This is a genomic window from Mycobacterium sp. NGS34 (genome assembly GCF_059812845.1).
Window position 1 is genome coordinate 1 of sequence record NZ_JCALDM010000001.1, and the last position, 223,033, is coordinate 223,033.

214 protein-coding genes, 5 tRNA genes, 1 other RNA gene and 7 pseudogenes (1 of these 227 cut by a window edge) are annotated in these 223,033 nt (G+C 68.8%); 121 read left to right on the forward strand and 106 right to left on the reverse strand.

Going from position 1 to position 223,033, the window contains the following annotated elements; genetic code table 11:
- A pseudogene (locus AC5Y7V_RS00005) lies at positions 1–433 on the forward strand (PE-PGRS family protein); the annotation flags it as partial.
- A gap of 234 nt (positions 434–667) precedes the next feature.
- Here AC5Y7V_RS00005 and AC5Y7V_RS00010 read toward each other — a convergent pair.
- The 5 genes from AC5Y7V_RS00010 to AC5Y7V_RS00030 form a co-directional block, all read right to left on the reverse strand.
- Positions 668–1,795, reverse strand: coding sequence for a DUF4185 domain-containing protein (locus tag AC5Y7V_RS00010; protein ID WP_499878020.1), 1,128 nt, complete (start codon positions 1,793–1,795; stop codon positions 668–670).
- A 7-nt stretch (positions 1,796–1,802) separates the two neighbouring features.
- Entirely contained in the window at positions 1,803–2,840 is a 1,038-nt protein-coding gene (locus AC5Y7V_RS00015) for an aspartate-semialdehyde dehydrogenase (protein WP_499878021.1), read from the reverse strand.
- Entirely contained in the window at positions 2,841–4,106 is a 1,266-nt protein-coding gene (locus tag AC5Y7V_RS00020; RefSeq protein WP_499878022.1) for an aspartate kinase, read from the reverse strand.
- An 86-nt stretch (positions 4,107–4,192) separates the two neighbouring features.
- Positions 4,193–5,206 (reverse strand): hypothetical protein, encoded by a 1,014-nt coding sequence (locus AC5Y7V_RS00025; protein WP_499878023.1) that lies wholly within the window; start codon positions 5,204–5,206, stop codon positions 4,193–4,195.
- Between the two features lie 29 nt (positions 5,207–5,235).
- Positions 5,236–6,078 carry a C1 family peptidase gene (locus AC5Y7V_RS00030; RefSeq protein ID WP_499878024.1) on the reverse strand — a complete coding sequence of 281 codons (843 nt, stop codon included), beginning with the start codon at positions 6,076–6,078 and terminating at the stop codon, positions 5,236–5,238.
- Between the two features lie 211 nt (positions 6,079–6,289).
- Between AC5Y7V_RS00030 and AC5Y7V_RS00035 the strand changes: the two genes are divergently transcribed.
- The gene (locus AC5Y7V_RS00035; RefSeq protein ID WP_499878025.1) at positions 6,290–7,546 is read left to right on the forward strand and encodes a DUF4185 domain-containing protein; all 1,257 of its coding nucleotides are present in this window, start codon (positions 6,290–6,292) and stop codon (positions 7,544–7,546) included.
- Positions 7,547–7,622: 76 nt separating this feature from the next.
- Positions 7,623–9,437, forward strand: a complete 1,815-nt coding sequence (leuA, locus tag AC5Y7V_RS00040; protein WP_499878026.1) for a 2-isopropylmalate synthase — start codon at positions 7,623–7,625, stop codon at positions 9,435–9,437.
- On the opposite strand, the gene AC5Y7V_RS00045 is transcribed toward leuA, so the two are convergent.
- From AC5Y7V_RS00045 to AC5Y7V_RS00055, 3 genes are read right to left on the reverse strand one after another with little or no spacing between them, the layout of a single operon-like run.
- The gene (locus AC5Y7V_RS00045) at positions 9,434–9,997 is read right to left on the reverse strand and encodes a TetR/AcrR family transcriptional regulator (protein ID WP_499878027.1); all 564 of its coding nucleotides are present in this window, start codon (positions 9,995–9,997) and stop codon (positions 9,434–9,436) included. The two genes, leuA and AC5Y7V_RS00045, sit on opposite strands and share 4 nt — an antisense overlap.
- The gene (locus AC5Y7V_RS00050) at positions 9,997–10,446 is read right to left on the reverse strand and encodes a hypothetical protein (RefSeq protein WP_499878028.1); all 450 of its coding nucleotides are present in this window, start codon (positions 10,444–10,446) and stop codon (positions 9,997–9,999) included. Before AC5Y7V_RS00050 ends, AC5Y7V_RS00045 begins: the two co-directional genes overlap by 1 nt.
- A 44-nt stretch (positions 10,447–10,490) precedes the next feature.
- Positions 10,491–11,483 carry a DEDDh family exonuclease gene (locus AC5Y7V_RS00055; protein WP_499878029.1) on the reverse strand — a complete coding sequence of 331 codons (993 nt, stop codon included), beginning with the start codon at positions 11,481–11,483 and terminating at the stop codon, positions 10,491–10,493.
- A 78-nt stretch (positions 11,484–11,561) separates the two neighbouring features.
- Between AC5Y7V_RS00055 and AC5Y7V_RS00060 the strand changes: the two genes are divergently transcribed.
- The 3 genes from AC5Y7V_RS00060 to AC5Y7V_RS00070 all read left to right on the forward strand — a co-directional run bounded on the left by AC5Y7V_RS00060 (position 11,562) and on the right by AC5Y7V_RS00070 (position 14,295).
- Entirely contained in the window at positions 11,562–12,851 is a 1,290-nt protein-coding gene (locus AC5Y7V_RS00060) for a MurT ligase domain-containing protein (protein WP_499878030.1), read from the forward strand.
- A 4-nt stretch (positions 12,852–12,855) separates the two neighbouring features.
- A complete protein-coding gene (locus AC5Y7V_RS00065) occupies positions 12,856–13,551 on the forward strand; it encodes a type 1 glutamine amidotransferase (RefSeq protein WP_499878877.1) in 696 nt (231 codons plus the stop codon).
- A 90-nt stretch (positions 13,552–13,641) separates the two neighbouring features.
- Entirely contained in the window at positions 13,642–14,295 is a 654-nt protein-coding gene (locus AC5Y7V_RS00070) for a C39 family peptidase (protein WP_499878031.1), read from the forward strand.
- A gap of 94 nt (positions 14,296–14,389) precedes the next feature.
- Here AC5Y7V_RS00070 and recR read toward each other — a convergent pair whose 3' ends face one another.
- Together recR and AC5Y7V_RS00080 are read right to left on the reverse strand one after the other, a co-directional pair.
- Entirely contained in the window at positions 14,390–15,001 is a 612-nt protein-coding gene (gene recR / locus AC5Y7V_RS00075; RefSeq protein WP_499878032.1) for a recombination mediator RecR, read from the reverse strand.
- 12 nt (positions 15,002–15,013) lie between these two features.
- On the reverse strand, positions 15,014–15,364 hold the full coding sequence (locus AC5Y7V_RS00080) for a YbaB/EbfC family nucleoid-associated protein (RefSeq protein WP_499878033.1): 351 nt from the start codon (positions 15,362–15,364) through the stop codon (positions 15,014–15,016).
- Positions 15,365–15,462: 98 nt separating this feature from the next.
- Here AC5Y7V_RS00080 and AC5Y7V_RS00085 point away from each other — a divergent pair, with 98 nt between their 5' ends.
- Complete coding sequence (locus AC5Y7V_RS00085; protein ID WP_499878034.1) at positions 15,463–16,224, forward strand: Rv3717 family N-acetylmuramoyl-L-alanine amidase; 762 nt, start codon at positions 15,463–15,465, stop codon at positions 16,222–16,224.
- Here AC5Y7V_RS00085 and AC5Y7V_RS00090 read toward each other — a convergent pair.
- Complete coding sequence (locus tag AC5Y7V_RS00090) at positions 16,221–16,658, reverse strand: SRPBCC family protein (RefSeq protein ID WP_499878035.1); 438 nt, start codon at positions 16,656–16,658, stop codon at positions 16,221–16,223. The two genes, AC5Y7V_RS00085 and AC5Y7V_RS00090, sit on opposite strands and share 4 nt — an antisense overlap.
- A 127-nt stretch (positions 16,659–16,785) precedes the next feature.
- Here AC5Y7V_RS00090 and AC5Y7V_RS00095 point away from each other — a divergent pair, with 127 nt between their 5' ends.
- From AC5Y7V_RS00095 to AC5Y7V_RS00105, 3 genes and pseudogenes are all read left to right on the forward strand, one after another.
- Positions 16,786–18,141, forward strand: coding sequence for an FAD-binding oxidoreductase (locus AC5Y7V_RS00095; protein WP_499878036.1), 1,356 nt, complete (start codon positions 16,786–16,788; stop codon positions 18,139–18,141).
- The gene (locus AC5Y7V_RS00100; protein ID WP_499878037.1) at positions 18,138–19,448 is read left to right on the forward strand and encodes a class I SAM-dependent methyltransferase; all 1,311 of its coding nucleotides are present in this window, start codon (positions 18,138–18,140) and stop codon (positions 19,446–19,448) included. The genes AC5Y7V_RS00095 and AC5Y7V_RS00100 overlap by 4 nt, the downstream gene beginning before the upstream one ends.
- Before the next feature lie 28 nt (positions 19,449–19,476).
- Positions 19,477–19,633 (forward strand): annotated as a pseudogene (locus AC5Y7V_RS00105) (gamma-glutamyl-gamma-aminobutyrate hydrolase family protein); the annotation flags it as partial.
- On the opposite strand, the gene AC5Y7V_RS00110 reads toward AC5Y7V_RS00105, so the two are convergent.
- From AC5Y7V_RS00110 to ffs, 3 genes are all read right to left on the reverse strand, one after another.
- Complete coding sequence (locus AC5Y7V_RS00110; RefSeq protein ID WP_499878038.1) at positions 19,565–21,376, reverse strand: DNA polymerase III subunits gamma/tau; 1,812 nt, start codon at positions 21,374–21,376, stop codon at positions 19,565–19,567. The pseudogene AC5Y7V_RS00105 and the gene AC5Y7V_RS00110 overlap by 69 nt on opposite strands.
- A 61-nt stretch (positions 21,377–21,437) precedes the next feature.
- Positions 21,438–22,733: an aspartate aminotransferase type Ic gene (locus tag AC5Y7V_RS00115; protein ID WP_499878039.1), complete on the reverse strand. Its 1,296-nt coding sequence runs from the start codon at positions 22,731–22,733 to the stop codon at positions 21,438–21,440.
- 94 nt (positions 22,734–22,827) lie between these two features.
- Positions 22,828–22,924, reverse strand: an RNA gene (gene ffs, locus AC5Y7V_RS00120) — signal recognition particle sRNA small type.
- A 67-nt stretch (positions 22,925–22,991) separates the two neighbouring features.
- Here ffs and AC5Y7V_RS00125 point away from each other — a divergent pair.
- Together AC5Y7V_RS00125 and lucA are read left to right on the forward strand one after the other, a co-directional pair.
- A tRNA-Ser gene (locus AC5Y7V_RS00125) sits at positions 22,992–23,080 on the forward strand.
- 102 nt (positions 23,081–23,182) lie between these two features.
- Positions 23,183–23,962: a lipid uptake coordinator LucA gene (gene lucA / locus AC5Y7V_RS00130; RefSeq protein ID WP_499878040.1), complete on the forward strand. Its 780-nt coding sequence runs from the start codon at positions 23,183–23,185 to the stop codon at positions 23,960–23,962.
- A gap of 19 nt (positions 23,963–23,981) precedes the next feature.
- Here the strand turns inward: lucA and AC5Y7V_RS00135 are convergent, their stop codons facing one another.
- Together AC5Y7V_RS00135 and AC5Y7V_RS00140 are read right to left on the reverse strand one after the other, a co-directional pair.
- Positions 23,982–24,722, reverse strand: a complete 741-nt coding sequence (locus tag AC5Y7V_RS00135; RefSeq protein ID WP_499878041.1) for an enoyl-CoA hydratase/isomerase family protein — start codon at positions 24,720–24,722, stop codon at positions 23,982–23,984.
- On the reverse strand, positions 24,719–25,093 hold the full coding sequence (locus tag AC5Y7V_RS00140; protein ID WP_499878042.1) for a hypothetical protein: 375 nt from the start codon (positions 25,091–25,093) through the stop codon (positions 24,719–24,721). The genes AC5Y7V_RS00135 and AC5Y7V_RS00140 overlap by 4 nt, the downstream gene beginning before the upstream one ends.
- A 119-nt stretch (positions 25,094–25,212) precedes the next feature.
- On the opposite strand from AC5Y7V_RS00140, the gene AC5Y7V_RS00145 reads away from it, so the two are divergent.
- From AC5Y7V_RS00145 to AC5Y7V_RS00155, 3 genes are all read left to right on the forward strand, one after another.
- Positions 25,213–25,719 (forward strand): lipoprotein LpqH, encoded by a 507-nt coding sequence (locus AC5Y7V_RS00145; protein ID WP_499878878.1) that lies wholly within the window; start codon positions 25,213–25,215, stop codon positions 25,717–25,719.
- A gap of 95 nt (positions 25,720–25,814) precedes the next feature.
- Complete coding sequence (locus AC5Y7V_RS00150; protein WP_499878043.1) at positions 25,815–27,551, forward strand: hypothetical protein; 1,737 nt, start codon at positions 25,815–25,817, stop codon at positions 27,549–27,551.
- Positions 27,548–28,894 (forward strand): CHAT domain-containing protein, encoded by a 1,347-nt coding sequence (locus tag AC5Y7V_RS00155; RefSeq protein WP_499878044.1) that lies wholly within the window; start codon positions 27,548–27,550, stop codon positions 28,892–28,894. The genes AC5Y7V_RS00150 and AC5Y7V_RS00155 overlap by 4 nt, the downstream gene beginning before the upstream one ends.
- A 3-nt stretch (positions 28,895–28,897) precedes the next feature.
- On the opposite strand, the gene AC5Y7V_RS00160 is transcribed toward AC5Y7V_RS00155, so the two are convergent.
- Positions 28,898–29,251 carry a hypothetical protein gene (locus tag AC5Y7V_RS00160; RefSeq protein WP_499878045.1) on the reverse strand — a complete coding sequence of 118 codons (354 nt, stop codon included), beginning with the start codon at positions 29,249–29,251 and terminating at the stop codon, positions 28,898–28,900.
- A 44-nt stretch (positions 29,252–29,295) separates the two neighbouring features.
- Between AC5Y7V_RS00160 and AC5Y7V_RS00165 the strand changes: the two genes are divergently transcribed.
- From AC5Y7V_RS00165 to AC5Y7V_RS00180, 4 genes are all read left to right on the forward strand, one after another.
- Positions 29,296–30,618: a hypothetical protein gene (locus AC5Y7V_RS00165; RefSeq protein WP_499878046.1), complete on the forward strand. Its 1,323-nt coding sequence runs from the start codon at positions 29,296–29,298 to the stop codon at positions 30,616–30,618.
- A complete protein-coding gene (locus AC5Y7V_RS00170) occupies positions 30,615–31,760 on the forward strand; it encodes a hypothetical protein (RefSeq protein WP_499878047.1) in 1,146 nt (381 codons plus the stop codon). The genes AC5Y7V_RS00165 and AC5Y7V_RS00170 overlap by 4 nt, the downstream gene beginning before the upstream one ends.
- A 37-nt stretch (positions 31,761–31,797) precedes the next feature.
- Entirely contained in the window at positions 31,798–32,853 is a 1,056-nt protein-coding gene (locus AC5Y7V_RS00175) for an NAD(P)H-dependent amine dehydrogenase family protein (RefSeq protein WP_499878048.1), read from the forward strand.
- Positions 32,854–33,022: 169 nt separating this feature from the next.
- Positions 33,023–35,128 (forward strand): PPE family protein, encoded by a 2,106-nt coding sequence (locus AC5Y7V_RS00180; RefSeq protein ID WP_499878049.1) that lies wholly within the window; start codon positions 33,023–33,025, stop codon positions 35,126–35,128.
- Positions 35,129–35,133: 5 nt separating this feature from the next.
- On the opposite strand, the gene lipL is transcribed toward AC5Y7V_RS00180, so the two are convergent.
- Entirely contained in the window at positions 35,134–36,423 is a 1,290-nt protein-coding gene (lipL, locus tag AC5Y7V_RS00185; protein ID WP_499878050.1) for an esterase/beta-lactamase LipL, read from the reverse strand.
- 42 nt (positions 36,424–36,465) lie between these two features.
- Entirely contained in the window at positions 36,466–36,618 is a 153-nt protein-coding gene (locus AC5Y7V_RS00190) for a hypothetical protein (RefSeq protein ID WP_499878930.1), read from the reverse strand.
- 88 nt (positions 36,619–36,706) lie between these two features.
- On the opposite strand from AC5Y7V_RS00190, the gene AC5Y7V_RS00195 reads away from it, so the two are divergent.
- The 6 genes from AC5Y7V_RS00195 (at position 36,707) to AC5Y7V_RS00220 (ending at position 44,053) form a co-directional block, all read left to right on the forward strand.
- Positions 36,707–36,880 carry a CsbD family protein gene (locus AC5Y7V_RS00195; RefSeq protein ID WP_499878051.1) on the forward strand — a complete coding sequence of 58 codons (174 nt, stop codon included), beginning with the start codon at positions 36,707–36,709 and terminating at the stop codon, positions 36,878–36,880.
- 87 nt (positions 36,881–36,967) lie between these two features.
- On the forward strand, positions 36,968–37,651 hold the full coding sequence (locus tag AC5Y7V_RS00200) for a cutinase family protein (RefSeq protein WP_499878052.1): 684 nt from the start codon (positions 36,968–36,970) through the stop codon (positions 37,649–37,651).
- 19 nt (positions 37,652–37,670) lie between these two features.
- Positions 37,671–38,657, forward strand: coding sequence for an SDR family NAD(P)-dependent oxidoreductase (locus AC5Y7V_RS00205; protein ID WP_499878053.1), 987 nt, complete (start codon positions 37,671–37,673; stop codon positions 38,655–38,657).
- 42 nt (positions 38,658–38,699) lie between these two features.
- Positions 38,700–41,369: an ATP-binding protein gene (locus AC5Y7V_RS00210; RefSeq protein ID WP_499878054.1), complete on the forward strand. Its 2,670-nt coding sequence runs from the start codon at positions 38,700–38,702 to the stop codon at positions 41,367–41,369.
- 89 nt (positions 41,370–41,458) lie between these two features.
- Positions 41,459–42,847: a wax ester/triacylglycerol synthase family O-acyltransferase gene (locus AC5Y7V_RS00215; protein ID WP_499878055.1), complete on the forward strand. Its 1,389-nt coding sequence runs from the start codon at positions 41,459–41,461 to the stop codon at positions 42,845–42,847.
- 12 nt (positions 42,848–42,859) lie between these two features.
- Complete coding sequence (locus tag AC5Y7V_RS00220; protein WP_499878056.1) at positions 42,860–44,053, forward strand: zinc-binding dehydrogenase; 1,194 nt, start codon at positions 42,860–42,862, stop codon at positions 44,051–44,053.
- Positions 44,054–44,114: 61 nt separating this feature from the next.
- Here the strand turns inward: AC5Y7V_RS00220 and AC5Y7V_RS00225 are convergent, their stop codons facing one another.
- Positions 44,115–44,501: a PPOX class F420-dependent oxidoreductase gene (locus tag AC5Y7V_RS00225; RefSeq protein WP_499878057.1), complete on the reverse strand. Its 387-nt coding sequence runs from the start codon at positions 44,499–44,501 to the stop codon at positions 44,115–44,117.
- Positions 44,502–44,513: 12 nt separating this feature from the next.
- A complete protein-coding gene (locus tag AC5Y7V_RS00230) occupies positions 44,514–45,218 on the reverse strand; it encodes an SDR family NAD(P)-dependent oxidoreductase (RefSeq protein WP_499878058.1) in 705 nt (234 codons plus the stop codon).
- Positions 45,219–45,383: 165 nt separating this feature from the next.
- Here AC5Y7V_RS00230 and AC5Y7V_RS00235 point away from each other — a divergent pair, with 165 nt between their 5' ends.
- Positions 45,384–45,944 carry a TetR/AcrR family transcriptional regulator gene (locus AC5Y7V_RS00235; RefSeq protein ID WP_499878879.1) on the forward strand — a complete coding sequence of 187 codons (561 nt, stop codon included), beginning with the start codon at positions 45,384–45,386 and terminating at the stop codon, positions 45,942–45,944.
- Here the strand turns inward: AC5Y7V_RS00235 and AC5Y7V_RS00240 are convergent.
- The 3 genes from AC5Y7V_RS00240 to AC5Y7V_RS00250 form a co-directional block, all read right to left on the reverse strand.
- Complete coding sequence (locus tag AC5Y7V_RS00240) at positions 45,941–47,143, reverse strand: cytochrome P450 (RefSeq protein WP_499878059.1); 1,203 nt, start codon at positions 47,141–47,143, stop codon at positions 45,941–45,943. The two genes, AC5Y7V_RS00235 and AC5Y7V_RS00240, sit on opposite strands and share 4 nt — an antisense overlap.
- Positions 47,144–47,153: 10 nt before the next feature.
- Positions 47,154–47,987 (reverse strand): mycofactocin-coupled SDR family oxidoreductase, encoded by an 834-nt coding sequence (locus tag AC5Y7V_RS00245; RefSeq protein WP_499878060.1) that lies wholly within the window; start codon positions 47,985–47,987, stop codon positions 47,154–47,156.
- 78 nt (positions 47,988–48,065) lie between these two features.
- The gene (locus AC5Y7V_RS00250; protein WP_499878061.1) at positions 48,066–48,653 is read right to left on the reverse strand and encodes a TetR/AcrR family transcriptional regulator; all 588 of its coding nucleotides are present in this window, start codon (positions 48,651–48,653) and stop codon (positions 48,066–48,068) included.
- Positions 48,654–48,747: 94 nt separating this feature from the next.
- Between AC5Y7V_RS00250 and AC5Y7V_RS00255 the strand changes: the two genes are divergently transcribed.
- From AC5Y7V_RS00255 to AC5Y7V_RS00270, 4 genes are all read left to right on the forward strand, one after another.
- Positions 48,748–49,299, forward strand: a complete 552-nt coding sequence (locus AC5Y7V_RS00255; RefSeq protein ID WP_499878062.1) for a PaaI family thioesterase — start codon at positions 48,748–48,750, stop codon at positions 49,297–49,299.
- A 15-nt stretch (positions 49,300–49,314) separates the two neighbouring features.
- Positions 49,315–50,079 (forward strand): SDR family NAD(P)-dependent oxidoreductase, encoded by a 765-nt coding sequence (locus AC5Y7V_RS00260; RefSeq protein ID WP_499878063.1) that lies wholly within the window; start codon positions 49,315–49,317, stop codon positions 50,077–50,079.
- Between the two features lie 111 nt (positions 50,080–50,190).
- Positions 50,191–51,543 (forward strand): diaminopimelate decarboxylase, encoded by a 1,353-nt coding sequence (lysA, locus tag AC5Y7V_RS00265; protein ID WP_499878064.1) that lies wholly within the window; start codon positions 50,191–50,193, stop codon positions 51,541–51,543.
- Positions 51,531–52,346, forward strand: a complete 816-nt coding sequence (locus AC5Y7V_RS00270) for a rhomboid-like protein (RefSeq protein WP_499878065.1) — start codon at positions 51,531–51,533, stop codon at positions 52,344–52,346. Before lysA ends, AC5Y7V_RS00270 begins: the two co-directional genes overlap by 13 nt.
- A gap of 15 nt (positions 52,347–52,361) precedes the next feature.
- On the opposite strand, the gene AC5Y7V_RS00275 is transcribed toward AC5Y7V_RS00270, so the two are convergent.
- Positions 52,362–53,738 (reverse strand): PE family protein, encoded by a 1,377-nt coding sequence (locus AC5Y7V_RS00275; protein ID WP_499878066.1) that lies wholly within the window; start codon positions 53,736–53,738, stop codon positions 52,362–52,364.
- 125 nt (positions 53,739–53,863) lie between these two features.
- Complete coding sequence (ligD, locus tag AC5Y7V_RS00280) at positions 53,864–54,901, reverse strand: non-homologous end-joining DNA ligase (RefSeq protein WP_499878067.1); 1,038 nt, start codon at positions 54,899–54,901, stop codon at positions 53,864–53,866.
- 11 nt (positions 54,902–54,912) lie between these two features.
- On the opposite strand from ligD, the gene AC5Y7V_RS00285 reads away from it, so the two are divergent.
- Entirely contained in the window at positions 54,913–55,983 is a 1,071-nt protein-coding gene (locus AC5Y7V_RS00285; protein WP_499878068.1) for an ATP-dependent DNA ligase, read from the forward strand.
- On the opposite strand, the gene AC5Y7V_RS00290 is transcribed toward AC5Y7V_RS00285, so the two are convergent.
- Together AC5Y7V_RS00290 and AC5Y7V_RS00295 are read right to left on the reverse strand one after the other, a co-directional pair.
- Complete coding sequence (locus tag AC5Y7V_RS00290) at positions 55,974–56,369, reverse strand: hypothetical protein (RefSeq protein WP_499878069.1); 396 nt, start codon at positions 56,367–56,369, stop codon at positions 55,974–55,976. The two genes, AC5Y7V_RS00285 and AC5Y7V_RS00290, sit on opposite strands and share 10 nt — an antisense overlap.
- Positions 56,370–56,477: 108 nt before the next feature.
- A complete protein-coding gene (locus AC5Y7V_RS00295) occupies positions 56,478–56,807 on the reverse strand; it encodes a hypothetical protein (protein WP_499878070.1) in 330 nt (109 codons plus the stop codon).
- 84 nt (positions 56,808–56,891) lie between these two features.
- On the opposite strand from AC5Y7V_RS00295, the gene AC5Y7V_RS00300 reads away from it, so the two are divergent.
- The 3 genes from AC5Y7V_RS00300 to AC5Y7V_RS00310 all read left to right on the forward strand — a co-directional run bounded on the left by AC5Y7V_RS00300 (position 56,892) and on the right by AC5Y7V_RS00310 (position 58,026).
- Positions 56,892–57,341: a hypothetical protein gene (locus tag AC5Y7V_RS00300; protein WP_499878071.1), complete on the forward strand. Its 450-nt coding sequence runs from the start codon at positions 56,892–56,894 to the stop codon at positions 57,339–57,341.
- Between the two features lie 40 nt (positions 57,342–57,381).
- The gene (locus AC5Y7V_RS00305; protein WP_499878072.1) at positions 57,382–57,750 is read left to right on the forward strand and encodes a hypothetical protein; all 369 of its coding nucleotides are present in this window, start codon (positions 57,382–57,384) and stop codon (positions 57,748–57,750) included.
- A gap of 117 nt (positions 57,751–57,867) precedes the next feature.
- Positions 57,868–58,026 carry a hypothetical protein gene (locus AC5Y7V_RS00310; protein ID WP_499878073.1) on the forward strand — a complete coding sequence of 53 codons (159 nt, stop codon included), beginning with the start codon at positions 57,868–57,870 and terminating at the stop codon, positions 58,024–58,026.
- An 18-nt stretch (positions 58,027–58,044) separates the two neighbouring features.
- Here AC5Y7V_RS00310 and AC5Y7V_RS00315 read toward each other — a convergent pair whose 3' ends face one another.
- The 5 genes from AC5Y7V_RS00315 to AC5Y7V_RS00335 are packed head-to-tail and all read right to left on the reverse strand — an operon-like array spanning position 58,045 to position 63,178.
- On the reverse strand, positions 58,045–59,271 hold the full coding sequence (locus AC5Y7V_RS00315) for a cytochrome P450 (protein WP_499878074.1): 1,227 nt from the start codon (positions 59,269–59,271) through the stop codon (positions 58,045–58,047).
- 31 nt (positions 59,272–59,302) lie between these two features.
- Entirely contained in the window at positions 59,303–60,208 is a 906-nt protein-coding gene (locus AC5Y7V_RS00320; protein ID WP_499878075.1) for a haloalkane dehalogenase, read from the reverse strand.
- A gap of 1 nt (position 60,209) precedes the next feature.
- A complete protein-coding gene (locus tag AC5Y7V_RS00325) occupies positions 60,210–60,695 on the reverse strand; it encodes an NUDIX hydrolase (protein WP_499878076.1) in 486 nt (161 codons plus the stop codon).
- 6 nt (positions 60,696–60,701) lie between these two features.
- Positions 60,702–62,060, reverse strand: a complete 1,359-nt coding sequence (locus AC5Y7V_RS00330) for a WS/DGAT/MGAT family O-acyltransferase (protein WP_499878077.1) — start codon at positions 62,058–62,060, stop codon at positions 60,702–60,704.
- Between the two features lie 41 nt (positions 62,061–62,101).
- Positions 62,102–63,178, reverse strand: coding sequence for an SDR family oxidoreductase (locus AC5Y7V_RS00335; RefSeq protein WP_499878078.1), 1,077 nt, complete (start codon positions 63,176–63,178; stop codon positions 62,102–62,104).
- Between the two features lie 155 nt (positions 63,179–63,333).
- On the opposite strand from AC5Y7V_RS00335, the gene AC5Y7V_RS00340 reads away from it, so the two are divergent.
- A complete protein-coding gene (locus AC5Y7V_RS00340; protein WP_499878079.1) occupies positions 63,334–64,125 on the forward strand; it encodes a lysophospholipid acyltransferase family protein in 792 nt (263 codons plus the stop codon).
- Here the strand turns inward: AC5Y7V_RS00340 and AC5Y7V_RS00345 are convergent.
- From AC5Y7V_RS00345 to AC5Y7V_RS00355, 3 genes are read right to left on the reverse strand one after another with little or no spacing between them, the layout of a single operon-like run.
- Positions 64,122–64,502 carry a DUF1330 domain-containing protein gene (locus tag AC5Y7V_RS00345; protein WP_499878080.1) on the reverse strand — a complete coding sequence of 127 codons (381 nt, stop codon included), beginning with the start codon at positions 64,500–64,502 and terminating at the stop codon, positions 64,122–64,124. The genes AC5Y7V_RS00340 and AC5Y7V_RS00345 overlap by 4 nt on opposite strands.
- 15 nt (positions 64,503–64,517) lie before the next feature.
- Positions 64,518–65,372 carry an alpha/beta fold hydrolase gene (locus tag AC5Y7V_RS00350; RefSeq protein ID WP_499878081.1) on the reverse strand — a complete coding sequence of 285 codons (855 nt, stop codon included), beginning with the start codon at positions 65,370–65,372 and terminating at the stop codon, positions 64,518–64,520.
- Positions 65,369–66,202 (reverse strand): SDR family oxidoreductase, encoded by an 834-nt coding sequence (locus tag AC5Y7V_RS00355; RefSeq protein ID WP_499878082.1) that lies wholly within the window; start codon positions 66,200–66,202, stop codon positions 65,369–65,371. The genes AC5Y7V_RS00350 and AC5Y7V_RS00355 overlap by 4 nt, the downstream gene beginning before the upstream one ends.
- Before the next feature lie 164 nt (positions 66,203–66,366).
- On the opposite strand from AC5Y7V_RS00355, the gene AC5Y7V_RS00360 reads away from it, so the two are divergent.
- Positions 66,367–67,383, forward strand: coding sequence for an AraC family transcriptional regulator (locus AC5Y7V_RS00360; protein WP_499878083.1), 1,017 nt, complete (start codon positions 66,367–66,369; stop codon positions 67,381–67,383).
- Positions 67,384–67,392: 9 nt separating this feature from the next.
- Here AC5Y7V_RS00360 and AC5Y7V_RS00365 read toward each other — a convergent pair whose 3' ends face one another.
- The 4 genes from AC5Y7V_RS00365 to AC5Y7V_RS00380 form a co-directional block, all read right to left on the reverse strand.
- Positions 67,393–68,742, reverse strand: coding sequence for a WS/DGAT/MGAT family O-acyltransferase (locus AC5Y7V_RS00365; protein WP_499878084.1), 1,350 nt, complete (start codon positions 68,740–68,742; stop codon positions 67,393–67,395).
- A 38-nt stretch (positions 68,743–68,780) separates the two neighbouring features.
- Positions 68,781–70,274 (reverse strand): flavin-containing monooxygenase, encoded by a 1,494-nt coding sequence (locus AC5Y7V_RS00370; RefSeq protein ID WP_499878085.1) that lies wholly within the window; start codon positions 70,272–70,274, stop codon positions 68,781–68,783.
- Positions 70,275–70,400: 126 nt separating this feature from the next.
- Positions 70,401–70,829, reverse strand: a complete 429-nt coding sequence (locus AC5Y7V_RS00375) for a hypothetical protein (protein WP_499878086.1) — start codon at positions 70,827–70,829, stop codon at positions 70,401–70,403.
- 76 nt (positions 70,830–70,905) lie between these two features.
- Positions 70,906–71,763 (reverse strand): SDR family NAD(P)-dependent oxidoreductase, encoded by an 858-nt coding sequence (locus tag AC5Y7V_RS00380; RefSeq protein ID WP_499878087.1) that lies wholly within the window; start codon positions 71,761–71,763, stop codon positions 70,906–70,908.
- Between the two features lie 94 nt (positions 71,764–71,857).
- Here AC5Y7V_RS00380 and AC5Y7V_RS00385 point away from each other — a divergent pair, with 94 nt between their 5' ends.
- The 5 genes from AC5Y7V_RS00385 to AC5Y7V_RS00405 are packed head-to-tail and all read left to right on the forward strand — an operon-like array spanning position 71,858 to position 75,897.
- Positions 71,858–72,928, forward strand: a complete 1,071-nt coding sequence (locus AC5Y7V_RS00385) for an NAD(P)H-dependent amine dehydrogenase family protein (protein WP_499878088.1) — start codon at positions 71,858–71,860, stop codon at positions 72,926–72,928.
- A complete protein-coding gene (locus AC5Y7V_RS00390; RefSeq protein ID WP_499878089.1) occupies positions 72,925–73,419 on the forward strand; it encodes a VOC family protein in 495 nt (164 codons plus the stop codon). The genes AC5Y7V_RS00385 and AC5Y7V_RS00390 overlap by 4 nt, the downstream gene beginning before the upstream one ends.
- Complete coding sequence (locus tag AC5Y7V_RS00395) at positions 73,416–74,189, forward strand: SDR family NAD(P)-dependent oxidoreductase (RefSeq protein ID WP_499878090.1); 774 nt, start codon at positions 73,416–73,418, stop codon at positions 74,187–74,189. Before AC5Y7V_RS00390 ends, AC5Y7V_RS00395 begins: the two co-directional genes overlap by 4 nt.
- Positions 74,186–74,791, forward strand: a complete 606-nt coding sequence (locus AC5Y7V_RS00400; RefSeq protein ID WP_499878091.1) for a TetR/AcrR family transcriptional regulator — start codon at positions 74,186–74,188, stop codon at positions 74,789–74,791. Before AC5Y7V_RS00395 ends, AC5Y7V_RS00400 begins: the two co-directional genes overlap by 4 nt.
- A complete protein-coding gene (locus tag AC5Y7V_RS00405) occupies positions 74,788–75,897 on the forward strand; it encodes an NAD(P)H-dependent amine dehydrogenase family protein (protein WP_499878092.1) in 1,110 nt (369 codons plus the stop codon). Before AC5Y7V_RS00400 ends, AC5Y7V_RS00405 begins: the two co-directional genes overlap by 4 nt.
- Positions 75,898–75,899: 2 nt before the next feature.
- On the opposite strand, the gene AC5Y7V_RS00410 is transcribed toward AC5Y7V_RS00405, so the two are convergent.
- Both AC5Y7V_RS00410 and AC5Y7V_RS00415 read right to left on the reverse strand, forming a co-directional pair.
- Positions 75,900–77,369 (reverse strand): hypothetical protein, encoded by a 1,470-nt coding sequence (locus AC5Y7V_RS00410; protein WP_499878093.1) that lies wholly within the window; start codon positions 77,367–77,369, stop codon positions 75,900–75,902.
- 377 nt (positions 77,370–77,746) lie between these two features.
- Positions 77,747–78,025: pseudogene (locus tag AC5Y7V_RS00415) on the reverse strand (ATPase, T2SS/T4P/T4SS family); the annotation flags it as partial.
- A 163-nt stretch (positions 78,026–78,188) separates the two neighbouring features.
- On the opposite strand from AC5Y7V_RS00415, the gene AC5Y7V_RS00420 reads away from it, so the two are divergent.
- The 3 genes from AC5Y7V_RS00420 (at position 78,189) to AC5Y7V_RS00430 (ending at position 80,377) form a co-directional block, all read left to right on the forward strand.
- Entirely contained in the window at positions 78,189–78,995 is an 807-nt protein-coding gene (locus tag AC5Y7V_RS00420) for a DUF5343 domain-containing protein (protein WP_499878094.1), read from the forward strand.
- A gap of 206 nt (positions 78,996–79,201) precedes the next feature.
- On the forward strand, positions 79,202–80,095 hold the full coding sequence (locus AC5Y7V_RS00425) for a hypothetical protein (RefSeq protein WP_499878095.1): 894 nt from the start codon (positions 79,202–79,204) through the stop codon (positions 80,093–80,095).
- Positions 80,096–80,191: 96 nt separating this feature from the next.
- A complete protein-coding gene (locus AC5Y7V_RS00430) occupies positions 80,192–80,377 on the forward strand; it encodes a hypothetical protein (RefSeq protein ID WP_499878096.1) in 186 nt (61 codons plus the stop codon).
- A gap of 96 nt (positions 80,378–80,473) precedes the next feature.
- Here AC5Y7V_RS00430 and AC5Y7V_RS00435 read toward each other — a convergent pair whose 3' ends face one another.
- From AC5Y7V_RS00435 to AC5Y7V_RS00460, 6 genes are all read right to left on the reverse strand, one after another.
- Positions 80,474–81,445 carry an LLM class flavin-dependent oxidoreductase gene (locus AC5Y7V_RS00435; RefSeq protein WP_499878097.1) on the reverse strand — a complete coding sequence of 324 codons (972 nt, stop codon included), beginning with the start codon at positions 81,443–81,445 and terminating at the stop codon, positions 80,474–80,476.
- 1 nt (position 81,446) lies between these two features.
- Positions 81,447–81,926, reverse strand: a complete 480-nt coding sequence (locus tag AC5Y7V_RS00440) for a VOC family protein (RefSeq protein ID WP_499878098.1) — start codon at positions 81,924–81,926, stop codon at positions 81,447–81,449.
- 16 nt (positions 81,927–81,942) lie between these two features.
- Complete coding sequence (locus AC5Y7V_RS00445; protein ID WP_499878099.1) at positions 81,943–82,692, reverse strand: SDR family NAD(P)-dependent oxidoreductase; 750 nt, start codon at positions 82,690–82,692, stop codon at positions 81,943–81,945.
- Complete coding sequence (locus AC5Y7V_RS00450; protein WP_499878100.1) at positions 82,689–83,924, reverse strand: MBL fold metallo-hydrolase; 1,236 nt, start codon at positions 83,922–83,924, stop codon at positions 82,689–82,691. Before AC5Y7V_RS00450 ends, AC5Y7V_RS00445 begins: the two co-directional genes overlap by 4 nt.
- Before the next feature lie 14 nt (positions 83,925–83,938).
- On the reverse strand, positions 83,939–85,216 hold the full coding sequence (locus AC5Y7V_RS00455; protein ID WP_499878101.1) for a sulfotransferase family protein: 1,278 nt from the start codon (positions 85,214–85,216) through the stop codon (positions 83,939–83,941).
- 66 nt (positions 85,217–85,282) lie between these two features.
- Positions 85,283–85,669: a DUF2237 family protein gene (locus tag AC5Y7V_RS00460; protein ID WP_499878102.1), complete on the reverse strand. Its 387-nt coding sequence runs from the start codon at positions 85,667–85,669 to the stop codon at positions 85,283–85,285.
- Between the two features lie 181 nt (positions 85,670–85,850).
- On the opposite strand from AC5Y7V_RS00460, the gene AC5Y7V_RS00465 reads away from it, so the two are divergent.
- Both AC5Y7V_RS00465 and AC5Y7V_RS00470 read left to right on the forward strand, forming a co-directional pair.
- Positions 85,851–86,237 carry a hypothetical protein gene (locus AC5Y7V_RS00465; protein ID WP_499878103.1) on the forward strand — a complete coding sequence of 129 codons (387 nt, stop codon included), beginning with the start codon at positions 85,851–85,853 and terminating at the stop codon, positions 86,235–86,237.
- A 206-nt stretch (positions 86,238–86,443) separates the two neighbouring features.
- On the forward strand, positions 86,444–87,604 hold the full coding sequence (locus AC5Y7V_RS00470; RefSeq protein WP_499878104.1) for a cellulase family glycosylhydrolase: 1,161 nt from the start codon (positions 86,444–86,446) through the stop codon (positions 87,602–87,604).
- A 27-nt stretch (positions 87,605–87,631) separates the two neighbouring features.
- On the opposite strand, the pseudogene AC5Y7V_RS00475 reads toward AC5Y7V_RS00470, so the two are convergent.
- The 4 genes and pseudogenes from AC5Y7V_RS00475 to AC5Y7V_RS00490 form a co-directional block, all read right to left on the reverse strand.
- Positions 87,632–88,039, reverse strand: a pseudogene (locus AC5Y7V_RS00475) (arsenate reductase ArsC); the annotation flags it as partial.
- 186 nt (positions 88,040–88,225) lie between these two features.
- Positions 88,226–88,315 (reverse strand) — tRNA-Ser (locus tag AC5Y7V_RS00480).
- A 29-nt stretch (positions 88,316–88,344) separates the two neighbouring features.
- The gene (locus AC5Y7V_RS00485; RefSeq protein WP_499878880.1) at positions 88,345–88,803 is read right to left on the reverse strand and encodes a nucleoside deaminase; all 459 of its coding nucleotides are present in this window, start codon (positions 88,801–88,803) and stop codon (positions 88,345–88,347) included.
- Positions 88,803–89,324 (reverse strand): tRNA adenosine deaminase-associated protein, encoded by a 522-nt coding sequence (locus AC5Y7V_RS00490; protein WP_499878105.1) that lies wholly within the window; start codon positions 89,322–89,324, stop codon positions 88,803–88,805. Before AC5Y7V_RS00490 ends, AC5Y7V_RS00485 begins: the two co-directional genes overlap by 1 nt.
- Before the next feature lie 114 nt (positions 89,325–89,438).
- Between AC5Y7V_RS00490 and AC5Y7V_RS00495 the strand changes: the two genes are divergently transcribed.
- A complete protein-coding gene (locus AC5Y7V_RS00495) occupies positions 89,439–90,377 on the forward strand; it encodes a prephenate dehydrogenase (RefSeq protein ID WP_499878881.1) in 939 nt (312 codons plus the stop codon).
- Here AC5Y7V_RS00495 and AC5Y7V_RS00500 read toward each other — a convergent pair.
- Genes AC5Y7V_RS00500 through AC5Y7V_RS00520 form a run of 5 tightly spaced genes read right to left on the reverse strand, consistent with a single transcriptional unit; the run spans position 90,340 to position 94,387 of the window.
- Positions 90,340–90,936 carry a putative glycolipid-binding domain-containing protein gene (locus AC5Y7V_RS00500; protein WP_499878106.1) on the reverse strand — a complete coding sequence of 199 codons (597 nt, stop codon included), beginning with the start codon at positions 90,934–90,936 and terminating at the stop codon, positions 90,340–90,342. The genes AC5Y7V_RS00495 and AC5Y7V_RS00500 overlap by 38 nt on opposite strands.
- A gap of 4 nt (positions 90,937–90,940) precedes the next feature.
- Positions 90,941–91,687 carry an ABC transporter permease gene (locus AC5Y7V_RS00505; protein ID WP_499878107.1) on the reverse strand — a complete coding sequence of 249 codons (747 nt, stop codon included), beginning with the start codon at positions 91,685–91,687 and terminating at the stop codon, positions 90,941–90,943.
- Positions 91,684–92,370, reverse strand: a complete 687-nt coding sequence (locus AC5Y7V_RS00510) for an ABC transporter permease (protein WP_499878108.1) — start codon at positions 92,368–92,370, stop codon at positions 91,684–91,686. Before AC5Y7V_RS00510 ends, AC5Y7V_RS00505 begins: the two co-directional genes overlap by 4 nt.
- A 2-nt stretch (positions 92,371–92,372) precedes the next feature.
- Positions 92,373–93,464 carry an ABC transporter ATP-binding protein gene (locus tag AC5Y7V_RS00515; RefSeq protein ID WP_499878109.1) on the reverse strand — a complete coding sequence of 364 codons (1,092 nt, stop codon included), beginning with the start codon at positions 93,462–93,464 and terminating at the stop codon, positions 92,373–92,375.
- Positions 93,461–94,387, reverse strand: a complete 927-nt coding sequence (locus tag AC5Y7V_RS00520; RefSeq protein ID WP_499878110.1) for an ABC transporter substrate-binding protein — start codon at positions 94,385–94,387, stop codon at positions 93,461–93,463. The genes AC5Y7V_RS00515 and AC5Y7V_RS00520 overlap by 4 nt, the downstream gene beginning before the upstream one ends.
- A 103-nt stretch (positions 94,388–94,490) precedes the next feature.
- Here AC5Y7V_RS00520 and AC5Y7V_RS00525 point away from each other — a divergent pair, with 103 nt between their 5' ends.
- Positions 94,491–94,844 (forward strand): LapA family protein, encoded by a 354-nt coding sequence (locus AC5Y7V_RS00525; RefSeq protein ID WP_499878111.1) that lies wholly within the window; start codon positions 94,491–94,493, stop codon positions 94,842–94,844.
- Between the two features lie 105 nt (positions 94,845–94,949).
- Here the strand turns inward: AC5Y7V_RS00525 and AC5Y7V_RS00530 are convergent, their stop codons facing one another.
- Complete coding sequence (locus tag AC5Y7V_RS00530) at positions 94,950–95,996, reverse strand: phosphotransferase family protein (protein ID WP_499878112.1); 1,047 nt, start codon at positions 95,994–95,996, stop codon at positions 94,950–94,952.
- Positions 95,997–96,031: 35 nt separating this feature from the next.
- Positions 96,032–96,640 (reverse strand): histidine phosphatase family protein, encoded by a 609-nt coding sequence (locus AC5Y7V_RS00535; protein WP_499878113.1) that lies wholly within the window; start codon positions 96,638–96,640, stop codon positions 96,032–96,034.
- Positions 96,641–96,717: 77 nt separating this feature from the next.
- Here AC5Y7V_RS00535 and AC5Y7V_RS00540 point away from each other — a divergent pair, with 77 nt between their 5' ends.
- The 6 genes from AC5Y7V_RS00540 to AC5Y7V_RS00565 all read left to right on the forward strand — a co-directional run bounded on the left by AC5Y7V_RS00540 (position 96,718) and on the right by AC5Y7V_RS00565 (position 102,138).
- Positions 96,718–97,386, forward strand: a complete 669-nt coding sequence (locus AC5Y7V_RS00540) for a class I SAM-dependent methyltransferase (protein ID WP_499878114.1) — start codon at positions 96,718–96,720, stop codon at positions 97,384–97,386.
- Between the two features lie 72 nt (positions 97,387–97,458).
- Positions 97,459–98,490, forward strand: a complete 1,032-nt coding sequence (locus AC5Y7V_RS00545) for a phosphotransferase family protein (RefSeq protein WP_499878115.1) — start codon at positions 97,459–97,461, stop codon at positions 98,488–98,490.
- 1 nt (position 98,491) lies between these two features.
- Entirely contained in the window at positions 98,492–99,256 is a 765-nt protein-coding gene (locus AC5Y7V_RS00550) for an SDR family NAD(P)-dependent oxidoreductase (protein ID WP_499878116.1), read from the forward strand.
- 20 nt (positions 99,257–99,276) lie between these two features.
- The gene (locus AC5Y7V_RS00555; protein WP_499878117.1) at positions 99,277–100,560 is read left to right on the forward strand and encodes an acyl-CoA dehydrogenase family protein; all 1,284 of its coding nucleotides are present in this window, start codon (positions 99,277–99,279) and stop codon (positions 100,558–100,560) included.
- Positions 100,541–101,161: a TetR/AcrR family transcriptional regulator gene (locus tag AC5Y7V_RS00560; protein WP_499878118.1), complete on the forward strand. Its 621-nt coding sequence runs from the start codon at positions 100,541–100,543 to the stop codon at positions 101,159–101,161. The genes AC5Y7V_RS00555 and AC5Y7V_RS00560 overlap by 20 nt, the downstream gene beginning before the upstream one ends.
- On the forward strand, positions 101,161–102,138 hold the full coding sequence (locus tag AC5Y7V_RS00565; RefSeq protein ID WP_499878119.1) for an NADPH:quinone oxidoreductase family protein: 978 nt from the start codon (positions 101,161–101,163) through the stop codon (positions 102,136–102,138). Before AC5Y7V_RS00560 ends, AC5Y7V_RS00565 begins: the two co-directional genes overlap by 1 nt.
- Positions 102,139–102,207: 69 nt before the next feature.
- On the opposite strand, the gene AC5Y7V_RS00570 is transcribed toward AC5Y7V_RS00565, so the two are convergent.
- Complete coding sequence (locus tag AC5Y7V_RS00570; RefSeq protein ID WP_499878120.1) at positions 102,208–104,082, reverse strand: alkyl/aryl-sulfatase; 1,875 nt, start codon at positions 104,080–104,082, stop codon at positions 102,208–102,210.
- Between the two features lie 172 nt (positions 104,083–104,254).
- Here AC5Y7V_RS00570 and AC5Y7V_RS00575 point away from each other — a divergent pair, with 172 nt between their 5' ends.
- Positions 104,255–104,728 (forward strand): lipoprotein LpqH, encoded by a 474-nt coding sequence (locus AC5Y7V_RS00575; RefSeq protein WP_067154823.1) that lies wholly within the window; start codon positions 104,255–104,257, stop codon positions 104,726–104,728.
- Here AC5Y7V_RS00575 and AC5Y7V_RS00580 read toward each other — a convergent pair.
- The 5 genes from AC5Y7V_RS00580 to AC5Y7V_RS00600 form a co-directional block, all read right to left on the reverse strand.
- Positions 104,725–106,239: a sensor histidine kinase gene (locus AC5Y7V_RS00580; protein WP_499878121.1), complete on the reverse strand. Its 1,515-nt coding sequence runs from the start codon at positions 106,237–106,239 to the stop codon at positions 104,725–104,727. The two genes, AC5Y7V_RS00575 and AC5Y7V_RS00580, sit on opposite strands and share 4 nt — an antisense overlap.
- The gene (gene tcrX, locus AC5Y7V_RS00585; protein WP_499878882.1) at positions 106,217–106,921 is read right to left on the reverse strand and encodes a two-component system response regulator TcrX; all 705 of its coding nucleotides are present in this window, start codon (positions 106,919–106,921) and stop codon (positions 106,217–106,219) included. The genes AC5Y7V_RS00580 and tcrX overlap by 23 nt, the downstream gene beginning before the upstream one ends.
- Before the next feature lie 149 nt (positions 106,922–107,070).
- Positions 107,071–107,226, reverse strand: coding sequence for a hypothetical protein (locus AC5Y7V_RS00590; protein WP_499878122.1), 156 nt, complete (start codon positions 107,224–107,226; stop codon positions 107,071–107,073).
- 45 nt (positions 107,227–107,271) lie between these two features.
- Positions 107,272–107,517, reverse strand: coding sequence for a hypothetical protein (locus AC5Y7V_RS00595; protein WP_499878123.1), 246 nt, complete (start codon positions 107,515–107,517; stop codon positions 107,272–107,274).
- 50 nt (positions 107,518–107,567) lie between these two features.
- Positions 107,568–107,978, reverse strand: a complete 411-nt coding sequence (locus tag AC5Y7V_RS00600; RefSeq protein ID WP_499878124.1) for an MmcQ/YjbR family DNA-binding protein — start codon at positions 107,976–107,978, stop codon at positions 107,568–107,570.
- 99 nt (positions 107,979–108,077) lie between these two features.
- Here AC5Y7V_RS00600 and AC5Y7V_RS00605 point away from each other — a divergent pair, with 99 nt between their 5' ends.
- Positions 108,078–108,920: a hypothetical protein gene (locus AC5Y7V_RS00605; RefSeq protein ID WP_499878125.1), complete on the forward strand. Its 843-nt coding sequence runs from the start codon at positions 108,078–108,080 to the stop codon at positions 108,918–108,920.
- A gap of 12 nt (positions 108,921–108,932) precedes the next feature.
- Here the strand turns inward: AC5Y7V_RS00605 and AC5Y7V_RS00610 are convergent, their stop codons facing one another.
- Positions 108,933–109,877 carry a class I SAM-dependent methyltransferase gene (locus AC5Y7V_RS00610; protein WP_499878126.1) on the reverse strand — a complete coding sequence of 315 codons (945 nt, stop codon included), beginning with the start codon at positions 109,875–109,877 and terminating at the stop codon, positions 108,933–108,935.
- Between the two features lie 103 nt (positions 109,878–109,980).
- On the opposite strand from AC5Y7V_RS00610, the gene AC5Y7V_RS00615 reads away from it, so the two are divergent.
- The 5 genes from AC5Y7V_RS00615 to AC5Y7V_RS00635 are packed head-to-tail and all read left to right on the forward strand — an operon-like array spanning position 109,981 to position 113,142.
- Entirely contained in the window at positions 109,981–110,328 is a 348-nt protein-coding gene (locus tag AC5Y7V_RS00615) for a nuclear transport factor 2 family protein (protein ID WP_499878127.1), read from the forward strand.
- 39 nt (positions 110,329–110,367) lie between these two features.
- Positions 110,368–111,366, forward strand: coding sequence for a phosphotransferase family protein (locus AC5Y7V_RS00620; RefSeq protein WP_499878883.1), 999 nt, complete (start codon positions 110,368–110,370; stop codon positions 111,364–111,366).
- A gap of 19 nt (positions 111,367–111,385) precedes the next feature.
- Entirely contained in the window at positions 111,386–111,907 is a 522-nt protein-coding gene (locus AC5Y7V_RS00625; protein WP_499878128.1) for a hypothetical protein, read from the forward strand.
- 37 nt (positions 111,908–111,944) lie between these two features.
- Positions 111,945–112,565 carry an Rv1289 family protein gene (locus AC5Y7V_RS00630; protein ID WP_499878129.1) on the forward strand — a complete coding sequence of 207 codons (621 nt, stop codon included), beginning with the start codon at positions 111,945–111,947 and terminating at the stop codon, positions 112,563–112,565.
- Between the two features lie 43 nt (positions 112,566–112,608).
- On the forward strand, positions 112,609–113,142 hold the full coding sequence (locus AC5Y7V_RS00635) for a GNAT family N-acetyltransferase (protein WP_499878130.1): 534 nt from the start codon (positions 112,609–112,611) through the stop codon (positions 113,140–113,142).
- 21 nt (positions 113,143–113,163) lie between these two features.
- Here the strand turns inward: AC5Y7V_RS00635 and AC5Y7V_RS00640 are convergent, their stop codons facing one another.
- From AC5Y7V_RS00640 to AC5Y7V_RS00650, 3 genes are all read right to left on the reverse strand, one after another.
- Positions 113,164–113,328, reverse strand: a complete 165-nt coding sequence (locus tag AC5Y7V_RS00640; RefSeq protein ID WP_499878131.1) for a hypothetical protein — start codon at positions 113,326–113,328, stop codon at positions 113,164–113,166.
- 97 nt (positions 113,329–113,425) lie between these two features.
- A tRNA-Arg gene (locus AC5Y7V_RS00645) sits at positions 113,426–113,498 on the reverse strand.
- A gap of 20 nt (positions 113,499–113,518) precedes the next feature.
- A tRNA-Ser gene (locus AC5Y7V_RS00650) sits at positions 113,519–113,610 on the reverse strand.
- 89 nt (positions 113,611–113,699) lie between these two features.
- Between AC5Y7V_RS00650 and AC5Y7V_RS00655 the strand changes: the two genes are divergently transcribed.
- Positions 113,700–114,776, forward strand: coding sequence for an aromatic amino acid aminotransferase (locus AC5Y7V_RS00655; protein ID WP_499878132.1), 1,077 nt, complete (start codon positions 113,700–113,702; stop codon positions 114,774–114,776).
- The gene (locus AC5Y7V_RS00660; protein ID WP_499878133.1) at positions 114,773–115,234 is read left to right on the forward strand and encodes a DUF4334 domain-containing protein; all 462 of its coding nucleotides are present in this window, start codon (positions 114,773–114,775) and stop codon (positions 115,232–115,234) included. Before AC5Y7V_RS00655 ends, AC5Y7V_RS00660 begins: the two co-directional genes overlap by 4 nt.
- Before the next feature lie 80 nt (positions 115,235–115,314).
- Here the strand turns inward: AC5Y7V_RS00660 and AC5Y7V_RS00665 are convergent, their stop codons facing one another.
- Positions 115,315–115,899 carry a TIGR03086 family metal-binding protein gene (locus tag AC5Y7V_RS00665; protein ID WP_499878134.1) on the reverse strand — a complete coding sequence of 195 codons (585 nt, stop codon included), beginning with the start codon at positions 115,897–115,899 and terminating at the stop codon, positions 115,315–115,317.
- A gap of 23 nt (positions 115,900–115,922) precedes the next feature.
- On the opposite strand from AC5Y7V_RS00665, the gene AC5Y7V_RS00670 reads away from it, so the two are divergent.
- The 3 genes and pseudogenes from AC5Y7V_RS00670 to AC5Y7V_RS00680 form a co-directional block, all read left to right on the forward strand.
- Positions 115,923–116,747 (forward strand): crotonase/enoyl-CoA hydratase family protein, encoded by an 825-nt coding sequence (locus tag AC5Y7V_RS00670; RefSeq protein WP_499878135.1) that lies wholly within the window; start codon positions 115,923–115,925, stop codon positions 116,745–116,747.
- A 25-nt stretch (positions 116,748–116,772) separates the two neighbouring features.
- Positions 116,773–118,008, forward strand: a complete 1,236-nt coding sequence (gene lipE, locus AC5Y7V_RS00675; RefSeq protein WP_499878136.1) for a lipase LipE — start codon at positions 116,773–116,775, stop codon at positions 118,006–118,008.
- Positions 118,009–118,037: 29 nt separating this feature from the next.
- Positions 118,038–118,163: pseudogene (locus AC5Y7V_RS00680) on the forward strand (Rv2629 family ribosome hibernation factor); the annotation flags it as partial.
- 9 nt (positions 118,164–118,172) lie between these two features.
- On the opposite strand, the gene AC5Y7V_RS00685 reads toward AC5Y7V_RS00680, so the two are convergent.
- A tRNA-Ser gene (locus AC5Y7V_RS00685) sits at positions 118,173–118,259 on the reverse strand.
- A 37-nt stretch (positions 118,260–118,296) separates the two neighbouring features.
- On the opposite strand from AC5Y7V_RS00685, the gene AC5Y7V_RS00690 reads away from it, so the two are divergent.
- Positions 118,297–119,265 (forward strand): NAD(P)H-quinone oxidoreductase, encoded by a 969-nt coding sequence (locus tag AC5Y7V_RS00690; protein ID WP_499878137.1) that lies wholly within the window; start codon positions 118,297–118,299, stop codon positions 119,263–119,265.
- Between the two features lie 77 nt (positions 119,266–119,342).
- On the opposite strand, the gene AC5Y7V_RS00695 is transcribed toward AC5Y7V_RS00690, so the two are convergent.
- The gene (locus AC5Y7V_RS00695) at positions 119,343–120,539 is read right to left on the reverse strand and encodes a cysteine desulfurase-like protein (protein WP_499878138.1); all 1,197 of its coding nucleotides are present in this window, start codon (positions 120,537–120,539) and stop codon (positions 119,343–119,345) included.
- A 122-nt stretch (positions 120,540–120,661) separates the two neighbouring features.
- On the opposite strand from AC5Y7V_RS00695, the gene AC5Y7V_RS00700 reads away from it, so the two are divergent.
- From AC5Y7V_RS00700 to AC5Y7V_RS00725, 6 genes are all read left to right on the forward strand, one after another.
- Positions 120,662–122,632 carry a DUF6541 family protein gene (locus AC5Y7V_RS00700; protein WP_499878139.1) on the forward strand — a complete coding sequence of 657 codons (1,971 nt, stop codon included), beginning with the start codon at positions 120,662–120,664 and terminating at the stop codon, positions 122,630–122,632.
- A gap of 94 nt (positions 122,633–122,726) precedes the next feature.
- A complete protein-coding gene (locus AC5Y7V_RS00705) occupies positions 122,727–123,185 on the forward strand; it encodes a bacterial proteasome activator family protein (RefSeq protein WP_499878884.1) in 459 nt (152 codons plus the stop codon).
- A gap of 4 nt (positions 123,186–123,189) precedes the next feature.
- Positions 123,190–123,999, forward strand: a complete 810-nt coding sequence (gene wzt / locus AC5Y7V_RS00710; RefSeq protein ID WP_499878140.1) for a galactan export ABC transporter ATP-binding subunit Wzt/RfbE — start codon at positions 123,190–123,192, stop codon at positions 123,997–123,999.
- On the forward strand, positions 123,996–124,904 hold the full coding sequence (gene glfT1, locus AC5Y7V_RS00715; RefSeq protein WP_499878141.1) for a galactofuranosyltransferase GlfT1: 909 nt from the start codon (positions 123,996–123,998) through the stop codon (positions 124,902–124,904). The genes wzt and glfT1 overlap by 4 nt, the downstream gene beginning before the upstream one ends.
- Positions 124,905–124,977: 73 nt before the next feature.
- Positions 124,978–125,808, forward strand: a complete 831-nt coding sequence (gene wzm, locus AC5Y7V_RS00720; RefSeq protein WP_499878142.1) for a galactan export ABC transporter permease subunit Wzm/RfbD — start codon at positions 124,978–124,980, stop codon at positions 125,806–125,808.
- A gap of 155 nt (positions 125,809–125,963) precedes the next feature.
- Positions 125,964–126,293 (forward strand): hypothetical protein, encoded by a 330-nt coding sequence (locus AC5Y7V_RS00725; protein ID WP_499878143.1) that lies wholly within the window; start codon positions 125,964–125,966, stop codon positions 126,291–126,293.
- Between the two features lie 22 nt (positions 126,294–126,315).
- On the opposite strand, the gene AC5Y7V_RS00730 is transcribed toward AC5Y7V_RS00725, so the two are convergent.
- Positions 126,316–127,041 carry an SHOCT domain-containing protein gene (locus AC5Y7V_RS00730; protein ID WP_499878144.1) on the reverse strand — a complete coding sequence of 242 codons (726 nt, stop codon included), beginning with the start codon at positions 127,039–127,041 and terminating at the stop codon, positions 126,316–126,318.
- 163 nt (positions 127,042–127,204) lie between these two features.
- Between AC5Y7V_RS00730 and AC5Y7V_RS00735 the strand changes: the two genes are divergently transcribed.
- From AC5Y7V_RS00735 to AC5Y7V_RS00780, 10 genes are all read left to right on the forward strand, one after another.
- Positions 127,205–127,744: a 6-carboxytetrahydropterin synthase gene (locus AC5Y7V_RS00735; protein ID WP_499878145.1), complete on the forward strand. Its 540-nt coding sequence runs from the start codon at positions 127,205–127,207 to the stop codon at positions 127,742–127,744.
- Positions 127,745–127,913: 169 nt separating this feature from the next.
- Positions 127,914–128,393 (forward strand): GreA/GreB family elongation factor, encoded by a 480-nt coding sequence (locus tag AC5Y7V_RS00740; RefSeq protein WP_068102513.1) that lies wholly within the window; start codon positions 127,914–127,916, stop codon positions 128,391–128,393.
- A 104-nt stretch (positions 128,394–128,497) separates the two neighbouring features.
- A complete protein-coding gene (locus AC5Y7V_RS00745) occupies positions 128,498–128,863 on the forward strand; it encodes a GtrA family protein (protein ID WP_499878885.1) in 366 nt (121 codons plus the stop codon).
- A 31-nt stretch (positions 128,864–128,894) separates the two neighbouring features.
- Positions 128,895–130,250: a decaprenylphosphoryl-beta-D-ribose oxidase gene (dprE1, locus tag AC5Y7V_RS00750; protein WP_499878146.1), complete on the forward strand. Its 1,356-nt coding sequence runs from the start codon at positions 128,895–128,897 to the stop codon at positions 130,248–130,250.
- Positions 130,251–131,027 (forward strand): decaprenylphospho-beta-D-erythro-pentofuranosid-2-ulose 2-reductase, encoded by a 777-nt coding sequence (gene dprE2 / locus AC5Y7V_RS00755; RefSeq protein WP_499878147.1) that lies wholly within the window; start codon positions 130,251–130,253, stop codon positions 131,025–131,027. It abuts the gene before it with no gap.
- Positions 131,028–131,029: 2 nt separating this feature from the next.
- The gene (locus AC5Y7V_RS00760) at positions 131,030–132,958 is read left to right on the forward strand and encodes a galactan 5-O-arabinofuranosyltransferase (RefSeq protein WP_499878148.1); all 1,929 of its coding nucleotides are present in this window, start codon (positions 131,030–131,032) and stop codon (positions 132,956–132,958) included.
- Complete coding sequence (locus tag AC5Y7V_RS00765; protein WP_499878149.1) at positions 132,958–136,224, forward strand: arabinosyltransferase domain-containing protein; 3,267 nt, start codon at positions 132,958–132,960, stop codon at positions 136,222–136,224. Before AC5Y7V_RS00760 ends, AC5Y7V_RS00765 begins: the two co-directional genes overlap by 1 nt.
- 51 nt (positions 136,225–136,275) lie before the next feature.
- A complete protein-coding gene (locus AC5Y7V_RS00770; protein ID WP_499878150.1) occupies positions 136,276–136,608 on the forward strand; it encodes an ArsR/SmtB family transcription factor in 333 nt (110 codons plus the stop codon).
- Positions 136,605–137,087 (forward strand): SRPBCC family protein, encoded by a 483-nt coding sequence (locus AC5Y7V_RS00775; protein WP_499878151.1) that lies wholly within the window; start codon positions 136,605–136,607, stop codon positions 137,085–137,087. The genes AC5Y7V_RS00770 and AC5Y7V_RS00775 overlap by 4 nt, the downstream gene beginning before the upstream one ends.
- Positions 137,084–137,707, forward strand: a complete 624-nt coding sequence (locus AC5Y7V_RS00780; RefSeq protein WP_499878152.1) for a maleylpyruvate isomerase family mycothiol-dependent enzyme — start codon at positions 137,084–137,086, stop codon at positions 137,705–137,707. The genes AC5Y7V_RS00775 and AC5Y7V_RS00780 overlap by 4 nt, the downstream gene beginning before the upstream one ends.
- Before the next feature lie 2 nt (positions 137,708–137,709).
- On the opposite strand, the gene AC5Y7V_RS00785 is transcribed toward AC5Y7V_RS00780, so the two are convergent.
- The gene (locus AC5Y7V_RS00785) at positions 137,710–138,849 is read right to left on the reverse strand and encodes a BTAD domain-containing putative transcriptional regulator (RefSeq protein ID WP_499878153.1); all 1,140 of its coding nucleotides are present in this window, start codon (positions 138,847–138,849) and stop codon (positions 137,710–137,712) included.
- Positions 138,850–138,990: 141 nt separating this feature from the next.
- Here AC5Y7V_RS00785 and AC5Y7V_RS00790 point away from each other — a divergent pair, with 141 nt between their 5' ends.
- From AC5Y7V_RS00790 to AC5Y7V_RS00800, 3 genes are all read left to right on the forward strand, one after another.
- A complete protein-coding gene (locus tag AC5Y7V_RS00790; protein ID WP_499878154.1) occupies positions 138,991–142,317 on the forward strand; it encodes an arabinosyltransferase domain-containing protein in 3,327 nt (1,108 codons plus the stop codon).
- Positions 142,314–145,562: an arabinosyltransferase domain-containing protein gene (locus tag AC5Y7V_RS00795; protein ID WP_499878155.1), complete on the forward strand. Its 3,249-nt coding sequence runs from the start codon at positions 142,314–142,316 to the stop codon at positions 145,560–145,562. The genes AC5Y7V_RS00790 and AC5Y7V_RS00795 overlap by 4 nt, the downstream gene beginning before the upstream one ends.
- A gap of 180 nt (positions 145,563–145,742) precedes the next feature.
- Positions 145,743–146,249, forward strand: a complete 507-nt coding sequence (locus tag AC5Y7V_RS00800) for a hypothetical protein (protein WP_499878156.1) — start codon at positions 145,743–145,745, stop codon at positions 146,247–146,249.
- On the opposite strand, the gene AC5Y7V_RS00805 is transcribed toward AC5Y7V_RS00800, so the two are convergent.
- The gene (locus AC5Y7V_RS00805) at positions 146,246–146,455 is read right to left on the reverse strand and encodes a DUF1918 domain-containing protein (RefSeq protein ID WP_499878157.1); all 210 of its coding nucleotides are present in this window, start codon (positions 146,453–146,455) and stop codon (positions 146,246–146,248) included. The genes AC5Y7V_RS00800 and AC5Y7V_RS00805 overlap by 4 nt on opposite strands.
- Positions 146,456–146,667: 212 nt before the next feature.
- Here AC5Y7V_RS00805 and AC5Y7V_RS00810 point away from each other — a divergent pair, with 212 nt between their 5' ends.
- The 3 genes from AC5Y7V_RS00810 to AC5Y7V_RS00820 are packed head-to-tail and all read left to right on the forward strand — an operon-like array spanning position 146,668 to position 149,351.
- Positions 146,668–147,135, forward strand: a complete 468-nt coding sequence (locus AC5Y7V_RS00810; protein ID WP_499878158.1) for a hypothetical protein — start codon at positions 146,668–146,670, stop codon at positions 147,133–147,135.
- A complete protein-coding gene (locus tag AC5Y7V_RS00815; protein WP_499878159.1) occupies positions 147,132–147,554 on the forward strand; it encodes an FHA domain-containing protein in 423 nt (140 codons plus the stop codon). The genes AC5Y7V_RS00810 and AC5Y7V_RS00815 overlap by 4 nt, the downstream gene beginning before the upstream one ends.
- 12 nt (positions 147,555–147,566) lie before the next feature.
- Positions 147,567–149,351, forward strand: coding sequence for an acyl-CoA dehydrogenase family protein (locus AC5Y7V_RS00820; RefSeq protein WP_499878160.1), 1,785 nt, complete (start codon positions 147,567–147,569; stop codon positions 149,349–149,351).
- A 74-nt stretch (positions 149,352–149,425) separates the two neighbouring features.
- Here the strand turns inward: AC5Y7V_RS00820 and AC5Y7V_RS00825 are convergent, their stop codons facing one another.
- From AC5Y7V_RS00825 to glf, 11 genes are all read right to left on the reverse strand, one after another.
- Positions 149,426–151,054 carry an acyl-CoA carboxylase subunit beta gene (locus AC5Y7V_RS00825; protein WP_499878161.1) on the reverse strand — a complete coding sequence of 543 codons (1,629 nt, stop codon included), beginning with the start codon at positions 151,052–151,054 and terminating at the stop codon, positions 149,426–149,428.
- Positions 151,014–156,320, reverse strand: a complete 5,307-nt coding sequence (gene pks13 / locus AC5Y7V_RS00830) for a polyketide synthase Pks13 (protein WP_499878162.1) — start codon at positions 156,318–156,320, stop codon at positions 151,014–151,016. Before pks13 ends, AC5Y7V_RS00825 begins: the two co-directional genes overlap by 41 nt.
- Before the next feature lie 11 nt (positions 156,321–156,331).
- Entirely contained in the window at positions 156,332–158,224 is a 1,893-nt protein-coding gene (fadD32, locus tag AC5Y7V_RS00835) for a long-chain-fatty-acid--AMP ligase FadD32 (protein ID WP_499878886.1), read from the reverse strand.
- A 255-nt stretch (positions 158,225–158,479) separates the two neighbouring features.
- Positions 158,480–159,490: a carboxylesterase Culp6 gene (culp6, locus tag AC5Y7V_RS00840; RefSeq protein WP_499878163.1), complete on the reverse strand. Its 1,011-nt coding sequence runs from the start codon at positions 159,488–159,490 to the stop codon at positions 158,480–158,482.
- A gap of 130 nt (positions 159,491–159,620) precedes the next feature.
- On the reverse strand, positions 159,621–160,499 hold the full coding sequence (locus AC5Y7V_RS00845; protein WP_499878887.1) for an alpha/beta hydrolase-fold protein: 879 nt from the start codon (positions 160,497–160,499) through the stop codon (positions 159,621–159,623).
- A gap of 160 nt (positions 160,500–160,659) precedes the next feature.
- Positions 160,660–161,700, reverse strand: a complete 1,041-nt coding sequence (ag85A, locus tag AC5Y7V_RS00850) for a diacylglycerol acyltransferase/mycolyltransferase Ag85A (protein ID WP_499878164.1) — start codon at positions 161,698–161,700, stop codon at positions 160,660–160,662.
- Between the two features lie 342 nt (positions 161,701–162,042).
- Positions 162,043–164,022 carry a terminal beta-(1->2)-arabinofuranosyltransferase gene (aftB, locus tag AC5Y7V_RS00855; RefSeq protein WP_499878165.1) on the reverse strand — a complete coding sequence of 660 codons (1,980 nt, stop codon included), beginning with the start codon at positions 164,020–164,022 and terminating at the stop codon, positions 162,043–162,045.
- A complete protein-coding gene (locus AC5Y7V_RS00860) occupies positions 164,009–164,917 on the reverse strand; it encodes a decaprenyl-phosphate phosphoribosyltransferase (RefSeq protein ID WP_499878166.1) in 909 nt (302 codons plus the stop codon). Before AC5Y7V_RS00860 ends, aftB begins: the two co-directional genes overlap by 14 nt.
- Positions 164,914–165,438 carry a phosphatase PAP2 family protein gene (locus AC5Y7V_RS00865; RefSeq protein ID WP_499878167.1) on the reverse strand — a complete coding sequence of 175 codons (525 nt, stop codon included), beginning with the start codon at positions 165,436–165,438 and terminating at the stop codon, positions 164,914–164,916. The genes AC5Y7V_RS00860 and AC5Y7V_RS00865 overlap by 4 nt, the downstream gene beginning before the upstream one ends.
- A complete protein-coding gene (locus AC5Y7V_RS00870; RefSeq protein ID WP_499878168.1) occupies positions 165,431–167,323 on the reverse strand; it encodes a glycosyltransferase in 1,893 nt (630 codons plus the stop codon). Before AC5Y7V_RS00870 ends, AC5Y7V_RS00865 begins: the two co-directional genes overlap by 8 nt.
- Entirely contained in the window at positions 167,320–168,519 is a 1,200-nt protein-coding gene (glf, locus tag AC5Y7V_RS00875; RefSeq protein WP_499878169.1) for a UDP-galactopyranose mutase, read from the reverse strand. The genes AC5Y7V_RS00870 and glf overlap by 4 nt, the downstream gene beginning before the upstream one ends.
- Positions 168,520–168,786: 267 nt before the next feature.
- Between glf and AC5Y7V_RS00880 the strand changes: the two are divergent.
- From AC5Y7V_RS00880 to AC5Y7V_RS00890, 3 genes and pseudogenes are all read left to right on the forward strand, one after another.
- Positions 168,787–169,746 (forward strand): annotated as a pseudogene (locus AC5Y7V_RS00880) (PirG); the annotation flags it as partial.
- 354 nt (positions 169,747–170,100) lie between these two features.
- Positions 170,101–171,738: an N-acetylmuramoyl-L-alanine amidase gene (locus AC5Y7V_RS00885; RefSeq protein ID WP_499878170.1), complete on the forward strand. Its 1,638-nt coding sequence runs from the start codon at positions 170,101–170,103 to the stop codon at positions 171,736–171,738.
- A 103-nt stretch (positions 171,739–171,841) separates the two neighbouring features.
- Positions 171,842–173,392, forward strand: coding sequence for a PE family protein (locus tag AC5Y7V_RS00890; protein WP_499878171.1), 1,551 nt, complete (start codon positions 171,842–171,844; stop codon positions 173,390–173,392).
- 4 nt (positions 173,393–173,396) lie between these two features.
- Here the strand turns inward: AC5Y7V_RS00890 and AC5Y7V_RS00895 are convergent, their stop codons facing one another.
- The 4 genes from AC5Y7V_RS00895 to AC5Y7V_RS00910 are packed head-to-tail and all read right to left on the reverse strand — an operon-like array spanning position 173,397 to position 176,575.
- Positions 173,397–174,212, reverse strand: coding sequence for an HAD family hydrolase (locus tag AC5Y7V_RS00895; protein WP_499878172.1), 816 nt, complete (start codon positions 174,210–174,212; stop codon positions 173,397–173,399).
- Positions 174,213–174,231: 19 nt separating this feature from the next.
- A complete protein-coding gene (locus AC5Y7V_RS00900) occupies positions 174,232–175,017 on the reverse strand; it encodes a lysophospholipid acyltransferase family protein (RefSeq protein ID WP_499878173.1) in 786 nt (261 codons plus the stop codon).
- A 16-nt stretch (positions 175,018–175,033) separates the two neighbouring features.
- A complete protein-coding gene (locus AC5Y7V_RS00905; protein ID WP_499878174.1) occupies positions 175,034–175,801 on the reverse strand; it encodes a lysophospholipid acyltransferase family protein in 768 nt (255 codons plus the stop codon).
- A gap of 3 nt (positions 175,802–175,804) precedes the next feature.
- The gene (locus tag AC5Y7V_RS00910) at positions 175,805–176,575 is read right to left on the reverse strand and encodes a lysophospholipid acyltransferase family protein (RefSeq protein WP_499878175.1); all 771 of its coding nucleotides are present in this window, start codon (positions 176,573–176,575) and stop codon (positions 175,805–175,807) included.
- A gap of 130 nt (positions 176,576–176,705) precedes the next feature.
- On the opposite strand from AC5Y7V_RS00910, the gene AC5Y7V_RS00915 reads away from it, so the two are divergent.
- Together AC5Y7V_RS00915 and AC5Y7V_RS00920 are read left to right on the forward strand one after the other, a co-directional pair.
- Positions 176,706–178,256 (forward strand): Rieske 2Fe-2S domain-containing protein, encoded by a 1,551-nt coding sequence (locus AC5Y7V_RS00915; RefSeq protein ID WP_499878176.1) that lies wholly within the window; start codon positions 176,706–176,708, stop codon positions 178,254–178,256.
- Positions 178,253–178,585: a hypothetical protein gene (locus AC5Y7V_RS00920; RefSeq protein ID WP_499878177.1), complete on the forward strand. Its 333-nt coding sequence runs from the start codon at positions 178,253–178,255 to the stop codon at positions 178,583–178,585. The genes AC5Y7V_RS00915 and AC5Y7V_RS00920 overlap by 4 nt, the downstream gene beginning before the upstream one ends.
- 6 nt (positions 178,586–178,591) lie before the next feature.
- On the opposite strand, the gene AC5Y7V_RS00925 is transcribed toward AC5Y7V_RS00920, so the two are convergent.
- Both AC5Y7V_RS00925 and AC5Y7V_RS00930 read right to left on the reverse strand, forming a co-directional pair.
- Complete coding sequence (locus AC5Y7V_RS00925; RefSeq protein ID WP_499878178.1) at positions 178,592–180,154, reverse strand: phytoene desaturase family protein; 1,563 nt, start codon at positions 180,152–180,154, stop codon at positions 178,592–178,594.
- 67 nt (positions 180,155–180,221) lie between these two features.
- Positions 180,222–180,839, reverse strand: a complete 618-nt coding sequence (locus AC5Y7V_RS00930) for a TetR/AcrR family transcriptional regulator (protein WP_499878179.1) — start codon at positions 180,837–180,839, stop codon at positions 180,222–180,224.
- 70 nt (positions 180,840–180,909) lie between these two features.
- On the opposite strand from AC5Y7V_RS00930, the gene AC5Y7V_RS00935 reads away from it, so the two are divergent.
- Positions 180,910–181,389 carry a DUF2834 domain-containing protein gene (locus tag AC5Y7V_RS00935; protein WP_499878180.1) on the forward strand — a complete coding sequence of 160 codons (480 nt, stop codon included), beginning with the start codon at positions 180,910–180,912 and terminating at the stop codon, positions 181,387–181,389.
- Position 181,390: 1 nt separating this feature from the next.
- Here AC5Y7V_RS00935 and AC5Y7V_RS00940 read toward each other — a convergent pair whose 3' ends face one another.
- A complete protein-coding gene (locus AC5Y7V_RS00940) occupies positions 181,391–181,756 on the reverse strand; it encodes a winged helix-turn-helix transcriptional regulator (RefSeq protein WP_499878181.1) in 366 nt (121 codons plus the stop codon).
- Between AC5Y7V_RS00940 and AC5Y7V_RS00945 the strand changes: the two genes are divergently transcribed.
- Positions 181,755–182,336, forward strand: a complete 582-nt coding sequence (locus AC5Y7V_RS00945; RefSeq protein ID WP_499878182.1) for a carboxymuconolactone decarboxylase family protein — start codon at positions 181,755–181,757, stop codon at positions 182,334–182,336. The genes AC5Y7V_RS00940 and AC5Y7V_RS00945 overlap by 2 nt on opposite strands.
- On the opposite strand, the gene serS is transcribed toward AC5Y7V_RS00945, so the two are convergent.
- Positions 182,333–183,586 (reverse strand): serine--tRNA ligase, encoded by a 1,254-nt coding sequence (gene serS, locus AC5Y7V_RS00950; RefSeq protein ID WP_499878183.1) that lies wholly within the window; start codon positions 183,584–183,586, stop codon positions 182,333–182,335. The genes AC5Y7V_RS00945 and serS overlap by 4 nt on opposite strands.
- Positions 183,587–183,698: 112 nt before the next feature.
- Between serS and AC5Y7V_RS00955 the strand changes: the two genes are divergently transcribed.
- The 3 genes and pseudogenes from AC5Y7V_RS00955 (at position 183,699) to AC5Y7V_RS00965 (ending at position 185,680) form a co-directional block, all read left to right on the forward strand.
- Positions 183,699–185,069: a septum formation family protein gene (locus AC5Y7V_RS00955; RefSeq protein WP_499878184.1), complete on the forward strand. Its 1,371-nt coding sequence runs from the start codon at positions 183,699–183,701 to the stop codon at positions 185,067–185,069.
- Positions 185,070–185,085: 16 nt separating this feature from the next.
- Positions 185,086–185,480: pseudogene (locus AC5Y7V_RS00960) on the forward strand (metallopeptidase family protein).
- Positions 185,480–185,680: a hypothetical protein gene (locus AC5Y7V_RS00965; protein WP_499878185.1), complete on the forward strand. Its 201-nt coding sequence runs from the start codon at positions 185,480–185,482 to the stop codon at positions 185,678–185,680. Before AC5Y7V_RS00960 ends, AC5Y7V_RS00965 begins: the two are co-directional and overlap by 1 nt.
- On the opposite strand, the gene AC5Y7V_RS00970 is transcribed toward AC5Y7V_RS00965, so the two are convergent.
- Positions 185,657–186,343, reverse strand: coding sequence for a histidine phosphatase family protein (locus AC5Y7V_RS00970; RefSeq protein WP_499878186.1), 687 nt, complete (start codon positions 186,341–186,343; stop codon positions 185,657–185,659). The two genes, AC5Y7V_RS00965 and AC5Y7V_RS00970, sit on opposite strands and share 24 nt — an antisense overlap.
- The gene (pheA, locus tag AC5Y7V_RS00975; RefSeq protein WP_499878187.1) at positions 186,340–187,290 is read right to left on the reverse strand and encodes a prephenate dehydratase; all 951 of its coding nucleotides are present in this window, start codon (positions 187,288–187,290) and stop codon (positions 186,340–186,342) included. The genes AC5Y7V_RS00970 and pheA overlap by 4 nt, the downstream gene beginning before the upstream one ends.
- 96 nt (positions 187,291–187,386) lie before the next feature.
- On the opposite strand from pheA, the gene AC5Y7V_RS00980 reads away from it, so the two are divergent.
- Positions 187,387–188,193, forward strand: coding sequence for a DUF2470 domain-containing protein (locus tag AC5Y7V_RS00980; RefSeq protein WP_499878188.1), 807 nt, complete (start codon positions 187,387–187,389; stop codon positions 188,191–188,193).
- A gap of 22 nt (positions 188,194–188,215) precedes the next feature.
- Positions 188,216–189,382 (forward strand): LCP family protein, encoded by a 1,167-nt coding sequence (locus AC5Y7V_RS00985; RefSeq protein WP_499878189.1) that lies wholly within the window; start codon positions 188,216–188,218, stop codon positions 189,380–189,382.
- Here AC5Y7V_RS00985 and AC5Y7V_RS00990 read toward each other — a convergent pair whose 3' ends face one another.
- Both AC5Y7V_RS00990 and AC5Y7V_RS00995 read right to left on the reverse strand, forming a co-directional pair.
- A complete protein-coding gene (locus AC5Y7V_RS00990) occupies positions 189,383–190,204 on the reverse strand; it encodes a glycerophosphodiester phosphodiesterase (RefSeq protein WP_499878190.1) in 822 nt (273 codons plus the stop codon). It abuts the gene before it with no gap.
- A 4-nt stretch (positions 190,205–190,208) separates the two neighbouring features.
- Positions 190,209–191,240, reverse strand: a complete 1,032-nt coding sequence (locus AC5Y7V_RS00995) for a DUF4328 domain-containing protein (RefSeq protein ID WP_499878191.1) — start codon at positions 191,238–191,240, stop codon at positions 190,209–190,211.
- Between the two features lie 460 nt (positions 191,241–191,700).
- Between AC5Y7V_RS00995 and AC5Y7V_RS01000 the strand changes: the two genes are divergently transcribed.
- The 10 genes from AC5Y7V_RS01000 (at position 191,701) to rraA (ending at position 198,091) form a co-directional block, all read left to right on the forward strand.
- Positions 191,701–191,856, forward strand: coding sequence for a hypothetical protein (locus tag AC5Y7V_RS01000; RefSeq protein ID WP_499878192.1), 156 nt, complete (start codon positions 191,701–191,703; stop codon positions 191,854–191,856).
- Between the two features lie 138 nt (positions 191,857–191,994).
- Positions 191,995–192,618, forward strand: a complete 624-nt coding sequence (locus AC5Y7V_RS01005) for a superoxide dismutase (protein WP_499878193.1) — start codon at positions 191,995–191,997, stop codon at positions 192,616–192,618.
- Positions 192,619–192,813: 195 nt separating this feature from the next.
- Entirely contained in the window at positions 192,814–193,347 is a 534-nt protein-coding gene (locus tag AC5Y7V_RS01010) for a peptidase (RefSeq protein WP_067150612.1), read from the forward strand.
- Between the two features lie 246 nt (positions 193,348–193,593).
- Positions 193,594–194,289: a TMEM165/GDT1 family protein gene (locus AC5Y7V_RS01015; protein WP_499878194.1), complete on the forward strand. Its 696-nt coding sequence runs from the start codon at positions 193,594–193,596 to the stop codon at positions 194,287–194,289.
- Positions 194,290–194,743: 454 nt separating this feature from the next.
- A complete protein-coding gene (locus AC5Y7V_RS01020; RefSeq protein ID WP_499878195.1) occupies positions 194,744–195,142 on the forward strand; it encodes a transcriptional regulator in 399 nt (132 codons plus the stop codon).
- Between the two features lie 131 nt (positions 195,143–195,273).
- On the forward strand, positions 195,274–195,930 hold the full coding sequence (locus AC5Y7V_RS01025) for a DUF6474 family protein (protein ID WP_499878196.1): 657 nt from the start codon (positions 195,274–195,276) through the stop codon (positions 195,928–195,930).
- Positions 195,927–196,559, forward strand: coding sequence for a YcnI family copper-binding membrane protein (locus tag AC5Y7V_RS01030; protein ID WP_499878197.1), 633 nt, complete (start codon positions 195,927–195,929; stop codon positions 196,557–196,559). Before AC5Y7V_RS01025 ends, AC5Y7V_RS01030 begins: the two co-directional genes overlap by 4 nt.
- Entirely contained in the window at positions 196,556–197,068 is a 513-nt protein-coding gene (locus AC5Y7V_RS01035) for a copper resistance CopC family protein (RefSeq protein ID WP_499878198.1), read from the forward strand. The genes AC5Y7V_RS01030 and AC5Y7V_RS01035 overlap by 4 nt, the downstream gene beginning before the upstream one ends.
- Positions 197,069–197,181: 113 nt before the next feature.
- Complete coding sequence (locus tag AC5Y7V_RS01040) at positions 197,182–197,604, forward strand: Rv3852 family protein (RefSeq protein WP_499878199.1); 423 nt, start codon at positions 197,182–197,184, stop codon at positions 197,602–197,604.
- 1 nt (position 197,605) lies between these two features.
- Positions 197,606–198,091: a ribonuclease E activity regulator RraA gene (gene rraA / locus AC5Y7V_RS01045; RefSeq protein WP_499878200.1), complete on the forward strand. Its 486-nt coding sequence runs from the start codon at positions 197,606–197,608 to the stop codon at positions 198,089–198,091.
- Here the strand turns inward: rraA and AC5Y7V_RS01050 are convergent.
- Positions 198,088–199,557 (reverse strand): flavin-containing monooxygenase, encoded by a 1,470-nt coding sequence (locus tag AC5Y7V_RS01050; protein WP_499878201.1) that lies wholly within the window; start codon positions 199,555–199,557, stop codon positions 198,088–198,090. The two genes, rraA and AC5Y7V_RS01050, sit on opposite strands and share 4 nt — an antisense overlap.
- Before the next feature lie 76 nt (positions 199,558–199,633).
- Between AC5Y7V_RS01050 and AC5Y7V_RS01055 the strand changes: the two genes are divergently transcribed.
- The 4 genes from AC5Y7V_RS01055 to AC5Y7V_RS01070 all read left to right on the forward strand — a co-directional run bounded on the left by AC5Y7V_RS01055 (position 199,634) and on the right by AC5Y7V_RS01070 (position 205,682).
- Positions 199,634–200,275, forward strand: a complete 642-nt coding sequence (locus AC5Y7V_RS01055; protein WP_499878202.1) for a TetR/AcrR family transcriptional regulator — start codon at positions 199,634–199,636, stop codon at positions 200,273–200,275.
- A 23-nt stretch (positions 200,276–200,298) separates the two neighbouring features.
- Positions 200,299–201,504: a DNA polymerase IV gene (gene dinB / locus AC5Y7V_RS01060; RefSeq protein ID WP_499878203.1), complete on the forward strand. Its 1,206-nt coding sequence runs from the start codon at positions 200,299–200,301 to the stop codon at positions 201,502–201,504.
- A gap of 71 nt (positions 201,505–201,575) precedes the next feature.
- Positions 201,576–203,498 (forward strand): PE family protein, encoded by a 1,923-nt coding sequence (locus tag AC5Y7V_RS01065; protein ID WP_499878204.1) that lies wholly within the window; start codon positions 201,576–201,578, stop codon positions 203,496–203,498.
- Positions 203,499–203,771: 273 nt separating this feature from the next.
- The gene (locus tag AC5Y7V_RS01070) at positions 203,772–205,682 is read left to right on the forward strand and encodes a PE family protein (RefSeq protein ID WP_499878205.1); all 1,911 of its coding nucleotides are present in this window, start codon (positions 203,772–203,774) and stop codon (positions 205,680–205,682) included.
- 10 nt (positions 205,683–205,692) lie between these two features.
- Here the strand turns inward: AC5Y7V_RS01070 and AC5Y7V_RS01075 are convergent, their stop codons facing one another.
- Together AC5Y7V_RS01075 and AC5Y7V_RS01080 are read right to left on the reverse strand one after the other, a co-directional pair.
- Positions 205,693–206,703, reverse strand: a complete 1,011-nt coding sequence (locus AC5Y7V_RS01075; protein ID WP_499878206.1) for a PHP domain-containing protein — start codon at positions 206,701–206,703, stop codon at positions 205,693–205,695.
- A 22-nt stretch (positions 206,704–206,725) separates the two neighbouring features.
- On the reverse strand, positions 206,726–207,157 hold the full coding sequence (locus AC5Y7V_RS01080; protein ID WP_499878207.1) for a hypothetical protein: 432 nt from the start codon (positions 207,155–207,157) through the stop codon (positions 206,726–206,728).
- Positions 207,158–207,208: 51 nt separating this feature from the next.
- Here AC5Y7V_RS01080 and AC5Y7V_RS01085 point away from each other — a divergent pair, with 51 nt between their 5' ends.
- Positions 207,209–208,060, forward strand: a complete 852-nt coding sequence (locus AC5Y7V_RS01085) for an LLM class F420-dependent oxidoreductase (RefSeq protein ID WP_499878208.1) — start codon at positions 207,209–207,211, stop codon at positions 208,058–208,060.
- Positions 208,061–208,404: 344 nt separating this feature from the next.
- Here AC5Y7V_RS01085 and AC5Y7V_RS01090 read toward each other — a convergent pair whose 3' ends face one another.
- Both AC5Y7V_RS01090 and gltB read right to left on the reverse strand, forming a co-directional pair.
- Positions 208,405–209,880: a glutamate synthase subunit beta gene (locus tag AC5Y7V_RS01090; protein WP_499878209.1), complete on the reverse strand. Its 1,476-nt coding sequence runs from the start codon at positions 209,878–209,880 to the stop codon at positions 208,405–208,407.
- Positions 209,873–214,450: a glutamate synthase large subunit gene (gene gltB / locus AC5Y7V_RS01095; protein WP_499878210.1), complete on the reverse strand. Its 4,578-nt coding sequence runs from the start codon at positions 214,448–214,450 to the stop codon at positions 209,873–209,875. Before gltB ends, AC5Y7V_RS01090 begins: the two co-directional genes overlap by 8 nt.
- A 579-nt stretch (positions 214,451–215,029) precedes the next feature.
- On the opposite strand from gltB, the gene AC5Y7V_RS01100 reads away from it, so the two are divergent.
- Positions 215,030–216,259 carry a MinD/ParA family ATP-binding protein gene (locus AC5Y7V_RS01100; protein WP_499878888.1) on the forward strand — a complete coding sequence of 410 codons (1,230 nt, stop codon included), beginning with the start codon at positions 215,030–215,032 and terminating at the stop codon, positions 216,257–216,259.
- Here the strand turns inward: AC5Y7V_RS01100 and sigI are convergent.
- A complete protein-coding gene (gene sigI, locus AC5Y7V_RS01105) occupies positions 216,256–217,131 on the reverse strand; it encodes an RNA polymerase sigma factor SigI (protein WP_499878211.1) in 876 nt (291 codons plus the stop codon). The genes AC5Y7V_RS01100 and sigI overlap by 4 nt on opposite strands.
- Positions 217,132–217,241: 110 nt before the next feature.
- Here sigI and AC5Y7V_RS01110 point away from each other — a divergent pair, with 110 nt between their 5' ends.
- The 4 genes from AC5Y7V_RS01110 to AC5Y7V_RS01125 all read left to right on the forward strand — a co-directional run bounded on the left by AC5Y7V_RS01110 (position 217,242) and on the right by AC5Y7V_RS01125 (position 219,954).
- Complete coding sequence (locus tag AC5Y7V_RS01110; protein ID WP_499878212.1) at positions 217,242–218,090, forward strand: NAD(P)H-binding protein; 849 nt, start codon at positions 217,242–217,244, stop codon at positions 218,088–218,090.
- Between the two features lies 1 nt (position 218,091).
- A complete protein-coding gene (locus AC5Y7V_RS01115) occupies positions 218,092–218,556 on the forward strand; it encodes a nitroreductase family deazaflavin-dependent oxidoreductase (protein ID WP_499878213.1) in 465 nt (154 codons plus the stop codon).
- Positions 218,557–218,614: 58 nt separating this feature from the next.
- The gene (phoU, locus tag AC5Y7V_RS01120) at positions 218,615–219,277 is read left to right on the forward strand and encodes a phosphate signaling complex protein PhoU (RefSeq protein WP_499878214.1); all 663 of its coding nucleotides are present in this window, start codon (positions 218,615–218,617) and stop codon (positions 219,275–219,277) included.
- Between the two features lie 326 nt (positions 219,278–219,603).
- Positions 219,604–219,954, forward strand: a complete 351-nt coding sequence (locus AC5Y7V_RS01125) for a WhiB family transcriptional regulator (protein ID WP_499878215.1) — start codon at positions 219,604–219,606, stop codon at positions 219,952–219,954.
- Between the two features lie 7 nt (positions 219,955–219,961).
- On the opposite strand, the gene eccA is transcribed toward AC5Y7V_RS01125, so the two are convergent.
- Positions 219,962–221,800, reverse strand: a complete 1,839-nt coding sequence (gene eccA / locus AC5Y7V_RS01130; RefSeq protein ID WP_499878216.1) for a type VII secretion AAA-ATPase EccA — start codon at positions 221,798–221,800, stop codon at positions 219,962–219,964.
- Between the two features lie 14 nt (positions 221,801–221,814).
- Positions 221,815–223,033: the 3' portion of a type VII secretion protein EccE gene (gene eccE, locus AC5Y7V_RS01135; RefSeq protein WP_499878217.1), read on the reverse strand. The gene runs 362 nt beyond the window's last position; the window shows 1,219 of its 1,581 coding nt (coding positions 363–1,581); the start codon falls outside the window, past its right edge; its stop codon occupies positions 221,815–221,817.

The window sequence follows — 223,033 nt, forward strand, 5'->3', positions numbered from 1 at the left end:
CTTCGGCACGTCGAACAACGGCGGGGCCGGCGGGGCCGGCGGCAACGCCGGCGTCCTGTTCGGCGCCGGCGGCGCAGGCGGGATCGGCGGGTTCGGCGAGCTCATCGGCGGGGCCGGCGGGGCGGGCGGTAACGCCGCCTTCTTGTTCGGCGGCGGCGGCGCCGGCGGCGCCGGCGGGCTCAGCGACACCGGCACCGGGGGTCACGGCGGAGCCGGCGGCAACGGCGGCAAGCTGATCGGCGGCGGCGGGACCGGCGGCGCGGGCGGCGACGCCCTCGGCAGCATCGGCGGGGACGGCGGCAACGGCGGCAGCGCCGGGCTGATCGGCAACGGCGGCAACGGCGGGGACCCGGGGACAGGCGGAACCAAGGGCAACGGCGGCATCGGCGGCGCCGGCGGGCTGTTCGGGTTGCCCGGCGTGAATGGAACGTAGCCCGACCGACCGGGTCGACCGTTTCGAAACTCGTCGTTGAACGCCCCTACCGAGTCTGGCAACATCGGCTGCTACCAACGCCGCGCATACCCGCCGGAGGAACCGTGACCGCGGGCAACATCATGATGGTCGCGCTTCTGGCGTGGGCCATCGTGGCTCCGCCGGCCTTCCTGTGGCTGGGCGTCCTGCTCGAACAACGTAGGCGGCGATGACGGGCCGGAAAGCCGGCTCCGGCTACGGCTTGAACGGGTTGACCGCGAACTGGATCACCCGGTACGGCGCGCGGGCCCGGGCGCGGGTGTCCCATTGGCTGACAAAGATGCGCAGCTCGTCGACGGTGGACCCAGGCGAGATGTATCCGCCGTACGGCTGCGCGAGCCGGTTGTCGTAGGCGGGCGGCAGGCTCTCGGCCGGATCGGGCCACTCGTCGTGCTGCACCACCGTCGTCACGGGCGCGGCGCCCAGCGATGTCGGGTCGTCGGCCACCCGGACCTCCATGTTGCCGGTGCTGGCGTTGAAATAGGACAGCACCGCCTTGCCGTCGATCTGCCGGATGGACATCTCGCCCACCTGATCGGGCCACAGGGGTGTCGGCGGCCTGCCCCAGCCGCCGTCGGGCCCGGACGCCCAGCCCTGCCACCGGGACCGGTCGACGAACGTCTGCGGTGTGGCCCGGTAGAGCAGCACGGGATCTCGCCGGGTGAAGCTGTTGGCCACGATGTACACCCAGCCGCCCGGCGAGTCCGGCGTGGGGATCGGGTCGTAGTAGCCGCTGATCTGCGACTGCCGACCACCCTGATAGGAACCGTCGCGGCGGGTTCCGGCGACGGTCTGCCAGCCGCCGTGCGCGGGTTCGGCCATTACCAGCCGGGAGCTTTGCGGCTCAAGGTTTTTCGTTGTTGTGACCATCAGGTAGTTGCGCCGGTTGACCTGCACCACGCCGGCCGGCAGCTGAGAATCCCCGGGCGGCGTGGGGTCGGCCAGTAGCGGCTTCCCGATTCCGGTGACCCCGGTGTAGCGCACCCCGGCGGGGTCGTCGACCGACGCGGTGTCGACGTGCAGCGCGATCGGCGAGTACCAGCCGCCGAACCCGACGCCCTGGCCCGCGAAGCTGTCGCCGCAGACCTGCAGCAGCTCGGTTGGGAACTCGACGAACTCACACAGGTCCGTCGCGCCGACGCCGTAGTCGCCGGTCGGGGTTCCGGTGCCGGCCGTCGGCCCGATCCGCACCACCTGCCCCGGCGCCAGCGGCTGCAGGACGGGCTCCGGCGCCGGCGCCGGCGGATCGGCGCGCGCCTGCCAAACAGGCTGGGGCGCAACCAAACACAAAACGCTTAGCAGGGCGACCCGGGCCGAGCTCACCCGCGAACTATAGTTCGGCGGCCAGCAGCTCGGCGATCTGGATGGTGTTCAGCGCGGCCCCCTTGCGCAGGTTGTCCCCCGACACGAACAGCGCCAGGCCACGCCCGTCGGGGACGCCCTGGTCATTACGGATCCGGCCGACCAACGACTCGTCGACACCGGCCGCGGCCAGCGGCGTCGGCACGTCGACGACCTTGACGCCCGGGGCGCCGTCGAGCAGCTCGCGGGCGCGCTCGGGCGAGAGCGGCCGGGCGAATTCGGCGTTGATCGACAGCGAGTGACCGGTGAACACCGGAACCCGCACGCAGGTGCCGCTGACCGACAGGTCGGGGATGCCGAGAATCTTGCGGCTCTCGAAGCGCAGCTTCGCGTCCTCGTCGGTCTCCCCGGAACCGTCGTCCAACAGCGATCCGGCGAGCGGCAGCACGTTGAACGCGATCGGCGCGACATACGTCTTGGGCGCCGGGAATTCCAGCGCGCCGCCGTCGTGCACCAGCCGCTCGATGTCGTCGGCGACCACCGCGCGGGCTTGCGTGGCGAGCTCGTCCACGCCGGCCAGGCCGCTGCCCGAGACCGCCTGATAGGTCGAGGCCACCATGCGCACCAGTTGTGCCTCGTCGTGCAGCACCTTGAGCACCGGCATGGCGGCCATCGTGGTGCAGTTCGGGTTGGCGATGATGCCCTTGGGGCGGCGCCCGGCGTCACGGGTGAAGTTGACCTCGGACACCACCAACGGCACGTCGGGGTCCTTGCGCCAGGCCGAGGAGTTGTCGATAACCGTGACCCCGGCCGCGGCGAACCGCGGCGCCTGCACCAACGACATCGTCTTGCCGGCCGAGAAAAGCGCGATGTCCAGCCCGGACGGGTCCGCCGTCGCGGCGTCTTCGACCTCGATCTCCTGGCCGCGGAACTCCAGCTTGCGGCCCTGCGAGCGGGCGGACGCGAAGAACCGCACCGTGGTCGCCGGAAAGTCGCGCTCGTCGAGCAACCGACGCATCACCTGGCCCACCTGACCGGTGGCCCCCACTACGCCTATGGCAACCATCTACCTACCCGTCCCCGCATATACCGTCGCCGACTCGTCGCCGCCGAGACCGAACGCCTCGTGCAACGCCACGACGGCCTTGTCTAGTTCGGTGTCGCGGCACAGCACCGAGATCCGGATCTCGGAGGTGGAGATCAGCTCGATGTTGACGCCGACGGCGGCCAGCGCCTCACAGAAGGTCGCGGTGACGCCCGGGTGGCTGCGCATGCCCGCCCCGATCAGCGACACCTTGCCGATGTGGTCGTCGTAGAGCAGCTGGGTGAAGCCGATCTCGTCTTGCAGCGCGGCCAGCTTCTCCACCGCGGTCGGACCGCTGTCGCGCGAGCACGTGAAGGTGATGTCGGTCTTGCCGTCTTCGACCTTGGACACGTTCTGCAGCACCATGTCGATGTTCACGTCGGCGTCGGCGACGGCGCGGAAAACCCGCGCGGCATAGCCGGGTATGTCGGGCAGCCCGACGATGGTCACCTTGGCCTCGCTGCGGTCGTGCGCGACGCCGGTCAGGATGGGGTCTTCCATGGGTTTGTCCTTGATCGATCCGGTAACGATGGTGCCCGGCTTGTCCGAGTACGACGAGCGGACGTGCACCGGAATGTCGTAGCGGCGAGCGTATTCCACGCAACGCAGCATCAGCACCTTGGCGCCGCAGGCCGCCATTTCGAGCATCTCCTCGAACGTCACCGTGTCGAGCCGACGGGCGTTGTGCACGATCCGCGGGTCGGCGCTGAAGATGCCGTCCACGTCGGTGTAGATCTCGCAGACGTCGGCCTTGAGCGCCGCGGCCAGCGCGATGGCGGTGGTGTCCGAACCCCCGCGGCCGAGCGTGGTGACATCGCGGGTGTCCTGGCTGACCCCCTGGAAGCCGGCGACCAAGACGATGCGGCCTTCGTCGAGCGCGGTCCGCAGCCGCCCCGGGGTCACCTCGATGATCTTCGCGTTGCCGTGGGTGCCGGTGGTGATCACGCCGGCCTGCGAACCGGTGAACGAGCGGGCCTGCGCGCCGAGCGATTCGATCGCCATGGCCACCAACGCGTTGGAGATGCGTTCACCCGCGGTCAGCAGCATGTCGAGCTCCCGCGGCGGCGGGGCCGGGCACACCTGCTGGGCCAGGTCCAGCAGGTCGTCGGTGGTGTCGCCCATCGCGGAAACCACCACCACGACGTCGTTGCCCTGCTTCTTGGTCGCGACGATGCGCTCCGCGACGCGGCGGATCCGGTCGGCGTCCGCCACCGACGATCCGCCGTATTTCTGCACGACGAGCGCCACTGTTGTTCTTTCGGTCCTCGGGGTATAGGTCCACAACAGAATACGTGTGACGCCGAATCGTTTTTTGCGGCCGCCGACCCGCCCGGTCAGTTCATGTTGGCGATGACGGCCCACGTCGCGATGGCCGACCCGACCGAGGTCCAGTAGCCGTAGCGCTGGTAGATCTGGTTGGCCCAGCGCGCCTGGGCCCGCAGGTCGCCGACGGCCGTGGAGACCTGCGGGTCGCTGGCGTTGCGGATCGAGCACCACGCCGGCGGGTGCGCCAGGCCGGAAAGGGCCAGCGGCAACGTCGCGTCGTCCATCTCTTCCGTGCGCGCGTTCGGGTAGTTGCGGACGATGCCGTACGAGTCGTCGGTGTTGGCGAAGCCGAAGTAGTCGACGGTTTCCACACCGCCCAGCGCCGCGCCGAAGGTCAGCGCGGGCGGGCGGGTGGCCTGCGGCTGCAGCCGCCCGGCGTTGGGCGCCACCAGCGCGTCGAAGGCGGCCGCATGCCCGCCGCCCTGCACCGGCGAACCCGTGAACAATTGCTGGGCCCACGGCTTGCCCTTGAAGTCCTTGGTGCAGTTGAACTTCGCGTTGGTGACGACGAAGACGTCGCCGAGCTGGGTGGCCGCCCCGATGCCGCCGGCGGTGCCGGTGGTGATGACCAGCTTGGGCTTGGCCTCGCTCACCATTTGCTGCCACAGCGCCACCAGCGGCGCCGAGACGCTGTCGGTGGCCAGGTGCAGCTCGGACTTCACCGCCAGCACCGCGACATCCCCGATCCTGACCCGGGCCACATAGGCCAGGCAGCCGGCGTCGCGAGCCGGTGAGCGCCAGGTGAGCTGGGGCTCGTAGCTCGCCCATCCGTGGGCGTAGGGCTTCCAGCTGCGGCTGGGCATGCCCGGGGTGAGCACGTCGGCGAGGGCCTGTGCCTCCGCCACCGTCCAGGTCACCACCAGCACGTCGCAGGACGGCAGCGGCTGGCTCGCGGCCCGGTCATACGGCGTCGCGATGGGCGCCAGCCCGTCGGGCCACGGGATCGGGGCGGGCGCCTGGTGGGGCGCCTCGTATGTGATGCGCTCGAGCAGGAGATCGTTGTTGAGCTGCGCGATCGACATGGCAGTTCCCTTCCAGGTGCCGTGGGCCGCTACGGCGAGACCATCTGGATCGCCCAGAAATCGCTCGCCAGCTTCACGTGGCTGATCGGCGAAGCGTCCGAGCTGACCTTCGAGCCGGTCAGGTACTCGTACGGCATGTAGAAGTAGCCGTGGTCTCCCCACGAGGGTCCCCACGAGTTGCGAACAATCAAGTGGCTCTTGGGATCCGAGTAGCCAACGGCGAGAACGGCGTGGCCGCCGACGACGGGGTCACCCTGTTTGGGCATCGGCATCACGCCCGTCTCGGCGACGGCCTGCGATTCGAAACTCTGGTGCACGGTGAACCCGAACACGACCGCCAGATTCGATGCGATCGCATCCTTGAGGTCCCCCAGCGTGTGGATCGCCTCGTACTGCACGGCCTTGTCTTTCTGCGCGGCGACGTAGCAGCGCCGCGGCGGCTTGACCGTGAACACCCCGATGTCGTACGGCCACAATGTCTCCGGGCAGACGCCCTCGCGGTTGACCACCTTGATCCCGTCCCTGATCACCGCGCCCGCGTCGCTGGCCACCGTGCCCTCTAGGGCGCGTTCGTTGTAGTAGATGAACAGCCGCGAAGGGATGAAATCGGGTAAGCCCTGCCGGTCCCGCTCGTACTCCATCGCGGCGGCGATGGCGTTTCCGGTGCACGACCCGAGCTGGCCCTGGTCGTAGACCTGAGGCATCGACGGACGCAGGTCGTACTCGGGCGGCGGCGCGGCCTTGAGCCGGGCCGTGTAGAGCAGGTCGCGGGCGTCCGGGAGCTGTGGGCGCCACCCGAATCCGCGAACATGACTCCAGTCCTGTTCTCGCCCATTGCTTTTGACATGCCGGGGCTCTTGCAGAGTGGTCATTGAATCCTCCTGAGGTGGGGCCGTAGCTGAGACCGTAGGCGCGGGGATCCGGGGATGGGATGCGTAGTGCGCTACCCCATTCCTCGCCGGGTACCACTCATGCCCGCGGACGGACCGCCGGCGAAAACATAGGTAGCGCGTTACTCGTGCCCACGGCGGCGTGCACAGGCATCGTTGTTGTCTAGAACTTGCCAACGACTGCGGAGGAACCATGCCGAAGGCTGACGCGGCTTTGCGCAAGCGAGCACTGTGCAGGCTGCGCTCGGGGGAGAAGGCCGCCACGATCGCGGCCGACTGCGGCGTCAGCGTTTCCACCGTGTACCGGTGGCGACGCGAAAGTGGCTGTGCGGCAACTCAACCCACGCCAGTCGAGGGGTACGTGGGGGACATCACCGGCCCGGGCATCACCGAAAAATGGGGAGTGACGTGCACCGACCTGGGCGTTTGCGCGGTCGCTCCGAACGGCAAGCTGGTGTCGGTGTTCGGGGACACCTTTTCCGGCCTCGCCGTCGGCCAGGGCGACTGGCGCGCCCCCGTCGCCCTGATCGGCAGTGGGGACACCAACAACCGGATCCGCTACGAGAGCGCGGGCGGCACCGACGCGGCCTACGCGCAGCAGTTGTGGCCCTATGTGCACGACGGCCCGCCCTGGAACCATGGCGGGATCAGCACGGTGATCCCCTCCGACCTCCTGGTCATCGGGAAGACGATGTACCTACACGCCATCGTCAACCGCGGGTTCGGAAACGTGATCTGGACCGGGATCTGGGCCTCCACCGACAACGGCGTCAGCTGGCGGGAAATGGGCGCCAAGGCAACGTTTCCCGCGTCGTTGCACAACGGCTACGCGCAGCTGTGGTCGTGGGACTACGACCCGACGGACGGTTGGGTCTACGTCGTCTCGACGGGGTTCCAGCGCGACAAGGGCATCATCCTGCGGCGCGTGCGTCGGCGCCATATCGGCGACATGACCAAGTACTCCGGCTGGGGCTGGGACGGCAACCAGTGGGCGTGGGGCAACCCACCCACGCCCATCACACCCCCGGCCGAAACCTGGGGCGAGCTGACGTTGCGCAGGCTCGAGACCGGCAAGTGGATCCTTGGCGGCTTCCTGTCGTCCGGCTATGCGCTGGGATACCGGACGATCGACTCCCCGACCGCCAACCTCTACGAGGCCGAGGTCCAAACACCCGTGATCGGGACGAGCTGGGACGCCCAGGACCTTTCGAACAATCGGGTCGCCCAGCTGTACGGCGGATACATCCTTCCGTCCTCGCGGCTGGACGTTCAGGGCGGCGTCGGGCTGGTGGTGTCCCAGTGGGACACGGCGACGGGCTGGCCGTACCGGACGATGCAGTTCCGGGTGACGCTCAAGGACACCACCACTGGTTTTGGCGCCCGGCCTCGGCGCGGTAGAGTGCACAACGTGCAGCGGGTGCTCCTCCTCGGACGCCGCGACGGGGTCTGATCAAGACCGGCTTCCCGTCGCGGGAGTTCGCGATGCGCCGGTCTGAGGTTCCTTCTCATCCCCCGGAGCAATTACCGTGACCCATCCAGATTCGCCCGACGCCTACAAGTCGGCACGCACCATCGTCAAACCCGCGGGCCCGCCCGGGCCCGAACAACCCTCGTGGAATCCCCAGCGCGGCTCGTCGATGCCGATCAACCGGTACCGGCCCTTCGCCGAGGAAGTCGAGCCCGTCCGCGTGGCCGACCGCACCTGGCCGGACCGGGTCACCACCCGCGCCCCGCTCTGGTGCGCGGTGGATCTGCGCGACGGCAACCAGGCGCTGATCGACCCGATGAGCCCGGCCCGCAAGCGCCGCATGTTCGACCTGCTGGTGCGGATGGGCTACAAGGAGATCGAGGTCGGATTCCCGTCGGCCAGCCAGACCGACTTCGACTTCGTCCGCGAGATCATCACCGACGGCGCCATCCCTGACGACGTCACGATCCAGGTGCTGACCCAGTGCCGGCCGGAGCTCATCGAGCGCACCTTCCAGGCGTGCGAGGGCGCGCCTCGCGCGATCGTGCACTTCTACAACTCGACGTCGATCCTGCAGCGCCGCGTGGTGTTTCGCGCCGACCGGGCCGCCGTTCAGGCCATCGCGACCGACGGCGCGCGCAAGTGCGTCGAGGAGGCGGCGAAGCATCCGGCCACGCAGTGGCGTTTCGAGTACTCACCGGAGTCCTACACGGGCACCGAGCTGGAGTACGCCAAGCAGGTGTGCGACGCCGTCGGCGAGATCATTGCCCCGACGCCGGACAACCCGATCATCTTCAACCTGCCCGCCACCGTCGAGATGGCCACGCCCAACGTCTACGCCGACTCGATCGAGTGGATGAGCCGCAACCTGGCCAACCGGGAGTCGGTGATCCTGAGCCTGCATCCGCACAACGACCGCGGAACCGCCGTCGCCGCAGCCGAATTGGGCTACCAGGCGGGCGCGGACCGGATCGAGGGGTGCCTGTTCGGCAACGGGGAGCGCACCGGCAACGTGTGCCTGGTGACGCTGGGGCTCAACCTGTTCTCCCGCGGCGTGGACCCGCAGATCGACTTCTCGAACATCGACGAGATCCGCCGCACCGTCGAGTACTGCAACCAGCTGCCGGTGCCCGAGCGTCACCCATACGGCGGTGACCTCGTCTACACCGCGTTCTCCGGCAGCCACCAGGACGCCATCAACAAGGGCCTCGACCAGATGAAGATCGACGCCGACGAGGCGGACACCGACGTCGGGGACATGCTCTGGCAGGTGCCGTATCTGCCGATCGACCCCAAGGACGTCGGGCGCACCTACGAGGCGGTGATCCGGGTCAACTCGCAGTCCGGCAAGGGTGGGGTGGCCTACATCATGAAGGCCGACCACGGCCTGGCGCTGCCGCGCCGGCTGCAGATCGAGTTCTCGCAGGTGATCCAGAAGATCGCGGAGGGCACGGGCGGCGAGGGCGGCGAGGTCTCGCCGAAGGAGATGTGGGACGCGTTCTCCGAGGAGTACCTGGCCCCGATCTGGCCGCTGGAGCGGATCAAGCAGCGGGTCGACGCCTCGGAGGAAGACGGCGGCAGCACCACGATCACCACCACCGTCAAGGTCAACGGGTCGGAGACCGAGATCGTCGGCGTCGGCAACGGGCCCCTCGCTGCGTTCGTGCACGCGCTGGGCAGTGTCGGGTTCGACGTCGCCGTGCTGGACTACTCCGAGCACGCGATGAGCTCGGGTGACGACGCGCAGGCCGCCGCGTATGTGGAGGCCTCGGTCGGCGGCAGGACCGTGTGGGGCGTCGGCATCGCGCCGTCGATCACCACGGCGTCGCTGCGGGCCGTGGTCTCGGCGGTGAACCGGGCTTCCCGGGCCTAATCGTCGAAGAACGCGCGCAGCAGGCGGTCGACCAGCCCCGCGGGGTCGTCACCGCCCGGGATCGTGAGGTTGCTGAACACGTAGCCGTTCAGCAACCGGCTCAGCTCCTCCATCTGCTGCGGCTGCGGGGTGAAGCCCGCCGCCTCGAAGATGAGGGTCGCGGACTTCACCGCGGCGGCCTGCAGGTCTTTGAGGAACGGCCGCAGCTCAGGGCGGCGCGTGCCCTCCATGAACAGCTCGAACCGCGCCAGCGTGTAGCGACGGGCCTGTTCGTCGGGGTCGGAGAGCATCCGGGTCAGCAGCGCCTTGATGCCGTCGCGGGTGAGCGACCCGATCGCGGCCTGTAACGCCTCGACACGCTGCCAGTGCAGGTCCACGGTGCGCGCGGCCGTGGCTTCGAGCAGCGCCTGGCGCGTGCGGAAGTAGTTCGATGTGGTGCCCGCGGGCAGGCCCGCGCGCTCGTCGACCTGGCGATGCGTCAGGCCCCCGACGCCGGTGTCGGCGAGGATGCCGATGGCGGCGTCGAGGAGCTGGGCGCGGCGTTCGGGGTTGGGGGGCATCAGTCTTTGTAGCGCAGCCGCCAGAACATCGTCAGGAAGGCGGGATACACCACGATCAGCAACAGGTAGCTGAACCACATCCCAAACCACATGTAGAGCGAAAGATCCTGGGTCACATACGAGCAATAGATGTGCAGCGGCACGCTGCCGGCGATGTACACGAGCGACGCCGTGAAGAACGCCCGATGCGGCTTGTTGGCGAACCGCACGCGCCGCCACACCAGGATGCCGGTGACGGCCGCATACGTCATCGGGACGAGCAGGATCCGGTCGGTCGTCAGGTTCAGCGCGTATTTCAGCGTGAGATCGTCGCCGAAGATCACCCGGTAGAGGTGGATGAGCACACCGAGCGAGATGGTCAGCATGGCCGCCGGGCGGAAGAAGTAGCCGTGCCGGCGGTAGGACGCCCACCAGGACCTCCGCTGTACTACAGCCGTAGTGGTTGTCATACCGCAAACGGTACTACTACGGATGTAGTGATGCAAGAGGCCGCTCAGAACAGCGCGAGCTGCGGGTGCGCCGTGTTGACGTCGGTGAATTCCTCCATGCTGGTGCCGCCGGCGACGGCGCCCACGCAGTCCATGAACTGCGCGTCGGACACCACCGGAACCCCCAGCTGTCGGGCGTGATAGCCCTTGCCCTGCTCGGGCGCGGCGTCGTTGCAGACCACCAGCGAGGTTTCGCCGTCCACGACGTCGCTGTAGGCCAGCCCGGCGTGCAGGATCCGCTCGACCAGTTCCTCGTGAGTGCGGGCCACCTCGGCGGCCAGCGCCACCCGCATGCCCTGGACCAGCGGCCGGCCGCGGACGTACGGGCCCGGGTTGAGATAGGGGCACGGCATCCGCGAGGCCAGCACCTTGAGCGGGCGCAGCTCGTCGTGGGTGACCCGCCCGTTGGGCCATTGGCGCCGGGTCACCGGGCGCACCGGCAGCCAGACGTCGCGTTCGCGCGCCCGCTCGAGCGCCGACTCCAGCACGCCGGTCAGCACCATCGCGTCGTCGAAGGCGTCGTGCGGCCGCTCCTGGACCACGCCCCAGTGCGCCGCGAGCGTCTCCAGCCGTAGGTTGTCGACCCCGAGGTCCAGCCGGCGCGCCAGCTCGACCGTGCACATGACGTGGTCGATGGGCAGCTCCGCCTCGGCGAGCTCGGCCTCGGCCGCCAGAAACGAGTAGTCGAAGGCGACGTTGTGCGCCACCAGCGTGCGGCCCCGCAGCACCTCGACGAGGTCACCGACGATGTCGCCGAACTGCGGCTGGTCCTCCAGCATTGCGGGGGTGAGGCCGTGGACGTGGGTGGGGCCGGGGTCCACCCCCGGGTTGAGCAGGCTGACCACGGATTGCTCGACCCGGCCGTGCGCGTCGAGGCCGAGCGCGGCAATGCTGATGATCCGCGCCTGACCCGGCCGAAACCCAGAGGTCTCGACGTCGATAACGGCCCAACCCCCGACCGGCTCGCTGGCCGGCCGCCCCCAGGACACCCGGTTCATGAACTGAGGATGGCACGTCAGACCGACATCACCTGGTCGCTCAGGCCCCGTGTCGCAAACGCCCTTAAACTCTGCCGGGTGATCACCACCCGTGCGCGCCTGGCCCTCGCCGCGGGAGCGAGCGCGCGGTGGGCGTCGCGGGTCACCGGTCGCGGGGCCGGGGCCATGATCGGCGGCCTGGTCGCGATGACGCTGGACCGCTCGGTGCTGCGCCAGCTGGGCGCCGGGCGGCGCACCGTCGTCGTCACCGGCACCAACGGCAAGTCGACCACCACGCGGATGACGGCGGCCGCGCTCGCGACCCTGGGCCCGGTGGCCACCAACGCCGAGGGCGCCAACATGGACGCGGGCCTGGTGGCCGCGCTGGCCGCCGACCGCGACGCCGGGCTGGCCGCCCTCGAGGTCGACGAGATGCACGTGCCGCACGTCGCCGATGCGGTGGAACCCAGCGTCATCGTGCTGCTCAACCTGTCGCGCGACCAGCTGGACCGGGTCGGCGAGATCAACGTGATCGAACGCACGCTGCGGGGCGGCCTGGCCCGGCACCCGGACGCGCTCGTCGTCGCCAACTGCGACGACGTGCTGATGACCTCCGCGGCCTACGACAGCCCCCACGTCGTGTGGGTGGCCGCCGGCGGGGCGTGGGCGAACGACTCGGTCAGCTGCCCGCGCAGCGGCGAGGTGATCGTCCGGGACCAGGGGCACTGGTACTCCACCGGCGCCGACTTCAAGCGGCCCAGCCCGCAGTGGTGGTTCGGCCCAGAAGATGGCGACACGCTGCACGGGCCCGACGGCCTGGCCCTGCCGATGCGGTTGGCGCTGCCCGGCGCGGTCAACCGGGGCAACGCCGCCCAGGCCGTCGCCGCCGCCGTCGCGCTGGGCGCCGACCCCGCACAAGCTGTGGCGGCCGTCTCCAAGGTCGACGAGGTCGCGGGACGCTACCGCAGCGTGCGCGTCGGCGAGCACGAGGCGCGGATCCTGCTGGCCAAGAACCCGGCCGGCTGGCAGGAGGCGCTGTCGATGGTGGACAAGCACGCGGCCGGGGTGGTGATCGCGGTCAACGGGCAGGTGCCCGACGGCGAGGACCTGTCCTGGCTGTGGGACGTGCGCTTCGAGCAGCTCGCTCGTGAGCCTCGTGCGCCACGAGGCGAATCGGGCGAGGGGCGACCGAGCGAAAAGACGGCGGTCGTCGCGGCGGGCGAACGCGGCACCGACCTGGCGGTGCGCCTCGGCTACGCGGGCGTCGAGCACACGCTCGTGCACGACACCATGGCGGCCATCGCGTCGTGCCCGCCCGGGCGCGTCGAGGTCGTCGCCAACTACACCGCGTTCCTGCAACTGCAGCGAGCATTGGCGCGCCATGGCTGACTCGATCGTGCGGATCGGGCTGGTGCTGCCCGATGTGATGGGCACCTACGGCGACGGCGGCAACGCGGTGGTGCTGCGCCAACGCCTGCGGCTGCGGGGTATCGACGCCGAGATCGTCGAGATCACGCTGGCCGATCCGGTGCCCGAGTCGCTGGACCTGTACACGCTGGGTGGCGCCGAGGACTACGCGCAACGGCTGGCCACCAAGCACCTGATCAAGCACCCGGGTCTGCAGCGCGCGGCGGAGCGGGGCGCACCGGTGCTGGCGATCTGCGCGGCGATCCAGGTGCTCGGGCACTGGTACGAGACGTCGGCCGGGGAACGGGTCGATGGCGTGGGCATGCTGGACCTGACCACCTCGCCGCAAGACCGACGCACCATCGGCGAGCTGGTGAGCGAGCCGCTGCCGACTGGGTTGACGCAACCGCTCACCGGCTTCGAAAACCACCGCGGCGGAACGGTTTTGGGGCCCGCGGCGTCGCCGCTGGGGACGGTGGTCAAGGGCGCGGGGAACCGGGCCGGCGACGGCGTCGACGGCGCGGTGCAGGGCAGCGTGGTCGCGACCTATATGCACGGGCCGTGCCTGGCCCGCAACCCCGAGCTGGCCGACCTGTTGCTGGGCAAGGTGGTGGGCGAGCTGCCGCCGCTGCAGCTGCCCGAGGTGGATCTGCTGCGCCGCGAGCGGCTGGCGGCCCGCTAGCCCGCCGACCTGCGCTCCAAGGATCCTTCAAGGATCCGTCTAGGGCCGCAGCCCAGCCTTTTCTCGAAGCCCACTGAGAAAAGGAACCCAATGCGCAACACGAGAACCAGGGTCACCGGCGCGGCGCGCATCGTCGGGCTCGCGGTCGTGCTGAGCGCGGCCGCCGGCTCGATGGTCGCGTTCGCGGCGACGGCCGACGCGGCCCCCGCCCCGCGCCACGAGGGGATGCACGGCGACCCCGCCGCCGCCGCGCCGTACTGGCGCTACCAGCAGCAGGACCTCGATTGCGGCGAAATGGCGGTCGCCGACGTGGTCGGCCAGATCACCGGCCGGCAGCCCAGCGAGGACGAGATCACCGGCGTGGCCGGAAACATCCCGAGCGTGAGCCACAGCGGGCCGATCTACAAGCCCGGAAGCAAGACCAAGAACTCGGATCTACCCGTGCTGCTGTCGCACTACGGCATCGCCTCCGACGCGGTGCACACCAACGTCGGCGCCCTCGAGCAGGATCTCGACCAGGGGCGCAAGGTGATCGTCGGGCTCAACGACAGGGTCATCTGGAACGACTCCGGCGACCGCAGCGTGGAAAACCACTTCGTCGTCGTCATCGGCATCGACACCCAGGCAAACCTGGTGCACCTCAACGACAGCGGCATCAGGGCCGGCCGCGACGAACAGGTTTCCATCGCCACCTTCGAAGCCGCGTGGAACACCAGCGACAACTTCGCCGTCGTGACGAGGTAACACTCTTTGCGCCAGAAGCCGCCGAGCCGGTAAATCCGCAGGGAAAGTGTGAGTAAGGGCCTGCAAAATTACAGGCTCGCCGCAAAGCTGATCGTCAGACCATCGCCCGGCGGCCGGTGAGTGCGCGGCCCAGCGTCAGCTCGTCGGCGAACTCCAGGTCGCCGCCCATCGGCAGCCCCGACGCGATCCGCGTCACCGTCAGGCCGGGGATGTCGCGCAGCATCCGAACCAGGTAGGTGGCGGTCGCCTCGCCCTCGGTGTTGGGGTCGGTGGCGATGATCACCTCGGTGATGTCGACGTCGTCGACGCGCTCACCGATACGGGTCAGCAGCTCGCGGATGCGCAGCTGCTCGGGACCCACCCCGGACAACGGATCGAGCGCGCCGCCGAGCACGTGGTAGCGGCCGCGGAATTCGCGGGTGCGCTCGACGGCCTGGATGTCCTTCGGTTCCTCGACGACGCACACCTGCGAGCCGTCCCGGCGGGGATCGGCGCAGATTCTGCAGCGCTCGTCGTCGGAGACGTTTCCGCACACCGCGCAGAACCGCACGCCGTCGCGGACCTTCGCCAGCACCGCGGTCAGCCGGTCGATGTCGGGCGGCTCGACCGACAACAGGTGAAACGCGATGCGCTGCGCGCTCTTAGGGCCGATGCCCGGCAGCTTGCCCAGCTCGTCGATCAGGTCCTGGACGGGTCCCTCAAACATGTCGGTATGGCGTCACAGCCCCGGCAGTTGGGTGGGCGGCGCCGGCGGTTTGGCCGGGGCGACCATGCCGCCGGCCAGCGCGCCCAGCCGCTCCTGCGCCATCTTGGTGACCTGCGCCGAGGCGTCGCCCATGGCGCCGACGATCAGGTCCTGCAGGGTCTCGATATCCGCGGGGTCGACGACCTTGGGGTCGATCTGCACGCCGACGACCTCGCCGCTGCCCTTGACCGTCACCTTGACCAGGCCGCCACCGGCCTCACCGTGCACCTCGGAGTTGGCGAGCTGTTGCTGGGCTTCCAATAGCTTTTGCTGCATCTGCTGCGCCTGGGCGAGCAGTTGCGACATGTCGCCTCCGGGTTGCATGACAATCCCCTCGCATCTTGGTCTCGAGTTGGTTTCGCCTGCGGGTGTCGGGCGATTCGGAACACCCAGCGTAGACCGCGCGACGTTACCTTTGCGCGGTGGACCTACGACTGAGCAGGCGTGTCGGAATCAAATTGGTGGTCGGTGTGTTAGTCGCCGCCTCGACGGCGATCATGCCGACGGCGACAGCCGTTCCGTCCAACATCGCCGGGATGGTCGTTTTCATCGACCCCGGCCACAACGGCTCGAACGACGCGTCCATCAGCCGTCAGGTGCCAACCGGGCGCGGCGGCACGAAGGACTGCCAGGCCAGCGGGACGTCGACCAACAGCGGCTACGGGGAGCACACGTTCACCTGGGACACCGCGCTGCGGGTCCGCGCCGAACTGAACGCCCTGGGCGTGCGCACCGCGATGTCGCGCGGTGACGACACGGGGCTGGGTCCGTGCGTCGACGCGCGCGCCAACATGGCCAATTCGTTGCACCCCAACGCGATCCTGAGCATCCACGCCGACGGCGGCCCGCCGTCCGGGCGGGGCTTTCACGTCAACTACTCGGCGCCGCCGCTGAACCAGGCGCAGGCCGGGCCGTCGGTGCAGTACGCCCGAATCATGCGCGATCAGTTGCAGGCCTCGGGCATTCCGCCGGCCAACTACATCGGCCAGGACGGTCTGTACGGCCGCTCGGACCTCGCCGGCCTGAACCTGGCGCAGTACCCGTCGATCCTCGTCGAATGCGGGAACATGAAGAACCCGGTGGATTCGGCGCTGATGGAATCGGCCGACGGCCGGCAGAAATACGCCGACGCGCTGGTCCGCGGCGTCGCGGGCTTCCTGGCCACCCAGGGCCAGGCGCGCTAGCCTTCCAGTTCGTTTTTCAGATTCGTCAACACCTCGGACTGAATCCTCTTCAGCCCCAACGGCGCAAAGGTTTTCTCGAAGAACCCCTTGACGCCGCCCGCGCCGGTCCAGGTGGTCTTCACCGTGACGCTAGACCCCGGTCCGGCCGGAGCCACCGTCCAGTTGATGACCATCGACGAGTTCGCATCCTTCTCGATGACGGTGTGGCCGGCGACGTCGACGTCGACCTGCACGTCGCGCACCCGCGACTTGGTGGCCTGCAGCTTCCACCTGGCGACGGTGCCCGCACCCTGGCCGCCCTGCACCACCTGGTACTCGCTGTACTGCGGGGACAGGATCTTCGGACGCACCTTCTGGTAGTCCGCGACCGCGGCCAGCGTGGCCTCTGGCCCGACGTTGATCAAGATCGTGCTGGCTGCGCTCACCTGGCCCATCAGGCCCGACTCCTCCGTTGATGCCGCCCGCGCGCGGGTGCACGGGCTGTTTTCGAAGACTAGGGTATATGTGGTGCCTGTCCCTGGATCTGCACTCTCGGCCCACGCAGCGGGCGTCGATCGGTTGATGGCGAGTTATCGATCCATCCCCGCAACGTCCGCCGTCCGGCTCGCCAAGCCCACCTCAAACCTGTTCCGCGCCCGCACCAAACGCGATAGCCGCGGCCTGGACACCTCCGGTTTGACCGGCGTTCTCTCGGTCGATCCCGATACCCGCACGGCCGATGTCGCCGGCATGTGCACATACGAGGACCTGGTGGCCGCGACCCTGCCGTATGGCCTTTCGCCACTGGTGGTCCCGCAATTGAGGACCATCACCCTCGGCGGCGCGGTCAGCGGCCTGGGCATCGAGTCGGCGTCGTTTCGCAACGGCCTGCCGCACGAATCGGTGCTGGAGATGGACATCCTCACCGGTGCCGGCGAATTGCTCACCGCGTCCCGCACCCAGCATCCCGACCTGTTCCGCGCCTTCCCGAATTCCTATGGCACACTGGGTTATTCGACTCGACTTCGGATCGAGCTGGAACCCGTTGCACCGTTCGTGGCGCTGCGGCACATCCGCTTCCGCTCGCTGCCCGACCTGGTCGCGGCGATGGAACGCATCATCGACACCGGCGGGCAGGGCGGCACCCCGGTGGACTACCTGGACGGCGTGGTGTTCAGCGCCGACGAATGCTACCTGTGCGTGGGCCGGCGGACCGCCACGCCGGGCCCGGTCAGCGACTACACCGGGAAAAACATTTACTACCAATCGATTCGGCACGACGCGGTGGGGGTGGAGGCCACCAAGGACGATCGGCTGACGATCCACGACTACCTGTGGCGTTGGGACACCGACTGGTTTTGGTGCTCGCGCGCGTTCGGCGCGCAGAACTCGCGGGTGCGGCGCTGGTGGCCGCGCCGGTACCGGCGCAGCAGCTTCTATTGGAAGCTCGTCGCCCTGGACCAGCGTTTCGGCATCGCCGACCGGATCGAGAAACGCAGTATTCGTTCGCCGGGCAGTCCTCTGCGCGAGCGCGTCGTGCAGGACGTCGAGGTTCCGGTCGAGCGGACCTGTGGGTTCTTGGAGTGGTTCGGAGACAACGTGCCCATCACCCCCATCTGGCTGTGCCCGCTGCGGTTGCGCGATCACGAGGGCTGGCCGCTGTATCCGATGCGGCCGGATCACACATACGTCAACATAGGGTTCTGGTCCTCGGTGCCGGCCGGCCCCGAGGGAAGCTCGGCGGGGGTGACGAACCGTGCCATCGAGGCCAAGGTCAGTGAGCTCGACGGCCACAAGTCGCTGTACTCGGACTCCTTCTACACCCGCGAGGAGTTTGACGAGCTCTACGGCGGGGAGACCTACAACACCGTGAAAAAGACCTACGATCCCGACTCGCGTCTTTTGGACCTGTACGCAAAGGCGGTGCAACGGCGATGACGACCACCAAAGAGCCCCACCACACCACGACCGGCAAGCTCAGCATGGCCGAGATCCTGGAGATCTTCGCCGCGACCGGGCGCCACCCACTGAAGTTCACCGCGTACGACGGCAGCACCGCCGGCAACGAGGACGCCGAGCTGGGCCTGGACCTGTGTTCGCCGCGCGGCGCCACCTATCTGGCCACCGCCCCCGGCGAACTCGGCCTCGCCCGCGCCTACGTCTCGGGTGACCTGCAGACGTACGGCGTGCATCCCGGCGACCCGTACCAGTTGCTCAAGACGCTGACCGACCGCGTCGACTTCAAGCGGCCGTCCGCGCGGGTGCTCGCCAACGTCGTCCGCTCGCTGGGCTTCGAGCATTTGCTGCCCGTCGCCCCACCGCCGGAGGAGGCGCCGCCGCGGTGGCGGCGGGTCGCCGCCGGCGTCATGCACAGCAAGACCCGGGACGCCGAGGCCATCCACCACCACTACGACGTCTCCAACACCTTCTACGAATGGGTGCTCGGCCCGTCGATGACCTACACCTGCGCCGTCTATCCGCACGCCGACGCGACGCTGGAAGAGGCCCAGGACAACAAGTACCGGCTGATCTTCGAAAAGCTGCGGCTGCGGGAGGGCGACCGGCTACTCGACGTCGGTTGCGGCTGGGGCGGCATGGTGCGCTACGCGGCTCGCCGCGGTGTCCGCGCGATCGGCGCCACGCTGTCGGCCGAGCAGGCGAAGTGGGCGCGGCAGGCGATCGAGGACGATGGCCTGGCGGACCTCGCCGAGGTGCGCCACTCCGACTACCGCGACGTCGACGAGGACGAATTCGACGCCGTCTCCTCCATCGGCCTGACCGAACACATCGGCGTCAAGAACTACCCCACATACTTCGGCTTTTTGAAGTCCAAGCTGCGCACCGGCGGCCTGCTGCTCAATCACTGCATCACCCGCCACGACAACAAGGCGACCTCCTTCGCCGGCGGGTTCACCGACCGTTATGTGTTCCCGGACGGCGAGCTGACCGGCTCGGGCCGCATCGTCACCGAAGTCCAGGATGCCGGTTTCGAGGTGCTGCACGAGGAGAACTTCCGGCATCACTACGCGATGACGCTGCGCGACTGGTGCCGCAACCTCGTCGACCACTGGGACGAAGGGGTCGCCGAGGTCGGGTTGGCGACGGCCAAGGTGTGGGGCCTGTACATGGCGGCCTCACGAGTTGCCTTCGAGCAGAACAACCTTCAGCTCCACCACGTGCTGGCGGCCAACGTCGACGCCCGCGGCGATGACGAACTGCCGCTGCGGCCGTGGTGGACGCCTTAGCCTGGGCTAGTCCGATGGTGGCGACCCGTTGCGCCCGGCTACGCCGCGCTTACGGTCGCCACTAGCCCGATGGTGGCGACCCGTTGCGCCCGGCTACGCCGCGCTTACGGTCGCCACTAGGCGCCGTCGATCCGGCGCGCGCCCAACTCGTTCTGCAGCAGCTCGAGCGCGGCCTCTTCCGGATCGCGCCGCGGCCCTGCCTCACTGCGACCGGCCTCGGCCAGCATGTGCTCCTCTTCGTCACGCTGGGCCGAACCCCCGTCGGGCGGCTCGTCCGGGGGCGCTTCCCGCCTGGCGGCCGGGGCGGCGGTCGGCCCGGGTTCGGCCGCACCGACCTCGCAGCGCACCCTCCAGCTCACCCCCAGCGCGTCCTTGAGGGCTTCGGCGATGACGTCGGCGTTGCGCTGTTCGGACAGCCGCTTGGCCAGCGGCGCCGACGCGTGGGTCAGCACCAGCGTGTTGTCCTCCACCGCGCGGACGGTGGCGCCCGCGAGCATCACCTCGGTGGTGCGGGAACGCTGGCGCACCTTGTCGCGCACCGTCGGCCACATGGTCCGCACCGCCGAGGCGTTGAGTTCGCCTGGGGCAGCGGCGGATTCGGGCTCGGGCTCCGGCGCGGGCGCGGGCGCGGGAGCCAGCGGTGGAGCCTGCTCGGCGGCGGGCTCCGGGGTGGGCTCGGGTTTCGGTTCGGGTTTCGGCTGGGGCCGGGAAAAGGCCGGCCGCCGCGGCGGGGGGCTCGGCTCGGTGGCCGCCGCTTCCGACGCCGGGATGGAGACGCTCAGGCGGGCCTCGATCCGCTCGACGCGCTGCAGCAGTGCGGACTCGGCGTCGCTGGCCGAGGGCAGCAGCAGGCGCGCGCAGATCACTTCGAGCAGCAGGCGCGGCGCCGTCGCGCCGCGCATCTCCCCCAGCCCGGCCTGCACCACCTCGGCGTAGCGGGTCAGGGTCGCCGGGCCGATCCGCGCCGCCTGCTCACGCATCCGGTCCAGCACGTCCTCTGGCGCGTCCACCACGCCGCGGCTCACGGCATCCGGAACCGCTTGCAGCACAATGAGATCGCGGAAACGCTCCAACAGATCGGTGGCGAAGCGCCGCGGGTCATGCCCGGCGTCGATCACCGATTCGACCGCGCCGAACAACGCGGCGGCATCCGCGGCGGCCAGCGCGTCGACGGCGTCGTCGATCAGGGCGACGTCGGTGGCGCCCAGCAGGCCCAGCGCCCGCTGATAGGTCACGTGATTGCCCTCGGCACCGGCCAGCAACTGATCCAGCACCGAAAGCGTGTCGCGCGGCGAGCCCCCGCCGGCGCGAATCACCAGCGGATACACCGCGTCGTCGACGACGACGCCCTCCTGTTCGCAGATCCGCCCGACCAGGGCCCGCATGGTCTTCGGCGGCAGCAGCCGGAACGGGTAGTGGTGCGTGCGCGAGCGGATCGTCGGCAGCACCTTCTCCGGCTCGGTGGTGGCGAAGATGAAGATGAGGTGCTCGGGCGGTTCCTCCACGATCTTCAGCAGCGCGTTGAACCCGGCGGTGGTCACCATGTGCGCCTCGTCGACGATGAAAACCCGGTAGCGCGACTGCGCGGGGGCGTAGAAGGCGCGGTCGCGCAGCTCGCGGGTGTCGTCCACACCACCGTGGCTGGCGGCGTCGAGCTCCACCACGTCGATGCTGCCCGGCGCGTTGGGCGCCAGCGCGACACAGGAGTCGCACACCCCGCACGGGTTGGCCGTCGGGCCCTGCGCGCAGTTCAACGACCGGGCCAGGATGCGCGCCGACGACGTTTTTCCGCAGCCGCGCGGCCCGGAAAACAAGTAGGCGTGGTTGATTCGGCCGGCTTCCAGGGCGATGGACAGCGGCTCGGTGACGTGCTCCTGCCCCACTACTTCGGCGAAGGTTGCCGGTCGGTATTTGCGGTAGAGGGCCACGGTCAGCAGGCTACCGGCGCGCGCTGACTAAAGCCCGGGCGGCGTCGAGTGTGAGAAAGCGTCAGCTCACGCTCGACGGGGAGGCGACCAGCAGGGACTCGGAGGCGGCCAGCAGCGCGCAGGTCGCCAGCCCGTCGACCGCGTCGCGCAGGTTCGGCAGCGACGGGAAGGTCGGCGCGATCCGGATGTTCTTGTCGTCCGGATCCTTGCGGTACGGGAACGACGCGCCCGCCTCGGTCACCGCGATGCCCGCGTCCTTGGCCAGGGCGACGGTCCGTCGCGCCGTGCCGGGCAGCACGTCGAGGCTGATGAAGTAGCCGCCCTTGGGGTCGGTCCACGACGCGATCTTCGAGTCGCTCAGCCGCTGATCCAGGATCTCGAGCGTCAGCGCGAATTTGGGCGCCAGGATCTGCTGGTGGCGCAGCATCTGCAGGCGAACGCCGTCGGCGTCGCCGAAGAACCGCAGGTGCCGCAGCTGGTTCACCTTGTCCGGGCCGATCGATTTCTTGCCCGCGTATTGCAGGTACCAGGCGATGTTGCCCAGCGACCCGCCCAGGAAGCTGACCCCGGAGCCGGCGAAGGTGATCTTCGAGGTGGACGCGAAGACGTAGGGCCGGTTGGGATTGCCTGCCGCGGCCGCCAGACCGAGCACGTCGACCTGCCGGATGAAGTCGTGCGTCAGCGTGTGCACCGCGTAAGCGTTGTCCCAGAACAGCCGGAAGTCGGGCGCCGCGGTCCGCATCTGCACCAGCCGCCGAACCGTCTCCCACGAGTACGTGACTCCGGTTGGGTTGCCGAACACGGGTACCGCCCACATCCCCTTGATGGCGGGGTCGACGGCGACCAGCTCCTCGATGAGGTCGACGTCCGGGCCGTCGGCCAGCATCGGGACGGGGATCATCTCGACGCCCATCGTCTCGGTGATGGCGAAGTGCCGGTCGTAGCCGGGCACCGGGCACAGGAATTTGACGCTCGCCTCGTCCTTCCAGGGCCGCGGCGAGTCCACGCCGCCGTACAACATCGAGAACGCGACGAGATCGTGCATCAGCTCGAGGCTGGAGTTGTTGCCGGCGATCAGGTTCTGCACCGGGATGCCGAGCAGCTCCCCGAAGATTGCCCGCAGTTCCGGCAGGCCGTGCAGGCCGCCGTAGTTGCGGGTGTCGGTGCCCTCGGCGTCGCGGTAATCGTCGCCGGGCAGGCTCAGCAGCTGGTTGGACAGGTCGAGCTGCTCGGGCGAGGGTTTGCCGCGGGTCAGATCCAAAGCCAGCTTCTTGCCCTGCAACTCCGCATAATCCTGCTGGTTGCGCGCGTGCACCGCGGTCAGCTCGTCAGGGCTGAGGGAATCGAACGACGCCATAGCTATGCGGGCCCTTTCGCGGTCCGACCGGGGGTGGGATACCTGGCGATCGCAAGCGCGGCGGAGCCGGGCGAAGCGGGTCGCCAGTCATTCAACATAGGGGACCCCGCGCACCCGACAGAGCCCATTGACCCTTGCTGCCTTCCGGCCCTGGGGGAGTTCACAGGATAGACGCCGCGCGGGGTCCTTCGGCGAGTCTAGTACCTGGGCCCCAAGCAACCGGCGGCGACCGCGCGCCACTCGGTTACCATGGCCCACGGAGGATTCGCCTAGTGGCCTATGGCGCTCGCCTGGAACGCGGGTTGGGTTAACAGCCCTCGCGGGTTCAAATCCCGCATCCTCCGCCACCGGTCGTCCTCGCTTGAGGCGCGACCACGCACGGGGTTGTTTGGAATCGCTTTGACCGGCCTTTAGGCTGGCTTGGGCTTACCCGCAGCATGAGGAGGCGTATGGGGCGCAAGGTCGCCATACCGTGGCACGCGTCGTTTTCGGTCGCTGCCGGCGTCCTCTACTTCTTTTTCGTGCTGCCCCGCTGGCCTGAGCTGATGGGCGACACCACGCATTCGGTGGGGACGACGCTTCGGATTGTGACGGGTGTGCTGATGGCCCTGGCCGCGCTGCCCGTGGTGTTCACCCAGTTGCGGACCCGCAAGCCGGAGCTGGGGACCCCGCAGCTGGCCCTGACCATCAGGCTGTGGTCGATCGTCGCCCACGTGCTGTCCGGTGTGCTGATCATCGGGACGGCGATCAGCGAGATCTGGCTCAGCCTGGACCACGCGGGTCAGTGGTTGTTCGCGATTTACGGGGCCGCCGCCGCGATCGGCGTCATCGGCATCTTCGCCTTCTACCTGTCGTTCATCGCCGAGTTGCCGCCGCCACCGCCGAAACCGATCAAGCCGAAGAAGGCCAAGGAGCCCAAGAAGCGCGGCCTGCGCCGCAAGAAGGCGGACGAGGCCGACGAAGTGGCCGAAGAGCCCGACGCCGACGAGACCGACGAGACCGAAGAACCCGACGAAGCCGAAGAACCCAAGAAGGCGGAAGAGTCCGTCGAGGCCACTGCCGAAGCAGAATCGGACGCCGAGGACACCGAGGACACCGACGAGGCGCCGGCGGAAGCCGAGGACGCCGAGGAGCCCCGGGGCGGCCTGCAGAACCGCCGGCCGACCGGCAAGGGCTCACACCGGATGCGGCGCCGGCGCACCCGCGGCGGCATCGCGCTCGACGAGTGATTCGGCTGCTAAGCCAGCTTCAGCGACGCCGCAGGCTCTCGACGTAGGCGGCGAGGCGCCGCTGCGTCTCGGCCGCGCCCCACAACTGCCGGACTTCGCTGTCGACCAGGGCACCCTCGCGCATCCGCGCCAGGGTGGGGGCTCGCAACTGGGCCTTCGTGTGGCGATACGCCTCGGCCGCGATGCCGGCGAGGTCGGACGCCTCCGCCACCGCCGCCCCGAGGAGGTCGTCAGCGACGACGCGGTGGGCGAGCCCGTTGGCGATGGCGTCGTCGCCGCGGTAGACGCCGCCGCCGAGTAGCACGTCCTCGGCGCGGTCCCCGCACGCGTAGCGCATCACCTCGAGCGCGGCGACCGGGAACGGCACCCCGACCCGGACCTCGGACGCCCCGATCTGCGCTTCAGGGCTGATCAACCGGCGGTCGCAGGCGCAGGCCAGCACGCACCCGCCCGCGATGGCGGCACCGTTGATCGCGGCCACCGTGGGGCCCGGGTAGCAGAACATCGCCTCGAACGCCTCGGACAGCGCCGGGATCAGCCGGTCGGTGTAGCCGGCACCGCCCTCCACCACCCGGTTGAGGTCGACCCCGGCGCTGAACGCGCGGCCGGCGCCGGTGATCACGAGGGCGCCGCCGCCGGAGTGCTGCAGCTGCCCGAGCGCCTCGGTCAGCTCCTTCAGCAGCTCTACGTCCTGGGCGTTGACGCGCCCCGAGGAAAGGGTCAGTACCTGGACCGCGCCGGCGGCTTCGATCTCGATCACGGTGAAACGATAACGACGGGGATGTCGGTGTTTTCGTCGGTGTGATAGCTCGCGCACACTCGGTGGTAGCCGTCGGCGATCTGCAGCGGGACACCCGTCGTGAAATCGCCGCGCACCAGCAGAATCGGGGACAGCGCCTGCCCTTTCTTGATCTTGGACAGGTCGGCGGCGACGTGCGGGTTGTCGTCGGGCAGCAGCCTCAGCTGCGCCGCCCGCAGGATGTCTTTGGCCTTCTTGTGGCTGACGACTCCCGCCTTCAGTTTTTCGGCCAACGCATTGGCGGTGCCCGGCGCCGCGAGCAAGGCGAGGTAGTCGGCCGCCGCCGGGAAGTCATGCGCCTCAGGCTGTTCCAGCCACTTCACGCTCGCCACTGCGCGTCTCCCTTCGTGGGCCGTGTCGAGGCAGCCTACCGGGTGGGCTCCGAAATTGGGATCGGTAGCGAGGCGGCCGGTCTGTACTTGCGCCCATGACGACGCCACTGGGGCGGCGCATGAAGGAAGGAACTGCAGTGAAACGTCTTCTCGTGGGAGCCATTGGAACCCTCGGGGTCGCATCTGCGCTGGTGGGCTGCTCGAGCGGCGACCACTCAGCCAGCCCGGCGTCCAGCACAGCGCCCAGTGCCTCCACCGGCACCGGCACCAACGCGCAGGTCAAGGTTGGCGGCACCGACCTGGCCGGCCTGAACCCGTCCGCGGTGACTTGCGTCAGGACCGGCGGCAAGATCGACATCGGCAGCGGCTCCACCGGCGGTCCCCAGCAGGCGCTGGCCGTGGTCATGACCGACGCGAACCCCCCGGCGGTCGAGTCGCTGGCGCTCTTCGTCGACGGCAACGCCCTGTCGGTCAGCAACGGCATGGGTGCGAAGGTCGGGTCGGCCAACGTGGCGGTGGACGGCAAGACCTACACCATCACCGGCCAGGCGCAGGGCGCCGACATGAAGAACCCGATGGCGGGGATGATCACCAAGGACTTCAGCATCAAGGTCACTTGCGGTTGATCGATCGAACGCCGGGACGGCGGGCGTGCCTTCACTCACACGCCCGCCGCTCCGGTTCCTCGCCACGTTCGCGGCGGCGGACTTATGATGCAGCCGTGTCGATCCCCGGCGAATTGGAGAACGCGCGCCGGTTGGCGTTTGCCGCCGACGAAACCCGGGCGCGCGATCTGCTGCTGTCGCTGATACCGCAGATCGAGCGGGAAGACCGGGACGATCTGATGCTGGAGGCCCTCGCGCAGCTCGGTGAGATCTACTTGGCGCGCGGAGTGAATGACGGAGTGCGCGAGTCGATCCGGCGCATCCGCGACTGCGTGGCCGTCTACGAAGGAATCGCCGCGGGCACCATGCCGGAGGCCGCCGAACAGGTGCACATGTCCGACGCCGAGCTGGCGCACATGACCGCGCGGTACTCGCGGCGGGCGCAGTTTCTTCAGACGGGCCTGGCCGCCGCGCTCGGCGATCACGAGGGCGCCGCGACGGCACTGGCGGCGTTGGCGGACCAGGGCCCGCCGAACGATTTCGCCGACCTCGCCGACGAGCACGGCTACCTCGTCACGTATGCGCAAACGCTGTGCGCGAGCGCGCTCTGCGACGACGACCTGCACGTGCAGTCGGTTCCGTTGTGGGAGCAGATACTCGCCGCGCTCGAAGACCCCGATCGCCTGCGCGGCGACACCCCGTTCGGCGACTATCTCCGGGTCGCGGCGGCCACCGAGTACGGCAGGTTCTGCGTCGAGACGGGGCGATTGGCCGAGGCGGAACCCTGGCTGCGCCGCGCGGGAGCCCGCGCGCAAGCGAACGGCTGGGAATTGGCCGCGGCCAGAACGCAATTGGAACGCGCGGCGGCCCGCTGGGCGTCGGCCGATCACGCCGGAACCGAGAAATTGGTGTCGGAGGCCTACCCCGTGATCGCGCGTTACGACCGGGCGCACGACATCGCCCGATGCTGGCTGTACATGGGATTCACCAGGCTGGGATCCGGCGCCCTGCAGGAGGCCGACGACTGCTGGGAGCATGCCGAGCGGCACTGGCGCGAGCTCGGCAAGCCGCTGTACCTACACCGTATTCTGTTGCAACGCAGCTGGATCGCGATCTTTTGGAGCAAGTTCGCCGAGGCGGTCGAGCTGATCGCCGAGGCGCGCGAACTGCTCGACTCGTCGCCGCGCAGCAGTTGGCTGCAGTACGCGCAGCTCGACAACCACCTCGGCACGGTGTGGCGCGCGGATGCGTTGGCGGACCTCGGCTTCGACAGCTCGGGCGATCCCGACGAGACGCTGGAGGAAACCGAGGCGCGCCAGGCCGAGGGCCTCGGCATCCTCAAGGGCGAGATCGGCACCCCGGAGTACTGGCGCGGCATGAGCAAGCTCGAACAGGCGGCGGAGCTCAAGGTGCCGGCCGCGCTCGCGGTCGACTCGGTGCGGTATTCGATCGCCGACGCCGACGCGAGATCGCGCTGGGCGACCAGCGTTTCGGCGCCCATCCTGGCCGGGGCCTTCGCCGTCGCGTGGGAATGGGAGAACACCGAGCTCATCAGCGAGCTGGTCGAATACCACAGCGCCCGGGGGACTTTCGACATGGAACCCGAGCGCGCCAAGATCGGCGAGTGGGCGTCCACCGCGGCCCCCCCGGTGCTCATCGAGGACGGTCAGGCGCTGGCCGCGGCCGGCCCGCCGGCGGGCGGTGGCCGTTCACTCACGCGGCTGGGCCCGTTGCCGCCGCTGCGGATGCAGCCGGACGCCGCGCCGATCATGAGCCACTATCGCGAACTGGCGTTGCAGCGCTACGGCCGCGAGGTCACCGCCGGCGAACCCGCCTGGTCCACGTGGCCATGAGCGATCCGGACCGGCCGACTCTGGTCCTGCGGTTCGCCGACGTCGGGATCGTCACGTACGCGAGTTTGCGGGTGGTCGGGCAGCCGTCCCGGACCGTCAACTGGGTGGTGGAAGACCCGATCCTGCTTGCGGCCCTACAGGAGCTGGTCGGCGCCCTGCCGGAGCCGCACGGCACCGAGAGCCGCCGCGACGCGATCGAGCGGGCGCTGACGACGGGGCCTTTCGCGGCCCCGGACACCGAGCTGACGATGGCCTACATCCTCGGTGTGCTGCTCATCGGCGCCGCCGGCTGGCAGCTGTTGACGGAGTGCGTGGCGACGCCGCGTGCCGTGCTGTTCGTCTCGCCCAGCTCCCGGCTGGCGCGCGTGCCGTGGGGCCTGCTGGCGGTGCCGAAATCGGGGCCGAGCAAGGAAGAACTCGTGCGGGCCCGCCAGGACGCCATCACCGCCAGCGGCCGGGTGGCCGCCCAGATCCCCTGGCAGCTCGACGATATCGACGCCCGCACCGACGGCCACCGCCTGATGGAACTCGTCGACGTGCTGATGGCGGTGCCGCCCAACATCGTGCACTCGCCGCGGGCGCCGGCCGGCTGGGAAGCCCGCCGCGACCAGCCGCCGGTCCTGGTCCTCGACCCCCGGGTGCCCGGGCAGCGCCCGGACTCCGCGCTCGGCTCGGTGCTGGGCAGACCCTCGGCGGAAACCCAACTGGCGCAACACTTCACCGGGCTGATGAAGCGCCGGCCGGTGCTGCCGGACGTCGACGACGCGGTCGAACTGTTCCGCCGCCAGGACGCCGACCGCGTCTGGCTGGCCAAGCAGCTCGCGCAATCCCCGAGCCGGCTCATGTACGTCGGCCACGCCAGTTCGGCACACGGCCAGGCCGACCGCGCGGCGCTGCACCTGGCCTGCACGGCCGAGATTCCCGGCGACGCCGAGGCAATCGGCGACCATCGCCCGCTGACCGCGTCGGACCTGATGTCCTTGCAACTGCCCATCCCCCCGCGGGTCGCCCTGCTGGCCTGCGGATCCGGCGGCGACTATCAATTCGACGAGGCGACCGGCCTGGTGGCCGCGATGGTCCTGGGTGGCGCCCAGTTGGTCAGCGCCACCTTGTGGTCGCTGCCCACCTCCGCGGCCTATCGAATGTTCGCGGGCCACGAATCCGCCGACCCGATGGCCGACACCGTTATGGCCGTGGACGACGCGCACGACGGCGACGACGCGGGGTGCGCGGTCAACCGTTGGCAGCGCGCGCAGATGCGCCGCTGGCGTGACGGCGTCCTCGCCGCCAGCCCCCTGTATTGGGGCGCCATGGTCAGTTTCGCGGTGGACGGCGCGCGATAGCGATCAGATCGACGCCAGCCAGGACGCGTTGACGGCCATCACGTCGTCGGGCAGCGAAAGCTCCTCGCGGGCAGCGGGATCGAACGCCACCAACACGACCAGGCCGGGGCGAAGCATCGACAAGTCGGCGTCGTCGCCGCAGTGTGCCAACTTTCCGATGAACGTCTCACCGGACACGGCCACCACCTCGATGAAAACCTGGCGCTCGTCGCCGACGGTGCGCACGGTGCCGACCCCGACGGTTGGTCCCGCCGCGTTCCGGCGCCGGGCGAACCGGAGCCCGAGGGCCCCCAACAGCAGCATGATCAGCTTCTTCATGCCACCAGGCTCTAACGGCCAAACGGCTACCGAACCCAACTTTTCGGCTGCCGATATTTTTCAAAAGCCCCTATCCTGTCCAGGTGAGCGCGGATTCGCAGGTTGCGACGGTCGCCGCCGTGGGCCACCCGCGCCGGTCGGTGATCGAGGCTGCGTGGCGCGCGATCGGCCCCGGCGTCGAGGTGCTCAGCAGCGACGACGGCGGACCCTTGAGCCGGACCGTCAAGCGCATCATCGATCCGCTGGTGCTCCGGCTGCGATCCAATCCCCAGTATTCTGCCCCCGTCGTCGCACCGGAGACCGCGTCGGCGATGCACGAGCTCATCGTCGGCAGCGCACGCGAACTGCGTTCCGCCGCAGCGTGGTTCGATACCCTCAAGCTCGAGCGCCGCCGGCAGCGCATCCGCACCGGCAACGCCCAGGAACTGTACTTTCCGGTCTGCTTCGAGCTGGCGGTGACGAAAGGCCCACCGGCGCCGCAGGATAGCGAGACGGCGGCCGCGGTGCTGCACGACATTCACCAGGGCCGCGACCGCACCGCGATCGAGGTGCTGCATCAATACGTGGCGAACGCCGACGTGGTGGCGGCGCTGGCCGCTCAGCTCGACCGCAGCTGGCGCGACGTGCGTCCCGCGGAAACGGACCGGACCGGGGCGTTTTTCGCCGAGCTCGGCACGGTGCTGGGGCCGGCCAACAGCCACCGGGCCGCGGCGGCGCGGGAGCGGGTCTGGTCGGCCGTGATCGCCGACGCCACGCCGTACAACCTGGGCGCCCTGGCCCGGGTCGAGGCCGCCGAGCTGCCGTGGTCGATCGTCGGGCTGGGCCTGAGTTCCGTTCAACCACAACGGCAACCACCGATCGCGGGCGGCTCCGACAGCGATCGCCCGCTGGATCGCACCGTGGTCGACCGGGTGCGCGGGACGCTGCGGCGCGCGCTGGACCGCGACGCGCTGCCCGACATCCCGCTGCTGTGCGAGGAGGAGGTCGACCGCGCCGCGGCGCCCTGGGGGCTGCTGTCCGAGGACAAACAGGCGACCCTGGTGGCCGGCATCGAGATCGCCGTCGAGCTGTCGCCGCTGGACCCCTCGGTCTCCAGCCGCTACGCGCTGGCGGCCCAGATCCAGGCCCGCCTGCGCAAGGAGGCCTACGTGCTGCACGCGCGGCGCTACCTCGCCGAGGGCGGCCCGATTCATCCGCGCCAGCGGCAGGTGGTCGACGACCTCGCCGCGTACGCCCAGCCCTACCTGAGCCGGCTGTGGGCACGGCTGCACGGGCGCGACGTCTGGCAGGAGCCGTGCGACGACGTCGACGAGGTGCGCTCGCTGCTGGAGGGCGTCGCGCGATCGGTGAGCCTCGACCATCGGCAACGCATCAAGGCGATGCTGGAATTGCAGGTGGCCGGATGAGACTGGTCGCCGATTCCGGGCTGTGGAGCACCGGCCCCGCCACCGCCGATTCGCCGCTGGCCGCGGTGCTGGAGGTCAGCGGCGGCGTGCTGTCGTGGACGATCGACGAACCGACCGGCGACGCGTCGGCCTCGGAGGCCCGGATCACCTTCACCGATTTGTCCCGCGCCGACTGGCTTTGGCGCGTGCTGGGCGAAGCCGGGCACGTGGCACTTGCGGGCGCGGTCGACGGCGCGCCCGACGAGCCGCGCGCCATCGAGCTCGCCGGGGTCGACATCGTGCCGGGCTCGGTCGACCCGCTGCGGCGGCTGGCCATCGGGCATTGGCTGCGGCGGTGGTGGCCCGCCAGCCGCCTCGACGGCATCGCCGGCCTCGATCGCGCGCTGCTCGACGTCGAGGTTGCGCTGCTGACCTCGGGCGCGCAGGGTTTCTTCACCGACGACACGCTGGATTCCGACGTGGTGGGGTTGCTGGCACCGCACGGCCCCGCGCTGCTCGCGCACCTGCGCGACGGCGATCCGCGGATCCGCGATTTGGTGCGGGCCGGCGCCGGGCTGGCCGAGGAGGTCGGTGTGGACGGCGACGGCTGGCCGGAGCTGTATGCGGCGCTGGATGATCCGAGCGCAGAACTCGGCGTCGGTAGCGGGCGGCAAGACGACTACGCGCTGGCAGCCGGCGCCGACGCAGCTCCGCGCGGCGCGGTCCCGATCGCCCGCGGTGTCGCGTCCATCGGCTGGGGCGCGGTTCCGCCCGGCATCTTCGACGCGGGCGAGGACACGATCGACTGGACCGTCCAGATGGCCGACGCGGCGGTGGTCGCCGTCGTGCGGGCGGCCGTCATCGGCCCGGACCCGGCCACCGGCATCGCGGTGCGGCTGCGGTCCGGGGAGGTCAGCGGCAGCGGCGCCCTGGACGCCCACGGCGGCGCGGTCCTGCCGCTCGTCGACGGCGAGCAGCGCCCGGTGACGGAGGCGGCCGCCTGGGACCACGATTGGTCGACGACGTCGGTGATCGTCGGCGCCCAGGCGTCGGAGGCGCGCGAGACCCGGGAGCGGGTTCGCCGGTGGGCCAGGGCACGGCTAGACCGGCCGCCGCACGACGCGTTCCTTGCGGAGATCGTGGCCGGCGAATCCGACTACTGAGCTTCTCGGCGGCCCCGCCGGTCCCTATGCTGAGCGAGTGCCAAACAACTATCGGGTCGTCCAGTGGAACACCGGAAACGTCGGCAAGAGCTCGCTGCAGTCGATCGCCGACAATCCCATGCTCGAACTCGTGGGCTGCTACGCCTGGTCGCAAGACAAGGTCGGTCGCGACGCCGGTGAACTCGTCGGCATCGCGCCCCTGGGCGTGAGCGCCACCAACGACGTCGACGCGCTGCTCGCCCTGAAACCGGACTGCGTCGTCTACAACCCCATGTGGATCAGCGTCGACGAACTGGTCCGCATCCTGTCCGCGGGCGTCAACGTGGTGACGACGGCGTCGTTCATCACCGGCGCCAACCTCGGCGAGGGGCGTGACCGGATCGTCGAAGCCTGCCAGAAGGGCGGCTCGACGATGTTCGGCTCCGGGGTCAGCCCGGGCTTCGCCGAGCTGTTGGCCATCGTCTCGGCGATGGTGTGCAACCGGATCGACAAGGTCTCCGTCATCGAGGCGGCGGACACCACGTTCTACGACTCGCCCGACACCGAGAAGCCGGTCGGCTTCGGCCAGCCGATCGACCACCCGGAGTTGGCGGAGATGGCGGAGAAAGGGACTGCCATTTTCGGCGAGGCCGTGCGGCTGGTGGCCGACGCGCTCGGCGTCGAGCTCGACGAGGTGCGTTGCGTGGCCGAATTCGCCCAGACCACAGCCGATCTCGAGATGGCGTCCTGGACCATCCCGGCCGGATGCGTCGCGGGCGTCTACATCAGCTGGCAGGGCGTCGTCGGCGGCAAGACGTTGATCGACCTCAACGTCCGGTGGCGCAAGGGACAGACACTCGAGCCCGATTGGAAGATCGACCAGGACGGCTGGGTCATCCAGATCGACGGGCAGCCAACGGTGACAACCAAGGTCGGCTTCCTGCCGCCCCCGTACTTCCAGGCCGAGACGATCGCCGACTTCATGGCGCTCGGGCACATCATGACCGCGCTGCCCGCCATCAACGCGATCCCGGCGGTCGTCGCCGCCCCGCCGGGCATCGTCACCTACACCGATCTGCCGCTCACGCTTCCCCGCGGCTTCGCGAAGGTGTGACCGGGCGAAAGGCCCACGCAATTTTTGAGTTTGAACCGAATTGGCGAAAACGGCCACAGTCGATCGGTCTGCTCGTATAGTCTGCTTCGTTCCGCTGCGGGGGCGGGCGCTTTGAGGTCGGCATGGCGTGCGCCGCCGCAGCATCTTGCGCCCAGAAGGGACTGCGGCGATGAACTTTTCGATTTTTCCCCCGGAGATCAATTCCTCGCTGATATTCAGCGGCGCTGGATCCGGTCCCATGTTGGCCGCGGCGACGGCGTGGGACGGGCTGGCCGCCGAGTTGGGATCGGCGGCCGACTCGTTTTCGTCGGTGACCAACGGCCTGGCGGGCCAGGCGTGGCAGGGCCCGGCGTCGGCGGCGATGATTGCCGCGGCAACCCCCTACAGCGGATGGTTGAGCACCGCGGCGGCCCAGGCGCAGACCGCGGCCGCACAGGCCAAGGCGGTGGCGAGCGCCTTCGAGTCCGCCCTGGCGTCCACGGTGCACCCGGTGCTCGTCGCCGCCAACCGCAACCAGCTGGTGCAGCTGGTGCGCTCAAACCTGTTGGGCTTCAACGCCCCAGCGATTGCCGCCGTCGAGGGCCAATACGAACAGATGTGGGCCGCCGACGTGGCCGCGATGGTCGGCTATCACGGTGGGGCGTCGGCCGCGGCCGCGCAATTGGCGTCGCTGCCGCAGCTGCTGCAGAGCCTGCCCGCCGCGGCCACCCAGGCGGCGGCGGTCGCCATATCCGACGATCCCGTGGTCGCCGCCGTCAGGCAGACGTGCGACGGGTCGGTGTCCAAAGCGCTGACCATCCGCCAGGCCGCGGCCAGAAAGGTCGATGGTAGCGTCCGCACGCTCACCAGCACCGTGCCCTCGGCCGGGGCCGCGGCCGCGCCCGCCATCAACCTCGGCCCCGGCAACACCGGAAACTCGAATCTCGGCAGCGGCAACGTCGGCGACCTCAATTTGGGCAGCGGAAACATCGGCAACCAAAACCTCGGCAACGGCAACACCGGAGCCACCAACCTGGGCAGCGGCAACACCGGCAACCTCAACGTGGGTAGCGGCAACATCGGCAGCCAAAACATCGGCTCGGGCAACATCGGCTTCCAAAATCTCGGCCTCGGCAACAACGGCAGCAACAACGATGGCAACGGCAACATCGGCAGCGGAAACTTCGGCAGCGGCAACAACGGCAACGCCAACTTCGGGTTCGGCAACTTCGGTAGCAACAACATCGGCTTCGGGAACTCGGGTGCCGGCGGCACCGCGGGCAACGGCAACATCGGCGCCGGGAACACTGGGAACAACAACATCGGCTTCGGGCTTACCGGCAACAACGAGATCGGCGTCGGCAACACCTACTTCAACACCGCGACCAATCAGTTCAATTTCGGCGGGCTGAACTCCGGCAGCGGCAACATCGGCCTGTTCAACTCCGGCACCAACAACGTCGGCTTCTTCAACTCCGGCCACGGCAATTTCGGCATCGGGAACTCGGGCGTCACCGATACCGGCCTCTTCAACTCCGGTCACGTCGACACCGGCATCTCAAACTCGGGCGGTCTCGACATGGGCTTCGGCAATGCTGGTCCGGACCAGTTCTCCGGCGGCAACCTGGGATTCGGTAACTCCGGCAACGGGAACTTCGGCTTCGCCAACTCGGGCAGCCTCAACGCCGGCTTCGGGAACTCGGGCGTGCAGAACATGGGCATGTTCGATTCGGGCGTCGGCAACACCGGCAACTTCAACGCGGGTACCGACAACACCGGCGACTTCAACGCGGGCGACTTCAACACCGGTAGCGGCAATTCGGGTGAGATCAACACCGGGTTCTTCAATTCGGGCACCCTCAACACCGGCGTCGGCAGCTCAGCCATCCAGTCGGTTAACAATTCCGGCTTCGGCAACGCCGGCGCGGATCAGTCGGGCTTCTTCAACACGGGCGGCGGCAGCTTCAACTCGGGCTTCTTCAACAGCGGCGGCACCGCCTTTAATAGCGGCTTCATGAATTCCGGCAGCGGCATCGGGAACGTGGGCTTCTTCAACTCCGGCACATCGGCGTCGGTCGGGTTCATGAACTCCGGCGGCGGCAATGACGTCGGCTTCTTCAACTCGTCCACAGGCACGTTCAACATCGGCATCGGGAACTTCGGCAACGCCGCCTTCGACACCGGCCTCTTCAACGCCGGCAGCTTCAGCTCGGGCCTGGCGAACATGGCCACCTCCTTCCTGAGCTCGGGCGCCTTCAACGCGGGCATCGGCCAGTCGGGCTTCTTCGGGTTCTGAGGGGCCTAACCGCTGGACGCGACGGCCCGGCGCCTGGCGGCCTTGTAGGCCGCGCCCAGCTGCGGCACCTCGAGCGGGCCCTGGTGGCGGGCGGCCTCGATGGCGTTACGCAGCGGGCTGGCCAGGCCCGCAAAGGATCCCATGTCGAACAGCAGCGGCGTCAAGAGCCGGTTGTGCACAAAACCGAAGGCGCTGCCGGATTCCGGGTCGGCCCAGCCGAGGGTGCCGCCCAGGCCCACGTGGCCGAAACCCTTGAGCAGGCCGGGCACCGGTGACTCGTGGTAGCCCAGGTGAAAAGGCATGGGCACCACCATGTTTGCGTCGGGCCACTTGCGTTGCGCCTGCCCCGCCAGACCGCCCGCCAACTCCTCCGAGAGATATTTCTTGCCGTCCATCCGGCCGCCGTTGGCCAGCGCGGCGTACATCTTGGCCAGCCCGCGGCCGGTCACCACGCCGTTGGCTGCCGGCACCTCGCCGTCCAGGAATCCGGTGTCGCCCTTGATGAGGGATACGACGCCGGGGAAATACATCGCCCCCAGGGCGCCCGAGAATGGCAGGCCGGCCAGTTTCGGTGCGATGAAGTTGAACACCGGGGCGCGCAGCCTGCCCTGCGGTATCAGGATCTGCGCCGCCTTGGTCGGCGCCCCCTCGGGTGGGCGGCCCAAATGCAGGCCGTCGGTGTTGAGCGGGCGCGCGATCTCCTGGCGGATCAGCTCTCGCATGCCCTTTCCGGTCACCGCCCGGGCCAGGCCGGAGAGCAGCCATCCGTAGGTCAGCGCGTGATAGGCCTGCACGCCGCGCAGATGGTCGACGGGCGCGGCGGCCAGGCGCTCCTCCATGAGCGCGTGGTCCATCAGCTCCGTCTTCGTGACGCCGCGCAGGTGCGACAGCCCCGATCGATGCCGCAGCACGTCGCGCACCGTGATGTCGGCCTTCCCGTTGGCCGCGAATTCGGGCCAGTATTCGGCGACCGGATCGTCATAGGACAACAGGCCGCGGTCGGCCAGCCGGTGAATCACGGTCGACGCGACGCCCTTGGTCGCCGAGAACACCATCGCGCCGGTGTCGGCGGTCCAGCGCTCGGTGCCGGCGCGGTCCGACCAGCCCGTCCAGACGTCGACGACGGGCACGCCGTCGATGAACACGGCCAGCGCTCCGCCGCCGAAGCGGCGGCCGGGGAACAGCCGGGCGAAGATGCCGATGACGTTCGCGAAATGGGGGTCCGCGGCGCCGGACACGCCCCGCGGCAAGCCCTCGTCGGCCACCAGCAGGGTCGATCCCCGGCGCGATGCCATCACGGCATCAAGCTATCAGCCGGCAAAAGCGCTGAACACAGCTCAATCCGGGGGACCATGGGGCGGTTCGCCGGGCGGGTGATCCGGGGGCGGGGCGTTCAACCACTTCCTGAGCCGAAAAAGCTGATTGACCACCATGCCGATGCCCAACAACATGAGTGTCGCCACGATCGCCACCACCACTGCGGTGCCCACAACGTCCATGATGACAGGCGGAGTCCATGATGACAGGCTGGGCGACCTGCGGTTTCGATATGGCCCGCCGCTGGGTAGCCACAATCCCATGAGCGCTACAGACAAAGCAAAGAACAAGATCGAGGACGTGGGCGGCCGGGCCAAGGAGGCCATCGGCCGGGTCACCGGGGACGACCGGACCAGGGACGAGGGCCGGGCCGACCGGGCGAAGTCCAGCCTCAAGGACGCCGGCGAGAAGGTGAAGGACGCCTTCAAGCGGTAATCGATCGCCCGACCAGTCTGGCAATCCACGGCCTTCGTGGCGTCGAATGTCAGGTAAAGGACACCGATGAGACGAAGGTCTACAAACATGCGCCGATTCACGACATCCCTGGGAGTGGCGGCGCTGTCGGCCGCCTCCGCACTGCTCGGCGCGCCCGCGCCCGCCTCGTCGGCCGACTCGTGCCCCGACGTCGAGGTCGTCTTCGCCCGCGGTTCTGGCGAACCGCCCGGTGTCGGCGGCGTCGGCGGGTCGTTCGTCGATGCGCTGCGCGGGCAGATCGGCGGCCGGTCACTAGGGGTCTATCCGGTCAATTACCCCGCCAGCACCGACTTTTCCAACAGCGATTTCCCGCTGACCGTCATCGACGGCATCCGTGACGCGGGGTCGCACATCGAGTCGATGGCGGCGAACTGCCCGAAGACCCGCGAGGTTCTCGGCGGCTACTCGCAGGGGGCGGCGGTGGCCGGATTCGTCACCTCCGCGGCCGTGCCGCCGGGCGTACCGGCGTCCGCAGTGCCTCAGCCCATGCCGCGCGAGGTCGCTAACCATGTCGCCGCAGTCACGCTGTTCGGGACACCGTCGGGTCCGTGGCTGCAGAAGTACGGCGCGCCGGTGATCGCGATCGGGCCGCTGTATCAGCCCAAGACCCTCGAATTGTGCGCGCCCGGCGACGGGATCTGCGGTGACGGCAACGACGCCTTCGCGCACGTGTCCTATTCGGTGAACGGGATGACGGAGCAAGGGGCGACCTACGCCGCGAGCCATCTGTAGGCCCGTGCAGAATCGCAGCATGCATGTTCTGGTCACGGGCGGCACGGGTTTCGTCGGCGGTTGGACCGCCAAGGTCATCGCGGACGCCGGGCACTCGATCCGGTTCCTGGTTCGCAATCCCGATCGGCTGAAGACGTCCGTCGCCAAGTTGGGCGTCGACATCTCGGACTTCGCCGTCGGCGACATCACCGATCGCGTTTCGGTGCGCGAGGCGCTGCGCGGCTGCGACGCCGTCGTGCACAGCGCCGCCCTGGTGGCGACCGACCCGCGCCAGACCAAAGAGATGCTGACGACGAACATGCAGGGCGCGCAGAACGTCCTCGGCCAGTCCGTCGAGCTGGGTCTGGATCCGATCATTCACGTGTCGAGCTTCACCGCGCTGTTTCATCCAGGCCTGGAGACGCTCACGGCGGACCTGCCGGTCGTCGGCGGGGCCGACGGCTACGGAACGTCCAAGGCGCAGGTGGAAATCTATGCCCGCGGACTGCAGGACGCCGGCGCGCCCGTCAACATCACCTATCCCGGGATGGTGCTCGGGCCCCCGGTCGGCGATCAGTTCGGTGAGGCCGGCGAGGGCGTCAGGGCGGCGGTGCAGATGCACGCGATTCCGGGGCGCAGCGCGGCCTGGTTGATTGTCGACGTCCGCGATCTGGCCGCGTTGCACGCCGCGCTGTTGGAGCCCGGGCGCGGGCCGCGCCGCTACACGGCTGGCGGGCATCGGGTCCCCGCGGCCGAGCTCGCGACCATGCTCGGCGAGGTCGCCGGCACCCCGATGGTCGCGATTCCCATCCCGGACACCGCGCTGCGCGTCGCCGGGGCGGTGCTCGACCGGGCGGGCCGGTTCTTGCCGTTCGAGACGCCCTTCACGTCGGCGGGGATGCAGTACTACACGCAGATGCCGGCGTCGGACGACTCGCCCAGCGAGCGGGAACTCGGCATCACCTATCGGGACCCGAAGGACACCGTGGCCGACACGTTCGAGGCGCTGCGCGCGGCCAGCAATTGACGTTTGCTGGAAGTCCTCCCGTGGTTGTGCCATTCTGCGTTGGTGTCCGGCTCCCCGGAGGCTGCCCCTGCCGGGGTGGTGACGTTCCTGTTCACCGACGTCGAGGGTTCGACCCGCCGGTGGGAGGCGGACCCGGACGGCATGCGGGCGGCGCTCGCCGCCCACGACGAGGTGTTGCAGCGGGCCATCGATAAGCACGGGGGTTGGCTGTTCAAGCACACCGGTGACGGTGTCTGCGCCGCGTTCTCGTCGGCCAGACTCGCGGTCGATGCCGCAATCGCGGCCCAGCTGAACCTCGCGCTACCGGTTCGGATGGGGTTGGCCACCGGTGAAGCGGAACTGCGCGACGGAGACTATTTCGGCCCGGTGCTCAACCGCGCCGCACGCGTGATGACCGCCGGCCATGGTGGTCAGGTTCTGGTGGCGGATTCGACGGCCAGCCTGGTCAGTGGGGTTGATTTCGCCGATTTGGGACGGCGCCGGCTGCGTGATCTGCCGACACCGGTGGGGGTGTTCCAAGTGCGTGCGCCCGGGCTGCGGACCGACTTCCCCCCGTTGCGGGCCGTGGACACGAGCCGGGGAAACCTGCGGCCGCGGACGACGAGCTTCGTTGGGCGCCAAACCGAAATCGCCGAAGTGCAATCGGTGCTGCGCGCACATCGCTTGGTGACGTTGACCGGGGTGGGCGGCGTCGGCAAGACCCGCCTCGCCGTGGAATGCGCCGCACGCATGGCCGATCAATTCCCCGATGGCGTTTGGCTTTTCGAGCTCGCCGCGGTCACCGACCCCGCGGCCGTCCCCGACGCCGTGGCCGCGGTACTCGGCGTCACCCGGCAGCCGGACAAGTCCATGGCCGACAGCGTAACGAGCGCACTCGAAGACAAGACACGGCTGCTGGTGTTCGACAACTGCGAGCACCTGCGCGAGGCCACCGCCGATCTGTTCGAGGCCATTCTGGTGCGCTCGGCGAGCGTAACGATTCTCGCGACCAGCCGCGAGGGCCTCGGAATCGCGGACGAACAACTATGGCCGGTGCCGTCTTTGGAGGTTGCCGCCGGAACGGAATCGGCCGCGGTGGCCCTGTTCGCCGAGCGCGCGCGCAGCGTGTCGCCGCGGTTCTCGCTAACCGACGCCGGTCAGGCCGTGGTCGAGATCTGCCACCGTCTGGACGGGATCCCGCTGGCAATCGAGCTGGCCGCCTCGCGGATGGCCTCGATGACCCCGATCGAGGTTCGTGACCGGCTGGACCAGCGCTTCAGGCTATTGGTCGGCTCACGGCGCGGACTGGAACGCCACCAGACGCTGCGCCACGCGGTCGCCTGGTCCTACGACCACCTTGGCGAGGATGAAAAAGCGATGATGGACCGGTGTTCGGTGTTCGCCGGCGGCTTCGACCTCGAAAGCGCCTGCGCGGTAGCGGATTTCGATGACGACTTCGCCGCGCTGGACCTGCTCGACGCCCTGGTGCGCAAATCGCTGCTCGTCGCCGACCGGTCGGCCGGGCGCACCAGGTTTTCGATGCTGGAGACGATCCGCCAGCTCGCCGAGGAACAACTCGTCGCGCGCGGGGAGGCAGCCGAAGTCCGCAGCGCGCATGCCCGCTACTTCGCCGGGTGCGAGACCCACATCATGGCCCTCTGGGACAGCCCTCGTCAGCGCGAAGCCTACGAATGGTTCGGCATAGAACTGCCGAACTTGCGCACCGCGTTTCGGTGGGCAGCCGACCAGAACGACCTCGATACGGCCGCCTCCATCGCGTTTACCGCGGGGCTCCTCGCGTTTCTCCTCGAGAACAACGAGCCGGTCGCCTGGGCCGAAGAACTGATCGAGCCCGCGCGCGCCACCGACCATCCTCGGCTTGCCGTCCTGCTGGTGCTGGCGGCGCTGTGCTGGACCCAGGGTCGAATGCAGGCGTCGGTCAACTACGTGATGACCGGCGAGGCGGCGGCGAGCGACGGCAGTGACCGCCAAGAAGTCCCGTTCGGCCTCGACAGCCTGTACTACGGCGTTTACATCGTGACCGGCGATCCCGAACGATGCATCGCGTTATGCCGCGCGCATCTCGCATCCGGTCGCGACACCCTCAACATCTCGTGGACAAATCTTGTCCTGGCCCTGGTGGTGGCGGGTCGCAATGACGAGGCACGGGCCACCGCGAACGGACTGATCGAAGCCGCGCACACCACCGACAACCCGTGGGCGACTTCCTACGCGCTGCTGGCCTTTGGTTTCGCATCTTGGGACACCGAGCCGGCGGCCGCCCTAGATGCTCTGCGCCGCGGCCTGGCGATCGCGCAGGACATCGGCATCCGCTGGAACGAGTCGTACCTGGCCCTCAATCTGGCCCGCCTCGAGATCGAGCACGGCGACCCGACTGCCGCCCTGGACTTCCTCACGCTGTCCATCCGCAACACCCACGACTCGGGCAACATCGTCTCCATGCATACCCCGCTGGCGGTGCTCGCCACAGCGCTACACCGCTACGGGTGTGACGAGCAGGCCGCCACCATCGTCGGTTTCGCCTCCAGCCCGATGACCTTGGCGGTGTTCCCGGAGTTCAGGGCGGCCGTCGCAGAACTTCGCGACGCCTTGGGCGAGCAGCGGTATGAGTCGCTCAGCCATCGGGGCGCGACGATGCCCACCGCCGCGATGGTGGCTTATGCGTACGAGCAGATCGACCAAGCCCGTGCCGGGCTTGAGCACACTTCCTGAGTGACTTTCGGCGGCCGTACCGGGGGCCTAATGCCCTCGCCGACCGTCGTCCGCGGAGGGAGCATCGCCGTACGGACAGGAGAAGCGGCATGACCAAACCCATTCCACCCCTGGACCTTTCGTGGCTATTGATCGAGTCACCGGCTGGCACGACGCATGTCGGCGCGATGCTGCTGTTCAAGAAGCCGGCCAGCCGCGCGCCCATCGTTCGCGAGATCGTGAACACCTACCGGTCGTGCACGCCGGTACCGCCGTTCAACTACGTTCCCGAGCTGCTGGGTCGGGGTGCGCCCCACTTCCGGGAGGTAACGGACTGGGACCCGTACTACCACGTCGGGCACCTGGCGCTCCCCGCTGGAGCGTCCTACGACGACCTGTTGCGGCTCGTCGCCGATCTGCATGAGCCACAACTCGACCGTGACCGGCCGCTCTTTCGCTGCTGGGTCATCGATGGCGTACCGGACGGAATGTTCGCGATCTACACCAAGACCCACCACTCGATCATCGATGGAGAGTCGGGCCTGCGGCGGCTCTACGCCGGGCTGAGCACGACCGACCGGCGCACCGTCCCGCTCCCCGCCTTCGCGTTGGCCACGCCGGAACCCACGACGCACCCCGCTTCGTCACTGGCAGCGCGCATCGCCGATTCGGTTCGCGGGGCGCTTACACAAGTCGGAGCGCTGAACCAGGTTTCGCTCGGTGCGCTGCGCAAGGTGATCGCGGGCGTGTTGCGGTCGCATCTCGAGGGCAGCCTGCCGTTCGTTGCACAGCACGGCCCCACCAACGCGCCGCTGCACATCGGGCGAAGCTTCGCGACGCTGTCGCTGCCGCTCGACGAGATGCATGAGGTCGGCCGCCACTTCGGGGCGACTCTGAACGACGTGGCGGTCACCATCATCGACGCGGGACTGCACGCCTACCTACGAGAGACGGGCAAGGCCGTCGCGCATCCCTTCATCGCGATGTGTCCGGTGTCGATGCGGGTGGACGGGGACACGGCGATCGGCACGCGCGTGTCGGCGATCTTCCCGCGGCTCGGTGAGCCCAGCGCGGGCGCGACGAAACGACTCCGCCAAGTTGCCGACTCGGTCGCGGCGTGCAAGAAGGAACTCGGCCGCATGTCCAGCGAGGCGGCCATGACCTACGCGGTGGGGTTGGTCGCGCTCGCTGGCCTCGGGGCGTCGACACACCTGGACCGGGTGGCACGCCCGGCGTGCAACCTCGTCATTTCAAATGTGGCGGGCGCCAAGGAGACCCGATACCTCAATGGTGCGCGCCTCGTCGGCATCTACCCGGTCTCGGCCCTTGCCGCCTCGATCGGGCTCAATGCCACGTTGGCGTCCTACCACGACAGCATGGACTTCGGGTTTGTCGGCAATAGCGCCGCGCTCGACGGCCTTCCGCAACTCGCTCGCTGCACGAGGCAGGCCTACGAGGAGTTGAGGGAGGCGGCGGGACTGCAACCCGCGGCGGTGTAGGAGGATCGGCAGATGAAATCCGTCACGTGCACCAACGCAAAGCTCGAAGTCGTCGACGCCCCGACCCCGACCCCGGCGAAGGGCCAGTTGCTGATCGAGGTGCTGCGGTGCGGCATCTGCGGATCCGACCTGCATGCGCGCCACCACTGCGACGAACTGGCCGACGTGATGGTCGAATCCGGGTATGACGCGTTCATGCGATCGGACCAACATGTGGTGTTCGGCCACGAATTCTGCGGCGAGGTGCTCGATTACGGGCCCGGCACCCGCAAGGCCCCGCGGCCCGGCACCCGCGTCGTCTCCCTGCCATTGCTGCGCCGCGGCAAGGAGGTGCACGGGATCGGGCTGTCGACGATGGCCCCCGGCGCCTACGCCGAGCAACTCCTCGTCGAGCAGTCGCTGACGTTGCCCGTCCCCAACGGGCTGGCGCCCGAGGTGGCCGCCCTGACCGAACCGATGGCCGTCGGCTGGCACGCGGTGCGCCGTGGCGAGGTCGGCAAGGGCGACGTCGCGATCGTGATCGGTTGCGGGCCAATCGGTCTCGCGGTTATCTGCATGCTCAAGGCGCACGGCGTGCGCACCGTGATCGCCAGCGACTTCTCGCCCGGCCGGCGCGCGCTGGCCACCGCCTGCGGCGCCGACACGGTCGTCGATCCCGCTCAGGACTCCCCCTACACGACGGACGCGAGCGGCAAACACCTGCAGGGCATCCTCGAGGCGTTCGATCTGGCGGTCGGCACCATCGAGAAGCTGCAACGGCTGCGGCTGCCCTGGTGGCACGTGTGGCGCGCCGCCGAAGCCGCCGGCGCCACGACGCCGAAGCACCCCGTCATCTTCGAATGTGTTGGCGTCCCAGGCATTATCGACGGCATCATCGCGGGCGCGCCGCTGTTCTCGCGCATCGTGGTGGTCGGCGTCTGCATGGGCTCGGACCACATTCGCCCGGCGATGGCGATCAACAAGGAGACGGACCTTCGGTTCGTGCTCGGCTATACCCCGCTGGAGTTCCGCGACACGCTGCACATGCTCGCCGACGGCAAGGTCGACGTCGCCCCGTTGATCACCGGGACGGTTGGGCTGCCCGGCGTCGAGGCCGCGTTCGACGCGCTCGGCGATCCCGAGGCGCATGCGAAGATCCTCATCGACCCCAAGAGCGATGCCGCGAGTCCCGTTCCGGCCGGCGCCATTCCGCGCCGCCGAGATTGAAACCACGCACACCCGCCGCGGCGTGTCGTGTGCCTGGTGTCAGTGTCGCGGCACCTACTCGTCAGCCGGCCGGTTCGATCTCCAGCCCGACGTGCACCTTGTCGATGCCGCCGCGCACGATCGAGTGCGCATAGAACCACCAGGCGTGATACCAGTACCGCTTGAGCACGGCGTTGTAGACGCGCCGCGTCTCGGATTTCGGCAGCACCCGGGCGACCCCTTCGACCGGGTCGCCCTTGGGCTTGCCGAGTGCGGTGCTGCGCGCGATCGTCACCCGGGGCGTGTTGTTGATCCGCCTCACCTTCCACGACCCGTCGTCGGTGATGACGAGCAGCTTGCCGCCCTCGGGAACGCCCCAGATCGCGGTCGGCTTGGGACGGCCGTCCTTGGTGAAGGTGGTCAGGAGCAAATACTTGGACTTGATCACGTCCTGGAAACTGGAAGCCACACCTAATGCTTATCAGGTGTTTCGTCCGCCGTTGACCCCCAGAATCTGCCCGGTGATGTAGCCGGCCTCCTCGGACACGAAGAACGCGCACGCCGCCGCGATGTCCTCGGGCCTGCCCACCCGGCGCACCGGGGTGCGTGCGATGTGGTCCTCGACGGTGCCGCCGAGCAGCTGACGGCGCTCGGCGCTGCGCAGCATCGGGGTGTCGACGAACCCCGGCGGCACTGCGTTGACGGTGATCCCGCTCGGACCGTATTCGAGGGCCAGCGATTTGGTCAGGCCGTTCACCGCGGACTTGGCCGCCACATAGTGGGCCATGAACGGCTGGCCGGAATGAGTGCTCGACGAGGAGATGTTGACGATGCGCCCCCATCCGGCCTCGACCATGTCGGGGAGCACGGCCTGGATGGTGTGGAACACGCCGTTCAGGTTGACGTCGATCACCTTCGACCACGCCTCGAAGGACATGTCCAGGAATTTCTTGAAGCCTTCCACGCCGGCCGCGTTGACCAGCACCAGGATTGGGCCGAGCGCCGCGCGGATGGCCGCGGTCGCCGCGTCGACCTGCGCGCGGTCGGTGACGTCCGCGACGTAACCGAAGCCGTCGTCGGTGGGCGACAAGTCGATGACGGCCACGCGGAAGCCGTCGCTGCGCAGTCGCTCCGCGACCGCGCGGCCAATCCCGGAGGCACCGCCGGTCACCACCGCCGTCTTCACCCGCGCCCCTTCCTGAGCGATCGCCCAGCACGTGGGCTCGACACTGCCTATCACCCCTCCGCGAGGTCGGTCAAGTGGTCCCACGGTCATCGCGGAGGCCGGTTGATTTTTGGCGATCGCCCAATTTAGGGTCGGGGGATGGCCAGGGACTCGACGACGCGCGACATGCTGATCGACGCGACGAGTCGGATCATGGTCGACGAGGGTTACGCCGCGGCCACGTCGCGGCGGGTGGCGGCCGAAGCCGGCGTCAAGCCGGCCCTGGTGCACTACTACTTCCCGACGATGGACGAGCTGTACCTCGACGTGTTCCGGCGTGGGGCCGCCGCCTACCTGGAACGGCAGAGCGAAGCGCTGGCTTCCGACCGGCCGCTGCACGCCTTCTGGCAGACGCTCATCGAACCCAAGGACGCCCGGCTGCTGCTGGAGTTCATGGGACTTGCCAACCACCGCAAGGAGATACGGGCGGAGATCTCGGCATGGCAGGAGCGCTGGCGGGAGCAGCAGATCACCGCGCTGAACTTCATCGTCCGCGAACATGGCTATGAAACAAGCGAATTCCCGCCCGCGGGTATCGCGGTCGTCATCGCCGCGGTCGGGCGCACGCTGATCCTCGAGCAGACGCTCGGCACCAAAGGCGGGCACGAGGAGGCCATCGAGCTGGTCAACCGGTTTCTGGATCGGTTCGAGATGCCGACCCCGAAAAAAGCCGGGCGGCTAACCTAGGGCAGCACCACCCGCAGGCGTTCCCAGCCGCGCACGGTCGACGTCGACGCCAATTGCGCCGTGTCGTAGTCGATGTCCCACTCGGGCCACCGGTTGAGGATCTCGTCCAGCGCGACGCGGCCCTCGAGGCGCGCGAGGTTGGCCCCGAGGCAGTAGTGCACGCCCTTGCCGAAGGTGATGTGCGAGATGTTGTCGCGGCGGATGTTGAAGGTGTCCGGATCCTCATAGCGGCGATGGTCGCGGTTGGCGGCGCCGAACAGCAGCAGCATGGCGCTGCCGGCCGGGACGGTCCGGCCGTAGCACTCGAAATCCTTTGCCATCCAACGGGCGACGTGGGGGCCGGTGGGCTCGAACCGCAGCGTCTCGTCGACGGTCCGGGTGAGCAGCGACCGGTCCTGGTGTACCTCGCGGCGCTGGTCGGGGTGCTCGGCGAGCACCTTGGCCAGCCAGCCGATCAGCCGGCCCGTCGTCTCGTTGCCGGCGCCCGCGACCACCTGGGTGTAGTGCAGCACCTCCTTGCGGGTCAGCTTTCGGTGCACCCCGTGCTCGTCGTCGAACTCGACGTTGAGCAGCGTGGTCATCAGGTCGTCAGACGGGTTCTTCGAGCGCCACTCGACGTAGTCGGCGTAGATCCGCCCGTCGGCGATCGAGTCGGCGTCGGCGACCTTCATCGGCGTGCCCGGCTTGGTGCGCAGGTTGGCGTCGTTGGCGTCGCGGACCGAAACCTGTTCGGACTCGGGGATTCCCAGCAGCATCCCGATCACCCGCATCGGCATCATCGACGCGAGTTCGGCGATGATGTCGAAGCCCCCCGACCCGACCAGCGGGTCCAGGCACCGCACGCAGTACCGCCGGATCTGGTCCTCGAGCTCGGCCATCCGGCGCGGGGTGAACACGCGCGACATCAGGCCGCGCAGCCGCGTGTGTTCGGGCGGATCCTGGAACATCATGACGCCGCCGGGCATGTCGAATTTCGACTGGATCAGCTCGAGGATGTCGCTCCTTCTGTTGGAGAACGTTTCCCAGTTCGCCAGCGCGCGTTCGACGTCGGAATGCCTTGATACCGCCCAGAAGTCGTACCGCTCGTTGTAATAGATCGGCGCCTCTTCGCGCAGCCGCGCGTAGGTCGGGTACGGGTCGGCGATGATGCCGGTGTCGTAGGGGTCGTAATAGACGTCGGTGTCGTTGGTGACGGTCATCGATGCATCCTTACTTCAGGCAGCTGCCGGCATCCACCGGCAGCGCGACGCCGGTGATGTAGCGCGCTTCGTCGGAGGCCAGGAACAGCACGGCGTTGCTGATGTCTTGCGGGGTCACCCAGGGGATCGGCAGATAGTGGAAGCTCTGGCACACCGGCGCCAGGTCGTCGGGTCCCGGGTTCTCCAACTCCGGCCGGAAGGCGCGGTAGGTGGCCTCGTTCATCAGCAGCGGCGAGTTGACGTGCGTCGGCAGGACGGCGTTGACCCTGATCATCCGCTGGCCCAGTTCGACCGCGAACGAACGCATCAGCCCGATCACGCCGTGCTTGGCCGCAACGTAATGGCCGACGTGCGGATAGGCCTTGTTGCCGGCCACCGAGGACGTCAGAACGATCGACCCGCCGCGGCCGCCGTCCAGCATGTGGGGGACGCCGGCCTTCACCGTCTTCCAGACCCCGCTCAGGTTGACGTCGATCATCTCCTGCCACAGCGCCTCGTCGGTCTTGTGCAGCTTTCCCGCCGTCGTGCCGATGCCGGCGTTGGCGATGACGACGTCCAGGCGCCCCAGCTGTTCGACCCCGCTGTCGACGGCGGCGCGCAACGCGTCGAAATCGCGAACGTCGACTTCGGCGGTGACGACGCGGCCGCCGGCGTCCTTCACCAATCCCGCCGTCTCGTCGAGGTCTTCGGGTGTCGCGCCGTCGGCCGGCGAGGCCTCGAACTTGCGGCAGATGTCGACGGCGATGATGTCGGCGCCCTCCTGCGCGAGCCGGACCGCGTGACTCCTGCCCTGCCCGCGCGCGGCTCCGGTCACGAACGCGACCTTGCCCTCCATCCGGCCCATTGCCACTCCGATCCCGATATTTGGGCGATCGCCCAAATTTGGGCGCACGCCATGTGTAGCAGCCCCGAGAGGCGCTCGTCAAGGGCGTAACGCGGCATCGATCAGGGTGGTGGCGGCGGCGCGGGCGTGGACGACGGGCGCGGTGTCGTTCAGCGACGTCGCCATCGCCGCGGCGCCCTCGAAGAGCACGGCCAGCTGCTGGCCGAGCAGGTGGGGATCGGCGGCACCTGCCTGCTGCGCGATGGCGATGAGGCGGCGGGTGAACTCCTGTTTGTGCGCCCGCACGATCTCGTCCGCGCCCGGCAGCGACCCGGCGGATTCCACGGCCGCGTTGTGAAAGGGGCAGCCCCGCAACACTTTCCGAGGCGGCATTTCGAAGATCGCCAGCAGGCGTTCGCGCGGGGGCAGGGCGGTGTCTGCCAGCCGCTGCTCCGTGGCCGAGCCGCCACGGGCCTCGAAGCCGCGCAGGTAGTTGTCCACGAGGTCGTTCTTGCTGGCGAAGTGCTGGTAGAGCGTGCGCTTGGAGACGTTGGCCTCCTGGGCGATGCGTTCGACGCCGGTCGCGTGGATTCCGTCGCGGTAGAAGAGCCGCGCCGCCGCGCCCTCGATGCGCTCGCGGGCCCCCCGCCCGCCGGCCGGACGCGTCTGGGATGTGGCATCGTTCACACTTTCATCGTACACCGATCGGTTTACACCGTACGAAAGCCGCGGTAGGTTCATCCGAGAAAGTAAACCGATCAGTTTTCACGAAGGCGGGCGGATGAAGACTTTCCCGGGCTGGGGCGTGGAAGAGTCGCGAGTGGTCACCTGGCGCGACCCAGTGGCCACGCAGGCCGCGGCCGCGTCGATGTCCGGCCTCGCGTACTGGCGGGCGGTCGCCGACGGGCAGCTGCCCCCCTCACCGATCGCCAGGCTGCTGCGGATGCGCCTCGAGGATGTGCAAAACGGGCGCATCGAGTTCTCCTGCGTCCCGGACGGGTCCATGTACAACCCGCTGGGCATGGTGCACGGCGGCGCCGTGTGCACGCTGCTGGACACCGCGGCCGCCTGCGCGCTGCACACCACGTTGCCCGAAGGCATCGGCTACACCTCGGTCGAGATCAAGGTCAACTACCTCAAGGCGGTCACCGTTGCCAGCGGCGAGCTGACCGCCGTCGGCACCGTCGTCAAAGCGGGATCGCGGATCGGATTCGCCGAAGGAGAGGTGACCGACGCGTCAGGCAAGCTCGTCGCGACCGCGACCAGCACCCTGCTGATCTTCGAGTTGCCCAGTGCGCCAAAGCTTCCCAGCTCCAACGGAAACCACTCCTGAAAGGACTTCCCCGCCATGCCATCCGTTCTGATCACCGGAGCCAGCCGCGGCATTGGCCGCGCCCTCGCCACCGAATTCGCCCGCCGGGGCCATCGCGTCGTGGCCACCGCGCGTGACCCGCGCGCGCTTGCCGACCTCGACGTCGGCGAGCGGCTGGCGCTCGACGTCACCGACGACGCCAGCGTGGCGGCGGCCGTCGCGGCCGCAGGCCAGATCGACATCCTGATCTCCAACGCCGCCGAGATCGTGTACGCCGCCGTGGAGGCCACCCCGCTGGCCGAGCTGCAGCGGCTGCTCAACCTCAACACCGTCGGCGCCATCCGAGTGGCCCAGGCGGTCCTGCCCCAGATGCGCGCCCGCGGCAACGGGAAGCTGCTGTTCATGTCCAGCGTCGTCGGCCGCGTCGTGCTGCCACCCGGCGCGGCCTATGCGTCGACGAAATGGGCGCTGGAAGCCCTGGTCGAGGCGCTCACCATCGAGATCGCACCGTTCGGCGTCCAGGCCGCCCTGCTGGAACCGGGCGCGGTGAGCTCCGGCGCCCTCGACGACGTGACCACCTACACGCTGCCCGACGATCCGTACTCCGCGATTCTCGCGGGCGGCGGCGCACGCGCCGGGATCATCACACCCGAGCAGGTCGCCGCAGAGGTTGCCGACGCCGCCGAGAAACCGCAGCTACCGCTGCGTATCCCTATCGGTGACGCAGCGCGGGCGCTGTTGGGGGCCCGTCATAATGCGCCGGACGACGTTCCGTTCGTTCCGTCGGACTACTTCGCTTGAGCGAGCCGACGAGGCGGTCCGCCGTGCCGAATCCGTGAAGATTAATCACACGCGTGTGAAAGCTTCGTTAAGAGCGAGGCGGACCGCGCTTTACGCCTGCACCGTGGAAGCATGACGCTGTCCGAGCTGCTTTCGTCGCAGCGGCGCGAGGTGCGACCGCACCTCGACCGCGCGATCTGGCCGCTGAGCAGCTCCGTCGACGAAATGGGCCGGTTGTGCATCGGCGGGTTGGCGGTCACCGAACTCGCGGCCGAGTTCGGCACGCCCGCCTACGTGCTCGACGAAGAGGACTTCCGGGCCCGCATCCGGGGTTATCGCGCGGCGCTGCCAGGTGTCGAGCTGATCTACGCCGGCAGGGCCCTGCTCAGTGCGGCCGTCGCGGGGTGGGCCGCCGAGGAGGGCGCCGGCGTGGAGGTCTGCTCGGGCGGCGAACTGGCCACCGCGCTGACCGGCGAGGTGCCGCCGTCGGACATCGTCCTCAACGGCACCGCCAAGAGCGCCGCGGAACTCGACGACGCGGTCGCGGCCGGGGTGGGCCGAATCGTGATCGACACCCCGAACGAGATCGCGCTGCTGGCCGGGCGGGTGCGCCGTCGTCAACGCGTGCTGATCCGGGTGATCCCCGACATCGACGCCGGCGACCAGAAATTCGGCTTCGCCCTGGCGGGCGGCCAGGCGGCCGGTGCGGTCAAGCGCCTCCTGGGCGAGCCGTGGCTCGACCTGGTGGGGCTGCACTGCCAGCTGGGTTCGCAGCTGGCCGACGCCGCGCTCTACGGCGCGGCCATCCGGCAGATTCTGGCCTTGATGGCCGAGGTTCGCAATCGTCATCACGTCGTGCTGACCGAGCTCAGCCTCGGCGGCGGACACGCGGTGCCCTACCGGAGCGGCGAACCCGCCTTCAACCCGCGGGCATTCGGCACGGTGCTCGACGCCGCGCTCCAATCCGCTTGTGCGGAACATGATTATCCGCGACCACGCATCGCCATCGGGCCGGGCCGCGCGATCGCGGCGCGCGCGGGGATGACGCTGTACCGGGTGGTCGCCGTCAAGCGCCGGCCCGACGGGCACACCTTTGTTGCGGTGGACGGCGGGATGAGCGACAACCCGCGGTTGGCTCCCGCCGGCGCGAAATACACGGTGGCACTGGCCAACCGGCACGCGTCGACGCCTACCGCGCCGGTCACGGTGGTGGGCCGGCACTGCGAGGCCGGCGACGAGATCGCTCGCGACGTCGAGCTGCCCGCCGACATCCATCCCGGCGATCTGCTGGCGGTGGCCTGTACCGGCGCCTACCACTACTCGATGGGATCGAGCTGCAGCGTGGTGGGGCGCCCGCCGCTGGTCGCGGTCACCGCGGGCCGGGCGCGTGAACTGGTGCGCCGCGAAACCACCGCAGACCTGCTCGGCCGGGACCGGGGCTGGTCGGGCCATTCGGACGAAGGCGAATCACGATGTACGCGATAGCTATTCGTGAGAGCACCTGGGCCGCGCGGGCGTTGTCTCGCGCGGCCCAGGTGCGCATCACGGCGGCCTACGCCGTCCTGCTGACCGCGGTCTCGGTCATGTTGAATGCGCTCGGTCCGCACGCGCGCGAGGTTGCTGTGAGTCGCATGAGCACCAATTTGCACAACCTCGCGCACGGCCACCTGAGCACGCTGGTCGGCAGCGCGTTCGTCGACGAGGGCGGAGACATCCATCTTTGGCTGCCATGGCTGGTGTGTCTGCTGGCCCTGGGCGAACTGATTTGGCGCGGAACGGGTTTGATCATCGCTTTCGCGGTCGGTCATGTCGGCGCCACGCTCCTCGTGGCGGTCGGGCTGGTCGTCGCGGTGGAGGTTGGCTGGCTACCGGTCTCCATTGCGCGGGCGAGCGACGTGGGAGTCAGCTACGGCGCGGTGTGTGTCCTCGGCGCGCTGACGGCTTCCATACCGACGCGCTGGCGAGCGGCGTGGGTCGGGTGGTGGCTCGGGATCGCGCTGATGGCGGCCTCGGGAGCCGACTTCACCGCAATCGGCCACGTCCTTGCGCTGCTGCTCGGCATCGGTCTGTCCTATCGGCTGCCGGCGACGGCCGCCTGGACGCCCACGCGCGTCGCCTTGCTGATCGGCGGTGCCACCTTTGGGTACTTCATGCTGTCCGGGTCATCGCCGGTGACAACGGTCGCCGGTTTTGCGGGGATACTGGTCGCGCTTCTCACCGCCCGGGTATCGCGGCCGCGCAGCGACGCCTCGCGGTCGGAATTCGTCCCGCAGCCCGCGCGGGCTTAGTCGCCTGCCGTCAGGCTACGACAACCCGTTCGCTCCGTTCAGGCCGAAGAGCACCCCGCCGGTGCCGCCCTGGCCCCCGGCCCCCGTCGTCGTGCCGGACCCGCCGTCGCCGCCGTTACCGCCGTCTCCGATCAGGACCGCGTTGCCGCCCTTGCCCCCGGTGCCGCCGGGATTCAAGGAATTGCCACCAGTGCCGCCGACGCCGCCGTCGCCGTAGAGGAGGCCGCCGTTGCCGCCGCCCCCGCCACTGCCCCCGGCTCCGAGGCCGAACCCGCCGAAGCCGCCGCCACCACCGGAGCCCGCCAGCACGCCGCCGGTGCCGCCGAACCCGCCGGCGCCGCCGAGTCCGCCGCCGGGCGTGAGGGGGCTGCCGCCGCCGACGCCGCCGGTGCCGCCGATGCCGCCAGTGCCGAAGAGGAGGCCAGCGTTGCCGCCGATGCCGCCAATGCCGCCGTTTCCGAGCGAACCAGGGGTGACGGCGGCGCCGGAGCCACCGTCGCCCCCGCCGCCGCCGGAGCCCAAGAGGAGGCCACCGTTGCCGCCGATGCCGCCGGCCCCGCCGGTGCCGGCAAGGGCGAACCCGCCGGTGCCCCCAGTGCCGCCGGTGCCGAACACTCCGCCGGCCCCGCCGGCGCCGCCGGCGCCACCGCTGCCGTTGACAAGCTGCGTGATGCCGCCAGTGCCCCCGGTGCCGCCGTGGCCGAACAGACCGGCAGCCCCGCCGGCGCCGCCCATCCCGCCGTTGCCCGCCCCTTCGTTCCCGCCGGTTCCCCCAGCACCGCCGTGGCCGAACAGCAGCCCGCCGGCCCCGCCGTTACCGCCAGCGGTCCCGGACACCGCGCCGCCCGCGCCGGTTCCGCCGGGGCCACCGTTGCCGATCAGCCCGGCCGCCCCGCCGCTACCGCCGTTCTGACCGAACGCGCCGGACCCGCCGGCCCCGCCGTCGCCGTACAAGATCCCGCCGGGCCCACCGGGCAGCCCGCTGCCCGGGGCGGCGTTGGCGCCGTTGCCGACCAGCGGGCGCCCCAACAACGCCAGGAAGGGCGCATTGACCACGTCGAGCAGATCCTGCTCTACCGTCTGCGCCGGATTGGCGACAAACGCCGCGACATTGGCGGCCTCCGCGCTCGCATAGGCCCCCGCACCCGCGCTCAACGCGCGCACAAACTGGTCGTGAAACGCCGCCGCCCGCGCGCCGAGTGCCTGAAAGCCCTGACCATGCGCGGAAAACACCGCCGCAATGGCCGCCGACACCTCATCCTCGGCCGCGACCAGAATCCCCGTCGTTGGGGCCGCCGCGGCGGATTTGGCCGCGTTGAGCGTCGAACCGATATTCGCCAGATCCGTTGCAGCCGCCGTCACCCATTCCGGCGTCGCGATCACTAACGACATGGGACACCTCCCACGCGTCATGACCGATGCATCATGGCGACCCGGCATCGTCTGGCCTGCATCGGGTCACGCGCAGAGTCAAAGCCTATCGCTGTGGAGGCAGCCGATACCGGGTTTTGCACCCATCACTTCGATTTGTTTTTCCTGGTCAGGTCCGTATCCCGGCTCGGCTGAACGCGTTTCGGCTCGCCCGGCATCTTCGGGTAGTTCGGCGGATACGGCATGTCGCCCAGCCCGCGGTCGGCATCGGCCGCTGCCATCTCCAGCAGTGGCGCGATCGACTGGGCCACGTCGTCGATGCCGGCCCACGGATCGTCGCGCCGTGTCACGAAATCGGGCACGGTAGCCATCGTGTAGTCGTCGGGATCCGCGACGGCCAGTTCCTCCCACGTCAGCGGCGTCGACACCGTCGCGATCGGCGTGCGCCGCACCGAATAGGGCGACGCCATCGTCCGGTCGCGGGCGTTCTGGTTGAAGTCGATGAAGATCCGCTCGCCCCGTTCTTCCTTCCACCACGACGTCGTCACCGCGTCGGGGGCGCGCCGTTCCACCTCGCGAGCGAGCGCGATGCCTGCGCGGCGGACTTCGACGAAGTCCCAGTCGGTGGCGACGCGCAGGAAGACATGCACCCCGCGGCCGCCGGACGTCTTCGGGTAGCCGACCAGACCGAGTTCGTCGAGCAGCGGCCGCAGCACGTCGACGGCCACCGACCGCGCCTCCTGAAAGCCGGTGCCCGGCTGGGGATCCAGGTCGATGCGCAATTCGTCGGGATGGTCGGTGTCCGGGCAGCGCACCTGCCAGGGATGCAGCGTGACGGTGCCCATCTGCGCCGCCCACACGATCGCCGACGGATGGGTCACCTTCAGCGCGTCGGCGGTGCGTCCCGACGGGAACGTCACCCGGCAGGTCTCCAGATAGTCGGGATGGTGCTGCGGCACCCGCTTCTGGTAAATCTCTTCGCCGTCGATGCCGTCGGGGAAGCGCTGCAGATGGGTGGGCCGGTCGCGCAGCGCGGTCAGCATCGGGCCGGGAGCCACGGCCAGGTAGTACTCGACCAGCCGGCGTTTGGTCCCGTTCGACCCCAGCGCGGGGAAGTACACCTTGTCGGGGCTGGTCAGCCGCACCGAGATGCCGTCAACGTCGATCTCTTCTGCTGCAGCCATATCCTCAGCCTATGGACTTGCCTGTCATGCCGCCGGTGTCGCCGATGCTGGCCAAGCCGGTGCGGTCGATGCCGCCGGACGCGTCGTACGAGCCCAAGTGGGACGGATTCCGGTCCATTTGTTTCCGCGACGGCGACAAAGTCGAGCTCGGCAGCCGCAACGAGCGGCCGATGACCCGCTATTTCCCCGAGCTGGTCGCGGCCGCCAAGGCCGCGCTACCGGAGCGCTGCGTGATCGACGGCGAGATCGTCGTCGCCACCGCGCACGGCCTGGACTTCGAGGCGCTGCAACAGCGCATCCACCCGGCCGACTCGCGGGTGCGGATGCTCGCCGAAAAGACGCCCGCGTCCTTCATCGCGTTCGACCTGCTCGCCCTGGGCGACGACGACTACACCCGGCGCCCGTTCAGCGAGCGGCGCGCGGCCCTCGTCGACGCCCTGGCGGACTCCGGGCCGTCGATCCACGTCACGCCGGCCACCACGGACATGCAAACCGCGCAACGCTGGTTCGAGGAGTTCGAGGGCGCCGGCCTCGACGGCGTCATCGCCAAGCCGCTGACCATCACCTACCAGCCGGACAAGCGCGTCATGTTCAAGGTCAAACACGAGCGGACCGCCGACTGCGTGGTCGCCGGCTACCGGGTGCACAAGTCCGGCGGTGACGCGATCGGCTCGCTGCTGCTGGGGCTCTACACCGACGACGGCCAGCTCGCGTCCGTCGGCGTGATCGGCGCCTTCCCGATGGCCGAACGGCGACGGCTGTTCACCGAATTGCAGCCGCTGGTAACCACTTTCGAGGGGCACCCGTGGAACTGGGCCGCGCACGAGGCCGGCGAACGGACGCCGCGCAAGAACGAATTCTCGCGCTGGAACGCCGGCAAGGACCTCTCGTTCGTACCGCTACGACCCGAGCGGGTCGTCGAGGTCCGCTACGACCACATGGAAGGCCCGCGGTTCCGCCACACCGCCCAATTCAGCCGGTGGCGCCCCGACCGCGATCCGCGCTCGTGCACCTACGCGCAACTCGAACAGCCGGTCACGTTCAGCCTCGGCGACATCGTGCCGGGCCTGGGTCATGCGTGAGGGCAGAACATCCCGAGGATCTGCTGGCAGTTGTCCTTGTTGATCAGGGCCGGTGGCGCCGGCGGGGGCGGCGGCGGCGGATTGTCACCGTCCCAGATGTTCTGGGCGACGTTGCCCTGCCCGAAGTACACGTAGTAGTAGGTGTGGCAGATGTTGTTGTCCCAGATCACCGGGTTCGTGACGTGGTTGCCCGTCGGCGGCAGCGCTTGCCCCGGGCACCAGTGGCACGGCCCCTGCGGGTGATCCTCCGGGCAGCCGGGCCAGGCATTCAGCGGCGCGGGACCGGGATGGGCCGACGCGGTTCCCACGGTCAGGCCCAAACCGGCAACCCCGAGGCCGCCGGCCACCACGGCGGTGGTCGCCAGCCGAGCAATGCGCCTTGTCATGGAACGAACGTTGTTCATCGTTGTCCTTTCCGGTGATTGCGGTCCTGGTGGGCCGCGTTGCTATGCAAAGTCGACATCGCCCGCGTCGCTACCGCTCCCAATTTGCGGCTACGGGCACATGAACGAGATCGGCGGACACGCTCGCGGTGTGATCGCTTCCGGCGGCGGGTTATCGCCGTCCCAAATGGAAATGGGCCGGCCCTGGCTGGTCACGTTGCCCATGCCGTAATTGGTGGGGTACCAGGTGTGGCAGACGTTCCAATCCCAGTCGATCAGGCCGTTGACCACATAGGGCATGTTCTTCGGGTTACCCGGGCACCAGCGGTGTGGGCCGTCGGCGTGGGCGGCGCCCGCGCCCAGCCCGAGTGCGGCCGCCGCCAGCCCTCCCGAAAGCAGCGCGCCGGCAAAAATCGTTCGCAGCGTGCGGGTGCTATCCATAGGGGTTCCTTTCGCCACTATGGGCCGTAAGGTATCGCCCCCCACTTGCGAAATTCTTGCGATCGCTACCACTAAGCTGTCGTGATGCTGAATGTCGCCGCGCTGTTCGTGGCCGGTACCGCCACGCTCGACGAGACCGGCGCGATCTACGCCACCCGCGTCCCCACGACGGGCTTTCAGGTCGCGCAAATCCCTTTGACGGCAAAGGTTCCGGTCGTCCTGGTGGTGCACGCACGCTGCGGCGGTGACTACGACGCGGAACTACATGTCGTGTGCAAAGACCCGACGGGGGTGCCGCGCGGCAGCCTCCAGGGATCCTGGCACTGGCCGGACGAAGCCGATAAACCGTCAAAGTACCGGTGCTTTACCCAGGACCTCGTCATTTCCGTCGAGGCCGAAGGCGAGTACACAATCGGCGCCTATTACGACCCGCACGGCAAAATCGAGATGGCCACACCAATACCGATTTCGATTTCCTTGGTCGCGGCAAGTCCGGCCGACGATGCCGGGGACGGCACGAACCCCGAAGGCTAGGCGGCGTTTACCCGGGCCCGGGAGCGGGCACGCGAAAAGCATGTCAGTAACAGCATTTCAGGACCTTCCGCTGGCCGATCGCGACCGCAAGTGGGACGGCGGTGCCGCCGAAAAGCGGGTGCGCAAATGGGCCGGCGCGGAAGGCAAGCCGAACCAGAAATACCGGGACGCCCACATCTGGTACGACAGCGACAGGAAGGACAACTTCACCGGCTACAAGCTGCTGTTCGCCGACGTGATCGACGGCAAACTCAAGGCGGTTCCGCGGGGAGTGATGATCGCCGGGGCGATCATGGACGGTGCGCGTGGCGGCATCGATCTGCCGAAGGCCGACGTCGACCGCGCCAAGAGCCACCTGGCGAAGTACTACAAGAAGATGGACGAAAGCGCGCCGTGGGAGCGCGGCTGAACTCACCGTCCGCGGCGGTTGCCAGTGAGCAGGTTGTAGCAAGTCGATCATCGCGGGCAGCGTTGCCGCAACAGCGGTTTCGTACGGTGATGGCATGCTAGGACAAGAAGCACCTCAATGACTTGGTACTGCTGGGTCACCCAGGCGATCATGGTCATTGCCCTTACCGCACGTCACCTGAAATCGCACGGGACGGAACACGACCGGCCCGTGCCCACTTGGCCGGTGGTGCGCAGCGGGATCAACGACGAGACGTACCGCCAGCGCATCATGTGACCGTTCGCCCGGCGCGGACTAGACGGAGACCATCAGCTCCGACAGGCCGCGCAACGTGACGTTCGCCTTGTATTGCGGCTCGCCGGCCAGCCGGGCGCCGGGGAAGCGCGCGGTCAGCGCCGACAAGGCGACGCCGGCTTCCAGTCGCGCCAGCGGCGCACCCAGGCAGTAATGGATGCCGCGGCCAAACCCCAAGTGCCGCACGGTCCCTCGATCCGGATCGAAGGTGTCGGGCCGGTCGAACTCGGCGGGATCACGCTGGGCCGCGCCCAGCAGCACCATCATGATGTCGCCCGCCGGCACCTCGAGGTCCCCGATCGTCATGTCCGCGAGCGCGACCCGCCCGGCGAGCTGCACCGGCGGGTCGTAACGCAGGGTCTCCTCGACGATCGCCGGCGCCCGGCCGGGGTCGGCGCCCAACGCGGCCCAGTGAACGGGGTTGCGCAGCATGGCCAGGATGGCGTTTCCGATCAAATTCACGGTCGTCTCGTGTCCAGCGATCAGCAGCAGGTTGCAGGTGGAGACGATCTCCTCCTCGGTCAGCTGATCGCCGGACTCCTCCACCGCGATCAAGCCCGACAACAGGTCGTCGCCGGGCTCGGATCGGCGCCGCTCGACCAACTCGTGGAGGTATCCGCGCAGCCGCTGCACCGCCTGCATCCGCTCGTTCATCACGTCCGGCGGCACGCCGGTGATCGTCGAGAACGGGTCCAGCGCCTGCGCCAGCACCGCCGAGGCGCGGCTGAACAGCGGCTCGTCGTCCAGCGGCACGCCGAGCAGCCGGCAGATCACCGCGACCGGCAGCGGGTAGGCGAAGTCCTCGACGACATCGAACTTGCCTTTCTCGGCGATCCCGTCGAGCAGCCCGCCCACCAGGGCGCTGATTTCGGGCTGCAACGCGTTGACCACCTTCGGCGAGAACGCCTTGGCGACCAGCTTGCGCAGCCGGGTGTGGTCGGGCGGATCGAGGAACAAGAAACCCGGCGGGAACGTCCGGGGCTGCACGACGCCCTCCTCGAGCTGGCGCTTGGTGACCGTCGAGTTCGCGTTGCTGCTACTCGACGACGGGTGCCGCAAAACCTCGTCGCAGTCCCGGTACGCCGAGAAGACGACCAGCGTCGTCTCCGGCAGCACGATCGGTCCGTGGTCGCGGAACTGCGCGAACAGCCGGTAGGGGTCGGCGCGATTGGCCGGGTCGAGCAGCTGCAGCAGCAGGCCTTGCGATTCGGCTTGGGCGGTCGTCATCCCCACATTCTGCCCGCGCCGCGCGGGCGGTTCAGCGGCGCAGGAACTCGACGATGCGGTTGGCCAGTTCCTCGCCGGCGTCCTCCTGCAGGAAGTGGCCGGCCCCGGCGATCGTGGGGTGATCGATGCCCTGCGCGCCGCGCATCTCACGCTGGAAGATCGCGGCCATCGGCCCGGTGATGGGATCGCTGTCGCTGAACGCGACGAGCATCGGCGTCGGGCTCACGGACAGCTTGGCCCACGCCACCTTGTTGGCCGCCGCCGCGGGATCGTCCGGAGAGACGGGCACCAGACCGGGCATGGCGCGCGGCCCGGCGCAATAACTGTCGTCCGGGAACGGCGCGTCGTAGCCCGCGCGCACCTCGCCGGACAGCTCCTGGACGCACCCGCCCTGCACGAACCAGCCGATGTTCAGATTGGGAGCGACGGCGATCGCGTTGCGGAAGCGCCACCAGTCGTCGGCCATCGGCTGCTCGCCGTTGGGCAGCCCGGTGTTGGCGACGACCAGCCGGGCGAACCGTTCGGGATGCTCGGCCGCCAGCCGCAAGCCGATCAACCCGCCCCAGTCCTGGCCGACCAGGGTCACGCTGCGCAGGTCGAGGACGTCGAAAGCCACGGCGCGCATCCATTCGACATGGCGCGCGTAGCTGTGGTCCTCGCGGCGGGTCGGCTTGTCCGAGCGGCCGAACCCGACCAGGTCGGGGCAGACGACGCGATGCCCGGCGGCGGCCAGGATCGGGATCATCTTGCGGTACAGGTACGACCACGACGGCTCGCCGTGCAGCATCAGAACCGGGTCGGCGCCAGGCGGGCCGTCCTCCACCCAGGCCACCCGCAACGTCCCGCCGTCACCATCCGGGATCTCGCAATAGCTTGGGGCGTAAGCAAAGTCGGCCAGGTTGTCGAACCGCTCGTCGGGTGTGCGCAGTGTTTGCATGTCAATCCCCTTCGCTTAGGCCCGCCAACGCCGGGTGTGCCATCAATCGATCGAGAAATGGGCGCTGCCCCTTGAGCAGCTTGGTGCGCGCCTGCACCACCGCGAACCAGCCGACCCGGTCGACCTCGGGGAACTCCCGCATCCGGCCCGAGCCCTTCGGCCATTCGATCTGAAAGGTGTTGCTGTGCGCGTCGGTGACGTCGAGGTCGGCCCCGACGCCGAAGGCGGTGACGACCTTGCCGCTGGGTTGTTTCAGGGCGCCGAAGTCGAGTCGCGGTCCGGCCGGCACCGACAGCCCGAGCTCCTCGGAAAACTCGCGCTGCGCGACCGTCCAGGGGTCCTCGCCGTCGGTGTACTCACCCTTGGGTATCGACCAGGCCCCCTCGTCTTTGCGGGCCCAAAACGGACCACCGGGATGCGCGATCAGGACTTCGACGACGCCCTCGCGCGCCCGGTACAAGAGCACACCCGCACTGAGCGTGGGCATGGACGGTCAGACCCCGACGGCCCGTTCCAGATCCTTGAGCGACGACTCCAGGTGCGTGAGCAGGTGCTGCAGGTGCGGAACGCTGCGACGGCATCCGACCAGACCGAAATCGAGGTTGCCCGCGTTGTTCACCAGGGTGATGTTCAGCGCTTGTCCCTCCGGGAGCGCCGACAATGGGTAGCTGCCGTCAAGCCGCGCGCCGCCGTAGTACATCGGCTCCGCCAGCCCCGGGACGTTCGAAATGACGAGGTTGAACGGCGGCGGTGTGGACGAGATGAAACCCGGGACAAGCGCCAGGGTCAGCGGTGCCATGTACAGGGCCGATAACGCCAACACCTGCATTCGTGGCAGTTCGGCCAAGACTTTCTTGTTGCCGCGCATCGACCCGCTGATCGCCTGTATCCGCTCCGCGGGGTCCTCGACGTCGGTCGCGAGGTTGCACAGGATGCTGCCGACCATGTTGCCGCCGGCGTCGGCCTCCTCCTTCGAGCGAAGACTCACCGGAACCATCGCGATCAGCGGCGCGTCCGGCAGCGCATTCCGCTCGAGCAGGTAGTAGCGCAGCGCGCCCGAACACATGGCCAGCACGGCGTCGTTGAAGCTCACCCCGGCGGCCCTCTTGACGCTCAAGATGCGATCCGCCGGCCAGGACTGGGCGGCGCACCGGCGCGCGCCGCCTATCTTGACGTTGAACATCGTGTGCGGAGCCGCCATCGGCAGGCTCAACTGCTGCTCGATGAGCGCGGCGCGGGCCAGCTTCACCGTCGAAGGGGCAAGTCCCACAACGGATCCCGCCGCATTGACCAGCGACCTCAGCGGCGAGGAGCCGGCCGACTTGGGACGCGGTCGGCGCGGCAGGCTCCACATCGCCCGAACGTCCGGGTCGTCCGGGTCGATCGACAACGTGCGCTGCATCAACTTCATCGCCGAAATGCCGTCGATCAGCGCGTGATGCATCTTGCTGTACATGGCGAACCGGCCGTCGTCCAGCCCCTCCACCACGTACAGCTCCCAGAGCGGGCGGTGGCGATCGAGCAGGCTGGTATGCAGCCTCGAGGCCAGCTCGAGCAGTTCGCGGACCCGTCCCGGCGACGCCAACGCCGAGCGCCGAACGTGGTAGTCGACGTCGATCTCGTCGTCGTAGGCCCAGGCCATGGGGGCGATCCCGCCCATGACCGTCCCGGGATGTTTGCGGAACGTGGGCTGGAATTCGTTATTGGCGACCATGGCGTCGGTGAACTCCCGGACGAACTCCGGCCCGGCGCCCTCCGGCGGCTCGAACAGCGACAGACCACCGACGTGCATCGGATGCTCTCGGGATTCCGCGATAAGAAATACCGAGTCGGTGGGCGCCATCAATTCCATGCACCAATTAGACCCCCAACTGCGCGGGACGCGAAGGGCTGTTAGAACATCGCCGCCGAACCGACTTCGGGATGGCTGCGCATGTACTCGACCAGCCGATCCACGTAGCTTCCGAACGCGGGCACCTCGATGCCGCTGCCCTCGAGGTCGGCGCGGCAATGCGCGGTCAGGTACGTGGTGGGGTGCGCGAAGTAGTCGACCGCCTCGGGCGGGATCCGCATCAGGCGGTAGAGCCCCGGAACATGCGCCAGGGCGGCCTTGGCCAGGCTGCGCGGCAACGGGACCTTGATGAGCTCCTTGCCGGTCGCCTCGGCCAGCGTCCTCGTCATCTCGTCGACGGTGAGCGGACGCGGATCCGCCAGCTGGTAGGTCCGGCCCTCGGCGGCGGGGAGTCCGCTCAGATATCCGGCCGCGTCGATGACGAAGTCGCGGGGGACGACGTTCACGCGAGTTGCGGTCGGGTCGCCCACCATTGGCAGGATCGCGCGCCGACCCTGTCGCAACAGCCATTGCATGATGAAGTACGGTCCGTCGAACTTCTGCGTCTCACCGGTGCGGCTGTCGCCGACGACGATCGCGGGGCGGTAGATCGTCGCCGGCATGCCCGCGGACATGTGCCAGCGGACATCCGCCTCGGCGAGATTCTTCGTCTCCTCGTAGAAGTTGTTGAACGGCGCACCGACTTCGAGGTCGTCCTCGCCGAACGGCCCGGCGTAGCGACCGCTGACGTAGCACGTGCTGAAGTAGTGCAGGCGCGTCAGCATGGGGCAGCGCTCGAGTGCCTCGAGGACGTTTCGGGTGCCGTCGACGTTGACCCGTACCGCCACGTCACGGGGCACGGTCAGGTCGTACGCGGCGGCCAGGTGCCACGCCTCGGTGACCCCCACGAGGGCGCCCGCGGCGAGGCCCAGCCCCGGTCGGGTGATGTCGCCCTCGACCACCTGGATGCGGCCCTCCAGGAACGGGTCTGCGCTGCTGAGCTCGCCCACCCGTCGCTCCGCGAGCGTGGCGAACTTGGGCTGCACCAGGCAGATCGCCGAACTGTCAACGCGTTTGAGGATGCTCGGCAGCAGCGCGCTGCCGAGAAACCCGGGAAACCCCGTCATCAATACCGTCATCGCTGCACCTCGCCAGCCACGTTAGCGATGACCGGCGGCGTTCAAACGGGTCTTTAGTCCCCGCCATGCGGGGATTGCGGCTCTGCGCAGTCATCGCCGGCCGCGGGAGGATGACCCCACTGGAACACATGGCGCAATAGTCGGCGGGTGACGAAATGACATATCCCGAAACCGCGAAGTGGGACCCGACCTTCACCGAGATGCTGATCAACGCGGTGAACCCGGTCATCAAACGCTGGTTCCGCCCGGAAGTGCGGGGCCTGGAAACCTTCCCGCCGGCCGGCGGCGCCCTGCTGGTGTCCAACCATTCCGGCGGCGTGCTCACGCCCGATTGGAACGTGCTGGCTCCGGCCATCTACGGCAAGTTCGGCTACGACCGCCCTCTCTATACGGTTGCCCACTACGGCGTGTTCTTCACGCCGTTCCGCGCCGCGCTGGGACGCCTCGGCGTTATCCACGCCAGCCGGGAAAACGCCGGCGAAGCGTTGCGTTCGGGCGCCGTTGTGCTGGCCTTCCCCGGCGGCGACTACGACGCGTTCCGCCCGACGCTGAGGCAGAACGTCATCGACTTCGATGGCCGCACCGGATACGTGCGGACCGCCCTGGAGGCCGGCGTGCCGATCGTGCCGGCGGTGTCGATCGGCGGGCAGGAGACCCAGCTTTTCCTCACGCGCGGCAACTGGCTGGCGAAGAGGTTGGGGCTCAAGCGCTTTCGCATCGAGATCCTGCCGATCACGATCGGCTTCCCCTTCGGCATGTCGGTGTTCTTCCCGGCCAACATGCCGTTACCCACCAAGATCGTCTATCAGCTGCTGGAGCCCATCGACATCGCCGAGCGGTTCGGCGAGGAGCCCGACGTCGACGAGGTCGACGCCTACGTCCGCTCGGTCATGCAGGCCGCGCTCGATCGGCTGGGGCGCGAGCGCCGCATCCCCGTCCTGGGTTAGGCGACCGACCACGCGGAGGTGGCGATGAGGTCGCCACGCTCCAGCCCGGCCGCGCGGTGCTCGTGCACCTTGGCGTACTCGGGCGTCGACACCATGTCGAGGAACGCCTGCGGCGTCGGGTATTCGACGATGAGAATCGCGTCCCACCAAGGTCGTTCACCGTCGCCGATGACGACGGTCGGCGCCGCGCCGGCGTATCGGAGGGTGGCGCCGACGCGTTCGAGGTGCGGCGCGACCTCCTGCCCGTATCGCAGATACGACTCCAGGCCACCCGAAGCCTTGAACTTCAGCAGGTTGACCATCAGAACGGGTTGGTCCGCCGGTCGCGAGGTCAGCGCCGCGAACTGTTCCGTGGTGGGCTCCAACGTTGTGCTCACGTGAATCTCCTTGTCTTAGTGAGACTTCTGGACAGTCGTGCCGACCCGCTCACGCAAGAACGGCACCACTAAGCCGGCAACCCGGTCGGGTTGCTCTAGCCACGCCCAGTGACCGACACCGGGCAAGATTTCCACACGCGCGCGCGGGAACACCCGGCGCTGGCGTTCGGCCTGCGCGACCGGGATGTAGACGTCCGCGGCGCCGAAGACCACTAGGGTGTCTGGATCGAGGGCACGTAGCGGGCTGACGAGCCTGTCCATGTCCTCTTGGCGGGTGGAGCGGTAGAGCCGCAGCACCGCGCGCTTCGTCCCGGGCGGGAGCAGGTGCTCGGTGATCCGATTCACCCACTCCTCCGGTAGCCCGGGGTTGTCGTGCCCGATCACGAGGCGCCCAACGCGGCGGGTGGTGGCGCGCATCAGCAGTTCCCCGGCGACGGGAGCACGCCAGACTCGAGCCAGCCGGTGCCACCCGTAGTCGAGCAGCACTCCGGTGTTGATCAGCGTCACGCTGGCGACCTTTTCGGGATTGGCGGCGGCCCACGTCAGCGCCATCGGTCCGCCGAAATCGTGCGCGACCAGGTGCACCCTGGCGACGCCGACCTGGTTGATAAGTCCGCCCAGATGCGCGGCATAGGTGGCCAAGGTGTAGTCCTGGTCTGCTCGTGCGTCCGCCGCGCCGAACCCGGGCATGTCCGGTGCGACGACTGTGGCGAATTCGGCCACACGCGTCATCAGCGGTTCCCAGTCGGCGCCCGCGTCGGGATTCCCGTGCACGAAAACGACGGCCTCGCCGGCGCGGCCCGCGCCACCGATCAGCACCGGCGAGCGAACACCGTCGACCACAACCTGTCGGGTCTGCAATCCGGTCATAACCGCGCCTCCTCGATCTCGGAGTCCATCCGCTGTCGGTACGACTCGCGGGCGTCCGCGTCGGCATGCGCCATGATGACGTCCGCCTTCAGCGCCCGCTTGATTCGATCGGCGATGGCGGGCGGGCTGCCCGCGATCAACCGGGCAATCGGCCCAAGTTCACGCGGAACGAACACCTCTTCGCGTCCGCCGTGGATGGCATCGACGATCGCGGCGGCCACCACTTCGGGACCGACAATCCTTGTGCCCCTTGCTTTTCTGAAGCCACTGATCATTTCGGTGCGGATCAGCCCGGGCATCACGATGGTAGTGCGGACCCCCGTGCCGCGGGTTTCGGCCCGAACGGCGCGGGTGAAGCCGACGACCGCGTGCTTGGTGCCCGCGTAGGTTGCCGCGCCGGCGGGCGCGATCTGTCCGGCCGACGACGCCACGTTCACGATGTGGCCGTGACCGCGGGGAACGAATCGGCGCAATGCCAACCTGGTCCCGGTGAGCACGCCGCCGAGGTTGATGTCCACCATCCGTTGAGTGTCGCGGGGATCTTCGTCGATGAACAGACCGATCGGAGCGACGCCGGCATTGTTGACCAGGGCGTCGAGGGGTCCGATGCGCCTTTCGGTCTCGGCAAGGAACGCGTCGAAACTCTGCGGGTCACGCACGTCGAGCGGCAGCCCAATGGCCCCTTCACCCAGCTCGTCGGCGACCCGTGCGACCAGGGAGCCATCGATGTCGCCGATGACAACGGACATGCCCTCGCGCAAGCAGGCCGCGGCGGTGGCGCGACCGATGCCGCGGGCCCCGCCCGTGATGGCGACGCGTTGATTCGACATGCGTTCTCCTGATGGGGATTCGGGTTTGTTGCTCGATTTCACTATGCGCCCTCAGCCAGGCCCCGGTCTTGACACTTCAAGACAAGCTTTTGACAGTTGACGACACGCCGTGGGACTACCTTTGACCCTTGACAGGGCGGCGTCATCCGCTGAGGGTCATCGATATGTCCGTGGTGCGCGGGACCGCGCTCTCGAACTACCCGGGCCTGGTCGCCGAACTGGGTGGTGACCCGGTCGGCCTCCTTCGCCAAGCGGGCGTCCGGATCCAGGACGCCGGCAACTACGACGCGTTCATTTCCTACCTCGCGGCGATAAATGCGATCGAGTCCGCCGCCCAGGCCACGAACACACCGGACTTCGGGCGACGGCTGGCGGAGCGGCAGGGCATCGAGATTCTGGGGCCGGTCGGCGTGGCCGCCCGCACCGCCGCCACAGTGGCGGACGCCCTGGGAATCTTCGGAACCTACATGGCGGCCTACAGCCCGGTCATCGCCCTCCGCGTCACGCCGCTGGGCGACGCGCAACGGTCGTTCGTGACACTCGACTTTCTCTTGGACAACCCGCCGCCGCACCCGCAGACCACGGAGCTGTCGCTGGGTGTCTCGCTACGGGTCTTCCGGCTGCTCATGGGTGCCGATTACCTCCCACTGAAGGTGCATCTGCCGCATGATCCGCTCACGCCCAAAGCCGACTACCTGCGGTATTTCGGATGCACACCCGAGTTCGCCGCGCGGGCGGCGGGTTTCACGGTGCGGACGGCCGACTTACACCGGCCATTGCACCGCGATGACGTCGCCCATAAGGCCGTCGTCGAATATCTGAACGCCATCACCCCTCGAGATGCCGGGATAGTGGAATCGGTGCGCATCATCGTTCGCCAGCTGTTGCCTACCGGAACTGCCACGCTCGAGTTGGTTGCCGACCAGTTCAACCTGCACCCAAAATCGCTGCAGCGCAGGCTCGCCGAGGAGGACACAACGTTCGCGGCACTCGTCGATCAGGTCCGCAGGGACATCGCCGACCGGTACCTGCGCAACACCGGCATCAGCCTCACGCACTTGGCCCGTGAGCTCGGCTACGCCGAACAGAGCGTGCTGACCCGCTCGTGCAAACGCTGGTTCGGGACCGGGCCGGCCGCTTACCGGAGTCGAATCCGCACGCCGGCGATGGCGCGGGCTTGACGTCACTTTTCACAGCCCTGCGCAACGCTCCAGATCCTTGAGCGCCGTCTCCAGATGCCCGAGCAGCCGCTGCAGGTGCGGCACGCTGCGACGGCATCCCACCAGCCCGAAGTCGATACTGTCGCCACTGCTGGTCAACGTGATGTTGAGCGCTTGCCCATTGAGCGCAATCGACATCGGGTAACTGCCGTCCAGCCGGGCACCCTTGCAGTACAAGGGCTCCCGCGCGCCGGGCACATTTGAAATGCAGACGTTGAACGCCGGCGGGGCCGCCTTGGCGAAGCCGGGCAGGCTGGTGATGACGGCCGGGCTCAGCAGCAGCAGCGACAGCGCCATCGCCTGCGCGCGGGGCAGCTGCGACATCACCTTCTTGTTAGCGCGCATCGACGCGTGGATGGTCTGCAGGCGCTCTGCCGGGTCATCAAGGTCGGTGGCAAGGTTACACAGCACCGCCCCGACCATGTTGCCGCCGACCGAGTCGCCGTCGTTGCGCAAGCTCACCGGGACCATTGCGACCAGCGGCGCGTCGGGCAGTCCGTCGTAATCGAGGAGATAGGCGCGCAGCGCACCCGAGCACATGGCAAGGACCACGTCGTTGACGCTCACGCCGGCGGCGTTCTTGATCGCCTTGATGCGGTCCAGGGGCCACGACTGTGCGGCACACCGCCGCGCGCCCCCGATCGGAACGTTCAACATGGTGCGCGGCGCCCGCAGCGGCAGCGTCAATTGCTGTTCGAGCAGCGCGGCGCGCGCCAGTCGGAGCGTCGACGGAGCCGCTGCCGCAACGGATCCCAGCTTGCCGGTGATGCTGCGCAACCGAGTGCCGCGGTGCAGGCCGGGGGCGGCCGCTGCCTCCGGCGGTGACCACGGCGCCCTGAAGTTTGTGTCCTCAGGGTCGGTGGTCAGCGACCGCTGCAACAGCGTGAGGGCCGATATCCCATCGACGAGCGCATGGTGCATTTTGGTGTAAACCGCGAAGCGCCCGTCGCTCAGACCATCGATGACGTGCGTTTCCCACAGGGGACGGTGGCGATCCAGTGGGTTGCCATGCAGCCGTGACGTTAGCTCCAGCAGTTCGCGGACCCGGCCCGGTGCCGGCAAGGCAGATCGCCGAACGTGGTAGCCCATATCGATGTCATTGCCCGACGACCACCCCACATTGACGAGCGCACCGTGAAAGGCCATGGGGCGCTTGCGGAAGATCGGCGCCACGTCGTCGCACTCCAGCATCGCCCGGTGGACATCGCGGACAAAGGTGGGTCCCGCATCGGTGGGCGGGGTGAACAGCTGCAACGCGCCGACGTGCAGGGGGTGCTCCCGGGTCTCGGCCGACAGGAACAGCGCGTCGAGCGGCGTCATGAGTTCCACGGTGTGCTCCTCGGTTTACGAAGGGACGGTTATCCGGCCAGCGCCGGCTCGAGCGCGCCGGCCGCTGACGGGCTGGCGAAGCACAGGTTCTCGTCGTCGACCGGACCCTCGCGCAGCGTCTTGTAGTCGCCGCGGTAGTCCATGGAGGTCCGCCACGGCCCCTCGGCGCCCTGGCGCGGGAACTGGTCGACGGACCGCTTGACGTAGCCGGCGGTGACCTCCAGGAGCGGCTTGGTCGGCATGGACCCGGGCAGCCGCGGGTAGCAGACGGTGTGGCCGTACGCGTCCATGTGGGCCAGCAGCCGGCAGAAGTGCTCGCATATCAGCCCGACCTTCAGCGTCCACGACGAGTTGGTGTAGCCGAACACGTAGGCGAAGTTGGGGACGTCGCTGAGCAGGAAGCCCTTGAACGCCACCTTGGCCGACATGTCGACGGGGACACCGTCCACCGAGAAGCTGATCCCGCCGAAGGCCAGCAGGTTCAACCCGGTGGCGGTGACGATGACGTCGGCTTCCAGTTCCCGCCCGGACCGCAGCCGGATCCCCCGCTCGGTGAAGGTCTCGATCTGGTCGGTGACCACCGAGGCGCGGCCCTCGCGGATGGCCTTGAACATGTCGGCGTCGGGCACCGCGCACAGCCGCTGGTCCCACGGGTCGTAGGAAGGACGGAAGTGCTCGTCGACCGGGTAGCCCGCCGGCAGCTGCCGGGCGTTGAGGTAGCGGATCAGCCGGCGTGCGGCACTCGGGTACTGCTGGCAGAACCGCCACACGAGCCGTTGCTTGGCGACGTTCTTGCGCCGCGTGATCGCGTAGGCGCGGTCGCGGCCGATCAGCTTGGGCAGGGTGTTGGCGATGCGGTCCTCCGACGGCACCGGCACGATGTAGGTCGGCGAGCGCTGCAGCATGGTCACGTGCCCGGCGGTCTCGGCCATGGCGGGCACCAGCGTGACGGCGGTCGCGCCGCTGCCGATGATCACCACCCGCTTGCCGCGGTAGTCCAGGTCCTCGGGCCAGTGCTGCGGGTGGACGATTTGTCCGGCGAACCGCTCTCGCCCCGGGAATTCCGGGGTGAACCCCTCGTCGTAGCGGTAGTAGCCGCTGGCGCAGAAGAACCAGCCGCAGCTCATCGTGATGCGTTCGCCGTCGCGCTCGATCTCGACCAGCCAGCGCGCGTCCTCGGTGGACCAGGCCGCGCTGATCACCTTGTGACCGAATCGGATCGACTCGCGGATTCCGTTCTCGGCGACCGTCTCGCGCAGGTAGGCCATGATCGCGTCGGCGCTCGCGATCGCCTTCTCGTTCTCCCACGCCTTGAACTCGTAGCTGAAGGTGTGCAGGTCGGAGTCGGAGCGAATTCCGGGGTACCGGAACAGGTCCCACGTCCCGCCGATCTCGTGGCGGGCCTCCAGAATCGTGAACGTCTTGCCCGGCTGCATGGTCCGCAGGTAGTAGGCGGCGCCGATGCCCGAGATGCCGGCGCCGATGATCAACACGTCGACGTGTTCGATGCTGCTGGAGTTCATGGTGCTTCCTTGACTGTGGTGTCCGGGCGGTGGCTTACCGCTGCATCCACTGTGCGGCGGCAAGCGCCCCCGGGTCTTGACAGTCGAGGACAACCTTTTGACATTTCCGGACATCACCGGAAGGGGCTATCCGACGGGCATGATCCCCGCGTTGGAGATGGAAAAGCCGCGGCCGGAGGTCACCTTGCAGGTGATGCCGCTGGGTTCCGACCGGCAGCTGAACGGGCCGAGCCAGGCGGTTTGGCCGTAGGGCAGGGTGGGCGTGCCCTCCCCCGCGTTGCCGAGACAGGTCTCTCCCGTGCAGCTCTTGAACGTCCCGTCGGTGGACAGATGCACGGACTGCGGCGGTGCCGTCGACTGGCAATACGCTTCGTCGGGAATGTCGTGGCCACGTTGATAGTCCATCTCGCAGCCGATGTTGCGCGACGGGGACAGGAAGGAACACCACGTCTGGCTGCAAACGGGATTGTCCGCGGCGGCCGGAGGCGCCCCGACGCAGCCGACCAAGGCGAATCCGAGCGCGGCGCCCATTGCGGCGGCGACTGTCCGATGCACGATGCCTCCCCGGGGCTCACCGAGCCGTTGGCGTGTCCGCAACGTAGCAGACCGGCGCCGGTCGAGGGAGAGATTTCTACAGCAGGTCGGTGATGGTCTTCAGGCCCGCGTCGTAGAGCACGCCGGGCAGCATGCCGCCGTCGCATTCGATGGTGGTGCCGTTGACGAAGTCCGCGTCCCCGCCGGCCAGGAACACACAGACGCGGCCCACCTCCGCCGGTTCCCCCGCGCGGCGCAACGGCACTGCGGCGAAGTACTTTTCGCCGGTCGGGTCGTCCTTGGGCAGCACGAACGACCGGAAGTTCTCGGTCATCGTCGGGCCCAGCGCGACGCAGTTGACCCGAACCTTCGGCCCCCACTCCTCGGCCAGCGACCGGGTGAGCTGGTTCAGCCCGCTCTTGGCCGCGCCATACGAGACCAGTGTCGGAGATCCGGCCGGGTGTCCCGCGCCGCTGGAGATGTTGATGACGCAGCCCACGCCGTCCTGGGTGCGCATCTGCCGGTAGGCGCGGATCGCGAACCAGAGCGGGCTGATGAGGTTCATCTGCACGGCGAACGCGTGAAACAGCGCCGTGCGCTCGTACTCGTCGTCGCTGCCCGGTGCGCCCTGAATGCGTGAGACCAGCGCGGGAATGCTTTCGGCGTGCGGCGCTGGCACCGTGCCGCCGGCATTGTTCACCAGAATGTCGATGCGTCCGTGGGTGGCGACGACGTCGGCGACGAACGAGTCGATCGAGCGGTAATCGCCTTGATCGCAAACCTTTTGGGAAGCGCGACCCGCCCAGTCGTCGTCGATGTCCGGGATGTTGTCCAGCGGCGAGCGGGAGCAGCCGATGACCGTGGCACCGGCGCGCAGCAGCTCGTGCGCGATGCCGACGCCCACGCCGCGGCTGGTCCCGGTGACGATCGCGATCTTGCCGTCGAGCACGCCCATCGGCCGCCTTCCCATGCTTCATTGACAGTGACTGTCAGCGGGTCATACTGTGCCATTTCAGGCGTCGGCGTGTAAAGCACTCGGGAGGTCACAGGTGAGCATTCGGGTCATCCAATGGGCGACCGGGGGCGTCGGCAAGGCCGCCATCGCGTGCGTGGTGAACCATCCGCAGCTCGAACTCGTCGGGTGCTGGGTGCACAGCGCCGGCAAGGACGGCGTCGACGTCGGCGAGATCGTCGGGTCCGCGCCCCTGGGGGTCACGGCGACCACCAACGTGGACGACGTGCTGGCCCTCGACGCGGATTGTGTCGTCTACAGCCCCCTGATCCCCAACGACGACGAGGTCATCGCGATTCTGCGGTCCGGCAAGAACGTAGTGACCCCGGTCGGCTGGGTATACCCCGACCCGGACAACCCGCGCCACCAAGCCGTCGCCGACGCCGCGCTCGAAAGCGGTGTGACCCTGCACGGTTCGGGGATCCACCCCGGCGGCATCACCGAACGATTCCCGCTGATGTTGTCCTCGCTCTCCTCGGCGGTCACCCATGTGCGCGCCGAGGAGTTCTCCGACATCCGCACCTACAACGCGCCGGACGTGGTGCGCCACATCATGGGGTTCGGTGGCACCCCCGAGGAGGCCATGCAGGGGCCCATGGCCAGCCTGCTCGAGGCGGGTTTCAAGCAGTCGGTGCGAATGGTCGCCGAGCACATGGGCTTTCGCATCGAGCCGAACATCAGGACCATCCAGGACGTCGCGGTGGCGACCGCCGACATCGACTACGCGCCGTTCCCCCTGACCCCGGGAACGGTGGCCGCACGCCGGTTCCGCTGGCAGGCCCTCGTCGACGGCGAGCCGGTCATCACCGCCGCGGTCAACTGGCTGATGGGCGAGGAAAACCTGGACCCGGCCTGGGATTTCGGTGGGCGCGGCGAACGCTTCGAGGTCGAGATCACCGGCGACCCGAGCGTGAGCCTCACCTTCAAGGGACTGCAGCCGGAGACCATCGCCGAAGGGCTGGTGAAGAATCCGGGTGTAGTGGCCACCGCCAACCACTGCGTCAACGCCATCCCCGACGTCTGCGCCGCCGGGCCGGGCATCAAGACCTACCTGGACCTGCCCCTGTTCGCCGGGCGCCCCGCTGCCAATCTCGCGGAGACGCCGTGACCGCGCTCAACGACGTGTCGTTCTGTCACCTCGTCGTCGGGGTGACCGACATGGACCGCGCGCTTGCGTTCTACCGCGACGCGCTCGGCATGGACGTCGTCTTCGAGACCCTGATCTCGGGTGAGCCCTTCGACGCCGCACTGCACGCGAAGCGAAAGCAGGAGGGCCGGGTGGTGGGCGGCCTGCTGGGCGGGCTGATGGTCGAGCTCCTCTCACTCGGCGCCAAACCCGACGCCGAGAAGCCGCGGCGCGGCATCACCGGCATCCACAACGTCTCGCTGCGGGTGCCCGATCTCGACGACGCGCACCGCCGCATTGCCGCCGCCGGCTACCCGCCCGACCAGGAGCCGTTCGAAATAGGCGGGGTGCGAATGTTTTTCGTCCAGGATCCCGACGGGACACCCGTCGAGTTCATCGAGCTGCCCGACGGCGCGCGCAGCACCTATGAGATGCACCGCGGCGTGCCGCTCCAGTTGGGGCCGGTGCGATGAGCTATTCACATCCCGACTCGATGCGCGGCCACGTCGCGATCGTCACCGGCGCCGCGCAAGGCGTCGGCAAGGGCATCGCCGCCGCCCTGCTCGAACGCGGCGCGTCGGTGCTGCTGGTCGACATCCAGGACGAGGTCCTGAACGCGACGGCCACGGAGCTGAGGGAGTTGGGGCGCGTCGAACAGCTCGTCGCCGACTTGCGGGACCCGGCAACCGCGCCGCGAACGGTGGCGGCCGCGGTCGAGGCGTTCGGCACCGTGCACGGCCTGGTGAACAACGCCATCGCCACCAACGAGCCCAAGCGATTCATCGACATCACCACCGAGGACCTGGCGCTCGGGTACGACGTCGGGCCCCGCGCCACCTTCCTGCTGATGCAGGCCGTGTACCCGCTGATGCTCGAGGCGGGCGGCGGGTCGATCGTCAACCTCGGCTCCGGCACCGGCACCGGCGGCGAACCCAAGTGGGGCGGTTACGCCGCCGCCAAGGAGGGCATCCGCGGGCTGTCCAAGGTCGCCGCGCTGGAGTGGGGGCGGGACAACATCCGAGTCAACGTCATCTGCCCGTTCGCCGAGTCTGACGGCGTCAAGGCGTGGAAGCAGTTCGCGCCCAACGACTATGCGAAGGCAGTGGGACGAGTCCCGATGAAGCGCATCGGCGACGTCCGCACCGACGTGGGCGCGCTGGTGGCGTTCCTGCTCAGCACCGACGCCACATTCATCACCGGCCAGACGATCCAAGTCGACGGCGGAATCGGCTGCTTCCGTTGAGTCAGTCGTTGCGGGAACGACAGCGCGCCCAGATCCGGGCCGACATCAGGCGCGCGGCGTTCCGGCTGTTCATCGAGCGCGGCTACGACGCGGTGACGACGGAGGAAATCGCCTCGGCCGCAGGCGTTTCGGCGCGAACCTTCTTCCGGCATGTACCGACCAAGGAGGAACTGCTACTCGCACCACTGCGCCACGGTGGCGCCGCGATCGTCAGCCTCCTCGAGGAGCGGCCCGCCGCCGAATCACCCGACGTCGCGCTGGTCAACGCGATCGTCTTCCGCACGCGGTCATTCGACCCGGCCGACTGCGAGGAGTGGCGCGAGGCGCTGCTGGTGGCGCCCGGCCTGCTCGACAAGGTCACGCTGCACACGCCCGCCGACAAGGAGCGGGCGACGAGGCTGATCGGCGAACGGATGGGCGCCAATCCCGACACCGATATCCGGCCCGGCCTGCTGGTCCAACTCGGCTTCGCCGCAGGCGATTTCGCGTTTCAGCGGTGGGTGCGCCAGTCGAACAAGAAACCGCGCCCGCTCGACCGCTACGTCACCGACGCCGTCGAGGCCATCAAGAGTCCGCACTGGAAAAGGAAGCCGAAATCGTGAACGACACGTACAAGGTCGCGGTCTGGGCCACCGGCGGGGTGGGAAGGTACGCGATCCGAACCATCACCGACCGCCCCAACCTCGAGCTCGTCGGGGTATGGGTGCACTCGGACAGCAAGAATGGCAAGGACGCCGGCGAGCTCGCGGGCATCGATCCGGTCGGCGTCGCCGCCACCCGGGACGAGTCGGTGATCCTGGGCGGCGACGCGGACTGCGTCGTCTACGCGGCGCCCGCGCCACCCCGGATGAAGGAAGCGATCGGCGACCTGTGCCGAATCCTGGCCGCCGGAAAGAACGTGGTGACGACCGCGATACCCGGGCTGGTGTACCCGCGGGGCTCGCTGCCCGCCAAGGTGACCGATGCGATCCGCGGCGCGGCCGAAGCCGGTGGCAGCTCGTTGTTTTCCAGCGGCATCGAGCCGGGCTTCGGCGCCGACCTGTTCCCCATCGCGCTGATGTCGATGTCGCACAAGGTGTATTCGGTGCGCGGCATCGAAATCACGAACTACTCCGAGTATCCGGCCGAATACGACATGCGCGAGCTGTTCGGCTTCGGCCAGTCGCTGGACTACCAGGGCGGGTTGATGATGCCCGGCGTGCTGCGCTGGGGCTGGGGCGCCGCCGTCACCATGGTCGCCGAGGCGCTCGGGGGGGAACTCGACGACATCCGCGAGACGTGCGAGTTCCTGCCCACGCCGCGCGAAATCCCCACCGCCTTCGGCCTTGTCGAGGCGGGCACGGTCGGCGCCACCCGGGCCCGCTGCATCGGCGTCGTCGACGGCGTCGACGTCATCACCATCGAGCACGTCGACCGCATCGCCGACGACCTAGCCCCGGACTGGCCGAAGGGCCGGACCGGCGGGACCGACGGCATCTGGCGCGTCATCATCGACGGCGAACCGAGCTTTGACGCCGAGTTCGAGGTGGGGCATCGGCCCGGCGACAGCCACAACGATCACGGCCTGCTGGCCACCGGCATGCGCGCGGTCAACGCCATCCCGTGGGTCTGCGCCGCCGAGCCCGGAATCGTTGACGCGCTGCACCTTCCGCTCACCTCACCGGTGGGAGCGCTGCACCCGCACCGCGACGGAATCTCGGCCTTCTGAGGTCAGAAGCTGTCGTTGCCGCCGCCGGAGTCAAAGCCTCCGCCGGAGTCGAACCCACCGCCGAAGTCCGACCCGCCCGAGTCGAACCCGCCACCGGAGTCCCAACCGCCACCGAAACCGGCGTCGCCACCGCCGGAGTACGAGTCGCCGCCGAAACCGGTGTCGCCGCCGCCCGAGTACTGGTAATTGCCGTCGAATCCGACATCGCCCTGCTGGCTGTCGTAACCGCTGTCGTAGCCGCCCTGGCTGCCGTCATAGCCCGAATTGGCCAGGGCCGAATCCCGCCCGTCCTCGAACCCGCGGTCGTAACTGCCGCCCCAGTGGTCGTCCAGCAGGGCATCGATCAGCAGAACGTTGGCGACGGCCCAACCCCAGCCCGGACCCCAGAACGCGTACGGGTAGTAGCCGGGGTAGAAGAACATCCCGTTGTGGTAGCCACCCGGGTAGTAATTCCCGTAACCCGGCTGCGGGGTGGTGCTGTAGTTGTTGTTGTTGATCGTCACGACCTGCCCGGTGTCCGGGTTCCTGGCCTGCACCGTGGCCTGCTTGCGGTCCTGGGGCGGCACCGACGTCACGGCGTTCACATTCGGGATCGCGGCCGGGTTCAGCTTGCGGTTGGCCTTGTCGACGGTGGCCTGCACGGCCCGCAGGTGCGCCCGTGCGGCGGTGTAGTCGCCCGCCTGGTACGCCTTGCGGGCATCGGAGAGGCTGGAGTTGGCCTTCAACGCCTCGGCGCTGACGTCGGTCTCGGCGTTGGTGACCACCGCGCTATCGAGGTCGGCCACTTCGGATTCGGCGGCGATCAACTGTTCCTTGATCCGCTCTCGCGCCTCGGCATCCTTGCGGCGCTTGCGGTTTCGGCTCACCGCGAACCAGATCGCCAGCCCGACGCCGACGAAGGTCAGCAACAGCCACAGCCAGGTCCAGCTGGTGTGCTTGGCGGTCCCGACGGGCGAGGTCGTCACCGGCCCGCCCGACGCGACGCTCGCCCCGGCCAGCTTGCCGACGAAGTCACGGGTCGCGCCGTCGGGGTCGTTGCGGTGCGCCCGGGCGGACTGGTCCAAGAAGGAGTTCACGCTGTCGGCGATCTCCCTCGGCACGTTGTAGGCCCGCACGTGGTAGCCCTTGGCGTCGATCACCAGGATGACGCCGCTGAAGCCGGGATCGCGGCCCACGATGATGTTGTGAATGGCGTCCGCCGTCGTCACGCCGCTCTGGGCGGGCGCCACCGCGGCCACCCACAGCCGGGGCGCCGAGCTCCACACCCACCTACTTGTCAGGATCTGGTCGTTCAGCCTGTCCGGGTCCTGCAGGGGCGGTCGGGCCGCCGGGTCGGCCACGACGTGCGTCTGCGCGTTGAACCTGTCCACCACCTGCTCGGTGTAGCCGTCGGCCGACGCCGACGGCGCGAGCAGCATCGCCAGGGCCGAGATGAACGGGATCACAAGGATCCGGCCGATTCGTCGCGTCACTTTTCTCCCGCCTCTGGCATCGTTGTCGCTGGTGCTGATCGAACCACACGGTCGCACGTCGCCGCCGGGCGATTCACGGCGAGCTGAATGGGCACAGTACTTGCGCTGCTGATCGATATCGTCGGCCGGCCACCGGAACACATACTGCTGGAGGACGTGCCGGACAGCTCGCTGGCTCGAGTCGACGATCTCGACCGGTGCGCCGCACTATGGGAGGCCGCCGACACCGTCTCCATTCAGCTGCAGCAGCCGCCCGCCACCGCGCTGGAGGCGGCGCGGCGGGCCCGGCAACGGGGCTGCAGGTGGTCGCGGACGGCGTGCCGGCACCTGAGGTTCGCGACGACCTCCTCGCGATGGTCGACGTACTGGGCGCCGACGCCAGCGCCGCCGTCGTGGCCGGTGTTCAGCGCCGCCAGCAAATCGACCACCTCGGAGACCCTGACCTCGCCGACCACGATGCGGTCGGGCCGCATCCGCAACGCCTGGCGGACCAGTTCACGCACCGAAACCTCGCCGACGCCCTCGACGTTGGGACACCGCGCGACCAGCCTGACCAGATGCGGACGCCGGTGCGCCAGCTCGGCCGCATCCTGGACGCACACGATGCGTTCGGTGGCCGGCACGGGGCCCGGCACCGCCGCGAGCAAGGTCGTCTTGACCACATCTCACTAACAACCCCTCTGCACACCTCATCAGTAACCTGTCGGCTTCCCGTCCGGGCGCGGGCACCCCGCGGCCGGTGTAACGCGAGATGCTATTTGCGCGGATGCCCGTGGATCGTGTTACAGTCATGCTGGTACACGAGAGGAGGGTATCAACGTGGCGTTACAAGAGGTCGAACAGATGGGATACGCGTCGCCCGCGACGGTCCGTACTGTCATTAGCCGATTTCGTGACCAGGGTCTTCCGTCGCCGCTGACCGTCGAGTCGATTCAACGTGTCGGCGTTACGGAAAGCCAGGCCCCTCGGACCCTTCAGAGTTTGAAGATACTCGGGCTGATCGACGGCGACGGCATGCCGACTGACCAGTTCGAAGAGCTACGCCGGGTCCCTGCCGCCGATTTCAAGCCGGCGTTGGTAGCACTTCTGCGCCAGGCCTACGCCCCTGTGTTTGGGGTTTTGGAACCTGCTGGCGCGACGTACGAGGCGGTCCACGACGCATTCCGTACGTTCAAGCCTGAGGGACAGCGCGATCGGATGGTTGCGCTATTTCTTGGCCTTCTTGAATTTGCCGAATACAGCGAGGACCTGCCCACTGGACGAGGTGCGGGCGGGCAGCGTGCATCGTCAGTGACCGGGCAGTACCGAGTTGCCGGTACAAGAACGCTCAAGCAGACATCGGGCCGTACGACTGTCGTGAAACGTGATCAACCAAAACCGTCGGCCCCGCAGACGCTGCGAAAGGCCGAAGAGCGTGGTGAACGGGTCGAGGTCAAGTTGGGCTCTGCCGGCACGGTGGTCACGTACGTGGACGTTCGTTGGCTAGAGCTTCCTGCTGACCGTTTCACGGCACTTCGCCAGGTGATCGAGGACCTCAAGTCGCTGGGCTATGAGGATTCCCCGCGTCAGGCCGCGGGCGAAATCACCTCGTTAGAAGAGGGTGAGGGCGGGTCAATGAGGGGATAAGCGCCCCGCCGCCAGTGCCCGTCTAACGAAGGGAGCGGCGGGGGCCAAGGGCCGGGCAGTGCCGGGAGTGTTGCAGACTTCTGACGCGGTGCGAATCCCGTCCGGCTCACAGTTTATCGGCAGACGCCGATAAAAAGGGTAATCAACTGCTCGACTAGGGGGCGGCACTCCGTGGCCGCGGTGCGAGACGAAAGGAGCCGGGGGTTTTGCACACGTTCGCCAAGTGCATCGCGTTCCCTTTTGTGATGCTTTGGCGCTTGGTCTTGTTACTCAGGCGCCTGGCTGTCGCGTTTTTCAAGGATTCGCGTCTCCCTGCAGCTATGCGGCACTGCCCCGAATACGTTCCCATCGCGCTGTACGGTTTAAGTACCGCCGCTGGCGTACCGGCGAGCCTGTGGACAGGCGGATGGAGAATCGCGTGTGTCACCGTCGTGTTCGTCTCTTTCGGGTTTGCCACGGTACTGATGTACGCCCGGTACGTGCAGTTCCGATCGTTCGAGAAGTACAAGATGCTAGCCGTCGAGCGGGTGAAGCAGGAGCATCGAGATGACATTGAACGCTGGCTGGGCAAGCACTTGGTCAACATCCTCAACGTCATCGCGGAAGTGCTTCTGGAAGAAGATGGTGTGAAGCGGCACGAGCTCGCAAGTAATGCCCGGAAGACCGCTGTGTGTATGGCAGCAAACCTCGTCGGTAAGAGCGCAGGCAATGGCACCCGGGCTAACCTCTACCGTTTGAACCGTGAGCAAACAGAAATGAGACTTGAGCCAGGCGCGTTCTACGGACGGGGAGATCGTTCGACGCGCGTGTTCTCGTTGGCTGACGACAAGTTCGACATCTTCAAGAACACCATGAGCAACGAGATCACGTTCGTCGAATCGATTCCCGACAAGGTGATCGAAGACGAGCACTTGTCCGGGACGTACCGGACGTACATCACTCATCCCGTGTCGATCGTTGGCGGCACAACGGACGAGCCGTTCCATACATACGGCGTCCTGACGGTCGATTGCCCGACTGCCGGTGACCTGGACCCAAAAGTCGACGTAGCGAAGGTCGCGGTCTTCGCGACACTCATCGCCGCGACATATGAGTGCTGATCGAGCCGCCTGCCTACGGGAAAACTGTCGGCATTATGGGTACGTTGTATGGCATGAGAGGTTATATTGGCCTCTTCCAGGAAGAAAGTGGGGGCAATGGCCGGGAAGTTCTCGCGCAAGATTGTCCGTCCAGCAGTCGACACGGAAGCCGTTAAGTTACTTAGGGATAACCCGAGCGGCTACTTCGAGAAAGAGCGGAGCCGTGACGCGCTGCCGTTCGGTTTCGCGGTCAGTGATTCATCCAAGGCTGAAGGCGCGACCGCTAGGAATGACAGCGACTAAGGGTTCCTGTGGACAACTCCGCCGCCGACCGCAGGTCGGCGGCGGTTTTTTGTTAAAAATCCTGTTCAGACGCGCTTGATCTAAACGCATGGGCAATCAGGTGAGCGCCGGCAGGACCTTGTCGGTGAGCAGCTGGACCGACTTCCACGCTTCGTCGACGGGCATGCCCCCCACCAGCGGGTGCATCACCAACGGCCCGAAGTCCTCGGCCTGGCGCACCTCGGCGATCAGCTGATCGGGCGTGAGGAACCGGTACCGTCCCGACGCCCTCACCTCGTCCAGGGTCCGAACCCCGGGCAGGTGCATCAGCGAACGCTGATCGGCCGACCATCCGCCGTAAGTGACCGCCTCCCAAAGGATGTGGTCGCCGAGCTCCGCCCAGGCGCGGTCCGGGTCCTCGTGCAGGAAGATCATCCCGCGGTTGATCGCCCCGGGCATCACGACGAGCGGCTTGAGGCCGACCTCGGCGCACAGGGCGCGATAGTAGGCGGCGACGTCGGGCAGGTGGTCGGCGAGGCTGAGCGGGAGCCGAAAGCGGGCCGCGCGCCGCGCCGTCGCGCGCGAACCGCCGCCGACGAACAGCGGCGGATGCGGCCTGGTCCAGGTGCCGGTGCAGACCTCCGCGTCCGCGCCGGCGCCGGACCACACGGACAGCATCCGCTCGACCAGTCCGTCCATCAGCTCACCGCGGCGGCCGAAATCGACTCCGAGCGCCTCGTATTCGACCGTGCGGTAGCCCAGGCCCACCGTGGTGAGCAGCCGGCCGCGGCTCATGTTGTCGACGAGCGCGATGTCCTCGGCGAGCCGGACGGGATTCCACAGCGGTCCCAGCGCGCAGTCGACGCTGGCGATCAGCGTGGTGGTTCGGGCCAGGAACATCGACGCGGCCATGATCGGGTTGCAGCTCCAGCCGTGCCCGGTCGCGTGATGCTCGTCGACGCTGATCGACGTGATGCCGTGGGATTCGCCCCATTGCGCCAGCTCGAGCGCGGCGGACAGCAGCCCGCCCTGGGTGCGCGGATCGCCTTGCGGCGACGCGAAATTGAAGCGCAGCACGGTCAGCAGCACGTCATGCCTCCGCCGGTCCCGCCATCGACTGCAGGAATGCGGGGAAGTCGGGGAAAAGCGCGCGGTCGACGATCTCGATGCGGGTGCCGGTGGCGTCGGTGAAGTAGGCGAACAGCGAAAGATCGGACCCGGGCGTATCGGCGGTCATCTCGAATGTGAAGCCGTTGGCCTCCAGCGCCCGGGCGGTCTCGGCCAAGTCATCGCTGAAGTAGCCGAGGTGATGGACGGCGTTGCCCGGCGCCGCCGTCCACGGGCTGCCGGGAACCTCCTGCACGAGTTCGACGTGGGGGCTTTGCAGGGAGTAGACGATCGTCGAGGTCAATTCGCGGACGCCGGAGGCGGTGCGGAAGGGCAGCGTGTAGCTCATCGGTTTGATCCAGCGGTAGCCGGCCAGCGCGCTCAGCCTGGCCATCGCCGCGCCGAGCTCGGGCACGACGACGCCGGTGTGATAGAAGTCCTGCGGGTGCAGAGCGAATGTCATTGTCAGCCCCTGGCTTTCAGATGCAGTCCGACGCGCCGTCGACCACGAAGAGCGCGCCGCTGGTGTAGCTGCTTTGCTCGGTGCACAAGAAGGCGACCGTCGGCGCGACCTCCCCGACGGACCCGAAGCGATGCAACGGGATGTGGGCCAGCTCGGATTCGACCAGCTCGGCCGCCCCGTGCATGGGCGCGGTCATCGGGGTGTCGATCGTGCCCGGCGCCACCGCGTTCACCCGGATCCCCTTGCCTGCCCACTTCACCGCGAGATTGCGGGTGATGCAGACGACCCCGGCTTTCGCCGCGCCGTATCCGGGGACCAGTGGGACCGCGCGCAGCGCGGACATCGACGCGACGTTCACCACGCTGGCGCCCCCGGCGGCGGTCGACGACTTCAGCGCCCGATACAACGCGACCGTCAGCCGGTACGGGCCGATCAGGTTGAGTGCGACGGATGCGTCGAACCCGTCTGGCTTCGACTCGTCAAGCCCGCCTGGGAAATTCGCGCCCGCGTTGTTCACCAGGACGTCGAGGCGCGCGAACGCCTGCGCCAGCGCGTCCACCGATTCGGGGTCGGTGATGCGTAACTGTCGATACGCCATGCCCGACAGGTCCTTGTCGTAGTCCGCCGCCGCGGGTTTGGTCCCGGTGATGGTGACCTCGGCTCCGGCGTCGCGGAACAGCGTTGCGGTGGCATGACCGATTCCGCTGGTGCCGCCGGTGACCAGGACCTCGGTCCCGGTGAAGTCGAAGCTGACTCGCGCCGTCATATGTTCCTCGCTAGTTGGTTTCGAAGCCAGGCACTTTCCCAGAAGTTGGTGCTGTCGGCCAGCAGCGTCTCATGAGCCCGGTTCAACACGTCGCGGGCCCCGGCGTGCTCGTGGGGAACCAGCTCGGCGAGGTGGATGGCGTGCAGTGGCCGCCCCGCCTCGAGGTGCGCGCGCGCCTTGTCCACCAGCGCGTCGGCGCCGGCCAGCTCCACCACGTCGGCGGCGACGGCGTCGAAACCGACCGGGTAGAGCTCGGTGGTCGACCGGTGGTGGAACCAGCCCGAGTAGTTCTCCCACACGGCCCGCACATCCCAGTCGACCTTCCCGTAGCCTTGTCCGACTTCGCATTCCGCGGGCAGGGTGATCTCACGCATCAGGGTGTGGACGTCCTTGCCCGCGTTCATCCCGGCGACCGTCTGGTCGTGGATGTATTGGATCGCGTCGCGCAGGCGGGTCAATTCGGCGTTGATGCGCCGCTGCCCGGCGATCGGCTCGAAGTGACCGGTCACCAGGAGCTCGGGCTCCAGATCCCGGACCCGCTCGACCGACGCGATGGCGGTGAGGGCGTCGCGGTAGCGGTCGCCGCGCATGGTGACGAGGTTGGGGATGTGACCGAATATCGGACCAAACGTGTTCCCGCACAGGCAGATCCGCTCGTCCGGCAGCCACACCACCAGCGAGTCGGTGGTCTCACCGCCGGGCACCGCGAGCAACTCCAGGCGTCGCCCGCCAAGCTCCAGGGTCAGGGTGTCCTCGAAGTCGAGGTCGACGGCGGGCACGCTCTGGGCGGCCAGCCGCTTGGTCCCGAGCCGCCGCTGGATGTCTTGGATTCCCGATGCCAGCCTGTCCTTGAACGCGAAGGCGCTGCGGGCGGCGCGGTACGGGATCAGCCGTTCGTTGTCGTCGCGCCACGCGGTCCAGTTCGCCTGTGCGACAACCGTTGTGTCGGGGTCGCGCACGCTGTCCAGGCCGCCGACGTGGTCGACGTGGCCCTGCGTGAAGATGATGTAGCGCACCGGCGACGGGTCGACGGCGTCGAAGTTGGCGCGGTGCACCGGCCCCTCGAATCCCATGCCGGTGTTGACGATGACCCGCCCCTCGGCGGTGGTCAGCAGGTAGGCGTTCGACAGGCCCGGCGAGCACCACAGTCCCGGGGCTATCGGCGTGGCCTCCGCCGCGGCGGCCGGGCGCATGGCATCCGCGCCGGGTCTGCTGCGATAGACCGGTTCCATCGCTGATGTCTCCTTTATTCGGGGTGGACGTCGAACCTGTCGAAGTAGAAGCCGAAGCGCCCGCGGAGTTCGTCGGGCGAGATGCCGAAGTGTCGTTGCAGCGCGTAGCGGACGCGGCCGTGCTTGCCGCGCGGATTGCCGTCCAGATAGTTCTGCAGGCGACCGCGCACTCTGGGTGTCAGTTCGACTCCACCGCGCTGGTAAAGCTGCTCCAGCAGCGGCATTTCGTCGCCGTTGAGGTGGTGGAAGCTGATGTCGATGCTGCGTTCGGCGGGAACCAGGTCGCGGTCGCGCACGCACGCGCCGAGCAGCCGCTGCACGCGGTCGCTCCAGTAGTCCAGCAACCATTCGGGGTCGATGCTGGTCCGGCGTAGCCGGTCGGAGTAGGCCATCATCGTGATGGCCGACTGGACCACGGCGACGGGATCGCGGTGGGTGAATGCGACCGTCGCGTCGGGAAAGGTCGCCATCAGCGGGCCGAGCTGCTCGCAGTGCTGCGGGCTCTTCAGCACCCAAGTCCGCGGACCCCGCAGGAACGTCAGCGCCTGCAGGACCTTCTTCATATAGGCGTAGTGCCGGGTCTGGTCGAGCCCCAGGTAGTAGTCGCGCCAATCCGGCACGCGCGCATGCCATTCCAGGACGTAGGCGGCAAGGTCGAGGTCGAGGAGTTCGACCTCCTCCTCGATCGCCTCCGGGAAGCGGTCGTGCATGGCGGCGACCACCGGGGCGCTGGCCATGAGCGCGTCGTGCTCGTCCTTGGCGCGCGCGTAGCGAGGGTCGACCCCGGAAATGTCGGGGCCCTGCCCGAGCGCGGGTATCGGGTCCTGGCTTTCCCAGTAGGGCAGCGCGCGCCGGCGCGGGTCGGCGGCAATGAGGTTGACCAGATGCGTGGTTCCGGATCGCGGCATCCCGACGACGATGAAGGGCTGCTCGATCGGGATCGATTCGATTTCGGGGTAGCGCTTGATGAGGTCGGTCAGCGACAGCCGGTTGCGCACCAGGCGGACCACGCGTTGCCGCAGCGTGTTGCGAGTGAGCTGGGTCAGGCCACCGTCGGCCTCGATCGCGGCCACGTGCGCGGTCAGCCGGTCGCCGAACCCGTCGGTGTCGTCCAGGTCGTCGGCGCCCGCATGTTCGACGGCCTCGGCCAGCATCCGGTCGACGTCGAACTCGACGCGCTTGGCTTCGGTGAATTCGAGAATCTGGCGCTGGACGTCGGTCAGCCGGGGCGACGTCAGGTCGTCGAAGTCGATGTCATCCACGTCGGTGAAGCCGGGGCCCGCAGCACCCACGCGACCGCCTCCTCGACATTGACTGCGTCGAAGTTACCGTGCGGCGTGCGGGCGCGTCAGGAAGCTCTACAGGTTGGCCAGGTCGTCGGGGACGTCGACCTTGTGTTCCTCGAGCGCCTCCAGGGGCACCACCTCGAGCGTGCGCTCGTGGGTGGACGCCAGCACCACGGGCGCGGCGCACCCGTCGTTGTGGGCGCGAAGCCAGTTCAGCGCGGTGACGCACCAGCGGTCGCCGGGCAGCAGGCCGGGGAAGCGGTGCTCGGGAACCGGCGTCAGCAGGTCGTTGCCGATCGAGCGCTGGTGTTCCAGGAATTCAGCGGTCATCACCGCGCAGACGGTGTGCCGACCGAGGTCTTCTGAGCCGGTCGAGCAACAGCCGTCGCGGTAGAAACCTGTAAGCGGGTCAGTGCCGCACGGTTCCAGCGGGCCACCGAGCACATTGCGATCAGGCACCGGTTAAGTATCGCGCCCCCGGACGCAAAATTTGTAGTCACTTTCGCCATCGGAGCCGGGCTTTTTTTCGCGGGCGCCGGCAGTCCGCCCAATGTCGACGCCGAACCCAGGACAATCACGGCCGCCAGCTGCGTTAGTCATTCCCCACGCGATCGGCCGTGCTGCGCGGTAGGTTTTGCCTGTGAAACTTACCGGGGCTTTCCTGGCGGAAGCGGCCGCGACGGTCGACAACAAGCTCAACGTGCAAGGCGGCGTGCTGTCCAAGTTCACGGTCGGCCCCGACCGGTATGCGCGGCTTGTCCTCGTGGTGCTGACGCTGGCCGAAAGCGGGGATTCGGACCGGCGAGTCGACGTCGAGATCAAGCCCCCGACACTCGACGCGGCGCAATACAAATGGTTCGACGCGCCCGAAGCCAGCATCGGGGAATTCCCGGGGTTCGCCTTCTTCGAAATCGAGGCACGGCTGCCCGTCGACGGCCGCTGGACGATCGAGGTCAGTTGCGGCGATTCGTCGGTCTCGTTACCGCTCGTCGTGGACGGGTGGGCGCCGTCGTCCCTTGACATTTGAGCAGGCGCGTTTTCGGCTGGCTCGCAACGGCGTTGCACACCAAGGGATTCCGCCGCGCTTCGTCCGCCGGTCCACGGTGACCCCCGACCGGGCGCGCGAATGGCGGTAGGTCACAACAAGATAACAATTTCCGAAGCGCCGAGAAGCTGGCGCGACGCGCTGGCCAAATACCGGGTGCCGGGCCTTGGGAAATTTATCGTCATTTGGTGCACCGTCGTACGGCCCTGAAGCTTCCATTGCTGCTGGCGGCGGGCACGGCCCTGGTGCATGCGCCTCGCGCGTCCGCGGACCCGGCGCCGCGCTCCTCCGGCGAGATAACCCGGTGGTCGCCCGACCGGGCCAACCGCTGGTATCAAGCGCAGGGATGGCTGGTCGGCGCGAACTACATCACGTCGAACGCAATCAATCAGCTCGAGATGTTCCAGCCCGGGACCTACGACCTTCGGCGCATCAACACCGAGCTGAGCTGGGCCCGGGCCTACGGTTTCAACAGCGTGCGGGTTTTCCTGCATGACCAGTTGTGGGCCCAGGACGCCCGGGGCTTTCACAACCGCCTCGCGCAGTTCGTCAGCGTCGCCGCCAGCCACGGCATCAGGCCGCTGTTCGTGTTCTTCGACTCCTGCTGGGACCCGTTTCCCAAACTGGGGCCGCAGCGCGCGCCGCGGCCCGGCGTCCACAACTCGGGGTGGGTCCAGAGCCCCGGCGCCGAACGCCTCGGCGACCCCGCCTACACCCAGGTCCTGCACGACTACGTGACCAGCGTGTTGACCCAATTCCGCAGCGACAACCGGGTTTTGGGATGGGACCTGTGGAACGAACCCGACAATCCCGCGCGCGTGTACGCCAAAGTCGAGCGCAAAGACAAGCTGGAGCGCGTCGCCGAGCTGCTCCCCCAGGTGTTCCGCTGGGCCCGTGCGGTCGATCCCAGCCAGCCCCTGACGAGCGGGGTTTGGCGCGGCGCCGACCAAGGCGAGCGCGGCGGCGCCAGCGCCATCAGCGATATCCAGCTGAACAACGCCGACGTGATCACCTTCCACTCCTACGCCGAGCCCACGGGCTTCGAGGCGCGGGTCGCCGAGCTCGCGCCGATGGGACGCCCGATCATCTGCACCGAGTACATGGCCCGGCCGCAGGGCAGCACGATCGACTCGATCCTGCCCATCGCGAAGCGCCGCAACATCGGCGCCTTCAACTGGGGGCTGGTCGCCGGAAAGACCCAGACCTACTACCCGTGGGACTCGTGGGATCACCCGTACGCGGCGCCGCCGAAGGTGTGGTTTCACGACCTGCTGCAACCCGACGGCCGGCCGTATCGCGACAGCGAATTCCAGACGGCCCGCAGCCTGGGCGGCGGCGGACCCACGTAAGGCGCTCCGAACTCCGCCAAGCGGTGATTACGGGGTGCTGGTGGTGGGAAGGAGTTCGGCGATGAGTGCGTGGACGTGCTTGACGATGTCATCGCGGATCGCACGAACGATGTCGGGCGGTTGGCCTTCCGGGTCCTCGAGTTTCCAGTCGCGATAGGTGACTCCGGGGAAGTAGGGGCTGATGTCGCCGCAGCCCATAGTGATCACGATGTCGCTGGCCCGCACGGCGCCGGGGGTGAGGAGTTTGGGGGCTGCGGCGGTGATGTCGATACCGATTTCTGCCATCGCTGCGACGGCGGCCGGGCTGATCACGGAGGCGGGTTCGGTTCCGGTGGAGCGAACTTCGATGCGATCACCGGCAAGGTGTGTGAGCACCGCTGCGGCCATTTGAGAGCGGCCCGCGTTGTGCACGCAGACGAACATGACGCTGGGTCTGGCCGTCATCGGCAGGGGCTCCTCGACGCCCTTCGACCAGCAGAAACGAGCCTTCGCAGCCGAATGCCGCGCCACGAAGCTATGAAATTTGTTGATTTGAACTTTGCCCATCTTGTGCCCAAACGTCGCCCACTCAGCAGCGCCGGGGCGTGAAGCAGGCGCGTTACCTGCGGTTTTTTCATTACTTGGCGGTGGCGGAGGGATTTGAACCCTCGGACGGTTTTAGCCGTCACACGCTTTCGAGGCGTGCTCCTTAGGCCGCTCGGACACGCCACCGCCAGGCAGCTTACCGAACCGGACCCCACTCACCCCAATCGCTGGCGGGCGAAGAAGGCCTCCAGCGGCTCGGCGCACTCCCGCGCCAGCACGCCGCCACGCACCTCGGGGCGATGGTTGAGCCGACGGTCGCGGACCACGTCCCATAGCGACCCGACGGCTCCCGTCTTGGGCTCCCACGCTCCGAACACCAGCCGCGCGACGCGGGCCAGCACCAGCGCGCCCGCGCACATGGTGCACGGCTCGACCGTCACCGCCAGCGTGGCCCCCACCAGCCGCCAACCGTCGCCGAGCGCGCTCGCTGCCGCCCGCATCGCCACGATTTCCGCGTGCGCGGTCGGATCCCCAAGGGCCTCACGGGCGTTCACCGCCCGGGCGAGCTCCGTCCCGTCGGCGCCGACGACCACCGCACCGATCGGCACGTCGCGCGGGCCCGCCGTCGCGGCGACCTCCAGCGCGGCACGGATCAGGTCTTCGTCGTCGGGTATCACCGACCGAGGCGGTCGATCACCGCCGACAGCTGGTCGGCGAAGCCCATCTCGCGGGCGATGCGGCCCAATTGCTCGTCGGCGTACAGGTCGGTCTCGTCGAGGATGACGCCCAGCACCGCATCGGGCAGCCCGACGTCGGACAGCAACCCCAGGTCGCCCTCCTCGAAGGGGTCCGCGTCCTCGAGGTCCTCGGGATCGATGTCGGCGTCGAGGTTGTCGAGCACTTCGGCGGCGATGTCGTAGTCCAGCGCGGCGGTGGCGTCCGAGAGCAGCAGCCGGGTCCCCGACGGGCCCGGGCGCACGATGACGAAGAACTCGTCGTCGACGTCGAGGAGCCCGAACACGGCGCCCGAGCTGCGCAGCTCACGGAGCTCCGTCTCGGCGATCTGCAGGCTCGTCAGCGCCTTGGCGCCCATGGGGTAACAGCGCCAATTGCCCTCTTCTCGCACGACCGCGACGCCGAAACCGTCCGGTGTGTCCGCGGACGGGCCTTGCGCTGGCGCCCGCTGTGCTCCCATGGGCGCCTACGCTAGTCGCTGACCAGGCCACCTGACCAGATGGAACACCGCCGCCCGGCAAAAGTGTGCAAACCTAAGACGGTGGCCCACCCCGTATCCAAGACTCCCGTCTGCGTGCTCGGGCTGGGACTGATCGGCGGCTCGATCATGCGGGCCGCCACCGCGGCCGGCCGCGACGTATTCGGCTACAACCGATCGGTCGAGGGCGCGCAGGCGGCCACCGCCGATGGCTTCGACGCCAGCACCGACATCACCAAGACCCTGACCCGGGCCGCCGACGCCGACGCGCTGATCGTCCTGGCCGTGCCGATGCCGGCGTTTGCCGGCATGCTCGCCCACGTCAGCGAACTGGCCCCACACTGCCCGCTGACCGACGTCACCAGCGTCAAGAGCGCGGTCGTCAACGAGGTCGCCTCGGCGGGCCTGCTGGAACGCTTTGTCGGCGGTCACCCGATGACGGGCACCGCCGACTCGGGCTGGGCCGCCGGCTACGCCGGGCTGTTCACCAGGGCCCCGTGGGTGATCAGCGTGGACGACCACGTCGACCCGGTCGTGTGGTCGATGGTGATGACGCTGGCGCTGGACTGCGGCGCCCTGGTGGTCCCGGCCAAATCGGACGAGCACGACGCGGCGGCGGCCGCCATCTCGCACCTGCCCCACCTGCTCGCCGAGGCGCTGGCGGTGACCGCCGGCGAGGTCCCGCTGGCGTTTGCCCTGGCGGCCGGGTCGTTCCGGGACGGCACTCGGGTGGCCGGCACCGCCCCCGACCTGGTCCGGGCGATGTGCGAGGGCAACTCGGAGCAGCTGCTCCCGGCCGTCGATCAGGTCATCGAGTTGCTGCGGCGCGCGCGCGAGTCGCTGGCCAGCCACAACTCGCTGGCCGACCTCATCGACGCGGGCCACGCCGCGCGGACCCGGTACGACAGCTTCCCGCGCTCCGACATCTTCACGGTCGTCATCGGCGAGGAGAAGTGGCGCGAGGAACTGGCCGCCGCCGGCCGGGCGGGCGGGGTGATCAGATCCGCTCTGCCAAGCTTGGATAGTCCACAATGAAGCCGTCCTCGTCGACGCTCACGGTGGTGTCGGCGACCGGCGAGCGCAGCTTGATTCCGTCGAGACGGCCCTCGCTGGTGTAGCTCACGGTCGCCGCGGTGACGGACATGTCGGGCACGTTCACGTAGACCATCGGCAGCGTCACCATGTCCGCCCGTTCGTGCAGCGCGAGGCGCCGGATCGGCAGCGCATTGAAGAACGGGCTGAACACCACGTCGACATCCAGCGCGCCGTTGTATCCGGCGCGCCGCTCGCCCTGGTGGTCGGTGATCAGCCACATGTTTTCCTCGTCGCGGGCGATGGAGAGCACGCGCTCGCGCTCGGCCAGCGTCACGGTCAGGCCGAGCCGCTTGGTGGCGCCGGTCTCGTCGGTCTGCAGGTCGTAGTAGGCGCCGAACGCCGGATTGGTCGGGGTGGCGGCGGCCACGATGCGCCCATTAGCCCTCATCCGCTTGTTGGACAGCTGGATTCGTACCGATTCCATGCGCGAGATGTCCTGCGCGCGCCAGGTCAACATCGCCTGCCACACGCGCCGGGGGTCAGAGGGGGCTGGGTTCACGCTTCTACCGTAAAACTTGTCCACCGACCGCGGCAGGTTTGTCCGGAAGTGCGGTGGGCGTCACGCGGTCGCGCCGACGCACGCGCCCACGTAACCGGCCGGTACCGGGCGCCGACGCCCACACAGCGAGCGCCAACAGCCCGTCGAGGATCAGCGCCAACGCGGCCACCATCAGCGCGCCGACCAGCGCGAGCTGGAACTGCCGTTCCTTGATCCCGTCGATCAGGTATCGGCCCAGGCCGCCGAGGCTGGCGTAGGCGGCGACGGTTGCGGTGGCGACCACCTGCAGGGTCGCGCTGCGCAGCCCGCCCAGGATCAGCGGCAGCGCGTTGGGGATCTCCGCGCGCAGCAGCACCTGCGCCTCGGTCATGCCCATGGCGCGGGCGGCATCGACGACCGTGGGCTCGACGTTGGCGACGCCCGCATAGGTGCCGGCCAGCAGCGACGGGACGCCCAGCAACATCAGCGCGACCAGGGGCGGCCCCAAACCCAGGCCGAACAGCAGCACGCCCAGCAGCAGCACCCCCAGCGTCGGCAGGGCGCGCAGCCCGTTGACGGCGCCGACCACCAGCAGCGTGCCGCGCCCGGTGTGCCCGATGATCAGCCCGATCGGGACGGCGATCAGCGCCGACGCGCCCACCGCGATCGCGGTGTATTCCAGATGCTCCAGGATCCGCGCCGCCAGCCCGACGGGACCGGTCCAGTTGTCCGCGGTCAGGAGGTAGGAGAGGGCCTGCTGCACGAAGCTCATCGCGCCCCGCCCACGACCGGTGCCACCACCGACCGGCGGCGCGGGGTGCGCCCGGCCCGTTCCCACGGCGTGGCGAGTCGGCCCGCCACGACGATGAGCGCGTCGATGACGATCGCCAGCACGAACAGCGCGATGATGCCGGCGACGATCTGATCGCTCTTGTCGGTCTGATAACCCTCGGTGAACCAGGTGCCCAGCCCGCCGATGCCGATCACCGAACCCACCGAGACCATCGCGATGTTCGTCACCACCACCACGCGCAGCCCGGCGACGAGCACCGGAATGGACAGCGGCAGTTCGACTCTCAGCATCCGCTTGATCGCCGGATAGCCGACGGCGGTGGCGGCGTCGCTTATCTGGGCGGGCACCGCGTCCAGCGCCTCGAGCACCGCCCGCACCAACAGCGCGGCGGTGTAGGCCGTCAGCGCCACCATGACGTTGGCCTCGTCGAGGATCCGGGTTCCGATGATCGTCGGCAACACCACGAACAACGCCAGCGACGGGACGGTGAACACGACGCTGGCGGTCGCCGTCGTCAGGCGCCGGGCGATCGGCGCGCGCTGCACCAGCACGCCCAGCGGCACCGCGATCGCCAACCCGATCACGACCGGCACCAACGACAGCCGCAGATGGACGACGGTCAGGGCCCAGGCGTCGTCGAGGTGGGTGAGCAGGTAGTGCACGGCTAGGCCCTTCGCCGGGCTTCCACCGCGGCCAGCACGTCGGCGGCCAGCACGCCGCCGATGACCTTGCCGCCGTCGTCGACGGCCACACCCAGACCCGACGGCGACGACAGCGCCGCGTCGAGCGCGTGGCTGAGGTTGCCGTCGGGGCGGAACACCGACCCGACGCCGCCCATGCTGTCGGTCAGCGACGCGCCCGCGCGGAGCTTCCGCAGGCCTTCGGCGTCGATCCAGCCCACCGGGGCGCCGGCCGCGTCGACCACCACCGCCCAGGCGTCCGGCAGGCCGGCCTCGGGGAGGCTGCCCTCGGCGATCCGCTCGATGTCGTGCAACGGCAACCCGTCCGCGCCCATCAGCTGCAACCATCGGTAGCCACGGCCGAGACCGATGAACCTGGCGACGAATTCGTTGGCCGGGCGCGACAGCAGGTGCGCGGGTTCGTCGTACTGCTGCAGCACGCCGTCGGAGAACACCGCTATCCGTTCGCCGAGGCGCAGCGCCTCGTCGATGTCGTGTGTGACGAACACGGTGGTCTTGTGCAATTCGCTTTGCAGACGCAATATTTCGTTCTGCAGCTCATGGCGCACCACCGGGTCGACGGCGGAGAACGGCTCGTCCATCAACAGGATCGGCGGGTCCGCGGCGAGCGCGCGCGCCACCCCGACACGTTGTTGTTCGCCGCCCGAGAGCTGCGCCGGGTAGCGGGAGGCGATCTTGGCGTCCAACCCGACGCGCTCGAGCACCCCGTAGGCGGCCTTGCGGGCGTCCCGGCGGGACCGGCCCTTGAGCACCGGAACGGTTGCCACGTTGTCGATCACGCGTTGATGGGGCATCAGGCCGGCGTGCTGGATGACGTAGCCGATCCCGAGGCGCAGCCGCACCGGGTTGACGGTCGACACGTCCGACCCGTTGACGGTTATTTTGCCGGAGGTTGGCTCGATCATCCGGTTGATCATCCGCAACGCCGTGGTCTTGCCGCTGCCCGAAGACCCTACGAACACCGTCAATTCGCCGTTGGGGACTACCAGGCTCAGCCGGTCGACGGCGGTCGTCCCGTCGGCGAATACCTTGCTGACATTGTCGAATACGATCAACGCGGTTGGCCGATCGGGTGGTTGAAGCCGTTGTCGCGCACCCAGTTTCGCGCAGCCTGGTCGGGATCGATGCCGGAATTTCCCGATACCGCGGCGTTGAGGCCGGCCAGGCCGGCGGTGGTCAGTTTCGCCGAGACCGCGTCCAGCACGTCCTTGAGGTGGTCCGATTTCTTCTGCGAATTCACCAGCGGCACAATGTTGCCGGCCAGGAAGTTGTGCTGCGGGTCCTCGAGCGCCACCAGATGATTCTGCAGCATCGCCGGTGAGGTGCTGAAGATGTTGGCGGCCGTCACCTTGCCCTCCACCAACGCGCGCACGGTGACCGCGCCGCCGCCGTCGTTGATCGCGACGAAGTTGCCGGGGGCGATGTTGAGTCCGTACTTCTGGCGCAGACCCGGCAGGCCGGACGGGCGCGTCTCGAACGCCGAGGGCGCCCCGAACCGCACGTCGGGCGAGTGCGCCGCCAGGTCGCCGATGGTCTTGAGGTTCCAGTCGCCGGCCGTGCCGCCAGTGACCGTGACCGTGTCGGTGTCCGAAGCCGGCGACGGCGTGAGGACCGAGAGGTCACCGGGCAGCTTCTTGTACAGCTCCAGCTCGACGTCGTCGAGCATGGTCGCGGTGGAGTCGGGCGCGAAGTACAGCAGCAGGTTGCCGATGTATTCGGGCACCAAGTCGATGGAATGATCCTTCAGCGCAGGCACGTAGGTCTCCCTGCTACCGATGCCCATCCGCCGACCGATCTCGAACCCGTTGGCCTGCAACGCTTCCGCGTAGATCTCGGCGACGATCTCCGATTCGGGAAAGTCGCCGGAACCGACCACGATGGATTTGGGGCTGCGCGTCTGCGCCCCCAACGGATCGGAGTTGCTGCACGCCGCGACCAGGCATATCGCGGCCAGCAGCGCCGCCGCCCGCGTCCTCATACCGCCGACACTAACGGCAGAAGCGCTGCCGCGCCGAGGGGTCGCACGGGTGGTTTTGGGTGGATTTGTTTCAATCTGCGCAGGATGGGACAAAGATGACAGTATGAGCGGCCAAATCCCTGCCACGCCTCCCCCGCCTCCCCCGCCGCCGCCGGATCCACAACACGGCGCGACGGCCAAGGAACCGGCCGTCGGGTTCACCCGCGCCGGCGCCCTGTGGACGTCCCTGATCGCCGGTTTCCTGATCCTGATCGTGTTGCTGATCTTCATCGCTCAGAACACGGATTCAGCGGCGTTTGCGTTCCTGGGCTGGCGCTGGAGCCTGCCGCTGGGCGTGGCCATCCTGCTGTCGGCGGTGGTGGGCGGCCTGATCACGGTGGCGGCCGGCACCGCCCGCATCCTTCAGCTGCGCCGCGCGGCGAAGAAGCATCACGCGGCGGCGCACTCGACACCCTGAGGGCGCGCGGGTGTGAATCGTGTGCGTTTTCGTGTGAACGCTGGGCGGGAAAATCGCCGAAATCCCGCCCTCAATACACAGTCAAAAGCCGTCAGTACACACTGACTAGCCGGGCAGCTTGGCGAGCTCCGCGAGGCCGCGGGAGATCAGCGGCGCGACCACCTCGGGCGTGTGCTCGGATTCCTTCCCACTCGCCAGGTCCGACATGCGCCGGCGGAAGTCGATGCCGGCGGCGATGATCGCGAGCTTGAAATAGGCCAGCGCCATGTAGAACTCCCAATGCGCCAGCGGCAGTCCGGACACCAGCGAGTAGCGGTCGGCCAGCTCGTCGGCCGTCGGCAACAGCGGCGATGTCCACGCGGCCTGCGCGTTGACGATCAGGTCGAGCGCCGGGTCGCGGTAGACGCACATCAGCGCGGCATCGGACAGCGGATCCCCGAGGGTCGAGAGCTCCCAGTCCACGACCGCGCGGACCTTTGTCGGGTCGTCGGCGTCGAGGATGGTGTTGTCGATCCGGTAGTCGCCGTGCACGATCGAGGTCCGGCTCTGCTGCGGAATGGATTGGCTCAGGCCCGAATGCAGGCGTTCCACATCGGCGTCGCGGTGGTCGTCTTGCAGCCGCACCAGCTCCCACTGCGAACCCCAGCGCCGCACCTGACGCTCCAGGTAACCGCTGGGCTTGCCAAAGTCGGCCAGTCCCACGGCGTTCGGGTCGACGCTGTGCAAATCGACGAGGACCCGGATCAGTGAGTCGACGCAGGCGTCGATGACGGTGTGACTGAACGCTTCGAGCTGAGCGCGCCGCCGCACCACCTGACCGGCAACGAATTCGACGATCTGAAACGGCGCGCCCAGCACCGAATCGTCCTCGCACAGCGCGATCGTGCGTGCCACCGGAACGGGCGTGTCCTGCAGCGCGGCGACGACCTTGTATTCGCGGGCCATGTCGTGGGCCGAGGGTGTCAGGCCGTGCAGCGGCGGGCGCCGCACCAGCCAGTTGGTCGCGTCGTCGTACACCCGGAACGTCAGATTCGAGCGGCCGCCGGAGATGAATTCGCCCCTCAGCTCGCCGTCGCGGCCGATCCCGAGCGAACGCAGGTACCGGTCGAGCGAGGCCAGGTCGAGCCCGTCGAGTCGGTCAACTGAATTCACTCGAACTTGTTTACCATCGCTGATGTCGGGCACCTTCACCACCGCTGATTTCTAGGAAGCAGGTCCCACACGTGTTCGACGGTGTTGACCCCCGCCACCGTCGCCTGACCCGTCCGCGAGAACAGCAGCCGGGTCACCGACGCGTAGTCGACGGGGAAGGACAACAATCGCGTCGTGCCCAGGATCTCGTGCAGCAGGACGTTGATCACCCCGCCGTGGCTGAACACCGCGACCGTGTCCTCGGGGTCGGCTGCGGCGACGAGGTCGTCGACCCCGGCGCGGACGCGGGCGCGAAACGCGTCCTCGTCGACCGCGCTGGGCAGATGCCCCTCGGCCAGGCGGGCCCATTCCTCCGGTCGTTCCGCCTTGATCTGCTCGACGGGGATGTAGACCGGAAGGTCGCGGTCGTATTCGGCGAATCGGTCGTCGATCTCGACGGGCAGCCGGCGGGCGGCCGCAACGGGTTCGGCGGTCTGGACGGCGCGCCGCTGGGGGCTGCTCACCACCCGCGCGATGGGGAACCGGGCGAGCGCGTCGGGCAGGCGCTCGACCTGTGCCCACCCCTGCTCGGACAGGTCCGGGTCGGAGCCCTCGCCGTGTTCGCTGCGCAGCGGTAACGCATGCCGGACCAACAGCACTTGCATGTTTGTTCCCGTCGTCGGATGGTGGGCAGCGCCCAGTTTCTCATCGCGCCCCGCGACACCGATCTCGAGGAGGAGAGATGACCCAGCCGCAGATGGATTGGGACGCCGCATACCGGCAGGAAACGCCGCCGCCGTGGAGCATCGGCCGGCCACAGCCCGAGCTGGCGGCGCTGATCGACGAAGACAAGATCCGCAGCGACGTCCTGGATTCCGGCTGCGGCCACGCTGCCCTGTCGCTCGCCCTCGCCGCGCGCGGCTACACCGTCGTCGGCCTGGACGCCAGCGCTACCGCGGTCGAGGCCGCCGCCGCCGCGGCCGCCGAACAAGGCCTGACCACAGCGACTTTCGCGCAGGCCGACGTCACCAGCTTCGGGGGCTACGACGGTCGCTTCGCCACGATCCTGGACAGCGGACTGTTCCACGCGCTGCCGCCGGAGAGCCGCCAGGACTACCTGCGATCGATCTTTCGGGCCGCCGCGCCCGGGGCGGCGCTGTACATCCTGGCCTTCGCCGCGGGTGCCCTGGGCCCTCAGAGCGGCGACCGGCCCGGCCCGCGCGGATTCACGGAGATCGAGTTGCGCGACGCCGTCGCGCAGTTCTGGCACGTCGACGACATCCGCCCCGCCAAGCTCTACGGCAACGCCGGAGCGCTCGCGCCGTCCGGCGATCCGTTGCCCGACGTCGAATTCGACACCGAAGGCCACTTCCTGGCGGCGGGCTTCCTGCTGAGCGCGCACAAACCCTGATACCGGCGCCGAGGGTTTCCCGCACCTCGCGGAGAATGCTATTCTCCGCACGGAGAGTGGGGTGTGCAGCCTATGGCCAGTGTCAGCGAGACCCAACTGGAGCCGAAAGCCCTTGCCCGTTGGCTGGATGCGAGCGGCGCGCCGGGCGCCGGCGAGCAACCGGTGCTGGAGCAGCTCAAGGGCGGCTCCCAGAACACCCTGTACCTGATCGAGCGCGGCGGCGAGCGCATGGTGCTGCGGATGCCGGGCGTCCGCGCCGACGCGGCCCGCATCGACGGCTTGCTCCGCGAGATCCGGTTGGTCCGCGCGCTGTCGGGCACCGACGTGCCACACGCGGCGCTGATCGCAGCGGACGACACCGGCACCGTGCTCGGCATGCCGTTCTACGTGATGCAGGCGATCGACGGGTGGAGCCCGATGGACGGCGGGTGGCAGGCGCCGTTCGACACCGACCTGGACGCCCGGCGCGGGTTGGCGTTCGAGTTGGTCGAGGGCGCCGCCAAACTGGGAAGGGTGGACTGGCGCGCGCAAGGACTCGAGGGCTTCGGTCGCCCGGACGGATTCCACGAACGGCAGGTCGATCGCTGGCTGAAGTTCCTCGACGCCTACAAGGTGCGCGAGCTGCCCGGCCTGCACGAGGCCGCCGACTGGCTGCGCGACAACCGGCCCTCCCACTACAAGCCTGGCATCATGCACGGCGACTACCAGTTCGCCAATGTGATGTTCGCGCACGGGGCGCCGGCGCGCTTGGCCGCGATCGTGGACTGGGAGATGACGACGGTCGGCGATCCGCTGCTCGATCTGGCGTGGGCACTGTTGGGCTACGACGGCGAGGAGCCCAGCAGCGACGGGTTCTACCTGGACATGCGCGGCATGCCGCGGCGCAGCGAATTGCTCGAGCACTACGAGAAGATCAGTGGGCTGTCCACCGAGAACATCGACTATTACCTGGTGCTGGCCAACTGGAAGCTCGGCATCGTGCTGGAGAAGACCTACGCGGCGGGGGTCAAGACCGGAAAAGTCGACCCGAACATCCAGGAAACCTTCGGCGCGATGATCCCCCGGCTCATCGCCACCGCGGCCGAGCTCGCCGGGGCGCGCTGAAATGGGTTACACGGAGCAGCTTTTCGACCTCACCGATCGCGTGGTGCTCATCACCGGCGGCAGCCGCGGACTGGGACGCGAGATGGCGTTCGCCGTCGCCAACTGCGGCGCGGACGTGGTGATCGCCAGCCGCAACATGGACAACTGCGTGTCCACCGCCAAGGAGATCGAGGCCGAGACCGGCCGCTCCGCCATGCCCTATCAGGTGCACGTGGGGCGCTGGGACCAGCTCGACGGCCTGGTGGAGGCCACCTACGAGCGGTTCGGGAAGGTCGACGTGTTGATCAACAACGCGGGCATGTCGCCGCTGTACGACAAGCTGACCGACGTCACCGAGAAGCTCTTCGACGCGGTGCTCAACCTGAACCTCAAGGGCCCCTTCCGGTTATCGGCCTTGGTGGGCGAGCGGATGGTCGCGGCGGGGCGCGGGTCCATCATCAACGTGAGCACGGCCGGATCGTTGCGGCCGGCCCCGGACATCGTTCCCTACGCCTCGGCCAAGGCGGGGCTCAACGCCATGACCGAAGCGCTGGCGAAGGCGTTCGGGCCGGACGTGCGGGTCAACACCCTGATGGCGGGGCCGTTCCTGACGGACGTCAGCAAGGCGTGGAACCTCGAGGCGGCCGAGGGCAAGCCGTTCCGGCACCTGGCGTTGCAGCGCGCGGGTGATCCGCGCGAAATCGTCGGCGCTGCATTGTTTCTGGCGTCAGACGCCTCCAGTTTCACCACCGGTTCGATCCTGCGGGCCGACGGCGGAATCCCTTAAAAGCGAGTAGGAGCATTCGAATGTCTTGGGACTTTTCCACCGAACCGGAGTTCGAAAAGAAGCTGGACTGGATCCGCGAGTTCGTGCGCGAGGAGGTGGAACCCCTCGAGGTGCTGTTCCCCGGCTGCGAATTCCTGCCGCTCAACGACGAGCGGCGCCGCATCGTCGATCCGCTCAAGCAGCAGGTTCGCGACAATGGCCTGTGGGCACCGCACTTGGGGCCCGAACTCGGGGGGCAGGGGTTCGGCGCGGTCAAGCTCACGCTGATCAACGAGATCCTCGGCCGCAGCCCGTGGGCGCCGATCGTGTTCGGGACGCAGGCGCCCGACACGGGCAACGCGGAGATCATCGCCCGCTTCGGAACGCAGGACCAAAAGGACCGCTACCTGGCCGGGCTGCTGTCCGGGGAGATCTTTTCCTGCTTCTCGATGACCGAGCCGCAGGGCGGCGCGGACCCGCGGGTCTTCACCACCCGAGCGGTCCGCGACGGCGACGACTGGATCATCACCGGCCGAAAGTACTTCTCCTCCAACGCGTCCGTCGCCTCGTTCTTCATCGTCGTCGCGATCACCGACCCCGACGTGCCCGTCCACCAGGGCGCCTCCACGTTCCTGATCCCGGCCGGCACCCCGGGCCTGGACGTGGAGGCCAACCACCACCTCGTCGGCGCCGACCCGCACGAGCCCGGACATTCCCTGGTCCGCTACGACGGCGTGCGGGTGGGTTCCGACGCTTTGCTCGGCGAACCCGGTCAGGGCTTCCTGATCCTGCAGACCCGGCTGGCCGGCGGGCGGCTGCACCACGCGATGCGCTCGATCGGGATGGCGCAGCGCGCCGTCGACATGATGTCGCGGCGCGCGAAAAGCCGCTTCACCCAGGGCAGCTCGCTGGCCGACAAGCAGCTGGTGCAGGAGTTCGTCGCCGATTCCTATACGGAGCTCATCCCGTTCCGGCTCACAGTGCTGCACGCCGCGTGGCTGATCGACAACGGCGACGAGCGTGCCGCCCGCGCCGAGATCGCCGCCTGCAAGATCCTGGCGTCGCAGGTGCTGAAATCGATTGCTCTGCGGGCGATTCAGGTTCACGGCGCCATCGGCCTGACGGACCAGCTACCGCTGGTCAACGTGCTGCTCGGCGGGATCGCGCTCGGGCTGGCCGACGGGCCGACCGAGGCGCACAAGGTCAACCTGGCGCGGATGCTGCTCAAGGGCTACGAGGCCGAAGAGGGCGACTGGCCGAGCGAGATGCTGGACGTCCGGCGCGAGGCGGCCCGCGCCAAATACGGTGAGCTCGTTGACTTCTAGCCGGGTCACCGCGGCGGTCGAGCGCGCCCTGGACGACCGGCAGCGCGAGGCGACCGAGGAGGTCGAACGCATCCTGGCCGCGGCGGTGCGCGTGATGGAACGCGTAGCGCCCGAGGAGCCGCGGGTGAGCGACATCGTCGCCGAGGCCGGCTCGTCGAACAAGGCGTTCTACCGGTATTTCGCCGGCAAGGACGACCTCATCCTGGCGGTCATGGAACGCGGTGTGGCGATCGTTGTGTCCTACCTGCAGCACCAGATGGCCAAGGAATCCAAGCCGCAGGACCAGATCGCGCGCTGGATCGAGGGCACGCTGGCACAGGTCGCCGACCCGCAGCTGATCCGCAAGAGCCGCGCGGCCGCGGGCCAGATGTCACCCGCCAACTGGCGTGCCGTCGACCAGGAAATGATGGGCCCCCTGCGGGACCTGCTGGTCGACCCCGTCACCGAGCTGGGCAGCGCCGACGTCGACCGCGACGTTGAGGCGGTGTTCTGTTGCACGGCGGCGACCATGCGGCGATACGTGGGTTCGGCCGACCGGCCGGGTCGCGAGGACATCGCACACGTCGTCCAGTTCTGCTTGCGCGGCTTGGGGATCGAGTGATGCGCGCCGCCGTGTGCCGTTCCTATGGCACACCGGAGGATTTGGTCATCGACGACGTCCCCGATCCCGTTCCCGGTCCCGGCCAGCTGGTGGTTCGGGTGCACGCCGCGGCGGTCAACTTCCCCGACGTGCTGTTGATCGCCGGCAAATATCAGGTCAAGATTCCGGTGCCGTTCGTCCCGGGCAGCGAGCTGGCCGGTGAGGTGCTGGCGGTCGGCGACGGCAGCCCGTTTCGCCCGGGTCAGCGGGTCTGCGCGACCACCCCGACGGGTGCGTTCGCCGAGCAGGCGCTGCTCGACTCGGCATCGGCCGCGCTGATCCCCGACGGCGCCGACTTCGCGTCGGCCGCGGCGTTCGGCGTCACCTACCGCACCGCCTATCACGCGCTGCGCTCGATTGCCGAAGTGGCGCAGGGTGATTGGGTGGTCGTACTGGGCGCCGCCGGGGGCGTGGGGCTGGCGGCCGTCGACCTGGCGGTGGCCATGGGGGCGCGGGTGCTGGCCGCGGCGTCCAGCCCCGAAAAGCTCGAGCTGTGCCGGCAGCGCGGCGCCGAGGCCATCGTCGACTACGACCGGGAAGACCTCAAGACGCGCATCCGCGAGCTCACCGGCGACGCCGCCCGCGTGGTCCTCGACCCCGTGGGCGGACCGTATGCGGAGCCCGCGCTGCGTGGCCTGGCTCGCGGCGGCACCTTCATCACCCTCGGCTACGCCTCGGGCACCATCCCGGCCATCCCGCTGAACCTGGTCCTGCTCAAGGGGATCACCGTGCGCGGCATGGAGATCCGCACCTTCATGAGCGACCGGCCCGACGACGCGGCGCGCGACATGCGGGAGCTGGCGGAGATGTTCGCCGCCGGCACGATCCGGCCCTACATCGGGGCGCGATTCCCCCTGTCCGAAACCGCGGCCGCGCTGCGGCATGTGGCCGAGCGCAAGGTGCTCGGCAAGGTAGTCATCGACGTGGCCGCGCCATAGCGCGAGCAGACGCAAACGCCCCCAATTCCACCCTTTTTCGGGGGTTTTTGCGTCTGCTCGCGGTAGGAACTAGGGCGTGACGATGTTGAAGGCCGGGTCGGGTTGGTCGAGCGCACCGAGGAAGGCCTGCAGCGCCGCCTGATCACCGGAGACGTCCAGCCCGGGCGAGGAAAAATCGCCCGTCGCCGCGGCAAGCAGCCGTAACTTGCTGGCCGCCTTGACCGTAACGGTCGCCGTCGCCGGATCGGCCGCCACCCGGCGGTACACGAGCACGCCGTTGCGCAGGGCCAGCCGGTAGTTGACACCCGCGTCAGCGAAGCTGATGTCGAGGGCGATGTCGAGGTCCCAGCTGCGCGGGCCGTTGACGGCGATGGCGAGGCTGTCGAAGATCTGCTCCGGCGTCAGCTGGGAAAGCATTGTCGGAGAAGCGACTTGGACAGAGGTGCCGAAGTTGCCGTCGCGCAGCTCGGCGGCCCCGCTCAGGAAGAAGTTGCGCCACGTGGCGTTCTCCGCACCGTAGGCCAGTTGTTCCAGCGTGTCGGAGTACAGCGCGCGGGCGGCCGCGTTTTCGCTGTCGGTGAAGACGGCGTGATCGAGCAGCGTTGCCGCCCAACGGAAATCACCGGCATCGAACGCCGCCTGGGCGAGCTCGACGACGCGGTCGATGCCGCCCATCGCGTCGACGTAGCGGGGGGCGATCGCCGCCGGCGGATGGGGCCACAGCCGCCCGGGGTTGCCGTCGAACCAGCCCATGTAGCGCTGGTAGACGGCCTTGACATTGTGGCTGACCGAGCCGTAGTACCCGTGGGTGTGCCACGCCCGCTCCAGGGCGGGCGGCATCCGAAACGCCTCGGCGATCTCGGCGCCGGTGTGGCCCTGGTTGAGCAGCCGCAGCGTCTGGTCGTGCAGGTAGGCGTACAGATCGCGTTGCAGCGAAAGGAATTCGACGATGGCCTCCCGGCCCCAGGTGGGCCAGTGGTGGGAGGCGAACACCACGTCGGCGCGATCGGCGAAGGTGTCGATGGCCTCGGTGAGGTAACCCGACCAGGCATGCGGGTCACGCACCAGCGCGCCACGCAGGGTCAACAGGTTGTGCAGGTTGTGGGTGGCGTTCTCGGCCATGCACAGCGCGCGGAACCGCGGGAAATAGAAATGCATTTCGGCCGGCGCCTCGGTGCCGGGCGCCATCTGGAACTCGATCTCCACGCCGTCGATGGTGTGCTTCTCGCCGGTCTCGCGGATGTCGAGGGTCGGCACGATGATGCCGATCTCGCCGGTGGACGCGGCCTGACCCAGCCCGCAACCCACGTGGCCCCGCGGTCCGCGCTCCAGCATGGAGCCGTACATGTAGGTCGCGCGGCGCGTCATCGCCGGGCCCGCATAGACGTTCTCCTGAACGGCGTGCGCGGTGAAGCCCTCCGGCGCCAGTACCGCGACCGAACCGCTGTCCACGTCGGCCTGCGAGGTGACGCCCAGGACGCCGCCGAAGTGATCGACGTGGCTGTGGGTGTAGATCACCGCGACGACGGGACGGTCCCCGCCGCGGTGGGTGCGATACAGCGCCAGCGCCGCCGCGGCGACCTCGGTGGAGATCAGCGGGTCGATGACGATGACGCCCGTGTCGCCCTCGACGAAGGTGACGTTCGAGATGTCCAGGCCGCGGACCTGGTAGATGCCGGGCACCACCTCGTAGAGGCCTTGCTTGGCGGCCAGGGTCGACTGGCGCCACAGGCTCGGGTGCACCGACGTCGGCGCGTCACCCCCGAGGAAGGAGTAGGCGTCGTTGTCCCACACCACGCGGCCGTCCGCCGCCTTGATGACGCACGGGGACAGGGCCGCGATGAAGCCGCGATCGGCGTTCTCGAAGTCCCTCGTGTCCTCAAACGGCAGGGCATGTTCGCGATGGGCCGACTCGATGACGGCGGCCGGGGGCTTGTGGTCCACGGCAACACAGTGCCATCAATGCGCCCTTCGGAGGAAGGACGCGGGCGGAGCTGGCGGGTTAACCGAAGCGAAACAATTTCGCCCAACCTCTTTTCTGCGGCTCGGCAAACCCGCATACTGCCTTGACGGTTCTTAATGTGGAGAGCCGCAACGATCGGGCAAAGGAGAACAGGTGAAGCGTGGACTGACTGTCGCGGTGGCCGGAGCGGCGATTTTGGCCGCGGGCATTTCCGGGTGTTCGAGCAACAAGTCGAGCACGAGCGGTAGTGCGAACGGCACGTCGGTTGCGGTTGCCACCCCGGGAAGCGGCGCGGCGGCGCCGACGGTGACCATCGACGGCAAGAACCAGAACGTGACCGGCTCCGTCGTGTGCACGACGGTCGGCGGCAACACCACCATCGCGGTCGGTGGAGCGGCGACCGGCATCTCCGTCGTACTCGCCGGTGACAACACGGTGAAGTCCGTCGGGCTCGGCAACGTCAACGGCGTGACTCTCGCGTACGCGCAGGGTTCCGGCCAGGGCAACGCCTCGGCGACCAAGAACGGCAACAGCTACAAGGTCACCGGCACCGCGACCGGGGTCGACATGGCCAACCCGATGCAACCGGTGAACAAGCCGTTCGAAATCGACGTGACTTGCTCCTAACTGAGTGATGCGGGCGGTTGCCACCCGTTGAGTGGCAACCGCACCGTGAACTCGGTGTGACCGGGTGCGCTGTCGACCGTGATGGTCCCGTTGTGCGCCTTGACGACCGCGGACGCGATCGCCAATCCCAGCCCGGTGCTGCCGCCTTTGCGCGAGCGTGAGGAATCGCCGCGGGCGAACCGCTCGAACACCTCGGACTGCAACCCCGCCGGAATGCCGGGGCCGTTGTCGATGACCTGCAACACGGTCTGCGTCGGCTCGCTGCTCAATCGGGTCGTCACGACGGTGCCGGGCGCGGTGTGGACGCGCGCGTTGGCCAGCAGGTTCGTCAGCACCTGCTGCAGGCGCGCCGCGTCACCGGTGACGACCACCGGCTCCTCGGGCAGGTCCAGCTCCCACTGATGCTCCGGCCCGGCGACGTGCGCGTCGCTGACGGCGTCCACCGCCAGGTGCGACAGGTCCACCGGTTGCCGCTCCAGCGGCCGCCCGGAGTCCAGGCGGGCGAGCAACAGCAGGTCCTCGACGAGGCGGGTGATCCGCTCGGTCTCGGAAGCCACCCGGCTCATCGCGTGCGCGACCGCTTCGCGGTCGTCTCCCATGCGCTGGGTGAGCTCGGTGTAACCGCGGATCGCGGCCAGCGGCGTGCGCAGTTCGTGGCTGGCGTCGGCGACGAACTGGCGAACCCGGGTCTCGCTGGCCTGCCGCGCCGACAGCGCGGCCGCGATGTGGTCGAGCATCCGGTTCAGCGCCGAGCCCAACTGCCCCACCTCGGTGGCGGGGTTCGCGTCGGACTCGGCCACCCGCACCGGCAACTCGACCTCGCCGCGGTCCAACGGGAGTTCGACCACCTCGCTTGCGGTTTGCGCGACGCGGCGCAGCGGGGCCAGCGCCCGCCGGATGATGACGACGCCGGCGCTGGTCGCCGCGACCAGCGCGATCACCGTGACGATCCCGAGGATGACCAGCATCCGGATCATGGTGGCGTCGATGTTCGACATCGACAGGCCGGTGACGATGACGTCCCCGCCGCTGCGGCTCGGGGCGGCCACGACGCGGTACCGACCGAGTCCGTCGAGGTCGAGCGTCACCGCCCTGCGGCTGCCGGCGATGTGTTCCAGTTGCGTCTGCGCGGCCGGGGTCAACGCGGCCCGCGCGCCGTCACTGGTCAGGTATCCGGCGTCGACGATCTTGCCGTCGGTGATCACCGCGGCGACCATGCCGGCCGGCTGGCCCGGGGCATCCAGGAACCGCGGGCCGGGGCCCGGCCGCGGATAGAAATGCGACTCGTGTCGCCAGCCCGGGCGTTTCGGTTCGGGGTACATCAGCGCCGAGCGGTACGAAGTTCCGGCGAGTTGCCCGTCGAGCTGCGCGACGAGGTGGTGCAGCAGCGCCAGTTCGGTCGCCGCGGTGATGCCGATGCACACAAGGGCGAGCACGACGATCTGGCCGACCAGCAGCCGGAGCCGAAGTGACCAGACCCGCCGCGTCCTAGCGGGCGGGCTTGAGGACATAGCCCGCGCCGCGCAGCGTGTGGATCATGGGTTCACGACCGTTGTCGATCTTTTTGCGCAGGTAGGAAATGTAGAGCTCGACGATGTTCGATCGCCCGCCGAAGTCGTAACTCCACACCCGGTCCAGGATCTGGGCCTTGCTCAGCACCCGCTTGGAGTTGCGCATCATGAACCGCAGCAGCTCGAACTCGGTGGAGGTCAACGAGATTGGTTCTCCCGCGCGGCTCACCTCGTGGCTGTCCTCGTCCAGCACCAGGTCGCCGACCACCAGCTGCGCCCCGCTGTCGACGGTGGTCACCCCGGTGCGACGAAGAAGCGCCCGCAGCCGCAGCACCACCTCTTCGATGCTGAAGGGTTTGGTCACGTAGTCGTCGCCGCCCGCGGTCAGGCCCGCGATGCGGTCTTCCACCGCGTCCTTGGCCGTCAGCAGCAGCACCGGCAGCTGCGGGTTGTCCTCGCGCAGTTTGTGCAGCACGTCCAGGCCACTCATGTCGGGGAGCATCACGTCGAGGACGACCACGTCGGGCCGCTGGGCCCGGGCCGCCGCGATGGCCGATGATCCGTCGCCCGCGGTGGAGATCGTCCAGCCCTCGTATCGCAGGGCCATGGACACCATTTCGGCCAACACCGCTTCGTCGTCGACGACGAGCACATTGATCGGGTTGCCGTCCGCGCGGCACATGACAACCCGCTCTACCGAGGCTCGGGACTGCGTCACAGGTTCCAGTATCCGCGCCCGACTGAGCCGACGCTATGCCGTTCCTTTGTGTGGGCTGTGAAAAGATCGCGTGACTGGCGAGCAGTCACGCGATCCGGCCTCCCGGGGATTGCCTAGTACCAATACCGCCTGCCGGCGACCGGCCGGCCGACGGACCCAAGGATCCACAACACCGCGCCGATGACGAGCACGACGATGCCGATCTCCCATAGCAGCGGGAGACTGAAGACAAACCCGAGAATGAGTAGCACTATGCCGAGGATGATCATGACGGTTTCCTTTTGTGAGGGGTCTACGTTATTTGCTGGCCGCTTCTAGACCACTGCTAGACCGCTGGGCATTGAACTGGGCTGCGGCACATGGCAATCCTTGACTTTTGGATTGACGCCCGCGTAATTCAGGGGACCGGCGATAACCGTCAACGCGATGTTTCCCGCGGTGACGCAATTCGTTGCGCCGCCCTTGAAGTAGTCGCGCTGAAAAGCCGCGAAGACTCCGATGAGCAACCAGATCAGGACAACCGCGCCGATCACTCCGCGACCACCCATTGTGACCTCCATTGTGTCGAGAAAAATTCTCGTGGAGGTAGCTTTACCCGTTGGACGTGCGTCTAAACGTGGTCCGCGAGCCAGGCCTCGGCGCGTCTCTTTGAAGCCCGCGAAAGCCACGCGTCCTGAATCAGCTCCGCCAGTTCGGTCCTGGTGATCTCGGCCAATCGGCCGGCCCGCACCAGCACCGAGGGATGTCCGTCGAAATGGCTCGTGGTGAAGAACGGTGACGCGGGATCCTGGACGAGGGCGAGCTTGTCGCTTTCCGACTCCACCCAGAGCATGATCACGTCGGCATAGCGTTCGCCGGTGTCCGGGTCGGTCGCGTCGGGCTGCGGAGTGCGGAAGAACACGAACGACTTTCCGCCCACCTGGTAGATGGAGTTGCCCTTCGGGCCCTCCATGCGCTTGACGTGTGGCATCGACGTGGCGATCCGATGCACGTCGCTCACCCGGGCCGGCCGATCAGCCATAACCGCGAGGTTACCGCGATGGGTAGCATGGCGAGTGGGGTTGCGGTGAAGGGGGATTGAGATGGGTTGCTCCAGGCAGAGCTCCCGAGGCGCGCCGCCGTGACCGACACCCTGTTCGCCGACGTCTCGGAATTCCAAGTGCCCGTGGATGATTCCTATCCGTACCGGGTGCTTTCCATCCGCGTCTGCGACGGTACCTATCGAGATCACAACTTCGCGGCCAACTACGCATGGCTGCGCGACGCGTTGGACAGCGGGCGCCTGACGTTCGGGATCGTGTACACCTACGTGCGGCCCGATTGGCTGGACAATGCCGACACCGTGCGCTCGATGATCGATGCCGCCGGCGGATTGCACCCACGGGTCGCGCTCATGCTCGACGTCGAAGCGGGTGGCAACCCGCCCGGCGACGGCTCGAGCTGGATCAACAGCCTGTACTGGAACCTGGCCGACTACGCCGGCTCGCCCGCGCGGATCATCGGATACGCCAACGCTTATGACTTCTACAACATGTGGCGGACGCGGCCCGCGGGCCTGCGCGTCATCGGCGCCGGCTATGGCTCCAACCCGAACCTGCCGGGCCAGGTCGCGCACCAGTACACCGACGGCACGGGCTTCAGCCCCAACCTGCCGCAGGGGTGTCCACCGTTCGGTCAGTGCGATATGAACTCGGCCGACGGGCTGACACCGCAAGAATTCGCCGCCGCGTGCGGCATCGGTACGAACGGAGGATGGTTGATGGCGCTCACCGACGACGAACAGGCCGAGCTGCTGAGCAAGGTCCGCGATATCTGGGACCAGCTGCGGGGGCCGGGCGGCGGTGGCTGGCCGCAGCTTGGTCAGAACAGCCAGGGCCAGGACCTGACACCGGTCGACGCGATCGCGGCGATCAAGCAAGATGTGGAAGGCCTGCAGGCCGCGAAACGGGTTACCGCCCAATAGGGTTCGTTGCGCTCAATCCGCTCGCCGCTGCGCCGACACGTACAGGGTCGGCGGCATCGCGTTTTCGGTGCCCTGCGGAATGCTGCGGTCGTAGTGCGCCATCAGCTCCGCGAAGGTCGCCGTCGTGACGTCCCAGCCGTGCTCGCTCAGCCAGCCGTCGACGGGCGTGCGCTCCTCGGCGTACCAGAGGTCGTCGAAGTCGGTGATCTCGGTGTCGACCAGCCGCGCGGCCGCGGCGCGCATGCGCTGCATGTCCTCGCGCTGCCGCCGAACGAGCTCGGGGTCGGTGAAGCCCGAGCCCGGCACGTTGGAAGCGAGCCAACTACCCGGCGCACTGAGCTCATGGATGCGCTCGAACAGCAGGTCCTGCGCCTGCGCCGGCAGATACCGCACCAGGCCTTCGGCCGACCAGACCGCCGGCCGCGACGCGTCGAACCCGGCCTCCTGCAACGCCTTTGGCCAGTCCTGGCGCAGGTCGATCGCCACGTTGACCAGCTCCGCGTTCGGCTGCGCGCCGTGTTCGCGCAGCGTCTTGGATTTGAATTCCAGCACCTTGGGCTGGTCCAGCTCGTAGACGACGGTGCCGTCGGGCCACGGCAGCCGCCAGGTGCGGGCGTCCAGGCCGGCGGCCAGGATCACCACCTGGCGAACGCCAGCGTCGGCGGCGCCCAGGAAGAATTCGTCGAAAAACGCTGTGCGCGTGGCCATGAAGTCGATCATCAGCTGGATTCGGCTCCGCACCTCCGGTTCCAGGTCGACCGCCTTGGCCAGCAGCTTGGGGTCGGCGTAGATGCTCCACATTCCCTCGCCCGCCGCGTCGACGAACACCCGCGCGAACGGGTCGTTGATGAGCGGGTTCTCGCTCGCGGTCTCGGCGGCCCGCGCCGCGGCGACACCCAGCGCGGTGGCTCCCACGCTTTGGGTGATGTCCCAGGAATCGTTGTCGGTGCGCGGCATCGCGGTTTCCCTCCCAAGCCCGAAGTTCGTTAGTTGTCCACACTATTGTTCCAGGCATCCGGCGGCGGCGGGCGCGAGCCGCCGGTGACCTACGCTTCATCCCATGACCCGTACGCCGCAGGAGATATTCGCCCACCATGGGCAGGCGCTCGGCGCGGGCGACCTGGACGAGATCGTCGCCGACTACACCGAGGATTCCGTGTTCATCACCCCGGCCGGCGTCGCGCGCGGCAAGGACGGCGTCCGCGGGGCCTTCGCGAAATTGCTCGACGACCTGCCCGACGCGGCGTGGGACCTGAAGACCCAGGTCTTCGAGGGTGACGTGCTGTTCCTGGAGTGGGCGGCCGATTCGCCGCTCAACCGGGTCGAGGACGGCGTCGACACCTTCGTGTTCCGCGACGGGATGATCTGGGCGCAGACCGTTCGCTACACCCCGCGGCCCAAGGGCTGAAACGTGGAGCCTGTCGACCTCGATGCCGTGGCGAAATGGATGTCCGGGCAGGGGCTTGGTGAGGGTCCGCTCGAGGACGTCACCACCCTCACCGGCGGAACCCAGAACGTCATGCTGCGATTCACCCGGGCCGGACGCCCCTACGTGCTGCGCCGCGGACCGCGGCACCTGCGAACCCGCAGCAACAGCGTGATCCTGCGCGAGACGAAAGTCCTTGCGGCGCTGGCCGGCTCCGACGTGCCGCACCCGCACCTGATCGCCACCTGCGACGACACCAGCGTCCTCGGCGACGCCGTGTTCTACCTGATGGAGCCGGTCGACGGGTTCAACGCCGGCGAGGGGCTGCCGCCCTTGCACGCGGGTGACGCGAGCGTGCGGTTCGGCATGGGCCTATCGATGGCCGACGCGCTGGCGAGGCTCGGCGCCGTCGACCACGTCGCCGTCGGCCTCGCCGACTTCGGCAAGCCGGACGGCTTCCTGGAACGTCAGGTGCCGCGGTGGCTTTCCGAGCTGGAGTCCTACAGCGAGTACGACGGCTATCCCGGGCCCGACATCCCGGGCATCGAGGAAGTGTCCACGTGGCTGGAGCGCCGCCGACCCACCAGCTGGACCCCCGGCATCATGCACGGCGACTACCACGCCGCCAACGTCATGTTTTCCCGCACCGGACCCGACGTGGTCGCCATCGTCGACTGGGAGATGTGCACGATCGGTGACCCGCTGCTCGACCTGGGCTGGCTGCTGGCGACCTGGCGCCAGCCCGACGGGTCCAGCGTGTTCAGCCACGCCCTGGGCGGACAGGACGGGCTGGCCAGCACCGACGACCTGTTCCAGCGGTACGCCGCCAACACCACCCGCGACCTGTCGAACATCGCCTGGTACACGGTGCTGGCCTGCTTCAAGCTCGGCATCGTCATCGAGGGCACGCTGGCGCGGGCGTGCGCGGGCAAGGCCGAAAAAGAGGTCGGCGACCAACTCCACGCCGCGACCGTGCACCTGTTCGAGCGGGCGCTGACGCTTATCGGCGGCGAATCCTGACGCACTAACATCTCCCTTCGTGCCGCCCTACCCCGAGAATCCCGACTTCTACTCCGAGCCGACCCAGGCCGCCTACGGCGGTTACTACGACGAGCCGGCGTCCCAGCCGCCCGAGCCCCCGACACCGTGGTATCGCCGCCCGGCGGCGCTGGTCGCGGCCGGTGCTCTCGGGGTGATCGTGCTCGGCCTCGCGGCGTACGCGGTGGTCAAGCTGGTCGCCGGATCGCCGTCGCCGGCTCCGACCACCACGACGACACCCGCTCCGACCACCACGAGCGCTCCGGCGGTGACCACCACCACCGAGCCGCCGCACCACCACGGGGGCGGCGGCGCGCCGACGCAGACCGTCACCGAGACCGCCCCGCCGCCGAGCACGGACACGGGAACCCCGAGTACCGACACGGGCACCCCGAGCACCGACACCCCGACGACGACGGTCCCGCCGAGCACGGTCACCGTGTCCCCGAGCACCGAAACCAGCACGGTGACCCAGACCGTGACCATCCCGCCGCGCCGGCTGCCTTTCCAACCGCGCCCATAACCAGGACACCTTGGGGCCCGGCGGTTAGCCTCCAAGCGTGGACGTCGGGGATTCGGTCAGGCGCTCGCTCGACCACTGGGAACATCGCGAGTGGGACACCGCGATGCTGCACGCCTGCAACGCGGTCGATGGAACCTCGAAGAAGCGCTACCCGCAGGAGGGCGTCGCGACCCGGTTCAAGCGCACGGTCCGGGACTCGCTGGACATCTTCCAGATAATGGCGGCACCGGGGATCGACTTCGAGCAGAGCCGCTTTCCCGTCGCGGTGAAGTCGGATATGCCCGACGGCCGCCCCGACATCGCCGACGTCCTGTACGGCGTGCACCGCTGGAGCCACGGCCACGAGGACGAACTGCCCGAGGGATTCGAACTGACCCCGCACGGGCCACGCCCCGCGGGAGTGCAGATCTGGCGCACCGGCAAGATCCAGCTGCCCGCCGCGACGGCGATCGGCCTGCTGGCGGTCGCGGTGTTCTCACCCGAGAACAAGGGCGAGGCCATCCCCGACGGCTACCAGCTCAGCTGGTACCAATACGTCTTTCACATCGGCATGTGGTGGGGTTGGCAGGACCACTTCCGCGAGATCATCGCCACCGCCCAGATCCCCCGGACGACTCTCGACTTCGCCGAGTCCTGGGACGACTGGTCGCCCGTTTAAAGCCGAAGCCGCCCTGCGGCTTTGACGATGGAAGACTGCTGGCATGCAATCGATCGTGCGTCCGGCTTCCGCTGAGGACGCGGCCGCGTGCGTTGCGATTTACCGCCCGTACGTTCTGGACACGGCGATCAGCTGGGAACTCGAAGTCCCGGCCGTGGCCGAGATGGCCGCGCGGATCACGTCGGCCCACGAATGGCTGGTCCTCGAACGCGACGATCGGATCATCGGCTTCGCCTACGGGCACACCCTCAATCGCATGCCGACCTACCGATGGTCGACCGAGACCGGGCTCTACGTGCACCCGGACCATCACCGCACCGGCGGCGGCCGCGCGCTCTACACGCGGCTACTGCAGCGGCTCGCCGAGCGCGGCTACCGGCAGGCCTTCGCCGGCATCACGCAACCCAACGAGGCCAGCAACGGCTTCCATCGATCCTTCGGGTTCGAGGAGGTCGGGCTGTACCGGCGCGTCGAATGGAAACACGGCCGCTGGCACGACGTGGCATGGATGCAACTGGACCTGGTCGGCTCGGATGATCCTGCCGCGCAGCAAGCGCCGCCCGGCCCGATCAAGTGAGCCGGAGCGCCCGTCTGTTGGTTAAGGGCTAGCGGCCGCCGGCGCCGCCGCCGAGGCGGCCGCCCGCGCCACCGCCAACACGACCTCCGGCACCGCCGCCGAGGCGGCCACCCGCGCCACCGCCAACACGACCTCCGGCACCGCCACCCACGCGACCGCCGGCACCGCCACCAATTGTCTGTCCAAAGCTGCTCGTGATCATGCGCCGGAGGTTATCGCCGAATGTTGGCGGCCACAACCAACTCCGGCTGAACGGTTCGGCTACATCCACCGCTGTGCTGAGCGCGCCCGAAGGGATTCGAACCCCCAACCTTCTGATCCGTAGTCAGATGCTCTATCCGTTGAGCTACGGGCGCCTGTCTTCAGTTGTCTTGCGTGGCGGAGGCGAGAGGATTTGAACCTCCGGTCCCCTTTGAGGGGGACAACTCATTAGCAGTGAGCCCCATTCGGCCGCTCTGGCACGCCTCCATCGGACTTCCTGAGGGTACCCGAACCCCTTCAGCCGTCCCCGAACCGCCGGAGGCATAGCGTACACAGCGCCGACATATGCTGTCGAAGTGACCGCCCGCCTGCGCCCCGAGCTGGCGGGACTTCCCGTCTACGTTCCCGGCAAGACGGTGCCGGGATCGATCAAACTCGCCAGCAACGAGACGGTGCACGGCCCGCTGCCGAGCGTCCGCGCGGCGATCGAACGGGCCACCGACAACATTCACCGCTATCCCGACAGCGCCAACCTTGCGCTCAAGGCGGCGCTGGCCAAGCACCTCAGCTCGGCGAGCTCCGCGGACTTCGCGCCCGAGCAGGTCGCGGTCAGCTGCGGCTCGGTGAGCCTGTGCCAGCAGGTCATCCAAATCACCGCCGCCGCGGGCGACGAGGTGGTGATGGGGTGGCACAGCTTCGAGCTTTACCCGCCCATGACTCAGGTGGCCGGCGCCGTCGCCGTCAAGGTGCCCCTGACCGACCACACCTTCGATCTGTACGCGATGCTCGCCGCGGTGACCGACCGCACCCGGCTGATCTTCGTGTGCAACCCCAACAACCCGACGTCGACGGTCGTCGACCCGGACGCGCTGGCCCGTTTCGTCGAGGCGGTGCCGCCGCACATCCTGATCGCCATCGACGAGGCCTACGTCGAGTACATCCGCGACGGCATGCTGCCCGACAGCCTGCAGCTGGCCCGCACCCGCAGCAACGTCGTTGTGCTGCGGACCTTTTCGAAGGCCTACGGGCTGGCGGGCCTTCGCGTCGGCTACGCCGTCGGGCACCCCGACCTGATCACGGCGCTGGACCAGGTCTATGTGCCGTTCGCGGTGACGAGCGTCTCGCAGGCCGCCGCCATCGCCTCGCTGGACGCCGCCGACGAGCTGCTCGCCCGCACCGACGCCGTGGTCGCCGAGCGGGCCCGCGTCAGCGCCGGCCTGCGCGACGCCGGGTTCGCCCTGCCACCGTCGCAAGCCAACTTCGTCTGGCTGCCCCTTGGCACGCGCACCCAGGACTTTGTGGCGCGGGCCGCCGAGGCGCGCATCGTGGTCCGCCCGTTCGCCCCGGACGGCGTGCGAGTCACCATCGGGGCGCCGGAGGAAAACGACGCGCTGCTGCGGTTTGCCCACGACTGGATAAAGGAGAACCAATGAGCCTGGCCCGCAAGAAGTTCACCGAATTCAAGGAACGCGCCGGCGAAATCGCCGACGCCGAGCTCGACGACTTCTGGGCGACCCTGCCCCCGGCGACCATCGACGAGATGATGGGCGAGTGGAAGGGCGGCGAGTTCGTCACCGGCCACAAGATGAACGGCCAGCTGGAAAAGGCCGGCTGGTTCGGCAAAAGCTTCAAGTCGGCCGCCGACGTGCAGCCCCTGGTGTGCCTCGACGCCGACGGGAACAAGTTCTCCAACAAGGAGATGGGCAAGGGCGAGGCCAGCCTGTGGCTGGAGGAATTCCGCGGCGAGGTCACCGCGACCATGGTCTACGACGGCCAGCCCGTGCACGACCACTTCAAGAGGATCGACGACGACGCCGTGATGGGCATCATGAACGGCAAGCGCGTGCTGGACGGCGGCCGGTACTACTACTTCTACCTCGAGCGGGTATAGCCCACGCGCGAACGTGCGGCTGGCCGCACGCTCGTCGTCCAGTGTGCGGCTGGCCGCACGCTCGGCGATGCGGCGCGCGGCTAGCCGGCCGGGTTGCGGCCCGTAAACGCGATCAGCTGCTCGAGGGCGCCGGCGTCGGTGGGCAGGTCGACGGGCTCGTCGAAACCGGCGCGGCTGCGTTGCTCCGGGCGGATGATCTGGTGCGCCAGGCCCAGGACGTATTCGGCCAACGGCTCCGGGGCGTCGACGTCGTGTCCCACGGCCTTGGCGTAATCCCAGGCGTGCACGAGGAATTCGAGCGACAGGATGCCGCAGGCGCCCCTGGCCGGCATCTCGCCCTTGCCGAACGGCACGGTGCCGTCGAGGCCGTGGCGATGCCACGCGTCCAGGGCGGGGCGGGCCGCGGCGATGATCTGCCGCTCCACCGAATCGCTTTCGTCGCGCTCGGGAATGTCCGCGCCGACCATGCCCCCGAGCCCCTTGATCGAGTTCAGCAGGTGCTCGGTCAGCCCCGTCACGTCGAACTCGCGGCACGGCGTGCGCCGGGTCAGGTCGTCGGTCGCGATGGGATGCAGGACGCGCTGCAACACGCCCAGCGTGTCCTCGGCGCTGTGCAGCTCGTCGGTGGGCGGGGAATGAGGTCCGGGTCGCAAGTCAGGAGCCATATTTGCCACGCTACGGTCTCGCTATGGGCGAAAGATACGAATCCGTCACGATCGAAACCAAGGACCACGTCGCACAGGTGACGCTGATCGGGCCGGGCAAGGGCAACGCGATGGGGCCGGCATTCTGGTCGGAGATGCCGGCCGTGTTCGCGGGGCTCGACGCCGACCGCGACGTGCGGGCCATCGTCATCACCGGATCGGGCAAGAACTTCAGCTACGGCCTGGACGTGCCCGCGATGGGCGGCATGTTCGCCCCGCTGATGGCCGAGGGGGCGACGGCCCGCCCCCGCACCGACTTCCACGCCGAGATCCTGCGGATGCAGAAGGCGATCAACGCCGTCGCCGACTGCCGCACCCCGACCATCGCCTCGGTCCAGGGCTGGTGCATCGGCGGCGCCGTCGACCTGATCTCCGCGGTCGACATCCGCTACGCCAGCGCCGACGCCAAGTTCTCGGTGCGGGAGGTCAAGCTGGCGATCGTCGCGGACATGGGCAGCCTGGCCCGGCTGCCGCTGATCCTGGGCGACGGCCACCTGCGCGAACTGGCGCTGACGGGTCGGGACATCGACGCGGCCCGCGCCGAGAAGATCGGGTTGGTCAACGACGTGTTGGCCGACGCCGACGCGACGCTTGCGGCCGCGCACGCGACGGCCGCGGAGATCGCCGCCAATCCCCCGCTGGCCGTCTACGGCGTCAAGGACGTCCTCGACCAGCAACGCACCTCCGCCATCTCGGAGAACCTGCGCTACGTCGCGACCTGGAACGCGGCGTTCCTGCCGTCGAAGGACCTGACCGAAGGCATTTCCGCCACGTTCGCCAAGCGTCCGCCGCAGTTCACCGGGGAATAGCGCGCGCTTGGCTACTCTCGCTGAAGTGACACCCGACGGAAAAATCCGCCTCCCGGCCGACCTGGACTCCGTGACGGCCGTCGGCGCCGAGGACCACTCCGAGATCGACAGCGCCGCCGTCGAGCGGATCTGGCGGGCCGCGCGGCACTGGTATGCGGGCGGCATGCACCCGGCGATCCAGGTGTGCATCCGCCAGCACGGGCGCGTCGTGCTCAACCGCGCGATCGGGCACGGCTGGGGCAATGCGCCCACCGATCCGCCCGACGCCGAGAAGATCCCCGTCACCACGGACACGCCGTACTGCGTGTACTCGGCGGCCAAGGGCATCACCGCGACAGTCGTGCACATGCTCGCCGAGCGCGGAGTCTTCTCGCTGGACGACCGGGTCTGCGAATACCTGCCCACCTTCACCAGCCACGGCAAGGACCGCATCACGATCCGGCACGTGATGACCCACAGCGCCGGCCTGCCCTTCCCCACCGGGCCCCGGCCGGATGTCAAACGCGCCGACGACCACGAGTACGCGCAACAGAAGCTCGGCGAACTGCGGCCCCTTTACCGCCCCGGGCTGGTGCACATGTATCACGCGCTGACGTGGGGCCCGCTGATGCGCGAGATCGTCTACGCGGCCACCGGCAAGGAGATTCGCGAAATCCTCGCCACCGAGATCCTCGACCCGCTGGGCTTCCGGTGGACCAACTTCGGCGTCGCCAAACAAGACGTTCCGCTGGTCGCGCCGAGTCACCCCACCGGGCGCACCCTGCCGCCGGTGGTCGCGCAGATCTTCCGCAAGGCGATCGGTGGAACCGTGCACGAGATCATCCCGTACACGAACACGCCCCGGTTCCTGACCACGATCGTCCCGTCGTCCAACACCGTTTCGACCGCCGACGAGCTGTCCCGGTTCGCCGAAATCTGGCGCCGCGGAGGAGAACTCGACGGCGTGCGGGTGATGAGCCCGGAGACGATGCGGGGCGCGGCCGCCGAATGCCGGCGCCTGCGACCGGATTTCGCGATCGGGCTGATGCCGGCCCGCTGGGGCACCGGATTCATCCTGGGAACGAAGCGGTTCGGGCCGTTCGGCCGGGGCGCGACGGCCGCGTTCGGTCACCTCGGGCTCACCAACATCGCCATCTGGGCCGACCCGGAGCGCGACATGGCCGCCGGCGTGATCAGCAGCGGCAAGCCCGGTCGCGACCCGGAGGTTCGCCGTTACACGGCGCTGATGGACACCATCGCCGCGGAGATTCGCGCCGGTTGAGGGCGCGCGGCGATGGGAACACCTTGATCGTGCTGTCGGAACAGGGCGCCGCTCCCGCCAAAACCCTGCGCGCCGACGAGGCGCTGCCCATGTTCGCGGTTTCGGTCGGGGCGTCGCTGGTGCGCACCGACGAACGGATCGCCCCGGCCGACGGCACTGACCGGCGGTGGCGGAGGGATTTGAACCCCCGGACGGTTTTAGCCGTCTCTCGCTTTCAAGGCGAGTGCATTAGGCCGCTCTGCCACGCCACCGCTGCTAAGGGTAACCGGCACTAGTAACGTCGCCGTCATGCGCGCGATTGTCGCCGAATCCCCCGATCAACTGTCCTGGCAAGAGGTGCCCGACGCGACCGCCGGACCCGGCGAGGTGCTGATCAAGGTCGCCGCGGCCGGCGTCAACCGCGCCGACGTCCTGCAGGCCGCCGGCAAGTACCCGCCACCGCCGGGGGCCAGCGAAATCATCGGCATGGAGGTGTCCGGCGTCGTTGCCGATGCGGGCGAAGGCGTCACGAATTGGGCTGCGGGACAAGAGGTTTGCGCGCTGCTCGCCGGAGGCGGCTACGCCGAATACGTCGCCGTGCCCGCCGGCCAGGTGATGCCCGTCCCCGACGGGGTGGACCTGGTGGACGCCGCCGGCCTGCCGGAGGTGGCGTGCACGGTGTGGTCGAACCTGGTGATGGTCGCGCACCTGGGCAAGGGGCAGCTGCTGCTGATGCACGGCGGGGCCAGCGGCATCGGCACCCACGCGATCCAGGTCGCGCGTGCGATGGGCGTCCGGGTGGCCGTCACCGCCGGGTCGGCGGAGAAGCTCGAGTTCTGCCGCGAGCTGGGCGCCGAGATCACGATCAACTACCGCGATGAGGACTTCGTCGCGCGCCTGCAGGAAAACGGCGGGGCCGACGTGATTTTCGACATCATGGGCGCCGCCTACCTGGACCGCAACATCGACGCCCTGGCCACCGACGGGCAGCTGGTCATCATCGGCATGCAGGGCGGGATCAAGGGCGAGCTCAACATCGCCAAGCTGTTGATGAAGCGGGCGCGGGTGATCGGCACCACGCTGCGGGCCCGGCCGGTCACCGGACCGAACAGCAAGACCGAGATCGTGCAGGCGGTCACCGCGTCGGTGTGGCCGATGATCGCCGAGGGCCGAGTGCGCCCGATCATCGGCGCCCGCATGCCCATCCAGCGGGCCGGTGAGGCGCATCATGACCTGGTGGCCGGCAAGGTGACCGGAAAGATCGTGCTGACCGTCTAGCCGTCGGCTCGCGAACCTAACCGGGCTGCGATTTTGGGCCTGAATTTTCGCAGTGTGGTTAGGCTCGCGGCGAAAGCTCAGCCCAGCGACGCCAGCGCGCGCACCAGCTGGTCGACCTCGGCCGTCGTCGAGTAGTGCGCCAGGCCGACGGTGACGGCGCCGCCCACGTCGTTGACGCCCAGCACGTCCAGCGCGCGGGAGCTCTCGTTCGAGATGGCCAGGATGCCGTTGTCCGCCAGGCGCTGCACCACGCGCTCGGCGGGCACGTCCTGCAGGGCGAAGCTGACCACCGGGATCCGCGCCTCGGGCCGACCGATCACCATCACCAGCGGCAGCGACCGCAACGACACCATCAGGTAGTCGAAGACCCGGTTCAGGTACGCGGTGGCCGACTGCGTCGACACCGACAGGCGTTCGCGCCGGCTGCCGCGGGCCGACTCGTCGAGCGACGCGAGGTACTCGATGCTGGCGACCAACCCGGCCAGCAGGCCGAACTGATGCGCGCCGACCTCGAGGCGCGCCGGGCCGGTGGCCTGTGGATCGGAAGACACCGCGCTGAACGAGTTGATCAGCGCGGGATCGCGGAACACCATCGCGCCGATCGGGGGACCGCCCCACGCCAGCGCGTTAACCGCGACGATGTCCGCGTCGGTCTCCTTGACGTCGAGCAGCCGGTAGGGCGCGGCCGCGGAATGGTCGACCACCACCAGCCCGCCCACCTCGTGCACCAGCTTCGTCATCGCCCGCAGATCGGTGACCGTACCCAGCGTCGCCGACGCCGACGCGACGGCGACCAGCCGCGTCGACTTTCCGATCAGGCTCTCCCACTGCCACGTCGGCAGCTCGCCGGTCTCGATGTCGATCTCGGCCCATTTCACCTTGGCGCCGTAGCGGTGCGCCGCGCGCAGCCACGGGGCGATGTTGGCCTCGTCGTCGAGCCGGCTGACGATCACCTCGTAGCCCAACCCAGCCCGCGACGACGACGCCTCGGCCAGCGACGACAACAGGATGGCCCGATCGGCGCCGAGCACGACGCCCGCCGGGTCGGCGTTGAACAGGTCGGCGACGGCCGCGCGCGCGGCCTCCAGCACGGCGGCGCTGCGCCGCGCCGACGGGTGCGCCCCGACGGTGGTGGTGCCGGACCGGCGAAACGCCGTCGACACCGTCGTCGCCACCGAATCCGGGATGAGCATGCCGACCGGCGCGTCGAAGTGCACCCACCCGTCACCCAGCGACGGATGCAGTCCGCGCACCCGGGCGACGTCGTAAGCCATGACAGCCACCTTAAGGCTTCCGCAATTTCGCGAAAATTGTGACGGTAGCGGGTGCCCCTTCGGCAATCCAAGCCGGACGGTGGCTTGGCGAGCCGAATCACCCGGGCAGCCATACTAGTCCAGTGGGCCTTTGGACCGGAACGCTGATCGCACTGTTCTTGCTGATCGCACCGGGTGTGATCGTCGCGCGCATCACCCAGCTGACGTGGCCGGTGGCCATTGCGGTTGGCCCTGCGCTGACGTACGGCGTTGTGGCGCTGGCGATTATCCCCCTCGGTGCGCTCGGGATCCCGTGGAACGGCTGGACCGCGCTCGCCGCGCTGGCGGTGGTGTGCGTGGTGGCGACGGGCTTGCAGCTGGGGCTCGCCCGGTACCGCGACACCGAGGCGGAGGCGCGCGGGGTCAGTCGCTGGCCCGCGGTGACGGTGGCCGCGGGTGTGCTGCTGGGCGCGGCGCTGATCATGTGGGCGGGCTATCGCGGCCTCACGCACTGGCAGTCCATCCCGAGCACCTGGGACGCGGTCTGGCACGCCAACGAGGTCCGGTTCATCCTCGACACCGGCCAGGCGTCGTCGACGCACATGGGCGAGCTCCGCAACGTCGAGACCCACCAGCCGCTGTACTACCCGTCGGTGTTCCACGCCCTGGCGGCCGTCTACTGCCAGCTCACCGGCGCGGCGCCCACCACCGGCTACACCGTGAACTCGTTGGCCGCGTCTGTCTGGCTGTTCCCGTCCAGCGCCGCCACCCTCACCTGGTTCCTGCTGCGCCCCATCAGCAGCCAGTGGCGCGCGGCCAGCGTGTCGGCCACCGCCGCCGCGCTGTCGGCGTCGTTCACGTCGGTGCCCTATGTCGAGTTCGGCGTCGCGGCGATGCCCAACCTGGCCGCCTACGGCGTCGCGATCCCGACGTTCGTGCTGATCGCCTCGACGTTGCGGCACCGCGACCGCATCCCGGCGGCCGTGCTGGCGCTGGTCGGGGTCCTGTCGGTGCACCTGACCGGGGGGTTCATCGTCATCCTGTTCCTCGGGGCCTGGTGGCTCCTGGACGCACTGTGGCACCCGGTGCGCGGGCGCCTCGCCGACGCGCTGACCCTGGCCGCCGTGGCCGTGCCCACCGCCGCGATCCTGGCGCCGCAATTCCTCGGCGTGCTGCGGCAGGCCGACATCATCGCCGGGCACGCGTTCCCCAGCTTCAAGAGCGTGAAGCAGGGCGTCATCGACGCGCTGCTGCTGCACACCCGCCACCTCAACGACTTCCCGACCCAATACAGCCTGGTCGTGCTGGCGGCCATCGGCATGGGGATCCTGCTGTACAAGCGGATCTGGTGGCCGCCGGCCGTCTGGGTGGTGCTGACCGTGGCGACCATCTACTCCGGCGCGCCGTTCCGAAATCCCCTGGGCCGCGCCATCGAGGAGTTCAGCCAGTTCTTCTACAACGATCCGCGCCGCCTGTCGGCGGTGGTGACCATGCTGGTGACACCGATGGCGGGGATCGCGCTCTTCGCGATCGTGGTGGGGGCAGTCGCCCTGGCCAAGCGGCTCACCGACCGGTTCACCCGGCTGCCCGCCCCGGTCTGGACCGCGGCCACGGCGGTCCTGCTGGTGGCGGCCGTCCTGGTCTCAGGCCGGCAATACCTCTACCGGCACCTGGTGTTGTTCGGCGACAAGTACGACTCGGTGATCATCGACCAGCGAGACCTCATGGCGATGGCCTACCTGGCCAAGCTGCCCGGTGCCCGCGACACCCTGATCGGCAACTCCAACGTCGACGGCACCGCGTGGATGTACGCGGTGGCCGACCTGCACCCGTTGTGGACCCACTACGACTTCCCACAGCAGACCGGTCCGGGCTACTACCGCTACATCTTCTGGATCTCCGCGCGTAAGGGCGATTCCGACCCGAAGGTCGCCGAGGCGATTAAGGCGCTCAATATCAGGTACATCCTGACCAGCGCGCCCAACGTCAGAGGGTTTGCCACACCCGAAGGGCTAGTGTCTCTGGATAGGTCGAAGTCGTGGACCATGATCTACGACAATGGCGGGGCTCGAATCTACGAGTGGCGCGACGACGCCGCGGCGCCGCACCCTTAGACGCGCAAGAGGATGGTGAACGGATTTGACTAACGGCAACGACGGCCCGGACGCCGACGGCATCGAGGTGATCGGCGGCGTCGACCCGCGGATCATGGCGCTCCGCGAGGCCGATGACGACTCCGACGAGCGCTCCCTGACGGACCTGGTCGAGCAGCCCGCCAAGGTGATGCGGATCGGGACGATGATCAAGCAACTGCTCGAGGAGGTGCGCGCCGCGCCGCTGGACGAGGCCAGCCGCAACCGGCTGCGTGAGATCCACGCCAAGAGCATCCGGGAACTCGAGGAAGGCCTGGCGCCGGAACTGCGAGAGGAACTCGATCGGCTCACCCTGCCGTTCAGCGAGGACGCCGCGCCGTCGGACGCCGAGTTGCGCATCGCCCAGGCGCAGCTGGTCGGGTGGTTGGAGGGGCTGTTCCACGGCATCCAGACCGCGCTGTTCGCCCAGCAGATGGCCGCCCGCGCGCAACTGGAGCAGATGCGCCAGGGGGCACTCCCCCCGGGTATCAGGTCGGGCCACGGCCCGGGTTCGGGCACCGGGCAATACCTGTAAGCACATGACGCTGCCGGGTCCAGGACCTCATATTGAGACGCGCGACGCGTGGGTGGAATTTCCCATCTTCGACGCCAAGTCGCGGTCGTTGAAGAAGGCATTCCTGGGCAAGGCGGGCGGCACGATCGGCCGTAACAGTTCCAACGTGGTGGTCGTCGAGGCGTTGCGCGACATCACCATGAAGCTCGAGTTGGGCGACCGGGTCGGGCTCGTCGGCCACAACGGGGCCGGGAAATCGACGCTGCTGCGCCTACTTTCGGGCATCTACGAGCCAACCCGTGGGTGGGCGAAGGTCACCGGCCGGGTTGCGCCGGTGTTCGATCTCGGTGTCGGAATGGACCCGGAGATCTCGGGCTACGAGAACATCATCATCCGCGGACTGTTCCTGGGGCAGACCCGCAAGCAGATGTTGTCCAAGGTCGACGAGATCGCGGAGTTCACCGAGCTGGGCGACTACCTGTCGATGCCGCTGCGCACCTACTCCACCGGGATGCGGGTCCGGCTGGCCATGGGCGTGGTCACCAGCATCGACCCGGAGATCCTGCTGCTCGACGAGGGCATCGGCGCGGTGGACGCCGACTTCCTCAAGAAGGCCCAGACCCGGCTGCAGCGCCTGGTGGAGCGCTCCGGAATCCTGGTGTTCGCAAGCCATTCCAACGAGTTCCTCGCCCGCTTGTGCAAGACGGCGATGTGGATCGACCACGGCGTCATCCGCATGTCGGGCGGCATCGAGGACGTGGTGCGCGCGTACGAGGGCGAGGACGCCGCGCGGCACGTGCGCGAGGTGCTGGCCGAGACCGCCGGGCAGCCATGAGCGAGACGATCTTCGCCGTCGTGGTCACCCACCGGCGACCCGACGAGCTCGCCAAGTCGCTGGATGTGCTCAGCACGCAAACCCGGTTGCCCGACCACCTGATCGTCGTCGACAACGACGGTGACGGCCGGGTCCGTGATCTGGTTGCCGGCCAACCCATTTCGACGACGTACTTGAGCTCGCGGCGAAACCTCGGCGGCGCAGGCGGCTTCGCGCTGGGCATGCTGCACGCGCTGGCGCAGGGCGCCGACTGGGTGTGGCTCGCCGACGACGACGGGCGACCCCAGGACTCGCAGGTGCTGGCGACGCTACTGGCCTGCGCCGAGAAGTACGGGCTGGCCGAGGTGTCGCCGATGGTGTGCAACATGGACGACCCGGCACGGCTGGCGTTCCCGTTGCGGCGCGGCCTGGTATGGCGCAGGCGCGCAAGCGAATTGCGCACCGAGGAGGGGCAGGATCTGCTGCGCGGAATCGCATCATTGTTCAACGGCGCGCTGTTCAAGGCGTCGACGCTGGAGTCGATCGGCGTGCCGGACCTGCGGCTGTTCGTTCGCGGCGACGAGGTGGAAATGCACCGCCGGCTGGTTCGCTCCGGCCTGCCGTTCGGCACCTGCCTCGACGCGGTCTACCTGCATCCGTGCGGATCCGACGAGTTCAAGCCGATCCTGGGCGGCCGGATGCACACGCAGTATCCCGACGACCCCACCAAGCGGTTCTTCACCTACCGCAACCGCGGCTACCTGATGGCGCAGCCGGGCCTGCGCAAGCTTCTGTTCCAGGAGTGGGTCCGATTCGGCTGGTTCTTCCTGGTGACCCGCCGCGACCCCAAGGGACTGTCCGATTGGATTCGGTTGCGCCGCTTGGGGCGTCGGGAGCGGTTCGGCAAGCCGGGAGGAAGCGCGTGACGCGCGCCGGCGACGATGCAGAGCGGAGCGATGAGGTGGGGGTACCGCCCGCTTGCGGGGGAGAGTGGCGCACATGACGTTTGTCGATGCCGCCGCGCAGTCGCGGACCTTCACCCGCGCCCGCAACGACCTGGTCGCCGGCTTCCGTCGGCACGAGCTGTGGCTGCATCTGGGCTGGCAGGACATCAAGCAGCGCTATCGCCGCTCGGTGCTGGGACCGTTCTGGATCACCATCGCGACCGGAACGACGGCGGTGGCGATGGGCGGCCTGTATTCGAAGCTGTTCCACCTGGATCTGGCGGTGCACCTGCCCTACGTCACGCTCGGGCTGATCATCTGGAACCTGATCAACGCCTCGATCCTGGAGGGCGCCGACGTGTTCGTCGCCAACGAGGGGCTGATCAAGCAACTGCCCACGCCGCTTTCGGTGCACGTCTACCGGCTGGTGTGGCGGCAGATGCTCCTGTTCGCGCACAACATCGTGATCTACGTCGTCGTCGCGATCATCTTTCCCAAGCCGTGGTCGTGGGCCGACCTCTCGGTCATCCCGGCGCTGGCGCTGATCGTGCTCAACTCCATTTGGGTGTCACTGTGTTTCGGCATCCTGGCGACCCGCTACCGCGACATCGGCCCGTTGCTGTTCTCGGTCGTGCAGTTGCTGTTCTTCATGACGCCGATCATCTGGAACGACGACACGCTGCGGGCGCAGGGCGCCGGGCACTGGGCGAGCATCGTCGAACTCAACCCGCTGCTGCACTACCTCGACATCGTCCGCGCCCCGCTGCTGGGCGCGCACCAGGAACTGCGGCACTGGGTGGTGGTCCTGGTGCTGACGGTCGTCGGGTGGCTGCTGGCGGCCTTCGGAATGCGGCAGTACCGCGCCCGGGTGCCGTACTGGGTCTAGCGGGCAAAATGCCGGCCCGTGAATTTGCGCAATTCGCCGCCGCTTCTCGTGGGCGCGAGTTAACTATCCATTCTTGTGATCGGTAGGCGATGCGCCGGCATCTAATGGCGGCACGAAGGTCGCGTCTGGCCCAGTGGAAGGAAGGGAATCGGGACATGAACACCAACGCTCGCCGCATCAAGCGGGTGGCCGCCGGCGCGCTGCTGTCGGGTGGCACCGCGCTCGCCGCCCTTGGCCTCGCCACGGGGACCGCCCACGCGTTCACCTATCCGAAGTCGATCTGCAACTACCACGCGTGCAGCTACATCTGGTGCCCCGACATGCCGCTGCCGCAGCCCAGCGGCGGGACGCCAAACTGGGACATGAACGCCTGCCACCACTTCATGATCGGCATCATGAGCCCGAACTCCCAACCGTGGGTGAGCAACGGCGGAGCCAACCGGCAGGTTGCGCCCATGCTCATCGAGGGCGACCCGGGTCCCTAATCCAGCGTTGCCAAGCGCTGCTTCAGATCTCGCCGATGATCTGCTCTCGCTTGGCCGCGTATTCAGCGTCGGAGATCGCACCCGAGGCGCGCAGGGTCTCGAGCTCCTGCAGGCGCTGGGCGGCCGACGGTTGCGCCGGCGCGAAAGGCGCGCCGCCGGCCATGCCGCCCGTGATCTTGCCCCCGGTGATCACCGTTGGGGTGCTGGGGCGCAACTCGTCCATCACGCGCTGGCTCGGCGCGTCCCGCCCGACCATGAACATGTGCGGGAACCCCGCGCCGGGATTGTTGCGTGCGGCAGCCGATAGGTACCGGTTCCCGCCGCCTTCGATCGGAAGAAAGAGGATCAGGAGTTGGCGATCGTCGGGCACCCCCTTGCTGCGTTCCAGCTGCGGAGTACCGCGGCTGGCGCGAAAGCCGCGGTCCCAGGCTTTCAGGACGTTGCCGGGGACGAGCTGTCCTCCGTTGCGCTTGTCCTCGAGCGCATACACGTGACCCGCCGTGATGGCGAGGATGAAGCTGTCCGGCAGGCCCGCCATCTCCATGTACTTCGCCATCCCGCCGACGTTCGTCATGCTGGGCATCGCTCGACTCATCTTCCGGCTCACGCGCATCCCCCAGCGGGTGACCGCGCCGACGCCGACCGCCTCGGCCGTCATGGCGTCCGTCACCTGCTCGCATCGGGTTGCTGCCACCACAGGCTCGGGAATAACCGATGCGGCGACGGTCGCGGCCTGCTGGTTGATCAACAGTTCTTCCTCGGATAACGCCTTCATCTCGACTCCTGCGGTACTCCCCCGATCAGCGAATGGTCTCACGCGGAAGCCGCGCGGCGGCCGGAATCGACAACGCCCGCTGACGCACCAAGGATCTTTCAAGGATCCGTCAAGGCGCCGACCCGATGCTGCACTCATGAGTCACATCGCCTTCGACGACGACGTCTACGTCGCCACCATTCATCGCGCCGACACCCCGATCGGCAGGGCGGCGCGGTTCCACATGCGCAAGCTCTTCGACGAGCTGCCGTGCTGCCATCGTTCGTGGGCCAATCGCGGCAAGCGTTTCTTCCTGCACGGCTACGAGCGGAGCTTCCAGGTCGAGTTCGCCTGCGCCGAAACCGAACCCGGCACCGGCCTGGTGGTCGACGGCAGCGCCGTCGCCGAAGTCCGGACGGCGCTGCGATACCAGTTCGACCACACCACCCTGATCGCACAGGACGACCCGCAGCGCGACCTGTTCGAACTGCTGGCCGAGCGGGGCGTCGTCGACCTACGCATCATGGACAACACCGGCATGGAGGGTTCGGCGGCCTGGGTGTTCGAGACCGCCGAGCGAATCGTCGCGCTGGCGACCGGCGGCCGGGCGTGGGTGTCCGCGGTGGAGGCGCGCGAGAGCCGCAACAACGTGGTCACCCTTACCGCCGGCCCGGTGACGGCCGGAGGCTGGGCGTAGCGCGCCGAACAAAGCTCACTAGCAAACCGGGATAGATTCGCCGCACTACTGGGTATGTGTACAACAACCAAGTTTCCCTGCGCGTAAGGTGGCGGCTGCCCTGGTGGTGGTGCAACACTGTAGCGCTACAGGTCAGCAAGTGACGGCAGACAGGATCGGGTCGACTGACGTGAGCAAAAAAGCCAAGTCGGCGGCGGATGAGGCGCGGGAAAACCTCGCCGCGGAGCTGGACCGCCTGAAGCAGCGGCGTGATCGCCTCGAGGTCGAGGTAAAAAACGACCGCGGCATGGTCGGCGACCACGGAGACGCGGCCGAGGCGATACAACGCGCGGACGAGCTCGTCGTGCTCGGCGACCGGATCAACGAACTGGACCGGCGCCTGCGCAGCGGACCGTCGCCCTCGGACGACTCCGAGACGCTGCCCGGGGGCACCGAGGTCACCCTGCGGTTCCCCGACGGGGAAGTCGTGACCATGCACGTGATTTCCATCGTCGAGGAGACCCCGATCGGCCGCGAGGCCGAGACGCTGACGGCGCGCAGCCCGTTGGGACAGGCCCTGGCGGGGCGCAAGGCCGGCGACACGGTGACCTACACGACGCCGCAAGGCGAAAACCAGGTCGAGCTCATCGCGGTCAAGCTGCCCCGCTAACTCCTCATGCCGCCGCCGGCGGCCCCGATAGACTCGCCGCAATGATCCCCCCAGAACCAGGCGCCGTTCCCGCGCGCCCACACCCGGGTCTGACGACACAGGTGATGCGCTTCGTCGTCACCGGCGGTATGGCCGGGATCGTCGACTTCGGCCTCTACCTGGTGCTCTACAAGGTGGTGGGACTGCAGGTCGACCTTTCGAAGGCAACCAGTTTCATCGTCGGCACCATCACCGCCTACCTGATCAACCGGCGCTGGACGTTTCAGGCGGCGCCGAGCACCGCGCGGTTCGTCGCGGTCATGGTGCTCTACGCCGTGACCTTCTCGGTGCAGGTCGGCCTCAACCACCTCAGCCTCGCGCTGCTGCACTACCGGACCTGGGCCATACCCGTCGCGTTCGTGATCGCGCAGGGCACGGCGACGGTGATCAACTTCACCGTGCAGCGAGCCGTTATCTTCCGCATCCGCTGACCGACCTGGCCAAGCGGTACCCTCTTTGACGATGTTGACGACCAAACGGCTCACCGGCTGGGGCCGCACGGCACCCTCCGTGGCGACGGTGCTTTCCACGCCCGACCCGGAGGAGATCGCCAAAGCCGTGGCCAACGGGGGTGACCGCGGCGTGATCGCCCGCGGCCTCGGGCGTTCCTACGGCGACAACGCCCAAAACGGCGGGGGCCTGGTCATCGACATGACCGAGCTGAACCGCATTCACTCGATCGACGCCGACAGCGCGCTGGTCGACGTCGATGCCGGGGTCAACCTCGACCAGCTGATGCGGGCCGCGCTCCCATTCGGATTGTGGGTACCGGTCCTGCCGGGCACCCGGCAGGTGACCATCGGCGGCGCGATCGCCTGCGACATCCACGGCAAGAACCATCACAGCGCGGGCAGCTTCGGCAACCACGTGCGCAGCATGGACCTGCTGACCGCCGACGGCCAGGTCCGGACCGTCACCCCGACGGGCCCCGACGCCGAACTGTTCTGGGCCACGGTCGGGGGCAACGGCCTCACCGGGATCATCCTGCGGGCCACCGTCGAGATGACGCCCACGGAGACCGCCTATTTCATCGCCGACGGCGACGTCACCGCCAGCCTGGACGAGACGATCGCGTTTCACAGCGACGGCAGCGAGTCCAACTACACCTATTCCAGCGCGTGGTTCGATGCGATCAGTGCGCCACCGAAACTCGGGCGCGCGGCGATTTCACGCGGCTCGCTTGCCAAGCTCGACCAGTTGCCGCCGAAGCTACGCCGCAGTCCGCTGAAATTCGATGCGCCGCAACTTCTTACGTTCCCCGACGTGTTCCCGAACGGGTTGGCCAACAAGTACACCTTCGGGCCGATCGGCGAGTTGTGGTACCGCAAGTCCGGCACCTACCGCGGCAAGATTCAGAACCTGACGCAGTTCTATCACCCGCTTGACATGTTCGGCGAATGGAACCGCGCCTACGGCCCAGCCGGTTTCGGCCAGTACCAGTTCGTCGTGCCCACCACGGCCGTCGAGGAGTTCAAGAACATCATCCGCGACATCCAAAGGTCCGGGCACTACTCGTTTCTCAATGTGTTCAAGCTGTTCGGCCCCGGCAACCAGGCGCCGCTGAGCTTCCCCATCCCGGGCTGGAACGTGTGCGTCGACTTCCCTATCAAACCGGGGCTCAACGAGTTCCTCAACGAACTCGACCGCCGGGTCCTGGAATTCGGCGGCCGGGTCTACACCGCCAAGGATTCGCGCACCACCGCCGAAACCTTCCATGCCATGTACCCGCGCATCGACGAGTGGATCGCGGTGCGCCGCAAGGTGGATCCGGCGGGGGTGTTCGCCTCCGACATGGCCCGACGCTTGGAGTTGTTGTAAATGGTGCTCGACGCCGTGGGAAATCCGCAGACCATCCTGCTGCTCGGTGGCACCTCCGAGATCGGGCTTGCCATTTGCGAACGCTACCTGCAGAACGCGCAGGCGCGAATCATCCTGGCGGCCATGCCCAATGACCCGGGCCGCGACGACGCGGTGGCCCAGATGAAGGCCGCCGGTGCGCGGTCGGTGGAGCTGATCGACTTCGAGGCCACCGATCCCGACAGCCACCCGAAGATGATCGACGCGGCGTTCAATGCCGGCGGCGCCGGCAATGACATCGACGTGGCCATCGTGGCGTTCGGCATCCTCGGCGACGCCGAGGAGCTGTGGCAGAACCAGCACAAGGCCGTGCTGGCCGCCGAAATCAACTACACCGCAGCCGTTTCCGTCGGCGTGCTGCTGGGCGAGAAGATGCGCGCGCAAGGCTTCGGCCAGATCATCGCGATGAGCTCGGCCGCCGGAGAGCGGGTGCGGCGGTCCAACTTCGTCTACGGCTCGACCAAGGCGGGGCTGGACGGCTTCTATCTGGGCCTGGGCGAGGCGTTGCGCGAGTACGGGGTTCGCGTGCTGGTGATCCGCCCGGGCCAGGTGCGTACCCGGATGAGCGCGCATGTCAAGGAGGCGCCGCTCACCGTCGACAAGGAGTACGTCGCCAACCTCGCGGTGACCGCGTCCGCTAAAGGTAAGGAATTGGTTTGGGCGCCAGCGGCATTCAGGTACGTGATGATGGTGTTGCGGCACATCCCGCGGAGCATCTTCCGCAAGCTGCCGATCTAACCATGCGCAACGCGCTGGCCAGCCTCGGCCAGATGGCCGCCGCGGTGGCGGTCGCCGTCGCCGTGGCGGTGCCCTCGCTGATCGCGATCGCCGGCGTGCAATGGCCGGCCTTCCCGTCGTCGAACCAGCTGCACGCGCTGACCACCGTCGGGCAGGTCGGCTGCCTGGCCGGGCTGGTCGCCGTCGGGCGGGCATGGCGGCTTGGACGGCATCGGTTGCTCGTCCAGCTGGGAGGGCTGGTGTTCGTGTCCGCCTTCACGGTCGTGACGCTCGGCATGCCGCTGGGTGCGACCAAGCTGTATCTGTTCGGCATCTCGGTGGACCAACAGTTCCGCACCGAGTACGTGACCCGGCTCGCGGACAGCCCGGCCCTGCACGACATGACCTACCTCGGGCTGCCGACGTTCTATCCGCCGGGCTGGTTCTGGATCGGCGGCCGCGTCGCGGCGCTGACCGGCACGCCGGCCTGGGAGATGTACAAGCCGTGGGCGATCACCTCGATCACGATCGCGGTGGCCGTCGCACTGGTGCTGTGGTGGCGGATGATCCGCTTCGAGTACGCGCTGATCGTCACGACCGCGACGGCGGCGGTGACGCTGGCCTACAGCTCGCCGGAGCCCTACTCCGCGATGATCACGGTGCTGCTGCCGCCGGTGCTCGTGCTGACGTGGTCGGGATTGCGCGCGGGCGAGCGTGCGGCTGGCCGCACACTCGAGCCCGAGCGTGAAGCTAGCCGCACGCTCGGCGACGGACCGACGGCGCAGGGCTGGGCCGCGGTCGTCGGCGCCGGGCTGTTCCTCGGCTGGGCGGCCACCTGGTACACGCTGTTGTTCGGCTTCAGCGCGTTCACGGTGCTGCTGATGGCGGTGCTGCTGGCCGGCGCGCGCTGGCGGCGCGCCGGCTTCGGGGCCGCGCTCGACCCGCTGCGCCGGCTCGCCGTGATCGCGGCCATCGCGGCGGCCATCGCCAGCACGACGTGGTTGCCGTTCCTGCTGCGGGCGGCGAGCAGCCCGGTCAGCAACGGCGGCAGCGCCTTCCACTACCTGCCGGCCGACGGCGCCGTGCTGACCTTCCCGATGCTGCAGTTCTCGCTGCTGGGGGCGGTCTGCATGCTGGGTGCCCTGTGGCTGGTGGTGCGCGCGCGGTCGTCGGCGCGGGCGGGCGCCCTGGCCATCGGCGTGCTGGCCGTCTACCTGTGGTCGCTGCTGTCGATGCTGACCACGCTGGCGCGCACCACGCTGCTGTCGTTCCGGCTGCAGCCCACGCTGTCCGTGCTGCTGGTCGCCGCCGGCGCATTCGGGTTCATCGAGGCCGTCAAGCACCTCGCCCCACGGAGCCGCGCGATAGCGCCCGTGGCCGGCGCGATCGGCCTGGCCGCCGCGATCGCGTTCAGCCAGGACATCCCCGACGTGCTGCGGCCGGACCTGACAATCGCCTACACGGACACCGACGGCCACGGCCAGCGCGGCGATCGCCGCCCGCCGAGCTCCGAGAAGTTCTACGCCGAGATCGACGCCGCCATCCTGAAGGTGACCGGCAAACCGCGCGACCAGACCGTGGTGATGACCGCCGACTACAGCTTCCTGTCCTACTACCCCTACTGGGGATTCCAGGGGCTGACGTCGCATTACGCCAACCCGCTGGCGCAGTTCGACCTGCGGGCCGCACAGATCGAGAAGTGGTCCAAGCTCAAGACCCCCGACGAGCTCATCCACGCGCTCGACACGTCGCCGTGGCCCCCGCCGACCGTGTTTCTGATGCGCCGCGGCGCCAACAGCACCTACACGTTGCGGTTGGCGCAGGACGTCTACCCGAACCAGCCCAACGTCCGCCGCTACACCGTGGACCTGCCGGCGGCGCTGTTCGCCGATCCCCGTTTCGCCGTCGACACCGTCGGCCCCTTCGTGCTGGCCGTCCGCAAGCCGAGCTGATGGCCACCGAAACCCCGGCTGACTTGGCCGCACAACTACCATCTACCCCCGTGGAGGACGCGGGAGGTAACCACCGGATCGCCCGGGTCGTTGCTACCGTCGCCGGTCTGCTGGGCGCCCTGCTGGCGATCGCCACCCCGGTGCTGCCGGTCAACCAGACCACCGCCCAACTGAACTGGCCGCAGAACGGCACGTTCGGCAGCATCGACGCGCCGCTGATCAGTTATGTGGCAACGGATTTGAACATCGCCGTGCCGTGTCAGGCAGCCGCCGGGCTGGCCGGCCCGCAGAACGCCGGCAAGACGGTCCTGCTGTCGACCGTGCCCAAACAGGCCCCCAAGGCCGTCGACCGCGGACTGCTGATCCAGCGCGCCAACGACTATCTGGTGCTGGTGGTGCGCAACGTCGCAGTGGTCACCGCCCCGCTGAGCCAGGTGCTCAGCCCGGCCTGCCAGCGGCTGACCTTCACCGCGCACGCCGACCGCGTCACCGCCGAATTCGTCGGCCTCACCCAGGGGCCCAACGCCGAGCATCCGGGCGCGCCACTGCGCGGTGAGAAGAGCGGCTACGACTTCCGGCCGCAGATCGTCGGCGTGTTCACCGACCTCACCGGGCCGGCGCCGCCCGGCCTGAGCTTCTCGGCCACCGTCGACACCCGCTACAGCAGCAGCCCCACCCAGCTGAAGATGGCGGCGATGATCCTCGGGGTGGTGCTGACCGCCGCCGCCCTGGTGGCACTGCACGTCCTCGACACCGCCGACGGCACCCGGCACCGACGCTTCCTGCCCGCCCGCTGGTGGTCGATCGGCGGCCTGGACGCCCTGGTCATCGCGGTGCTGACGTGGTGGCATTTCGTCGGCGCCAACACCTCCGACGACGGCTACATCCTGACCATGGCCCGGGTGTCCGAGCACGCCGGCTACATGGCCAACTACTACCGCTGGTTGGGCACGCCCGAGGCCCCGTTCGGCTGGTACTACGACCTGCTGGCGGTGTGGGCCCATGTCAGCACCACCAGCATCTGGATGCGGCTGCCCACCCTGGCGATGGCGCTGACGTGCTGGTGGGCGATCAGCCGCGAGGTCATGCCCCGCCTGGGTCACGCCGTGAAGACCAACCGGGCGGCGGCGTGGACGGCCGCGGGGCTGTTCCTGGCGACCTGGCTGCCGCTGGACAACGGGCTTCGCCCCGAGCCGATCATCGCCCTGGGCATCCTGCTCACCTGGTGCTCGGTGGAGCGGGCGGTGGCCACCAACCGGCTGCTGCCGGTGGCGATCGCGTGCATCATCGGCGCGCTGACCTTGTTCTCCGGTCCGACGGGCATCGCCTCGATCGGCGCGCTGCTGGTCGCGATCGGTCCGCTGCGCACCATCATCCACCGGCGATCCAGACAGTTCGGGGTGCTGCCGCTGGTGGCGCCCCTGCTGGCCGCGGCCACCGTCACCGTGATCCTGATCTTCCGCGACCAGACCCTGGCCGGTGAAATGCAGGCGACCGGGCTCAAGCGCGCGCTTGGACCCAGCCTGAGCTGGTTCGACGAACACCTCCGCTACGAGCGGCTGTTCATGGCCAGCCCCGACGGGTCGGTCGCCCGCCGATTCGCGGTGCTGGCTCTGGTGTTGGCGCTGGCGATCACGGTCGCAATGTCGCTGCGCAAGGGCCGGATTCCCGGCACGGCGGCCGGGCCGAGCCGCCGCATCGTCGGGATCACCATCATCTCGTTCGTCGCGATGATGTTCACCCCCACCAAATGGACCCACCACTTCGGGGTGTTCGCCGGGCTGGCCGGGCCGCTGGGCGCGCTGGCCGCGGTCGCCGTGACCTCCGTCGCCATGCGGTCCCGGCGCAACCGCACCGTATACGCCGCCGTGGTGGTGTTCCTGTTGGCACTGTCGTTCGCCAGCGTCAACGGCTGGTGGTACGTCTCGAACTTCGGTGTGCCGTGGTCGAATTCGTTCCCCGCGTGGCACTACGCCTTCGCCACGGCCCTGCTCGGGCTAACGCTGTTGGTGCTGCTGCTGGCCTCGTGGTTCCACTTCGTCAACCCGGATAACGGGCCGCCCAGGACCCGCTACGGCGCACGCGTGGCCGGAATCATCCAGTCTCCCTTGGCAATTGCGGCGTGGATCCTGGTGGTGTTCGAGGTCGCATCTCTGACGCTGGCGATGACCGACCAGTACCCGGCGTGGTCGGTCGGCCGCTCCAACCTCGAGGCGCTGACCGGCAAGTCCTGCGGGCTGGCCGAGGACGTGCTCGTCGAGCCGGACCCCAACGCCGGCATGCTGACCCCGGTCGGCGCCACGGTGGCCGACGCGCTGGGGGCGGGCCTGTCGGAAGCGTTCACCCCCAACGGCATTCCCGCCGACGTGCGCGCCGACCCGGTGATGGAACGTCCCGGTGACCGCAGCTTCATCAATGAGGACAGGTCGACCACCGGCGCCGAGCCCGGCACCGAGGGCGGCACCAACCCGGCACCGGGGATCAACGGGTCGGTCGCCCAGCTGCCCTACAACCTCGATCCGGCCCGCACCCCGGTGCTCGGCAGCTGGCGCGCGGGCATCCAGGTTCCGGCGCACCTGCGCTCGGGCTGGTACCGGCTGCCCGCCCGCGACAAGGCGCGACCGCTGCTGGTGGTCAGCGCGGCGGGCCGCTTCGACCCCCGCGAGGTTCAGGTGCAGTGGGCCACCGACGACGAAGCGGCCGGCGGGCACCCCGGCGGCTCGTTCCAGTTGTCGGACGTCGGCGCCTCCCCCGCCTGGCGCAACCTGCGGCTGCCGCTGTCGGCCATCCCGGACACCGCCACCCAGATCCGCCTGGTCGCCGACGACGAAGACCTGGCGCCGCAGCACTGGATCGCGCTGACGCCCCCGCGGATCCCGCAGCTGCGCACGCTGCAGGACGTCGTCGGGTCCAAAGACCCGGTGTTCCTGGATTGGCTTGTCGGCCTGGCGTTTCCGTGTCAGCGCCCGTTCGGCCATCAAAACGGCGTCGACGAGACGCCGAAGTGGCGCATCCTGCCGGACCGCTTCGGCGCCGAGGCCAACTCACCGGTGATGGACAACAACGGCGGCGGCCCGTTGGGCGTAACCGAATTGCTGGTGAAGGCGACCACGATGGCGACGTACCTGAAGGACGACTGGTCGCGTGACTGGGGCTCGCTGCAACGGTTGACGCCCTTCTACCCCGACGCCCAGCCCGCCCAGCTGCAGCTCGGAATCGCGACGCGCAGCGGCCTGTGGAACCCGGCACCGCTGCGCCGCACCTAGCGATACGGGACCCTTGCCGGCGCCCCATCGGTAAGCCTAGACTTACGGTTCGTGGCCACTTACCGAGCCACCCGCGACGGTGACGCCTGGCTGGCGCTGGCCGACGGAACGCGGCGCTCCATCGTGGAACGCCTTGCCCACGGCCCGGCGGCGGTCGGCGAGTTGGCCCGCGACCTGCCCGTCAGCCGGCCGGCCGTTTCCCAGCACCTCAAAGTCCTCAAGTCCGCGGGTCTGGTTCGCGACCGCGCCGCCGGAACGCGTCGCGTCTACCAACTCGACCCGACCGGCCTCGAGGCCCTGCGCGCCGAGCTCGACCGGTTCTGGACCCAGGCGTTGGCCGCCTACGCGGAAGTGATCGACGTGAGCAAGGGGGAACCGTCATGACCCGACCACCGAACGTCGCGCACCACGTCGTCGTCAACGCGCCGATCGAGCGCGCGTTCGCCGTCTTCACCGAGCGGTTCGGTGACTTCAAGCCCCGCGAACACAACCTGCTCGCCGCCCCGATCGCCGAGACCGTGTTCGAGCCCGTCGTCGGTGGGCACATCTACGATCGCGGCGCCGACGGCAGCGTCTGCCGGTGGGCGCGCATCCTGGCCTACGAGCCGCCGCATCGTGTGGTGTTCAGCTGGGACATCGGCCCCACCTGGCAGCTGGAATCCGATCCGGCCAAGACCAGCGAGGTCGAGGTCCGGTTCACCGCCGAGTCCGGCGACCGCACGCGCGTCGAGCTCGAACACCGCCACCTCGACCGGCACGGTCCGGGCTGGGAGCCCCTCGCCGATGGCGTCGACGGCGACGCCGGCTGGCCGCTGTATCTGGACCGCTACGAGCGCCTGCTCAGCGTGGAGGCGAATCGATGACGGCGTCCCTGATGACCATGGCGCACGCCGAGCGCGCCGACCTCGCCGACTTCCTGGCCACCCTCACGCCAGGGGACTGGCAGCGCCCGAGCCTGTGCACGAAATGGACCGTCAAAGACGTTGTCGCGCATGTGATCAGCTACGAAGAGCTGGGCGTCGCGGGGCTGCTGAAGCGGTTCGCCAAGGGCTGGGTCGTGCGGGCCAACCAGGTGGGCGTCGACGAGTTCTCCGCGCTGGGCCCCGAACAGCTCCTCGAGTTCCTCCGCAGCCACCTCGAACCACGGGGTCTGACAGCGGGTTTCGGCGGAATGATCGCGCTCGTCGACGGCACCATCCACCACCAGGACATCCGCCGCTCGCTGGGCCGGCCGCGCACGGTCCCCGCCGATCGGCTGCGGCGGGTCCTCGGCCTGGTGCCGGGCAACCCCCGCCTGGGGGCGGGACGCCGCATCCGGGGGCTGCGCTTGCGCGCCACCGACGTCGACTGGACACACGGCAACGGACCCGAGGTCAGCGGCCCCGGCGAGGCGCTGCTCATGGCGATGACCGGTCGCCCCGCGGCGCTCGCCGAGCTCGGCGGCCCCGGCCGAGACACGCTGGCGAAGCGGCTGACGAAATAGCCTCAGCCCGGGCCGATTTCGAAGGTGAACTCGTGGCCGCCGATGCGGATGCGGTCGCCGTTGGCCAGGGTGGCGCTGCCGCGGATGCGCTGGCCTCCCACCTCCACCCCGTTGGTGGACCGCAGGTCGGTCATCATGAAACCGGTCCCCGTGTCGGTGATGACGGCGTGGTGGCGGCTGACGTCGGTGTCGTCGAGAACCACGTCGTTGTCGGTGAAGCGCCCGATCCTGGTGGTCGCTCCCGTCAGCGGGTGAATCCGCCCGGTCTGGTCGACCAGCCGGGCAACGGCGGATTCCGCGAGCTGGATGCTGGCGGTCGTGGGCTCCTGCTTATAGGCGCCGCGCTTGTGGGTGGTCAGGTCGGCCCGCCTCAGACCCAACGGTTCCTGGCGCAGGATCCGCTCGTGCAGCGCGGTCACGGTGCGGCCGGGGTCGATGCCGAGCCCCTCGGCCAGCGCCGTCTTCAGCCGCCGGTAGGCGCCGAGCGCGTCGGACTGGCGCTCGGTGACGTAGTAGGCGGTGATCAGCTGCGCCCACAGCGGTTCGCGGTAGGGATGTTCGGCGGTGAGGGCCTCGAGTTCGGCGATGACCTCACCGGCGCGTCCGCACGCGATCTCGGCCTCGGCACGGGCGGTGTGGGTGGCCACGTTTTCTTCCATCAGCGCGGTGGCGAAGGCGTCGACGAAGGCGAAGCCGCGCAGGTCGTCGAGCACTGGCCCGCGCCATTCGCCCAGCGCCAGCGAGAATTGCCGGCTGGCGTCCTCGAAGCGTCCGGCCGCGGCGGCCTGGTTGCCCGCGAGCTTCGCGATCGCGAAGCGCCCGAGGTCGCAGTCGGCGTCGGCGACGCTGAGCTGGTATCCCGGCGGGGCGCTCGCCAGCACCTGGTACGGGTCGGCCCCGGCGTCGCGGAGCAGCCGGCGCAGGTTCGACACGTGGGCCTGGATGCTGGTGCGCGCGGCCGGCACCGGGTCCTCGTCCCATACCGCGTTGATCAGCGAGTCAACGGAAACCGGCCGGTTGCGGTTGATCAGCAGCATCGCCAGCACGGCCCGTTGCTTGGGCGCGCCCACCGAGACCCGGACCCCGTGGCTGGTCATCAGCAACGGTCCCAAGACGCCGAAGCCGAGACCTGTGTTCGTCATCGCGCCGCCAGCCTCCTGGGTTATCGGGGCCGTTCTTGAAACGAGAGTCTATTTCGCAGCCCGGGCGCGGCAAATTAGCACGCCGTCAAGGCGGCCCCGCGTCCAAAAGGGACAAAGCCGCGTCCCTTACGATCGAGCCTCGTGCCCCCCGACCGGAATGAGCGATCGCTGCGCGTCCCGCGGCTGATCGCCGTCGTCGCGGGGCTCGCCGGTCTGCTGCTGTGCCTGATCGTTCCGCTGCTTCCGGTGAAGCAGACGACGGCGACGGTGCTGTGGCCCCAGGGCGTGGCCGACGGGCACGTCACCCAGATCACCGCCCCGTTGGTGTCGGGGGCGCCGCGGGCGCTGGACATCTCGATCCCGTGCTCGGCGATCGCCACGCTGCCCGCCAACGGCGGATTGGTCGTCTCGACGCTGCCGGCCGGTGGCGTGGACACCGGCAAGAACGGGCTGTTCGTGCGCGCCGACAAGGACGTCGTCGTCGTCGCGTTCCGCGACACCGTGGCCGCGGTGGCCAAGCGCCCGGCCGTCGTGGCCGGCGCGTGCAGCGTCCTGCACGTCTGGGCCGATGCGGGCGCGGCGGGCGCCGATTTCGTCGGCATCCCGGGCGCCTCGGGGACGCTGCCGTCGGAGAAGAAGCCTCAGGTGGGCGGCATCTTCACCGATTTGAAGGTGCCACCGCAGCCGGGGCTGTCGGCCCGCGTCGACATCGACACCCGGTTCATCATGGCGCCCACCGCGTTGAAGACGCTCGCGATGGCCGTCGGGACCCTGGCGGTCCTGCTCGCCATCGCCGCGATGGCGGCGCTGGACCGGCGCAGCCGCGGCGGCGACATCGGAGTCAACTGGCGATCGCCGATCGCTTGGCTGTCGCGGTACCGCCCGCGGGCCCAGTGGGCCACCTGGTGGCGCGTCGGCGCCGCGACGTGGCTCGCCGACGCCTGCGTCATCGGCACCCTGCTGGTCTGGCACGTCATCGGCGCGACGTCGTCGGACGACGGCTACAACCTGACCATCGCCCGGGTGGCGCCGAAGGCCGGGTACGTCGCCGACTACTACCGCTACTTCGGGACGACGGACGCGCCGTTCGACTGGTATCTCGCGGTGCTGGCGAAGCTGGCGTCGGTCAGCACCGCCGGCGTGTGGATGCGGCTGCCGGCGACGCTGGCCGGGATCGCCTGCTGGCTGATCATCGGCCACTGGGTGCTGCGCCGGCTGGGGCCCGGGCGCGGCGGCCTGGGGGGCAACCGGGTGGCGGTGTTGACCGCCGGCGCGGTCTTCCTGGCCGCCTGGCTGCCGTTCAACAACGGCCTGCGGCCCGAGCCGATCATCGCGCTGGGCGTGATCGTGACCTGGATGCTGGTGGAACGCGCGATCGCGCTGGGCCGGCTGGCTCCCGCCGCGGTCGCCATCATCGTCGCGATGCTGACCGCGACGCTGGCCCCGCAGGGGCTGATCGCCGTCGCCGCGCTGCTGACCGGGGCCCGGGCGATCGCCCAGACGATCCGGCGCCGCCGCGCGACCGACGGGCTGCTAGCCCCGCTGGTGGTGCTGGGCGCGTCCCTGTCGCTGATCACCGTCGTGGTGTTCCGCAGCCAGACGCTGGCCACGATCGCCGAGTCGGCGCGCATCAAGTACAAGGTCGGCCCGACGATCGCCTGGTACCAGGACTGGCTGCGCTACTACTTCCTCACCGTGGAATCCAACCCCGACGGGTCGATGGCGCGGCGATTCGCCGTGCTGGTGCTGCTGCTGTGCATGTTCGGCATGCTGGCGGTGCTGCTGCGGCGCGGCCGGGTGCCCGGGCTGGCCAGCGGCCCGGCGTGGCGGCTGATCGGCACCACCGCGGCCGGCCTGCTGCTGTTGACGTTCACGCCGACGAAGTGGGCCGTGCAGTTCGGCGCGTTCGCCGGGCTGGCCGGCGCCCTGGGCGCGGTCACCGCGTTCGCCTTCGCCCGGATCGGGCTGCACAACCGCCGCAACCTGACGCTGTACGTGACGGCGCTGCTGTTCGTGCTGGCGGTGGCGACTTCCGGCGTCAACGGCTGGTTCTACGTCGGCAACTACGGGGTGCCGTGGTGGGACATCCAGCCGGTGGTCGCGAGCCATCCGGTGACGTCGATGTTCCTGACGTTGTCGATCCTGACCGGGCTGCTCGCCGCCTGGCAGCACTTCCGGATGGACTACGCCGGGCACACCGAGGTCAAGGACAGCCGGCGCAACCGCGTGCTGGCCTCCACGCCGCTGCTGGTTGTCGCGACGATCATGGTGCTCGGCGAGGTCGGCTCGCTGGCCAAGGGGGCGGCGGTCCGCTACCCGCTCTACACCACCGGCAAGGCCAACCTGGCCGCCATCACGTCCGGGCTGTCGCCGACCAGCTGCGCGATGGCCGATGACGTGCTGGCCGAGCCCGACCCCAATGCCGGTCTGCTGCAACCGGTTCCGGGGCAGACGTTCGGGCCCGACGGACCGCTCGGCGGCCTCAACCCCGTCGGCTTCAAACCCGAGGGCGTGGGCGACGACCTGAGGTCGAACCCCGTCGTCACCAAGCCCGGGGTGGTGAATTCCGACGCGTCGCCCAACAAGCCCAACGCCGCCATGAGTGACTCCGCGGGCACGGCCGGCGGCAAGGGCCCGGCCGGAATGAACGGGTCGCACGCGGCGCTGCCGTTCGGCCTGGATCCGGCCCGCACCCCGGTCATGGGCAGCTACGGCGAGAACTCCCTGGCTGCCACCGCCACGTCGTCCTGGTACCAGTTGCCGCCGCGAACCGGCGACCGGCCGCTCGTGGTGGTCTCGGCCGCCGGCGCCATCTGGTCCTACAAGGAGGACGGCACCTTCACCTACGGGCAGTCGCTGAAACTCCAATGGGGAGTTAGTCGCCCCGACGGCAGTACCCAGCCGCTCGCCGAGGTGCAGCCGATCGACATCGGTCCCGAGCCGGCGTGGCGCAACCTGCGGTTCCCGCTGGCCTGGGCGCCGCCGGAGGCTAACGTGGCACGCATCGTCGCCTACGACCCGAATCTGAGTTCCGAGCAGTGGTTCGCGTTCACGCCGCCGCGCGTCCCGGTGCTGCAGACCATGCAGCAGCTGATCGGCTCGCAGGACCCGGTGCTGATGGACATCGCGACCGCCGCCAACTTCCCCTGCCAGCGGCCGTTCTCCGAACACCTTGGCGTTGCCGAACTTCCGCGATACCGCATCCTGCCCGACCACAAACAGACGGCGTCGTCGTCCAACGGGTGGGAGGCCAGCGAGACCGGCGGCCCGTTCCTGATCACCCAGGCGATGCTGCGCACCTCGACGATCTCCACCTACCTGAGCGGTGACTGGTATCGCGACTGGGGCTCGGTCGAGAAGTATTACGCGCTGGTGCCGGCCGACCAGGCGCCGGTCGCCGTCGTCGAACAGGGCGTCACCACCGTGAGCGGCTGGAGCCGGTCCGGGCCGATCAGGGCGCTGCCATGAGCGTCACCGACCACGCACGCCAGGCGCCCGCCGCGCCGTCGGACGCCGTCCGGGACGTGCGGACGACGCGCTGGGTCGCGACCATCGCCGGCCTGATCGGTTTCGTCCTGTCGATCGCCACACCGCTGCTGCCCGTCGTGCAGACCACCGCGATGCTGAACTGGCCGCAAAACGGCCAGCTGAATAACGTTACGGCGCCGCTGATCTCGCTGACGCCGGTCGACGTGTCGGTGACCGTGCCGTGCTCGGTGGTGCGCGACCTACCACCCGAGGGCGGGGTGGTGCTCAGCACGGCGCCCAAGAAAGGCAAGGACGCCGCCCTCAATGCGTTGTTCGTCGTCGTCAGCAGCAAGCGCGTCGACGTCACCGACCGCAACGTGGTCATCGCCAGCGTGCCCCGAGACCAGGCGGCGTCGCCGCAATGCCAGCAGATCGAGATCACGTCCACGCTGGCCGGGACCTTCGCCACCTTCGTCGGGCTGAGCGATCCGGCGGGCAAGCCGGTGCGCGGCGGCTTCCCCGATCCGAACCTGCGCCCTCAGATCGTCGGGGTGTTCACGGATCTGAGCGGCCCGGCGCCCCCCGGCCTGCGGTTCTCGGCGACCATCGACACCCGGTTCTCCACCACGCCAACGACTTTGAAGCTGGCCGCGATGGTGCTGGCGATCCTGTCCACCATCGTCGCGCTGGTGGCGCTGTGGCGCCTCGACCAGCTCGACGGCCGGCGCATGCACCGGTTGATCCCGACGCGCTGGCGCAAGTTCACGCTCGTGGACGCCACGGTGATATTCGGCTTCCTGCTGTGGCATCTGATCGGCGCCAATTCGTCGGACGACGGCTACATCCTCGGCATGGCCCGTGTCGCCGACCACGCCGGGTACATGTCCAACTACTTCCGCTGGTTCGGCAGCCCGGAGGACCCGTTCGGCTGGTACTACAACCTGCTGGCGCTGATGACCCACGTGAGCGACGGCAGCCTGTGGATGCGGCTGCCCGACCTGGTCGCCGGGCTGGTCTGCTGGCTGCTGCTGTCGCGTGAGGTGTTGCCGCGGCTGGGGCCGGCGGTGACGTCCAGCACCGCGGCCAACTGGGCGGCGGGCATGGTGCTGCTGGCCGGGTGGATGCCGTTCAACAACGGCCTGCGCCCCGAGCCGATCATCGCGCTGGGTTCGCTGATCACCTACGTGCTGATCGAGCGCTCGATGTGCGCCTCCCGGCTGACGCCGGCGGCGCTGGCGGTGATCACCGCGGCGTTCACGCTCGGCGTGCAGCCCACCGGCCTGATCGCGGTGGCCGCTCTGGTCGCCGGTGGCCGGCCGATCCTGCGGATCCTGGTGCGCAGGCATCGCCTGGTCGGCACCTGGCCCCTGGTGGCGCCGATCCTGGCGGCCGGCACGGTGATCCTCACCGTGGTGTTCGCCGACCAGACGCTGTCAACGGTGTTGGAGGCCACCAGGATTCGCACCGCGATCGGCCCCAGCCAGGCCTGGTACACCGAGAACCTGCGCTACTACTACCTGATCCTGCCGACCGTCGACGGCTCGCTGTCGCGCCGATTCGGCTTCCTCATCAGCGCGCTGTGCCTGTTCACCGCCCTGTTCATCATGTTGCGCCGCAAGCGAGTCCCGGGGGTGGCCCGCGGCCCGGCGTGGCGGCTGATGGGCGTCATCTTCGCCACCATGTTCTTCCTGATGTTCACGCCCACCAAGTGGGTGCACCACTTCGGGCTGTTCGCCGCGGTGGGCGCCGCGATGGCGGCGCTGACCACGGTGCTGGTTTCGCCGAAGGTGCTGCGCTGGTCGCGCAACCGGATGACGTTCGCGGCCGCGGTGTTGTTCCTGCTGGCGCTGTGTTTCGCGACCACCAACGGCTGGTGGTACGTGTCCAGCTACGGCGTCCCGTTCAACAACGTCATGCCGAGGTTCGCCGGAATCAGCATCAGCACAGTGTTTTTCGTCCTGTTCGCGATCGCGGCGGTCTGGGCGTTCTGGCTGCATTTCGCGTCGCGCGAGCACGGCGAGGGCCGGCTGGCGCGGGCGGTGACGGCGGCGCCGGTGCCGATCGCGGCCGGTTTCATGGTGCTGGTGTTCATCGCCTCGATGGTCGCGGGAACCGTACGGCAGTACCCCACCTACTCCAACGGCTGGGACAACCTGCGCGAGTTCGCCGGCGGTTGCGCGCTGGCCGACGACGTGCTCGTCGAACCGGACAGCAACGCCGGCTTCATGGCCCCCCTGCCCGGCGATTACGGCCCGCTCGGCCCGCTCGGCGGCATCAACCCGGCGGGGTTCTCCCCCAACGGCGTACCCGACCACACCGTCGCCGAGGCGGTTCAGGAGACGTCGGTGCCGCAGCCGGGCACCGATTACGACTGGTACGCGTACGACTGGCGCGCGCCGACCAAGCTGAAGGCGCCGGGTATCAACGGATCCCTGGTTCCGCTGCCGTACGGCCTCAACACCGACCAGGTTCCGCTGGCCGGCAGCTACACCACCGGCGCCCAACAGCAGAGCAGGCTCACCTCGGCGTGGTACCAGCTGCCCAAGGCCGACGACGGCCATCCCCTGCTGGTGGTGACCGCCGCCGGCACCATCGCCGGCAACAGCGTGCTGCACGGGCACACCAGCGGGCAGACCGTCGAACTCGAATACGGCCGGCCCGGCCCGGGCGGTGAGATCGTGCCGTCCGGGCGACTGGTGCCCTACGACCTGAACGGCGAACAGCCCAAGGCGTGGCGCAACCTGCGCTTCGCGCGCGACAAGATGGCCGCGGACGCGGTGGCGGTCCGGGTGGTCGCCGAGGACCTCTCCCTGACGCCGGACGACTGGATCGCGGTGACCCCGCCGCGGGTGCCGGAGCTGCGTTCGCTGCAGGAGTACGTCGGCTCGTCGCAGCCGGTGCTGATGGACTGGGCCGTCGGGTTGGCGTTCCCGTGCCAGCACCCGATGCTGCACGCCGACGGCGTCACCGAGATCCCGAAGTTCCGCATCACGCCCGACTACAACGCCAAGAAGCAGGACACCGACACCTGGGAGGACGGCGTCAACGGCGGCCTGCTGGGGATCACGGACCTGCTGCTGCGGGCGCACGTGATGTCCACGTACCTGTCCCGGGACTGGGGCCGCGACTGGGGCTCGCTGCGCCGATTCGAAACCATCGCCGAGGCGCATCCCGCGCAGCTGGAACTGGGCACCGCGACCCGCAGCGGGTTGTGGTCGCCGGGACCGATCCGAATCAAGCCCTAATTAAACGCGGATACAGTTATTGCGCGGAGTTATCGGGCGCCATTAATTTGTCGCCCGTGGAATAGCGCGGCGAAATTTACGCCCGAGTAATTCCTACGCGAATGTTTAATTCCACGCACCGCCGGTTAATACCTATTTCCCCTTGTGAGGTAACTAACACAAACGTAAAAAGGTGACCCGATGCACACGCTGACACGCGTAGGGATTTGTACCGCCGCACTCACCGCGGCGCTTTTCCCGGCCGCGACATTCGAAATCGTCAATGCGGCCGCCGGGGGCGGCACCACGGTTGCTCTGGATGCCGCTGAGCGGCGCTGCGATTTCAGCCAGATCACCACGGCGGCGTGGCTCCCCCGGGTGGAAGAGGGCACCGGCTCGGCCCTCATAAGCACCTCGGGTTCGCGGGCGGTCGCGCAGGTGCATGTCACCATTCCCAACGCGCCGGGCACCCATTACGACGTCGGCCTGATCCAGGAACCCCGTCCGTCGTCGGCCACGTGCGGTCCGGGCGCCCCGGGCACCGCCTTCACTGGAATGGATACCGACGCCGCCGGCAACGCGACGGTCACCGTCGCGGACGGCATCCGGCAGGGCACGACGGGCGTCTGGGTGATTGTCGAGCGCGCGAACCCGAACTCCCAGAATCCGGCCGAGTTCTATACGTCCGAATTCCTGGCGCCGGTCTAAGCCTTTCCGGCCTTTTCGTCGGCCGCGCTGACGACGAGCGCGTCGGAGCCCGGGAAGACGGTGGCCACGTGGCCATTGGCCGCCCAGCGCACCACGTACGGTGGGGCGCCGTCGGCGCCGCGCACCTCCGTGATTTCCCCGCGCTGATCCGCCAACTCGGTCGTCGTGCCCTTGATCACGAGCCAGTCACCTACATCGGCTTTCATTATCGACCCCTTTGATCGTTGATCGCCCGGTCCGATGGCGGCGACCCGCTGCGCCCGGCTACGCCGCGCTTGCGATCACCACTCGTCCGATCATGCGCCGACGCCCGCCGGGAGGGAAGGGGGACGAACGCCCCGGGCGGACGGGACTTCGGTCCCTATTTCGGCGCTCGGCCGGATGGTCCGATACAGGAATCGGGAACGGAGGCACGCTCGTGGATGCTTCGCCAGAGTCGCAGGCGCGAACGCGCCTGTTCGCGCGCGCACTCGGCCCATTCCTGGTAATCGCCGACACCACGGCGGTGGCCCGGGCCTCCGGCATGCAAACGCTGCTGTCGCAGTTCGAGGCGAATTCGCTGTGGACGTGGGTGACCGGCGCGTTCATCCTGCTGTTCGGCCTGTTCGTCGTCGCCGCACACCCGTATTGGCGCGGTGCCGCGGCGATCATCGTCTCCCTGCTGGGGTGGCTGATCACGCTGCGCGGGCTGCTCTTGTTCGCGTTTCCCCAGGCATTCGTGTCGATGGCCAATGGCATGATCGGCGCGCAAGGCTGGTGGGTGGCGGCCTGCGTGGTGTTCGGACTGGTCGGGCTGTATCTGACCTACGCCGGCTGGGCCCCGGCCCCCCACCAGCCGAAAACACAAGCGGCGCAGCCCAGCCCGGACCTTCGGCGCGCCGCGTGACCAAGCCCGCGCCCGCCCGCGACGAAACGACGGGCCATCTCCCCTCGGCGCTGCGTACCGACGAGTTCGACGCGGTCGCCGATGCGGTGGTGGAGGAGATGCAGACGCTGCAGACCGGCGTGGGCATGCTCATCGTCAAGCGGGGTCCCAACGCCGGATCGCAGTACCAGCTGGATCGGGCGGTGCTGTCCGCCGGCCGGCATCCCGCCAGCGACATCTTCCTCGACGACATCACCGTCAGCCGACGGCACGCCGAATTCCGAAGGGAACACGGCAAATTCCACGTCGTCGACCTGGGCAGCCTGAACAAGACCTACCTCAACCGCAAGCCCGTCGAGACGGCGGTGCTGACCAACGGCGACGAGATCCGGCTCGGCAATTTCCGCCTGATTTTCGTGGCGGGACCGCCGCCAGGGTAATACCGTCGCGTCATGAGCGAAGACGACCCGCAATACGGGTCAGAGGGCGTGGACCGGCTGCCCTTCTCCACCGAGGAAAAGTCGCGGCGCTACCGGACCGAGGACTACCGCGGCGCCGTGGGCCTGAATTGGTACCGCACCGATCCCACCCTGCAGTCCACGATGGCCTACTACCTGCGGCCCGACGAATTGGCCGTGGTGGAGCCCCATTTGGCGGGCATGGGCGAACTGATGGGCGGCCCGGTGGCGCGGTGGGCCGAGGAGACCGACCGCAACCCGCCGCGGCTGGAGCGCTACGACCGGTGGGGACACGACGTCAGCCGGGTCGTCATGCCGGCGTCGTTCACGCACTCCAAGCGCGCGGTGCTGGACGCCCAGCAGGCCCTGCGCGGCGACGCGCGGGCCGCGAAGGTGAGTTCGGGCCTGCCCCTGTTCGCGTCCAACTACCTGCTCAACCAGGCCGACATCGGGATGGGCTGCGCGCTGGGCACCGGCGGCGGCATGGTGCAGTCGCTGGTGGCCGCCTACGCGCCGGCCGATGTCCGCGAGCACGTGCTGGCCAAGTTCGCCTCCGGTGAGTGGGCCGGGGAGACGGCGCAGTTGCTGACCGAACGCACCGGCGGCTCGGACCTGGGCGCGCTGGAGACGACGGCTCAGCGCGCCGGTGACGCATGGATTCTCAACGGGCTCAAGTGGTTCGCGTCCAATTGCGCGGGCGAGGCGTTCGTCGTGCTGGCCAAACCGGAAGGCGCCCCGGACTCCTCGCGCGGCGTCGCGAATTTCCTCGTGCTGCGCCACCGCCGCGACGGTTCGCGAAACGGGGTGCGGGTGCGCCGGCTCAAGGACAAGCTCGGCACCCGCTCGGTGGCCTCCGGCGAGGTCGAGTTCGTCGACGCCGAGGCATTCCTCCTGTCCGACGAACCGAGCTCGGACGCGGGGCCGTCCGACGGCAAGGGGCTGGGCCGCATGATGGAGCTGACCAACGCCGCGCGCCTGGGCATCGCGCTGTTCGGGCTCGCGAACGCCCGTCGCGCCCTGGTGGAATCGCTGTGTTACGCCCGGCAGCGGCACGCGTTCGGCGGGGCGCTCATCGACAAGCCGTTGATGCGGCGCAAGCTCGCCGAGATGATCGTCGACGTCGAGGCGGCGCTCGCGCTCGTCTTCGACGGCACCGGCGCCACCAACCATCGCCAGCCCCGCGCCATGCGCCAGCGCATCGCCGTGCCCGTCACCAAGCTCAAGGTCTGCCGGCTCGGCATCACCGCGGCGTCCGACGCGATCGAAATCCACGGCGGCAACGGCTATATCGAGACGTGGCCCGTGGCCCGTCTTCTGCGCGACGCGCAGGTCAACACGATCTGGGAGGGCCCCGACAACATCCTGTGCCTCGACGTCCGGCGCGGCATCGAGCAGTCCCGCGCGCACGAGACGCTGCTGGCGCGGCTGCGCGACGCCGTGTCGGTTTCCGACGATGACGAGACCACCCGCTTGGTGGCCGGGCGCATCGAGGACCTCGACGCCGCGATCACGGCCTGGAGCAAGCTCGACAGGGAGGTCGCCGAGGCGCGGCTGTTCCCGCTGGCCCAATTCATGAGTGACGTGTACGCGGGGGCGCTGCTCACCGAGCAGGCCGCCTGGGAGCGCGACACCCGGGGCGATGACCGCAAGGCGCTCGTCGCCCGGCTGTATGCGCGGCGCTACCTCGCCGATCGCGGTCCGCTGCGCGGGATCGAGGACGAATCCGACGAGGCGCTCGAGCGATTCGACGAGTTGGCGGACGGCGCCCTGGCGCTCTAGTCACTCGCGAGCAGACGCAGAATCGCACGAATGCACGATGAAAAGCGCGATTCTGCGTCTGCTCGCGGTGAAAACTAGACCGGAATCAGGCCGTGCTTGCGCGCGACGCGGAACCACAGCTGCTTGTCGCGCAGCAGGTGCATCGACTTGCGCAGCAGCAGCCGGGTCTGGTGTGGGTCGATGACCGCGTCGATGAAGCCCCGCTCGGCGGCGGTCCACGGGATCGCCATGTTGAGGTTGTAGCCCTCGATGAAGTCCTTCTTGATCTGCTGCGCCTCGGGCGTCGTCGGGTCGGGGAACCGCTTCATCAGCAGCTGGGCGGCGCCCTCGGCGCCGATCACCGCGATGCGCGCGGTCGGCCAGGCGAAGTTGAAGTCGGCGGTCAGCTGCCGGGAGCCCATCACGGCGTACGCGCCGCCGTAGGACTTGCGGATCGTGATCGTCACCTTCGGCACGTCGGCCTCGACCACCGAGTAGAGGAACCGGCCGCCGCGCTTGATGATGCCCCGCTTCTCCTCTTCGGCGCCGGGCAGGAAGCCGGGCGTGTCCACGACGAAGACCAGCGGGATGTCGAACGCGTCGCAGAACCGGATGAACCGGGCCGCCTTGTCGGAGGCCTCGTTGTCGATCGACCCGGCCAGGTACACGGGCTGGTTGGCGACCACGCCGACCGGGCGCCCGTCGACCCGGGCGTAGCCGGTGATGATGGCCGGCCCGTGCTGGGCCGCGACCTCGAGGAAGTCGCCGTCGTCGAAGATGCGCAGCAGGATCTCGTGCATGTCATAGGCGGCATTGTCGGAGTCCGGCACGATTGAGTCGAGCTCCAGATCGGTCGGCGTGATCTCCGGCTCCAGCCCGGGGTTGACGACCGGCGGCTTGTCGAAGCAGTTCGACGGCAGGAACGACAGGAAGTCGCGCACGTACTGGAACGCCTCGGCCTCGGAGTCGACGACCTGGTGGATGTTGCCGTAGCGGGCCTGCGCGTCGGAGCCGCCGAGCTCGTCGAGGGTGACGTCCTCGCCGGTGACCTCCCGAATCACGTCGGGCCCGGTCACGAAGAAGTAGCCCTGGTCACGCACCGAGACGAGCAGGTCGTCCTGGATCGGCGAATACACCGCTCCCCCAGCGCATTTGCCGAAGATGAGGGAGATCTGGGGCACCAGGCCGGACAGCGCTTCGTGGCGTCGGCCGAGCTCGGCGTACCACGCCAGCGACGTGACCGCGTCCTGGATGCGGGCGCCGCCGGAGTCCTGGATACCGATGATCGGGCACCCGACCATCGCGCACCATTCCATCAGCCGGGCCACCTTGCGGCCGAACATCTCGCCGACGGTGCCCTGGAACACCGTCTGGTCGTGGGAGAACACCCCGACCGGGCGGCCGTCGATCATGGCGTGGCCGGTGACGCACCCGTCGCCGTAGAGCGCGTTCGGGTCGTTCGGGGTCTTGGCCAGCGCCCCGACTTCGAAGAACGTGCCGGGATCGACCAGCGCGTGCACCCGGGCGCGGGCGCTCGGGATGCCCTTCTTGTCGCGCTTGGCGGCGGCCTTCTCGCCGCCGGGCTCCTTGGCCAGCTCGAGGCGAGCGTGCAGCTCGGCCAACTTCTCCGCGGTGGTGTGCTGAACGGGCGCTGGAGCTGGCACGGTCTCCGTCACTACTTGCCTACCTAACCTGTTCGGACTTGTCCTGCTGCCGTTCGGCATCGATCTTGTTCAGCGCCTGGGTCATGTGCGCGCCGACCTTGGCGATGATCGGCTCGTCGATGGCCTGGATGTGCTCGCCACCGATCGGCACGATCTCGAGGTCGGACACGTACTCGCCCCAGCCACCGTCGGGCTTGCGGGTGGCGTAGCGCGGCTCGAACATGATCGCGTCGTCATGGTAGCGATCGGCCATGTAGAGCGTGACGTGCCCGTCGTACGGCTGGATCTGGGCGGTGTCGATGGCCCGGTTGTCCAGGTACGACGTGCGCTGGTGCTCGATGATCCCGGCCGGGATCTGCACCCCGCTCTGGCTCACCGCCTCCAGCACGAACCGGATCTGGCCCTCGTCGTCGAGCTGCTCGAGGTGCTCGTAGGGGATCTCCGGGACGGTGACGTTGAACGTCTTCTCGGCGAACCGGGCGTAGCGGTCCCAGCGCTTGCGGATCTCCTCCTTGGTCTGCGGAACCTCCTCGCCCGCGCGCACCGCGTCGATCAACCCGACCCACTCGACGTCCTTGCCCAGCCGCTTGAGCCCGATCGCGCACGCATAGGCCAGCACGCCGCCGAGCGACCAGCCCGCCAGAATATAGGGCCCGTCGCCCTGCATCTCGATGAGCTTCGGAACGTATTGCGCCGCACGCTCTTCGATCGTGCCCTCGACGCGCTCGAGGCCGTACATCGGCGTGTCCGTCGGCAGGCGGTTGAGCAGCGGCTCGTAGACCACCGTCGAGCCACCGGCCGGGTGGAACACGAACACCGGTGTCTTGGTGCTGCCCTCGGCGCGCGCCCGCAGCGTGCGCACAAAACCATCGACCACCCCGGCCTCCAGGTGCTCGCGCACCTTCTCGGCCAGCGCCTCGATGTTCTCCGACGCCAGCACGTCCTCCGCGGTGATCGGACCCTCGGCGCGCTCCGAAAGCCGTTGCGCCATCTTGGCGGCGGCGTCGGCGTCCAGCTTAGGCAGCGGGTTGAAGATGCCGCCCGGCGACTTGCCCGTCACGATCGCCCACGTGGCGAAGGCGACGCGCTCGGCCGCGTCGCGCGGGGGCACGTCGGAGTTGAGCGCCTTGGCGACCGCCTCGGAGTTGAGCGCCTCGGCCGCGCCGGCCAGATTCGGCTGTGCGCCATTGGTTCCGGTGGCCGCGGGGCCCGACGGGTCGGTCGGCGGCGGCGGGACCGGCTGGCCCGACGCCGGCGGCGCTTGCGGGTCGGGGGCCGGCGCCGCCACCGAGGTGGGCGTGGCGCCGCTGAGCAATTCGGCCTGCTCCCTAGCGATTTCCTCCGCCGTCTGCGCCTTCTGGTGCTCGGCCAGCTGCTCGACCTCGTCGCGGTGCTCGACCGCGTACTCGATCAGCTTCTCGACGGCGTAGAGGTTGGCGTCGCGCACGGCCGTCAACTGGATCGGCGGCAGGTCGAAGTCGTATTCGACCCGGTTCTTGATCCGCACCGCCATCAGCGAGTCGAGGCCCAGCTCGATCAGCGGCACCTCCCACGGCAGGTCCTCAGGCTCGTAACCCATTGCGGCGCCGACGATTGCGCCCAGCCGGTCGGCGATGGTCTCGCCGGAATCCGGTGACCACTTGGTGAAGCCGGCCGGCATGTAGCGGTTGGTCAGGCTGTCGCCGAGCGCCTCCTCCTGCGGGCTCTCGGAGGGAGCCTCCGCGACGGCCCCGTTGCCGGCAGCCGCGATCGCGGTGCCGACGCCCACCGCGACCGGCAGCACCGACTCGGTGCCGCCCCGGGTCACCAGCGCGTCGTACACCAGCGTGAACGACTCGTCGATGCGGGCGTGCACCTGGACCGACGCGCCACCGGGATGCCGGGTCAGCGTGGTCACCAGGCGAGAGCCCTCCCCCGGCTTGGCGCGCTCCTCCGCGGCAGTCAGCTGCGCGTCCGGAAGGACCTCGGCCGCAGCGGCTTTCACCAGCGACGCCAGGTCCGTCAGCCCCCGGGGCGTGTACTCCCAGACGTGGCGGCCGTCCGGCAGCGCGACGTGGTTGCCCGGCATGAGCGCCGAGCCGCTGCTGGTGGCGACGTGCACGTCCAGCCAGTGCTCCTTTCGCTTGAACCGGGTCGGCGGGATGTTCGCGTAGTCCTGGGGCCCAGCGGCGCGGGTGAAGAGCGTCCGCGGGTCCAGGTCGTGGCCATAGACGTACAGCTGCGCCAGGGTCGAGACGATCGACTCGACCTCGTCCTGCTTGCGCGCCAGCGTCGGGATCAGCTGGGCGTCGTGCAGGCCGGCGTCCGCCGTCGTCAGGCCCACCTGCATCAGCGCCACCGGGTTGGGCGCCAGCTCGACGAAGGTGGTGTGCCCGGAATCGACGGCGTTGCGGATGCCGTGGGTGAAGTAGACGCTGTGGCGCAGCCCCTTCTTCCAGTAGTCGACGTCGTGGATGGGCTCGGCGCCGGGCTTGATGTAGCTGCCCTCGTGCACGGTCGAGTAGATCCCGCACGTCGGGCTCATCGGCTTGATGCCCTGCAGCTCCGCGGCGAGCTCGCCCAGCAGCGGGTCCATCTGCGAGGTGTGGCTGGCGCCCTTGGTCTGGAACTTGCGGGCGAACTTGCCCTCGGATTCCGCGCGGGCGATGATCGCGTCCACCTGCTCGGGCGGGCCGCCGATGACGGTCTGGGTGGGCGCGGCGTAGACGCACACCTCAAGGTCGGGGAAGTCGGAGAACACCGTCTTGATCTCCTCGGCGGAGTACTCCACCAGGGCCATCAGCCGGATGTACTCGCCGAACAGCATCGCCTCGCCCTCACCCATCAGGTGGGAGCGGGAGCAGATGGCCCGGGTGGCGTCGCGCAGCGACAGGCCGCCGGCGAAGTACGCCGACGCGGCCTCGCCCAGCGACTGGCCGACCACCGCGGCGGGCTTGGCGCCGTGATGCTTGAGCAGCTCGCCCAGCGCGATCTGGATCGCGAAGATGGTGACCTGGGTGGTCTCGATGCCGTAGTCCTGCGAGTCGTCCAGGATCAGCTCGAGCACCGAGTAGCCCAGCTCGTCCTGGACCAGCGCGTCGACCTTCTCGATCCACTGCGCGAAGACGTCGTTGCGCAGATACAGGCTCTTGCCCATCTTGCGGTGCTGCGCACCGAAACCGGCCAGCACCCACACCGGGCCGTCGCTCACCGGCCCGTCGACGCTGAACACGTTCGGCCGTTGCTTGCCGTCGGCGATCGCGCGCAGGCCCTTGACGGCCTCCTCGTGGTCGTGCGCCAGAACCACCGCGCGCGAGCGGCCGTGGTTGCGGCGCGACAGCGACCGCCCGATCGATTCCAGCGACGACGCCTGGCCCTCGGGGCTTTCCATCCAGTCCGCGAGCTCGGCGGCCGCGGCCTTCTTCCGCGAGGTCAGGAACGCCGAGACGACCAAGGGGACCACCGGCTTGGACGGACCCTCAGCAAGCTCTTGCGCCGCAAGCTCTTCCAGCGCGGCCTCCTTGAGGCTCAGCGCCTCTTCGGTGACCTCCGGAAGGTCGGGCTCTTCCTCTTCGACCGCCGCGGAGGCGTCGGGGATGATGTTGCCGAAGTCGTCGAACCGCAGCGAATGCGCCTCGAACGTGGGCGCTTCGGCCGTTTCGGTGGCCGCCTTGGCCTCGGCCTGGGGTTCCGGCTCCTTTTCGATGACGTCGCGGGGCAGGACCTCGCGCACCACCACGTGCGCGTTGGCCCCGCCGAAGCCGAAGCTCGACACGCCGGCCAGCGCGTAGCCGCCGTAGCGCGGCCAATCGGTCGCCTTGTCAATGACTTTCAGGCGCATCGCGTCGAAGTCGATGTACGGGCTGGGGCCCGCGAAGTTGAGGGACGGCGGCAGCTTGTCGTGCTGCAGCGCCAGCACCACCTTGGCCATGCTGGCCGCACCGGCGGCCGACTCCATGTGTCCCACATTGGTTTTCACCGCGCCCAGCAGCGCCGGACGGTCGGCCGGCCGGCCCCTGCCGATGACCCGGCCCAGCGCCTCGGCCTCGATGGGGTCGCCCAGGACGGTGCCGGTGCCGTGCGCCTCGATGTAGTCGACGGTGCGCGGATCGATGCCGGCGTCCTTGTAGGCCCGGCGCAGCACGTCGGCTTGCGCGTCCTGGTTGGGCGCGATCAGGCCGTTGGACCGGCCGTCGTGGTTGACCGCGGTGCCGGCGATCACGGCCAGGATCTGGTCGCCGTCGCGGCGCGCGTCGTCGACCCGCTTGAGCACCAGCATGCCGGCGCCCTCCGAGCGGGTGTAGCCGTCGGCGTCCGAGGAGAACGACTTGATTCGGCCGTCGGGGGCCAGCACCGCGCCGATCTCGTCGAAGCCCAGCGTCACCGCGGGCGTGATCAGCGCGTTGACGCCGCCGGCCACCGCGACGTCGGCCTCGCCGTTGCGCAGCGCCTGGACGGCCTGGTGGATCGCCACCAGCGAGCTCGAGCACGCGGTGTCGACGGCGACGGAAGGCCCGCGGAAGTCGTAGAAGTAGGACACCCGGTTCGCGATGATCGACGGCGAGTTACCGGTGATCGCGTAGGGGTGCGCGGCGGTCGGGTCGGAGATGGCCAGGAAGCCGTAGTCGTGGTTGGAGACGCCGACGTACACGCCGACGGCCTCGCCGCGCAGGCTCGACGCCGGGATGCGCGCGTGCTCGAGCGCCTCCCAGGTCAGCTCCAGCGCCATCCGCTGCTGGGGGTCGATGTTGTCGGCCTCGGTCTTGGCGATCGCGAAGAACTCGGAGTCGAAGCCCTTGATGTCCTTCAGGTAGCCGCCCCGGGTGCGGGCCTTGGCGATCCGCTCGGCCAGCCGCGGCTCCTCCAGGAATTCCTCCCAGCGGCCCTCGGGCAGGTCGGTGATGGCGTCGCGGCCCTCGATCAGCGCCTGCCAGGTTTCGTCGGGGCTGTTCATGTCGCCGGGCAGGCGGGTGGCCAGGCCCACGATCGCGATGTCGACGCGCTCGGCCGGGCCGTTGCGCGACCAGTCGACGACGTCGTCGCCCGACAGGTCGCGTTCGGGTTCGCCCGCGATGATCCGGGTGGCTAGCGATTCGATGGTCGGGTGCTGGAACGCCACCGCGACCGACAGCGTGACGCCGGTCATGTCCTCGATGTCGGCGGCCATCGCCACTGCGTCGCGCGACGACAGGCCCAGCTCGACCATCGGCACCGACTCGTCGATCGAATCGGGCGACTGCCCGGTGGCCGTGGCGACGTAGTTGCGCAGCCATTGACGCATCTCGGGGACCGTAAGCTCGGTCTTCTTGGCGGGCAGATTCTCCTGGGATTCGTCTATGTCAGTCATGGTTCCTGGGTTCAATCGTCTGTAACGGCAAAGGCGGTCGGGGAACCGACGCCGCTGCGCAGGCTTCCGTCGAGATAGGCGGCGCGGCACGCGCGGTGCCCGATCTTGCCGCTGGAGGTGCGCGGGATGGTCCCGGCCTGCACCAGTAGCAAGTCGCGGACGGTCACCCCGTGCCGCACGGCGATGGCCGCCCGGATGTCATCGGCGATGGGCTGGTAGTCCAGCTTGTGCGAGCCGGCGGCGCGCTCGGCGACGATCACCAGCTGCTCGGAGGTGTCCTCGGGGTCGTACTTGATGCCGGCGTGCGGGTTGTCGAACACTTCCTGGGGCAGCTGGTTGGCCGGGACCGAGAAGGCGGCCACGTAGCCGGTCCGCAGCGCCCGGCTGGCTTCCTGCGCCGAGTACTCGAGGTCTTGTGGGTAGTGGTTGCGGCCGTCGATGATGACCAGGTCCTTGATGCGGCCCGCTATATAGAGGTGGCCGTTGAAGTAGGTGCCGTAGTCGCCGGTGCGGACCCAAAACCCGTCGTCCTCGGCGCCCTCGGCGTGTGACTGGCTGATGCGCGACTTCAAGATGTTGCGGAAGGTCTCGTTGGTCTCCGCCTCCTTGCCCCAGTAGCCGACGCCGAGGTTGTTGCCGTGCAACCAGATCTCGCCGATCTGACCGTCGGGCAGCTCGCTGGCCGTGTCGGGGTCGACGATGATCGCCCACTCGTCGACGCCGACCTTGCCGGCGGAGACCTGCGCGACGGCCTTCGGCGAGTCGGGCGCCACCTCGACGAACCGTTGGTTGTTCAGCTCGTCACGGTCGACGTGAATGACCGTCGGCGCCTCGTCCTGGGGGGTGGTCGAGACAAACAGCGTCGCCTCGGCCAGCCCGTAAGACGGCTTGATCGCCGTCTCCGGCAAGCCGTACGGCGCGAACGCCTCGTAGAACTTGCGCATCGAGGCCGGCGACACCGGCTCGCTGCCGTTGAGGATGCCCTTTACGTTGCTCAGGTCCAGTGGTGGTTCGTCGTCGCGGGGCAGGCCGCGCACCGCGGCGTGTTCGAAGGCGAAGTTTGGCGCGGCGGAGAAGACGCCGCCGGTTTCCCCAGGCTTGCGGGCGAGTTCGCGAATCCAGCGGCCGGGCCGGCGCACGAAGGCGGCCGGCGTCATGAAAGTGAAGCTGTGGCCGAGCACCGGCGAGAGCAGCGCGGTGATCAGGCCCATGTCGTGGAAGAACGGCAGCCAGCTGCACCCCCGGTCACCTTCGGTGCCCTCCAGGGCAACGAGCACCTGCAGCACATTGGTGGGCAGGTTCAGGTGGGTGATCTGCACGCCGGTCGGCACCCGGGTGGAACCGGACGTGTACTGCAGGTAGGCGGTGGTGCCCTCGTCGACGTCGTGCACCTGCCAGGTGGCGGCGACCTCGTTGGGCACCGCGTCGACGGCGATGACGCGGGGCCGTTCCTTCGCGGCGCGGGCCCGGATGAACTTGCGGACGCCTTCGGCGGATTCGGTGGTGGTCAGAATCGTCGACGGGGTGCAGTCGTCGAGCACCGCATGCAACCGCCCGACGTGTCCGGGCTCGGCGGGGTCGAACAGCGGGACGGCGATCCTGCCGGAGTACAGGGTGCCGAAGAAGGAGATGAGGTAATCCAGGTTCTGCGGACACAGGATGGCGACGCGGTCACCGGGCTGGGTCACCTGCTGCAGGCGGGCGCCGACTGCGCGGTTGCGCGCGCTGAAGTCGGACCACGAGATGTCGCGCTCCACACCGTCGCGTTCGGTGGAGAAGTCCAGGAATCGGTAGGCGAGCTTGTCGCCGCGAACCTTCGCCCACTTTTCAACGTGACGAACCAGGTCCGTGTTGTCAGGGAACCTGATCTTTCCATTCACGATGAACGGGTTGTGGTACGCCATGCCGCCCTCTCCTGTCACAACCATGTCCGGTCGGCTTCGCCGACGGGTCCTCTATACACGAGCCGCCTATGCACGCCTGGCAGCGCCGGTCCGTGCGTGTCCCAGCCAGCTCGGCCCCGATCGGGGCCGCAACGAAGTCCTGGTTGCTCTTAAATTTCTCTTAATGTTAAGGGCCGCCTCGCGGCAGACCAAATCACAAGGTACCGCCGATCGCGTCACGGATTCGCCTACGTCGCGGCATGTCCGCCGCCGGCGTCACCCATGTTTGGGACGCGGCGCGTTCTCGATCAGCCCTCGGGCCCAGTTCAGCGTCCAATCGGTCGCCGGCGCCCCGTCGAGATTCCAGAACTGTGTCGTGGCATACAGCGCGTGGACCGGCTGCCCGGCGCCCCCGGCCAGGGTGTTCAAGGTGTCGGGCAGCTTGGCGACGCTGAACGCTTCGTTCGGCGCGGCGCAGATGAGATCGCCCGGCGCGCAGATCTCGTTCGTCTTGCTGTTCAGGGCGCCGAAGCCGCCCGGCCGCGCGCCCGTCATGGTCAGGCCCAGCCCGGACAGCACCGGCACCTCGTGCAGCGTGATCTCGGCGCCCTCGCCCGGCGGGTTGGGCCCGACGTCGTTGCCCACGCCGTCCTGGCGGCGGCCGTCGGCGATCAACGTCACGCCGAGCACCAGGTCGTCGTCGACGGGTCCGCGGCCGTTGCCGATATCGCTGGCGATGTCGCCGATGATCACCGCGCCCTGGGAGAAGCCCATCAGCACGTAACTGGTCAGCGGGCACTTGTTGTTCATGTCGGTCAACGCCTGCACGGTCGCGCGGGTGCCTTCCGCCCGGCTCTCGTTGTAGGACATCTGCGTGTCGCCGCTCAGCGGATTGTGGAACTGCGCCGTGTAGGGGGTGGTGAAGCTCTGCACCCGCGAGGACGGGAACTGCTGGGAGAGATCGATGGTCACCTTGTGCAGCAACGCATTCGGGAACTGCGCCGGGTTGAGCGGGTCGTCCTGCGGGGCGGACTCCCAGGTGCCCGGAACGTTGATCAGTTGCACGTCGGGGCACGAGGCATCCTGGGACGCCGGCCGCGGCTTGTGCGGATGGGTCGTCGTGGAGGTCGGCGGCAGGACGCCGGGGGGCACCGCGCTCGGCGGGGATTCGGGGTTGCGCAGCAGCATGATGACGGCGACGACGACCAGCAGCACGACGCCCGCCACGGCCAGGGCGGCGATCCAGGCGAGGGTCCGGTGGCGCTTGCGCCGCGCGCTCGTCGTCATGTTCTCCTGCTAGCAGAGTCGGTCGATCGCAGCTCGGTTCCAGGCAAGCGGACGTCCCGCCCCCTGCTGCACTTTCCTACACGGTACCGGCGTTTCGGGGCGCAGCCCCGGGCCTCGCGGCGGCGCCGTCCTAGCGGATCGCTCCGACAATGTCGCCCGACATGGCGCCCAGCTGGCCCGACCACGAGCCCCAGCCGTTGTCGCCGCCGCCCGGGAAGTCGAAGTGGCCGTTGTGCCCGCCGGTGCTGCGGTACTGCTGGTAGAACATCCGGCTGTTGCCCATCGCCTCTCCGGCCTGCCCGATCATGGCGGCGGGATCGCTGGCGGCGTCGGTGGTGGGGCTCCAAACCCACACGCGCGTGTTGTTCTGCGCCAGCAGTGAGGAGTGCACGTACGGGTCGTGCCACTTCCAGCGGCCCAGCTGCGGGGCGCCCCACATGCCGTTGCCGTCGACGCCGCCGAATTGCTGCAGGCCGGCGAGGATCGAACCGTTCGTCGTGGTGTTCGACGGGTACAGGAAGCCGGACAGCGAGCCGGCGAAGCCGTAGCGGTCGGGGTGGAAGGCGGCCAGCGCCATCGCGGCGTAGCCGCCCTGGGAGGCGCCGACGGCGGCGTGGCCGCCGGGCGCCAGGCCCTTGTTGGCGGCCAGCCAGTTGGGGAGCTCGCTGGACAGGAAGGTGTCCCACTGCTTGCTGCCGTCGTTCTCCCAGTTGGTGTACATGCTGTAGGCGCCGCCGGCGGGCGCCGCGACCGAGATGCCCTTGCCGGCCAGCGTGTTCATCGCGTTGCCCGCGGTGACCCAGTTGCTGACGTCGGGCGCGGCGTCGAACGCATCCAGCAGCACCACCATGTGCGGACCGCCGCCCAGGAAGGCCACCGGAATGTCACGGCCCATCGCCGCCGATGGAACCATCAAGGTTTCGTAGCCCGCCGCGCGGGCCGTCCCGACGGGGCCCGTCATCCCCAAGGCCAGAACCACGCCGAACAGCAACGTTGACAGACCCCGCACGACCCTCATGTCCACCCTCCATCGTCTAGTCGCTGTCTGCACATTAGCCAGCGACGCAAGCGTCCCGTCCCGCGGGTAGTGAAATAGACCACACCCGGGCGCCGATAAACCAACGGCGGCGCTACCGTGGGATAGCCGCCGTCAGTAGGGGTGCGATATCTTAGGTGCCGGTGCCCTGGTTGCCGGCGGCCGCGGCGGTAGCCGGGCCGGCGCCGGGCGTCGCGCCCAGCGTGGACTGCAGGTCCGGCTTCATCGCCTGCAGCTGCGAGCCCCAGTACGGCCAGTCGTGCGTGCCGTTGGCGTCGAAGTTGAACACCGCGTTGTGGCCACCGGCCTGGTTGTAGGCGTCCTGGAACTTCAGGTTGCTGGTCCGCACGAAGCCCTCGAGGAACTTGGCGGGCAGGTTGTCGCCACCGAGGTCGGACGGCTTGCCGTTACCGCAGTAGATCCAGATGCGGGTGTTGTTGCCCACGAGCTTGGCCACCTGCAGCGACGGGTCGTTGCGCTGCCAGGCCGGGTCGCTCGACGGCCCCCACATGTCGTCCTTCTTGTAGCCACCGGCGTCGCCCATGGCCAGGCCGATCAGCGACGGCCCCATGCCCTGCGAGGGGTCCAGCAGCGCCGACAGCGAGCCGGCGTAGACGAACTGGTTCGGGTGGTAGGCGGCCAGGATCAGCGCCGACGAACCGGCCATCGACAGACCGACGGCGGCGCTGCCGGTCGGCTTGACCTGCTTGTTGGCCTGCAGGTACGCGGGCAGCTCGCTGGTCAGGAAGGTTTCCCACTTGTAGGTGGTGCAGCCGGCCTTACCGCAGGCGGGCTTGTACCAGTCGGAGTAGAAGCTGGACTGCCCGCCGACCGGCATGACAACGGCGATGCCCGACTGGTTGTACCACTCGAACGCGGGGGTGTTGATGTCCCAGCCGTTGTAGTCGTCCTGCGCGCGCATGCCGTCGAGCAGGTAGAGCGCGGGCGCGTTGGCGCCGCCGCTCTGGAACTGAATCTTGATGTCGCGGCCCATTGCGGCCGAGGGAACCTGCAGGTACTCCACCGGCAGACCCGGGCGCGAGAACGCCCCGGCGGTCGCCGAGCCCCCCACGGCGCCAATCAGACCCGAGAGCAGGGCCGCGCCAACGGCCCCCACCACGAGCCGTCGTGGCATACCCGCCACGGCGCCGCGAAACCTGTCGACAAGCGTCATCCTTGCTTCCTCATCCTTCTTTTCGGCCTTTCGGCGCATTTCTCCGATTGGACGCATCCCCGAATTGGGTCCGACTGCATGCGTCGCGCGCAGCAGTGCTCGTGTAGTCAACCACACCTTCGGGTGTCCCCTCTCATCGAGCGGCCCGGGCAAACCGCGATTTGGCGCTACCACCCAACGATTTTCGGGCCGGACGCCGACGCGGAGAATCGCGTTTCCGCATGTGCTTGGCCCCCGGTGCACACTGGTGAGAGCACAGATGTGAGATTGCTGGCAATGTCTGGGGACGCGCCTGCGGAACCGAATTCGGCACCCGACGAAAAAAATTTCGGACGGGCGCCCCTACTCACGCGGAGGCGGTGGAATCGCCTCCGGCACCGGCAGCCCGCAGCGCGCGAGTTCGTACAGCGGAACGCGATCGATTCGGTACTTGGTGAACGCGAAGGAGTGCACGACGTTGGAGACGAAGCGGTGCAAGGTCATTGGGGCGCGGACCGAGCTGAGCACCGCGTCGGTCTCGGGACACTTCAGGGCAGCGACGGCCTGAGCAACCCAGTTCACGTCCAAATAGCCGGGAATGCCCGGATATACCTTGACCCAGGGGCCGTCGGCGATCACCCAGTCCGGGAAGAGGTTCTTGTCGTGCCCGATCCGGCCATGCTTCAGCCGCTCGGTGTGCTGGGCCAGTGGGTTTGCCAGACCGATCTGGTCGATCACCCTGACATCGAGGCCCACGTTCATCCCGAGCATGCCCAGGTTGGTGAAAAACACCGCGTGCTGCGGCTTTTGCGGCGCCTTGGTGTCCCCGGGCGCGGGCGGCAGCATCGGCACCAGGTCCCATTGGGTGTAGTTGCCCGACGGCAGCAGCAACGCCCCCTCCGGGGTGTTGTCCAGCGCGGTCAGCACGGCCGCCATCCTCGGGTAGTCCAGGTAGTCGGCGGCCGTCAGCGGGTGCGCGTGCCCGGTGGCCTGGGCGTAGAAGCGGCGCTCGTCGACGATTCCCGAGTAGGTGACGTGCGTGGCGTCGTCGCCCATCCCGGGTGAGTTTGCTGCCCACAGCGACCAGCCCGCCACGCCCAGCCACAGCGCGGCGGCGGCGCCGGCGGCCCAATAGCCCGTCTCCCGCGAATAGTCCTGGCCGTCGGGCAGGGCGAGCGGCACGACCGCCACCGGCGCCAGCAAACAAAATAGCGGTGCCAGCAACACCCTCGCGTGCATAAAATCGCCGCCCTGACGGATCCAATAAAGCCCCTGCAGCAGGCCGCTGACGAGGACGAACGCGACCACCGCCGACGGGCTCTGCACCGCCCGCGCCAGGCGTCCGTAATCCGGCGACAGCGCGGGGCGCAGGAATGACGGGCGTCGCCGGGCGATCACCAACAGCACGCCCAGCGGCACCAGCAGCACCACCGGCACCCACACCGCGTAGGGCGCGTTGAAGTTCGAGAGGTAGATCATGCCCTGGGACCACTTGTCGCCGGCCGCGTCCTTGGCCAGCGCCGTCCCGGGCACCAGCAGGCCGTAGTAGCCCATCCGGAAGATTTGGTAGCCGACCGGCAGCAGTCCGCCGGCCACCACGATCAGCACCCGGCGCCGCCACCCGGGGGCGGCGACCAGCATCATGATCAGCGCCAGCCCGCCCATCAGCGCCAGCTCCGGTCGGACGAGAACGCTGAACCCGGCGACGAAGGCCAGCGCGCCGATGAAGACCGGGCCAGCCGGACGCCCCCGCACCGGCTGCGCCCAGCACACCATCATCCACCACAGCAGCCCGAGGTAGGCCAGCGTCAGGCCGCTCTCCAGACCCGACGTGGCGAAGTCACGCGCCGGCGGCAGCGCGACGTAGACCAGCGCCCCGGCGGGCAGCAGGATCGCCCGGCGGCCGCGCAGGCTGGGCGCGTACAACCGGCCCGCGCCCAGCATCAGCAGAGCAACGCCCAGCACCGAAAGCGTCAGGGCCAGCGCCAATGCCACGTACTCCATGCGCACCGGCCCACCGACCCAGCTGCCCAGATACATCAGGTAGGTCCACGCCGTGGAGGTGTTCGCCTCGACGCGCTCACCCTGGTTGAAAACCGGGCCGTTGCCGGCCAGCAAGTTGCGCACCGTGCGCAGCACGATGAGCCCGTCGTCGGCGATCCAGCGCCGCTGCCACGCGCCCCACCCGAACAGGACGGCCACCACCGCCACACTGATCCACAGGCTGACCCGCACCGGGTTGACGTAGGGGAACTTGACCGTCTTCCAAGGCCGGCCGGCCCGCCGGAGCACCGGCCGGCGTAGCACCCCAAGCGCCTTCAATTGGGGGCTAGCCGAAGGCAACGGCGGCCCCAACCGTTGCGATCCACGCCAGCGCCAACAACTGCAGCACCCGGTCACGCAACGCAATGTCTTCGGGCTCCCCGGCCAGCCCACCGTCGACGTCGACCGCGTAGCGCAGGATCGCGATCGTGAACGGGACCATGGACACCACGAACCAGCCCGCCTCGCCGTGTTCGCGCTCGAACGCCCACAGCCCGTAGCACAACACCACCGCGGTGGCCGACATCGTCCAGACGAATCGCAGGTACGTGCTGGTGTAGCTCTCCAGCGCCTTGCGGATCGCTGCGCCGGTGCGCTCGGCCAGTTGCAGTTCGGCGTAGCGCTTGCCGGCCACCATGAACAGCGACGCGAAGGCCGCCATGAGTAAGAACCATTGCGACAGCCGGGTATCGGTGGCCGCGCCCCCGGCGATGGCCCGCAGCAGGTACGCCGACGACACGATGCAGATGTCCATCACGGCCTGGTGCTTGAGGCCGAAGCAATAGCCCAGCTGCATGGCGATGTAGACCGCCATCACCACCGCCAGGTTCGGCGTCAGCCACCACGCCACGCCGAGCGACGCCACCGCGAGCACCACGGCCAGGGCGTAGGCCAGCCACTCGGGCACCACACCGGCCGCGATCGGGCGGAACCGTTTGGTGGGGTGCTCGCGGTCGGCCTCGACGTCGCGGACGTCGTTGATCAGGTACACCGCCGAGGCCGCCAGGCTGAACACCGCGAAGGCCACCGCCACCTGAATTCCCAGCTGGCCGTAGTCGTATCGGTGGCCGCGGCCCGCCGCGCTCAGCGGCGCGGCCAGGACGAGCACGTTCTTCACCCATTGCCGCGGGCGGATCGCCTTGACCACCCCGACGATCAGGTTGGCCGGGGGGCCGACCACCACGTCTTCACTCATTCGCCGAAAGCCTCTCGCGCTCGGTCCGCGATCCCCGCCACGGCGGCGCCGAGGGCGATGCCGAAGGCTACGTCGCTGGGATAGTGCACGCCCAGCAGTATCCGCGACAGCGCCATCGGAGGGACGAGCAACACGGGTAAGGGCAGCCCGGTTGCGCGACCCATCAGGATCGCGGCGGCGGTGGTCGAGGTGGCATGCGCGGAGGGAAAGCTCAGTTGGCTTGGCGTGCCGACGTTCACCGCGACGGCCGGGTGGTGGGGCCGCTTGCGCCGCACCAGGCGCTTGACCAGCACGGCGGCGGCGTGCGCGACGAACGCGCCGGCCCCGGCCACCAGCCACTCGCGGCGACGGCTCGGCATCAGCACCGCGCCGAGCAGCGCCACGACCAGCCAGCCGATGCTGTGTTCCCCGAAGTGGGACAGCCCCCGGGCCGCACCCAACGCGCCGGGCCGATCGGCCAGCGCCGACTGGACGGCCACCAGCGCCGCCACCTCACCGCGCGGGGCGGCCGTTTCAACCATGCTGGGGTTCGCCGGCTGGCAACAACACCGTCTCCCACTTCTGCTTGCTGGACAGCGCGGGGAGCGCGTCCCGGTAGACCCGGCGCATCTCGTCGAACCGGCCCAGCAGCCGGCGCTGACGGCGCAGCGATTTGGCCAACAGCGACATCATCTTTCGCCGGTCGCGCTGGCGGTAGACCACGCCGCAGCCGTCGGCGGTCGTGACGGTCACGCCGTCGACCGTGCACAGCCGGAACCAGCGCGCGTCCTGGGTCGGCACGTTGTACTCCGGACGCGTGTGGGCGTCCGGGTCGGCCGCGGTCATGTTGTGCAATATCCCGCGCGCCAGCCGGTAGCCGATGGAGACGGGGTTCACCGGCGGCTTCATCGCCTTGGTCTTGTTCTGCGGCGACGGCAGTTCGCTCGCGGCCGGCAGCACGACCGCGTCCGGGTACTGCTTGCGGATGCGGTGCACTTCCGGCAGCGCCGATTCCAGGATCGAGAAGATGTGCTCGGGACCGGCCAGGAAGTCGTCGATCGCCCTGTTCTGGATCGCGACGGTCGAGTATTCAAGGCACGCAAGGTGTTTCAGCGTCGCCTTGAGGTGGCTGCGGACCAATCCTGTGATGTCGCCGTCCCAGTGCAGCGCCGCGACCACCAACCGGTTGCGCAGGTGGAAATAGGCCTGCCAGTCGATGGCGTCGTCCTTGTCGCTCCAGGCCATGTGCCAGATCGCGGCCCCGGGCAGGGTGACCGTCGGATAGCCGTGCTCGCCGGCGCGCAGACCATATTCCGCGTCGTCCCATTTGATGAACAACGGCACCGGCTGGCCCAGCTCCTCGGCGACCTGGCGCGGGATCATGCACGTCCACCAGCCGTTGAAGTCGACGTCGATGCGCCGGTGCAGCAGCGCGCTCCGATCGTTGTTGTCGTTCAACGGGAATTCGGCGAAGTCGTGGTCGTACTCGGCGTGCGGCGCGGCGGTCCACATGAAGTTCGACTGGTTGACGACCTCGCCCATGATGTGCAGGTGCGACGGCTCCTGCAGGTTGAGCATCTGACCGCCGATCAGCATCGGCGTCTTGGCGAAGCGGTTGAGCGCCAGCACCCGCAGGATCGTGTCCGGCTCGATGCGGATGTCGTCGTCCATGAACAGGATCTGTTGGCAGTCGGTGTTTTTCAGCGCCTCGTACATCACCCGGCTGTAGCCCCCGGAACCGCCGAGGTTCGGCTGGTCGTGGATGGACAGCCGATCGCCCAGGCCGGCGGCCGCGGCCGCGAAGTCCGGGTGGTCGCGCACCTTGCGCACGCCCTGATCCGGCACGATGACCGCGCCGATCACCTTGTCCACCAACGGATCCGCGGTGAGGTCGGCCAGCGCGTTGACGCAGTCGGCGGGACGGTTGAACGTGGGGATGCCGACGGCGACGTTGGCCGTGCCCGGAGCGGGCTCGGTCGCGTACCAGCCGCCGTTGAGCAGGCTGACCACCGTGTCGGTGGTGATGTCGAACCAGATCCAGCCGCCGTCCTCGAACGGCTTGAGGGGAACCTCGATCTCGACGACGGCGGGCTGATCGTCGGTACCGACGAATTGGCGGCCCTCCACCGAGATCCGCACTCCGGTGGCCTTGGTCCGGTACACGTCGACGCGTCCGGTCCCGGTCAGCTCGACCCGCAACACCACCGACGCGCAGATCGACCAGCGGCGCCAGTAGCTGGCCGGGAACGCGTTGAAGTACGTCGCGAACGACACCTCGGACTCTTTGCCGATCTCCAGCGAGGTGCGACTCGTCGCGTGCGCGCGCCGCGCGTTGGTGGTCGACTCCTCGAGGTAAAGCTTGCGCACGTCGAGGGGTTCGCCCGGACGCGGCAAGATGATTCGCGACAGCAGGCTGACCGCGCTCATGCGTTCGCCCCTTCGTCTTGCATGAGTGGTGCGCCGTCACGCAGGTGCGGCGCCAGGGTGTTGTCGTACATGCTCAGCGCGCTGGCAATGGCCATGTGCATATCCAGGTATTGGTAGGTGCCCAGCCGGCCGCCGAACAGGACCTTCGAAGACGCGGTCTCGGCCTTCGCCCGTTCTCGGTAAGCGGCCAACAGGGCGCGGTCGGCTTCGGTGTTGATCGGGTAGTAGGGCTCGTCGTCGTCTTCGGCGAAGCGGGAGTACTCGCGCATGATGACCGTCTTGTCGGTCGGGTAGTCGCGCTCGGTGTGGAAGTGGCGGAACTCGTGGATGCGGGTGTAGGGCACGTCGGGATCGTTGTAGTTCATCACCGGCGTCCCCTGGAAATCACCGATCGGCAGCACTTCCACCTCGAAGTCCAGTGTGCGCCAGCCGAGGCGGCCCTCGGCGTAGTCGAAGTAGCGGTCCAGCGGCCCCGTGTACACGACGGGGGCGTCCGGCGACTCCGCGCGCAGCTGGTCGCGCACGTCGAACCAGTCGGTGTTCAGCCTGACCTCGATGCGGTCGTCGTCGGCCATCCGCCGCAGCCACGCCGTGTAGCCGTCGACCGGCAGCCCTTCGTAGGTGTCGCTGAAGTAGCGGTTGTCGAACGTGTAGCGCACCGGCAGCCGATTGATGACGGCCGCCGGGAGCGTGGCGGGGTCGGTCTGCCACTGCTTGGCCGTGTAGCCCTTGACGAACGCCTCGTAAAGGGGCCGGCCGATCAGCGAGATCGCCTTCTCCTCCAGGTTTTGCGCGTCCGCGGTGTTGATCTCGGCGGCCTGCTCGGCGATCAGCCGCCGCGCCTCGTCCGGGGTGAAGTACCGGCCGAAGAACTGCGACACCAGGCCCAGCCCCATGGGGAACTGGTAGGCCTGCCCGTTGTGCATCGCGAACACCCGGTGGCGGTAGTCGGTGAAGTCGGTGAACTGGCGCACGTAATCCCAGACCCTCTTATTAGAGGTGTGGAACAGGTGGGCGCCGTACTTGTGCACCTCGATGCCGGTCTGGGGTTCGGCCTCGGAGTACGCATTGCCGCCCAGGTGCGGGCGCCGGTCGAGGACGAGCACGCGCTTCCCGAGTTGGGTGGCGGCGCGCTCGGCAATGGTCAGGCCGAAGAAACCGGAGCCGACGACGAGGAGGTCGTAACGAGCTGTCATCGGTTGCTTAGGGTATCCGACCGCGCGGCCCTAACCCATTTGGCGAGGCCACGGCGTCGGGGTTGGTCCAGGTAACGCCCGCTTCGGCGCGGGCGGAATCGGCGGTCACAGTCGGAGTCCCAATTACCTCACGATTCAATATCAGCACTCTAGTCACAGCAATCTCACTCGTACCATCAAGTCTGTGTGCTCACGCCGGATAGGACGGGCAGGGCACGCCGACACAACAAGCAGTTCGAATAGTTGTCCAGATACGAGGAGACTTCCGTGCCGAATCGACGCCGACGCAAGCTTTCGACAGCCATGAGCGCGGTCGCCGCTGTGGCAGTGGCGAGTCCTTGCGCATACTTCCTGGTCTACGAATCGACCGCCGGCAGCAAGCCGGCCGAGCACCACGAGTTCAAGCAGGCCGCGGTGATGTCCGACCTGCCCGGCGAGCTGATGGGCGCGCTCTCGCAGGGCCTGTCGCAGTTCGGGATCAACCTGCCGCCGGTGCCCGCTCTCAGCGGGACGAGTGCCGCCACATCGGGTCTGACCAGTCCGGGCCTGACCAGCCCAGGCCTGACCAGCCCAGGCCTGACGAGCCCGGGGCTCACGAGCCCAGGCTTGACCAGCCCGGGGCTGACCAGTCCGGGCTTGACCAGCCCGGGGCTGACTAGCCCGGGCCTGACCAGTCCCGCTTTGGCGAACCCGGGCCTGCCGCCCACGACGCCGGGCACGCCCGGGGTCACCACGCCGGGCACGGTGCCGACGACGCCTGCCGCCGGGCTCAACCCCGCGCTCGCCAACCCGGGGCTGACCAGCCCGGCCGGACTCACACCCGGGGCGGCGACTCCTGGCCTGTCGCCCAGCGAGGTGCCGATCGACTCGACGGCCGGATTGGACCCGGGTGCCGGCGGCACCTACCCGATCCTGGGTGACCCGTCGACGCTGGGTGGCGGTTCGCCGATCGCGTCCGGTGGCACCGGCGGTACCTCCACCGGTGGCGGCGGCGGCCTGATGAACGACCTGATGCAGGCCGCCAACCAGCTGGGCCTCAACCAGGCCATCGACCTGCTCAAGGGCTTGGCGATGCCGGCCATCACGCAGGGCATCCAGCAGAGCGCCGCGGGCGCCGCGCCGGGTGCCGCGTTGCCGGCCGCCGCGGGTGCGCTGCCGGGTGCAGCCAAGGCCCTGCCGGGCGCCGCGGCCGCGCTGCCGGGTGCGGCGGCCGCGTTGCCGGGCGCCGCGGGTGCCCTGCCGGGTGCCGCCGCGGGTGCCGCGGGTGCGTTGCCGGGTGCCGCGGGTGCCCTTCCGGGAGCCGCGGGTGCCCTGCCGGGTGCCGCGGGTGCCCTGCCGGGCGCTGCCGCCGGCGCGCTGCCGGCCGCCGCGGGCGCGCTACCGGCCGCGACGGGTGCCACCGGCGCCCTGACCGGCGCCGCCGCGCCCGTTTTGCCCCACTAAAACCGCGAGGGACCTGTCCCCTGACGGCACCGCAGAGTCCGCCCTCTGCGGTGCCGTCGAACAGGTTTTCGGGGACATTTAAAGCCGCACGTCGTGTCGCCTCATAAATAACACCAGAAACACAAGTAACATCAGCTGGTGTCCCGGAGTCGCGCGCCGACGATGATGCTCACCGCCATCGCGGCGACGGTCATCATCGTTTCCTGGGTGGGCGACGCGACGCGCGACCGCCGAGCCTCCGCTCCACCTCGGCCCCCCGAGACCCAACTGGCCGAGCAGCCGCTGATCGGGCTCGGGGGCGGGGTCACGGTTCGCGAACTCACCCAGAACACACCGTTTTCGTTGGTGGCTCTCACCGGGGACCTCGCCGGCACGTCCACCCGGGTCCGCGCGAAGCACCCCGACGGCTCCTGGGGTCCCTGGTATCAGACGGAGTACGAAACGTCGGCTCCCGACACAGGGCCCGCGGACGGCGGATCGGCCGAGGGGCCGCGCAGCACGGATCCGGTCTTCGTCGGCACCACCACTACGGTCCAGATCGCGGTGACCCGCCCGGTCGATGCGCCGACGACCCAGGCGGTGCCTCCCGCGACCAACACGGACGGCCTAGGGTACAAGCCGGCGTCCCGAGACCAGCCGTACGCGGAGAACATCTCGGCGATCCTCATCTCCCCGCCGCAAACGCCGGCCAGGACCCAATGGACGCCGCCGTCGGGAGTCATGATGCCCGGCCAGCCGCCCGCCATCATCAGCCGGGCGGAATGGGGCGCCGACGAGTCGCTGCGATGCGGTAGTCCGCAGTACGACAACGGGATTCGCGCGGCCGTCATCCACCACACCGCGGGCAGCAACGACTACTCCCCGCTGGAATCGGCCGGGATCGTCAAGGCGATCTACACGTACCACAGCAAGACCCTGGGCTGGTGCGACATCGCGTACAACGCGCTGGTCGACAAGTACGGCCAGGTGTTCGAGGGCAGCGCCGGGGGCCTGACCAAGGCCGTCGAGGCGTTCCACACCGGCGGCTTCAACCGCAACACCTGGGGTGTGGCGATGATCGGCAACTTCGATGACGTGCCCCCGACGCCGATCCAGCTGCGGACCGTGGGCCGGCTGCTCGGCTGGCGGCTCGGCATGGACGGCGTCGACCCCAAGGGGACGGTGGCCCTGGAGTCGGCCGGCAGCCACTACACCACCTTTCCCGCGGGCGCCGTCGCGAACCTGCCCACCATCTTCACCCACCGCGACGTCGGCAACACCGACTGCCCGGGCAACGCCGCCTACGCGCTGATGGACGAAATCCGGGATATCGCTTCGCATTTCAACGATCCGCCGGAGGAATTGATCAACGCGCTCAAGGGCGGCGCCATCTACGAGCACTGGCTCGCGATGGGCGGCATGAACAGCGTCCTGGGCGCACCGACCTCCCCGGAAGACAGCGCGGAAGGCGGCGCCCGCTTCGCCACCTTCGCCAAGGGCGCGATGTACTGGTCACCGGAGATCGGCGCGGAGCCGGTGACGGGTGCCATCTACGACGCCTGGGCCTCGCTGAGCTACGAACGCGGTCCGCTCGGGTTGCCGACCAGCGCGGAAATACAAGAGCCACTGCGCATTACGCAGAACTTCCAGCACGGAGTCCTGAACTACGAGCGGCTCACGGGGAACATCACCGAGGTCGTCGATGGCATCACGACGCCGCTGTCGACCCAATCCCCGAGCGGCCCCGACGTGCCGTCCGAACACTTCTCGCTACCGACCCATCCGACAGCCACCTAAAGACAGTTTGACTGCCATTTCGGACCTGATGTGGGCTCGGTCACAGTAGGCTCGGCTTTGCCTGGCAATCACCCGGTTGGGACCGAGTCGAGGGGAGACGGCCGTGTCGTTCGTGATCGCAGAACCGGAACTGATGACGGCCGCCGCCGACAACCTGGCGGGTATCCGTTCCTCCCTCACTGAGGCCACCACCGCGGCGGCGGCCCCCACGACCGGGGTGGCGGCCGCCGCGGCCGACGAGGTGTCCACGGCAATCTCCCAGCTGTTCGGCACCTACGGCCGGGAATTCCAAGCCGCCGCGGCCCAGGCGGCGGTGTTCCACGACGAGTTCGTCGGCCTGTTGAACGGTGGCGCGGCGGCGTACCTCGGTACGGAGATCGCCAACGCCGAGCAGGGCCTGCTGAGCACGGTGAATGCGCCCGCCCAGGCGCTCGGCGGCGCGGCCGCCGCTTTCGTCCCGGGCGGTGCGTACGGGCAACTGATCGCCACGACTTCGGCGAACCTGCAGTCCGTCTTCGGCGCCTGGGCCGCCGACCCGTTCCCGTTCCTGCGCCAGGTCATCGCCAACCAGATGGGCTACTGGCAGCAGATCGAGACCGCCCTCGCCTACACCATCCAGAACTTCCCGGCCGTGTTGGCGAATTTGCCGGCGACCATCCAGGCCGCCATCCAGCAACTGCTGGCATTCAATCCGGTTACGGCGCTGCAGGGGTTCGTCACCACCCAGATCGGCTTCGCCCAGGAGTTCGTGACCAACCTCTACGCCGCGACGACCGGCATTATCGCCGGCCTGCCCGCTTTCGGCGCGCAGCTGCAGGTGGCCCTGCAGGCCGTCCTGGCGGGCAATTACTTCGGCGCGGTGCAGGACGTCGCGCAGGCCTTCGCCAATCTCCTGGTGACGGGCGCCGACCCGGGCACCCCGGTGATCACAATAACGGGGGGAAGCATCTTCCCCCCAGTCCTTCCCACGGTGAATGTCGCCGTCACTCCGACCCTCCTTGGCCCGCTGGGAAATCTGTTCGCGCTCGCCAACATTCCCGGGCAGGAGGCGCAGTACTTCACCAACCTGATGCCTCCGTCGATCCCCAGGCAGATGGCGCAGAACTTCACCAATGTGCTCAATAAGCTTACTATTCCGAGCATTTCGGCCACGGCTTCGTTGCCGCTGGCAAGTCCGACGACAGGATCGCTGAGCGCTGTCTTCGGGCTGCCGTTGGTGATCACCTACGCGGCCGCGGGTGCGCCGCTCGCGACGCTCACGGGGCTCGCGACCAGCGCGACGGCGGTCCAGACGGCCCTGTTGGCCGGCGACCCGGTAGGAGCGTTCGGCGCACTCGTGAACGCTCCGGCCGTCGTGGCCAACGGCTTCCTGAACGGCGAAACCATCGTGGACATGACGATCCCGGTACCGATAAATGTCACCGTGCCGATCATTGGCCCTGTCAGCACCACCCTGCCGATCACTCTGCACCTGCCTTTCGACGGCATTCTCGTTCCGCCCCATCCCATTACCGCCACGGTAGATTTCAGCGGGTTCCCGGGTGGTGTGCCCCTACTCGTGACCATCTTCGGCACGCCGTTCATGGGGCTCGTCCCCCTGATGGTCAACTACCTGCCCCAACAACTCGCGGCCGCAATCACACCCGCAGGCTAGGGCGTTAAAGCCACCAGCGTTCCAGCACCCGCCCCACGCCGTCGTCGCTGTTGGGGGTGGTCACCTCGTCGGCGGCCGCCAGCACGTCGGGATGGGCGTTGCCCATGGCCACGCCGTGGCCCGCCCACAGCAGCATGGGGATGTCGTTGGGCATGTCGCCGAACGCCACCACCTCCTCGCTGGTGATCCCCTGTGGCTTGGCGACCTCCTCCACACCACTGGCCTTGCTGATCCCCAGCGGCACGATCTCGACCAGGCCGTTGTTGGTGGAGTAGGTGATATCGCCTTCGATGCCAACATGTTTGGCGAGCTCGGCGGCCATGTCCGAACTGCGGGCGCCGGCCTTGCGGATCAGCAACTTGATCGCCGGGGCGCTCAGCAGGTCGGCGATCGACACCTCGGTGTTGTCCGGGTTGAGCCACGCGTGCTCATAGCCCGGCGAGCTGATGAACTGGGGGGTCGCCGTGTCGTGGGCCCGTTCGCCGATCCGCTCCACCGCCAGCCCGGCGCCCGGGATGACGCGCGTCGCCAGCTCGGCCAACTCCGCCAGGGTGTCGACGGCCAGCGTTCGCGACGAGAGGACGCGGTCGTTCGCCGGGTCGTACAGGACGGCGCCGTTGGCGCACACCGCGATCGGCGCGAAGCCGAGCGCCTCCACCACGGGCCTTATCCAACGCGGCGGGCGGCCGGTCGCCACGACGAACTGCGCCCCGGCGGCGACGGCGGCACGCACCGCGTCACGGGTGCGCGGGGAGATGGTTTCGCTTTCGTCGAACAGGGTGCCGTCGACGTCGCAGGCGATCAGCGCCGGCAAGGTCATCGAGAGAATCCGCCTTCTCTCAGTGCAATCCGCTTTGGGTCTGGCCGGGCCGCGTCACGCCGTCGGTGCCGGACCGTTTGATCCGCTCCTGCAACTCGGAAAGCCGGATCGCCCGGGAGTCGTCCTGGTTCGGCGCGGCGCCACCGAGGCGTCGCGGCACCCAAAACTCGCCCTCGGGATGCGGATACTCCTCCTGCACGCGATACAGCATCGCGTTCATCGCCTGGCGCACCGCGGCGATCAGTTGCTCGGTGTTGCCCTGCGGCGCTAGCGGCCGCCCGGCGGCCACGGTGATCGGAACCTTGTTGCGGAACACCTTCTTCGGATGGTCCTTGGGCCAAATCCGGTGTGCACCCCAGACGATCATGGGAATGATCGGCACCCGGGCCTCCAGCGCCATGCGGGCCGCCCCGGACTTGAACTCCCGCAGCTCGAAACTGCGGCTGATGGTGGCCTCGGGATGCAGCCCGACGAGTTCGCCCTCGCGCAGCTTCTGCACGGCCACCGCGTACGCTTCGTCCCCCTTTCGGCGGTCCACCGGAATGAGCTGGCAGTGCTTGATCACGAAGTTGACCGCCTTCACGTCGGCCATCTCGGCCTTGATCATGAAGCGCAGCCGTCGCTTGCGTTCGTGGGCGGCGAGCGACGCCGGCATCCAGTCCAGGTAGCTGGTGTGGTTGAGCACGATCAAGGCGCCGCCCCGCGCCGGAATGTTCTCCAAGCCTTCGTAATTGAGCTTGGTTCCGTTCATCGCGGCGAACGCCGGAACAACGATCTCCGCCAAGCGGAAAAACGGCTCTGCCATGTTCCTCTCCTTCCCCCTACCGCGCCTGATGCGGGCTGCGGTGGGCCGCCCGCCTGGCCGACCTTGCCGCCGCCTCGTCGGCCTCTATCTGCGCCGCCTCACCCGGGGTCGGCGCGCCGCCGCCCAGCCGGCGCGGCACCCAGTAGGCGCCGGCGGGCTGCGGATAGTCCCGCTGCGCGCGGTGCAGCAGCGCCGTCATCGATTCGCGCAAGGCGGCGTTGGTGGACTCGACGTCCTCGGCGGCCCGCAACGGCGCCCCCACCTGCACGCTGACCGGCAGCTTCTTGCGACCGACGTTTCGGGGATGGTCCTTGGTCCAGATCCGATGCGCACCCCACACGATCACCGGGACGATCGGGACGTTCGCTTCGGTGGCCATCCGGGCCGCGCCCGTCTTGAATTCCTTGAGCTCGAAGCTGCGGCTGATCGTGGCCTCCGGGTAGACACCCACCAGCTCGCCCTCGCGCAGCCGCCGCACGGCCACCGCGTAGGCGTCCGCCCCGGCGCCACGATCCACGGGAATGGTGCGAGTGTGCTTGATCAGAAAATTGACCACCTTCACCTGTTGCATCTCGGCTTTGATCATGAATCTAAGCCGACGGCGGCGCCGATGCACGGCTAATGCGGCAGGCAGAAAGTCGACGTAGCTGGTGTGGTTGATCGTGATGACGGCCCCGCCGCGATCGGGGATGTTCTCCTCGCCGCCGTAGGTGATTCGCGTGCCGGTGGCCAGGACGACGAGCTGGGCCAGGATCTCGAGCGTGCGAAAGGTCGGCTCGGCCATCGGTTACTGCTCCGGCGCCCCAGTGGCCCGGGCGCGGCGGGCGGCCCGCGCGGCGGCCTCCTCGGCATCCATCTGGGCGGCCTCGGCTAACGATGGGGCACCGCCGCCCAGGCGGCGCGGCACCCAGAACTCCCCGGCCGGATGGGGTCCATACAGCTCTTGGGCCCGCTCCAGCAAATGTTGCATCCGCGAATGCAACAGCCCCTTCAGCTCCTCGATGGCCAGCGTCGGCTCGATCGGTTCACCGGCCAGCACCACGATCGGCACCTTCGGCCTGAGCAGTTTCTTGGGGTGCCCCTTGGTCCAGATCCGCTGCGCGCCCCAGACGATGTGCGGAACGATCGGGACGCCCGCGTCGATCGCCATCCGGGCCGCGCCCGACTTGAACTCCTTGATCTCGAAGCTGCGGCTGATCGTGGCTTCGGGATACACCCCGACCAGCTCGCCGTCTTTGAGGTTCCGGACGGCCGCCTCGTAGGACGCCGCCCCGTCCTGCCGGTCGACGGGGATGTGCCGCAGGCTGCGCATGATGGGCCCGGTGATCTTGTGGTCGAACACCTCCTGCTTGGCCATGAACCGCACCTTGCGCCCGAGGCCCTGCTTGTACGCGGGCAAACCCGCGAAGGTGAAGTCCAGGTAGCCGGTGTGGTTGATCGCGATGACGGCGCCGCCGGTCTTCGGCAGGTTCTCCACGCCCGAAACGGATATCTTGAGACCCTGGATGCGCCAGACCAGGCGGGCAAGCTGGATGATTGTCCCGTATACCGGTTCCACAGCGCTTCAGCCTAGTGCTCCCGACTGTGAGCCGTCTCGGACGAGAACCAAGGCGCGGCCTCGCGCTAAGCTCGGGGGCTGAAAAGCCGTCAACCGGGGGGCTGGCCCCTCACGTCCCTGAAAGGTATCAGTGCAGGTCACGAGCGTAGGCCACGCCGGATTCCTAATCGGGACCCGCGCGGGCAACATCCTTTGTGACCCCTGGGTCAATCCCGCCTACTTCGCGTCCTGGTTCCCCTTCCCGGACAACAGCGCGCTGGATTGGGACCAGCTGGGCGACTGCGACTACCTGTACGTCTCGCACCTGCACAAGGACCACTTCGACGCCAAGAATCTGCGCGAGCACGTCAACAAGGACGCGGTGGTGCTGCTGCCCGACTTCCCGGTCCCCGACCTGCGAAACGAATTGCAGAAGCTGGGGTTTCACCGGTTTTTCGAGACCACCGACTCGACCACGCACCGGATCAGCGGGCCCAAGGGCGACCTCGACATCATGATCATCGCGCTGCGCGCCCCGGCCGACGGCCCGATCGGCGATTCGGCGCTGGTCGTCTCCGACGGCGACACAACCGTTTTCAACATGAACGACGCCCGGCCGGTCGACCTGGACGTGCTGGCCGCCGACTTCGGCCAGGTCGACGTGCACCTGCTGCAGTACTCCGGGGCCATCTGGTACCCGATGGTCTACGACATGCCGGCCCGCGCCAAGGAGTCGTTCGGCATCCAGAAGCGGCAGCGCGGAATGGACCGCGCCCGGCAGTACATCGCCCAGGTCGGGGCGACCTGGGTCGTACCGTCGGCCGGGCCGCCGTGCTTTTTGGACCCAGAGTTGCGCCACCTCAACGACGACCACAGCGATCCGGCCAACATCTTCCCCGACCAGATCGTCTTCCTGGAGCAGATGCGCACCCACGGGCACGACGGCGGCCTGCTCATGATGCCCGGGTCGACCGCGGACTTCACCGGCACGACGCTGAACTGGCTTCGCCACCCGTTGCCCGACGACCAGGTCGAGGCCATCTTCACCACCGGAAAAGCGGCCTACATCGCCGACTACGCCGACCGGATGGCCCCGGTGTTGGCCGCCGAGCGCGCGAGCTGGGCCCCCGCCACCGGCGAGCCGCTGCTGGACCAACTGCGCGCGCTGTTCGAGCCGATCATGCTGCAGAGCGACGAGATCTGCGACGGCATCGGCTACCCCGTCGAGCTCGTCATCGGCCCCGAGACGGTGATCCTGGACTTCCCGAAAAGGACCGTGCGCGAACGGATTCCCGCCGAAAAGATCCGCTACGGCTTTGCCATCGCGCCCGAGTTGGTGCGCACCGTGCTGCGCGATCACGAGCCCGACTGGGTCAACACCATCTTCCTATCCACCCGTTTCACCGCGTGGCGGGTGGGCGGCTACAACGAATACCTGTACACGTTCTTCAAGTGCCTGACCGACGAACGGATCGCCTACGCCGACGGCTGGTTCGCCGAGACCCACGACGACTCCGCTTCGATCACGATGGACGGCTGGGAAATTCAGCGTCGATGCCCCCACCTCAAGGCCGACCTGTCCAAATTCGGTGTGATAGAGGACGACACGCTGACGTGCAACCTGCACGGGTGGCAGTGGCGCCTGGACGACGGCCGGTGTCTCACCGCGCGCGGCCATGAACTGCGAAGCACTCGGAAATGAACTCCAGTTACGATGACGGCCTCGTCCAACTGGATCGCGCGGCGATCACGTTGCGCCGCTACCACTTTCCTTCCGGCACGTCGAAGGTCATCGCGCTGGACACCATCGACGGGTACACGGCCGAGGCGTTGGGCATGTTCATGCAGCGCTTCCGCATCTGGGGCAGCTCCGACCTGCGCCGCTGGCTGCCCCTGGACGTGCAACGGCCGTTCAAGTCCACGTTGGTCACCCTGGACGTCCCGGGCACCTGGCCGAGCCCGGCTTTCACGCCGGCGCGCCCGGACGAGTTCGTCGCGCTGCTGGACGAATTGCTGCGCGAGCGGGGTTAGCGGCCCTTAGCGGCCCAAGTCGTCCAGTGCCGCCCGGGCGGCGTTGTAGCCGGGGATGAACGTGATGCCCGGACCACCGTGGCATCCCGCGCCGCCAAGGTACAGCCCCTGGATCGGGATCGGTTGGCCGCGAAAGCCTCTCGGGCCCGGCCGGTTCGGCCCGATCTGATCCGAGCTCAACAGCCCATGGCAGTAGTCGCCGCCCGGGGCGCCGAACATCACGCCCATGTGCCTCGGCGTGAACGTGGTGTGCCGGATGATGCTGCGCTCGAAGTTCGGCGCCAGCCGGGTGATCTTGTCGATGACGCGCTGGCCCATCTCGACCTTCGTCTGGCCATAGTCAGCGCCGCCCTCGATCGGGAACCACAGCGCGAACGCCGACGCGGCGTGTTTGCCCTCGGGGGCCAGGTCGGGATCGTTCTGCGAGGGGATCTGCAACACCACGGTCGGGTCGGCCGGCACGATGCCGCGCCGCGCGTCCTCCCACTGCTGCTGGACTTCCTCCGGGGTGCAGAACAGGCCGATCGAGGCCTGCATCGCAGGCTCGTTGAGCGCCTCGTAAGGCGAGGCGAACTCGGGCGCCTCGTCCAGCGCGAAGTGCATCTGCAGGTAGCTGCCGCGGTGGTCGATCCCCGCGTACCGCTCGCGGATGTCGGCCGGCAGCGCCGCGGGATCGATCATCTCGTTGAGCGTCAGGTCCGGCGCGAGGTTCGAGACGACGATCGGCGCCGTCAGGGTGTCGCCCGCCTCGGTGCGCACTCCGGTCACCCGCCCGTCGGCGACCAGGATCTCGGTCACCTTGGTGCGCAGCCGCACCTCGCCACCCTGGCTTTCCAACAGCTCGGCCAGGTGCGCGGTGAGCGCGCCGATGCCGCCGCGCAGCTTCTTCATCTGCATGGTGTCGCCGTCGGGGACTCCGAGCCCGAAGGCCAGCGCCGCCGCGCTGCCCGGCGTGGACGGCCCGCGGTAGAGGGTGTTGACGGCCAGCACGGTCATCGAGCCGCGCAGCGCGCCGTGCTTCTCACGGTCCGGCAGGTAGCGATCCAGCACGTCGGTGACCGAGCCGAACAGCATGTCGTCGATGGCCGAGCGCTCGAATTCGTTGGTGGCACAGGCGTACATCTCGTCGAAGGTCTTGGGCTCCGTCCCCGCCTCGAAGCGCCCCAGCGCCCGCGTCGGCGCCTGGCTCCAGGCCATCAGGCCCGCCATCCCGTTGACGGCGTCCGCGCCGTGCACCTCGTTGAGGTGGGTGAACAGCTTGATCGGGTCGCTGTACTGGATCAGCGGATCGTCTCCCACGCCCCGCACCGCGACCGACATCACCTCCAGGTCGAGCGTCTCGAGGGTGTCCAGGCCCAGCTCCTGGACCACCACCGACGCCGTCGGGAACTGCACCGAGCCGGCGATCTCGAATTGGTATCCGTCGAAAAGCTCGACGGTGGAAGCCATCCCGCCGGCATACAGCTTGGCGTCGAGGCACACCGTTCGCAGGCCGGCCTTCTGCAGCAGCACCGCCGCGGCCAACCCGTTGTGTCCCGCGCCGATGACGATCGCGTCATATTCAGTCATGTCCCTGCCCTCCAGGAAAGGAGGCTGGCACGGCGGCGAAGTTTTGTCAATTGTGACGAAACCGGGGTCAGGCCCCGGTGGCCCAGGCGTCGGTGATCCCGGCCCGCAGCGACTCCAGCGCGACGTGGGACACCCGCGCCAGCTCGCCCAGCGTCCGATCCTCGCCGATCATCCAGAATTCCATCGCGCCGAACACCGCCGCGGCGATGCAGCGCGCGGTCACCGCGGCGCGCAGCCGGGCATCCGGCGTCGCGGCCGCGGCGCAGCTACGCCGGTGCAGTTGGTCCTGGATGGCATTGGCGAAGTCGGCCTGCACTTCTTGGATGTGGCGCACGATGCGGCCGGGATCGATCTCGCCGCCCCGCAGCGCGGCGATCTTCGCCACGGCCTCAACGTCATACGGGAACGAGAAGACGGCCGACTGCACCGAATCGATGATCGGCTCATCGGCGGGACGGGCGTCCAGCGCGGCGCGAAACCAGTTCAACCCGGTGTAGTCGGCAAACAGCAGGTCATGCTTGGACCGGAAGTGGCGATAGAACGTCCGCAGGGACACCCCGGCGTCCGCCGCGATCTGCTCGGCCGACGTCTCCTCGACGCCCTGGGCGAGGAACCGCACCAGCGCGGCCTGTATCAGCGCCTCCCGGGTGCGTTCGCTGCGCGCCGTCTGCGCGGGCCTGACCATCTCAGTAAGGTACCCCAGTATTTGTGTGTCAATATTGACAAAACTTCGGGATGAGGGTGACACTTCGCCCATGATCTGGCTCTACATTCACGCAATCCTCGGGATCGCCGTCATCGGCTGGATTATCGCGTCGAACCCGAAGATCTACGCCAAACCCGCAGACGGACCGTGGTTCTCGCCGCTGGAACTCGTGTACTACGCCGCGGGCATCGCCTCGATCGTGCTGGGCTGGTACTTCAACATTCACTTCGTGCTCGCCGCGCACGGCGAGGGCAGCATCGTCTCGGGGCCGGCCAGCTACCCGCACTTCCTCGCGCAGCAGTTCGGCAACCCGGCCGCCGGTTCGGGCAGCCAGGACTACATCATCTCGAATGTCATTCTGCTGCCGGTGTTTACGATCGTCGACGGCTACCGGCGCGGCGTCCGGCGCCCGTGGCTGTTCTTCCTGGCCAGCTTCTTCACCAGCTTTTCCTTCCCGCTGGCCTGGTACTTCGCCACCATGGAGCGGATGCGCCGCCACGAGCGCGCCCGCGAGCCGGTGAACGCCTGATTCACGGCGTCGTCTCGGCCCAACGCTGAGCCCAGCGCTCCAGCGGGGTGAGCGCCTTGCCGAGGGAGCGACCCTGCTCGCTCAGTTCGTAACCCTGGTCGTCTCGCTGCACGACGAGGCCCGCGTCGGTCAGCTCACCGAGGCGGTCATACAAGACGCTGGGCGACATGCCGTCGCACCGGTCGCGCAACGAGCGGGCTCCGAGCGGGCCGTCCCGAAGCTCCCACAGGATCCGCAGCGACCAGCGCCGGCCGAGCAGGTCGAGCGCGGCCATCAGCGGCCGTCCCGTCGTCGACCCGCGCACCGGCGCGCCCGGGCGGACCCCCGATTGACGTTTCGTTTTCCGTAACGTAGTTTCTTCCCTCATGGTTACGGAAATAGTAACGCCTCGGATCGGCGCCCTCGACCCGCCCCACGAGCCGGCGGTGGCCGCCCAGCTGGACAAGATGATGCCGCCGGGGGTCCCGCCGATCGCGTTGTTTCGCACCGTGGTGCGAAACCTGCCCATGGCCGAGGCCATGACGCTGTGGGGCAGCTACGAGCTGAGCCGCGCGCTGTCGCTATCCCTGCGCGATCGCGAGATCGTCATCGACCGCACCTGCGCGCGTTGCGCGTGCGAGTACGAATGGGGCGTGCACATCGCTTTTTTCGCCCAGCGGGCGGGGTTTGACCGGGACCAGGTCCGTTCCCTGACCCACGGCGCTCCCGACGACCCGTGCTGGGCCGCAGAGCGCGATCGGCTGCTGATTCGCGCGGTCGACGCGCTGTGCGACCACCGGGACATCGACGACGCCCTGTGGGCGGCGCTGCGCGGCGAGTTCGACGAACGCGAGCTTCTCGACCTCACCATGCTGTGCGGGTGGTATCACGCGATCAGCTTCACCGCGCGGGCCGCCCGCGTCCCGCTGGAGGCGGGCAGCCCCACCTTCGCCGACATGGAAGCCTAGGGTTCGAGCACCTCGGTGCCCACGAACGGCACCAGCGCCGCCGGCACCCGCACGCTGCCGTCGGGCCGCTGGTGGTTCTCCAGGATCGCGACCAGCCACCGGGTGGTGCCGAGCGTGCCGTTGAGCGTGGCCGCGGTCTGCGGCTTGCCCGCGTCGTCCCGGTAGCGTGTCGCCAGCCGGCGCGCCTGAAACGTCGTGCAGTTCGACGTCGACGTCAGCTCGCGATAGGTCCCCTGGGTGGGAACCCATGCCTCGCAGTCGAATTTGCGCGCGGCCGACGAGCCGAGGTCACCCGCGGCCACGTCGATCACCCGGTACGGCACCTCGATCAGGGCGAGCATCTCGCGCTGCCAGCCGAGCAGCCGTTGGTGTTCGGCCTCGGCTTCCTCGGGCGCGCAGTAGACGAACCCCTCCACCTTGTCGAACTGGTGCACCCGGATGATGCCGCGGGTGTCCTTGCCGTAGCTGCCGGCCTCCCGCCGGAAGCACGACGACCAGCCCGCGTAGCGCCGCGGCCCGCCGGACAGGTCCAGGATCTCGTCGGAGTGGTAACCGGCCAGCGGCACCTCGGACGTCCCCACCAGGTACAGGTCGTCGGCCTCGACCCGGTACACCTCGTCGGCGTGGGCGCCCAGAAATCCGGTGCCGGCCATCACCTCCGGGCGCACCAGCACCGGCGGGATCATCGGGATGAAGCCGTTCTCGACGGCCAGCCGCAGCGCCAGCTGCAGCAGGCCCAACTGCAGCAGGGCGCCTCGGCCGGTCAGGAAGTAGAACCGCGAGCCGGCCACCTTGGCGCCGCGTTGCATGTCGATGAGGCCGAGGGACTCGCCGAGTTCCAAATGGTCCCTGGGGTTTTCGATCGTCGCCGGCTCGCCGACCACGTCGAGGACGCGGTAGTCGTCCTCGCCGCCGGCAGGCACCCCGTCGACGATGATGTTCGAGATCGCCATGTGTGCGGCGGTGAACGCGGCCTCGGCGTTCACCTGAGCGGCTTCGGCGGCCTTCACCTGCTCGGCGAGCTCCTTGGCGCGCGCCAGCTTGGCGGGGCGTTCCTCGGCCGACGCGGCTGCCACGCTCTTGCTGGCGGCTTTCTGTTCGGCGCGCAAGCCGTCGGCGGCCGAAATCGCCGAGCGGCGCTCGGCGTCGGCGGCCAGCAAGACGTCCACGAGCGCCGGGTCTTCGCCTCGGCTGACTTGCGAACGGCGCACGGCGTCGGGGTCTTCCCGGAGCAGCTTCAGGTCGATCACGGCCCCGACACTACTTTTGCGGGCCCGGCGAGATGCCAGGCCACCCCGCCAACCACCGCCCCACATACCACATCTGCAACTTTTGTCACGCCACTCATGCGGCCCTGTCAGAATGGAGCCGATGTCGCAAGCGCCGGAGAAGGAAATTTCGGAAGCCAGCGCCTCCAGTTCGGAGAACGCCGGCTCCCGCGACGACGCGGCGAAACAACCGCCGGGCGGCTTCCAATGGCCGCGCAGCCTGCAGGCGACGGCGACCAGGCGGGCGCTGCTGCTCACCGCGCTCGGCGGCCTGCTGATCGCCGGACTGGTCACCGCGATTCCGGTCGGCGGCGGGCCCGGGCGGCTGGCCGGCTACATCGACCCGGTGCCCAACACCGCCACCAAGAGCGACGCTGCGTTCAGCCGCGCCAAGGCCGGCGATTGCCTGATGTGGCCGGACGCCACCCCCGAGTCCGCGAGCATCGTCAGCTGCACCGAGAACCACAAGTTCGAGGTCGCCGAGTCCGTCGACATGCGGACCTTCCCCGGCTCGGAGTACGGGCCCAGCGCCGCTCCCCCCTCGCCGGCCCGGATCCAGCAGATGACCCAGGAACAGTGCGAGCCGGCGGTCCACAACTACCTGGGCGCCAAGTTCGATCCCAACAGCAAGTTCATGGTCAGCCTGCTGTGGGCCGGCGACCGGGCCTGGCGCCAGTCCGGCGACCGCCGCATGCTGTGCGGGCTGCAGCTGCCGGGCGGCAACAATCAGCAGCAGGCATTCAAGGGCAAGGTCGCCGACGTCGACCAGTCCAAGGTCTGGCCGACCGGCACCTGCCTGGGCATCGACCCGGCGATCAACCAGCCCACCGACGTGCCGGTCGACTGCGCGACCCCGCACGCGATGGAGGTCACCGGCACGGTGAACCTGGCCGAGAAGTTTCCCGGTCCGCTGCCGTCCGAGCCTGACCAGGACGGGTTCATCAAGGACTCGTGCACCAAGATGACGGACGCCTACCTGGCGCCGACCAAGCTGCGCACCACCACGCTGACGCTGATCTATCCGACGGTGTCGCTGCCGAGTTGGTCGGCCGGTAGCCGCGAGGTCGCGTGCAGCGTCGGCGCCACGCTGGGCAACGGTGGCTGGGCCACGCTGGTGAACAGCGCCAAGGGCCAGCTGCTGATCAACGGTCAGGCGCCGATCGCCCCGCCCGACATTCCCGAGGAGCGGCTGACGATGCCGCCGATACCGGTTCAGGCGCCGACCCAGCCCACCCAGGCCAGCACCGCGCCGGACGCCATCCCGCCGAACAATCAGCACCTGCCCGGGCAGCAGCCCGCCGTGACGCAACCGCAGGCGCCCGCAACCCAGGCCACCCAGGCGCCGCAAGACGTCCCGCCCCCCGCCGACGGCGGGGCGCCGCCGCCCGCCCCCGCCCCGGCGCCGGAGGCACCCCCGGCAGCCCCGGCCGCGCCCGCGGAACCCGCACCGGCCCCGGCGGGCTAGCCGCGTGCCCGTGCGGATGGATCCGCGCCGGTTCGACGAGCTGGTCTCCGATGCGCTCGACCTGATCCCGCCCGAACTGGCCGCCGCCATGGACAACGTCGTCGTGCTGGTCGAAGACCGCCACCCGGACGACGCCGAGCTGCTCGGCCTGTACGAAGGGGTGGCGCTGACCGAGCGCGATTCCGACTACGCCGGCTCGCTGCCCGACGCCATCACGATCTACCGCGAGGCGCTGCTGGACGTCTGCGACTCCGACGAGGACGTCGTCGAGGAGGTGGCGATCACGGTGATCCACGAAATCGCACACCACTTCGGCATCGACGACCACCGGCTGGAAGAACTGGGTTGGGCCTGACGATCCCTGGGCGCGGCAACACCAATTTGTCCGGACCGGATGCTATGAACGGCTGATGAGCGCTGAGTGTCGCGAATGCCGGGCGGCCCTAGATCACTGCCACGGCACCATCATTCGCCATTCGTTGCGCCGGTGGGAGTGCACCGAGCCGGACTGCGACAGCCCCGAGCTGCTGGTGCACACGTTCGTCATCGACTGCGACGCCGTCGGCTGCGATTGCACCGAAGAGTCGTCAGCCCATCGGATCGGTGCCTGAGCCCACCGCGTCAGCGACGGGGCTCGCGTCGGCCTGCGGGTAGAACGGCGGCGTCAAGGACCCCCAGCGCACGCAGCTCCACCGCCCGTCGGTGATGGGGGCCAAGACCACCGAATCGGCGTTCTCGAGGTGGTTGTCCAGCGCGAAATTGCCGTCCACCCCGGCCAGCACCGCGGAGGCCAGCCGGATCGCCGCGCCGTGGCTGACGACGACGATGTCGCCGTTCCAGTCGTCGTCGTCGAGGTAGCGCATCCGCAACTCGGTGAGCACCGGCACGTAGCGGTCCAGGACGTCGTTGCCGGTCTCCCCGCCCGGCAGGGGCACGTCGAGGTCGCCGCGATGCCACCGCTCGTAGATCGCGTTGAATTCCGCGACCGCGTCGTCGTCGCTGCGGTCTTCCAGCTTGCCGACCTGGACCTCGTGAATGCCTTTGAATTCCAGGGCGCCCAATTCGACCTCCGCGCCGATCACCTCGGCCGTTTGCCACGCCCGGGTGGCCACCGAGTGCGCCAGCATGGCCGGCCGGCCCGAGCCGCGGGCGAACGCGCGGGCCTGGTCGCGGCCCAACGGCGTCAGTTCCGCCCCGGGCGGCCGGGTGTCGAGCCTGCGCTCGACGTTTCCGTAGGACTGCCCGTGCCGCAACAGCACCAAGCGACCGCTCATCGCGCGGTCCCTCCCCCCGCCTGCTCGGTTTTGCCTTCGCGCAGCCGCGCCAGCCAGCGCGCCGCCTCGTCCGCCTCCGGCGGCAGCACCCCGACGGCCGACCCCGTCGGCCACGAACCCAGGTATCTCACATCCGCACAACGACGGTGCAGCGCCTTGAGTGCCTCGGCGACGGCGCCGTCGTCGATGTGGCCGACGCAGTCGGCGAAGAACAGGTAGGTCCCGAGTTCCGTTCTCGTCGGCCGGGCTTCGATTCGGGTCAGGTCGATGCCGCGGATGCCGAACTCGGCCAGCGCGGACACCAGCGCGCCCGGCACGTTGTCGAGGCGCAACACCACCGCGGTCCGATCCGCCCCGGTGCGGGCCGGCGGCGGCCCCGGCAGCCCGATCAGCACAAAGCGGGTGCGGGCGTTCGGCTCGTCGACGACGCCATCGGCCAGCGCCCCCAGCCCCCAATGCTCGGCGGCCAGCGGCGAGGTCACCGCGGCGTCGGCGTGTCCCTCGGCCACCTGGCGCGCCGCGTCGGCGTTGGAGTACGCCGGCCGCAGCTCCACCCCGGGCAGATGGGCGGCCAGCCACTTCCGCACCTGCGCCAGGGCCACCGGGAACGCCGCCAGCGTGCGGACGTCGCCCGCGCCGATGCCGGCCTTGACGACGACGCTGAAGGCCACGTCCAGCGTGACCTCGGCGAACATCTGCAGGGGCGAGCCGATGCCGAGGCTGTCCAGCGTGGGTATCACCGCGCCGTCGATCGAGTTCTCGATCGGCACGCACGCGTAGTCGGCGTCGCCGTCGCGGACCGCGTCGAGCGCCGCGGGCGTGCTCTCGAAGGGCATCGTGCGCACGGGTCCCGGTCCCTGCGCGGGAACCAGGCCGGCGGCCACGATTTGCCGCAGCGCTGCCTCCGTGAAGGTCCCTTCGGGACCGAGGTATGCGATGCGGACCACGCCCCAACCCTAACGGCGCTCCACGTCAAACGGGCCTTGCGGCGTGATGGGTCGTAAGTTAACTTAGGCTTACCTAATTCCCTGCCGAGGAGAACGATGGCACCGCCGAGCTGCCCCACCCCGACGACCGCGGAACGCATCCGCAGCGCCTGTGCCCGCGCCGGGGGCGCCCTGTTGGCCCTGGAAGCAGCGGGGGCGGGTGGCAGCACGCGCACGGATCCGATCGCCACCCCGGTGCACCACCTGCTGGCCGACGGATCCTTCGCGGTCGCGCTCCCCGTCGAGCACCAAGCGGGCTGCGCGGTAGCCGGGTCGCAGGCGCTGCTGGAGCTGACGGACTACGCGCCGCTTCCGGTGCGCGAGCCCGTCCGTTCGCTGGTGTGGGTGCGCGGTCGCCTGCAGGCCGTCCCGGCCGACGCGGTGACCGACACGCTGGACCTGATCGCCGCCGAGGACCCGAATCCGGCACTGCTGCAGGTCGAGACACCGCTGTCGCCGCCGCGCGCAGAAGAGCTGCGGTACCGGCTGCTGCGGCTCGAGATCGACTCCGTGGTCGTCACCGACGCCACCGGCGCCGAGCCGGTGAGTGTGGCGGATCTGCTCGCCGCCCGCCCCGACCCCTTCTGCGAGATCGAGTCGAGCCTGCTGTGGCACCTCGACACCGTCCACAACGACGTGGTCGCACGGCTGGTGTCGAAGCTGCCGCCGCCCCTGCGCCGCGGGCACGTTCGCCCGCTCGGGCTCGACCGATACGGCGTGCGGTTCCGCATCGAGGGCAGCGACGGCGACCACGACGTCCGGTTGCCGTTTCACAAACCGGTCGACGACATGACGGGGCTCAGGCAGGCCATCCGCGTGCTGATGGGTTGCCCGTTCGTCAACGGGCTGCGAGCCCGCCGGTAGTCCCGGCACGTACGTTATCCGGGTGAACGGCGACCGATCGCCCCATCGCCCGGTGCCGCGCCGGCCCGAGCCACCGCAGGCGATACCCCGGGGGAGCGGCCCGGCGCCGGCCGCCGACCCGCCGACCACACCGCTACGCCGGCCCGCACCAGCACAAGCCCCGGCGCCCCCGTCGTCTCCCCCGCCCCGGCCGATCGGACCGAGGGCGCGCCGCAGGCGCGGCACGCGCCGCTGGGTCCGCGCCGTGACGCTCACCCTGCTGATCGGCGCTCTGTTCGCCGGCGCGGCAATCGTCGGCGGGGGCATGTGGTTCGACACCACGCTGCGGCGCGAGCACGCGCTGACCGGCTATCCCGACCGGCCCGGAGCCGGCCGAGGCACCAACTGGCTGATCGTCGGCTCGGACAGCCGCCAGGGCCTCACCGCCGAGCAGCAGCAAGAACTGGCGACCGGCGGCGACGTCGGCAGCAGCCGAACGGACACCATCCTGCTGGTGCACGTGCCGGAGTTCGGATCAAGCACACCGCCGACGGTGGTGTCGATCCCGCGCGACTCGTACGTTCCGATCCCCGGCCACGGCAAGGACAAGATCAACGCCGCGTTCGCCATCGGCGGGGCGCCCCTGCTGACCCAGACCGTGGAGCGGACGACGGGGCTGCGCCTCGACCACTACGTCGAGATCGGCTTCGGCGGGTTCGCGGGCCTGGTCGACGCGCTGGGCGGCATCACCGTCTGCCCGACCGCGCCGATCAACGATCCGTTGGCCGGCATCGACCTGCCGGCCGGCTGCCAGAAGCTGGCCGGCCGCGACGCGCTCGGCTACGTCCGCTCGCGCGACACCCCGCGCGCGGATCTCGACCGGATGGCCAACCAGCGCCAGTTCCTCTCGGCGCTGCTGCACCGCGCCGCCAGCCCGGCCGTGTGGCTGGACCCGCTGCGCTGGTACTCGGTGCCGCGCGCGGCCGCCGGCGCCATGACCGTCGACGAGGGCGACCACGTGTGGCATTTGGCCCGACTCGGTTGGGCGCTGCACGGACCGACGACCGCGCTGACCGTCCCGATCGGCGAGTTCACCACCGGCGACGCCGGCGCGGTGGTGGTGTGGAACCACGACGCCGCCGGCCAGCTGTTCGAGGCGCTGGCCTCCGACGCGCCGGTGCCCGCCGCGGCCCTGAAGGGACAGCAATAACTAGACGCCGTCGCCGGCCCGGGCCCGCTGCAAATAGGCCTTGGTGCGCCCCGGGTGGTGGGTGGCCAGCCAGGCCACGCCGACGTCCCGGCAGAAGTCGATGTCCTCGTACTCGTCGACGTTCCAGCAGTACACCGCCCTGCCCTGCGCGACGGCGCGATCCACCAGTTGCGGATAGTCCTTCAACGTCGCCAACGACGGCCCGACGGCGGTGGCGCCGACGGCGGTGGCCGCGCTGCTGGCCAGATACCGGGCGGTCTTGCCGAGCAACACCGTCGGCAGCAACGGCGCGGCCCGCCGGATCCGCCAGACCGCGGCCGCCGAGAACGACATGACCACCGCGCGCGACCGGTCGGCGGACGCGGGCGCGGCGATCCCGTACCGATGCAGCAGGGCGAGGAGTTTGTTCTCGACCAGTGAGCCGTAGCGGACCGGGTGCTTGGTCTCGACGAAGATCTTTACCGGCCGGTGCCAGTCCAGGACGAGCGAAACGAGGTCGTCGAACGTCAGCAGGCTGGTGTCGCCGTGCGTGCCGTCCTCACGCCAGCTGTCGTGCCAGGCGCCGTACTCGAGCTCGCGCAGTTGAGCGAGCGTCATCGTGCTGACCAAACCGGCTCCCGTCGACGTCCGGTCCAGGCGGCGGTCATGCACGCAGACGAGGTGGCCGTCGCGGGTCAGGCGCACGTCGCATTCGACGCCGTCGGCGCCCTGTTTGAGCGCGAGATCGTAGGCGGCCAACGTGTGTTCGGGGCGCGCGGCCGAGGCCCCGCGATGGGCAACGACAAAAGGATGCCCGGCGAGCACCTCGTCGGCCCACGTCATATCCCTATGCTGCCGGTTCCTGCCCCTCCAACTCAACCGGAGCGATCGAGCGTTGCGATTCGACGACGACCCAGCGGTGCGCGGGACGTTGGACCGGTTTGCGCTCGAAGCCTTCGAAGACGCGGGCAATCGCCGCGACGGTGACCGCCGCGAACAGGTAGGCGAAAACCATCAACACGGTGTTGTTCGCGATGCCCTGGGCATCCGCGGCGAAGCTGGTGAAGATGGCGAATATCGAAACCAGGTAGCTGAGCACCCACGCGATCCACCACTGGACGATCGGCCTGCGCACCCGGCCGTAGTGCTCCTCGACCGTTGCCAGCTCGATGACGTACACCGGCGCCCACAGCAAATTCGCCAACGGCACCACGCAGCCCGCCCACAGCGCCCGGACGGACCGCGGCTCCGGCAGGCCGTGATGCGCGAACGCGGCGGCCCGGCGCGCGATCAGCCACCGGATCAGCGTTACCCCGGAGGCGATCACCGCCGCGATCGCTCCCACGCTGGCCAGCACCCCGAGCCAATCCGCGACGACGGCCAGGACCGAGTTCAGCAGGGTGTTCCGGTTGTACACCAACAACGCATACCGCGCGGCGTACACCAGCGCGGCCGCGCCCAAGATCAGCACGCTCAAGAACAACGTGGTGCGCACCAGCGGCGCGGATGGCCCTGTCCGCGAAGGCTTTTCGGCCGCGACGGGCGCCTGGTCGACGCGGTCCGCCAAACCCCAACGCGGTATCACGGCGTAGCGCGGCGTGGGTCCCAGGAGCCGTCGTCCGCGACGCTGAGGGGGCGCGGCACCCGGGCGCACCGCGATCCAGCGGAATCCGGGCGGCAGCCGCGGCGCGGCGCGCTGCCATGCCGGGGCGGCGGGCGGTCTGGCCGGCGGGGGACCGCCCGGGGCACTCCATCTCGGGTCGGGCGCCGGTGTGTCCGGCAGGGGCGCCATCAGCGCCCCGCGGCAGCGCGGGCACCAGTCGCGTCGCCGGTCGCGCACGTTCCAGCGCGTGCCGCACTGGGAGCACACCTGGATCACCGGACCAGCGTAGCGCCGGCGACGAGGCGGGCCCGGGGAGTGGCCGGCAAGCGGTCGCGGCAACACCAACTGTTGCCTAGGGCTATCCACAGTTTCCACAGGTTTATCCACAATCGAGCTTGGGGTATGCACTGCGTCAACACGGCCTTTACCGAGTGCCGCGGGCCGCGTCTGTGGATAACCCGCGGCTGGTACGGCTGTGCCATAAACAGCCCCGCCGGTTACCAGAGCGAAATGCATTGCCCCGCTAAGCACCCGCAGACGAGCCCGTCAGACTCCGTAGGGGTTGCCCGCCCCGCGCTTCTTCAGCTTGCGCGCGGACATCTCCACATCCCGGTCTGGCACGCGGTTACGCGGTGCGTTTTCCAACCCCGGTGTGAGGGGTTATGATCACCGTCACGAAAAATCGTTGTGACTCACCTCACTTGGGCGAGGTGGACGTGCAGCTGAAAGGCGCTTGATGGCCACGCATTCGTTCGGTCCGGGTTCGCCGGCCCCGTCGAACTCGAATTCCGGCTCGCCTGCCTGTAACCACAGCTATAGCGTCGCCGCCTTGCGCGCCGCGCTGCTCGCGCTGGCGCTGCTGGCAGTTCTCGTCGTCATCGTCTTGTCTTGAACCAACCCAGACCGGGTATCTCCCCCTAGCAGCCGTTCTTGCGGCGCGCGCGGTCATGGAGCAGGGTTGATTACGGCTGGCCGCCGCGTGGCAGCCCCGCGCAGGAGCGCCAAGACGATAACCGAAGAAAGGAATGCAGTGGCTGTATACAACTTGCCGGACTTGGATTGGGATTACGGTGCGCTGGAACCGCACATCTCCGGTCAGATAAACGAACTTCATCACGACAAACACCACGCCACCTACGTCAAAGGCGCCAATGACGCCCTGGAAAAGCTCGAGGAAGCGCGGGCCAAGGGAGACCACGCCGCGATCCTGCTGAACGAGAAGAACTTGGCGTTCAACCTGGGTGGTCACGTCAACCACACCATCTGGTGGAAGAACCTCTCCCCCAACGGCGGTGACAAGCCCACCGGTGAGCTCGCCGCGGCCATCGACGACGCGTTCGGATCGTTCGACAACTTCCGCGCGCAGTTCCACGCCGCCGCCACCACCGTGCAGGGCTCGGGGTGGGCGGCCCTCGGCTGGGACACGCTGGGCAGCAAGCTGCTGATCTTCCAGGTGTACGACCACCAGTCCAATTTCCCGCTGGGGATCGTCCCGTTGCTGCTGCTCGACATGTGGGAGCACGCTTTCTACCTTCAGTACAAGAACGTCAAGGTCGACTTCGCCAAGGCGTTCTGGAACGTGGTGAACTGGGCGGATGTGCAGGACCGCTACGCGGCCGCAACCTCCAAGACCCAGGGGCTGATAGCCGGCTGACTTCATTTCGAAACGGCTGGGGCGTCGCGCGGATCGCGCGACGCCCCCGTCGTTTATCTGCCCCGAATTTGGGCACTTTGAAAACATGTATGCCAGTGACCGTGTCGGGTTGCAAGGCGCCGAAGCCGCAGGCATCCTTAGTTATTCGAGCTACCAGCGTGGTTATTCGAAACGAGGCGTCGCGCGGAGGTCGAGATGGAAACCGGGTCGGATCGGCCGATAGGGGTTGCACCCTTCCATGCCCGTGGTGCCCTGAAAGGGTTTGTCATCTCGGGGCGTTGGCCCGATTCGACGAAGGAATGGGCCCAGCTGCTGATGGTCGCGGTCAGGGTCGCGTCGCTGCCCGGATTGCTTTCCACCACAACGGTGTTCGGTGCTCGCGAGGAGTTGCCCGACGAGCCCGAGCCGGGCACCGTGGGCCTGGTGCTGGCCGAAGGCACAGTCTTCGGCGAATCCGCCATCCAGCCAGGATATTTCGCCGACCATCAACCCCCGGCGTTGCTGATGCTGCATCCGCCGTCGGAAACCACACCCTCGTTGCCGGAATGCAACGGGGCCGCGTCCGGGTGCGTGCTGCTGCCGGGATTGCCCTACCTCGGATTGGAGCACCGGGCGGCGTGGGTGGAGGCCGAGGCCGACGGAACCATCACGTCAATGGTGAGCCGCGTGGGCGTCGACCCGATCAGCCATCCGGACACGGCGATCCTGGCGATGCTGCTTGCAGCGTAAGGGAATTCAAATCGCAGAATACGGCCGTCCGAAATCACTCGGCGTTCTGGCGCAGGCCCGGGTCGCCCGCTAGCCTGTGAACCGTTAGCGAAGGGGAGTAGCCCCTAATCGTCGAGTCGACATACTGGCGCATAGCCCGGCCGGCGAACCGGTCCCGCGGGTCCGGTGGGCGAGACCTTCGACCGATGTTCGGAGGGACCGAAGGGTCCCAGACATTACCGACGACGCGTCGAAAGGTCGCCTCCCATGCTCGCCGCCACGCTGCTAACCCTCGGGGTGGTTTTCCTTGCCGAACTCGGCGACAGGTCCCAGCTGATCACCATGACCTTTGCGCTGCGCTACCGATGGTGGGTGGTGCTGACCGGCGTGGCGATCGCGGCCTGCCTGGTGCACGGGGTGACGGTCGGGATCGGCCATTTCCTCGGCACCACTCTCCCGTCCCGCCCGATGGCGTTCGCGTCGGCGATCGCTTTCCTGATCTTCGCCGTGTGGGCCTGGCGCGAGGGCAGCGCGGCCGACGAGACGGTCTCGACGGAGGGGGAATCCCGCTTCGCGTTACTGACCGTCGTGTCGTCGTTCGTGCTCGCCGAGCTCAGCGACAAGACATCGCTCGCGACCGTCTCGTTGGCCAGCGATCACGACTGGACCGGCGTCTGGCTCGGCTCCACCCTGGGGATGGTCCTCGCCGACGGCCTGGCGATAGCGGTTGGCACCTTGCTGCATCGGCGCCTTCCCCAGCAGCTGCTGCACGCCGTGGCCAGCCTGCTGTTCCTGATGTTCGGCCTGTGGATGCTGTTCGACACTGCGTTGGGGCTGCGCTCGGTGGCCATCGCGGCGACCGTCGCCGTAGCGCTGGCCGCCGCCGCGGTGGCCGCGGCGCAAACTCGGCGCCGCCGCCGGAAAGCGGTTGCACCCGCCGGGAGGTCACCGGACATCGGCTAGAGTGCCGTCGGCGCCCCATTCCACCGCTGCCGCGACCCCGGAAACGTCCCAGGGGCATCTTCCGGGGGCAATCAGGTGCACCCTTGGCACGTTTCGCGGGCGTGTCACCTACCTGACAGCAAATGATGTCGCCGCCGGCCGCGCGTTGCGGGTTGGTTGCCGTGCGATCGCCCAGCATCCTCGACCGGAGCGCGCGGCCAGCCGCGCGGCCCGCGGCCCGCCACGCCCGGCCGTGACCCGAACGCTGCGGATAACCTGTGAGTTTCGCTTACCTAGTGGACACCCCAGCGAATTAGTTAGACGCTCGTAAAGTGGGTATTCCGCAACCGTCAGCAACGCCGATACCCAACCACCCCGGGTTTGCACCTGGATGCGGGCCCAAACCGCCGCTACCATGATCAGCAAATACACCTCGGCAATAGTTCACTTCTACAGCCAAGTGGAGGTCATATCGATGAGCACGACGTTCGCCGCCCGCCTGAATCGCTTGTTCGACACGGTGTATCCACCAGGGCGCGGGCCGCACACCTCCGCGGAGGTGATCGCGGCACTCAAGGCGGAGGGCATCACGATGTCGGCTCCCTACCTGTCCCAGCTACGTTCGGGCAACCGCACCAATCCGTCGTCGGCGACCATGGCCGCCCTGGCCAACTTCTTCCGGATCAAGCCGGCCTACTTCACCGACGACGAGTACTACGAGAAGCTCGACAAGGAGTTGGCCTGGCTCGCGACGATGCGCGATGACGGCGTGCGCCGCATCGCGCTGGCCGCGGTCGGGCTGTCCGCGCAGGCGCAGCAGGACGTCGTGGAGCGGGTCAAGGAGCTCCGCCGCGCCGAACACCTGGACGCCTAGCGGACGCGCGGGCCGAGACCCGCGGTACGCCCCGACCTGAACGGCCGCCGTCGGCGTATGCCGATTAGGGTTGGCTCTCGGATCGCGCACACGCGAGCGATAGTCCACTAGACACCGGGAGGCGGCCGGGAATGGGCCTGTTCCGCAAGCGAAAGAGCCGCGCGACGCGTCGCGCCGAGGCCCGCGCGATCAAGGCCCGCGCCAAACTCGAGGCCAAGCTGGCCGCCAAGAACGACGCCCGCCGGCTCAAGGCCGACCGGCGCGCCGCGGAAAAGGCCCTCAAGGCGCAGATCAAATCGCAGCGGGACAGTGACCGCGCGGCGTTGAAGGTCGCCGAGGCCGAGCTCAAAACCGCACGGGAGGGCAAGTTGCTGTCACCGACTCGGATCCGCCGGGTGCTGACCGTCTCTCGGCTGCTGGCCCCGATCCTGACACCGCTGATCTACCGCGGCGCGATGGCCGCGCGCGCGGTGATCGACCAACGGCGCGCGGACCAGCTCGGCGTCCCGCTCGCGCAGATCGGCCAGTTCTCCGGGCAGGGCGCCCAGCTGTCGGCCCGCATCGCCGGCTCGGAGAAGTCGCTGCGGGCGGTGCAGGAAAAGAAGCCCAAGGACACCGAGACCAAGCAGTTCGTCGGCGCCATCACCGAACGGCTCAGCGACCTTTCGGCGGCCGTCACCGCCGCGGAGAACATGCCGGCCGCGCGACGGCGGGCGGCCCACGCCGCGATCTCCTCGCAGCTCGACGGCATCGAGGCGGACCTGATGGCGCGCCTCGGACTGACGTGAGGGCCGCACGCGTCCTGATCGCGGTCGCGGCGCTCTATCTCGCTTCGGCGGTCGGTATCCCCGCGGCGTGGGCGCACGTACACGCCACCAGTGACAACCCCGTCCGCGGCGCCATGGCGATCGTCACCTTCCAGGTGCCCAACGAATCCAATACGGGCGCGGCGACCACCGCGCTGACCGTCGGCCTGCCCAACGTGGCGGCGGCGAGCACCGAAACCGTCCCCGGATGGACGGCCAAGCTCGACCGCGATGCGGCGGCCGGCACCGTGCGCTCGGTGACCTGGACGGCCGCACCCGGCGCCGGGATCCCCCCGGATCAATTCGCGCTGTTCCGCATTTCGGTGCAGCTGCCCGACACCGATACCGTCAGCTTCCCGGCCACCCAGACGTATTCCGACGGCACGGTCGTGAAGTGGGACCAGCCGCCGCTGTCCGGCGGCGGTGAGCCGGAGCACCCGGCGCCGGCGCTGACGCTCAGCGCGACGGGGGCGGCGCCGCACGATCACCACCCGCCGCCGGCGGCCGCGCAGCCGAAGTCGTCGGACAACACCGCGCGCCTCCTGGGCGGGGCGGCGCTGGCGCTGGCCGCCCTCGGCGTCGGTCTCGCCGTGATCCGCCGACGGGCATGACGCCCCGCGCGGTGACCGCATGGGCGGCGCTGCTGCTGGCCGCCATGGTGTCGACCGCGTTGCTCACCGCACGACCGGCGTCCGCGCACGCGGCGCGCGTGTCCGCCGACCCCGCCGACAACGCGGTCCTGACGACGGGTCCCGGCCGGGTAACCGCGACGTTCAACGAACGGTTGCAGACCACGTTCGCGGCGATGACGGTCGTCGGGCCCGACGGCAACCAGTGGGCCAGCGGGGAACCCAGCGTGCAGGGCGCCGTCGTCGGCGTCGGCGTGCGGCCGCTCGGCCCGGCCGGCACCTACACGGTGAATTACCGCGTGACGTCCGCCGATGGCCACGTGGTGTCGGGATCCTGGTCGTTTCGGCTGACGGTCCCGGGCACCGGAACGCCCGGACCTCCCGCAGTGCGCCCCGACTGGGGCGGGAGCGTCCCGGTGTGGCCTTTTGCGGCGGCGGCCGTGGCCCTGGTCGCGGCGGGCGCCTGGTGGGCGGTGCGGCATAGACGCTGAGGGCCCGGAGCGTCACCTGGTCGCCTATGGCCCGCGGCGCCTCCTGGCATGATGGGACGCGAGCAACCCGGCGCCCGACTGAGAACTTGAGAGAGCTGCAAAGGAGCGGCCGCATGGCAGACCCGCAGGACCAACCCAACAGCGAACCCGACGGCGCTTCGACCCCACCGGAGAAGAAACCTCCCGCCAAGGCGGTCAAGAAGGCGGCGAAAGCGCCCGCTAAAAAGGCACCTGCGAAGAAGGCACCGGCGAAAACGGCGGCCGCCAAGAAAGCACCCGCCAAGAAGGCCCCGGCCAAGAGTCCTCCGCCCGCGCCACCCCTCGGCATACAGCAGCGGATCGAGACCAACGGCCAGCTCGCCGAGGCCGCCAAAGATGCCGCGGCGCAAGCGAAGTCGACCGTGGAGGGCGCCAACAACCCGGTCTCGCCCCAGGTCGCGCCGGCCGCATCCGGCCAATCCCCGGTGCCGCTGATCGTGGCCGTGGCGCTCAGCCTGCTGGCGATCCTGCTGATCCGGCAGCTGCGCCGCCGCTGAGGTGACGGTGTCATTCCGGCCGACCGCCGACCTCGTCGACGCCATCGGCCCCGACGTACGCAGCTGCGACCTGCAATTCCGCCAGTTCGGCGGCCGCTCGGAGTTCGCCGGGCCGATCAGCACCGTGCGCTGCTTCCAGGACAACGCGCTGCTGAAGTCGGTGCTCTCGGAGCCCAGTGACGGCGGGGTACTCGTGATCGACGGCTCCGGCTCGCTGCACACCGCGCTCGTCGGCGACGTCATCGCCGAGTTGGCCCGCTCCAACGGCTGGGCCGGGCTGGTGATCAACGGCGCGGTGCGCGACGCCGCCGCGCTGCGCGGCATCGACATCGGCATCAAGGCGCTGGGCACCAATCCGCGCAAGAGCACCAAGACCGGCGCCGGGGAGCGTGGCGTCGAAATCAGCCTTGGGGGGGTGACTTTCACGCCCGGCGAGATCGCCTACAGTGACGACGACGGCATCGTCGTCACGCCGCCGTCGGACTAAACCGACACCGCGGCTTGGTTTTTGGCGAATCGCAGGCCTTCGTCGGCGATCTTGCCGCGCCGGATCAGCTGGATGTCGCGCACGTAGTTCTGGTTGAGCCGCCACGGCGTGCGTGAGCCCTGCTTGGGCAGCTCGTCGAGCGAGCGCAGCACGTAGCCCGGGGTGAACTCCATGAACGGGCGCTCCTCGACGGCGGGGCCCGGGTGCTCGACCACCACGGTGTCGAAACCGTTGTCGTCCATGTAGTTCAGGAGGCGGCACGCGAACTCGGATACCAGGTCGGCCTTTAGGGTCCACGACGCGTTGGTGTATCCGACGGTGTAGACCATGTTCGGCAGGCCGGACAGCATCATGCCCTTGTAGGCCATCGTCTTGGTCAGGTCCACCGGCTGCCCGTCGACGGTGACGGTCGCGCCACCGAACAGCTGCAGGTTCAAACCCGTTGCGGTGATGATGATGTCGGCGGGCAACTCCTGGCCCGAGGTGAGCCGGATGCCGGTCGGGGTGAACCGGTCGATGGTGTCGGTGACCACGTCGGCCTTGCCCTTGCGGATGACGCGGAACAGGTCACCGCTGGGAACCAGGCACAGCCGCTGGTCCCACGGGTTGTAGCTCGGGCCGAAGTGCTTCTCCACGTCGTAGCCCTCGGGGAGCTGGCGCTGCACGAAGCCCAGAAGGATCTTTCGCATCCGCCGCGGCCACTTCTGGCAGGCCGCGTAAAGCGCCGCCTGCCGCAGCACGTTCCGCCAGCGAATCGCGGTGTACGCCTGCTTGTCCGGCAGCAAGCGGTTGAGGCGCTCGGCGAACTTGTCCCGCTTCGGCTGCGAGACGATGTAGGTCGGCGACCGCTGCAGCATCGTGACGTGCTTGGCACCCGACTCCGCCATCGCCGGAATGAGGGTGACCGCGGTGGCGCCGCTGCCGATCACGACGACGTTCTTGTCCGTGTAGTCGAGGTCCTCGGGCCAGTGCTGCGGGTGGATGATCGGGCCCTTGAAGTCCTCCGCGCCGGCGAACGTCGGCGCGAAGCCCTGTTCGTAGTTGTAGTAACCGCTGCACAAGAACAGGAACGTGCACGTGATTGTGCTTGGCGCGCCGTTGTTTTCGATCTGTAGGGTCCAGCGGTTCTCCGCGTTGGACCAGTCGGCGCTGACGACTCTGTGGTTGAGTCGGATGTGTTTGTCGATGCCATACATGGCCGCGGTGTCCTTGACGTAGTCGAGGATCGGCCCGCCGTCGGCGATGGCCTGGCGCTCGGTCCACGGGCGGAACCGGAAGCCCAGCGTGTACATGTCCGAGTCGGAACGAATGCCCGGGTAGCGGAACAATTCCCAGGTGCCCCCCATGGCCGCGCGCTTCTCCAGGATGGCGTAGCTCTTGGTCGGGCAGCGGTCCTGCAAGTGCCAGGCCGCGCTCACGCCGGAGATGCCGGCGCCCACGATGACGACGTCGAGATGCTCAGTCATGGGCCCACGCTATCAACACACTGTTGAGCGGGTCAACAGTGTGTCGAAACTTTCAACTCCATGTAAAGTGGCGGCCGTGACTACCGCCGGCACGACTCGCGCCCTCCGCGGCCGCCGCGCCCTGCGCCCCTCGGGCGACGACCGCGAGCAGGCGATCCTGGCGACCGCCGAGCGGCTGCTGGAAGAGCGCGGGTTCGCCGCCATCTCGGTCGACGACCTGGCCAAGGGCGCGGGCCTCTCCCGCCCGACGTTCTACTTCTATTTCAAGTCCAAGGAGGATGTGCTGCTGTCGTTGCTGGAGCCGGTGATCGCGCGCGCCGACTCCGAGTTCGACGGGGCGGTGCAGCGGCTGCCGGAAGACCCGCGACGGGTGTGGCGCAACGGCATCAAGGCCTTCTACACGGCGTTCGGCTCGCACCGAACGCTGGCGCGCGCCGCGACGGAAGCGCTGGCCACCAGCTCCGAGCTCCGGTCGATGTGGCTGGGATTCATGCAGAAGTGGATCGACCAGACCGCGGCGATGATCACCGCCGAGCGGACGCGCGGCGCCGCCCCGGAGACGATCCCCGCCGCCGACCTCGCGACGTCGCTGAACCAGATGAACGAACGCACGATGATGGCCGCGCTGTCGGCCGAGACGCCGGCCGTCGACGAGGACCGGGTCGTCGACACGCTCACCCACATCTGGGTCGCCAGCATCTACGGCGAATCCACTTAGTCGTCGTACCCGCGTGCGAACATATGTTCGTGCGGTGCGAGGCGTCCATCCTGCACGCCGACCTGGACTCGTTCTACGCGTCGGTCGAACAGCGCGACGACCCGACGTTGCGCGGCCGGCCCGTCATCGTCGGCGGCGGCGTGGTGCTGGCGGCGAGCTACGAGGCCAAGGCCTACGGCGTGCGCACGGCGATGGGCGGGGCGCAGGCGCGGCGGCTTTGCCCGCACGCCGTCGTCGTACCGCCCCGGATGAACGCCTACAGCCGCGCCAGCGACGCCGTCTTCGAGGTGTTCCGTGACTGCACCCCGGTGGTGGAGGCGCTGTCCGTCGACGAGGCGTTTCTGGATGTCGGTGGCCTGCGCCGGGTCTCCGGCACGCCGACCCAGATCGCGCACCGGCTGCGCGCCGACGTGCGCGGCCGCGTCGGCCTGCCCATCACCGTCGGGATCGCCCGGACCAAGTTCCTCGCCAAGGTGGCCAGCCAGGAGGCCAAGCCCGACGGCCTGCTGCTGGTGCCGCCCGCTCAGGAGCTGGCGTTCCTGCGCCCGTTGCCGGTGCGCCGGTTGTGGGGCGTGGGCGCGGTGACTGCCGAGAAGCTGCGCGCGCACGGCCTCGTGACCGTGGCCGACGTCGCCGAGCTCAGCGAGTCGACGCTGGCCTCGCTGCTGGGGTCCGCGATGGGCCGCCAGCTGTATGCGCTGTCCCGCAACATCGACCGCCGCCGGGTGACCACCGGGGTGCGCCGGCGCTCCGTGGGGGCGCAGCGGGCGCTGGGCCGCGCGGGCAATCGCATGTCGGCCGCCGAGGTCGACGCGGTGGTGGTGAACCTGATCGACCGGATCACCGCGCGGATGCGCACCGCCGGGCGCACCGGTCGCACGGTGGTACTGCGATTGCGCTTCGACGACTTCAGCCGGGCGACCCGCTCGCACACGTTGCCGTGGGCCACCTCGTCGACGCGCCCGATCCTGACCGCGGCGCGGCAGCTGGTCGCGTCCGCGGAGCCCCTGATCGCGCAGCGCGGGCTGACGTTGGTCGGCTTCGCGGTGTCGGGCATCGACCGCAGCGGAGCGCAGCAGCTGATGCTGCCGTTCGGCGAGGACGCGGGCCGGCTCGACATCGACGCGGCCATCGACCGAGTGCGCCATCGCTTCGGCAAGTCCGCACTTACGCCGGCGGTGCTGGTCGGCCGCGACCCGGGATTCGAGATGCCACATCTCCCCGATTGAGGTCATCACCGCAAGAAACTCGCAAGTTGCCGACTTTAACCTACGGCTCCACAAGGGATTAGGAGCCGTAGATGTCCTCTTTCGTACTGGTAGACCCGGAGATTCTCAGCGCCGCATCGGCGGATTTGGACGCGCTCGGATCCGCGATCAGGTCGGCCAACGCCACCGCGGCGGCCTCGACGACATCGGTGGTGGCCGCGGCGCAGGACGAGGTGTCGGCCGCGATCTCTCAGCTGTTCGGCAGCTATGCCCAAGAGTTTCACTCGCTCAGCGCGCAAGCGGCGCTCTTCCATGACCAATTCGTGCAGTCGCTTACGTCGGGCGGTGGGCAGTACGCGGCCGCCGAGGCGGCCAATGCCGACCCGCTGACGTCCTTGATCGGCGAGGTTCAGAGCCTGGGGTTGCCGCCCGGGCCGGTCAAGCTGCTCACGGGGCGCCCGCTGATCGGCAACGGGGCCAACGGGGCGCCGGGCACCGGGGCGCCCGGCGGCGACGGCGGGTGGCTGATCGGCAACGGCGGCAACGGTGGGTCCGGCGGAGCCGGGCAGGCGGGCGGGGCCGGCGGGTCGGCGGGATTGTGGGGTCACGGCGGTGACGGCGGAGCCGGCGGAACCGGCAAGGCCCTGATCGGTGGCGCCGGCGGAGCCGGCGGGGCCGGCGGGGCCAACGGATGGATCGGCGGCGGTCCCGGCGGAGCCGGCGGTGCCGGCGGGACCGGCGGCTCCAGCCTGTTCGGAGGGACCGGCGGCCATGGCGGGGACGGAGGCGCCGGCGGGGCCAACCGGCAACTGCTTTCCCTGTTCGGCGCCGGCGGTGCGGGTGGAGCGGGCGGCCAGGGCGGCCTCGGCGCAGCCGGTCTCGATAACGCCACGGCCGGCGGCACCGGCGGGCCCGGCGGGCACGGCGGAGCCGGCGGCCATGGCGGGGCCGGCGGCGCGAATCAGGCGCTGCTGGGCGGTGCCGCCGGACTCGGCGGTCACGGCGGCGACGGCGGCCACGGCGGCACGGGCGGCGGCGGCGGAAGCGGCACCTCGACCGGCGGAACCGGAGGTGTCGGAGGCGACGGCGGTGCGGCCGGCGCCGGTGGGGCCGGCGGAACCGGGGGCGGGCTCTTCGGGCAGGCCGGCAGCGGTGGCTCGGGCGGCACCGGCGGGGGCGGCGGCACCGGCGGCACGGGCGGCGGCGTCAGCGGAAACGTCTTCGCGAGCGTGGCCGGTCAAGGCGGCCAGGGTGGCCACGGCGGCGCCGGCGGGGCCGGCGGCAACGCCAGCGGCAGCGCACTCAACGGCACCGGCGGCGGCGGCGGTACCGGCGGCACCGGTGGCTTCGGCGGCAACGCGGTGACCGGAACCGGCACCAACCACTCCACCTACGGCGGCGGCGGGGGCGGCGGCGGCGCCGGCGGCAAGGGCGGCCTGGTCGGTGTCGGTGGCATCGGCGGCGGCAGCGGCATGGGCGGCGCCGGCGGGGGCGGCGGCACCGGCGGCGCCGCATCGACCCACCTCAGCCAACCTGTCGCCCTCGGGCTCGGCGGGGACGGCGGCAGCGGTGGCGCGGGTGCCCCCAACGGCGGGGCGGGCGGAACCGGAGGCGGGGGCGGCGCCGGCGGCGGCGCGCTCGGCGTGTCGACCGGGGACATGGCCCTAGGCGGAGGCGGCGGGGGCGGCGGGGGGGCCGCCTACGCCGGTGGCGCCGGCGGAGCGGGAGGGGCCGGCGGTAACGCGATCACCACCGCGTCCCCGCTCGCCGTCGGAGGTGGCATCGGAGCCGGCGGCACCGGACCCGGCGGCGGTGGTGGCGGCGGCGCGTGGGCCTACCCGGCCAACGCCGTCCCCGGTGTCGCCGGAACCGCGGGTGGCTTGGGCGGGACCGGAGGCGCTGGTGGTGGTGTCGGCCAATTCGGCGGTGGCGGGGGCGCCACGGGCGTCGCCGGCTCCGGTGCCGAGGCCCTGATCATCGGCGGCAATGCCGGCGGCGACGGTCAGTCGGTGTAATACCCGAGTTTGGTTTGGCCGGCATCAGGCATTCGCAATACCGCGCGCGCCGGACTAATTCCGCCGGTGCAGTCCGCGGCTTTTCGGCGGGGCACACGATAACGAATGCGCGGCGTTTATACAAGCGTTTTATCGGACCGACTACCACGGCGACACAAAATGGCGCGACACGCCATTCCAACCCCTGAAACCACTCCCATTTCTCAACTGAAAGCGTAGATTTTCGGCTACTTGTGTTTCGTTCGCGCCGTTCATATTGCAGAGGAGCCGCAGATGTCGTCTTTCGTCCTGATAGCCCCTGAGGTTGTCACCACAGCGTCATCGGATTTATCGGGGATTGGCTCCGCGATTAGGTCGGCGAATGCGGTGGCGGCGGGCTCGACGACATCGGTATTGGCCGCGGCGCAGGACGAGGTTTCCGCCGCGATTTCTTCGTTGTTCGGCACCTACGCCCAGGAGTTTCACGCGGTTAGTGCCCAGGCGACGGCTTTTCACGACCAATTCGTGCAGTCGTTGACGGCGGGCGCGGGGGCGTATGTGGGCGTGGAGGCGGCAAACGCAGACCCGTTGACGGCATTGGTCGGCGAACTCCAGAGCCTGACCGCGGGATTGCCGCCCGGCCCGGTCAAACTGCTGACGGGGCGCCCGCTGATCGGCAACGGCGCCAACGCTGCGCCGGGAAGCGGGCTGCCCGGCGGCGACGGCGGGTGGCTGATCGGCGACGGCGGCAACGGCGGGTCCGGCGGGTCCGGGCAGGCCGGCGGGGCGGGCGGATCGGCGGGGTTGTGGGGCCACGGCGGGAACGGCGGGGCCGGCGGAAACGGCGGGGGCGGCGTGGTCGGCGGCGGCGGCGGAAACGGCGGGGCCGGCGGCGCCAACGGATGGCTCGGCGGCGGTCCGGGCGGGGCCGGTGGGGCCGGCGGAAACGGCGGGCCCGGCATCCTCGCGGGCGGCGGGCAAGGCGGCGCCGGCGGAACTGGCGGAGCCAACAGGCACCTGCTGTCCCTGTTCAATGGGGCCGGCGGGCCCGGCGGGGCCGGCGGCCTAGGCGGGGAAGGCGGGCTCGGCTTTCACAACCCGACGGCCGGCGGGACCGGCGGGCATGGCGGGGTCGGCGGGAACGGCGGGGCCGGCGGGGCCGGCGGCGCGAACCAGGCCCTGCTGGGGGGGTGGGGCGGGACGGGCGGCCTGGGCGGCGACGGCGGCCAGGGCGGTCAGGGCGGCACGGGTGGCGACGGGTCCGGCAACAACGGCGGAAACGGGGGCGTCGGCGGTTTCGGCGGTGACGCCGGCGCCGGCGGGGCCGGCGGCGCCCCAGGGCTGTTCCTCGGGCACGCCGGCAGCGGCGGACACGGCGGCACCGGCGGGCAGGGCGGTCAGGGCGGCACCGGCGGCCTCGCCGACGGCACCCTCGCCCACGCGTACGGCGGGCAGGGCGGCCTCGGCGGCCAGGGCGGCGCCGGTGGGGCCGGCGGCAACTCCGCCGGCGGAGCCAACGGCACCGGGGGCGGCGGCGGCCAGGGCGGCACCGGCGGCACCGGAGGTAACGGCCAGACCGACTCGGTCAGCGGTAACGAAATCTTCTCCGGCGGCGGCGGCGGTGGAGGTGCCGGCGGCACGGGCGGCCACGTCGGCGTCGGGGGCGCCGGGGGTGGCAGCGGCACGGGCGGCACCGGCGGGACTGGCGGCGGCGGCGGCAGCGCCTCGACAACGAATGGAGCCGTCCTTCAGGCTCTGGGGATCGGCGGGGACGGTGGCACCGGCGGTGCCGGCGCGACCGGCGGCGGCGCGGGCGGCACCGGCGGGGGTGGCGGCGGGGGCGGCACCGCGCAACTGACCGCGGCCGCGGGCGGAGGCGGCGGCGGGGGCGGCGGCGCCGCGGTTGCGGGCGGCAAGTCCGGGGCCGGAGGCGCAGGGAGCCTCGCGTCCAACGCCACCGTCTTCGCTGCCGGAGGTGGTGCCGGGAGCGCCGGCACCGGCACCGGCACCGGCGGCGGGAGTGGCGCCGTCGTCAACACGAACTCCTACCACGGCAACGCCGGCACCGGCTCGACGGGTGGCGGCGGCGCCAACGGTGGCGCTTTCCACACGAACGGCGGCGATGGGGGCGGCGTCGGAGTCGGCGGCTCCGGCGGGAGCGGCTTGGGTGCTCTCGGCAGTAACGGCGGCACCGGGCAGCCCTGACAGGCGGCCGTTATCCGACTGACGCCGTCCACTCCAGCAGCTTGTCGGCCGGCCAGGTGTTGACGATCCGGTCGACGGGCACGCCGACATCCAGCGCGCGCTGCGCCCCGTAGGCGAGGAAGTCCAGCTGGCCGGGCGCGTGCGCGTCGGTGTCGATGCTGAACACGCAGCCGATCTCCAGCGCCTGCTTGAGCAGCCGGGTCGGCGGGTCGCGGCGCTCGGGACGGGAGTTGATCTCCACTGCCGTCCCGTGGTCGCGGCAGGCGGTGAACACGGCCTCGGCGTCGAACTTCGATTCAGGCCGGACGCCGCGGCCACCCGATACCAGCCGGCCGGTGCAGTGGCCCAAGACGTCGGCGTGCGGATTGGAGACCGCGCGCAGCATGCGCCGCGTCATCGCCGCCGCGTCCATCGACAGCTTCGAGTGCACGCTGGCCACGACGACGTCGAGGCGTTCGAGCAGTTCCGGTTCCTGGTCGAGGCCGCCGTCCTCGAGGATGTCGACCTCGATCCCGGTGAGAATGCGCATCGGGGCGAATTGGTCGCGCAGCTCGTCGATGACGTCGAGCTGCTTGCGCAACCGCTCGGGCGACAACCCGTTGGCGATGGTCAGCCGCGGCGAGTGGTCGGTCAGCGCGCAGTATTCGTGACCCAGCGCCGACGCGGTGGCCATCATCTCGTCGATCGGCGCCGACCCGTCCGACCAGTTCGAATGCAGGTGCAGGTCGCCGCGCAGCGCGGCGCGGATGTCGCCGCCGCCGAGATCCTCGACGCCGGAACGCAATTCGACCAGGAGGTCGGGTTCGCGGCCGGACCAGGCCTGGTCGATCACCTTCGCGGTCTTGGGCCCGATGCCCGGCAGCGTCTGCCAGCTGTTGGCCTGACCGTGCCGCTCGCGCGCGGCGTCGTCGAGGCCCTCGATGATGTCGGCGGCGTTACGGTAGGCCATCACCCGCCGCGGGTCCTGGCGGCTCCGGTCCTTGTAATAGGCGATCTGCCGCAGGGCGGCTACCGGGTCCATGGCTCCAGTGTGCCCCGCCCGATCACCTGAATTGACCGGCGACGAACCCCGCGAGCAGCACGGCGAACCCGCCGATCTCGCCGCCGATGAGGAGCACCATCGTCACCTCCAGCCCCCGGCCGGGGTTTTCGAACTGGTTGACGGTGTCGCGCCGCGCACCGTGGGTGATGTAACCAAAAATGGCGGCGACGAAAAAGAAGACGACGACGCCCGCCGCGGTCAGGTTGACCCACGCCGGCCAGGCGCTGAGTGCGACGAAGACCGCCAGCAGCAGGGTCGCGAAGGAATAGAGCAACGCCGCCCGGTGCGCGATGTCGACGTACGGATGGGCGCGGTGATCGTCGGCGGTCATGATCTGGCGGTACTTCCAGACGCCGAGAACCAGCGCCAGCAGGAAGATCAGCCCGGCGGCCAGCAGGGTGATCCTGGTGTCGAGCCCGAGCGCGCTGGTCATCGTCCGCATGAGTTTAGTTGCGCTTCATAAAGATCGGCTAACGTCGGATTCATGCGATTCGCGTTCAAAACCTCACCCCAAAACACCACCTGGGCCGACATGCTCGCCGTCTGGCAGGCCGCCGACGATATCGAGGTCTTCGAGTCCGGCTGGACGTTCGACCACTTCTATCCGATCTTCTCGGACAGCAGCGGACCCTGCCTCGAGGGGTGGACGACGCTGACCGCGCTGGCGCAGGCGACCAAGCGACTGCGGCTGGGCACCCTCGTCACCGGCATCCACTACCGCCACCCCGCGGTGCTGGCCAACATGGCCGCCGCGCTCGACGTCATCTCCAACGGGCGCCTCGAGCTCGGCATCGGCGCCGGCTGGAACGAGGAGGAGTCGGGCGCCTACGGCATCGAGTTGGGGTCCGTGCGGGAACGCTTCGACCGGTTCGAGGAAGCCTGCCAGGTGCTGATCAGTCTGCTCAGCGAGGAGACCACCGACTTCGCCGGCAAGTACTACCAACTCAAGGGCGCCCGCAACGAGCCCAAGGGTGTGCAGCGCCCGCACCCGCCGATCTGCATCGGCGGCAGCGGCGAGAAGCGCACCCTGCCGATCACCGCGCGCTACGCCCAGCATTGGAACTTCGCCGGCGGCCCACCCGAGCTGTTCGCGCAAAAACGCGACGTCCTGGCCGCGCGCTGCGCGGACATCGGGCGCGACCCGAAGGAGATCACCATGTCGGCGCATCTGCGACTGGACGCCGACCGCAACTACGGACAGGTGATCGACGACGCCGCCGCGCTGGGCGCCGAGGGGCTGGACCTGGGGATCGTTTACATCAATCCGCCGCACGACCCGGCCGTGCTGGAGCCATTGGCGGAGGCGATTCGGGATTCGGGGCTGCTGGATAAGTAGGGGCGGCGAGCAAACTAGCTTGGGCGCCGCCGGCGGTTGAACGAGGTGCTTACACCCCGAACAGCATCAGTTCTTCGGCGGTGATCAGGCGTTCATGCTTTGCGGGGAACTCGCGGCTCTTTACCGGGTGACGCAACCATGACCAGGCGATTCGCCCCATTTTCGACCGGGGCATTGGGTTGACATGCACAGTGACCACTCCTGCGATCGGTCCGTTCCTGCGGGACGCCACCCGTGACTGCTACGCGATGAGGCCCACAGAGAACCATTAGACAACAATCGTCTGGCAAACGTGGGCAGAAACGCCGAATTGAATTCTTCTGTTTCTGGTGTGACTGATGTGACTACGTGAGCGGCGCCGCGGTGGGCTTGATCGGCGCCGGAAGCGCGGTCGAACCCATCAAGAACCGGTCGACGCCGGCCGCCGCGGCCCTACCCTCAGCAATCGCCCAAACGATCAATGACTGGCCACGACCCATGTCGCCGGCAACGAAAACGCCGGGAACCGAGGTGTCGAAGTCGCCCCCGCGGGCGACGTTGCCGCGCTCGGTGAGCTTCACCCCGAGGTCGGTGAGCAGGCCCTCCTTCTCGGGGCCGACGAATCCCATCGCCAGCAACACCAGATCGGCCTCGAGCTCGAAGTCGGAGCCCTCGACTTTGACGAACTTTCCGTCCTGCATCGTCACCTCGTGAGCCTTGAGCCCGGTCACGCGGCCGTCCTTGCCGACGAACCGCTCGGTGTTGACCGAGAACACCCGCTCGCCGCCCTCCTCGTGCGCCGACGACACCCGGTACATCAGCGGGTAGGTCGGCCACGGGGTCGACTCGGCGCGCGCGTCCGGCGGACGCGGCATGATCTCGAACTGGTGCACTGCGATCGCACCCTGCCGGTGCACGGTGCCCAGGCAGTCGGCCCCGGTGTCGCCGCCGCCGATGATGATCACCTTCTTGCCCTTGGCGGTGATCGGCGGTTCGCCGTCCTCGTCCAGGACTGAGTCGTCCAAGTCGCCCGATGCTACGCGGTTGCCCCACGGCAGGAACTCCATCGCCTGGTGGATGCCGTCCAGCTCGCGGCCGGGGATGGGCAGGTCGCGCCAGGCGGTGGCACCGCCGGCCAGCACCACCGCGTCGAAGTCGCCGCGCAGCTGTCCAACGGTGATGTCAACACCGACGTTGACGCCGGCCCGGAACTCGGTGCCCTCGGCTCGCATCTGGTCCAGCCGGCGGTCCAGGACCCGCTTTTCCATCTTGAATTCCGGGATGCCGTAGCGCAGCAGCCCGCCGATGCGGTCGTCGCGCTCGAACACGGTCACGCTGTGACCGGCGCGGGTCAGTTGCTGGGCCGCGGCCAGGCCGGCGGGGCCGGAACCCACCACGGCGACGGTCTTTCCGGTCAGCTTGTCCGGGGGCAGCGGCACCACGAAGCCTTCGTCGAAGGCGTGATCGATGATCTCCAGCTCGATCTGCTTGATCGTCACCGGGTCCTGGTTGATGCCAAGGACGCACGCCGGCTCGCACGGGGCCGGGCAGAGCCGCCCGGTGAAGTCCGGGAAGTTGTTGGTGGCGTGCAGGCGCTCGATCGCGTCGCGCCAACGTCCCCGGCGCACCAGGTCGTTCCATTCCGGGATCAAGTTACCCAGCGGACAGCCGTTGTGGCAGAACGGAATACCGCAGTCCATGCAACGGGTCGCCTGGTGGCGCAGGGTCTCGTCGTCGAAGTCCTCGTAGACCTCGTTCCAGTCGCGCAGTCGCAGTGGGACAGGCCGGCGCTTCGGCAGTTCCCGATGCGTGTATTTCAGGAAGCCGGTGGGGTCAGCCATGCGCGGCCGCCATGATCGCCTTGTCGACGTCGACGCCGTCGCGCTCGGCCTCGGCGATCGCCTGCAGCACGCGCTTGTAGTCGCGCGGCATCACCTTGACGAAGTGCCGGTGCTGGCCGGGCCAGTCGGCGAGGATGCGCTGGCCGACAGCGGAATCCGTGGCATCGACGTGTGCCTGGATGGTGCCCCGCAGGTACTCCAGGTCGTCGTCGTCGAGCGCTTCGAGCTCGACCATCTCGGTGTTGAGGTTGTTCGGCAATTCGCCCTCCGGGTCGTACACATAGGCCATTCCGCCGGACATGCCCGCCGCGAAGTTGCGACCGGTGCGGCCGAGGATGACGACCTTGCCCCCGGTCATGTATTCGCAACCGTGGTCGCCGACGCCCTCGACCACCGCGTGGGCGCCGGAGTTGCGCACCGCGAACCGTTCGCCGACGACGCCGCGCAAGTAGACCTCCCCGCTGGTGGCGCCGAACAGGATCACGTTGCCGCCGATGATGTTGTCCTCGGCGACGTAGTCGGCAGGCGCGTTGTCCGACGGCCGCACCACGATCCGGCCGCCCGACAGGCCCTTGCCGACGTAGTCGTTGGCGTCGCCGTAGACGCGCAGCGTAATTCCCCTCGGCACGAAGGCGCCGAAGCTGTTGCCGGCGGACCCGTCGAAGGTGATGTCGATGGTTCCGTCCGGCAGGCCCTGGCCGCCATAGGCTTTCGTCAGCTCGTGGCCGAGCATGGTGCCCACCGTGCGGTTGACGTTGCTGATGGTGGTGGAGAAGCGGACCGGCTTGCCGGAATCCAGCGCCTCGCGGCTCATCACGATCAACTGCTGATCGAGCGCCTTGTCCAGGCCGTGATCCTGCCGCGAGCTGCAGTACAGGTCCTGGTTCATGAACGCCGACTCGGGCTCGTGCAGCACCGGGGCCAGGTCCAGCTTGTGCGCCTTCCAGTGTGCGCGCGCCAGCGTGGTGTCCAGCGCCCCCACCTGACCCACGGCCTCGTTGAAGGTGCGGAAGCCCAACTGCGCCATGTACTCCCGCACTTCTTCGGCGATGAACATGAAGAAGTTCTCGACGAACTCGGGCTTGCCGGTGAACCGCTCGCGCAGCACCGGATTCTGTGTGGCCACGCCGACGGGGCAGGTGTCGAGGTGGCACACCCGCATCATGATGCAGCCGGCCACCACCAGTGGGGCGGTGGCGAAGCCGAACTCCTCGGCGCCGAGCAGCGCCCCGATCATCACGTCGCGTCCGGTCTTGAGCTGCCCGTCCACCTGGACCACGATGCGGTCACGTAACCCGTTGAGCAACAGGGTCTGCTGCGTCTCGGCCAACCCCAGCTCCCACGGGGCGCCCGCGTGCTTCTGCGATGTCAGCGGCGTCGCGCCGGTGCCGCCGTCGTGCCCCGAGATCAACACCACGTCGGCGTGCGCCTTGGACACACCGGCGGCAACTGTGCCCACCCCGTTTTCGGAGACCAGCTTGACGTGCACGCGCGCGGCCGGGTTGGCGTTCTTGAGGTCGTGGATCAGCTGCGCCAGGTCCTCGATGGAGTAGATGTCGTGGTGCGGCGGCGGCGAGATCAGCCCGACGCCGGGCGTGGAGTGCCGAACCTCGGCCACCCACGGGTACACCTTGTGACCCGGAAGCTGGCCGCCCTCACCGGGTTTCGCGCCCTGGGCCATCTTGATCTGGATGTCGGTGCAGTTGGTCAGGTAGTGCGAGGTCACCCCGAAGCGGGCGGAAGCGACCTGCTTGATCGCGCTGCGGCGCCAGTCGCCGTTTGGGTCGCGGTCGAATCGCTTGACGTCCTCGCCGCCCTCGCCGCTGTTGGACCGGCCGCCGAGGCGGTTCATCGCGATGGCCAGCGTCTCGTGCGCCTCGGCGGAGATCGAGCCGTAGCTCATCGCCCCGGTGGAGAAACGCTTGACGATCTCGCTGGCGGGCTCGACCTCTTCCAGCGGAACGGGCGGTCGCACATCGCCGCGGAACTTCAGCAGTCCACGCAGCGACGCCAGCCGCTCGCTCTGGTCGTCGACGAGGCGGGTGTACTCCTTGAAGATCTTGTACTGCCCGGTGCGGGTGGCGTGCTGCAGCTTGAACACGGTCTCCGGGTTGAACAGGTGGTACTCGCCCTCCCGGCGCCACTGATATTCACCGCCGACCTCGAGCTCACGGTGGGCGCGCTCGTCGGGCCGGTCGAGGTAGGCCACCTTGTGGCGGGCGGCGACGTCGGCGGCGATGTCCTCCAGGGTGATCCCGCCGGTGGGGCAGCTCAGCCCGGTGAAGTACTCGTCGAGCACGTCCTCGGAAATGCCGACGGCCTGGAACAGCTGCGCGCCGGTGTAGGAGGCCAGCGTCGAAATGCCCATCTTGGACATGACTTTCAGCACGCCCTTGCCGGCGGCCTTGACGTAGTTGTTCAGCGCCTTGTTGCGGTCGATCCCGTCGATGACCCCGCGGTCGAGCATGTCCTCGATCGACTCGAACGCCAGATACGGGTTGATCGCCGCCGCGCCGAAGCCGACCAGCGCGGCCATGTGGTGCACCTCGCGGGCGTCACCGGTCTCGACGACCAGGCCGACGTGCGTGCGCGTCCGGTCGCGCACCAGGTGGTGGTGCACCGCCGACACCGCCAGCAACGACGGGATGGGCGCCAGCTGCTCGTCGGACCCGCGGTCGGACAGGATGATGACCCGCGCACCGTCGGCGATCGCCGCCGACGCCTGCGCGCGCACCTCCTCGAGCGCGGCCGTCAGCCCGGCGCCACCCTCGGCGACGGGGTAAACGCAGTGAATCACCTTGGACCGCATGCCATGCGGGCGCCCGTTGACCTCGTCGTCCGGGTTGAGGTTGACCAGCTTGGCCAGCTCATGGTTCCGCAGGATCGGCTGCTGCAGGACGATCTGGTGGCAGGAGTGCTCGTCCGGGTTGAGCAGGTCGCGCTCGCCGCCGGTGGTGCCCTGCAGGCTGGTCACCACCTCCTCGCGGATGGCATCCAGCGGCGGGTTGGTCACCTGGGCGAACAGCTGCTGGAAGTAGTCGTAGAGCATCCGCGGGCGCTCGGACAGCACGGCGACCGGGGTGTCGGTGCCCATCGAGCCGATCGGCTCGGCGCCGGAGCGCACCATCGGCGTCACCAGCAGGTTGAGTTCCTCGTAGGTGTAGCCAAACGTCAACTGGCGCTTGACCAGTCGCTCGTGGGGCATCCGGACATACTCGCCCTGCGGCAGGTCGTCGAGCGGCACCAGGCCCTTGTCGAGCCATTCCTGGTAGGGGTGCTCGGCGGCCAGTTCCGCCTTGATCTCCTCGTCGGCGACGATGCGTCCTTGGGTGGTGTCCACCAGGAACATCCGACCGGGCTGCAGCCGCATCCGGCGGACCACCTTGGCCGGGTCCAGGTCGAGCACGCCGGCCTCGGAGGCCATCACCACCAGGCCGTCGTCGGTCACCCAGATTCGGGAGGGGCGCAAGCCATTTCGGTCCAGGACGGCGCCGATGATGGTGCCGTCGGTGAAGGTGATCGACGCAGGACCGTCCCACGGCTCCATCAGCGAGGCGTGGTACTGGTAGAAGGCGCGCCGGGCCGGGTCCATCGACTCGTTGCGTTCCCACGCCTCGGGGATCATCATCAGCACCGCATGGGCCAGGCTGCGCCCGCCCAGGTGCAGCAGTTCGAGGGCCTCGTCGAAGCGCGCGGTGTCGGATGCGCCCGGGGTGCAGATCGGGAACAACTTCTCCACGTCGTCGCCGAAGAGGTCGGTCTTGATCAACGCCTCGCGGGCCCGCATCCAGTTCTCGTTGCCGGTGACGGTGTTGATCTCGCCGTTGTGCGCGATGCGGCGGAAGGGGTGCGCCAGCGGCCAGGACGGGAAGGTGTTGGTGGAGAAGCGGGAGTGCACGATGCCCAGCGCGCTCGTCAGCCGATCGTCTTGCAGGTCAAGGTAGAACGCCTTGAGCTGCGGGGTGGTCAGCATGCCCTTGTAGATGAATGTCCGGCCGGAAAGGCTTGGGAAGTAAACGGTTTCGCGACCGGGTCCGTCCTGTCCCGGGCCTTTGGTGCCCAGTTCGTGCTCGGCGCGCTTGCGGACCACGTAGGCGCGGCGCTCGAGCGCCATCCCGGAAGCACCGGTCATGAACACCTGCCGGAAGGTCGGCATCGCGTCGCGGGACAGGGCGCCCAGCGACGAGTCGTCGGTGGGGACGTTTCGCCAGCCGAGCACCTGAAGGCCCTCGGATTCGGCGATCTTCTCCACCGCGGCGCAGGCGGCCGCGGCGTCCTTGGACGACTGCGGCAGGAACGCGATGCCGGTGGCGTAGCTGCCCGGCGCGGGCAACTCGAAATCCACGACTTCGCGCAGGAACGCATCCGGGACCTGAATCAGGATGCCGGCGCCGTCACCGCTGCGCGGCTCGGCGCCCTGGGCGCCGCGGTGCTCGAGGTTGAGCAGCGCGGTGATCGCCTTGTCGACGATGTCGCGGCTGCGGCGGCCGTGCATATCGACGACCATGGCTACCCCGCACGCGTCGTGCTCGAACGCGGGGTTGTATAACCCGACGCGCTTGGGCGTCATATGCACCTGACCCTTCACCAAACGTTCTTCGCTGCCGTTATGAGCGGCTCCGGCGGGGCCCCAACCCGGGAGGGTTGCGGGCCTCGGACCCGTAGGCCCTTTCGGTCTTGCCGATAGGCTGTGCCCCAGGCGGGGATGATCCGCCGTTGGGGATTCGTCCGTGCAGCGTTGAACGGTGGCCTGGAGCTGGTTTCGACAAGTCGTAAAACGATATGACAATACCCGCCTGACATGCCAACTTTGTTAAGTCTAACCGCCAACGGGCAGCGGCGTAAATTCGCTGCGACGGGCGGTCGACGGCGTCGCCGACATGGGAGTTTTGGGCTTGTATTTTCCCGACCCCGGCGCCGATCCTAGCCGACCGGTGGGCCTGATCACCAATTCGTCCCAGTTTGCTGTGATCGCGCCCACGCGTGGCGGGGTTGCCACGGTGCTTGCTCACCGGCGTGCTCAGCGGACGGCGGAAGTAGGCGCGGCCGGCGGCGGTCAACCGGGCCAGAGTTTGCACGGCCGGGCGACGATCCGCCGGTGGCGCGTGACCGATACTGGACGGGTACCGGTCCGGCACCCGAGGAGCCCATGAACGAGCGCGACGAATTCCTGCGGGACCGGCTGCGGCCCGACCAGGCCGGTGCGCCGGCGCCACGCCCGCCCGCTCCCCCGCCCAGGGATCCTCATGCCGCGGCGCCGGCTGCTCCGGCGGTCGCGCCCGCGCCCGGCCCGGCCCCCGCGGCACCCCGTCCGCCGGCCCCGCCGCCACAGCCACCCCGCCAGGCGCCACCTCCCGCACCCGCCCCGCCGCGCCCACCCGCGCCCCCGCAGCGCCCGGCGGGCCCGCCCCAACCGCCGCCGCGGCCCGCCCCTCCCCCGGCCCCGCCGCCGCAGCGGCCCGCACCCACACCCGTCGCGCCCACGGCGGAGCTGCCCGAGCGCGGGTGGCGACGCGTCTTGCGGCTGGCCACCTTTGGCCTCGTCAAGCTGGGCCCGTCGCCCGCGCAGCGGCAGGAGGCGCAGTTCGAGGCGGCGATCCGAACCGCCCTGCACGGCAACTACAAAGTCGGCGTGCTGGGCAAGGGCGGGGTGGGCAAGACGTCGGTGGCCGCCAGCGTCGGCTCGCTCTTTGCAGAGCTGCGCCGGCAGGACCACGTGGTGGCGATCGACGCCGACACCGCGTTCGGCCGGCTGAGCAGCCGAATCGACCCGCGATCGAGCGGCTCCTTCTGGGAACTGACCTCCGACAAGAACCTGCGGTCCTTCGCCGATGTGGTTGGGCGCCTTGGCCGTAACTCCGCCGGTTTGCACGTCCTCGGCGGCGAGCCGGCGTCCGGCCCGCGGCGCGTGCTCGACCCCGCGATCTACCGCGAAGCCGCGCTCCGGTTGGACCGCCACTTCACCATCTCGGTGATCGACTGCGGCTCGACGATGGACTCACCGGTGACCCAGGAAGTGCTGCGCGATCTGGACGCGCTGATCGTGGTCTCCTCGCCGTGGGCGGACGGAGCATCCGCGGCCGCCCGCACCATGGAATGGCTGTCGGACAGGGGCCTTACGGGCCTGCTGCGCCACACCATCGTGGTGCTCAACGATTCCGACGGCCACGCCGACAAACGCACCCGCGAGCTGCTCGCCCGCGAGTTCGTCGATCACGGGCAGCCGGTGGTCGAGGTGCCCTACGATCCCCACCTCCGCCCTGGCGGCGTCATCGACGTGACCCGCGAGATGTCCCCGGCGACACGGCGCAAGTTTCTTCAGGTCACGGCGACGATCGCGGGCTATTTCGCCGCGCGGCCGGAGCCGGCGGCGCGCTAGGGCCGTTGACCCCCACCCAGGCGCGCCAACGGGTCGGCGACGGCCTCGATCTTCGTCACCAGCCGACCGCGAATCGTCAGCACGATCGACGCGAAGAGGCGGCGGTCGACGAAGGCCAACACCGCGGGGCCGCCCGCGGGCCCGGTGACCAGGGTCACCTCCGGGCCGAGATAGCGCAGCAGGTTGGTGGCCACGGCGTCCGGCCCATGGTTGATCTGCGGCGGCGGCGCCGGCTCGGCCAGGACGGTGCCCACGCCCCAGACCGCCGGATCCAGCACGGCGGTCAACGCGGCGATGTCGCCGTTGGCGCAGGCGGTGATGAACTTTTCCGTCACGAGCTGATGCTCGGCCGGGGCCACCTCGTTCAATTTCGGTTGCGCGACAGTGAATTTGCCGCGTGCGCGCCGCGCCAGCTGGCGGCAGGTGCCGACGGGACGACCCACGGTCTCGGCGATCGTCTCGAACGGGACACCGAACACGTCGTGTAGCACGAAGGCGACCCGTTCACCCGGGCTGAGCCTGCGTAACACCTCCAGCAACGCGGTCCGAACTTCGTCGTCGAGGGTGACGCGGTCGGCCGGGTCCAGGCGTGGCGATGCCGGCTGCTGCTCGACCTCGCCCGGCCGCTCGTAGCGGGCCCGCGCCGAACGCACCTGATCGAGGCAGATCCGGCTCGCCACCACGGTCAGCCAGCCGCGGACGTCGTCGATCTCGTTCAGGTCGGCGCGCGAGAGACGCAAGAATGCTTCCTGCGCAACGTCTTCCGCGTCGCCGACGTCGCCGAGCATCTGATAGGCGAGATTGACCAGATACGGGCGATTGCTGCGCCAGGCCTCGGTGACCTGGTCGCCGGGTGACTGCGACTGGCTCATGAACCTTCGACGATTTGATCCCGCAAAAAGTTACGCGTTTCGACTGTAACTTTCCCACCTCCGGCGCCGTCCTTGGTGCAGCACTGAAAACTCACGGAAGGACCCCTCCCATGACGATCGTCGTAACCGGAGCGACGGGCAACGTCGGGCGCCCGCTCGTCGCCGAGCTGCTCGCCGCAGGCGCCCACGTCCGCGCAGTCACCCGCGCACCCGACACCGCCGGACTTCCCGCTGGGGTCGAGGCGGTCCGATCGGCCGCCGACGCGCTGCTGGGCGCGTCGGCGATATTTCTCAATTCCCGCGCGCTGGGCGACGACCTGCCGCGGGTGGTCGCGGAGTGCGGGCGCGCCGGAGTCACGAAGCTGGTTGCGCTGTCGGCGATCAACGCCGACGACGACTTCTCGCGGCAACCGTCGCGCTTTCGCGGGGACCGCAACAAGGAGGTCGAACAGCTCGCCGTCGAATCCGGCCTGGACTGGGTGAGCCTGCGGCCGTCGGTCTTCGCGACCAACTTCGCCGGCATGTGGGGCGCGCAGATCCGCGCCGGCGACGTCGTGGCGGGACCGTACGCGGCGGCGTCTACGGCACCGATCGTCGAGCGCGACATCTCGGAGGTCGCCGCGCGGGCACTGCTCACCGATGAGCTTGTCGGCCAGCGGATCCCGCTGACCGGACCGCAGGCGTTCACCAACTCGGAGTTGGCGGAGGTCATCGGCGACGCCCTGGGTCGCCCGCTGCGCTACCAGGAGGTGCCGACGGAACTGGTGCGGCAGCGGTTCATCGGGATCGGATTCGGCGCCGACTTCGCCGACGCTTACATGGCCATGCTCGCCGAGACGCTCGACAAGCCCGCGCTGGTCACCCACGACGTGGAGAAGATTCTCGGTCGGTCGGCGACCCCGATCGCGCAGTGGGTTTCCGAGCACCGCGACCTGTTCGCCCAATCGAAAGGAGCCTGAGGTGTCCGAACCACGCCCGCCGCGCTACCTCAAGCCGATGAACAAGGTGATGATGGCGGTTCAGCGGCTCGGGATCCCCACCGGACCCGCCATGGTGCTCACGGTGCCCGGCCGCAAGTCGGGTCAGCCGCGCCGCACACCGATGACGCCCTTCGAATTTCGTGGCGGCCTCTATGTCGTGGCCGGCTATCCCGGCGCGGACTGGGCGGCCAACGCCCGCGCCGCCGGCAGCGGCATGCTGAGCCGGGGCCGGCGATCCCGCGAAATCAGGATCATCGAGCTCGACGCCGACGAGGCGCGTCCGGTGCTGCGTGCGTTCGCCACCGAGGTGCCGGTCGGTGTGGCGTTCGCGAAGCGCTCGGGCATGGTGCGCGACGGAACCGCCGACGAATTCGAGGCACTGGCGGGCCGGGTCGCCGTGTTCCGATTCGAGCCGAACGTCAAACAGCGCGAGAAATCTCGCTGATCGACGGCAAAGCTAACCCCGGACGGCGGCCTAACCTGGCCAGACGTAGCCTAGGGCAATGCGCGCCGCCTTTCACGAGCAGCTCGCTGCCCTCAATGAGCAGCTCGCTGACATGTGCGCGATGGCGGGCGCGGCGATGCAGAACGCCACCCAAGCGCTTTTGCAGGCGGACCTTGCGCTGGCCGAGCAGGTCATCGCGGAGAAGGGCCAGCTCGCGAAGCTGAGTAGCGACGCCGAAGATGCCGCGTTCGTGCTGCTTGCCCTGCAAGCTCCGGTGGCCGGCGACCTCCGAGCCGTGGTTACCGCGATCCGGGTCTGCGCCGATGTCGAGCGCATGGGCGGCCTGGCCGCACATGTCGCGAAAATCGTTCGCCGGCGCCATCCCGATCACGTTCTGCCCGAACAAGCCAACGGCTACTTCGCCGAGATGGGCCTCGTCGCAGCCGAATTGAGCAACGCCGCCGAGGAGGTCCTGCGGACCGGTGACCCCGAAAAGGCGCGCCTCATCAATGTCGAAGACGACTCGATGGACGACCTGCATCGCGAGCTGTTCACCGAGCTCATGGATCGCGAATGGGAACACGGCGTGGCCGCCGCGGTCGACGCGACCCTACTGGGCCGGTTCTACGAACGCTTTGCCGACCACGCCGTCGAAATCGCCAGGCGGGTAATCTTTCAGGCCACCGGCAGGCTCCCCGGCACGCCGGATTCCGTCGGCTAGCGTCAGGCGCCGCCGGGAATGACCCCGATTCTGGTGATGGCCTCGTCGACGGCGGTGAAATTCGCGCGACCCTTGATCCTCGACCATTTCTCGCGCTCGCGCGGGGCCTAATCGCCTGTCCGGGAGTCCGATTCATCCGTGTCGGCCCTAGACAAGCCAATCGGCCGTCCGCCGGCGCTAACTGCACACCAACTGAAAGAAACAGCTGTGTTACCAGCAGAAGAATCGCTTCGTTGGCGGGTTTTCAGCGGTGATCTCGCGGGAATCAGGGCAGGGTGTTCTGCTGCGGTGCTGCGGCGGGGGAAGTAGACCCGGGGAGAAAGCCGATGTCAGGATCACAGGACGCCGGTCAAAGGCGGCACGGTGCGATTTTCCGAGGGACGGTCCACGTCGTGGGCGCGGCGGAACCCAGCGGTTGGGTGTCTAAAGCCCTCTGCCGGGCCATCGACCCGGAGAGCCTCTTCGTACGAGGCGCCGCCCAGCGCCAGGCCGCGGTGGTGTGCCGCCACTGCCCAGTCATGCCGGAGTGCGGAGCGGAGGCGCTGGACAACCGGGTGGAATTCGGCATCTGGGGGGGTATGACCGAGCGCCAGCGGCGAGCCCTCCTCCTGCGGCACCCCGAAGTGGTGTCCTGGTCGGAATTCCTGAGCAAACAACGAAATCGCAGCGTCGGTTGACGCTGCACTACCAGACGATGGCGGCCATGTCGCGATTGTCCGAACAGACGCTGCGCACCGCCGCCTCGATGTCGGCGGCGGTGATGATCTGCAGGTCCTCGACGGTCACCGGCTGGCCCGACCGCTTCTGCGCGACGACCCGCGTATCGCGCAGCCCCTCGGCGCGCTCGATTACGTTGCGGGCGAACCGGCCGTTCTGCATGGCGTCGATCCCGTGCTGGCCGCCGGGAGTGGTGTAGTTGCGGATCGTCGTCGCCGCATCAAGGAACGCCTCCCGCGCGCCGTCGTCGAGCAGGCTGGCCCGCGGGTTCGCGTAGCGTTGCCCGATCTCGACGATCTCGGCGGGCGAATACGACTCGAAACGAAGCTTGCGGTTGAACCGGCCGGCCAAACCCGGGTTGACGGTGAGGAATTGGTCCACCTGGTCCTCGTAGCCCGCGCCGATGAAGCAGAAGTCGAATCGATGGGTTTCCAGCGCGACCAGCAGCTGGTTGACGGCCTCCATGCCGATCATGTCCGGCGTGCCGTCCTGGTGGCGCTCGATCAGTGAGTAGAACTCGTCCATGAAAATGATTCGGCCCAAAGACTTTTCGATCAGCTCGTTGGTCTTGGGTCCGGATTCCCCGATGTAGTGTCCGCAGAAGTCTGATCGGCGGACCTCCCGGATCTCGGGGTGACGCACGATGCCCATCCCGGCGTAGATCTTGCCCAGCGCCTCGGCGGTGGTCGTCTTGCCGGTTCCGGGCGGCCCCACCAGCAGCATGTGGTTGGTCTGCCCCTCCACCGGTAGCCCGTGCTCGAGGCGCATCATCCGCACCTCGAGCTGGTCTTCCAGCGCCGAGACCGCCTGCTTGACCGCCGCCAGGCCCACCTGCTTGGCCAGCAGCCGGCGGCCCTCGGCCAGGAGTTCGGCGCGCCGCTCGGCCGCGTCGGCGTCGTCGAGCTGCTCGCGGCTTTTCGCCGTCGCGGCGTCCCACTTGTCGGTGCGGCTGGCGATGGTCTGCTCGTCGGTCACCACCAATTGCAGGTTCGGGTCGGCCAGCGCCGCCTTCGCCGCATCGGTCAGCACCCCGTTGATGGTGGCCTTGGACAGCCAGACCTGGGCGCGGTCCTCCTCGTGCAGCTGGCGGTGCACCATGCCCCGCGCGTACGCCAAATCCGCCACCAGCAGCGGAATGTCAGCCGGGCCGATCGAGGCCGTCAGCACCTCGGCGCCGAACCGGCTCGAGGACGTGTTCTGGCCGATCACGTCGACGCGATCCAGCCAGTCGAGCGCCACCCGGCCCTGTCCGAGATGCGCGGCGGCGTGCGCGGCCAGCGCGCAGATCGACGCCGTAACCGCCGACATGATGATCGCCTGCGGCGGCAGCTCCTCCGCGGCCGTCAACAGCACGTCCGACCAGCGCTGCGTCGCGTACATCAGGAACGTCCGGGCCAGCTGATGCCACTGGAAGTTGCCCCACGAGTCGAGCAGCTCGCGGTTGGCCAAAAGCCGGTCCGCCTCGGCGTATTCGCCGGCGATCGTCAGTGCAGAGGACAGCGCCAGTCCCACCTGGGACGCGTCGGTGACCGTGATGCCGATGTAGGGGCCCAACTGCATCTCGGCCGCGAGCGTGCGGCCGATCCGGGTGGTCTCGCGGTGCAGCCATTCGCGGTGATGGTTGAGCCGTTTGAGCGACGCCAAGTCGTTGTCCCCGCAGGCGATCCGGCCGAGCCAGGCGTCCGCCATCGACGGGTCGGCTTCGGTGGCGGCGACGAATTCCGGCAACGCCGCGGCGCGCCCCTGCCGGTCCATGATCGTCATGGCGCGGTCGAAATGCCTGCGCGCCGTGAGCAAGTCCCCCATTGTCTGCACCGTCCTCAGGTCGCGAACGACATCGCGACCGACTCGAGGTTGACATAGCGGTTCTCCGCGCGGAACAGGTCCATGTCGACCAGCCACGTCTCCCCCGCCGCGGTGACTCGCACCGTCGCGCCACTCACCTGCTGGATGGCGACCTCGAACGCCTGCCCGTGGCCGTCGGGCAGCGCCGTGCCGGCCGGCGCAACCGTGATCACCGTCGCCGGCCGCGGCGCGGGCGAGATCGCGACATCCCTGGCGTCCGCACGGGCGAGCTCGACGACGCTGACGGTGGTGCGCGGCGCCGGCCGCGAGGTGCTGACGACGCTGACCACCGGCATCCGCACGCTGGCCCAGCGCTTCACGTCGCGGGTGTGCACGCAGACCCGTTCGCCGGCGCCGGCGGTGCGGATCACGATCCGTTTGGCGATCGCGTCGTCGGCGGCGACGAACACCCTCGACAGCTCCCCGGCGTCGGTGACCGGGATCATCAGACGGTCGCCGTTGCTCAACTTGCCCACCAATACCCCCGACGGCCCGATCTCCAGGATCAGGTTCTGCGGCAACGAACTTCGTCTCAGTCCCCGCAGCATGGGGCGCGGACCGCACATGTTGGCCGCCGCGGCGGCGGCCTGCTCACCGTTGAGCCGGCGCAGGACGACGCTCGGTGGGCTCGGCGCCTGCGTGGGTGTGCGCACGGTGACGGTTGCGGTGCACTCCCCGTCCGGATACACCGTCACGTTCTGGATGACCTCGTCGGCGCGCAGCGTCCACGCCTGCGCCAGCACGTGGGAGTTGATCGCCGCGGCCGGATACGCGTACGTCGTCATCCATCCGGCCTCGCCGCGGACGGCTTTCCACTTTTGCGTGGCGCCGGACACCGCGTCCCAGCCGAGCCGGCGATCGAGTTCGATAAGGTCGGTCGCGGTGGCCACCTTCGCCCGCAACCCGTGGCAGCGCAGCAGTCCGGCGATCCGTTGCGCCGCCGAAATCGCCGTCGCGCCAAGGGTTGTGCGCCACCGCAGCGCGTCGGTGTTGTCGATCACCGGCAGCCGCAGGATCAGCCACGTCTCGCGGCGGCCCGCATACGGCGGGGTGCCGATCTCCGCGTCGTACACCCGCGGATAGTCGCCGACGGTGCCGCATCGCGACCCGATCGAGACGACGCTGATCGAGTCGAGCTGCAGGCCGAGCGGGTGCCGCAGCAGCGGCACCAGGTCCACGACGTCGATCACGTTC

Bases quoted from the DNA above. Each gene is read 5' to 3' on its own strand.
- phoU (WP_499878214.1), top strand. From the start codon at position 218,615: ATGCGCGCCGCCTTTCACGAGCAGCTCGCTGCCCTCAATGAGCAGCTC.
- AC5Y7V_RS00735 (WP_499878145.1), top strand. From the start codon at position 127,205: ATGAGTCACATCGCCTTCGACGACGACGTCTACGTCGCCACCATTCAT.
- AC5Y7V_RS00520 (WP_499878110.1), bottom strand. From the start codon at position 94,387: ATGAGGACGCGGGCGGCGGCGCTGCTGGCCGCGATATGCCTGGTCGCG.
- AC5Y7V_RS00865 (WP_499878167.1), bottom strand. From the start codon at position 165,438: ATGGTTGAAACGGCCGCCCCGCGCGGTGAGGTGGCGGCGCTGGTGGCC.
- AC5Y7V_RS00300 (WP_499878071.1), top strand. From the start codon at position 56,892: ATGCTGAATGTCGCCGCGCTGTTCGTGGCCGGTACCGCCACGCTCGAC.
- AC5Y7V_RS00035 (WP_499878025.1), top strand. From the start codon at position 6,290: ATGCCGAAGGCTGACGCGGCTTTGCGCAAGCGAGCACTGTGCAGGCTG.
- AC5Y7V_RS01050 (WP_499878201.1), bottom strand. From the start codon at position 199,557: ATGACTGAGCATCTCGACGTCGTCATCGTGGGCGCCGGCATCTCCGGC.
- culp6 (WP_499878163.1), bottom strand. From the start codon at position 159,490: ATGACGACGAGCGCGCGGCGCAAGCGCCACCGGACCCTCGCCTGGATC.
- AC5Y7V_RS00350 (WP_499878081.1), bottom strand. From the start codon at position 65,372: ATGACCGGATTGCAGACCCGACAGGTTGTGGTCGACGGTGTTCGCTCG.
- AC5Y7V_RS00765 (WP_499878149.1), top strand. From the start codon at position 132,958: ATGGCCACCGAAACCCCGGCTGACTTGGCCGCACAACTACCATCTACC.
- AC5Y7V_RS00665 (WP_499878134.1), bottom strand. From the start codon at position 115,899: ATGGCTCCTGACTTGCGACCCGGACCTCATTCCCCGCCCACCGACGAG.
- AC5Y7V_RS00080 (WP_499878033.1), bottom strand. From the start codon at position 15,364: ATGCAACCCGGAGGCGACATGTCGCAACTGCTCGCCCAGGCGCAGCAG.
- AC5Y7V_RS01080 (WP_499878207.1), bottom strand. From the start codon at position 207,157: ATGACCAGCGCGCTCGGGCTCGACACCAGGATCACCCTGCTGGCCGCC.
- AC5Y7V_RS00610 (WP_499878126.1), bottom strand. From the start codon at position 109,877: ATGCCGCGCACCGACAACGATTCCTGGGACATCACCCAAAGCGTGGGA.
- AC5Y7V_RS00070 (WP_499878031.1), top strand. From the start codon at position 13,642: ATGCGCAACACGAGAACCAGGGTCACCGGCGCGGCGCGCATCGTCGGG.
- AC5Y7V_RS01085 (WP_499878208.1), top strand. From the start codon at position 207,209: ATGCGATTCGCGTTCAAAACCTCACCCCAAAACACCACCTGGGCCGAC.
- AC5Y7V_RS00690 (WP_499878137.1), top strand. From the start codon at position 118,297: ATGCGCGCGATTGTCGCCGAATCCCCCGATCAACTGTCCTGGCAAGAG.
- AC5Y7V_RS00015 (WP_499878021.1), bottom strand. From the start codon at position 2,840: ATGGTTGCCATAGGCGTAGTGGGGGCCACCGGTCAGGTGGGCCAGGTG.
- AC5Y7V_RS00970 (WP_499878186.1), bottom strand. From the start codon at position 186,343: ATGAGCGGTCGCTTGGTGCTGTTGCGGCACGGGCAGTCCTACGGAAAC.
- AC5Y7V_RS00670 (WP_499878135.1), top strand. From the start codon at position 115,923: ATGGGCGAAAGATACGAATCCGTCACGATCGAAACCAAGGACCACGTC.
- AC5Y7V_RS00550 (WP_499878116.1), top strand. From the start codon at position 98,492: ATGGGTTACACGGAGCAGCTTTTCGACCTCACCGATCGCGTGGTGCTC.
- AC5Y7V_RS00235 (WP_499878879.1), top strand. From the start codon at position 45,384: ATGCTGATCGACGCGACGAGTCGGATCATGGTCGACGAGGGTTACGCC.
- AC5Y7V_RS00180 (WP_499878049.1), top strand. From the start codon at position 33,023: ATGAACTTTTCGATTTTTCCCCCGGAGATCAATTCCTCGCTGATATTC.
- AC5Y7V_RS00795 (WP_499878155.1), top strand. From the start codon at position 142,314: ATGAGCGTCACCGACCACGCACGCCAGGCGCCCGCCGCGCCGTCGGAC.
- AC5Y7V_RS00635 (WP_499878130.1), top strand. From the start codon at position 112,609: ATGCAATCGATCGTGCGTCCGGCTTCCGCTGAGGACGCGGCCGCGTGC.
- AC5Y7V_RS00895 (WP_499878172.1), bottom strand. From the start codon at position 174,212: ATGACCTTGCCGGCGCTGATCGCCTGCGACGTCGACGGCACCCTGTTC.
- AC5Y7V_RS00870 (WP_499878168.1), bottom strand. From the start codon at position 167,323: ATGAGCGCGGTCAGCCTGCTGTCGCGAATCATCTTGCCGCGTCCGGGC.
- AC5Y7V_RS00825 (WP_499878161.1), bottom strand. From the start codon at position 151,054: ATGCCGAACGGCAGCAGGACAAGTCCGAACAGGTTAGGTAGGCAAGTA.
- AC5Y7V_RS01100 (WP_499878888.1), top strand. From the start codon at position 215,030: ATGAACGAGCGCGACGAATTCCTGCGGGACCGGCTGCGGCCCGACCAG.
- AC5Y7V_RS00595 (WP_499878123.1), bottom strand. From the start codon at position 107,517: ATGGAGGTCACAATGGGTGGTCGCGGAGTGATCGGCGCGGTTGTCCTG.
- AC5Y7V_RS00555 (WP_499878117.1), top strand. From the start codon at position 99,277: ATGTCTTGGGACTTTTCCACCGAACCGGAGTTCGAAAAGAAGCTGGAC.
- AC5Y7V_RS00320 (WP_499878075.1), bottom strand. From the start codon at position 60,208: ATGCAAACACTGCGCACACCCGACGAGCGGTTCGACAACCTGGCCGAC.
- AC5Y7V_RS00260 (WP_499878063.1), top strand. From the start codon at position 49,315: ATGCCATCCGTTCTGATCACCGGAGCCAGCCGCGGCATTGGCCGCGCC.
- AC5Y7V_RS00930 (WP_499878179.1), bottom strand. From the start codon at position 180,839: ATGGTCAGGCCCGCGCAGACGGCGCGCAGCGAACGCACCCGGGAGGCG.
- gltB (WP_499878210.1), bottom strand. From the start codon at position 214,450: ATGACGCCCAAGCGCGTCGGGTTATACAACCCCGCGTTCGAGCACGAC.
- glf (WP_499878169.1), bottom strand. From the start codon at position 168,519: ATGACAGCTCGTTACGACCTCCTCGTCGTCGGCTCCGGTTTCTTCGGC.
- AC5Y7V_RS00045 (WP_499878027.1), bottom strand. From the start codon at position 9,997: ATGCCCCCCAACCCCGAACGCCGCGCCCAGCTCCTCGACGCCGCCATC.
- wzt (WP_499878140.1), top strand. From the start codon at position 123,190: ATGACGCTGCCGGGTCCAGGACCTCATATTGAGACGCGCGACGCGTGG.
- pks13 (WP_499878162.1), bottom strand. From the start codon at position 156,320: ATGACTGACATAGACGAATCCCAGGAGAATCTGCCCGCCAAGAAGACC.
- AC5Y7V_RS00800 (WP_499878156.1), top strand. From the start codon at position 145,743: ATGCACACGCTGACACGCGTAGGGATTTGTACCGCCGCACTCACCGCG.
- AC5Y7V_RS00325 (WP_499878076.1), bottom strand. From the start codon at position 60,695: ATGCCCACGCTCAGTGCGGGTGTGCTCTTGTACCGGGCGCGCGAGGGC.
- AC5Y7V_RS00940 (WP_499878181.1), bottom strand. From the start codon at position 181,756: ATGAGGGAAGAAACTACGTTACGGAAAACGAAACGTCAATCGGGGGTC.
- AC5Y7V_RS00215 (WP_499878055.1), top strand. From the start codon at position 41,459: ATGACCAAACCCATTCCACCCCTGGACCTTTCGTGGCTATTGATCGAG.
- AC5Y7V_RS00340 (WP_499878079.1), top strand. From the start codon at position 63,334: ATGACATATCCCGAAACCGCGAAGTGGGACCCGACCTTCACCGAGATG.
- glfT1 (WP_499878141.1), top strand. From the start codon at position 123,996: ATGAGCGAGACGATCTTCGCCGTCGTGGTCACCCACCGGCGACCCGAC.
- AC5Y7V_RS00615 (WP_499878127.1), top strand. From the start codon at position 109,981: ATGACCCGTACGCCGCAGGAGATATTCGCCCACCATGGGCAGGCGCTC.
- AC5Y7V_RS00600 (WP_499878124.1), bottom strand. From the start codon at position 107,978: ATGGCTGATCGGCCGGCCCGGGTGAGCGACGTGCATCGGATCGCCACG.
- AC5Y7V_RS00775 (WP_499878151.1), top strand. From the start codon at position 136,605: ATGACCCGACCACCGAACGTCGCGCACCACGTCGTCGTCAACGCGCCG.
- AC5Y7V_RS00745 (WP_499878885.1), top strand. From the start codon at position 128,498: ATGCGCTTCGTCGTCACCGGCGGTATGGCCGGGATCGTCGACTTCGGC.
- AC5Y7V_RS00965 (WP_499878185.1), top strand. From the start codon at position 185,480: ATGAGCGCTGAGTGTCGCGAATGCCGGGCGGCCCTAGATCACTGCCAC.
- dprE1 (WP_499878146.1), top strand. From the start codon at position 128,895: ATGTTGACGACCAAACGGCTCACCGGCTGGGGCCGCACGGCACCCTCC.
- AC5Y7V_RS00200 (WP_499878052.1), top strand. From the start codon at position 36,968: ATGCGCCGATTCACGACATCCCTGGGAGTGGCGGCGCTGTCGGCCGCC.
- AC5Y7V_RS00925 (WP_499878178.1), bottom strand. From the start codon at position 180,154: ATGACTGAATATGACGCGATCGTCATCGGCGCGGGACACAACGGGTTG.
- AC5Y7V_RS01090 (WP_499878209.1), bottom strand. From the start codon at position 209,880: ATGGCTGACCCCACCGGCTTCCTGAAATACACGCATCGGGAACTGCCG.
- AC5Y7V_RS00305 (WP_499878072.1), top strand. From the start codon at position 57,382: ATGTCAGTAACAGCATTTCAGGACCTTCCGCTGGCCGATCGCGACCGC.
- sigI (WP_499878211.1), bottom strand. From the start codon at position 217,131: ATGAGCCAGTCGCAGTCACCCGGCGACCAGGTCACCGAGGCCTGGCGC.
- AC5Y7V_RS00955 (WP_499878184.1), top strand. From the start codon at position 183,699: ATGGAGCCGATGTCGCAAGCGCCGGAGAAGGAAATTTCGGAAGCCAGC.
- AC5Y7V_RS00695 (WP_499878138.1), bottom strand. From the start codon at position 120,539: ATGGCTTACGACGTCGCCCGGGTGCGCGGACTGCATCCGTCGCTGGGT.
- AC5Y7V_RS00030 (WP_499878024.1), bottom strand. From the start codon at position 6,078: ATGACCACTCTGCAAGAGCCCCGGCATGTCAAAAGCAATGGGCGAGAA.
- AC5Y7V_RS00355 (WP_499878082.1), bottom strand. From the start codon at position 66,202: ATGTCGAATCAACGCGTCGCCATCACGGGCGGGGCCCGCGGCATCGGT.
- AC5Y7V_RS00545 (WP_499878115.1), top strand. From the start codon at position 97,459: ATGGCCAGTGTCAGCGAGACCCAACTGGAGCCGAAAGCCCTTGCCCGT.
- AC5Y7V_RS00935 (WP_499878180.1), top strand. From the start codon at position 180,910: ATGATCTGGCTCTACATTCACGCAATCCTCGGGATCGCCGTCATCGGC.
- AC5Y7V_RS00055 (WP_499878029.1), bottom strand. From the start codon at position 11,483: ATGAACCGGGTGTCCTGGGGGCGGCCGGCCAGCGAGCCGGTCGGGGGT.
- AC5Y7V_RS00540 (WP_499878114.1), top strand. From the start codon at position 96,718: ATGACCCAGCCGCAGATGGATTGGGACGCCGCATACCGGCAGGAAACG.
- AC5Y7V_RS00050 (WP_499878028.1), bottom strand. From the start codon at position 10,446: ATGACAACCACTACGGCTGTAGTACAGCGGAGGTCCTGGTGGGCGTCC.
- AC5Y7V_RS00275 (WP_499878066.1), bottom strand. From the start codon at position 53,738: ATGTCGTTAGTGATCGCGACGCCGGAATGGGTGACGGCGGCTGCAACG.
- AC5Y7V_RS00445 (WP_499878099.1), bottom strand. From the start codon at position 82,692: ATGACGGCGCGAGTCAGCTTCGACTTCACCGGGACCGAGGTCCTGGTC.
- AC5Y7V_RS00145 (WP_499878878.1), top strand. From the start codon at position 25,213: ATGAAGGAAGGAACTGCAGTGAAACGTCTTCTCGTGGGAGCCATTGGA.
- AC5Y7V_RS00705 (WP_499878884.1), top strand. From the start codon at position 122,727: ATGGCGCTCCGCGAGGCCGATGACGACTCCGACGAGCGCTCCCTGACG.
- AC5Y7V_RS01070 (WP_499878205.1), top strand. From the start codon at position 203,772: ATGTCGTCTTTCGTCCTGATAGCCCCTGAGGTTGTCACCACAGCGTCA.
- AC5Y7V_RS00245 (WP_499878060.1), bottom strand. From the start codon at position 47,987: ATGGGCCGGATGGAGGGCAAGGTCGCGTTCGTGACCGGAGCCGCGCGC.
- AC5Y7V_RS00170 (WP_499878047.1), top strand. From the start codon at position 30,615: ATGAGACTGGTCGCCGATTCCGGGCTGTGGAGCACCGGCCCCGCCACC.
- AC5Y7V_RS00365 (WP_499878084.1), bottom strand. From the start codon at position 68,742: ATGACGCCGCTCGACGCGCTGTTCCTGTCGGCCGAGACCCGGGAGCAC.
- AC5Y7V_RS00270 (WP_499878065.1), top strand. From the start codon at position 51,531: ATGTACGCGATAGCTATTCGTGAGAGCACCTGGGCCGCGCGGGCGTTG.
- lipL (WP_499878050.1), bottom strand. From the start codon at position 36,423: ATGGCATCGCGCCGGGGATCGACCCTGCTGGTGGCCGACGAGGGCTTG.
- AC5Y7V_RS00285 (WP_499878068.1), top strand. From the start codon at position 54,913: ATGGACTTGCCTGTCATGCCGCCGGTGTCGCCGATGCTGGCCAAGCCG.
- AC5Y7V_RS01020 (WP_499878195.1), top strand. From the start codon at position 194,744: ATGAGCACGACGTTCGCCGCCCGCCTGAATCGCTTGTTCGACACGGTG.
- AC5Y7V_RS00430 (WP_499878096.1), top strand. From the start codon at position 80,192: ATGGCCGGGAAGTTCTCGCGCAAGATTGTCCGTCCAGCAGTCGACACG.
- AC5Y7V_RS00315 (WP_499878074.1), bottom strand. From the start codon at position 59,271: ATGACGACCGCCCAAGCCGAATCGCAAGGCCTGCTGCTGCAGCTGCTC.
- AC5Y7V_RS00330 (WP_499878077.1), bottom strand. From the start codon at position 62,060: ATGGAATTGATGGCGCCCACCGACTCGGTATTTCTTATCGCGGAATCC.
- AC5Y7V_RS00780 (WP_499878152.1), top strand. From the start codon at position 137,084: ATGACGGCGTCCCTGATGACCATGGCGCACGCCGAGCGCGCCGACCTC.
- AC5Y7V_RS00490 (WP_499878105.1), bottom strand. From the start codon at position 89,324: ATGGGAGCACAGCGGGCGCCAGCGCAAGGCCCGTCCGCGGACACACCG.
- AC5Y7V_RS00590 (WP_499878122.1), bottom strand. From the start codon at position 107,226: ATGATCATCCTCGGCATAGTGCTACTCATTCTCGGGTTTGTCTTCAGT.
- AC5Y7V_RS01025 (WP_499878196.1), top strand. From the start codon at position 195,274: ATGGGCCTGTTCCGCAAGCGAAAGAGCCGCGCGACGCGTCGCGCCGAG.
- AC5Y7V_RS01125 (WP_499878215.1), top strand. From the start codon at position 219,604: ATGTCAGGATCACAGGACGCCGGTCAAAGGCGGCACGGTGCGATTTTC.
- AC5Y7V_RS01015 (WP_499878194.1), top strand. From the start codon at position 193,594: ATGCTCGCCGCCACGCTGCTAACCCTCGGGGTGGTTTTCCTTGCCGAA.
- ligD (WP_499878067.1), bottom strand. From the start codon at position 54,901: ATGGCTGCAGCAGAAGAGATCGACGTTGACGGCATCTCGGTGCGGCTG.
- AC5Y7V_RS00335 (WP_499878078.1), bottom strand. From the start codon at position 63,178: ATGACGGTATTGATGACGGGGTTTCCCGGGTTTCTCGGCAGCGCGCTG.
- AC5Y7V_RS00565 (WP_499878119.1), top strand. From the start codon at position 101,161: ATGCGCGCCGCCGTGTGCCGTTCCTATGGCACACCGGAGGATTTGGTC.
- AC5Y7V_RS00205 (WP_499878053.1), top strand. From the start codon at position 37,671: ATGCATGTTCTGGTCACGGGCGGCACGGGTTTCGTCGGCGGTTGGACC.
- AC5Y7V_RS00395 (WP_499878090.1), top strand. From the start codon at position 73,416: ATGAGCTATTCACATCCCGACTCGATGCGCGGCCACGTCGCGATCGTC.
- tcrX (WP_499878882.1), bottom strand. From the start codon at position 106,921: ATGTGCCGCGCGGACGGCAACCCGATCAATGTGCTCGTCGTCGACGAC.
- AC5Y7V_RS00785 (WP_499878153.1), bottom strand. From the start codon at position 138,849: ATGACGAACACAGGTCTCGGCTTCGGCGTCTTGGGACCGTTGCTGATG.
- AC5Y7V_RS00100 (WP_499878037.1), top strand. From the start codon at position 18,138: ATGACGACCACCAAAGAGCCCCACCACACCACGACCGGCAAGCTCAGC.
- AC5Y7V_RS00900 (WP_499878173.1), bottom strand. From the start codon at position 175,017: ATGGCAGAGCCGTTTTTCCGCTTGGCGGAGATCGTTGTTCCGGCGTTC.
- AC5Y7V_RS00025 (WP_499878023.1), bottom strand. From the start codon at position 5,206: ATGTCGATCGCGCAGCTCAACAACGATCTCCTGCTCGAGCGCATCACA.
- AC5Y7V_RS00310 (WP_499878073.1), top strand. From the start codon at position 57,868: ATGACTTGGTACTGCTGGGTCACCCAGGCGATCATGGTCATTGCCCTT.
- AC5Y7V_RS00220 (WP_499878056.1), top strand. From the start codon at position 42,860: ATGAAATCCGTCACGTGCACCAACGCAAAGCTCGAAGTCGTCGACGCC.
- AC5Y7V_RS00295 (WP_499878070.1), bottom strand. From the start codon at position 56,807: ATGGATAGCACCCGCACGCTGCGAACGATTTTTGCCGGCGCGCTGCTT.
- AC5Y7V_RS00240 (WP_499878059.1), bottom strand. From the start codon at position 47,143: ATGACCGTCACCAACGACACCGACGTCTATTACGACCCCTACGACACC.
- AC5Y7V_RS00905 (WP_499878174.1), bottom strand. From the start codon at position 175,801: ATGGCCGAGCCGACCTTTCGCACGCTCGAGATCCTGGCCCAGCTCGTC.
- recR (WP_499878032.1), bottom strand. From the start codon at position 15,001: ATGTTTGAGGGACCCGTCCAGGACCTGATCGACGAGCTGGGCAAGCTG.
- AC5Y7V_RS00525 (WP_499878111.1), top strand. From the start codon at position 94,491: ATGAGCGGCCAAATCCCTGCCACGCCTCCCCCGCCTCCCCCGCCGCCG.
- fadD32 (WP_499878886.1), bottom strand. From the start codon at position 158,224: ATGGCGTACCACAACCCGTTCATCGTGAATGGAAAGATCAGGTTCCCT.
- AC5Y7V_RS00360 (WP_499878083.1), top strand. From the start codon at position 66,367: ATGTCCGTGGTGCGCGGGACCGCGCTCTCGAACTACCCGGGCCTGGTC.
- AC5Y7V_RS00450 (WP_499878100.1), bottom strand. From the start codon at position 83,924: ATGGAACCGGTCTATCGCAGCAGACCCGGCGCGGATGCCATGCGCCCG.
- dprE2 (WP_499878147.1), top strand. From the start codon at position 130,251: ATGGTGCTCGACGCCGTGGGAAATCCGCAGACCATCCTGCTGCTCGGT.
- AC5Y7V_RS01035 (WP_499878198.1), top strand. From the start codon at position 196,556: ATGACGCCCCGCGCGGTGACCGCATGGGCGGCGCTGCTGCTGGCCGCC.
- AC5Y7V_RS01075 (WP_499878206.1), bottom strand. From the start codon at position 206,703: ATGGACCCGGTAGCCGCCCTGCGGCAGATCGCCTATTACAAGGACCGG.
- AC5Y7V_RS00090 (WP_499878035.1), bottom strand. From the start codon at position 16,658: ATGGGCCAGGTGAGCGCAGCCAGCACGATCTTGATCAACGTCGGGCCA.
- dinB (WP_499878203.1), top strand. From the start codon at position 200,299: ATGTTCGTGCGGTGCGAGGCGTCCATCCTGCACGCCGACCTGGACTCG.
- AC5Y7V_RS00195 (WP_499878051.1), top strand. From the start codon at position 36,707: ATGAGCGCTACAGACAAAGCAAAGAACAAGATCGAGGACGTGGGCGGC.
- AC5Y7V_RS01000 (WP_499878192.1), top strand. From the start codon at position 191,701: ATGGCCACGCATTCGTTCGGTCCGGGTTCGCCGGCCCCGTCGAACTCG.
- AC5Y7V_RS00535 (WP_499878113.1), bottom strand. From the start codon at position 96,640: ATGCAAGTGCTGTTGGTCCGGCATGCGTTACCGCTGCGCAGCGAACAC.
- AC5Y7V_RS00620 (WP_499878883.1), top strand. From the start codon at position 110,368: ATGTCCGGGCAGGGGCTTGGTGAGGGTCCGCTCGAGGACGTCACCACC.
- AC5Y7V_RS00980 (WP_499878188.1), top strand. From the start codon at position 187,387: ATGGCACCGCCGAGCTGCCCCACCCCGACGACCGCGGAACGCATCCGC.
- AC5Y7V_RS00760 (WP_499878148.1), top strand. From the start codon at position 131,030: ATGCGCAACGCGCTGGCCAGCCTCGGCCAGATGGCCGCCGCGGTGGCG.
- AC5Y7V_RS01110 (WP_499878212.1), top strand. From the start codon at position 217,242: ATGACGATCGTCGTAACCGGAGCGACGGGCAACGTCGGGCGCCCGCTC.
- AC5Y7V_RS00660 (WP_499878133.1), top strand. From the start codon at position 114,773: ATGAGCCTGGCCCGCAAGAAGTTCACCGAATTCAAGGAACGCGCCGGC.
- AC5Y7V_RS00725 (WP_499878143.1), top strand. From the start codon at position 125,964: ATGAACACCAACGCTCGCCGCATCAAGCGGGTGGCCGCCGGCGCGCTG.
- AC5Y7V_RS01010 (WP_067150612.1), top strand. From the start codon at position 192,814: ATGGAAACCGGGTCGGATCGGCCGATAGGGGTTGCACCCTTCCATGCC.
- AC5Y7V_RS00990 (WP_499878190.1), bottom strand. From the start codon at position 190,204: ATGACGTGGGCCGACGAGGTGCTCGCCGGGCATCCTTTTGTCGTTGCC.
- AC5Y7V_RS00860 (WP_499878166.1), bottom strand. From the start codon at position 164,917: ATGAGTGAAGACGTGGTGGTCGGCCCCCCGGCCAACCTGATCGTCGGG.
- AC5Y7V_RS01040 (WP_499878199.1), top strand. From the start codon at position 197,182: ATGGCAGACCCGCAGGACCAACCCAACAGCGAACCCGACGGCGCTTCG.
- AC5Y7V_RS00805 (WP_499878157.1), bottom strand. From the start codon at position 146,455: ATGAAAGCCGATGTAGGTGACTGGCTCGTGATCAAGGGCACGACGACC.
- ag85A (WP_499878164.1), bottom strand. From the start codon at position 161,700: ATGACGCTTGTCGACAGGTTTCGCGGCGCCGTGGCGGGTATGCCACGA.
- AC5Y7V_RS00380 (WP_499878087.1), bottom strand. From the start codon at position 71,763: ATGGGCGTGCTCGACGGCAAGATCGCGATCGTCACCGGGACCAGCCGC.
- lucA (WP_499878040.1), top strand. From the start codon at position 23,183: ATGGGGCGCAAGGTCGCCATACCGTGGCACGCGTCGTTTTCGGTCGCT.
- AC5Y7V_RS00155 (WP_499878044.1), top strand. From the start codon at position 27,548: ATGAGCGATCCGGACCGGCCGACTCTGGTCCTGCGGTTCGCCGACGTC.
- AC5Y7V_RS00920 (WP_499878177.1), top strand. From the start codon at position 178,253: ATGAACTCCAGTTACGATGACGGCCTCGTCCAACTGGATCGCGCGGCG.
- AC5Y7V_RS00820 (WP_499878160.1), top strand. From the start codon at position 147,567: ATGAGCGAAGACGACCCGCAATACGGGTCAGAGGGCGTGGACCGGCTG.
- AC5Y7V_RS00370 (WP_499878085.1), bottom strand. From the start codon at position 70,274: ATGAACTCCAGCAGCATCGAACACGTCGACGTGTTGATCATCGGCGCC.
- AC5Y7V_RS00440 (WP_499878098.1), bottom strand. From the start codon at position 81,926: ATGACATTCGCTCTGCACCCGCAGGACTTCTATCACACCGGCGTCGTC.
- AC5Y7V_RS00505 (WP_499878107.1), bottom strand. From the start codon at position 91,687: ATGAGCTTCGTGCAGCAGGCCCTCTCCTACCTCCTGACCGCGGACAAC.
- AC5Y7V_RS00290 (WP_499878069.1), bottom strand. From the start codon at position 56,369: ATGACAAGGCGCATTGCTCGGCTGGCGACCACCGCCGTGGTGGCCGGC.
- AC5Y7V_RS00945 (WP_499878182.1), top strand. From the start codon at position 181,755: ATGGTTACGGAAATAGTAACGCCTCGGATCGGCGCCCTCGACCCGCCC.
- AC5Y7V_RS00095 (WP_499878036.1), top strand. From the start codon at position 16,786: ATGGCGAGTTATCGATCCATCCCCGCAACGTCCGCCGTCCGGCTCGCC.
- AC5Y7V_RS00580 (WP_499878121.1), bottom strand. From the start codon at position 106,239: ATGTCCTCAAGCCCGCCCGCTAGGACGCGGCGGGTCTGGTCACTTCGG.
- eccA (WP_499878216.1), bottom strand. From the start codon at position 221,800: ATGGGGGACTTGCTCACGGCGCGCAGGCATTTCGACCGCGCCATGACG.
- lysA (WP_499878064.1), top strand. From the start codon at position 50,191: ATGACGCTGTCCGAGCTGCTTTCGTCGCAGCGGCGCGAGGTGCGACCG.
- wzm (WP_499878142.1), top strand. From the start codon at position 124,978: ATGACGTTTGTCGATGCCGCCGCGCAGTCGCGGACCTTCACCCGCGCC.
- AC5Y7V_RS01065 (WP_499878204.1), top strand. From the start codon at position 201,576: ATGTCCTCTTTCGTACTGGTAGACCCGGAGATTCTCAGCGCCGCATCG.
- AC5Y7V_RS00115 (WP_499878039.1), bottom strand. From the start codon at position 22,733: ATGGCGTCGTTCGATTCCCTCAGCCCTGACGAGCTGACCGCGGTGCAC.
- AC5Y7V_RS00255 (WP_499878062.1), top strand. From the start codon at position 48,748: ATGAAGACTTTCCCGGGCTGGGGCGTGGAAGAGTCGCGAGTGGTCACC.